The organism is Gemmatimonadaceae bacterium (assembly GCA_035606695.1).
Taxonomy (GTDB): Bacteria; Gemmatimonadota; Gemmatimonadetes; order Gemmatimonadales; family Gemmatimonadaceae; genus JAQBQB01.
Map to the genome: position 1 here is coordinate 1 of DATNEW010000001.1, position 209,533 is coordinate 209,533.

At 64.9% G+C, this 209,533-nt stretch carries 175 protein-coding genes, 1 tRNA gene, 1 other RNA gene and 1 pseudogene; 73 read left to right on the plus strand and 105 right to left on the minus strand.

The window, feature by feature from the left end:
• The 8 genes from VN706_00005 to larE all read right to left on the minus strand — a co-directional run.
• A partial coding sequence (locus VN706_00005) for an RNA polymerase sigma factor RpoD/SigA (protein ID HXT13977.1) occupies positions 1-518 on the minus strand: 518 nt, incomplete at its 3' end.
• 101 nt (positions 519-619) lie between these two features.
• Positions 620-1,456, minus strand: coding sequence for a signal peptidase I (gene lepB, locus VN706_00010; GenBank protein HXT13978.1), 837 nt, complete (start codon positions 1,454-1,456; stop codon positions 620-622).
• Positions 1,457-1,587: 131 nt separating this feature from the next.
• The gene (locus tag VN706_00015; GenBank protein HXT13979.1) at positions 1,588-3,087 is read right to left on the minus strand and encodes an aldehyde dehydrogenase family protein; all 1,500 of its coding nucleotides are present in this window, start codon (positions 3,085-3,087) and stop codon (positions 1,588-1,590) included.
• A gap of 88 nt (positions 3,088-3,175) precedes the next feature.
• Positions 3,176-3,694, minus strand: coding sequence for a hypothetical protein (locus VN706_00020; GenBank protein HXT13980.1), 519 nt, complete (start codon positions 3,692-3,694; stop codon positions 3,176-3,178).
• Positions 3,695-3,712: 18 nt separating this feature from the next.
• A complete protein-coding gene (locus tag VN706_00025) occupies positions 3,713-5,086 on the minus strand; it encodes a sigma-54 dependent transcriptional regulator (protein ID HXT13981.1) in 1,374 nt (457 codons plus the stop codon).
• A 58-nt stretch (positions 5,087-5,144) separates the two neighbouring features.
• The gene (locus VN706_00030; protein ID HXT13982.1) at positions 5,145-5,792 is read right to left on the minus strand and encodes a hypothetical protein; all 648 of its coding nucleotides are present in this window, start codon (positions 5,790-5,792) and stop codon (positions 5,145-5,147) included.
• Between the two features lie 2 nt (positions 5,793-5,794).
• Positions 5,795-6,358 carry an RNA 2',3'-cyclic phosphodiesterase gene (gene thpR, locus VN706_00035; protein HXT13983.1) on the minus strand — a complete coding sequence of 188 codons (564 nt, stop codon included), beginning with the start codon at positions 6,356-6,358 and terminating at the stop codon, positions 5,795-5,797.
• Between the two features lie 2 nt (positions 6,359-6,360).
• On the minus strand, positions 6,361-7,182 hold the full coding sequence (gene larE, locus VN706_00040; GenBank protein HXT13984.1) for an ATP-dependent sacrificial sulfur transferase LarE: 822 nt from the start codon (positions 7,180-7,182) through the stop codon (positions 6,361-6,363).
• Positions 7,183-7,295: 113 nt separating this feature from the next.
• Between larE and VN706_00045 the strand changes: the two genes are divergently transcribed.
• On the plus strand, positions 7,296-9,725 hold the full coding sequence (locus VN706_00045; protein ID HXT13985.1) for an ABC transporter permease: 2,430 nt from the start codon (positions 7,296-7,298) through the stop codon (positions 9,723-9,725).
• 9 nt (positions 9,726-9,734) lie between these two features.
• Here VN706_00045 and VN706_00050 read toward each other — a convergent pair whose 3' ends face one another.
• Both VN706_00050 and VN706_00055 read right to left on the minus strand, forming a co-directional pair.
• The gene (locus VN706_00050) at positions 9,735-11,849 is read right to left on the minus strand and encodes a S9 family peptidase (GenBank protein HXT13986.1); all 2,115 of its coding nucleotides are present in this window, start codon (positions 11,847-11,849) and stop codon (positions 9,735-9,737) included.
• 90 nt (positions 11,850-11,939) lie between these two features.
• Complete coding sequence (locus VN706_00055) at positions 11,940-13,343, minus strand: phospholipid carrier-dependent glycosyltransferase (protein ID HXT13987.1); 1,404 nt, start codon at positions 13,341-13,343, stop codon at positions 11,940-11,942.
• Positions 13,344-13,384: 41 nt separating this feature from the next.
• Here VN706_00055 and VN706_00060 point away from each other — a divergent pair, with 41 nt between their 5' ends.
• From VN706_00060 to VN706_00080, 5 genes are all read left to right on the plus strand, one after another.
• A complete protein-coding gene (locus VN706_00060; GenBank protein HXT13988.1) occupies positions 13,385-15,475 on the plus strand; it encodes a hypothetical protein in 2,091 nt (696 codons plus the stop codon).
• 239 nt (positions 15,476-15,714) lie between these two features.
• The gene (locus VN706_00065; protein ID HXT13989.1) at positions 15,715-16,200 is read left to right on the plus strand and encodes a hypothetical protein; all 486 of its coding nucleotides are present in this window, start codon (positions 15,715-15,717) and stop codon (positions 16,198-16,200) included.
• A gap of 149 nt (positions 16,201-16,349) precedes the next feature.
• Complete coding sequence (locus tag VN706_00070; GenBank protein HXT13990.1) at positions 16,350-16,712, plus strand: hypothetical protein; 363 nt, start codon at positions 16,350-16,352, stop codon at positions 16,710-16,712.
• A gap of 3 nt (positions 16,713-16,715) precedes the next feature.
• Complete coding sequence (locus tag VN706_00075; protein ID HXT13991.1) at positions 16,716-17,522, plus strand: hypothetical protein; 807 nt, start codon at positions 16,716-16,718, stop codon at positions 17,520-17,522.
• Positions 17,523-17,601: 79 nt separating this feature from the next.
• Positions 17,602-20,754: an NEW3 domain-containing protein gene (locus VN706_00080; protein HXT13992.1), complete on the plus strand. Its 3,153-nt coding sequence runs from the start codon at positions 17,602-17,604 to the stop codon at positions 20,752-20,754.
• Here the strand turns inward: VN706_00080 and VN706_00085 are convergent.
• Both VN706_00085 and VN706_00090 read right to left on the minus strand, forming a co-directional pair.
• Positions 20,738-21,235 carry a hypothetical protein gene (locus VN706_00085; GenBank protein ID HXT13993.1) on the minus strand — a complete coding sequence of 166 codons (498 nt, stop codon included), beginning with the start codon at positions 21,233-21,235 and terminating at the stop codon, positions 20,738-20,740. The genes VN706_00080 and VN706_00085 overlap by 17 nt on opposite strands.
• A gap of 210 nt (positions 21,236-21,445) precedes the next feature.
• Entirely contained in the window at positions 21,446-22,969 is a 1,524-nt protein-coding gene (locus VN706_00090) for a YifB family Mg chelatase-like AAA ATPase (protein HXT13994.1), read from the minus strand.
• 130 nt (positions 22,970-23,099) lie between these two features.
• On the opposite strand from VN706_00090, the gene VN706_00095 reads away from it, so the two are divergent.
• The 4 genes from VN706_00095 to VN706_00110 all read left to right on the plus strand — a co-directional run bounded on the left by VN706_00095 (position 23,100) and on the right by VN706_00110 (position 25,431).
• Positions 23,100-23,591, plus strand: coding sequence for a MarR family transcriptional regulator (locus VN706_00095; protein HXT13995.1), 492 nt, complete (start codon positions 23,100-23,102; stop codon positions 23,589-23,591).
• Positions 23,592-23,769: 178 nt separating this feature from the next.
• A complete protein-coding gene (locus tag VN706_00100) occupies positions 23,770-24,309 on the plus strand; it encodes an SRPBCC family protein (protein HXT13996.1) in 540 nt (179 codons plus the stop codon).
• A 45-nt stretch (positions 24,310-24,354) separates the two neighbouring features.
• Positions 24,355-24,963 (plus strand): DUF3052 family protein, encoded by a 609-nt coding sequence (locus VN706_00105; protein HXT13997.1) that lies wholly within the window; start codon positions 24,355-24,357, stop codon positions 24,961-24,963.
• A gap of 9 nt (positions 24,964-24,972) precedes the next feature.
• Positions 24,973-25,431: a DCC1-like thiol-disulfide oxidoreductase family protein gene (locus VN706_00110; GenBank protein HXT13998.1), complete on the plus strand. Its 459-nt coding sequence runs from the start codon at positions 24,973-24,975 to the stop codon at positions 25,429-25,431.
• On the opposite strand, the gene VN706_00115 is transcribed toward VN706_00110, so the two are convergent.
• The gene (locus VN706_00115) at positions 25,391-26,359 is read right to left on the minus strand and encodes an alpha/beta hydrolase (protein ID HXT13999.1); all 969 of its coding nucleotides are present in this window, start codon (positions 26,357-26,359) and stop codon (positions 25,391-25,393) included. The genes VN706_00110 and VN706_00115 overlap by 41 nt on opposite strands.
• Before the next feature lie 43 nt (positions 26,360-26,402).
• Positions 26,403-26,690 (minus strand): hypothetical protein, encoded by a 288-nt coding sequence (locus tag VN706_00120; protein HXT14000.1) that lies wholly within the window; start codon positions 26,688-26,690, stop codon positions 26,403-26,405.
• 165 nt (positions 26,691-26,855) lie between these two features.
• On the opposite strand from VN706_00120, the gene VN706_00125 reads away from it, so the two are divergent.
• The 3 genes from VN706_00125 to VN706_00135 are packed head-to-tail and all read left to right on the plus strand — an operon-like array spanning position 26,856 to position 30,404.
• Positions 26,856-27,167 (plus strand): hypothetical protein, encoded by a 312-nt coding sequence (locus tag VN706_00125; protein ID HXT14001.1) that lies wholly within the window; start codon positions 26,856-26,858, stop codon positions 27,165-27,167.
• A 43-nt stretch (positions 27,168-27,210) separates the two neighbouring features.
• The gene (locus VN706_00130; GenBank protein ID HXT14002.1) at positions 27,211-28,986 is read left to right on the plus strand and encodes a serine/threonine-protein kinase; all 1,776 of its coding nucleotides are present in this window, start codon (positions 27,211-27,213) and stop codon (positions 28,984-28,986) included.
• 20 nt (positions 28,987-29,006) lie between these two features.
• Entirely contained in the window at positions 29,007-30,404 is a 1,398-nt protein-coding gene (locus VN706_00135) for an NAD-dependent succinate-semialdehyde dehydrogenase (protein HXT14003.1), read from the plus strand.
• A gap of 8 nt (positions 30,405-30,412) precedes the next feature.
• Here VN706_00135 and VN706_00140 read toward each other — a convergent pair whose 3' ends face one another.
• A complete protein-coding gene (locus tag VN706_00140; GenBank protein ID HXT14004.1) occupies positions 30,413-34,192 on the minus strand; it encodes an ATP-binding protein in 3,780 nt (1,259 codons plus the stop codon).
• A 199-nt stretch (positions 34,193-34,391) separates the two neighbouring features.
• On the opposite strand from VN706_00140, the gene VN706_00145 reads away from it, so the two are divergent.
• The 13 genes from VN706_00145 to mnmA all read left to right on the plus strand — a co-directional run bounded on the left by VN706_00145 (position 34,392) and on the right by mnmA (position 48,764).
• Positions 34,392-35,135: a creatininase family protein gene (locus tag VN706_00145; protein HXT14005.1), complete on the plus strand. Its 744-nt coding sequence runs from the start codon at positions 34,392-34,394 to the stop codon at positions 35,133-35,135.
• 50 nt (positions 35,136-35,185) lie between these two features.
• A complete protein-coding gene (locus VN706_00150; protein HXT14006.1) occupies positions 35,186-35,872 on the plus strand; it encodes a DUF6134 family protein in 687 nt (228 codons plus the stop codon).
• A 174-nt stretch (positions 35,873-36,046) separates the two neighbouring features.
• Positions 36,047-37,510, plus strand: coding sequence for a TolC family protein (locus VN706_00155; GenBank protein ID HXT14007.1), 1,464 nt, complete (start codon positions 36,047-36,049; stop codon positions 37,508-37,510).
• Between the two features lie 14 nt (positions 37,511-37,524).
• Positions 37,525-38,817, plus strand: a complete 1,293-nt coding sequence (locus VN706_00160) for an efflux RND transporter periplasmic adaptor subunit (GenBank protein HXT14008.1) — start codon at positions 37,525-37,527, stop codon at positions 38,815-38,817.
• Positions 38,814-39,608 carry an ABC transporter ATP-binding protein gene (locus VN706_00165; GenBank protein ID HXT14009.1) on the plus strand — a complete coding sequence of 265 codons (795 nt, stop codon included), beginning with the start codon at positions 38,814-38,816 and terminating at the stop codon, positions 39,606-39,608. The genes VN706_00160 and VN706_00165 overlap by 4 nt, the downstream gene beginning before the upstream one ends.
• 100 nt (positions 39,609-39,708) lie before the next feature.
• A complete protein-coding gene (locus VN706_00170) occupies positions 39,709-40,950 on the plus strand; it encodes an ABC transporter permease (protein ID HXT14010.1) in 1,242 nt (413 codons plus the stop codon).
• A gap of 4 nt (positions 40,951-40,954) precedes the next feature.
• Positions 40,955-42,208 carry an ABC transporter permease gene (locus VN706_00175; protein HXT14011.1) on the plus strand — a complete coding sequence of 418 codons (1,254 nt, stop codon included), beginning with the start codon at positions 40,955-40,957 and terminating at the stop codon, positions 42,206-42,208.
• A 99-nt stretch (positions 42,209-42,307) separates the two neighbouring features.
• Complete coding sequence (locus tag VN706_00180) at positions 42,308-43,549, plus strand: ABC transporter permease (protein ID HXT14012.1); 1,242 nt, start codon at positions 42,308-42,310, stop codon at positions 43,547-43,549.
• 7 nt (positions 43,550-43,556) lie between these two features.
• Positions 43,557-44,831: an ABC transporter permease gene (locus VN706_00185; protein HXT14013.1), complete on the plus strand. Its 1,275-nt coding sequence runs from the start codon at positions 43,557-43,559 to the stop codon at positions 44,829-44,831.
• Positions 44,832-44,976: 145 nt separating this feature from the next.
• Positions 44,977-45,693, plus strand: coding sequence for a bacillithiol biosynthesis deacetylase BshB1 (bshB1, locus tag VN706_00190; protein ID HXT14014.1), 717 nt, complete (start codon positions 44,977-44,979; stop codon positions 45,691-45,693).
• A complete protein-coding gene (locus VN706_00195) occupies positions 45,690-46,445 on the plus strand; it encodes a tryptophan 2,3-dioxygenase family protein (GenBank protein ID HXT14015.1) in 756 nt (251 codons plus the stop codon). The genes bshB1 and VN706_00195 overlap by 4 nt, the downstream gene beginning before the upstream one ends.
• Positions 46,446-46,462: 17 nt before the next feature.
• On the plus strand, positions 46,463-47,644 hold the full coding sequence (locus tag VN706_00200) for a cysteine desulfurase family protein (protein ID HXT14016.1): 1,182 nt from the start codon (positions 46,463-46,465) through the stop codon (positions 47,642-47,644).
• 10 nt (positions 47,645-47,654) lie between these two features.
• A complete protein-coding gene (mnmA, locus tag VN706_00205) occupies positions 47,655-48,764 on the plus strand; it encodes a tRNA 2-thiouridine(34) synthase MnmA (protein ID HXT14017.1) in 1,110 nt (369 codons plus the stop codon).
• A 52-nt stretch (positions 48,765-48,816) separates the two neighbouring features.
• Here mnmA and VN706_00210 read toward each other — a convergent pair whose 3' ends face one another.
• Positions 48,817-50,187: a cytochrome c gene (locus VN706_00210; protein ID HXT14018.1), complete on the minus strand. Its 1,371-nt coding sequence runs from the start codon at positions 50,185-50,187 to the stop codon at positions 48,817-48,819.
• Complete coding sequence (locus VN706_00215) at positions 50,184-50,999, minus strand: hypothetical protein (protein HXT14019.1); 816 nt, start codon at positions 50,997-50,999, stop codon at positions 50,184-50,186. Before VN706_00215 ends, VN706_00210 begins: the two co-directional genes overlap by 4 nt.
• Before the next feature lie 142 nt (positions 51,000-51,141).
• On the opposite strand from VN706_00215, the gene VN706_00220 reads away from it, so the two are divergent.
• Both VN706_00220 and VN706_00225 read left to right on the plus strand, forming a co-directional pair.
• Complete coding sequence (locus tag VN706_00220) at positions 51,142-53,124, plus strand: PQQ-binding-like beta-propeller repeat protein (GenBank protein HXT14020.1); 1,983 nt, start codon at positions 51,142-51,144, stop codon at positions 53,122-53,124.
• Positions 53,124-53,564 (plus strand): cytochrome c, encoded by a 441-nt coding sequence (locus tag VN706_00225; GenBank protein ID HXT14021.1) that lies wholly within the window; start codon positions 53,124-53,126, stop codon positions 53,562-53,564. Before VN706_00220 ends, VN706_00225 begins: the two co-directional genes overlap by 1 nt.
• 30 nt (positions 53,565-53,594) lie before the next feature.
• Here VN706_00225 and VN706_00230 read toward each other — a convergent pair whose 3' ends face one another.
• From VN706_00230 to ffs, 11 genes are all read right to left on the minus strand, one after another.
• The gene (locus VN706_00230; GenBank protein ID HXT14022.1) at positions 53,595-54,746 is read right to left on the minus strand and encodes a J domain-containing protein; all 1,152 of its coding nucleotides are present in this window, start codon (positions 54,744-54,746) and stop codon (positions 53,595-53,597) included.
• Between the two features lie 79 nt (positions 54,747-54,825).
• Entirely contained in the window at positions 54,826-55,404 is a 579-nt protein-coding gene (locus VN706_00235; GenBank protein ID HXT14023.1) for a nucleotide exchange factor GrpE, read from the minus strand.
• Positions 55,405-55,535: 131 nt separating this feature from the next.
• Positions 55,536-56,789 (minus strand): competence/damage-inducible protein A, encoded by a 1,254-nt coding sequence (locus tag VN706_00240; GenBank protein ID HXT14024.1) that lies wholly within the window; start codon positions 56,787-56,789, stop codon positions 55,536-55,538.
• A gap of 52 nt (positions 56,790-56,841) precedes the next feature.
• Positions 56,842-57,480, minus strand: coding sequence for a CDP-alcohol phosphatidyltransferase family protein (locus tag VN706_00245; protein ID HXT14025.1), 639 nt, complete (start codon positions 57,478-57,480; stop codon positions 56,842-56,844).
• Between the two features lie 67 nt (positions 57,481-57,547).
• Positions 57,548-58,225, minus strand: a complete 678-nt coding sequence (locus VN706_00250) for a GTPase domain-containing protein (protein HXT14026.1) — start codon at positions 58,223-58,225, stop codon at positions 57,548-57,550.
• 12 nt (positions 58,226-58,237) lie between these two features.
• Positions 58,238-58,720 carry a roadblock/LC7 domain-containing protein gene (locus VN706_00255; protein ID HXT14027.1) on the minus strand — a complete coding sequence of 161 codons (483 nt, stop codon included), beginning with the start codon at positions 58,718-58,720 and terminating at the stop codon, positions 58,238-58,240.
• Positions 58,721-58,765: 45 nt separating this feature from the next.
• Positions 58,766-59,062 (minus strand): hypothetical protein, encoded by a 297-nt coding sequence (locus VN706_00260; GenBank protein ID HXT14028.1) that lies wholly within the window; start codon positions 59,060-59,062, stop codon positions 58,766-58,768.
• Positions 59,059-59,646, minus strand: a complete 588-nt coding sequence (gene recR / locus VN706_00265; protein ID HXT14029.1) for a recombination mediator RecR — start codon at positions 59,644-59,646, stop codon at positions 59,059-59,061. Before recR ends, VN706_00260 begins: the two co-directional genes overlap by 4 nt.
• Before the next feature lie 91 nt (positions 59,647-59,737).
• Entirely contained in the window at positions 59,738-60,055 is a 318-nt protein-coding gene (locus VN706_00270; GenBank protein HXT14030.1) for a YbaB/EbfC family nucleoid-associated protein, read from the minus strand.
• 71 nt (positions 60,056-60,126) lie between these two features.
• On the minus strand, positions 60,127-61,959 hold the full coding sequence (dnaX, locus tag VN706_00275) for a DNA polymerase III subunit gamma/tau (GenBank protein ID HXT14031.1): 1,833 nt from the start codon (positions 61,957-61,959) through the stop codon (positions 60,127-60,129).
• 125 nt (positions 61,960-62,084) lie between these two features.
• An RNA gene (gene ffs / locus VN706_00280) (signal recognition particle sRNA small type) lies at positions 62,085-62,181 on the minus strand.
• Positions 62,182-62,325: 144 nt separating this feature from the next.
• Between ffs and VN706_00285 the strand changes: the two genes are divergently transcribed.
• A complete protein-coding gene (locus VN706_00285) occupies positions 62,326-62,748 on the plus strand; it encodes an MmcQ/YjbR family DNA-binding protein (protein ID HXT14032.1) in 423 nt (140 codons plus the stop codon).
• A 52-nt stretch (positions 62,749-62,800) separates the two neighbouring features.
• Here VN706_00285 and ilvA read toward each other — a convergent pair whose 3' ends face one another.
• The 20 genes from ilvA to VN706_00385 all read right to left on the minus strand — a co-directional run bounded on the left by ilvA (position 62,801) and on the right by VN706_00385 (position 86,858).
• Positions 62,801-63,763 (minus strand): threonine ammonia-lyase, encoded by a 963-nt coding sequence (ilvA, locus tag VN706_00290; GenBank protein HXT14033.1) that lies wholly within the window; start codon positions 63,761-63,763, stop codon positions 62,801-62,803.
• Between the two features lie 135 nt (positions 63,764-63,898).
• Positions 63,899-64,921: a GntG family PLP-dependent aldolase gene (locus VN706_00295; protein HXT14034.1), complete on the minus strand. Its 1,023-nt coding sequence runs from the start codon at positions 64,919-64,921 to the stop codon at positions 63,899-63,901.
• Positions 64,922-65,147: 226 nt separating this feature from the next.
• Positions 65,148-66,110: a YihY/virulence factor BrkB family protein gene (locus VN706_00300; protein ID HXT14035.1), complete on the minus strand. Its 963-nt coding sequence runs from the start codon at positions 66,108-66,110 to the stop codon at positions 65,148-65,150.
• A gap of 3 nt (positions 66,111-66,113) precedes the next feature.
• A complete protein-coding gene (locus VN706_00305) occupies positions 66,114-66,596 on the minus strand; it encodes a YtxH domain-containing protein (protein ID HXT14036.1) in 483 nt (160 codons plus the stop codon).
• Positions 66,597-66,620: 24 nt separating this feature from the next.
• Positions 66,621-68,129, minus strand: a complete 1,509-nt coding sequence (locus tag VN706_00310) for a sigma-54 dependent transcriptional regulator (GenBank protein ID HXT14037.1) — start codon at positions 68,127-68,129, stop codon at positions 66,621-66,623.
• A gap of 22 nt (positions 68,130-68,151) precedes the next feature.
• Entirely contained in the window at positions 68,152-68,757 is a 606-nt protein-coding gene (locus tag VN706_00315) for a hypothetical protein (GenBank protein HXT14038.1), read from the minus strand.
• A gap of 45 nt (positions 68,758-68,802) precedes the next feature.
• Positions 68,803-70,209, minus strand: coding sequence for a class II fructose-bisphosphate aldolase (locus VN706_00320; GenBank protein HXT14039.1), 1,407 nt, complete (start codon positions 70,207-70,209; stop codon positions 68,803-68,805).
• A 198-nt stretch (positions 70,210-70,407) separates the two neighbouring features.
• Positions 70,408-71,793 carry a glucose-6-phosphate isomerase gene (locus VN706_00325; protein ID HXT14040.1) on the minus strand — a complete coding sequence of 462 codons (1,386 nt, stop codon included), beginning with the start codon at positions 71,791-71,793 and terminating at the stop codon, positions 70,408-70,410.
• Between the two features lie 25 nt (positions 71,794-71,818).
• Entirely contained in the window at positions 71,819-72,601 is a 783-nt protein-coding gene (locus VN706_00330; GenBank protein HXT14041.1) for an MBL fold metallo-hydrolase, read from the minus strand.
• A gap of 58 nt (positions 72,602-72,659) precedes the next feature.
• The gene (pyk, locus tag VN706_00335; GenBank protein ID HXT14042.1) at positions 72,660-74,066 is read right to left on the minus strand and encodes a pyruvate kinase; all 1,407 of its coding nucleotides are present in this window, start codon (positions 74,064-74,066) and stop codon (positions 72,660-72,662) included.
• Positions 74,067-74,097: 31 nt separating this feature from the next.
• Complete coding sequence (tal, locus tag VN706_00340; GenBank protein ID HXT14043.1) at positions 74,098-75,207, minus strand: transaldolase; 1,110 nt, start codon at positions 75,205-75,207, stop codon at positions 74,098-74,100.
• A gap of 8 nt (positions 75,208-75,215) precedes the next feature.
• Positions 75,216-76,511 carry a PQQ-dependent sugar dehydrogenase gene (locus VN706_00345; protein ID HXT14044.1) on the minus strand — a complete coding sequence of 432 codons (1,296 nt, stop codon included), beginning with the start codon at positions 76,509-76,511 and terminating at the stop codon, positions 75,216-75,218.
• 30 nt (positions 76,512-76,541) lie between these two features.
• Positions 76,542-77,621, minus strand: a complete 1,080-nt coding sequence (locus VN706_00350; protein ID HXT14045.1) for an alpha/beta fold hydrolase — start codon at positions 77,619-77,621, stop codon at positions 76,542-76,544.
• A gap of 72 nt (positions 77,622-77,693) precedes the next feature.
• Positions 77,694-79,442: an alpha/beta fold hydrolase gene (locus tag VN706_00355; protein HXT14046.1), complete on the minus strand. Its 1,749-nt coding sequence runs from the start codon at positions 79,440-79,442 to the stop codon at positions 77,694-77,696.
• On the minus strand, positions 79,439-81,988 hold the full coding sequence (locus VN706_00360; GenBank protein ID HXT14047.1) for a hypothetical protein: 2,550 nt from the start codon (positions 81,986-81,988) through the stop codon (positions 79,439-79,441). The genes VN706_00355 and VN706_00360 overlap by 4 nt, the downstream gene beginning before the upstream one ends.
• A complete protein-coding gene (locus tag VN706_00365) occupies positions 81,952-82,926 on the minus strand; it encodes a DUF1839 family protein (protein HXT14048.1) in 975 nt (324 codons plus the stop codon). The genes VN706_00360 and VN706_00365 overlap by 37 nt, the downstream gene beginning before the upstream one ends.
• Entirely contained in the window at positions 82,923-83,849 is a 927-nt protein-coding gene (locus VN706_00370) for an amino acid--[acyl-carrier-protein] ligase (GenBank protein HXT14049.1), read from the minus strand. The genes VN706_00365 and VN706_00370 overlap by 4 nt, the downstream gene beginning before the upstream one ends.
• A 3-nt stretch (positions 83,850-83,852) precedes the next feature.
• Positions 83,853-85,049, minus strand: coding sequence for an acyl-CoA dehydrogenase family protein (locus VN706_00375; protein ID HXT14050.1), 1,197 nt, complete (start codon positions 85,047-85,049; stop codon positions 83,853-83,855).
• Between the two features lie 30 nt (positions 85,050-85,079).
• A complete protein-coding gene (locus VN706_00380; GenBank protein HXT14051.1) occupies positions 85,080-85,334 on the minus strand; it encodes an acyl carrier protein in 255 nt (84 codons plus the stop codon).
• A 123-nt stretch (positions 85,335-85,457) separates the two neighbouring features.
• Positions 85,458-86,858 carry a M20/M25/M40 family metallo-hydrolase gene (locus VN706_00385; GenBank protein HXT14052.1) on the minus strand — a complete coding sequence of 467 codons (1,401 nt, stop codon included), beginning with the start codon at positions 86,856-86,858 and terminating at the stop codon, positions 85,458-85,460.
• 139 nt (positions 86,859-86,997) lie between these two features.
• On the opposite strand from VN706_00385, the gene VN706_00390 reads away from it, so the two are divergent.
• Both VN706_00390 and VN706_00395 read left to right on the plus strand, forming a co-directional pair.
• A complete protein-coding gene (locus tag VN706_00390; GenBank protein HXT14053.1) occupies positions 86,998-87,807 on the plus strand; it encodes a DUF4097 family beta strand repeat-containing protein in 810 nt (269 codons plus the stop codon).
• Positions 87,808-87,876: 69 nt separating this feature from the next.
• Positions 87,877-88,260, plus strand: coding sequence for a hypothetical protein (locus VN706_00395; GenBank protein ID HXT14054.1), 384 nt, complete (start codon positions 87,877-87,879; stop codon positions 88,258-88,260).
• A 34-nt stretch (positions 88,261-88,294) separates the two neighbouring features.
• Here the strand turns inward: VN706_00395 and VN706_00400 are convergent, their stop codons facing one another.
• From VN706_00400 to VN706_00415, 4 genes are all read right to left on the minus strand, one after another.
• Complete coding sequence (locus VN706_00400; GenBank protein ID HXT14055.1) at positions 88,295-88,735, minus strand: hypothetical protein; 441 nt, start codon at positions 88,733-88,735, stop codon at positions 88,295-88,297.
• Positions 88,736-88,817: 82 nt separating this feature from the next.
• A complete protein-coding gene (locus tag VN706_00405) occupies positions 88,818-90,176 on the minus strand; it encodes a SusD/RagB family nutrient-binding outer membrane lipoprotein (protein HXT14056.1) in 1,359 nt (452 codons plus the stop codon).
• Positions 90,177-90,195: 19 nt separating this feature from the next.
• Positions 90,196-93,501 carry a SusC/RagA family TonB-linked outer membrane protein gene (locus tag VN706_00410; GenBank protein HXT14057.1) on the minus strand — a complete coding sequence of 1,102 codons (3,306 nt, stop codon included), beginning with the start codon at positions 93,499-93,501 and terminating at the stop codon, positions 90,196-90,198.
• 707 nt (positions 93,502-94,208) lie between these two features.
• Entirely contained in the window at positions 94,209-97,091 is a 2,883-nt protein-coding gene (locus VN706_00415) for a BTAD domain-containing putative transcriptional regulator (GenBank protein ID HXT14058.1), read from the minus strand.
• Between the two features lie 165 nt (positions 97,092-97,256).
• Between VN706_00415 and VN706_00420 the strand changes: the two genes are divergently transcribed.
• Positions 97,257-98,078, plus strand: a complete 822-nt coding sequence (locus tag VN706_00420) for a glycosyltransferase family 2 protein (GenBank protein ID HXT14059.1) — start codon at positions 97,257-97,259, stop codon at positions 98,076-98,078.
• Entirely contained in the window at positions 98,075-98,791 is a 717-nt protein-coding gene (locus tag VN706_00425) for a polysaccharide deacetylase family protein (protein HXT14060.1), read from the plus strand. Before VN706_00420 ends, VN706_00425 begins: the two co-directional genes overlap by 4 nt.
• A 121-nt stretch (positions 98,792-98,912) precedes the next feature.
• On the opposite strand, the gene VN706_00430 is transcribed toward VN706_00425, so the two are convergent.
• Positions 98,913-102,002 (minus strand): hypothetical protein, encoded by a 3,090-nt coding sequence (locus VN706_00430; protein ID HXT14061.1) that lies wholly within the window; start codon positions 102,000-102,002, stop codon positions 98,913-98,915.
• A gap of 171 nt (positions 102,003-102,173) precedes the next feature.
• Here VN706_00430 and VN706_00435 point away from each other — a divergent pair, with 171 nt between their 5' ends.
• Positions 102,174-102,743 (plus strand): hypothetical protein, encoded by a 570-nt coding sequence (locus VN706_00435; GenBank protein ID HXT14062.1) that lies wholly within the window; start codon positions 102,174-102,176, stop codon positions 102,741-102,743.
• 141 nt (positions 102,744-102,884) lie between these two features.
• Here VN706_00435 and VN706_00440 read toward each other — a convergent pair whose 3' ends face one another.
• Positions 102,885-103,193, minus strand: coding sequence for a hypothetical protein (locus tag VN706_00440; protein ID HXT14063.1), 309 nt, complete (start codon positions 103,191-103,193; stop codon positions 102,885-102,887).
• A gap of 73 nt (positions 103,194-103,266) precedes the next feature.
• Between VN706_00440 and VN706_00445 the strand changes: the two genes are divergently transcribed.
• The 3 genes from VN706_00445 to VN706_00455 all read left to right on the plus strand — a co-directional run bounded on the left by VN706_00445 (position 103,267) and on the right by VN706_00455 (position 107,463).
• On the plus strand, positions 103,267-105,567 hold the full coding sequence (locus VN706_00445) for a M14 family zinc carboxypeptidase (GenBank protein ID HXT14064.1): 2,301 nt from the start codon (positions 103,267-103,269) through the stop codon (positions 105,565-105,567).
• A gap of 259 nt (positions 105,568-105,826) precedes the next feature.
• A complete protein-coding gene (locus VN706_00450; protein ID HXT14065.1) occupies positions 105,827-106,501 on the plus strand; it encodes a matrixin family metalloprotease in 675 nt (224 codons plus the stop codon).
• Between the two features lie 29 nt (positions 106,502-106,530).
• A complete protein-coding gene (locus VN706_00455) occupies positions 106,531-107,463 on the plus strand; it encodes a hypothetical protein (protein ID HXT14066.1) in 933 nt (310 codons plus the stop codon).
• A gap of 7 nt (positions 107,464-107,470) precedes the next feature.
• Here VN706_00455 and VN706_00460 read toward each other — a convergent pair whose 3' ends face one another.
• Complete coding sequence (locus VN706_00460) at positions 107,471-107,824, minus strand: hypothetical protein (protein ID HXT14067.1); 354 nt, start codon at positions 107,822-107,824, stop codon at positions 107,471-107,473.
• Positions 107,825-108,002: 178 nt separating this feature from the next.
• On the opposite strand from VN706_00460, the gene VN706_00465 reads away from it, so the two are divergent.
• Together VN706_00465 and hrpB are read left to right on the plus strand one after the other, a co-directional pair.
• Entirely contained in the window at positions 108,003-108,305 is a 303-nt protein-coding gene (locus tag VN706_00465) for a hypothetical protein (protein HXT14068.1), read from the plus strand.
• Positions 108,306-108,342: 37 nt separating this feature from the next.
• Positions 108,343-110,850 (plus strand): ATP-dependent helicase HrpB, encoded by a 2,508-nt coding sequence (gene hrpB, locus VN706_00470; GenBank protein ID HXT14069.1) that lies wholly within the window; start codon positions 108,343-108,345, stop codon positions 110,848-110,850.
• A gap of 19 nt (positions 110,851-110,869) precedes the next feature.
• Here the strand turns inward: hrpB and VN706_00475 are convergent, their stop codons facing one another.
• Positions 110,870-112,354, minus strand: a complete 1,485-nt coding sequence (locus VN706_00475; protein HXT14070.1) for a serine hydrolase domain-containing protein — start codon at positions 112,352-112,354, stop codon at positions 110,870-110,872.
• A 309-nt stretch (positions 112,355-112,663) separates the two neighbouring features.
• On the opposite strand from VN706_00475, the gene VN706_00480 reads away from it, so the two are divergent.
• Entirely contained in the window at positions 112,664-113,221 is a 558-nt protein-coding gene (locus VN706_00480; GenBank protein ID HXT14071.1) for a PRC-barrel domain-containing protein, read from the plus strand.
• Positions 113,222-113,237: 16 nt separating this feature from the next.
• Here VN706_00480 and VN706_00485 read toward each other — a convergent pair whose 3' ends face one another.
• Complete coding sequence (locus VN706_00485) at positions 113,238-114,356, minus strand: FAD-binding oxidoreductase (protein ID HXT14072.1); 1,119 nt, start codon at positions 114,354-114,356, stop codon at positions 113,238-113,240.
• 176 nt (positions 114,357-114,532) lie between these two features.
• Here VN706_00485 and VN706_00490 point away from each other — a divergent pair, with 176 nt between their 5' ends.
• Positions 114,533-116,953, plus strand: coding sequence for an ABC transporter permease (locus VN706_00490; protein HXT14073.1), 2,421 nt, complete (start codon positions 114,533-114,535; stop codon positions 116,951-116,953).
• A gap of 316 nt (positions 116,954-117,269) precedes the next feature.
• Positions 117,270-117,342: transfer RNA gene (locus tag VN706_00495), tRNA-Asn, on the plus strand.
• Positions 117,343-117,469: 127 nt separating this feature from the next.
• Here VN706_00495 and VN706_00500 read toward each other — a convergent pair.
• The 5 genes from VN706_00500 to VN706_00520 all read right to left on the minus strand — a co-directional run bounded on the left by VN706_00500 (position 117,470) and on the right by VN706_00520 (position 120,517).
• Positions 117,470-117,697: a hypothetical protein gene (locus tag VN706_00500; GenBank protein ID HXT14074.1), complete on the minus strand. Its 228-nt coding sequence runs from the start codon at positions 117,695-117,697 to the stop codon at positions 117,470-117,472.
• A 24-nt stretch (positions 117,698-117,721) separates the two neighbouring features.
• Positions 117,722-118,273: a L,D-transpeptidase family protein gene (locus tag VN706_00505; GenBank protein ID HXT14075.1), complete on the minus strand. Its 552-nt coding sequence runs from the start codon at positions 118,271-118,273 to the stop codon at positions 117,722-117,724.
• Between the two features lie 188 nt (positions 118,274-118,461).
• Positions 118,462-119,007 carry a peptide-methionine (S)-S-oxide reductase MsrA gene (msrA, locus tag VN706_00510; GenBank protein HXT14076.1) on the minus strand — a complete coding sequence of 182 codons (546 nt, stop codon included), beginning with the start codon at positions 119,005-119,007 and terminating at the stop codon, positions 118,462-118,464.
• A gap of 116 nt (positions 119,008-119,123) precedes the next feature.
• The gene (locus VN706_00515; GenBank protein HXT14077.1) at positions 119,124-119,996 is read right to left on the minus strand and encodes an RNA polymerase sigma factor RpoD/SigA; all 873 of its coding nucleotides are present in this window, start codon (positions 119,994-119,996) and stop codon (positions 119,124-119,126) included.
• 113 nt (positions 119,997-120,109) lie between these two features.
• A complete protein-coding gene (locus tag VN706_00520; protein HXT14078.1) occupies positions 120,110-120,517 on the minus strand; it encodes a metalloregulator ArsR/SmtB family transcription factor in 408 nt (135 codons plus the stop codon).
• A gap of 179 nt (positions 120,518-120,696) precedes the next feature.
• On the opposite strand from VN706_00520, the gene VN706_00525 reads away from it, so the two are divergent.
• Together VN706_00525 and VN706_00530 are read left to right on the plus strand one after the other, a co-directional pair.
• Positions 120,697-121,914 (plus strand): aminotransferase class I/II-fold pyridoxal phosphate-dependent enzyme, encoded by a 1,218-nt coding sequence (locus VN706_00525; protein HXT14079.1) that lies wholly within the window; start codon positions 120,697-120,699, stop codon positions 121,912-121,914.
• Between the two features lie 57 nt (positions 121,915-121,971).
• Positions 121,972-122,178: a hypothetical protein gene (locus VN706_00530; protein HXT14080.1), complete on the plus strand. Its 207-nt coding sequence runs from the start codon at positions 121,972-121,974 to the stop codon at positions 122,176-122,178.
• A gap of 3 nt (positions 122,179-122,181) precedes the next feature.
• On the opposite strand, the gene VN706_00535 is transcribed toward VN706_00530, so the two are convergent.
• Positions 122,182-124,893 carry an ABC transporter permease gene (locus tag VN706_00535; protein ID HXT14081.1) on the minus strand — a complete coding sequence of 904 codons (2,712 nt, stop codon included), beginning with the start codon at positions 124,891-124,893 and terminating at the stop codon, positions 122,182-122,184.
• On the minus strand, positions 124,890-125,252 hold the full coding sequence (locus VN706_00540) for a helix-turn-helix transcriptional regulator (protein ID HXT14082.1): 363 nt from the start codon (positions 125,250-125,252) through the stop codon (positions 124,890-124,892). Before VN706_00540 ends, VN706_00535 begins: the two co-directional genes overlap by 4 nt.
• A 179-nt stretch (positions 125,253-125,431) precedes the next feature.
• Between VN706_00540 and VN706_00545 the strand changes: the two genes are divergently transcribed.
• A complete protein-coding gene (locus VN706_00545; protein HXT14083.1) occupies positions 125,432-125,842 on the plus strand; it encodes a hypothetical protein in 411 nt (136 codons plus the stop codon).
• A 40-nt stretch (positions 125,843-125,882) separates the two neighbouring features.
• Here the strand turns inward: VN706_00545 and VN706_00550 are convergent, their stop codons facing one another.
• Positions 125,883-126,071: a hypothetical protein gene (locus VN706_00550; GenBank protein HXT14084.1), complete on the minus strand. Its 189-nt coding sequence runs from the start codon at positions 126,069-126,071 to the stop codon at positions 125,883-125,885.
• Positions 126,072-126,096: 25 nt separating this feature from the next.
• Positions 126,097-126,492, minus strand: coding sequence for a hypothetical protein (locus tag VN706_00555; GenBank protein HXT14085.1), 396 nt, complete (start codon positions 126,490-126,492; stop codon positions 126,097-126,099).
• A gap of 236 nt (positions 126,493-126,728) precedes the next feature.
• Here VN706_00555 and VN706_00560 point away from each other — a divergent pair, with 236 nt between their 5' ends.
• On the plus strand, positions 126,729-127,637 hold the full coding sequence (locus VN706_00560; GenBank protein HXT14086.1) for a hypothetical protein: 909 nt from the start codon (positions 126,729-126,731) through the stop codon (positions 127,635-127,637).
• Positions 127,638-127,759: 122 nt separating this feature from the next.
• On the opposite strand, the gene VN706_00565 is transcribed toward VN706_00560, so the two are convergent.
• Positions 127,760-128,107, minus strand: a complete 348-nt coding sequence (locus VN706_00565) for a hypothetical protein (protein HXT14087.1) — start codon at positions 128,105-128,107, stop codon at positions 127,760-127,762.
• Between the two features lie 574 nt (positions 128,108-128,681).
• On the opposite strand from VN706_00565, the gene VN706_00570 reads away from it, so the two are divergent.
• Genes VN706_00570 through VN706_00585 form a run of 4 tightly spaced genes read left to right on the plus strand, consistent with a single transcriptional unit; the run spans position 128,682 to position 133,263 of the window.
• Positions 128,682-129,536 carry a Ku protein gene (locus tag VN706_00570; GenBank protein ID HXT14088.1) on the plus strand — a complete coding sequence of 285 codons (855 nt, stop codon included), beginning with the start codon at positions 128,682-128,684 and terminating at the stop codon, positions 129,534-129,536.
• A gap of 18 nt (positions 129,537-129,554) precedes the next feature.
• Positions 129,555-131,666 carry a DNA ligase D gene (gene ligD, locus VN706_00575; GenBank protein HXT14089.1) on the plus strand — a complete coding sequence of 704 codons (2,112 nt, stop codon included), beginning with the start codon at positions 129,555-129,557 and terminating at the stop codon, positions 131,664-131,666.
• Positions 131,659-132,054 (plus strand): hypothetical protein, encoded by a 396-nt coding sequence (locus VN706_00580; protein HXT14090.1) that lies wholly within the window; start codon positions 131,659-131,661, stop codon positions 132,052-132,054. Before ligD ends, VN706_00580 begins: the two co-directional genes overlap by 8 nt.
• Positions 132,055-132,072: 18 nt before the next feature.
• Positions 132,073-133,263: an ATP-dependent DNA ligase gene (locus VN706_00585; GenBank protein HXT14091.1), complete on the plus strand. Its 1,191-nt coding sequence runs from the start codon at positions 132,073-132,075 to the stop codon at positions 133,261-133,263.
• Positions 133,264-133,349: 86 nt separating this feature from the next.
• Here the strand turns inward: VN706_00585 and VN706_00590 are convergent, their stop codons facing one another.
• From VN706_00590 to VN706_00605, 4 genes are all read right to left on the minus strand, one after another.
• Complete coding sequence (locus VN706_00590) at positions 133,350-133,556, minus strand: hypothetical protein (GenBank protein ID HXT14092.1); 207 nt, start codon at positions 133,554-133,556, stop codon at positions 133,350-133,352.
• A gap of 76 nt (positions 133,557-133,632) precedes the next feature.
• Entirely contained in the window at positions 133,633-134,076 is a 444-nt protein-coding gene (locus VN706_00595) for a GNAT family N-acetyltransferase (GenBank protein ID HXT14093.1), read from the minus strand.
• Complete coding sequence (locus VN706_00600) at positions 134,073-136,496, minus strand: ABC transporter permease (GenBank protein HXT14094.1); 2,424 nt, start codon at positions 136,494-136,496, stop codon at positions 134,073-134,075. Before VN706_00600 ends, VN706_00595 begins: the two co-directional genes overlap by 4 nt.
• A 37-nt stretch (positions 136,497-136,533) precedes the next feature.
• Positions 136,534-137,013 carry a GNAT family N-acetyltransferase gene (locus tag VN706_00605; GenBank protein HXT14095.1) on the minus strand — a complete coding sequence of 160 codons (480 nt, stop codon included), beginning with the start codon at positions 137,011-137,013 and terminating at the stop codon, positions 136,534-136,536.
• A 50-nt stretch (positions 137,014-137,063) separates the two neighbouring features.
• Between VN706_00605 and VN706_00610 the strand changes: the two genes are divergently transcribed.
• Complete coding sequence (locus VN706_00610) at positions 137,064-137,645, plus strand: peroxiredoxin family protein (GenBank protein ID HXT14096.1); 582 nt, start codon at positions 137,064-137,066, stop codon at positions 137,643-137,645.
• Positions 137,646-137,669: 24 nt separating this feature from the next.
• Here VN706_00610 and VN706_00615 read toward each other — a convergent pair whose 3' ends face one another.
• Positions 137,670-139,448, minus strand: a complete 1,779-nt coding sequence (locus VN706_00615) for a DEAD/DEAH box helicase (GenBank protein ID HXT14097.1) — start codon at positions 139,446-139,448, stop codon at positions 137,670-137,672.
• 128 nt (positions 139,449-139,576) lie between these two features.
• On the opposite strand from VN706_00615, the gene VN706_00620 reads away from it, so the two are divergent.
• Together VN706_00620 and VN706_00625 are read left to right on the plus strand one after the other, a co-directional pair.
• Positions 139,577-139,990 carry a hypothetical protein gene (locus tag VN706_00620; GenBank protein HXT14098.1) on the plus strand — a complete coding sequence of 138 codons (414 nt, stop codon included), beginning with the start codon at positions 139,577-139,579 and terminating at the stop codon, positions 139,988-139,990.
• Between the two features lie 233 nt (positions 139,991-140,223).
• Complete coding sequence (locus tag VN706_00625) at positions 140,224-140,868, plus strand: hypothetical protein (protein HXT14099.1); 645 nt, start codon at positions 140,224-140,226, stop codon at positions 140,866-140,868.
• A gap of 11 nt (positions 140,869-140,879) precedes the next feature.
• Here the strand turns inward: VN706_00625 and VN706_00630 are convergent, their stop codons facing one another.
• Together VN706_00630 and VN706_00635 are read right to left on the minus strand one after the other, a co-directional pair.
• Positions 140,880-141,020 (minus strand): hypothetical protein, encoded by a 141-nt coding sequence (locus VN706_00630; protein HXT14100.1) that lies wholly within the window; start codon positions 141,018-141,020, stop codon positions 140,880-140,882.
• Positions 140,987-143,572, minus strand: coding sequence for a PIG-L family deacetylase (locus VN706_00635; GenBank protein HXT14101.1), 2,586 nt, complete (start codon positions 143,570-143,572; stop codon positions 140,987-140,989). Before VN706_00635 ends, VN706_00630 begins: the two co-directional genes overlap by 34 nt.
• A gap of 102 nt (positions 143,573-143,674) precedes the next feature.
• Between VN706_00635 and VN706_00640 the strand changes: the two genes are divergently transcribed.
• Both VN706_00640 and VN706_00645 read left to right on the plus strand, forming a co-directional pair.
• Complete coding sequence (locus VN706_00640) at positions 143,675-144,094, plus strand: BlaI/MecI/CopY family transcriptional regulator (protein HXT14102.1); 420 nt, start codon at positions 143,675-143,677, stop codon at positions 144,092-144,094.
• Positions 144,091-145,863: a M56 family metallopeptidase gene (locus VN706_00645; protein ID HXT14103.1), complete on the plus strand. Its 1,773-nt coding sequence runs from the start codon at positions 144,091-144,093 to the stop codon at positions 145,861-145,863. Before VN706_00640 ends, VN706_00645 begins: the two co-directional genes overlap by 4 nt.
• Here the strand turns inward: VN706_00645 and VN706_00650 are convergent.
• A complete protein-coding gene (locus VN706_00650; GenBank protein ID HXT14104.1) occupies positions 145,847-146,416 on the minus strand; it encodes a TIGR00730 family Rossman fold protein in 570 nt (189 codons plus the stop codon). The genes VN706_00645 and VN706_00650 overlap by 17 nt on opposite strands.
• A gap of 138 nt (positions 146,417-146,554) precedes the next feature.
• Between VN706_00650 and VN706_00655 the strand changes: the two genes are divergently transcribed.
• Together VN706_00655 and VN706_00660 are read left to right on the plus strand one after the other, a co-directional pair.
• A complete protein-coding gene (locus VN706_00655; protein HXT14105.1) occupies positions 146,555-149,050 on the plus strand; it encodes a fused MFS/spermidine synthase in 2,496 nt (831 codons plus the stop codon).
• Complete coding sequence (locus VN706_00660; GenBank protein ID HXT14106.1) at positions 149,047-149,874, plus strand: arginine deiminase-related protein; 828 nt, start codon at positions 149,047-149,049, stop codon at positions 149,872-149,874. The genes VN706_00655 and VN706_00660 overlap by 4 nt, the downstream gene beginning before the upstream one ends.
• On the opposite strand, the gene VN706_00665 is transcribed toward VN706_00660, so the two are convergent.
• The 4 genes from VN706_00665 to VN706_00680 all read right to left on the minus strand — a co-directional run bounded on the left by VN706_00665 (position 149,813) and on the right by VN706_00680 (position 155,078).
• Positions 149,813-150,082: a hypothetical protein gene (locus tag VN706_00665; GenBank protein HXT14107.1), complete on the minus strand. Its 270-nt coding sequence runs from the start codon at positions 150,080-150,082 to the stop codon at positions 149,813-149,815. The two genes, VN706_00660 and VN706_00665, sit on opposite strands and share 62 nt — an antisense overlap.
• Positions 150,083-150,225: 143 nt before the next feature.
• Complete coding sequence (locus VN706_00670; GenBank protein ID HXT14108.1) at positions 150,226-153,369, minus strand: hypothetical protein; 3,144 nt, start codon at positions 153,367-153,369, stop codon at positions 150,226-150,228.
• Positions 153,370-153,441: 72 nt separating this feature from the next.
• Positions 153,442-154,257 (minus strand): transporter, encoded by an 816-nt coding sequence (locus VN706_00675; GenBank protein HXT14109.1) that lies wholly within the window; start codon positions 154,255-154,257, stop codon positions 153,442-153,444.
• Positions 154,254-155,078: an SDR family oxidoreductase gene (locus tag VN706_00680; GenBank protein HXT14110.1), complete on the minus strand. Its 825-nt coding sequence runs from the start codon at positions 155,076-155,078 to the stop codon at positions 154,254-154,256. Before VN706_00680 ends, VN706_00675 begins: the two co-directional genes overlap by 4 nt.
• A gap of 92 nt (positions 155,079-155,170) precedes the next feature.
• Between VN706_00680 and VN706_00685 the strand changes: the two genes are divergently transcribed.
• From VN706_00685 to VN706_00695, 3 genes are all read left to right on the plus strand, one after another.
• Positions 155,171-157,315: a DPP IV N-terminal domain-containing protein gene (locus VN706_00685; protein ID HXT14111.1), complete on the plus strand. Its 2,145-nt coding sequence runs from the start codon at positions 155,171-155,173 to the stop codon at positions 157,313-157,315.
• 65 nt (positions 157,316-157,380) lie between these two features.
• Positions 157,381-157,869 carry a thiamine pyrophosphate-binding protein gene (locus VN706_00690; GenBank protein HXT14112.1) on the plus strand — a complete coding sequence of 163 codons (489 nt, stop codon included), beginning with the start codon at positions 157,381-157,383 and terminating at the stop codon, positions 157,867-157,869.
• Complete coding sequence (locus VN706_00695; protein ID HXT14113.1) at positions 157,866-158,450, plus strand: thiamine pyrophosphate-dependent enzyme; 585 nt, start codon at positions 157,866-157,868, stop codon at positions 158,448-158,450. Before VN706_00690 ends, VN706_00695 begins: the two co-directional genes overlap by 4 nt.
• Before the next feature lie 401 nt (positions 158,451-158,851).
• Here VN706_00695 and VN706_00700 read toward each other — a convergent pair whose 3' ends face one another.
• The 3 genes from VN706_00700 to VN706_00710 form a co-directional block, all read right to left on the minus strand.
• A complete protein-coding gene (locus VN706_00700) occupies positions 158,852-161,068 on the minus strand; it encodes a penicillin acylase family protein (GenBank protein ID HXT14114.1) in 2,217 nt (738 codons plus the stop codon).
• Between the two features lie 93 nt (positions 161,069-161,161).
• A complete protein-coding gene (locus tag VN706_00705; protein ID HXT14115.1) occupies positions 161,162-163,651 on the minus strand; it encodes an ABC transporter permease in 2,490 nt (829 codons plus the stop codon).
• 212 nt (positions 163,652-163,863) lie between these two features.
• Positions 163,864-164,262 carry a hypothetical protein gene (locus VN706_00710; GenBank protein HXT14116.1) on the minus strand — a complete coding sequence of 133 codons (399 nt, stop codon included), beginning with the start codon at positions 164,260-164,262 and terminating at the stop codon, positions 163,864-163,866.
• 178 nt (positions 164,263-164,440) lie between these two features.
• Between VN706_00710 and VN706_00715 the strand changes: the two genes are divergently transcribed.
• Entirely contained in the window at positions 164,441-167,545 is a 3,105-nt protein-coding gene (locus VN706_00715) for a M14 family zinc carboxypeptidase (GenBank protein ID HXT14117.1), read from the plus strand.
• A 107-nt stretch (positions 167,546-167,652) separates the two neighbouring features.
• On the opposite strand, the gene VN706_00720 is transcribed toward VN706_00715, so the two are convergent.
• Complete coding sequence (locus VN706_00720; protein ID HXT14118.1) at positions 167,653-168,432, minus strand: hypothetical protein; 780 nt, start codon at positions 168,430-168,432, stop codon at positions 167,653-167,655.
• A gap of 130 nt (positions 168,433-168,562) precedes the next feature.
• Here VN706_00720 and VN706_00725 point away from each other — a divergent pair, with 130 nt between their 5' ends.
• Entirely contained in the window at positions 168,563-171,607 is a 3,045-nt protein-coding gene (locus tag VN706_00725; protein HXT14119.1) for a serine/threonine-protein kinase, read from the plus strand.
• A gap of 1 nt (position 171,608) precedes the next feature.
• Here VN706_00725 and VN706_00730 read toward each other — a convergent pair whose 3' ends face one another.
• From VN706_00730 to VN706_00755, 6 genes are all read right to left on the minus strand, one after another.
• Positions 171,609-172,880, minus strand: coding sequence for a lanthionine synthetase LanC family protein (locus VN706_00730; GenBank protein HXT14120.1), 1,272 nt, complete (start codon positions 172,878-172,880; stop codon positions 171,609-171,611).
• On the minus strand, positions 172,877-173,854 hold the full coding sequence (locus VN706_00735) for a T3SS effector HopA1 family protein (GenBank protein ID HXT14121.1): 978 nt from the start codon (positions 173,852-173,854) through the stop codon (positions 172,877-172,879). Before VN706_00735 ends, VN706_00730 begins: the two co-directional genes overlap by 4 nt.
• A gap of 2 nt (positions 173,855-173,856) precedes the next feature.
• Positions 173,857-174,945, minus strand: a complete 1,089-nt coding sequence (locus VN706_00740; protein HXT14122.1) for an aminoglycoside phosphotransferase family protein — start codon at positions 174,943-174,945, stop codon at positions 173,857-173,859.
• Between the two features lie 562 nt (positions 174,946-175,507).
• Positions 175,508-177,748: a sialidase family protein gene (locus VN706_00745; GenBank protein ID HXT14123.1), complete on the minus strand. Its 2,241-nt coding sequence runs from the start codon at positions 177,746-177,748 to the stop codon at positions 175,508-175,510.
• A gap of 716 nt (positions 177,749-178,464) precedes the next feature.
• On the minus strand, positions 178,465-179,943 hold the full coding sequence (locus VN706_00750) for a hypothetical protein (protein HXT14124.1): 1,479 nt from the start codon (positions 179,941-179,943) through the stop codon (positions 178,465-178,467).
• A gap of 42 nt (positions 179,944-179,985) precedes the next feature.
• Positions 179,986-183,117 (minus strand): serine/threonine-protein kinase, encoded by a 3,132-nt coding sequence (locus VN706_00755; protein ID HXT14125.1) that lies wholly within the window; start codon positions 183,115-183,117, stop codon positions 179,986-179,988.
• Positions 183,118-183,250: 133 nt separating this feature from the next.
• On the opposite strand from VN706_00755, the gene VN706_00760 reads away from it, so the two are divergent.
• Positions 183,251-184,585, plus strand: coding sequence for an amidohydrolase family protein (locus VN706_00760; GenBank protein ID HXT14126.1), 1,335 nt, complete (start codon positions 183,251-183,253; stop codon positions 184,583-184,585).
• 9 nt (positions 184,586-184,594) lie between these two features.
• Here the strand turns inward: VN706_00760 and VN706_00765 are convergent, their stop codons facing one another.
• The 4 genes from VN706_00765 to VN706_00780 are packed head-to-tail and all read right to left on the minus strand — an operon-like array spanning position 184,595 to position 188,715.
• Positions 184,595-186,229 carry an AarF/UbiB family protein gene (locus VN706_00765; protein HXT14127.1) on the minus strand — a complete coding sequence of 545 codons (1,635 nt, stop codon included), beginning with the start codon at positions 186,227-186,229 and terminating at the stop codon, positions 184,595-184,597.
• A gap of 30 nt (positions 186,230-186,259) precedes the next feature.
• Positions 186,260-187,444, minus strand: a complete 1,185-nt coding sequence (locus tag VN706_00770; protein ID HXT14128.1) for a membrane dipeptidase — start codon at positions 187,442-187,444, stop codon at positions 186,260-186,262.
• 10 nt (positions 187,445-187,454) lie between these two features.
• The gene (locus tag VN706_00775; protein ID HXT14129.1) at positions 187,455-188,117 is read right to left on the minus strand and encodes a copper homeostasis protein CutC; all 663 of its coding nucleotides are present in this window, start codon (positions 188,115-188,117) and stop codon (positions 187,455-187,457) included.
• Positions 188,118-188,169: 52 nt separating this feature from the next.
• Positions 188,170-188,715: a DUF1572 family protein gene (locus tag VN706_00780; GenBank protein HXT14130.1), complete on the minus strand. Its 546-nt coding sequence runs from the start codon at positions 188,713-188,715 to the stop codon at positions 188,170-188,172.
• 81 nt (positions 188,716-188,796) lie between these two features.
• Between VN706_00780 and argJ the strand changes: the two genes are divergently transcribed.
• Entirely contained in the window at positions 188,797-189,963 is a 1,167-nt protein-coding gene (gene argJ, locus VN706_00785; protein HXT14131.1) for a bifunctional glutamate N-acetyltransferase/amino-acid acetyltransferase ArgJ, read from the plus strand.
• Positions 189,964-189,984: 21 nt separating this feature from the next.
• Here argJ and VN706_00790 read toward each other — a convergent pair whose 3' ends face one another.
• Genes VN706_00790 through VN706_00800 form a run of 3 tightly spaced genes read right to left on the minus strand, consistent with a single transcriptional unit; the run spans position 189,985 to position 191,365 of the window.
• Complete coding sequence (locus tag VN706_00790) at positions 189,985-190,434, minus strand: RidA family protein (GenBank protein HXT14132.1); 450 nt, start codon at positions 190,432-190,434, stop codon at positions 189,985-189,987.
• A gap of 46 nt (positions 190,435-190,480) precedes the next feature.
• Positions 190,481-191,005: a DUF2911 domain-containing protein gene (locus VN706_00795; GenBank protein HXT14133.1), complete on the minus strand. Its 525-nt coding sequence runs from the start codon at positions 191,003-191,005 to the stop codon at positions 190,481-190,483.
• A complete protein-coding gene (locus tag VN706_00800; protein HXT14134.1) occupies positions 191,006-191,365 on the minus strand; it encodes a hypothetical protein in 360 nt (119 codons plus the stop codon).
• Between the two features lie 30 nt (positions 191,366-191,395).
• Between VN706_00800 and VN706_00805 the strand changes: the two are divergent.
• Positions 191,396-192,445: pseudogene (locus VN706_00805) on the plus strand (aldo/keto reductase).
• A gap of 13 nt (positions 192,446-192,458) precedes the next feature.
• Here VN706_00805 and VN706_00810 read toward each other — a convergent pair.
• Entirely contained in the window at positions 192,459-193,436 is a 978-nt protein-coding gene (locus VN706_00810) for an amidohydrolase family protein (protein HXT14135.1), read from the minus strand.
• Positions 193,426-194,757 carry an amino acid permease gene (locus VN706_00815; GenBank protein HXT14136.1) on the minus strand — a complete coding sequence of 444 codons (1,332 nt, stop codon included), beginning with the start codon at positions 194,755-194,757 and terminating at the stop codon, positions 193,426-193,428. Before VN706_00815 ends, VN706_00810 begins: the two co-directional genes overlap by 11 nt.
• Before the next feature lie 316 nt (positions 194,758-195,073).
• Between VN706_00815 and VN706_00820 the strand changes: the two genes are divergently transcribed.
• The 7 genes from VN706_00820 (at position 195,074) to VN706_00850 (ending at position 201,843) form a co-directional block, all read left to right on the plus strand.
• Entirely contained in the window at positions 195,074-195,895 is an 822-nt protein-coding gene (locus tag VN706_00820; protein HXT14137.1) for a hypothetical protein, read from the plus strand.
• A 156-nt stretch (positions 195,896-196,051) separates the two neighbouring features.
• Positions 196,052-197,203, plus strand: a complete 1,152-nt coding sequence (locus tag VN706_00825) for a hypothetical protein (protein HXT14138.1) — start codon at positions 196,052-196,054, stop codon at positions 197,201-197,203.
• A 28-nt stretch (positions 197,204-197,231) separates the two neighbouring features.
• On the plus strand, positions 197,232-198,386 hold the full coding sequence (locus tag VN706_00830; GenBank protein HXT14139.1) for an aminotransferase class V-fold PLP-dependent enzyme: 1,155 nt from the start codon (positions 197,232-197,234) through the stop codon (positions 198,384-198,386).
• A 20-nt stretch (positions 198,387-198,406) separates the two neighbouring features.
• On the plus strand, positions 198,407-199,744 hold the full coding sequence (locus tag VN706_00835; GenBank protein HXT14140.1) for a sodium-dependent transporter: 1,338 nt from the start codon (positions 198,407-198,409) through the stop codon (positions 199,742-199,744).
• A 62-nt stretch (positions 199,745-199,806) separates the two neighbouring features.
• The gene (locus VN706_00840) at positions 199,807-200,319 is read left to right on the plus strand and encodes a thiamine pyrophosphate-binding protein (GenBank protein ID HXT14141.1); all 513 of its coding nucleotides are present in this window, start codon (positions 199,807-199,809) and stop codon (positions 200,317-200,319) included.
• Between the two features lie 56 nt (positions 200,320-200,375).
• Positions 200,376-200,945 (plus strand): thiamine pyrophosphate-dependent enzyme, encoded by a 570-nt coding sequence (locus VN706_00845; protein ID HXT14142.1) that lies wholly within the window; start codon positions 200,376-200,378, stop codon positions 200,943-200,945.
• 127 nt (positions 200,946-201,072) lie between these two features.
• Entirely contained in the window at positions 201,073-201,843 is a 771-nt protein-coding gene (locus VN706_00850) for a cyclase family protein (GenBank protein ID HXT14143.1), read from the plus strand.
• 159 nt (positions 201,844-202,002) lie between these two features.
• Here the strand turns inward: VN706_00850 and VN706_00855 are convergent, their stop codons facing one another.
• The 3 genes from VN706_00855 to VN706_00865 are packed head-to-tail and all read right to left on the minus strand — an operon-like array spanning position 202,003 to position 205,690.
• Complete coding sequence (locus VN706_00855; GenBank protein ID HXT14144.1) at positions 202,003-203,340, minus strand: M20 family metallo-hydrolase; 1,338 nt, start codon at positions 203,338-203,340, stop codon at positions 202,003-202,005.
• Positions 203,337-204,395 carry a cytochrome d ubiquinol oxidase subunit II gene (locus VN706_00860; protein ID HXT14145.1) on the minus strand — a complete coding sequence of 353 codons (1,059 nt, stop codon included), beginning with the start codon at positions 204,393-204,395 and terminating at the stop codon, positions 203,337-203,339. The genes VN706_00855 and VN706_00860 overlap by 4 nt, the downstream gene beginning before the upstream one ends.
• Positions 204,396-204,397: 2 nt before the next feature.
• The gene (locus VN706_00865) at positions 204,398-205,690 is read right to left on the minus strand and encodes a cytochrome ubiquinol oxidase subunit I (protein HXT14146.1); all 1,293 of its coding nucleotides are present in this window, start codon (positions 205,688-205,690) and stop codon (positions 204,398-204,400) included.
• A gap of 18 nt (positions 205,691-205,708) precedes the next feature.
• Between VN706_00865 and VN706_00870 the strand changes: the two genes are divergently transcribed.
• Positions 205,709-205,978 carry a CPXCG motif-containing cysteine-rich protein gene (locus VN706_00870; GenBank protein ID HXT14147.1) on the plus strand — a complete coding sequence of 90 codons (270 nt, stop codon included), beginning with the start codon at positions 205,709-205,711 and terminating at the stop codon, positions 205,976-205,978.
• A gap of 66 nt (positions 205,979-206,044) precedes the next feature.
• Here the strand turns inward: VN706_00870 and VN706_00875 are convergent, their stop codons facing one another.
• From VN706_00875 to VN706_00890, 4 genes are all read right to left on the minus strand, one after another.
• Positions 206,045-206,305: a DUF3006 domain-containing protein gene (locus VN706_00875; GenBank protein ID HXT14148.1), complete on the minus strand. Its 261-nt coding sequence runs from the start codon at positions 206,303-206,305 to the stop codon at positions 206,045-206,047.
• Positions 206,302-207,828: a lamin tail domain-containing protein gene (locus tag VN706_00880; GenBank protein ID HXT14149.1), complete on the minus strand. Its 1,527-nt coding sequence runs from the start codon at positions 207,826-207,828 to the stop codon at positions 206,302-206,304. The genes VN706_00875 and VN706_00880 overlap by 4 nt, the downstream gene beginning before the upstream one ends.
• Before the next feature lie 111 nt (positions 207,829-207,939).
• On the minus strand, positions 207,940-208,860 hold the full coding sequence (locus VN706_00885) for an MBL fold metallo-hydrolase (GenBank protein HXT14150.1): 921 nt from the start codon (positions 208,858-208,860) through the stop codon (positions 207,940-207,942).
• Positions 208,861-208,981: 121 nt separating this feature from the next.
• The coding region (locus VN706_00890) for a M28 family peptidase (protein ID HXT14151.1) at positions 208,982-209,533 on the minus strand (552 nt) is incomplete at its 5' end.

The window sequence follows — 209,533 nt, forward strand, 5'->3', positions numbered from 1 at the left end:
ATCGCCATGGTCTTGGCGACTTCCTCTTCGGTGATGTCCATGCCCTGCGCGATCTCGGCGTGCGTGGCGTCGCGGCCCAGTTCCTGGAGCAGCGCGCTCGCGCGCTTGCCGATGCGGTGTAGCGTTCCGGCACGGTTGAGCGGGACGCGCACGATGCGCGACTGTTCGGCGAGCGCCTGCAGGATCGCCTGACGGATCCACCAGACGGCGTAGGAGATGAACTTGATCCCCTTGGTTTCGTCAAATTTGTGAGCGGCGCGAATCAGGCCGAGGTTGCCCTCGTTGATCAGATCCGAGAGCGACACGCCCTGATTCTGATACTTCTTCGCGACCGAGACTACGAAGCGCAGATTCGAGCGCACGAGCTTGTCGAGCGCTTCCTGATCGCCCTTCCGGATTTCCTGGGCAAGGCGCACTTCTTCGTCGCGCGAGATCAGCGGATACGCGCTGATGTCACGAAGATACTGGTCGAGCGAGCCTTCTTCGTACGACGACTTCTTGTTGCCGGTTGCGGCCATACGCACAGCGGAAGGGGAGGTGGGCGCGTGCTGGGTGGGGGCGTGCGGCGTGCGGTCGTTCTACGTACTGCCGAGAGGAATTGCTGATCAGCTATTCGAGCCTACTTGATTCGCTCACCCAGCCGCTGCCAGCGAATGTGCGTGAGCCAGGCAAAGCTGTGATCGGACGTGTCCGGTGCGTAGCTGTAATAAATAACGAATGGCTTGCCTTTGACCAGCGAGTCCGCCACGAAGCCCCAGTATCGGCTGTCCAGCGAATTGTCTCGATTGTCGCCAAGGACGAAGTAATTCCCCATTGGGACGACCAACGGTCCCCAGTTGTTTCGCGACGGATGATAGCCCCCGGCCGCGGCCGCCGCCGTCCGCACCACGTAATCCCGCTGCCAGCGAAAATCTTCGGGCGCCGGATCAATATCCGGATCGGTGTGCTCGACGTAATGCTCCGTAATCACGCGGCCGTTGCGAATGAGCGTTCCTTCGCGCATCTCGACGGTATCGCCCGGCACGCCGATCAACCGCTTCACGAAGTTCTTCGTCGGATCTTCAGGGTATTCGAATACGATCACGTCGCCGCGCTGCGGCACGCGCAAGCGGGGCAGCCGCTTGTGCGTGAACGGGACCTCCGCGCCGTAGACGAGCTTGTTCACGAGCAGGAAATCACCGACCTGGAGCGTATTCTCCATGCTCCCGCTCGGAATCTTGAACGCTTCGACGAAGAACGTGCGAATGACGAGGAAGAGCACGACCGATACGACAAAGATCTTCGTCCACTCGGACAAAAAGTCGAAGCCGCTTCGACCGCGGTTCAGCTCGCGCAACGCCTCGACGCGCTGCTCCGGCGTGATCGCGCGCGGCGGCGCGCCCGCGCCGTCGTCCGCCTGCACGCCCCGCACAGGCTGCTCACCCGTCGATGTGAAGTCCGGCTCGTTGATGCCCATTGCTCTCTCGCACTGCCCCGCTGGCAGGACGACTGCCCCACCGACGAAATAACGCCCTAACGCCCTCGAGGGCTAGTTGCCCCGAAGGTCAATCTGACAAAGATCGTTCCAGTTCAGGACCGGCCATCGCGCTAATCCGGCGTCCCCAGGTAATTGTCGATCTGCGCCCGCTGCAGCGACCCCGAGAAATCGAGATAGCCCACCTTCGTCTCCGAGTAGAACTCGTAGACCTCCCAGCCGCCCTCGCGGTGCCCGTTCCCTGTCTGTTTTACGCCGCCGAACGGCAGATGTGCCTCGGCGCCAATCGTCGGCGCGTTGATGTACGTGATGCCCGTGTCCAGCTCGTTCATCGCGCGCATCGCCACGTTCACATTACTGGTATAGACGGACGACGACAGGCCGTACTTCACGTCGTTATTGATCGCGAACGCTTCGTCCGCCGTGCGGAACCGAACCACCGACAACACGGGACCGAAAATCTCTTCCTGCTCGAGCCGCATGCCGGCGCGCACGCGCGCAAAGATCGTTGGCTCGAAGAAGTAGCCGCTGTCCACGTCTTTTCCCGTCGGCCGCTTCCCACCACACAACAGATCCGCGCCCTCCTCCTGCCCGATGTCGACGTAGCGCTCGACCTTCTCGCGTGCATGCTCGCTGATGAGCGGACCGACGTCCGTTCCCTTCTTGCGTCCATCGCCCAGCTTGAGCGTACGCGCACGATCGACGAGCCGGCTCAACAACGCGTCGTGAACGCCGTCCTGCACGATCAACCGGCTCGTCGCCGTGCAGCGCTGCCCGGTCGTGCCGAACGCGCCCCACAGCACCCCGTCCAGCGCAAGATCCAGATCCGCGTCGTCGAACACGATCATCGCGTTCTTGCCGCCCATCTCCAACGACAGCCGCTTGTGCATTCGCCCGCACGTTTCGCCCACGACGCGGCCCGTGTCCGTCGATCCTGTAAATGAGATGACGGGAATCGACGGATGGTTCACAATTGCCGCGCCGACCGATTCGCCGACGCCGTGCACCAGCTGAATCACCTCGGGCGGCAGCCCCGCCTCGAGCATGATTTCCACCAGCGTGTGCCCCGTGTGCGGCACGTCTTCCGCCGGCTTGAAGATGCACGCGTTGCCGCACAACAACGCGGGAAACATCTTCCACGTGGGAATCGCCATCGGAAAGTTGAACGGCGTGATGATGCCGCACACGCCGATCGGCCGGCGAAAGCTCATCGCCCACTTGTTCCGCATCTCACTCGGCACCGTGTGTCCGAACAGACGCCGGCCTTCCGTCGCCGCGTAGTACGCCGTGTCGATCCCTTCCTGCACGTCGCCACGCGTTTCGGTAAGCGGCTTCCCCATCTCGCGGGTCATGAGATCCGCGATCTCGTCCTTCCGCTTGACCATCAGGTCGCCGATGCGCCGCAACACGTCGCCGCGCGCCGGCGCGGGCGTCGCGCGCCACACCTCGAACCCGCGCCGTGCCGACTCGACCGCCCGCTCGACGTCGGCGGCGCCGGACAGCGGAAAGCGCCCGATCGTATCCGAGAGATCCGCGGGATTCTTATTCTCGAAATACTCCCCGCCGATCGGCGGTACCCAATCGCCAGCGACAAAATTCTTGAACGTTTTCATATTCTTCTTGTCATCCTGACCTGCGTTGTCATCCTGGCCTGCGTTGTCATCCTGGCCTGCGTTGTCATCCTGAGCGTAGCGAAGGATCTCATCCGGTTGGATGAAGCGGTGCGGGTGGAACGGGCGCCTGGCACGACCAGTTACCAGGATGCCGGGCATCCGGCTTGGCGTACCCAATGCGCGGCAGCACTTCGATCGAGCCGAGCACGAGGCCCCAGAGAATCAATAACAGGGAGAGGATGTGCGCGTGGCTCGCCCGATGCCGCCACGTCCAGACCGCGCTCCAAACGCCGCTCGTGACCACGACGACCACGGCGGCAAGATAGCCCGCGAGCCCGGCACCGCAGCGCGACGGATACGGCCACACCACCATCGCGACGCCGAGGAGCACGCTGATCGTCAGCCGCGCATAGACCGCCCACGATTTCGTCGTCCGCTCGACCGGAGCGTTCGATGAGGCCTTCGCCGGCTTGGCCGCCTTCGCCGGTGCGGCGCCGGCTTTCGCCGGGAGTTGCGGCTGCGCCGGCCCAAGCAGGTCCTCGTCCTTCAACGAGCCGAGCTGCTTGTCGATCTTGGCGAGTTCCTTGTCCCAGTCTCTGTCAGGCATTTGGACGCCGCGCTCTGTTCACGCCACCGTCTCCCGCGTCAACGCGTACCGTTCGATCTTCTTGTACAAGTTCGACCGCGGCATGTCGAGCGCGCGCGCGGTTTCCGATACGTTCCAGTCGAATTCGCGCAGCTTGGCGAGCAGGAACGCGCGCTCCGCGGCATGCTTGAACTCCTCGAACGTCTTGCACTCGAGCAGCGATCCCAGCCCCGCCTGCTCGGGGTCGCGCTTCCCGACCAGCCGCGCGACGTCGTCGCCCGTGATCCGCGGCCCCGACGACAGAATGAGCAAACGCTCAATAGTATTTCGTAATTCGCGGACGTTGCCGGGCCATTCGAGCTGGCTCAATCGCTCCACGGCGTCCGGTGCCACGGCGCGCGGCGCCACGCCCTCACGGCTCGTCAACACGTTGATGAAGTGCGCGACGAGCAGCGGAATGTCTTCGCGCCGCTCGCGGAGCGGCGGGACGTGAATCGGCACGACGTTCACACGATAGAACAGATCCTCGCGAAACCGGCCGTCGGCGATTTCCGTCTCGAGATTCTTGTTCGTCGCGGCCAACACCCGCACGTCCACCTCGATCGTCTTCGATCCGCCGATCCGCGTCACGACGCCATCCTGCAACACGCGCAGCACCTTGGCCTGGGCCGCGAGACTCATGTCGCCGATTTCGTCGAGGAACAGCGTGCCGCCGTGCGCCTGCTCGAACTTCCCCGCACGGTCGGCCACGGCCCCGGTGAACGAGCCCTTCATGTGGCCGAACAGCTCGCTCTCGATCAGCTCACTCGGAATCGCCGCGCAGTTCACTTCGATGAACGGACCGTCGGTACGCGTCGACTGCGCGTGAATGGCGCGCGCCACCAACTCCTTGCCCGTCCCGTTCTCGCCCGTGATCAGCACGCGTGCCGGCGTTCGCGCCACCCGCTCGATCTTGTCGATCACCGCGCGAATGCCGTACGACTTGCCGACGATCTCGTACCGCGACTGAATCGTTTCGCGCAGCCGCGCATTCTCCGCGTACAGATCGAGGTGCTGTAGCGCGTTGCGCAGCGTGACGAGAATGCGATCGGTGTCGAGCGGCTTCTCGAGAATGTCGTACGCGCCAAGCTGTGTGGCTTCGACGGCGGTCTGAATGGTCGCGTGCCCGCTGATCATCACCACGATCGCGGTCGGATCGTGCTCCTTGATCCGCTTGAGCGCCTCGACCCCGTCGATCCCCGGCAGCTTCACGTCGAGAAAGACGAGGTCGGGACGCTGCTTTTGATATTCGGTAATGCCGTCGACCGCGTTACCGACGGCGCGGACGTCATACCCCTCGAACTCGAGCAGCTGCCCGAGCGCCGCGCGAATCCCCTGCTCGTCGTCGATGATCAGAATGCGCCGCGGGCTCATAACGTATCACTCCTCCCTGCGGCGCGGCGCACGTTCGGTCGGAGTAGTGTCATCCACATTAGCGCACGTTCTTGTACAGGGTGATCCTGCCGTTCGCCACCCGAATGTCGCCTATGTATGGGGGGAGCGGCAACGGCAACGCGTCATCGTCCACCCCGGCCGGGCGCGCGCCGTGCCCGAACCGCCCGATCAGCGTCGAGATCATGCCGCGCGGAATGCTGACGCCTCGCACCTTCACGTCCTGCATCTGAAACTCGCCCAGCCCTGGATGCACCACGCGAAGTGTACCCGTGAACTGCACTCGCTCCCGATCGCCGAGTATCCCGAGCGCGCCGAGTGCGCCGGCGCCGCCCAGGTCGGACAGTTTGACGTTCGCGCGCATCGAGAGTTGATCGCCGCTCACGAGCGCCTGAATGCTATCCGTGGACGCCGGCAGCTGCCTCGCCAGCTCGCGAAATATGAATGAGGCAACGTCGCCCCCCGACAACGTCTGAAACACCGGTCCGCTGGGCTGGCTGAGCTTCGTCAACGCCGAACGCGTGCGATCCGCGCCGGCATCGGTGAGCGCTTCCCACGTCGGCGCGTGCGCCGCAACCGCCGGGTGCGAGCGGAAACGCTCAGGCAACCAGCGGTCGCGCGTGAACCACCCGACCGCGGCCGCGATGACGAGCACCACGAGACATCCAAGGCGAGCAATGCAACCCATGCTCACGAGCTCCGGAGCGCAGCCGACATCACGGTCGTATATGTCGAGCCGCGCGGCGAAAGTTCACTGTGCATCAGATCGACCGATCGAATGATGAAGTCCGTGCGATAGTCCGTCTGCCGAGCGGCCCGCGCCAACACCCGCAAGCGATCCTCCGACAGCGGATGCTTGATTCGCGCCAACGTCAGGTGCGGACGAAACGCTCGGCCCTCGACCTCGAAGCCGAGCTTTTCGCACGCGACTTCGACATCGTGGTGCAAGAGCTCGAGCCGCGGATCCTGCCCTACTCCCAGCCATACGACGCGAGCCTTCCGAAAGTTCGGGAACGCACCCACGCCGCTCAGGCTCATGAGCAGCTCCCGATGACGGCCCGCCACCGCGGCCAACGCCGCTTCGATATCCGGCACGCGCTCATCCTCGACCTCGCCGAGAAATTTGAGCGTCAGGTGCAGACCGGTCTCGCCGACCCATGAAAGATCGGGAGCACTTGCGCGCAGCGTCGTCGCCGCCGCGACGATCTCACGACGCACCTCGTGCGGCAGGTTGATCGCGAGAAATAACCGCACGCTCAGGCGTCGAGGACGGGCAATCCGGCGAGCCGATTCATGGCGCCGGAGCGAAAACCCTTCGGATCGATCTCGACGCGTTCATACCCCGCTGCCACGACCGCCGCCGTCAACTGGTCGCGGCGAGGCGCCACGGTCCACCAGCCCAACTCGGCGGCGGCGAGCTCGACGCGTGCGGTCGCGCCGAAATGGCGGACGCGGAGGTCGCCCGAAATTCCAAGGGCGCGCAGCGCCGCCTCCGCGCGCTCGACACGCGCCAGGCGCCCGACCGTGACGGGCGTCCCATAGGGAATCCGCGACGACAGGCATGGCGACGACGGCTGCTCCCAGGTCGGGAGTCCGCGCGCCCGCGAGGCCTCTCTGATCTCGACTTTAGAGAATCCTAATTCTGCCAGCGGCGACGCGATCCCGTTCTCGCGCGCCGCCTGCGCGCCGGGACGCCAGTCGTGCACGTCGTCCGCATTCGTCCCGTCCGCAACGACCTCGAAGCCACGCTCACGCGCCGCCGGCACGAGCCGCGTCCATAGCTCCGTTTTGCAGAAGTAGCATCGGTTCGTCGGATTCGCGGCGTAGCGCGGATCGTTGAGCTCGTCCGTATCGATCTCGAGCACGATCAGCCCAATGCGCTCGCCGATGTCGCGCGCGTTCTTCCACTGACTTTCAGGGTACGAGGCGCTGCGACCGATGATGGCCACCACGTTCTCGCGGCCGACCGCTTCGACGGCGACCGCGGCGAGATAGGCCGAGTCGACGCCGCCGCTGTAGCCGATGGCCAGGCGCTGCCGCGCCTGAAGCCACGAGATCAACCGCTGTTCCTTCGCCATGCAACGAATTTATCATGGTGTCCGACCGCGGCGCGCGAAGGATGCGGGTGCCGGACCGGCGGCGTGTCTCTGCCGCAGGTTGTCTCAACAATGGGCCTCGACCCTCGAGCAACATGATGCTTCAACAGGCAGCAGCAGGCATTCGTCGCGACACGGCGCTCGCGCTTCGCACGCTGCGACGCTCGCCGGGCTTCACCGTTGCCGCGGTCGCAATCCTCGCCCTCGGCATCGGCATGTCGACCGCCATGTTCACGATCTATCGGGCCGTGCTGGTCGAGCGGCTGCCGGTCACCGATCAGGCGCGTTTGCTCATCATGCATCCGCTGGATCGCGGCGGGGCGCATCTCGACGTGCCGATGCCCTACCTCAAGGAGATGAAGCGCGACACGTCCGTCATCCGTGACGAGGCGGGCGTTTATCACCTCGGGTCGATCCCTGTTCCGCTCCTCGATGGCGACCACACCTTCACACTCTCCGATGCGATCGTCACGTCGAACTTCTTCGATGTGCTGGGCACGCGGCCCATTCTCGGCCGAACGTTCCGCGAGACCGACCGGCCGGTCGGCGCGCCCACTGCCGTCGTCCTCAGCTACGCCGCGTGGCGGCAAGTGTTCAATCAAGATCCACTCGTCGTCGGCCGGACGTTCTTCACGCCGTATGCGCATGAGCGCGTGACCGTCGTCGGGGTCGCGCCACCGGGATTCGAGTATCCGACCGGCGTCGGCATGTGGGCGGCCGCGCACGACGATTTCCTGGCGCAGATGGATATCGTGGCGCGGCTGGCGAGCGGAGCCACGATCGCCGCTGCCCGCGCAAATCTTTCCGCGCACATCGCGCGCTTGAACCCGTTCGTGCTCGAGGAGCCGCGAACGCCGCTGGCGATCTCGGGTGTAGAGGCTCATGCATTGTCGCAAGAAGTGTTGGGGTCGTCGCGCGCAACGATCGTCGTGCTCACGCTCGCCGTGGTGCTTCTCCTCGTCATCGCCTGCGTGAACGCCGGAAGCCTGGTCCTCGTACGAATGACGGGCAGAACGCGTGAGATCGCCGTGCGCCGCGCGATTGGCGCGAGCTTCGGCGCTATCCTGCAGCAGTTTCTTATCGAGAACGCACTCATTGGCCTCGCCGGCGGCGCCGCGGGCCTCGTCGCGGCGCAACTGCTGCTTCGCGTCCTGCTCGCCCTCGCTCCGTCGGAGCTGCCGCGCACCGACATGATTCGAATCGGCGGCGCACCGATCGCCGAGGCCGTGCTGCTCACCGTTGCCGCGGTCATGTTGTTCGGTCTCGTGCCGAGCGTGATGGCCGCGGGCAGCGCCCCGTACGGAGCGCTGCGCGAAGACGGCCGGTCCGGATCGGAAAGCGTCACACGCCGCCGCGCGCGACGCTGGCTCGTGTCGTCGCAGATCGCGCTCGCCCTGATCATGCTCGCCGGCGCCGCCCTTCTCGCGCGCAGCCTCGATCACCTCCAACACATCGACCTTGGCTACCAAACCGAGCACGTTTCGATGGTCTCGGTGACTGGGCCGAAATCCTTCTTTGTTCCCGAGCGGATGAACGACGTAGTCGAAGCGTTGACGCGGCGCATCCGAGGGGTCCCCGGCGTCGTGGCCGCGACGCCCATCGAGAGCGAGCCGTTCAAGGGGACGACGTTCTACATCATGAAAATCGCGCGCGCGGACCAGCCGCCGTCCGAGCGCGCGACCAGTCCGTTCATCCCGTTCGACTTCGCGGGCGAGGATTACTTTCGCACCTTCGAGATTCCGATTCTGCGCGGGCGCGGGTTCCTTCCGACCGAGATCGCTGATGCACGTCCGGTCGTCGTGCTCAGCGAATCGCTCGCGCGGCGGTTCTGGCCGAACGAAGACCCGATCGGCAAACAACTCGTGAACGTCTACGACTCGACGAGCACGCCACGCACGGTCATCGGCGTCGCCCGCGACACGCATTTCCGTACGCTGCGCGAAACAGCGCCCGTCATCTACGTGCCGTACACTCTGGTCCACGGGTTCAGTGGATATTTCGCGGTGCGGACGCGAGGCACATTGGAGGCGAGTCTGCCCGCCATTCGCCGCGCGCTGAGTGAAGAAAATCGCGGCGTCATCGTGTGGAAGACGACGACGATGGATGCGCTGCTCGCCGGCCCGCTGGCGCGGCCCCGCTTGGCCGCGCTGATCCTCATGAGCTTCAGTCTCGCCGCGCTCGTGCTTGCCGCGATTGGACTGTACGGCGTCACGGCCGCGCTCGTCCGCCATCAAACTCGCGACATCGGCGTCCGGATGGCGCTCGGCGCGACGCCACGTGATGTGCGCCGGCTGGTGCTGAGCGACGCGATGCGCGTGGTCGGCCGCGGTGCCGCCGTCGGACTCGTCGGCGCGTTGCTCAGCACCCGATTGCTCGCGTCGCTGCTGTTCGGTGTCACGCCGCTCGACCCGTTGTCGTTTGGGGCGGCGTGCGCGATTCTGATCGCGATCAGCGCGTGGGCCGCGCTGGTGCCGGCACACCGCGCGACGCGCATCGACCCGGCGGAAGCACTGCGCGCGGAGTGATCGAACTGTTCAGGGCGTAATTCCTTTCAACCACTGGTCCAGCCACCGCCGCTCGTTGATCATGCGATGCACGTTGTTCCACGACCCGCTGATCGAGTGCGGCATGTTGGCGTAGCGAATCATCTTCGCCGGTACGCCATTCTTCTTCAGCGCCACGTACATCTGCTCGGCCTCGGAGAACGGCACGCGCTGATCGATCTCGCCGTTGATGAACAACGTCGGCGCCTTCACGCGATCGGCATAGATGAGCGGCGACTGCTTCAACATGATCTCGCGCGCGCGCGGATCCCACGGCGAGCCGTAGAACTCCCGCTCCTTCGTGTTCGGGATGTCCGCGTTGCCGTAGTCGCTCAGCCAATCGACTATGCCGGCGCCCGGGATCGCCGCCGCGAAGCGATCGGGGTACTGCGTGATCAGCCAGTTCGTCATGAAGCCGCCGTACGAGTGGCCGATCGTGGCGACTTTCGTTCGGTCGATGGGGTACTTGCCGAGCACGTAGTCGATACCCGCCATCACGTCCTGTCCATCTTTCGTGCCCCACGCACCCCACGTTGCCCACAGGAACTTCTCGCCGTATCCCGTGGAGCTCCGAAAGTTGACCTCGAGAACGAAGTAGCCGTTCGCCGCCAGATACTGATTCTTGAAGTTGAATCCGTACTCGATGGCCGAGTGCGGTCCGCCGTGGTTGCTCACGACGAGCGGGTACGGTCCGCCATCGGCGCGATACCCGGACGGCAGGGTGAGCCAGCCTTCCACGGGCGTGCCGTCGCCACTGTTGAACTGGAGCCGGACGGACGGACTCAATTTCACTTCATTAATTGACGTATTGATATTAGAGATTTGTCGTTCATGCGCCCCGTCGATGTCGGCGACGAAGACCTCCGACAGGCGGTCGTCGAGGCCGACGGTGTACACGAGCTTCGTGAAGCCCTGGTCGAAGCCGATGTCGCCCAGCCGCCGCTCGCCCCTCGTGACCTGCTCGACGTGGCCGGTCGCGGGAGAAACACGAAACAGGTGCGTCGTCCCACCGACGCCGCCGGTGAAGTACACGTATCGTCCATCCGGACTCCAGCGCGCGTTGTTCGGGATGTAGTCCCAGTCCGCCGTCAGATTCACCTGCTCTCCGCCGTTCGCCGGAATCACGATCAAGTCCACCGGCCCACCGTGGTCGAGGTGGCGAGCGATCACCATGTCGGTCGCATACTCGCGCGTCGCGAGAATCCACTTTCCATCCGGCGAATACTCCGCGCCCGTGTACGCGTAGTCGCGGTTCGGCGTCAGCCGCTCGAGCGTCCCGTCGAGCTTTGCGATCCAGATCTCATTGCGACCGTACGATCGTTCATTCCGATAGAGCGAATCCGCCGTGAACAGAACGCGCGACCCATCTCGGCTCCATTGCACGTCGAGCGGACGCAGGCCGAGCGACGTCAATGGGCGCGTCAGCGATGAATCGCCGTTCGCCGGCGACAGGATGATCTCCTGCGGCGGAAAGAGCTGTGGATCGCGCCGGTTGGGGAGCGGAAACTGCTGCCCGTCGCGATGAAAATCCATCCAGTCGAATTCCACGCCCTTGAAACGTTCCTCATGACGCTTCTCGAAATCCGACGCATAGGGATGCGCGATCGGCGCGGGCGCAAAATCGCGCACCGTCGCGACCCATTTTCCATCCGGCGACGCGAGCGCCACTGAAGCGGCGCCACGCCCCCGCCCTCCGCGCCCACCTCGTCCGCCCTCGACCGCCGAGCCCGTTTGCGTCACGTTCGTGTCGGGACGATCGACATGCGCTGGATCGATCGTGACGGTGTGCCCGCTCGTCGTGAATTGAAGTCGGTTGTCGGGGGTCCAGCGTGGCGCGCTCGCGCTTGCGGAACCGCTGACGTCGCGCGGCTGCGTCGATGCATCCGACGGGGCAAGCCACACCGCGACCGTTTGCCCGTTCGTCTGCTCGATGCGCGTCGTGACGGTGTACGAGACCCATCGCCCGTCGGGCGACAACGACGGCGAGCCGACCGTGGGGACGCGATAGTAGTCTTCGATCGCCAGTGGCCGCCCCGATTGACCATGCAACGCGCTGGAGCAAAGCACGGCGATAGTGGCGGCGGCGAGACACGGAATCGTTCGCATGAGACGTCGTCCTGTGCGCTGAAGGAATTCTTTCCTTTGCTCAGGATGACAAAAGACCCGGCCCTCCGCTAGAGCACCGCTCGTCGCACGTCAGAAATGCGGATGCAACACCCAGAACCGTGCATTCCAAGCCGCATTGCTCATCGCATAGCCGTAACTCAATGGCAGGTAATAGATGAAACCGATCAGCGCCAGGACGACGACGCCGCCATACAAGGTGCGCAGACGCATCCCACCGAGCCGCCACGGTGCCCCATCATCGTCAATGGATCGCGTCGCGACGCCAAACACATACGCGCCAAACGAGATCATGAGCGTCAGCGCGAAGAGATAGTGATACAGATACATCAAGCGCTTGATCGCCATGAACGGCACGTAGTTCAACAGGATGCCGCCGGCCAGAAACCAGAACGCAAACTCGCGCCCGCGCCACCGATCGCGCTGAAAGCGATAGGACAACACGCCGCCGAAGAACGCAATCAATCCAGCCCACCACACCACCGGATTGCCAAGCAGGATGATCATCTGCTTGTCGCCCGGGAGACGCGGGTCGCCCCACAACGAGATCGGGTGCTTCATGATCGGCCACGTATACCACTTCGACGCGCCGGGATTGGTGAGACTCTCCAGCGCCTCGTTGCCGTAGCTCATCGCGTGATGCATCTCCGCCAACTTCTTCCAATAGCTCAGATGCGCGTTCGGCGAATAATTCCGTGAGCCCCGCAGCGTCGCGCGAAAATCCATCGGCATGTAGACGTCGCCCGGACCGGTGTTCGTGAGCATTGCGAAATGAATCGCGAACGCGCCGCAATAGATCACGGCCGGTACGAGAACGAGCACGATTCCTTCGGCAAACGTGCGCCGCGTCGGCCGTACGGCGCGAAGAACTCCAATGCCCCACGCCGCGAGAATCATCCCGAGCGCTGACGCGCCCGTCCACTTGATGCTGAGCGACAGACCAGCGCAACACGCACTCGCGGCCAGCCAAGCCCACCGCGCGCGCCCAACTCGTGTGCGCGCGGCCAGGTACGCGGTGAGCGCCATCATCCCGAACGCGATGAGCATCACGTCGACGAGAATCAACCGCGCGATCACCAGCAGCGCGTTTTCGAGCAGCAGCATCGTTGCGCCGAGTGTCGCGACCCGTCGATTGGCGCCGAGTTGTCGCAGCAGCAGATAGGTGAGCGGCACGAGCAACGTGCCGAATGTCGCGGGCAACACCCGCAACACCGGCTCGGCCACGGGCGTCGTCAGCTGCGCGGAGGGAATGTGGAGCAGCGCGGCCAGGACGACGTAGAGCAACCGCCCCACCGGCGGATGCACGTCGAAGAAATACGAGTGCGCGAGATAATAGCCCGTAAATCGCTCGTAGTGCACTTCATCGAACACCACTGCGTTCGGCGTGAACAACCGCCAAAAGTGGAAGGCAGCCGACACCGCGGTAAGAATCCAGACTTCCGGGCGCGCACGAACGCGGGAGAGGAGCCTCGCCATGCGGGGCAAGATAATGGCCGTTAAGTTGGCACTGCGAATCCATGACGAAATCCAATAAGCGCGGCGCGCGGCGGGCGCGAACCACTCCGAGCACTTCGAGCGTCGCACGCGAACGACGGTGGCCGCTTCTCGTCACCGCGGTCGTCATCACACTGCTTGGGCTAGTGCCCATGGCGAATCTCGTCATGCCGGGCACGGCGCTCCCGTGGTGGAGCGAAGCGGTGCGCCGATGGCTCCTGTGGGGCGGCGCGACCGTCGCGATCATCATCGCGCTCGGTGCCGTCGCGCACGACGCGATCGAGCGCCTGCTCGAGCGCGCGACTCGGGCGCTGCTGACGCCGTCGCCGACGGTGTTCTCGATCGCCGTCGCCGCGGCGACGATCGCCCTCGCCCTTTACTTCGGCTGGCGATTGTTCGGCTTTCATCCGTCGACAGGAGACGAATTCTCGCAGCTGTTCCAGGCACGTCTGCTCGCGGGCGGCCATCTGTCCGCACGATCCGAGTCGCCGAGCGAGTTTTTTTCGACGCTCGAGATGCTCGATGCGCACGGGCAATGGTTTTCTCAATTCCCGATCGGCGGTCCGGCGCTGCTGACGATCGGCGTGTGGCTGCACGCTCCGTTTGTCGTGAATCCGATACTCGCCGGCATCGCCGCGGTGGCCGTCTATCGTTTTGTCGCGGCAACGACGGACGAACTGCTCGCGCGCGTCAGCGCGGCGTTGTTCTGTCTTTCCCCATTCGTGCTGTTCATGGCGGGCAGCGAGATGAATCACGTCGGCACGCTGACGTTCCTGTGGACTGCCGTCGCCGCGATACCATGTTGGTTGAAGCCTGACCAGGGCGCCCGCGCCGCCGGCGTCCGGGCCGCCGGCGTCATCGGCGCCGCGCTTGGCCTCGCCGCAACGATTCGGCCATACGACGCCGCGCTCGTTGGCGTCGTCGTCGTGATCTTCCAGCTTCGGGCCGCGTCGCGCGACGCGTCGCTGGCCAAATCGCTCATCGTCGAAGTCATTGCTGGCGCGATTCCCGTGGCCCTGTTGCTCGCCACGAACTGGGCGACCATCGGCGATCCGTTCACGTTCGGTTACGATGCGCTGAACGGTCCGGGCCACCGCCCCGGCTTCCACATCACGCCGATGGGATACGAGCACACGCCGACGCGCGGCATCTATCTCATCTCCGCCTACCTGATGAAGCTCGACTTGGGCCTCTTCGGCTGGCCGGTGCCGGCGCTGTTACTGGTCGCCGCTGCGTTGGTATTGCAGCGTCGAGCGACGTCATGGGATATCCTGATGAACGGAATCCTTCTGCTGGTACTCGCGGGATACGCGGCGTACTGGTTCGAGGGCTACTTCGTCGGTCCGCGATTTCTGTATACGATCATCCCGATCGCGATCGTCTATACCGCGCGATTCCCCATCCTCGCGCGCGAGCGGTTGCGTGTTCCGGCGTTGCGCGCAGCCGTCGCATTGCTGCTGCCGATCTGCATTCTCGCCGCCTGGGCGATGCCCGCGAGCATCGAGAAGTTCTTTGGCGTTCAGGCACAGGCTGATACGTACCATCGCGCGAGCGTAGGCGCTGCGATCGCTCGCGCGGTCGAGGCGAGCGGCGCCCGAAACGCCCTGGTCTTCATACCGGATGGATGGCACGCGCGGCTCGCGGCGCGGATTCGCGGATTGGGTCTTCGGCCGCTGGAGGCCGAGCGAGCCGCGACGTCCCTCGACGCGTGCACCCTCCAGCAAGCGCTCGACGAGGGCAACGTCAGCGCGCCGAACGACCCCGTCCGCCGTCGAGATATGCTCGCCGCCGCCATCGCTCGTGATCCCGCCGCGCGTTCCGTCGCCGGCCTTTCGACGCTCGATGCACTGGCGTTCGTTCCGGGCCGCCCGCTCCGGCCGGAATGCGAAGCCGAGCTCGCCGCGGGCTTCTCGAACGGCGCGAGCCTGGCGGAGTTACTACCATATGAGCGCATAGCCGGTAGCGGCGAGCTCGGAGGTCCTGCGGTTTACGCGCGGGACTTCGGTCCGCGCGACGAACGGCTGCGGCCGCGGTTTGGCGACCGGGAGTGGCTCGTTGCCCGCGTGACGGGCTCCGGCGACCATGTCAGCGTGAGTCTCCAGCCTTACCGCTGACCGGCCGGAAGAGCCGCCCCTTCATCTGAATGCAAATGAAGGTGGCCCAAGCAGTAGCGCAGGCTCGACCAGCCTTGCCTCCGCGCGACTCGAAACGCCACCAAATCACAAATCGCGCTCAAGCCGAGGCTGCGAGCGCCGATAATCACCTGCAACAGATGGTTGCAGTAGCACTGAGAGCGGCCAGGACGCATCCAGCGTCGAGCGTCAGCACTCACCACCTTTTTGATGGAGTTCACATGTCGCCGTGCACGAAGTTCGCCGCCGGCGCGGCGCTGATGCTCGTCGCTTTGAGCGGCGTCTCGCAGGCTCAGGCCACGCAAACCGTCACGTTCGCGGTCCAGGAGATCAACCAGATCTCCGCGTCTGGTAGCCCGTCGCTGACGATCAGCACCGCCACGGCCGGTTCGCAGCCGACCCAGGCGACCGCCACCGGTCATTACGCGATCACGACGAACGACTCGACGCGCAAGATCACGATCGCGCTGGATGACACGATGCCGACGGACGTCACCCTCAAGGCGACTCTGGCTGCCCCGGCTGCGAGCGGTGCTTCCGCCGGTGCGTTGACGCTGACCAAGGTTGCGCAGGACGCGGTCACCGGCATCACGCAGGTCGCCGAAAGTAACCTGCTGATCAGCTATACACTGGATGCGCTTGTGACCGCTGGCGTGGTCAACAGCAGCACGCGCACGGTGACTCTGACGATCGTCGCGGGCCCGTGACTCGGTAAGGAACGGCAGAGGGTGTCCAAGCCCTCTGCCGCCGTACCGGCTCTCGAACGCAGCTCCTCATGCGCACCGCCGCCCTCCTCGTGTTCGTTGCACTCCTGCCAAGCGGCGGGCGACTGAGGGCGCAATCCAACAGTATTTCAATGACTGCCCCTGGGCCGCTGACGATCGTGTCGGCACCCGCGGGAAGTAACCCGACCAGTGTCACCGATCAGTCGGCGCGATACTCGGTCACCGTAGTCAGCGGGCGGATGCGCATCACCGCTCGGCTCGACAATCCGCCTCCAGCCGGCGTGACGATGACGATCTCTCTGACGGCGCCGGCCGGCGCGGTCAGTCTGGGAACCGTCACGCTCACCAGCTCGGACCAGAACGTTGTTCGCTACATCCCAGTCGGCCAGTACCCCGGTCTGACTGTGACGCTCTCACTCGCGGCGACGGTAACAGCCGGCGCCGTGGGCTACCACGCCTCGAACGTCATCCTCACGCTGTCCGACGATCCCTGAGTCATGCGTCGCTTCTATCATCTTGCGGCCGTTGTAGTTACGGCCATTTCGTTCGCGCGGCCCGCGGCAGCGCAGGTGGCCGTTCTGGGTTCTGGGGTCTTCGAGCACGATGCGTCGCCCGGTCAGACCTATCAAGGCCGCGTGCTGGTCCGAAACGACACGAAGGAGCCGCAGGAGGCCAAGGTTTATCAGACCGATTACAGCTTCGCCGCGGACGGGCGGACGATGTACGACGCCCCAGGCACCTCTCGCCGATCGAACGCGAAATGGGTCTCGGTCTCGTCGAACTACCTGGTGATTCCGCCGGAAACTACGGTCCCGGTCACGTTCTCAGTCGCCGTCCCGGCTGACTCATCGCTTCGCGGCACGTACTGGAGCCTGGTGATGATCGAGGCGATCGTCCCTGGTTCGCCGGAGTCGCGAAAAGCCAACGCGCGCGTCCAGGTCGGCTTGAACGTGACCACCCGCTACGCGACTCAAATCGCGACCAACGTCGGGACCGGCACATCGCATCTGGCGTTCGACAGTTTGATGGTTACTGACGCACAGAACGGTGCTCGCGGACTGCGGTACGACTTCATCAATACTGGCGAGCAAGCCCATCGTTTCACGATGTCGCTCGAGCTCTACAACGAAGCCGGCGAGCTCGTCAAAACGGCAAAGCAAACTCGCGGCCTGCTGTATCCGGGCACAGCGGCGCGACAGCAGTTCGAGCTCGGTTCGGTTCCTCACGGCGCCTACACAGCGGTCCTCGTTGCCGATGGCGGCGGCGACCAAGTGTTCGGCGGTCAGTTTAAGGTGACCTACTGAGCCGGGCGGTTGACCGGAACAGATCCCACGTATGCCTCCGCCTCTGCGGTTTCGGACCCTTCTGGGGCTCTTCTGGGGCATGGCTTTGGCCAGCCGAGGGCTGCTTGCGCAAAATGCGGAGCGGCCTTCGCTGGCTGTTGGCGTTGATACGACCAAGCTCGCGATCGAGCCTGGGGCGGCGTTCACGATGCGGGTCACAGTCCGCGACCAGGCGTCCGCCGACCACGACGCTCTCCTAACAACAAAAATTCCAACGGGTTGGCAGCTCTTGTCGGCGCCGACCAAACTTCACGTCAAGGCCGGCGGGCGCGCCGTCCAACTCGTTCAGATCGTCGTGCCGCACGATGCGGCCGCGGGCGATTACGAGGTCTTGCATTCCGTGCGCGCCCCGGGCCTCGATACTGACCTCGTTGCTCGTTCGACCGTTTCCGTTCGTGTCCGGCGCAATCTCACCGTGACGCTGATCGACCAGCCGTATTTCGCCGCGAGCGGGACGACGTCGCACGCGACGTTCCTCGTCTCGAACCACGGTAACATTGTCACGCGCGTGCACTTGCGAATCAGCGCGGAGCGGGAGATTTCGGCACATGTGGACCAGATCGGTGAGCTCAAGCCCGGCGAGAGCAAGGTCAGCGATGTCGTCTTTGATGCCGGCGAGCTGTTCGGCGAGCAGGAGGCGAGCCGGCACATCAAGCTGATTGCCGAGCCGGATGGCGGCCTGAGCAGCGACAATGACACGTCGCCGCAAGCGGTCGCGGCCGTTCGCGTAGTGGCGCGGGGAAACGATGCCGGGCAGCCTTGGCATACCTTGCCGCTGTCGCTCGACCTGTCGACGATTCAAACTCAGCGGTATCAGTCGGCGACGAATACGAGCTCGCTCAACTACAAGCTCAGCGGCTTTGGCCCGATCGCCGAGGGAAGTAAGACGACGGTCGATTTCCTGGCGCGGGGTCCTCAATCGTCTTCGTCGCCGTTCGGTGAGCGTGCTGAATATCGCATCGGACTAACGGGTGAGAACTTCTTGGTACGGGCGGGCGACCAACTCTTCCGCCTGACGCCGCTCACAGAAGCGGGAGCGTTCTCGAGCGGACTGAACGGTTCGGTTTCGCACGGCAGCCTGATCGTTGGCGCCATGGCAAATCGGCAGCGCTGGTTTCACGATGGCTCGACGGAGCAGGCCGGTTTCATTGGATTCAATCCAAGTCAACTGTTGTCGATCAGTGGCAACGTTCTTCGTGGAAGCGAGTTCGATGGTACGCTTGGATCGCTGTACTTTCGGAGCGTTGTCGCGAAGCGGAACGTGTTCGAGATGGAGCGTGCGCAGGGATTATTTGGGATCGGAAGTAAGACGTCAGCGACGTTGGCGCGAGCAGCTGGTGATCATGGATGGGTCGCCTTTGATTTGCGACACTTCTGGGCGGACAGCGCATATCGAGGTGGGACGGGTGATCGCGGGCAGGATTTCGCATCGCTGGCGGTGCGACCGACGCAATGGTTCCGAGTCGCGGCTCAGATCGCGGGAAATACTTTAGATTCACCTTATAATTTAAGTATTTTCAACGATTTACGAAGTCGATCTCATGTTGAACATGATGCTTCCATCACCCTCGATATCGCCGGCCTCATCACTGCCGGCGTTCGCCGTTTCTACGCCCCAACCACCCCCACACTCGGCGATCCAAACACCAACGGCACCGAGAATTCAGGTTGGGTGAGAATTGCTAAGTCATTTGGCAGATTGATGTTGGCTGGATCTGTCGAACAAGGCACATTAACCAAGAACGCCGAGCTCATCCCCCGCCCCTTCAGCGTCACCCGCGTCCAAACCGCCCTGCGACTCTCCTCCTCCATGACCGTCAGCGGCTTCGTCGAACGCTCAACGGGCCAACGCATCTTCGCCCCAAACGCGCAAACCGCCGTCTCCGCCGGCGCCACCGCCTCCCTCCAGATCCACTCCCTCACACTCGGCGCCTCCGCAAACGCCGCCCCGAGCTCACGTTTCCACGTCCTCCCGGACTCCAACTGGATGATCCCGGGCGCCACCGCTTCGATCGATGGGAACGCAGCACTGACGCTGTCTGGTGGCCGCCGCTTACAACTCGAGGTCCGAGTCGCCAGCAGCGGTCCGGGACGCCCCGTCGCATCCGTCGCCCGCCTGTCGTACAACGTGCCATTACGGCTGCCGATCGGACGCTCCCGCAGCACCGGTCGAGTCGTCGGGCGAGTGTACGACGGGGAGTCACACGCAGGAGTCGCCAACGCACTCGTCCGTGTCGGCGATCGAATGGGGCTCACCGATGACCAAGGCTTCGTAACCTTCGGATCAATGGCCCCCAATAAATATCCGGTCTTCGTCGACCTCGGCGAATACCAAGTCGGGGGATCCGGATTGGCGAACGACGCCCAGGAAATCTCTCCCACCCCAGGCCGCACCACCACCATCGACCTTCGCGTCACCCGAATGGGACGCGTCGTCGGCCGCATCGATCTGTACGAAAGGATCGAATCCGCCGCGCTCCACTCCGACAGTTCTGGCTACCGCCTCGCTCGCGGACTCGGTGGGATCGTGCTGAGATTCATGAACGGAGCCGAAGAGCGACACGCCATCACCGGTCCGGATGGTACGTTCGAGCTCCACGACGCTCGACCCGGCATGTGGCAGCTGATCGTCCCGACGTCTCAGCTTCCCTCGCAGACCTTCGTCGACGGCGATTCAGTCCGCGTCATCGATGTGAGCCCGGGCGAACAAAAGGCGCTCGAGCTGAAAATCCTTCCGCGTCAGCGGAAGATTCTGCCCCTCGACGCACCGCCAGCAGCGGAGCCGGCCGGCTCGCCAAAACCGAAGATGCCGTCGCTCGCGGCGCCGATAACCTCGCGGCCGGCCATGAGTCCACTGACTGCCGACGCGATCGCGTCCACGCCGTCCGTCGCGAGGCTCCCAGCCATACGACCCGTCGCGCCGCCGGTCATCCCGCGCGCACCTGTGGCGAAACACGCAACGCACTCGCTGCACCGTGGCCACTCGGTGCCGACGCGGCGAATCGCTCGCCGGCCGACGCCTCGAGCCCCAACCGACTCGCCGGTTCGGAGTCCGGTTTTCGCTCCCGCCCGGTCCGGCGATCACGCGCCGGCAGACTCGAACGCGCCGGTGGCGTGGCCGTTCGCTCGGAGCACATCGACGTTCAAATGCACGACTCGCTGGGAGAACGACGGACTTACATGCCGTCCGTGATCGTGAAGACGATGTGACGCGTTCCCTCGACGACGACGCCCGATGTGATCGCCGCGTCCAAGCGATAACGAATCGGGAGATCCGCCGCGGCCGTTCTCGATACGTTCGCGACGACGTCGACCGGTGTCGTCCGCAACACCTGAAGTCCGGCGCTCGCCGCGCCGGTCGGGGCGCCGAGTGAGACGGAGAGCGTCAGTCCAGCGGGGAGATCCTGGTCGAGGTTCGCCGTGATTTTCGCGCCGGTCGAATTGGTCGTCACGCTCCACGTACTGCCGTCGACCGTAACGCTCGACAACGGTCCGCCGGGAATCGCGTCGCGCACGGTCAGCACGGGACTTCCCTGCACCGAGATCTGGTTGATCGGCTCAACCCGGAACGATATCGTCTGCGTCGCGCGCTGCCCCGCCAGATAACAGGGCGACGCGATGAGAAGGGCCGCGCACACCGCGGCGGCGCGGCAGGTGATTGGGATCACGCGCATACGTGGAACATATCTTACCACACCCTCGACTTGAGTGCCTGCAACAAAGTGTTGCAGGCACCGGGCTTCGGCCAACCGTGGCGAAATCGAGCCACTAGACGGTGATCGTACCGACGCGATCACCAGGCCGCGGCGCATCCCTGGTGAGTCGTTGTGAATCGTCGCGCCGACGTCGCGATTTTCTTCGGCGTCGTAGCGGCGGTGGAAGCGTCAGGCCGAAAGTCGAGGGCGGTATTGCAGCGCTTCTGCCATGTGCGCCTCGTTCGCGACATCGCTCTCCGCGAGATCCGCAATCGTCCGCGCCAAGCGGAGGACCCGATGATACGCCCGCGCCGACAAGGTGAGCGACTCCGACGCGTGCACCAGAAGACGCCGCGCCCGGACATCGATCTGCCCTCGGGCCAGTATCCACCGCCCGGCTGCCTGCGCGTTGCAGGACACCCGCTCCGTCGATGCGTAGCGCCGCCGTTGTATGTCCCGCGCTCGCTCAACTCGCGCGCGAATCGCGGCGGACGACTCGGCGCAAGCATTGTCGTCAAGCGCAACGAGCGGGACTGGCGCGAGCGTCACGTGCATGTCGATGCGATCCGCCAACGGCCCGGAGAGTCTCGAGCGGTATTTAGTAATCTCTGATTCGGCGCACACGCAGGGCCTGGTGGGATGTCCCAGAAACGAGCACGGACACGGATTCATCGCCGCGATGAGCGAGAACCGCGCGGGGTAGGCAACACTCAACGCGGCACGCGCGATCACCACCCGGCCGTCCTCGATCGGCTGGCGCAACGCCTCGAGCGCCGCGCGTGGAAACTCCAACAGCTCGTCGAGAAAAAGGACACCGTGATGGGCGAGACTCACCTCGCCCGGGCGCGGATTGCTGCCGCCGCCGACGAGACCGGCCGACGAAATCGAATGATGCGGTGCGCGAAATGGACGCGACGCAACCTGCGCCGCGCTCGGCGATGCGAGCAGTCCGGCGACCGAATGCACCGCGGTGACTTCGAGCGCTTCCGCTTCGGTGAGCGACGGGAGAATCGACGGCATGCGCCGCGCGAGCATCGTCTTCCCCGCACCGGGCGGCCCAATGAGCACGCACGCATGTCCGCCCGCCGCCGCGATCTCGAGCGCGCGCTTGGCGCTCTCCTGTCCGACAACGTCGGCAAAGTCGGCGCCCTCATCAATCGGTCCGCGACAGGCGTCGGGTCGAGCGTACTCGATCGCATTCCCGCGGAGCGCCGAGACCAGTTCGCCGAGTGTGTGGGGGGCGATGAGGGGGACGGATCGAACGAGGCCGGCTTCGTTGACGTTCGCCGGCGGCAGCACGAGTCCGCGCACATCGGCATGGCACGCCGCGAGATGGCGGGCGACCGACAGCACGCCGCGGACGCCGCGCACCGAGGCGTCGAGTCCAAGTTCGCCGAGGAAGGTGAGGCCGGCGACGGATTCGTGCGAGAGGGCGCCCGTGGCGACGAGCATTCCGACGGCCATCGGCAGGTCGAAGCCGCAGCCGACTTTGCGGCTGTCGCCCGGGGAGAGTGAGATGGTGATGCGCCGCGGTGGAATCTGGAAACCTGCATTCACGAGCGCGGCGGACACGCGTTCGCGACTTTCCTTTACCTCGCCGGCGGGCAGTCCGACGATCACCCATTTGGGGAGGCCGGGGGCGACGTCGACTTCGACGCAGACGTCGTAGGCATCGATGCCGAGGACGGCGGCGGAGCGGATGGCGGCGAGCATGGCGGGAAGGTGTGCGGCGTGATGACGCCGTGTGTCATCGAACGCACGCCGGCCGGACCAAACGGATGTAGTTTGATTGTCCTAACTATTTGTGTTGACAAAGCTAACTATTTCGCCTAGCGTGTCCCCGATGCGCCTTCGCCGGGACGTCGCCCAGGTCTTTCGGGATTATCCGCGGATCTACTTCGCGTGCCACCGGACTCACGTGCGCGATCCCGAGTCCGGCGCGCTGGTGAGCGCGCGGCAGGTCAGCATCCTGGATCATCTGGACACGGCGGCGCCGACGATTCTGAGCGAGCTCGCGGGGCATCTGGGCGTGACGCCGGCAACGATGTCGATCGCGGTGGGGCGGCTCGTGGCGCAGGGCTACGTGACGCGCGTGTTGGACGAGGGCGACCGGCGGAAGGTGCAGCTTCGGCTCACGGCGTCGGGGGCGCGGGTGTGCGCGGCCAATTCGGTGCTCGAGCCGGCGCTGGTGCAGGCGATGCTCGACCAGCTCGGCGCGGCCGATCGCGCGGCGGCGTTGCGCGGATTGGCGCTGCTGGGCGAGGCGGCGCTGCGGGCGCAGGCGGGCCGATCGCGGGCCGGGACCGCAGGCGCGCGCGGAACGCGATCGGCATGATAAGCATAATTGAACTATTATTCGTTAATAATTACAATAATGGAATGAGCACATTAGTATTTACGGAACGCTAATTGTCATACTATAAATTACAGTAATATATATACAGTACTGTCATTGTTCATGTGCGCATATTAGCATGCTTGCATAACTCGTGGTTCTTTCCATGGGCTCTCGTATGAAATGGCTCCTCGTCACCGGCGGCATCGTCGTGGCCGCCATCCTCGTCGTCGTCGCGATCGGCGCGCTCCTTCCGCGCGACCACGTGGCGAGCCGAACCGCCCACATCCCTGCCCCGGCCGAGGCCGTCTGGTCCGCGATCACGGACCCGGCGGGCTTCCCGCAGTGGCGGCACGACGTCGCCCGTGTCGAGCTGCTTCCCGACGCGCCCACCGGACGATCGTGGCGCGAGTACTCGAAGAACGGCGCCATCACCATGGTCGTCGACACCGCCGATCCACCGCGCCGGCTCGTCGGGCGCATCGCCGACAAACACCTGCCCTTTGGCGGAAGCTGGGAATACCGGATCGTTCCCGACGGAGTCGCCGCGAGTCAGGTGACCATCACCGAGCGCGGGTCCGTCTACAATCCGATCTTCCGCTTTGTTTCGAGATTCATCATGGGGCACACGGCGACGATCGACGCCTATCTTCGCGACCTTGGAACGCGCTTCAACGCGAGCGTGACGCCGACGACGGTCGCCGCGGGAGACGACTGAGAGGAGACGACTGACATGGGATACGAAACCAAGTGCCGAGTGCGCGTGGATAACCGCGCAGGTGCGGTGCGCGAGGCGGATGCCGCGACCGTGTTGCTCGAGACGGACGAGCTCATCGTGCGCGGGGACGCGCGCGTTCGGGTGCCGCGAACCGCGATCGAACGCATCACGTCGCGCGGCGGAGTCGTCACCATCACTGCGCCAAACGCGGTCATCTCACTCACCCTCGGCGCCGATGCCGCCGCGAAATGGCAGAAGAAGCTCGGCGAAGCACCGAAGCGGCTCATCGACAAGCTGGATGTGAAGCCCGACGCCGCTGTGTGGCTGAGCGGGATCACCGACGCGGAGCTGATCGCCCAAGTGAAAGACCGCACGGCGCACACGTCGGCCGGGCGGACGGCAAAGGCGTGCGACGTGGTCTTCGTGCAGGTGAACGAAGGCGGCGAGCTCGATCGAATCGATCGCGCCGCGCGCGCGATCAAGCCCGACGGCGCCGTTTGGGTGGTGCATCCCAAAGGGAAAACCGGCGTGGCCGACACCACGATCTATGCACGCGCCAGCACGCTCGGGCTCACCTATACGAAGGTGGCGCGCGTCTCCGACACGCTCACGGCGGAAAAACTCGTGTGGCCGCGCGCTTCCCGAGGGAAATAGCTTTTCATCATGGCTACCGCGCGCGATGCCCTGCTCCTGTTCGATGGAACGTGCGGCTTCTGCGCGGAGAGCGTGCAGTTCGTGTTGGCGCATGAGTCGCGCGCCCGCACGCTCAAGTTCGCGAGCCTGCAGAGCGGAGTCGGCGCTCGCGTGCGGTCCGCGCACCCGGAGCTCGACGGCGTCGATTCAGTGATCTGGTATGAGCCCGCGGCCGGTGCGCGGGGCGAAACCATCCTCGTGCGCTCCGGGGCGGTGTTGCATGTCCTGGACTACCTGGGCGGCGTCTGGCGCGTGCTCGGGTGGCTCGCGCGCATCGTGCCGCGTGTCGTGCGCGACGCCGTGTACGATCTCGTGGCGCGGCACCGCCACCGGCTCGTGCGCGGCGGGCAGGTTTGTGTGCTGCCGTCCGCGGATCAACGCCGGCGATTCATCGATCTGTCGACAGAAGAAACCGTCGCATCTCGCTGAGCACGCGATCGCGGTGACTCACGAAGATCCAGTGGTGCGCGCCGTGGATCTCGAGCACCTGCCCATTCACAACCTGTGATTTGAATTGCCGGCGCAGCGGGCGATAGACGGATTCGGTCGCGCGAACGAGCCTTTGAAAGGCGTTCCGGTGCGCGGCGTCGTCCCGCTGCCAGGGCTCGAGCTGCGAGACGCTGTCCGTGACGGCATAGATGGCGAGCGCCGGCGCGCGCACGTCGCGATAATCGGGATGCTCCGACCCAATTGATGCATAAGCGGGAGTCGCTTCCTCGTTCCAACCGTCACACGCATAGCGCACGCGGATATCGGCTTCGGGAATGTTGACGCCGCGCGTGCGATGCACGAATGCCACGTAAGCGGCCGCTGTGGCGGTGTCGGCGGACGACGGGATCGGCGGTCCGGGAATATCAGGCGGCACCGGAAAAAGGCGATCGAATTCCTGCTGCGCCGCCACCCGGTCATACGCGGCGTCGAGATAGACGAGCTTCGCGACGCCCTGCGGATACGTCGCGGCGAAACGAGTCAACTCTTCGCCGGCGATCGAGTGGCCGGCGAGATAGACGCGCGCGAGATGCAGCGAGTCGAGGACGGCGCGCACATCGGCGACGAGCCGCTTCGTGTCGTAGCCGTCTGACGGATGGTCGGATTCGCCGAAGCCGCGCCGTGTGATGGCGTAGACGTGAAAGCGGTCGGTGAAGGCGGGCGCGAAATCGTCGAATGCGTGCGCGGTGTTGCCCAGCCCGGCGAGAAAGACGAGCGGCGGTCCGTTTCCACCGAAGTCGAGATAGTGCAGTCGAACGCCCGGCTCGACCGTCACGTAGCGCGCGACGTGCGGCGCGGTGTCGTGCCATCCCGCCGTGTCGCTTGCCGCGAACTGACAGGCGGCGGCGAGCACCAACGCGAGCATCATGCGAAGGTCATACGAGCGTCATGCGAGCGTCGTGCTTATCTGCTCAGGCGCCGATCCGCTTCCGGATTTCCCGCGCGCCCGCGTTGACGCCAACGGCCACGCCGGCGCCGAACAGGATTGCCGTCGTCACGGTCACAAGCGGAAGGAGTGCGGCAACAGGCGTCGCAATCAACGCGGCGCCAAGGCCGGCGAGAATCGGCACGCCGGCGCGATGCACGGCATCGACGTAGCGCAGGCGTTTTTGCACGAACTGGCGAGCTTGCCAGTAGCCGACGAGCGTGACGGCGGCGGTAATGCCGAACTTGATGAGCAGCAGGGTGCCTGTGAACACGGGGATCCTCCGAGAGAGCATGCGCGCGCTTGTGATGAATCTATACGGGCGCGTGACGGCCGAGTTTCGTACCGTTGTGCCGTGCGGCTGGAATCAACTGCCCGTCCCGCATAGCTTTGGCCTACCTTCTCCGGCGTGCGATTTCCTTTGAGCCACGAGCGTTCCATGGTCACCCTCCGCGTCGTTCGGCACGATCGCGACCAGGTGCTCGCCGAATGTCAGAGTCCGTGCGTTCCGGCCAGCGGCGAGGTGTTGCAGCTGGATACCGTGGACGAGAACGGCGAGAAGGTACGTCCGAGCACGATGTGGCGGGTGGTATCGGTGACGCTTGGTGTGCCGTCGCTCGCGTCGTCGCCGCCAAAGGATGGGAGCGGACTTCAGGTGCGGTTCGTCGAGGTTGCCGTGCTGCCGGACGTGGCGTTCGTACCGGAATTCGCGGCCGCCGCCGAGAAGATTCTTTCCGAATCGAAAATGTGATGATGCCCGGCGACATCCAGATTTCCTGCTCAGCCCGATGTCGATGAGCGAAAGTGAACCACAGATGTACAGCGTCACCCAGGAGCTTCCCGCGCATTTGCGCGACTGGCAGCTGCCTCCAGGGTGGCGGTGGGGCGCCGAAGGTTTGAACACCCAGGACCGGCACTATCAGGAGATCATCGACGCGCTCGATCGGTCGCTGTCGCTGGTCAGCGCGCCGAACGCCATGCATCGCGGCTGGCTCGAGGCCGAGGCGCGGCATCTGGCGCATCGCAATCATCCGGCGATGCCGACGACGTATCACTACTGGGCGGCGTACGGTGAAAGCCGGCGCGGACCAGGATATCTGCGGCGGTGGATCGCGGGGGAAACGATCGCCGCGCGTCTGCGCCGCATGGGAACGGACGACACACCCGGCGTCATTCGGCTGATGCGCGAGATCGGATCGGCGCTCAGTTACCTGCACGATCTCGGCGCTGTGCACGGATGCATGTCGCCGGAAACCGTCTGGACGACGCCGATGGGTCGATTGTGGATCATCGGTTGGCAGTGGGCGATGCCTCGCGGGGAGATTCCGGAAAATCTCTCCCCGGACTTCCGCTTCATGCCGATTCCGAGCGAATGGGCCGGCGGCGTGTGGGATCCGACGCCGTATACGGATCAGTGGCAGCTGGCGGCCGTGTGCTTCAGCGCGCTCACGGGTGAATCGCCGACGCCGGACGAAGTGCCGCCGATTCAATTGCTGCGACCGGATTGTCCGCAGGCGTTGGCGGTCTTGATCGATCGCGCGCTGCAACCCGATCCCGGTCTCCGCTATCCGACCATGGCGGCGATGCTGCGCGCGCTCGACCGCGTGATCGGTAGCCGCACGATGGTGATGCTCGCGGGCGACGAGCCCGGCACGAATCTCACGAACGAATCTGCCGAGGCGCGGTTGCGGTGGGCGCTGGCCGATGATTATGAAGTACTCGCGTCGCTCGGCGCGGGATCCTTCGGATCGGTGTGGCGCGTGCGAGACTTGACGCTCGGCCGCGAGGTAGCGCTCAAGCTGCTGCACCCGCACGTCGCGCGCGATGAACGGATCGTGGGACGCTTTCGGCGCGAAGCGAAGCTTGCCGCGCAGCTGGCGCATCCGGCGATCGTGCCGATCTTCGACTGGGACAGTCGCGGCGACGTGGCGTGGTACACGATGGAATTGGCCGAGGGTGGTTCGGTCGCGGAGCTGGTCGCGCGGTCGGGGCCGCGCGCGTTGAGCGAGATCGCACCGCAAGTCGATTTCATTCTCAATGGCCTCGCCGCGGCGCATTCGATCGGCATCATTCATCGCGATCTCAAGCCGGAGAACGTGCTCATCGACCGCTACCGGCGGTGGCGGCTGGCCGACTTCGGCATCGCGAACGTGACGGGTGAAGAAGTCGCCGGTGCATCGGGCACGCCGGCGTTCGCGTCGCCCGAGCAATTGCTTGGCGAGACGCAGGATGCCGCGGCGGATTGTTTTTCGATCGCGGCGATCGTTGCGTTCGCGATGACCGGCAGTCCCCCGTTCGGTGAGCGTGACAGCGCGGCGATTTTGGCGCGGGAGATGCGCGGCGATGTGGACCTCGCGTCGTATGCGCCGGAGATTGCGGAATGGCTGCGGCGCGGGTTGTCGGCGTCGCCCGACGATCGGTTCGTCGATGCGGCGGTGATGCAGTCCGCGTGGCGCACCGCGGTGTCCGCGGTGCTGGAGCGCGAACGACAGGTGCCGTGGTGGCGACGCTGGTTTGGCGGCGACGATGCCGGCGCGGCGTGGACGGGTGATTCGCTCTTTACCGCCTGAGCAAACTACACTCTCGTGCAATGGCCATCGCATCGATCAATCCCGCCACGGAAGAGACGATTCAGTCGTTCGACGCGCTCTCCGACGCCGCGATCGACGAGAAATTAGACAATGCTCATCGGGCGTCGCTGACCTGGCGCACGACTCCGGTGGGCGAGCGCGCGATGATCGTGCGCCGCGCGGGCGAGCTGCTCGAGGAGCGCAAGCGCGAGTACGGGCGCCTCATGACGCTCGAGATGGGCAAGCCGTACAAGGCCGCGATCGAAGAAGCGGCGAAGTGCGCCACGGCGTGCGCCTACTATGCCGATCATGCGGAGCAGTTCCTTGCCGACGAACCGGTGGAGGCGGCAAAGGAGCGAAGCTACGTCGCCTTTCAACCGCTGGGCGTCGTCCTGGCGGTCATGCCATGGAACTTTCCATTCTGGCAGGTGATCCGCTTCGCCGCTCCCGCGCTCGCAGCAGGAAATGTCGGACTGTTGAAGCACGCGTCGAACGTGCCGCAGTGCGCGCTGGCGCTCGAGCAGCTATTCGCCGAGGCGGGGGCACCCGGAGGAGCCTTTCAGACTTTGCTCATCGGGTCCGAGCCCGTGGGCCGCATTCTGGCGGACGATCGTGTCGCGGCGGCGACGCTGACCGGCAGCGAGGGCGCAGGCAGCAGTGTCGCGAGCGCGGCGGGCAAAGCGATCAAGAAAACGGTGCTGGAGCTGGGCGGGAGCGATCCCTTCGTGGTGATGCCGAGCGCGGATCTGGAGAGCGCGGCGAAGACCGCGGTGAACGCGCGCACGATCAACAACGGGCAATCGTGCATCGCGGCGAAGCGATTCATCGTGCATCAGTCCATCTTCGACGAGTTCACGGCCCGCTTCGTGATGCGCATGCGGTCGCTGGTGGTGGGTGATCCAATGGATAACGCGACGAACATCGGCCCGCTGGCAACCAAACAGATTCGCGACGACCTGCACGATCAGGTGGAGCGTGCGCGCGCCGCAGGTGCGAACGTGCTGCTCGGCGGGCGGCCGCGCGACCGGCGCGGATGGTACTACGAGCCAACCGTGATGGTCGACGTCTCGCAGGAGTCACCGGTATGGCGCGAAGAGACGTTTGGTCCGCTCGCGGCGATCGTGCCGGCGCGCAGTGTCGGCCATGCCATCGAGCTGGCGAACGATTCTCGCTTCGGCCTGGGGGCGGCGGCGTGGACGCGAGACGAGCGGGAGATCGGCGCGTTCGCGCGCGGGCTCGAGGCCGGCTGCGTTTTCATCAACGGGATGGTGGCGTCGGACCCGCGCTTTCCGTTCGGCGGCGTGAAGAAGTCGGGCTACGGCCGGGAGCTGAGCGCGTTCGGATTGAGAGAGTTCGTTAATATCAAAACTGTAAGAATCCTGCAGTCGGAAGGCGCGGACAAGAGCGCAACCGAATAGAGCCGGCGTCAGGGGGGCGTCAGGCGAATCGTCACGGTCGTGCCCTGCCCCGCGCCGCTCTCGATGTCGATCGAACCGCCCCACCGTTCGACGAGTTGACGGCTGATCGCCAGGCCCAAACCGCTGCCGCTCGTGCGCGTCGAGAAGTGCGGCTCGAACACGCGGGGCAAGACATCGGGGGGAATGCCCAGCCCATCGTCGTGCACGACAATGGCAACGCCCGGCGCCGCACCGTTGCTGCTCGGCGCGACCGAGACGTCGACGTGCCTCGCCTGCGCGTGCCGCGCATTCTCGAGGACGTTCAACAACACCTCCTTCAGCTCGTCGACGCGGGCGAGCGCGGTGACCGGCGCATCGACGCCGCGTTCCGTCCACTCGACGCTCTCGTTCCCGCCCATGCGCTCGAGCGAGACGACCTCGCGCACGATGGCCGCGACGTCCACCGAGGTCGGGGTGCCGCGTTCCTCGGGGGCGGCGCCGTAGCGGCTGAACGCTCGCGCGATCTCATCGAGGCGATCGATCTCCGTGAGGATCTGATTCACGTTGTGCTCGAGAACGCGGTCGAAGTCCACGCGCGCGTCGTTGCGCGCGCGACGCAGATGCTGCACGCCCAGGCGAATGGGCGTGAGCGGATTCTTGATTTCGTGCGCGACTTGTCGCGCCATCTCGCCCCACGCGATGACGCGCTGCGCACGCGCGAGCTCGGTGACATCGTCGAGGGTGACGACGGCACCGCCGCGCTCGAGGCGCGTGAGCGTCCCACGCAGCTGTTGCTGATCGAGCGCCGCCTCGAAGTCCTGTTCGTCGCGTGGGGACGCGAGAAACGCGTCCACGATATCGGCGATCTGCGACGGCGCACGCGCGCGAAGCGGCGTCCCGGCCGCGAGCAATCCGCCGAGCAGCGATTCGGCCCGCGGGTTGGCGAGCGAGACGCGTCCGTCGAGATCGACGGCGACGACTCCGCTCGCGACGTTGCGAAGCACGGCGGCCGTGCGGCGTTGCGCTTCCTCGAGTGCGCCGCGACTGGCGTTGAGGTCGGCCGCCATTCGTCGAAAGGCGGTGAAGACGGGATAGAACTCGACCGTCGGCTCGGCCTCGAGCCGCGGCGCGGCTCCGCCGGCGATCGAGAGCGCGGCGTCGCTCAACGTGCCGATCGGACGAGCGAGCTGCCGCGCCGCGATGCCGCTCAGCCAGAACGCGGCGATGCCGCCAAGCACCGTGGCGAACAGCACCAACACACCGAGATCGCGCCGCTGCCGACCCAACGACATCTCGTCGGCACGCGCGGGCGCCGCGATCACCGTCGGCGGCGAACCCGCCTCGGAGAACGAACGATATCCGAACAACGATTCGCTGCCGTCGACGGGCTCGAGATCGGTATCGGTATCTTCGTTGCGCACGGCGACCGTGATCTCGACCGGCGCGGGAAGAAACCGACCGATGGGTGCAATCAAATCGTATAGCGGATCGCTCGCGGCGCGCAGCTCGCCATTGCGGTACATGAGCAGCGGCGTGTCGAGGCGATTGCTCTCGGCGATCAGCGATGCGTCCGGCGGCGGCACCAGCGCGCGAAGCGTCTCGTTCACGAGCACACGGCGCGACTGCGTGGTACCCTGCGAAAGATTCCCGTACGACCACACAGCGAATGCCGCCGCGGGAATCACGAAGAACGCGAACAGCGCCCAGGAGAGCCGCGCGCGATAGCTGCGACCCCATGTTCGCCGCCGCGCGCGCAACCATCGTCCGCCGCCGCCGTCGGCGACGACGCTCGCGAGCCACAACAAACCGACGATCGCGAGATCGAGGAGCACCACGAGTGTGCCGCGCTGCACGAGCGCCTTGAGCGGCCAGAGCTCGACTTCGACGTGCGCGGGAACAGTGCGTGTTCCCGTGGAGACCGCCCAGTCACCGTGAATCTGACTGCCGTCGCGCCGCCATCGAGGAACCGAGTCGACGGCGGGCGCGAGCGGGACGGTCCCTTCGCGCAGCCGAAGCGTGTACGGCGGTTCGACGTCCGCATCGACGTCGAGGCCGAGCAGAGGCGCGAACGGGTCGGTGTCGAACAAGCGGCTGCGCGGTGCGAGCACGGCCGCGGTCACGCCACCGGCCGCGGACGGTGCCGCCATCACCAACTCCACCGCCGTGTCGGTTGGCACGGCCTGGAGCATCAACGCCCCGGTCTGCCGCGCGCGCGTCACCATCCGCGCGATGGCACTTCGCGGAATTGGAATATCAGCAGTGTGAAATTCGGCGACGGGCGCCGAGTCGGCCGGGAAGGCGAACAGCGCGATCGGGTTGCCGGCGGCGGCGATATCCGATGTTACATAATGCTGAAGAAGCGCCTGGCGTGTATTTGGCGCGGAGTCCAGCGCGAGCGAGCTGCCGAGTCGGCGCAACAGCGTGAGCGCGACCGAATCAGTCTGGCTCAGTGATTGGAGATCGCGCTGCGCTGCTTCGACGCGTCCGCGCGCGGTGCGGCCCCAGATCAACGTCGTCGCGCCGAGCGCCGCGACGGTTGATGCGCTCAGGATCACGTACCGCGTGCGCCGGCTCAGCGCGAGCAGCGCGATCGCTACGATCCAGACGATCGTGTACCACCACGGCCAACGACCGGGAGCCGCCCACACTTGCGGCGCGAGCACGGCGGCGATCGTCGCGGCGAGCGGTGCGACCCATGGCGGCAACCCGCGACGTGGACCGAGCACTGACGCGCCGGCCGCGGCTCCGGCGAGAAGCACCGAGACTGCCGCAAGAAATGTTGGAATCTCCCAGATCAGCCACAGCGCCGCGTCGAGGCCGTGCGGTGGAATCTTGACGCCGCGGGCCAGCTCGCGCAGGAGGAATGGGCCGAGCACGGCGACAACGAGAATGGTGAGCGCGGCGCTCCATCCACGTAACGGCTGAGCGCGGCGGCGGAAGATGGCGAGCACGCCGAGCAGCACGAGGGCGCTCGTCGCGGCAAGCGCGCCGGCGTTGCCCGTGAGGGGACCGCCGCGCGGCGTGAAGTACACCGCCGGATCGAACAGCCGCGTGAGGTTCGAATATTGGCTGAGCGGAACGAGCGCGGTACATGCGAGTCCGATCGCGAGTGCCGCGACGCGTCGGGACGTCATGCGCGTGCCGCGCCACACGCCGATGATGAAGCACGCGAGCGCAAACACGAACGCAATGCCCGCGCGCGCGCGAACACGCTCCTGGATGCGTGCCTGGACCTCGCCCTGGATGAGCGGGGCCGCGGTCACGTCGAACATGCGGCGGCCGTCGATTGCGTAGCGAAGCACGTCCGGCGAATGCGATGTGTCGACGGGCGGCCCGAATATGAATCCACTCAACCCTGTTTGCGATGCGACGTGATTCGCGAGCGGCGTCGATAAGCGGTCAGCCGGCGGAACGGCGCCAAGCAGCGCGACCGCGACGGCCGCGGCGTTGGACTGCCGCGAGACGAATTGCAGCGCGAGATAGAACGGGGTCGCGATGACCGCGGGTCCGGCGGTATTCGCGTCAACGGGTGGACGAATGATGCCGCCCCACGCGAACGCGCTGTCGCCGCGATACAGTACGACGCCGCGCTCAGTGCCCGACTTGACGGCGGCATCGAGCGCATCGAACGCCGCGGTGCGGTCTCCCGAGAGCTCGAGCGCACGCGAGACGGCCGCGCGCGAACCCTGGGCGGCGGCGTCGATCTCCTGGCGCAGCGTCTCGAGTCCGCGAACCGCCGCTTCGTGCTGCCACGCATCCCAATGATGGTCAACGTTCCACAAATCACGTTGCGCCGACGAGGCAAGCACCGCGGCGACCGCGAGCGCCGCCGACGAGGCGAGCGCCCACCAGCGAGGGGCGTCGCGAACGGCCGTCGCGAGGACCGCGGCCGCGACCGTGGCGACGATCAGCGCGACGAGATAGTCTACGCTCGGCCCGTGCAGCCACTGGCTCGCCGCGAGCAGCGCCGCGCCGGCCGAGATTGCCCACCACGTCCACCGGGATCGAATGAGTCAGCCTCCGACCGGCGCGCCGACACCGCGCCGATTGAAACAAACGCGTCCCGCCGACGTCGCCGCGCTGATCGAGCGCGACCCGCGGCTCATCATCCCCGTCGGCACGTGCGAGCAGCACGGACCGCATCTGCCGCTGGGCTCCGACACGCTGATCGTCGAGCGACTGTCGTCGGATCTGTCATCCGAGTTCGGAGTGCTGCTCGCCCCGACAGTCGAATACGGGGTGAACGTCGTGACGGAGCGCGGTTTCGCGGGCAATGCCTCACTGCGCAAGAAGACGCTGCACCGAATGCTCAACGACTTGCTCGACACCTGGGAGTCGACCGGTGTGCGCGAGTTCATTCTGCTCACGGCCCACGAGCATGACCCCCACCTGGAAGCGTTGTCGACGTTGATCACGTCGGTGGCGCGCGTGCGCGCCGTTGACATCTTCGGCGTGGACTTCAATGATCTCCTCGAGGGTCAGAGCGAGCCCATGCACGGCGACGAAGTGGACACTTCTCTCCTTCTGTACCTTGCACCCGAGCTCGTCGACATGAGCCTTGCGAAGGATTATATGATGTCGCGGGACGAGTTGCGACGATACCGCCGAGGCTGGCTGCGAATTCCGGCAGCGAGTCCCGGGTCGATCGGACGGCCGACGCTCGCCTCGGCGGAGAAAGGCCGCGCCATTTACGAGCGCATCTATTCGCGAATTCGCGAGCGTATCTTCGTCGCCCCGCCGGTCGAATCGTGAACGCACGGACCGCAATCGTGAACCTCGGGTACCATCGAACTATGCCAAGCTTGCGATTGGTCGTCACGTGCGCTGCCTCGTTCGTCGCTGTGCTCGCATCGACCGCGGTGCCGGCGAGCGCACAGGGCAGACCCGTGGACGAAGGGACCTTCGTGGTCACGCGTCCGGGCGCGCCACAGGAAACCGAGAGCTTCAAGATCTGGCGGCTCGAGGGTGGAGCCCTGCTCGCAACGGGCTCGCTGACATCCGGCCAGGAGCGCATCACGTCATCGCTGCGGACCGATTCACTCGGGACGCCGCTGATGTACACCGTCACGGTTCGAGAGAAGGGGGCGGATCGCACGAAGATCACGGCGGAGACACGCGGCGGTCGATTGCAGTCGCACACGCTCGATCAGCGGGGCGACGAGTCCATGCGCGAGTATCCGGTGTCCCAGGGCAACTCGCTCGTGCTGGAAGACGATCTGGTGCATCAGCTTTTTTTCGCGGCGCTCGCGAAACGGACGGGTTCCGTGCAGGTGATCAATCCGCGCGCGGCAACGGGTGGTCGCGCGACGATGAGCGCGCTCGGTCTGGAGCCCATCGACGTCGGCGGACACTCCGTGACGGCGGCCCACTATTCGCTAATTGCGAGCTCAGGCCGACGTGATTTCTGGGTCGACTCAGCGGGTCGTTTGCTGCGTGTAGAGGCACCGTCGCAAGGGTTAAAGGCCGTTCGAGAAGAATTACCGCGGTGAAGCGGTAAAAAACCCTGCTCTCTCGCTAGCAAACGATAGCAAACGATCGTCCGGTTTTGGGCATCCAAATCCCAAAAGCGGACGTTCGCCGTAAGCGCGCTGTAACCGCCCTGAAACCCTGGTCGTCCCCCTCCCGTACGCCCCGCAGACCCACAACACAAAGGATTTCCCACCATGCGTTCGATGAGACTCGTCGCTCTCCTGGCGATTCCGGCGCAACTTGCATTTGCCCAGGCTCCGGCTCGCAGCGAACTGACTCTCGAAGATGCGATCGCCACAGCGCACCGCAACAACCCAAACTACCTGACCACGGAGAACAATCTCCGGAATTCGGTATCGCAGGTTCGGCAGGCGTACTCCGCGCTGTTACCGAGCGCGAATACCAGCTTCTCAACGCGGTACCAGCAGGGCGGCACGCAGTTCGTGCAGGGCGTCGCCATCGGCGGCAGCGGCGACACGTATCAGTCGTCATACCAGCTCGGGCTGAGCTACAACATCAATGGCGCGGTCGCGTTTGCTCCGCGTGCCGCGCGGGCGGGCCGTGACGCGGCGGAAGCCGACATCACGAGCGCGGCGGCCTTGCTGCGCTCGCAGGTGACGACTCAATACATTCAGGCGCTCAAGTCGCAGGCGCAGGCGGATCTGACCGATTCACTGCTCTCGACCGCGACGGGCCAGCTCGATCTCGCGAACGCCAAGATGGCGGTCGGCGCGGCCACGATCGTCGACGTGCGCAACGCGGAAGTCGGCGTCGGCCAGGCGCAGGTCAACCAGGTCATTGCGCACAACAACGCGCAGATCGACAAGGTGCGACTGTTCCAGCTCATGGGCGTGCCGGCGAACCCCGACGCGAAGCTCACCACGACGTTCTCGACGGCGCTGCCGAGCTTCTCGCTCGACTCGCTGCTCGCGCTCGCGCACAAGGTCAATCCGGATCTCGAGGCGGACAAGTCGCGGCAGTACGCGGCGCAGATGAACGTGCGCTCGGCGCAGATGAGCTATCTGCCGTCGCTCTTCGTGAGCACCGGCTGGGGCGGCAACTCGCTCTCGTTCGCGGACGACAATTTTCTGATCAATCAGCGCGCGGCGCAGGCAGCGTCGGGGTTCGCGAGTTGTCTTTCGGCGGACTCGCTGCGGAGCCGGGTCGGCCTGTCATCCTTCAATTGCGGATCGCCGACTCTGACGCAGGCGCAAATTGACCAGATACGTTCGGGGAACAACCAGTTTCCCTTCAAGTTCGATCGGAACCCGATCGGTATCGGCGCGACACTGTCCTTCCCCATCTTCAACAACTACCAGCGGGAAGCGCAGGTCGAGCAGGCGCGCGTACAGCGCGATAACGCGACGTACAGCCTGAGAGCGCGAAACCTTCAGCTTACCACTGACGTAACGAACGCATACCTGACGTTGATCGCCGCGGCGAAAACCGTACAGTTGCAGGAGCAAACCGCGATGAAGGCAGCGCAGGAGCTGGCTGCGGTGCAGGAGCGGTACAAGGTGGGTGCCACGACGTTCCTCGACGTCACCACCTCGCGCGGCCAGTACGAGCAGGCACAGATCGGCCGCGTCAACGCGATCTACGATTATCACACGGCATTCGCCAACCTCGAGCAGGCGGTTGGCAGGCCCCTCCGCTGAGGCTGAGCTAAGACATGGGCAAGAAAGCAAAGTGGGCGATCGGCGTCGTCGCGGTTGCGGGCGTCGCCGTTCTGATCGGCGCGAGCGCGGCCAAGCGCGGCAACAAAGCCACGGAAGTCCGCATCGAGCCGGTACAGAAGCGTGATCTCGTCGCGTCGGTCACGGCGAGCGGGCAGATCAGTCCACACACCAAAGTCGACGTCGCCTCCGATGTCAGCGGCAAGATCACCAAGCTGGCGGTAAAGGAAGGCCAGATGGTCACGGCCGGCCAATTCCTGCTGCAGATCGATCAGGAACAGCCGCAGGCGAACGTGCAGCACGCCGAAGCGGCCGTGGCGTCGAGCCGTGCGCAGCTGGCGCAGGCGAACGCGAATCTCGATCAGTCGAAGAAGACGTACGACCGGTCGGCCGAGATCAAGAAAAAGAACGCACAGCTCATCTCGGATGAGTCGCTCGAGCAGCTCCGGACGGCGGTCGACGTGAACGTGGCGGTGGTCGACGCGGCCAAGCACGCGGTCGATCAGGCCGTTGCGTCGCTCAACGACGCGAAGAGCGCGCTGTCCAAGACGACGATTTATGCGCCGATGTCGGGTCGCGTGACCCGTCTCGTCGTGGAGCAGGGCGAGACCGCGGTTCCGGGCACCTTCAACAAGGACGCGGCGACGCTGCTGACGATCAGCGACATGTCCATGCTCGAGACGCGCGTCAAGGTCGATGAGACGGACGTGGCGCGCATCAAGATCGGCGATTCGGCGCAGGTGCAGGTCGACGCCTTTCCCGACACCACGTTCATCGGCAAGGTCACCAAGATCTCGAACAGCTCGGTGAAGAACGCCGCCTCGACGTCGACCGATCAGGCGGTCGACTACGAAGTGACGATTCAGCTCCTCAACGCGCCGCCCGACACGCGGCCCGACTTCTCGGCCACGGCCAAGGTGATCACGGACCAGCGCAAGAACGTGCTGTCGGTGCCGATCATCGCCCTGACGGTGCGCGAGAACGAGACGCTCAACAAGGGTGATACCGCGGTGGGTCTTGGCAAGGCCAAGCCCGCCAAGGACATCGGCAAGAAGGACGTGGAGGGGGTCTTCGTGGTGGGGGCTGACAACAAAGTGACCTTCCGGCCCGTAAAAGTAGGGATCGCCGGCGAGAAGCACTTTGAGATCCTGAGCGGCCTCAAGGACGGCGAGAAGATCGTCGCCGGCACCTACCAGGCGATTCGCGAACTGAAGGACGGCGCGCTCGTGCGCGAACAGAAGGTCGACGCGAAGAAGCCCACCAGCGGTACCACGGGGAGCAAGTCGTGAGTCATGACACTGTAGAAGCTCCGCTCGGCATGACCGCCGAGCGGCAGGTGGTAGTGAGTCAGCCGGGCGCCGCGCCTGATCCCAAGTGGGTCATCGTGACGCGCGGCATCAAGCGTGAGTACGACATGGGCGGCGAAATCGTGCGCGCGTTGCGCGGCGTCGATCTCGCGATCGCCCGAAACGAATACGTCGCGATCATGGGCCCGTCCGGCTCGGGCAAGTCGACGCTGATGAACATCGTCGGCTGTCTCGATACGCCAAACGCGGGCGAGTACTGGCTGAACGGCCAGGAAGTATCGAAGATGTCCGACGACGCGCTGGCGCGCGTGCGAAACAAGGAGATCGGATTCGTCTTCCAGACGTTCAACCTCCTGCCCCGCGCCACCGCCCTGCATAACGTGGAGCTTCCACTGGTGTATGCCGGCGTCAGTTCCGACGAGCGGAAGCGCCGCGCCAAGGAAGCATTGGCCAAGGTACAACTCGACAATCGCATGGATCACCGGCCGAATGAGTTGTCGGGCGGCCAGCGCCAGCGTGTCGCGATCGCCCGCGCGCTGGTCAACAATCCCTCGATGCTGCTTGCCGACGAACCGACCGGTAACCTCGACTCGCAGACATCCGAGGAAATCATGCGCGTGTTCGAGACCCTCGCGAGCTCCGGTCAGACGGTCGTCATGGTGACGCACGAACCCGACATCGCCGCGCATGCGCGGCGAATCGTCGTGTTGCGCGACGGTCTCATCTCGACCGACGAGCGGCGCGAAGCGTTCACGAGCCGACTCGCGCTGTAACTTCTCGGGGCTTTGGGCGTATGGGCGTGTGAGCGGATGAATCGCCACACGCCCATCCGCTTTTAAGGCCATACGTCCCGACGCCACGACGCCCCACCCGATGTCCCTCTTCCAAGCCCTCGCCATCGCCTGGCAAACCATCCGCGTGCAGAAGCTCAAGAGCTTCTTCACGGTCGTCGGCGTGGTGATCAGCGTGATGTTTCTAATCGGCGTCGTGTCGATCGTGCAGGGGATGAGCAAGTACGTCGAGGACGACTTCGCCGGAAAATTTCTTGGCGTGAACACGTTCAATCTGCGGCGCTATCCCGACATCAACACCGATGTCACCGCGGATGAATGGCGTGCCTGGCAGCGCCGTCCAAAGATCACGATCGAAGACGGCTATGCGGTGCGCGACGCGCTGCCGCCTGACGCGCGCTGGGCAATGCACGATCTCGTGTGGGCGCAGGCCAGTTCGGCGTTCTTCGTTGGCGGTCCGCAAGTCCTTGCCGAAGCGGCCACCGCGGAATTCTTCAAGATCAAGGATCTGGGAATCACCAAGGGCCGAGCGTTCACCGAGCAGGACGACGTCGCGCAATCGCCGGTGATCGTGATCGGCGACGAAGTGGCGTCGCGGTATTTCCCCAATCTGGATCCGATCGGGCGGGAGATTCGCATCAACCACTTCCCGTTCACCGTGATCGGTGTGCTGGAGAAGCAGGGGACGGTGTTCGGCCTCTCGCTCGACCGTCAGGTGATCGCGCCGTTCCACTCCGAGATGTCGCGGCTGACGCATGCGAGGAACAGTCTCTACGGCGTCGTGATCCAGTCGCCGACGCCGGATGCATACAAGCCGCTCGAGGAGTCGGTGCGCGAAGTGATGCGCCGCCGCCACCACCTGCATCCCAGCGAAGCGGACGATTTCGTATTCGAGAGCTCCGAGACCGCGCTCTCGCAGTGGTTCACGATTCGTAAATACCTCGTGCTCGCCGGCATGGTATTGCCCGCGGTGGGATTGATCGTGAGCGCGATCGTGATCATGAACATCATGCTGGTCGCAGTGGCGCAGCGGACGCGCGAGATCGGCATTCGGAAGTCACTCGGCGCGCGGCGGCGCGACATCCTCGCGCAATTCCTGATCGAGTCGGCGACGCTGAGCTGCTTCGGCGCGTTGATCGGCATCGGCGCGGGCATCGGCCTGGCGAAGCTGATCTCCGCCGTGTCGCCACTGCCGGCCGCGGTCGCACCGTGGTCGATCGTACTCGGCGTCGCCATCGGCGCGGGCGTCGGCATCGTATCGGGTGCGTATCCCGCGAGCATCGCGGCGCGGCTCGATCCCATTCTCGCCATGCGGCAGGAGTAGGACGATGCGCATCGGCGCCAAGCTCTATTCGCTCCTCGAGGGGGTGCTCATCGCGTTCGACGCCATGCGCGTCAACAAGGTGCGCACCGGTCTCACCGTCCTTGGCATCGCCGTGGGCGTGTTCGTCGTGACCGTGATGTCGGCCGCGGTGCACGGCATCAACGAAGGGGTGAGCCGAAGCATTGCGGCGGCGGGGCCGACGACGTTCTTCCTCACGCGCTGGCCCGTTGACCTCAACGGCGGCTGCAACGGCTCGGCCGACAGCTGTCCGTGGCGCAACAATCGGCCGCTTACCGTCGAGCAGGCGAAGGCGATCGCCGAGCTCCCTTCGATTCAGGGTGTCACGACGCACATCAGCAGCAACTCGTCGATCAAGTATGCGGATCGCGAGCTGCCATCCGTCTCGATCGACGCCTATTCGCCCGGCTGGATCGACGTGGACGGCGGCGACGTGACCTCGGGCCGAGATTTTACGCCGACCGAAAACGACGCGGGCGCCAACGTGCTTCTCGTCAATCCGAAAATCGTCGAGAAGCTTTTCCTCGGCGAAGATCCCGTCGGCAAGCCGGTGCGCCTCAACGGCAAAGAGTTCGTCGTGATCGGCGTGTATCAACCGCTCGTGAACGCGTTCGACAACGGCAGCAAGGGCAAGCTGTACATGCCGTTCGAGTCGGCCAAGCGTCGCATGGCGGTGAGCACCTGGTGGTTGGACGTGACCGTCAAACCGCGCGACGGGTACCCGCGCGACCAGGCGATGGACGACGTCCTGACCACGCTGCGCAGCATGCGGCATCTGCGTCCGACGCAGCAGAATGACTTCTTCACGTCGACGCCTGAAAAGATCATGCAGATCTACGACCGGGTCGTTGGCGTGTTCTTCCTCGTCATGATCACGCTCTCGGCAATCGGCCTGCTGGTCGGCGGCGTTGGCGTCGTGGCGATCATGATGATCTCCGTCACCGAACGCACGAGCGAGATCGGCGTACGGAAGGCGCTCGGAGCAACGCGCGCGTTGATTTTGTGGCAGTTCCTCGTCGAGGCGGTGACGCTCACGGCCATTGGCGCCTCACTGGGGCTGATTCTCGGCTCGAGCGTGGCGTATTTGATTCGCAGCACCACGCCGATCGCCGCGCAGGTGCCGCCGATGGCGATCGTCGCCGCACTCGGGGCCAGCGCATTCACCGGTGTGTTGTTCGGCATGATCCCGGCGGTGCGCGCCGCGCGGCTCAATCCCGTGGACGCGTTACGGTATGAATAGCCTGTCGTTCCGAGCCGCAGGCGAGGAATCTGGCGTCCCGATAGATAGACGTCCTTCTGACCGTGAAAGCAGATCCCTCGCTTCGCTCGGGATGACACGATGCCGATAATCGAAGCGGTTCGCCTGGCGCTGGCGCAGATTCGCGTGCAGAAGCTCAAAAGCTTCTTCACGCTCACGGGCGTGATGATCGGCGTGATGTTCCTGATCGCCGTCGTGTCGATCGTGGAAGGCATGGGGCGCTACATGGAGGACGATTTCGCGGGCCGCCTTCTGGGCGCGAACACGTTCACGCTGCGCCGCTATCCGTGGTTCGGCAACAACACCACGCGCGAACAATGGATGGAATGGCAGCGCCGTCCGCGCGTGTACACCGCGGACGTGGCGTTCGTGCGCTCCGTGCTGCCGGGTGGTACGCGCTGGGCGGTGGAGAGCCAGGAGCGCGTCACGGCGTCGAGCGCGTACATGCGGCCGCGGTCCGTCGACGCGCATGCGGTCGACGGCGACTACTTCTTCATCAAGAAGTATGACATGTCGTCGGGCCGGGCCATCGCACCGCAGGAGTACGAGCTCGGCTCGACGGTGGTCGTGATCGGCGACGAAGCCGCCAAGTTCTTTTTCCCGAATTTGAACCCGGTCGGCCGCGAGCTGCGCATGGCCGGAATTCCGTATCAGGTCATCGGCGTCATCGCGCATCAGGGTACCTTGTTCGGGCAATCGCTCGATCAGATGGTGATCGCGCCGTTCAATTCCCCGCTCCATCGCGTCACGAATCCGCGCGGCGACATCGACGGGCTGCTGGTCCAGTCGTCGAGTACGATCATGATGAACGACGTCATGGAGAGCGTTCGCGAAGCGCTGCGCGCGCATCGCCACCTGCGCCCCGCGCAACCGGACAACTTCGTCATGGAGACGTCGGAGTCGGCGCTGGCGTTCTTCGAACGCATTCGCGGCATCATGACCATCGTCGGCGCGGCGTTGCCGGGGGTGAGCCTCATCGTGGGCGGCATGGTCATCATGAACATCATGCTGGTGTCCGTCGCAGAGCGCACGCACGAAATCGGCATCCGCAAATCGCTCGGCGCGCGGCGGAAGGACATTCTCCGGCAGTTCCTCATCGAGTCGGCGACACTGAGCACGGTCGGCGCGATGATCGGCATCGTCTTCGGCATCGCCGCCGCGAAGCTCATCGCGTACAAGACACCGCTGCCCGCGGCGGTGGCGCCCTGGTCGATCGTGGTCGCGACGCTGCTTGGGACGGTCGTCGGCATCGTGTCGGGCGTCTACCCCGCACGGCGCGCGTCGCTGCTCGATCCCATCGAAGCACTCCGGCAAGAGACCTGACGCGGCCATGAGACTGTTCGCCAGATTCACCAACGCGCTCGAGGGCGTGGCGATCGCGATCGAGGCGATTCGCTCGAACAAAGGCCGCGCGGCGCTCACGATCATGGGCGTGGCGGTCGGCGTGTTCGTCGTCGTGGCGCTGTCGTCGGTCGTGCGCGGCGTGAACGAATCGTTCGCCCGCGACGTCGCGGCGGCGGGACCGACGTCATTCTTCGTCTATCGCCGCCCGATCAGCGCATTCCGCAACTGCGATCCCAGCGATCCGAATTCGTGCCCCGACCGCCGCAACCCGGCGATCACGGACGGCGAAGCGATCGGCATCAACGCGCTCGAGTCGATCTACGCCGTCACGCAGCACGTGGCCGGCAACGGCGCGTTCAAGTACAAAGATCGCGAACTCAACGCCGGCATCGAGTACTACACGGCGAATTGGACGGACGTGGACGGCGGAGACATCTACCCCGGCCGCAGCTTCACGCAGATGGAGAACACGAATGCGTCCAACGTCGTTGTCGTGAACGACAAGCTCGCCCAGACACTGTTCGGGGACTCCGACCCGCTCGACAAGGTCATCTCGATCGACGGGCATCAGTTCACCGTCATCGGTCTGTATCACTACACGGCGAGCCCGATGGGAACGCCCACGTCCGCGGGCGGCGGTGACTCGCCGAAGGCGATCGTCCCGCTCGAGACCGGTCGCCGGAAAATGAATCTCTGGGTGCGCGGCAACAATCTCATCGTGAAGCCCCGCGACGGAGTCGCCGTCAACGATGCCGTGGACGACGTGACGGCGTACCTGCGCGGACGGCGCGGCCTTCGTCCGGCCGACATGACGAACTTCGCGATCGTGACGCAGGACAAGCTGATGGACACCTACAATCAGCTCTTCGGCACGTTCTTCGTCGTCGGCATCGCACTCTCGTCGGTGGGATTGCTCGTCGGCGGCGTGGGTGTCATCGCGATCATGATGATCTCGGTCACGGAGCGCACGCGCGAGATCGGCGTTCGCAAAGCGCTCGGCGCGACGCGCGGAACGATCCTCTGGCAGTTTCTCGTCGAGGCGGTGACGCTCACCGGCTTCGGCGCGGCACTCGGCCTCGTGCTGGGAGTGCTCACGACCCTCCTGGTGCGCACCGCATGGCCGTCGATTCCCGCTTCGACACCGATGTCGTCGGTCGTGTCGTCGCTCGCCGCAAGCGCGGTGACGGGCGTCTTGTTCGGGATGTTGCCCGCGATACGAGCCGCGCGCCTCGATCCGGTGGCCGCACTCAGGCACGAATAGCATTCGTGCTGTCATCCTGAGCGCGCAGCGCGAAAGGATCTCATCCCCTTCCTGACATCGGGTGCATCCGAGCGGATGAGATCCTTCGCTTCGCTCAGGATGACAAACGTCGTTCTCCACCTCGGACGACGTTAGATTTGCGCCCATGACCGTCGATCTGTTGGCGATCTTCGCGCACCGCGACGACGCAGAATTGAATTGCGGCGGCACGCTCGCCAAGGCCGCACGGCAGGGACATCGCACCGGCATTCTCGACTTGACGCAAGGCGAGATGGGCACACGCGGCACCGCGGAGATTCGCGCCGCCGAAGCCGGCCAGGCGGCTCGAACGCTTGGCGTGAGTGTGCGCGAGAATCTGGAGCTGCCCGACGCCGGCATCCTGAACGACCCGCGCACACGCGAGACGCTGGCGCGCGTCATTCGCCGGCTCGCGCCACGTGTCGTGATTGCGCCCGCGCTCGAAGGACGGCATCCCGATCATCGCGTCACGGCGCAGCTCGTCCGCGACGCATGCTTCGTATCCGGTCTGGCGAAAGTTGCGCCGGACGTGCCGAAGCATCGCCCGGTGAAGATTCTGCACTGCCTCACGTATCGCCAGGATTTCATCCGCCCGAGCTTCGTGGTGGACATTTCCGCCGACTTCGACGCCAAGCTGGCCGCGATCCGCTGCTACGCATCCCAGTTCGAGGGCGCGATCCAGGCCGGCGAGGTCTACCCGAACGGCGAGCCGCTCGAGGACATCGTGCGCCATCACGCGGCCTATTACGGAACGCTCATTAGAAAACAATATGGCGAGCCGTTCTACACCACCGAGCTGGTGGAGGTGGACGACGTCGTCGCCATGGAGGTCGCGACCTTTTGAGCGGCGAGACAAACGACATCACCTACGGGTCATATCTCGCGCTCGATGAGCTGCTGTCGTTGCAGCGGCCGCAGTCCGAGCCGGAGCATCCCGACGAGCTGCTGTTCATCGTCGTGCATCAGGCCAGCGAGCTGTGGTTCAAGGCGATCCTTCACGACCTGGAGGGACTCGTCGCATCGCTCGAGCGCAACGATGCCGGGCAAGCGCTGTGGCGGCTGCAGCGCATCAACGCGCTCATGCGCATCGTGTCATCGCAACTCTCGTCCCTCGAGACGCTGCCGCCCCAGCACTTCGCGCAATTCCGCACCTACCTCGGCAGCTCGAGCGGATCGCAAAGCGTGCAATTCCGCGCGATCGAAGCGGCGTCCGGCTTGCGCGACGAGCACTTCATGCGCGCGCTCGAGGAACATGGCGACATTCCGGAATTGGTGCGCCGCTGGCTCGACCGACCGACGCTCCAGGATCTCTTTCTGCGCCTGCTGAGCTCAGCGAACGTGAAGATGGAGGACCTCTATCTCGGTCCCGGACCGAGCCTCCTCTTCTTCGTCGCCGAGCAATTGCTCGAGTACGAGCAGCAGTTCGGGCAGTGGCGATTCAAGCACGTGCAGCTCGTGGAGCGGGTGATCGGACCGCAGACGGGGGGCACCGGCGGAACGCTCGGATCGCGCTACCTCATGCGAACCATCGACCAGAAGTTCTTTCCCACGCTCTGGGAGGTCAGGAGCAAGTTCTTCGGGCACAAGCGCGCGTAGACCTTATATTTCACGCTATGTCCAGCGCCCCCATCTACTTGGATCACGCCGCCACGACGCCGGTGCGACCCGAGGTCCTCGAGGCGATGATGCCGTTCTTCGGGCCGCGCTTCGGGAACCCGTCCAGCATGCACCGCTGGGGCCGCGACGCTCGGACGGCGCTCGACGAGGCCCGCGAGCGCGTGGCCCACTGCTTTGGCGCCACGGCAGACGAGATCTGCTTCACATCCGGCGGGACCGAAGCCGATAACATCGCCATTCTCGGCGCCTGGCGTGCGCTGCGCCGGCCCGGACGCGAAGCCGTCGTCACTTCGCCGATCGAACACAAGGCCGTGCTCGCCTCCGCTCATCAGGTCGCGCACGAAGGCGGCGTCGAGCGCGTTGCCCCCGTGACACGCGACGGCGTCGTGGACGTCGATGTATTCCGCGACGCGCTTCGCGATGACACGGTGATCGCATCCGTGATGTGGGTGAACAACGAGATCGGGACCATTCAGCCGATCGCCGAGCTCGCGGCCCACGCGAAGAGCGCCGGTGCCCTGTTTCACACCGACGCCGTGCAGGCGTTCGGGAAAATCGCCATCGACGTCAAGAAGGCCCCTGTCGACGTGCTCTCGGTCTCCGGCCACAAGATTGGCGCGCCCAAGGGCGTCGGCGCCGTCTTCATTCGGCGCGGTACCGTAATCGAGCCGCTGTTCCATGGTGGCGCACAGGATCGCGGTCGTCGTCCGGGCACCGAGAATGTCGCGTTCGTGATCGGATTCGCGCGCGCCGCGGAGCTCGCGGTGGCCGAGCGTGAAGAGGAATGGAAAAAGCTCGAGTCCATGCGCACGACGCTCGAGCAGGCGATCCTCGCGCGTGTTCCCGACGCCGTGATTCACGGTCGCGGCGCACCGCACCGTGCGCCGCATATCCTGAACGTGTCGGTACCAGGCACGGACAGCGAGTCGATGCTCATGGCCCTCGACCTGCGCGGCATCGGCTGCTCGGCGGGTTCAGCCTGTCAGAGCGGGAGCGTATCGCCGTCGCACGTGCTGAGCGCGATCGGCGTCGCCCCAGAGCTCGCGTCGTCGGCGATTCGCATGAGCATCGGCTGTCTGACGACCAACGGCTGCATCGAGCGCGTGGCAGAGGTATTTCCCGCGCTCGTGCAGAAGGCGCGCGGCATGACGAACGCCAACGCGCACGCCGCGGACTGAGCACGGCGAGATGAGCGGCACGAAGGAGCGGGTGCTCGTCGCGATGTCCGGCGGCGTCGACTCATCGGTCGCCGCGGCGATGCTCGTCGAGCAGGGGTACGACGTCGTCGGCGCGACGATGAAGCTCTTCTGCCACGACGGCGATCTGCCCGATCGGCCCTGCTGCTCCCTCGACTCGGTGAACGACGCGCGCCGCGTGTGCCAGCAGCTCGGCGTTCCGCACTACGTGCTGAATCTCGAGAGCGCTTTCGGCCGCGACGTCGTCGACAATTTCGTGCAGGAGTACGCGAGCGGCCGCACGCCCATCCCCTGCGTCCGCTGCAACACCTTCACGAAGTTTAGAGATCTCTTACTGAAGGCGGATGCAATCGACGCGCCATGGATCGCCACCGGCCATTACGCGCGCACGATCGACGGCGAGCTGTATCGCGGCGTCGATCACGGAAAGGATCAGACGTACTTCCTGTGGGGCATCGACCGCGGCGTGCTGCGCCGCATGCTGCTGCCGGTCGGCGCGCAGACCAAGGCCGAGACGCGCGCTGTGGCGCACCGGCTCGGGCTCGAAGTGATCGCCGAGAAGGCGGAGAGCCAGGACATTTGCTTCGTGCCGGATGGTGATCACACCAAGATCATTCGCCAGCGGCTCGGCGCGGATGCGCCGGCGCTCGCGCCAGGCACATTCGTGCTCGCGAACGGCACAATCGTCGGCGAACACCAGGGTTACGCGCGCTTCACGATCGGCCAGCGGCGCGGCCTGCCCGGTGGGTTCCGCGAACCGATGTTCGTGGTCGCCATTCGCCCCGACGACCGCGCCGTCGTCATCGGCCCGCGCGAGGAGTTGCTCGGGCGCGGTGTCGTGGCGCGCGAGGTCAACTGGCTCGTCGACACACCTCCGGTCGGCGCGCACGTCGAGATCCAGGTGCGGCATCGCGCCCCGCCGGCGCGCGCCGAGGTCATTCGTTTAGAGAATGATGAAATCGAGCTGGCGCTCGACGAGCCGGTCGCCGCGATCACGCCCGGCCAGTCGCTCGTGATCTACGACGGGGAGCGCGTGCTGGGCGGCGGATTCATCGAGCGCGCCAGCGGCCAGCGGTCGCCGCTGCCGGTGCGCGCGGCGTAACACGAGGTAACGCGACGCAATGCGGCGTAACGCGGCGTAACGCCGCGCGACGCTATCGCGGCTGTACTCGATCGGCCGCCACACGCGACTTGCGCGCCGCGACGAGCGAGTCGAACTCGGCCTGTTCGAGATAGGTGACGTCGATCCAGTTGTGCGCCATCTCGTCGACGGTACGATCACCCCACCCCACCCACTGATTCGGGTCGGGGTTATTGGGGTTGCTCGCCGTGTTGTCGTGCCACGCCGTGAACGCGAGGGTCGTTCCCTTCGGCAGCAGCGGCGCCGCGTCGTCGGCGTAGATGTAGTTGACGTGCCAATTCCATTGAAAGTTCTTCACCGCGCTCAGGACTTCCTTCCGGCCGTCCGGGTAGATGGCCTCGAGCGACATCGCGGTGCCGCGCATGTGCATGTGCGGCTGGAAGTTCTCGAGCCGCGCGGGGGCCTGCAGCACGTAGAAGTTCTGCGTTACAGTTTTCTCATTGGGCGGAATGTCGAGCTCGGACTCGCGCGCGACGTTGAACATCGTGAGCACGGTGCGATGCTTCGGCACGAAGCCTTTGGGGTAGAAGTACACGGCCAGCTCGACCTGGCTGTCCTTGAATTCCTGACCGTTCGCGTGATAGTGGACCTCCCAACGAATACGCGAGCCCGGGAGCATCAACTTCCCAGCGTCCGGTGCGTAGACCTGCCCCGTTTTGCCGACAGCCCATTCCATGAACAGCCCGGCGTTCGCCTGATGGTCGTGCGCCGTGCTGGCGAGGCCGGTCACCTGCGGCTCGTCCTGGAGCAGGTAGGCGAGCACGTGATGGACGACCTTGCGATCCTGCGGATGAACGGGCTTGACCTCGATCGCCCGCACCCAGCGCGGTTCGGTAACGCCGGTTTCGACGGTCGGGCGATACCACTTGTCCTGGGTGTGCGCGGCGAGCGTGTACGGGGTGGAGCGGATGACCAGATCGGGCTGGGTGCCGAGGCGGTCGGCCAGTTGCCAGCGATTGGGATCGGCGAAGTGCCGCGGCGGCGGCTCGTCGGCCGGGTTGCCGCGCGGCATGCTGTCGTCCACCCAGTTCACGATCGTCGCGATCTGGTCGTCGGTCAGGCTGCGGTCGTTTTTGAATTCTTGAATACCAACACTCTTATCGATGTGCCAGGGCGGCATCAAGCGGTTGGCCACCTTCTGCCTGATCTGCGGCCCGTATTCGGCCGCATCGTCGTACGTCAGGAGCGGCATCGGCGCGATCGACCCGGGCTGATGACATTCCTGGCACTTCTGCTGGAGGATCGGGGCCACGTCCTTGGCGTAGGTGACGACCCGGTGCGTGCGCGCCGCGGCCGGCGTCGGACGATACACCGCCAACGGAACGACTATCGCGACGACCGCGATGCCGGCGACACTCGTGACGAAGCGTACGTAGCGTTTCATGGAGTCACCCTCACGTTGACGAACGCGTTCGTCCAGCAACACTGCGCGTGCCCCGCCGTCGCGACGTCGGAGTCATTGGCGCGCACGCGGATGATATAGTCGCCCGGCCGGCTGAACGTGGCCGTGGTACTCGTGGTACCGCCCTTCGGCGTCAGACGCGCCACGGGCGTTCCGAATGTCACCGCGGCCGGACCCTGATGCGTGAACCAGGTGAGCACGACGGGCGAACCGCCGCGCGCCGTCGTGCCGGCGCCGTCATCCTTCGCGACGACGCCGATCGAAATCGGCTTCCCCACGCTCGCCGTTCGCTCCGCCGTGCTGCCGCCAGGCCCGCGCGCCTCGGCGCCACCTTCGCCGAACGTCAACACCGGCGGCGTGTTGTTGGAGCCAGCCTCGCCTTCGAGGGCGTCGATCTGCCACTCTTCTCGCAAGCTGCCGGGAATCGAGAACGTCTTGCCGCGCACCTTCAACGTCCACACCACTTTTTGCTTGTCGCCGAAGTCCGCCGGGACACGCACCGCGAACACACCCCAGTGACGCCGCGGATAGAAGTACGTCGGCTGTCCCTGATTCGCCTCGCCCGGCGAGATGAAGTTCTCCGGACCCACCGGGATGTTCAGCACCTCGTTCGTATTGCGGTTGAAGTAGCCGAACGAAAGGCTGTAGGTGCCGTCAGCGTTGCGATACCAACCCTCGAAGGCCGGCGTCGCCGTTTGCCCGGACGGCGCGACCGGCGCGAGGGGTGTCTGCGCGGCGAGCGCGGCGGTGCAAGAGACGGTGAACGCGAAGGACAGGACCGCGGCAAAACGCATCCAACCTCCGAACAGGCGTCGGGTTGACCAAGAACTTGCGCCGTTCGCGTCTCCGGGGGCAAGGGCGCCCGTGGCCGCCGATCTTCCCGAGGACGCGGCGGGAGGCCATCATATCGCGCCCGCTTTTCGGAGACTCTCCTCGGTGCGCAAGTCGGTTCTGTTTCTCGCGACGATCGCCAGTGCGTCTGGCGCGCAAGCGTCGCACGCTCCATTCACCACCGCGCACGGCGATTGGCCGAGCTATGCCGGCGACACGCGTGGAACGCGATATTCGCCGCTCGATCAAATCTCCGAGGCGAACTTCGGATCGCTCGAGATCGCGTGGCGGTTCAAGACCGATTCCCTCGGCACGCGTCCCGAGTACAAGCTCGAAGGGACACCGCTGGTAATCGGTGGGGTGCTGTACGCGACAGGCGGGACGGGCCGTGCGGTGGTGTCGCTCGACGCGGCGACCGGGGCCGTGAAATGGATCCATCGCGAAGACGAAGGCGCACGCGGCGCCGCCGCGCCGCGCCAGCTGTCCGGCCGCGGGCTCGCGTACTGGACCGACGGACGCGCCGAGCGAATTCTCTACGTCACGCCCGGCTATCGGTTGATCGCCCTCGACGCGAAAACCGGAGCCGTGATTCGGGGATTTGGCGACAACGGCGCCGTGGATCTCAAGACGGACGCCGACCAGACGATCATGCCAGATCTCATCACGGGGGAGATCGGGTTTCAGGGGGCGCCCGTGGTCGGCGGCGACGTCGTCGTGATCGGGGCGGCCTTCAGGGAAGGCACCGCGCCCAGGAGTTTCAAGAACAATAAAGGCTACATTCGCGGCTTCGACGTGCGCACCGGCAAGCGGCTCTGGACCTTTCACACGATTCCGCAAAAGGGCGAGCCGGGGTACGACACGTGGCTGAACGGGTCCGCCGAGTACACCGGCAATACCGGCGTCTGGTCGCAGGTGACCGTCGACGAGGAGCTCGGCCTGGTCTACCTGCCGGTCGAGTCGCCGACCGGCGACTACTACGGCGGGCATCGTCCGGGAAACAACCTGTATGGCGAGAGCCTCGTCTGCCTCGATCTTCGCACGGGTTTAAAGAAGTGGCATTATCAAATTGTGCATCATCCGATCTGGGACTTCGATCTGCCCGCCGCGCCCATTCTCGCCGACATTCGCGTCGGCGGGCGCCTGGTGAAAGCGGTGGCCGAGCCAACCAAGCAAGGCATTCTCTACGTCTTCGATCGCGTCACGGGCAAACCCGTCTGGCCGATCGGGGAGAAACCGGTCGAGAAGGGCGACGTGCCCGGCGAATGGTACTCGCCCACCCAGCCCATTCCGACCAAGCCCGCCGCGTATGCCAGAAACGGCACGTCCGTCGACGATCTGATCGACTTCACACCCGAGTTGCGCGCGCAGGCCACCGCGATCGCGTCGCACTACAAGCTCGGGCCCATCTTCACGCCGCCCGTCGCGAGCAAAGCCGACGGCCCGTTCGGCACGCTCGCGCGCGGACCGACGAATGGCGGATCGAACTGGCCAGGCGGCGCCTTCGATCCCGAGACGCACACGTTCTACGTCGCGTCGTCGAACGCCGCGGCCGTGGTGCTCGGACTCGTGCAGCCAATGAAGGATCGTTCGGACATGGACTGGATCGCGGGGAGCGCCGCACCAGGCGGTCGCGCGCTCGGCGGTGGCTTGTCCGTGCAGGGATTACCACTGTTCAAGCCGCCGTACGGAACGATGACGGCTATCGATCTCGATCGCGGCGACATCAAATGGCAAGTGCCGCACGGCGAGACGCCGGATGCCGTTCGCAATAGCGACGCGCTCAAAGGCCTCGCCATTCCGCGCACCGGCCAAGCGGGTTTCACGGTGGGCACGCTCGTGACCAAGACGCTGGTCATCGCGGGCGATGCGCAGGTGACCGCGCCGCCGGGCCGGACGCGCGGAGCCATGCTGCGCGCGTACGACAAGGCGACGGGCGCGGAAGTCGGATCGGTGCTCCTGCCCGCACCCGTGAGCGCGTCACCGATGACGTATGCCGTCGGCGGAACGCAATACATCGTCGTCGCGGTGAGCGGCGGACCCTTTTCCGGCGAGTATGTCGCGCTGCGTCTGCCGGCGGGACCACGCTGATGCCGCGACTGCGTTTCGTGATGCCGCTTGCGATCCTTCCAATGGCCGCGGCGCTCGCCGCGTCGCATTCGCGCTCGCCACATTCGACGACGCGCACCGTGTGGGACAGCGTGTACACGATGAATCAGGCGGCGCGCGGCGAGACGGCGTACGCCAGGTCATGCGCCCGCTGCCACGGCGCGTCGTTGAGCGGCGGCGATCAGTCGCCGCCGCTGTCCGGCGGCGCGTTTTTAGGAAACTGGAATGGAACGCCGTTGAGCGATCTCCAGACGCGCATCCTGACGACGATGCCCTCCGACAGCATCGGCATCTACAAGCGCGAGCTGGTTACCGACGTCATCGCGTATCTACTAAAGTCAAACGGCTTCCCCGCCGGCGCCGCCGAGCTGTCGCCGTTGCCGGATTCGCTCAAGGACATCACGCTTCGAACGAGCCGCTGACGCCCAGCGCCCAGCGCCCAACGCCCATCGCTAATACTTCAGCCCACTCGCCTCCGCGAACTCGCGCATCGCCTTTTCCTGCTCTTCCGTGAGCTTGTCCGGCACGTCGACCTGTACTTCGACGATCAAATCGCCGGTGCGATCGTCTTTCTTGATTCCCTGCCCGGGAACGCGAAGCCGCTTTCCACTCGGCGTACCGGGCGGAATTCGAATCGTGACTTTCTTTCCGTCGAGCGTCTTCACGCTGATCTTCGAGCCCAACGTCGCCTGCGCGATGTTGATCTTCACCGGCGCGACGACGTCGAGCCCTTCGCGCCGGAAGAACCGATCCGTCTCGACCTGAAACGTGATCAGCAGATCGCCCGCCGGCCCGTTGTGCGTGCCGCGTCCGCCCTGTCCTTTCAGCCGAATCTTCGTACCGGTGTCCACGCCCGCCGGAACCGTGATCATCATCTTTTTGCGAACACGAACTTCGCCCGCGCCGCCGCACGACGGACACTTCTCGCTCGGAATCGTCCCTTTGCCCAGACACATCGGGCACGGGCGCTGTACGGCGAATCCGCCCTGACCAAACGAAATCGTGCCGCGGCCCTGACACTCGGGGCACGTCTGAATCTTCGCGCCGGCGGCCGCGCCGCTGCCATGACACGTCGCGCATTCCTCGTTGACCTCGAGCTCGATCGGCACCTTGCCGCCCATCGCCGCCACGCGAAACGGCACCTGAAGCTGCGCTTCGACGTCGGCGCCGCGTTCGGGACCGCGCGCACGCGCGCCACCGCGCCCACCGCCGCCGAACATCGAGCTGAATAGGTCGCCCAATCCACCCAGTCCGACATCGCCAAGATCCTCGAAGTGGAAACTGGCGCCGCCGGGTCCACCCGGCGCGCCGCCGAACGGCGCGCCAGCGGGGCCACCCTGCGGACGACGAGCGCCGGCGCCACCACCGAAGCCACCGAACGCACCGAGTTGGCGCATCTGGTCGTATTGTTTGCGCTTGTCAGCATCGCCCAGGACCTGATACGCCTCCGAGATCTCCTTGAAGCGCTCGGCGGCCTTGGGATCGTTCGGGTTTTTGTCCGGGTGATGCTTCGCGGCGAGCTTCCGATACGCCTTCTTGATCTCGTCCTGCGTCGCCGACGCCGGAACTCCGATGACGGTGTAGTAATCCTTCGTCTGGGCCATATCGTGGCTAAAGATTGTTCCTCGCTCCGGCGCTGCGCACGTGCGCTCGGAATTTCGAATTCACCCCCTCACTACGTGGTCAGCCGTTCCACTGCTTCACGACGACGCGTGCGGGACGAAGGAGCTGCCCGTTGAATCGGTAGCCGACCTGGTACACGCGAGAGACGACGTGGTCGTCCTCGGGTGAGAGCGCGGGCTCCGTCGCCACCGCCTCCGAAGTCTGTGGATCGAACGATTGGTTGACTGGGTCAACCAATTCCATCCCCGCGCTCGTGAGTGCCTTCTGCAGCTTCTTCTCGACCATGTCGACACCCTGATGCAGCGTCGTCGCATCGGTCGTCGCCGGATCGATGTGCGCGAAGCGCGCGAGATCGTCGAGCCCATCGAGCAGCTGGCGTACGAGATCGGCCTGTGCACGGGCCGACAAATCCGCCCGCTCGCGCGCCGTGCGCTTGCGGAAGTTGTCGTACTCGGCGGCGAGCCGGAGATACTTGTCCTGCATCTCGGCGAAGCGCCGATCGGCCGACGACGAGCCAATGCCGAGGTCGTCCTCGGCGTTGACGCCGCTGCTGCCCGCCCCGCGCTCGAAGGTGTCTTCGCTACTCGGGCCGCCGTCGGCGGCGCCTGGATCGAAATCGTCGTTTTCGCGTGGTTCCATAGGGATAGAAAGGTTGCCGCTACGGCCTTACGGTGCAACGGCTAGACCACCCGATCTCTGCCTGAACGGCAGCGCCGTTTTCAACGCGCCCGCAACTGAAAGAGCCGGGCGGCAAGCGCCGGGATCGCCGCTCACGGCGCCAATTGCCGCCGCAGCAGTTCCATGGTCCACTGCGCCGAGCGCTGGCGAATCTCATCGCGATCGCCCCAAAGGTTCAATTGCTTCGCCGTCACGGTGCCCTCGACGTCCGCGCCGATCCACACGGTGCCGACGGGCTTCTCCGGCGTGCCGCCACCCGGACCGGCGACGCCGGTGATACCCAAACCGACGTTCGCCTTCGCCACGGCGCGCGCGGCCGTCGCCATGTGTCGCACGACTTCTTCACTCACGGCGCCGTGCTCGCGCAGTACCGAGTCTTCGACACCGAGCAGGTCGCGCTTGATGTCGTTGTGATACGCGATCACGCCACCGCGGACGACGTCGCTCGAGCCGGGAATCGCCGTCAACCGCGCGCCGAGCAGGCCGCCCGTGCAACTCTCGGCGACAGCGAGCGTGAGGCCTCGGCGTCGGAGCATCTCGAGCACGATGGCCGCGAGATCGGCGTCGTCTTCGCCGTAGATCGCGTCGCCGACGTGGGACCGAAGTCGTGAGGCCGCGGTCTCGAGGGTTGCATCCGCGCGGTCGGCGGGCAGATCGCGCACCGTCAGACGAAGGTCGACGCCGGCGATCGACGGCAGATACGCGAGCGAGACGCCCGCGAGCGGTCCGCCGTCCATGGCCTCGATGCGATCGGCGAGCAGCGATTCACCGATGCCGGTCGTGCGCAGGGTGAGGGACCGAACGACGGTACCGGTCGTGTATCGCTCGCGCAGGCGCGGGACGATCGTGTCGGCGAGCATGCCGCGCATCTCACGCGGCACGCCGGGCAGCATGGCGACCCACCGGCCGCGATCGTCCTCGAGCCAAATGCCAGGCGCGGAGCCGTGATTGTTGGTGAGCTTCACGGCGCCGTCGGGGATCATCGCCTGATTTCGATTCGACGCCGGCAGCGGCGCGTTGAAGCGTTTGCGCCAGCGCTCTTCCATCCACGCAACGTGCGCTTCGTCGAGATGCATGGCGCGGCCGAAGATCGCGGCGATCGACGGCTTGGTGAGATCGTCGGACGTGGGCCCGAGGCCGCCCGTCGTGATCACGGCGCCGGTGCGATCGAGCGCGTCGCGAACGGCGCGCGCGATGTCGGCGGCATCGTCGCCGACTGAGGTACGCTGTGCGATGCGCAATCCAATGGTTGCCAGCTCGCGGGCCGCATGCGCGCCGTTGGTGTCTACGGTGAAGCCGAGCAGCAATTCGTCACCGATTGTTACTAATTCAACGGCCGTTATCACCGAGATTGTTCCTCACTGCGGCGCTTCGCACCTCCGCTCGGAATTCCGCGGTTCACGATCTGTGATTTCCCGTCGCGAACACACCACGGAAATCACGCAGATAGATCACGAGCGAGTAGATCGTGAGGAACACCGCGCCGCACATCACGAGTGTGCCGACGGTCCCGTTGAACATCGCGAACGCGCGCCATGCCGACTGATTCTCCCAGTGCCGCTCCGCGGCCAGCGTCGTCGCCCAGAACCAGCAGTACGCCGAGCCTTGCCAGAAGAGCTGGAGACCGGTCTTCCATTTGGCGGGACCGATCGCGGAGATCACCACGCCGCGCCGCGCCGCCGCCTGGCGATACACGGTCATGAATACCTCGCGGCCCAGCACCACGATCACGATCCAGAGGGGCAGCGCGATCGGCCCGATCGGTGTGATGAAGGGAAAGCGCGGCGCGAGCAGGTACATCGCGATCAACGTCCCGACGAGCAGCGCCTTGTCGGCGAACGGATCGAGCAGCCGGCCGAGGTCCGTTTCTTCCTTGCGCGAGCGAGCGAGATAGCCGTCGATGTAATCGGTGATCGCCGCGAGCACGAACAACACGAACGCGCACAGCCTGAGCCCCGATGAGTTGGAGAACGGCAGAATCGCGATAGCCGGCGTCGCGACGATGCGGGCGATTGTCAGTGCGTTCGGAAGATTCATCCGCCGGCCGTAGGGATTCTTCGATTCCCTGTGCGTTGCTCAGGGTCGCTCAGGGTGACAAGCTACCTCAAGCGAGCGACTTGAGCACCAATTTGCTGACGGCTTTGAGCGTGTCGAACACACCCTCGCCGCTGACAGCGACGGCTTCGAAATACGGCGCGCGTTCGATCCACTCCCCGGACTCGAGCTGCTCGACGAGACTCTCGCCCGCATGATAGGGATCGGCGGTCGCACGCATGCGCGCGGGATCGGTCACTTCCCAGCCGGGGTTCAGCGCCGCCTGCAGATCCTTGATCGGCGACGCGTTCGGCAGATCGCGTTTGTTGTACTGGATGATGAAGGGCATCTTCGTCAGGTCGTAGCCGTATTCCGCCATGTTGTCATACAGATTCTGCATGGCTTCCTGATTCGCTTCCATGCGCTCGATCTGCGAATCGCCGACGAAGACGATGCCGTCCACACCCTTGAGAATGAGCTTGCGGCTGGCGTTGTAGTAGACCTGGCCCGGCACGGTATAGAGATGGAATCGGGTCTTGAAGCCGCGAATCGTTCCGAGATCGACCGGCAGGAAATCGAAAAACAGCGTGCGTTCGGTCTCCGTCGCGAGCGAGATGAGCTTGCCGCGCGTGTCGGGCGTGACTTTGCCGTAGACGTGCTCGAGGTTCGTCGTCTTGCCGCCCAGGCCCGGACCGTAATACACGATCTTGCAGTTGATCTCGCGTGACGCGTAGTTGATCATCGACATGGCTGTGATCCTCTACTGAAACAGCTTGTCGATCTCGTCGTCCGCGCCGGCGAGAACATTGGGATGGGTGTCCGTCTTCGCGCGCGCGAACACCTTGTCGAAGAGCTGCGTCAGCTCCGTGACGATGGCCTTCATCTTGAGACGGACGAGTCCGAGCGTCGTGCGATTGTCGAACAGCACGACGAGAATCACGCGCCGCGCGATGTCGGCGAGGTACATCGACTCCTTTTCGCCCTGGTGAAAGAGCGATTGGAAATCATTCTCGCCGATGAGTTTCGCCAGCTGGTCGTTGGCGCTGAAGTCGGCGGCGGTCAGCGTGGCGAATGCCGTGGGGTCGAAGTTCGGCCGCTCCCCGACCGTCGCGACGAGCTGCCCGGTGCGATCGACGAGCAACGCCGAGCGCGCGTTGGAGTCGGCGAGAAATCGCTCCAACGCGCTCGTGATCGCGCCAAAATCATCTTCGGTGAACGACCAACTTGCTGCACCAACCGGCATCGCGTGTCCTTGTGCCCGAAGTTCTCGCTGACGTGCTACTGGCTGCTACAGGCCGTGAGCGTCCAACCTCGCCTGCATCCGGCGCAGGAGGCGCTCGGCCCGGCGTCTCAACGCGGGCTCGCGTTCCCAGCCGAGATAGTCCGTGAGTATACGCGCGCTGTCGAGCCCCGGTTGACCCGCCAGGTGGCCGAGTGCGGCCAGACGCTTGAGCGGACGAGGACTGAACAGTTCACGACGGGAGCGGCGAATCTGTGTGCTCCAGACCACGGCCCCTAATACTAGACCGCCAAGGAAGCCGGCGGTCACGGCGGCAGACGCCGTGGCTACGCGGCGGCCGCTCACATTGCCCTCCGTGCCGCCAGCGCCTGGGCGATCGTGACGCCGTCGGCATACTCGAGGTCACCGCCGACCGGCAGACCGCGGGCGATGCGCGACACGGTCACGCCGCGCGGCGCGAGTTGCCCCTGAACGAAAAGCGCTGTGGCCTCGCCTTCGAGGCTTGGATTGGTCGCGATGATCACCTCACGAACGTCGCCGGAATTCACGCGCTCGAGCAATGCGTTCACCGTGAGGTCGTCGGGCCCGACGCCGTCGAGCGGCGAAAGCCGTCCGCCCAGCACGTGGTATGAACCACGGAACTCGCCGGCCCGTTCGATGGCGCCGATGTCGGATGCCTGCTCGACGACGCAGATGGTCGTGTCGTCGCGGCGCGGATCGCGGCAGATCGCGCACAGCTCGTCTTCGGTGAGATTGAAGCAACGCGTGCACGGCCGAATGCGTTCGCCGAGTGTGAGGAGCGCCTGCGCGAGTCGCTTGCTCTGGTCCGTCGGCTGGCGCAGCAAGTGATACGTGAGTCGAAGCGCCGTCTTCCGGCCGATGCCCGGTAGCCGCGACAACTCGGTGGCGAGATCATCGATCGCGGACATCAACTGCGCCGTGACATGCCGAATTGCGAGCGAAGGCGCGAGCGAAGGCGCGAGCGATGCGCAGCGCCGCGGCGAGCAACCATGGTCAAGATCAAAACGGCAGTTTGAATGGGAGATTCAACCCGCCGGTGAGTTTGCCCATCTGCTCCTGCGCGGCGGTCTGGGCCTTCTGCTGCGCGTCGGACACGGCGACGACCAGCAGGTCCTCGAGCATCTCGATGTCGGCCGGATTCACGACGCTCGCATCGAGCTTGATCTTCTTGATCTTGCCCGTGCCGGTGACGTCGGCGGTGACCATGCCGCCGCCGGCCGATCCGCTCACGGTGATCTGCTCGAGCTCTTCCTGAATCTTCTGGAACTTGCCCTGCATCTCCTGCGCTTGTTGCAGGATTTTCATGAAATCTGGCATGCGGGAAAGTTAGTTGGGCGATGGGCGGTGGGCGATGGGCGTGAAGCAACGCACCGCCGCTCCGCGCAGCGCTAATCGGCGACGTCCAGATCCAGCGCGTCGATCGCGGCGCTCAACACCGGATCGCGCTTCCTCAAGGCGGCGATGCGCTGAGCCCGCAGGTCTTCGTCGGTCAGGCGCTTCGGCGGCGCGGCGGGCGCACTTTCGTCTCGCCGAAGCTCGACGCGGTCTACGCCGGCAAACCACTCGCGGAGAATGCCGGCCAGCTCGGTGCGCGCCGACGTGATCGAGTGAGCGAAGATGTCATTCGCCTCGTCGAGCTCGATCGTGACCAGACCGTTCGCTGTCACGGCGACGGGCGACGCGTGCTCGAGCGCGCTGGCGAGCATCGGCTTGCCGGCCTCGCGAACGCGTTCGACGAGCGCGTCCCAGCGTCCGACGACCTGGCTCAGATCGAGTGACGCGCCTGATGCCTGCGTCGGTTCGCGACTGGGCGTCGCGACGATCGCGGGTGCAGCAGCGGACGTTGCGCGAGGGATTGGGCGCGATTCCGAACGTGGTTCAGCGCGCGGCTCGGCGCGCATCGCGGGTGCGGCGCTTCGTGCGCCAACGTTTCCGGCGCCTGCTCCACCAGTTGTAGCGCTGCCTCCGCCGCCGCCGCCTCCGCGGCCGCCGCCGCCAAGGCTGCGCAACACGTCCTCGAGATCGACCGAGCGATCGAGGAGCGCGAAGCGCACGAGCAACGTCTCGATGAGCAATTGCTGCTGGCCGCTCTTCCGAAAGCGAGGCTCGAGCTCACCGATCGCTTGCAGCATGCGGAGCAAATCGGCCGCGGCGAATCGATCCTTGCGCGAATCGAGCGCTTCGCGCGCGCGCTCGGACACGTCCGGCGGCTGGCCGCCGAGCACGATCGCGAGCTGCGCGCGAAGCATGTCGGCCAATCCGGTGAGAAAGCCGCCGAAATCAATTCCTGCTTCGGCGAGCCGCGACACGGCGGGAAAGACGTCCGCCGCGCGACGCTCAGCGACGAGATCGAGAATCGCGATGAACTCGTCCTCGGCCACGAGCCCCAGCGCCTCGCGCACCCGGTCGGCGGTGACGTCGCCCTCGCCCATCGACAGGACCTGATCGGTGAGACTGAGCGCGTCGCGCATCGATCCGTCGGCCGCCCGGGCGATGGCCGCAAGGGCTTCCGGCTCCGCACCGACGCCCTCGCTCGTGAGCACGTGTGACAGGCGCTCGCGAATCTCGCCCGGGCCAATGCGCTTGAGATCGAATCGCTGCACCCGGCTCAATACCGGCGCCGCGGCCTGCATGATCTTTTGCGGTTCGGTCGTCGCGAACACGAAGACGACGCGCGGCGGCGGTTCCTCGAGGATCTTGAGCAGCGCGTTCCACGCTTCGCGCGTGAGCATGTGCGCTTCGTCGACGATGTAGACCTTGTACCCCTGTTCCGCCGACGGCGCGTACATCGCGCGCTCGCGCAGCTCGCGCGCATCGTCCACGCCGCGATTGGACGCCGCGTCGATCTCTACGACGTCGAGGCTCGCCGCGCCGCTCCAGATGCGGCGGCAGGATGCGCACTCTCCGCAGGGCTCACTCGCTTCGCTCATGAGCCGCGCTTTATTCAAATCGGCGTCGCCGTTGGCGACGCCTCCTGCTGCCTTCCCTTTTTCCAGTTCCTCGAGGCGCCGAGCGGCATCCACGCGGCGTTCGCAGTTGAGCGCCATCGCGAGCACGCGGGCGAGCGTCGTCTTGCCCGTACCGCGCGGACCGCAGAGCAGGTAGCCGTGTGCAACGCGTCCCCGCGCTATTGCGCCCTTGAGCGTGGATGAAACGTGCGACTGTACGGCGACGTCGGCGAAGCGCTTCGGGCGATACTTGCGGGCGAGGGCGATGGACATGGCGGGAATCGCAATCTACCGCGCGCTTCCGCGCGGGACAAAGCATTGACAAATGCTTCGCGCGCGACGCCGGAGAAAATGAAAAACGCGGGGATGCCGCTCGCATGAGCGCATCTCCCGCGTAATACCCCAGGTCTGACGAAGCGACGTCAGACACCTCGTACCGCTGCTACCTTCGGGGTCCTGACGGAGTTGGAAGGCTGACGCCCTCCGGGACCTGGGGCACCGAGTAATGTAAGCGCGGTACCGCGTGATTCAAGCACGCTCGACGTTGCGATGGACGGTGGGTTCGATGTTGCGCTCATGTTGCGCTCGGGGCGCGAGCGGTGACAGTTTTATGGACCGAACATTCCCCGAATACCTACTATGGCGGCGAAGAAGAAATCTGCAAAAAAGAAAACGCCGGTGCGCAAACCCGCGAAGAAGCGCGACGCTCCCATCACTCGGCTGCGTGAGATCTGTCTCGCGCTGCCCGAAACCGCGGAAGTCGAAGCGTGGGGCGAGCCGACGTTTCGCGTGAAAGGAAAGATCTTCGCGATGCATGCGTCCGACGGCAATCATCACGGCGCCGGGCGACCCGCGGTGTGGATTCTTTCCGTTGGCCTGGAGCAGGATCTCGTGCTACGCGCGCGGCCCGATCGCTACTTCAAACCGCCGTACGTTGGACCGAGCGGGTGGATTGGCGCGTGGCTCGATCGTAATCCGCCGTGGAGCGAGATCGCCGAGTTGATTCGCGACGGCTGGCGGAGGCGTGCGCCGAAAAAAGTCGCGGCCCTCCTCGGCGAGTGAGAGATCCGTCACTTCGCTCAGGATGACATGCGCGGCGCCAACGCCGCGCCTGTCAATTCCACTTCAGTCCGCGCAGCTGATCGAGATTCACGTTGCCGCCGGAAAGCACGGCAACGACCTTCGAGCCTTTCGGCAGCGGCACGAGGCCGTGAAGCAGCGCACCGACGGGTGCGGCCGCGGCGCCCTCGAGCACCAGCTTGCAGCGCTCCATCACCCAGATCATCGCCTCGAAGATCTCCTTGTCGGGCAGCGTCACGATGTCGTCGACGAAGCGTTGCACCACGGAGAAGTTGAGCTCTCCGGCGCGGCGCACGCGGAGGCCGTCGATGATCGTGTTGCACTCGATCGTCTCGAGCTTGCCCGCGTCGAGACTGCGGCGCATCGCCGGACCGTCGGACGACTCGACGCCGATCACCTTGATCTTCGGGTTGTGACTCTTGACCGCCATCGAGACCCCGGAGATCAATCCCCCGCCGCCGATGGGCACAACGACGGCATCGACGTCGGGCCAATCCTGAATGATCTCGAGACCGAGCGTCCCCTGCCCCGCGATGAGCTGTTCGTCGTCGAACGGATGCACGTACGTCAGTCCCTGCGTGCGCACCAGTTCCTTCGCCTTCTCATTTGCTTCGTCCCAGATCGTCCCGTGCAGCACGACTTCGGCGCCGTAGCCCTTGGTGGCGGCGATCTTCGCCGGCGTGGCGTTTTCCGCCATGCAAACGACAGCGCGAATACCGTGAATCTTCGCCGCGAGCGCGACCCCCTGCGCGTGGTTCCCGGCTGACGAGCAGACGACGCCGCGGCGTTTCTGCTCCTCGGGCATGAGGGCGAACTTGTTGAGCGGGCCGCGAATCTTGTACGAGCCGACGCGCTGGAACATCTCGGCCTTCAGGCGAACGTCGTATCCCGTTGCTTCGCTCAATTGCCGGGACGTGAGCAGCGGCGTGTGCTTGATGTGCGGCGCGATACGCGCGCGCGTTTCCTCGAAGTCGCGAAGCGTCAGCGTGAACGGCATGTCGTCGGGTCCAGGAGGGTCAAAGGCTCGGGAGAGAGCGGAAAGTAACGACGTGTTCAGCGCGCCGGCCAGTCACGGGCTGCTCGCACCATGCGCGTGTTACGCGTGTTCCGCGCGCTACGCGCGTTACGCGCGTTACGCGCGCTCCAGCAGGTCACGCAGCGTCTCGCCGGCGCGCCGGCAGTCCTCGGCGCTCACGTCGAGGTGCGTGACGAGCCGCAGCCGCGTCGGCGACCACTCGGCCACGAGAATGGTCTGCTCGCGCGCCGCCATGGCGATTTGTCCGGCGATGGGCGATGATAGATCTATCATTACAATATTGGTATCGGGCGCCACGACGCTCGCGCCGCCCGCGCCGTCGATCAGGCTCGCGAGCAGCCGGGCATTCGCGTGGTCGTCGGCCAGGCGATCGAGATGGTGGTCCAGGCCATACAACACCGCGGCGGCGAGAATGCCGGACTGGCGCATCGCACCGCCGAACAGTTTGCGCGCGGTCCATGCCTCTTCGATGTGCTCGCTACTGCCGGCCAGTGCCGCGCCGACCGGCGCCCCCAGGCCCTTGGAGAACGCGACCATCACCGTATCGGCATACGATGCGATCTCGTCGAGCGGAACGCCTGACGCGACGCTCGCATTCCACAGGCGCGCGCCGTCCATGTGGACCGGCACATCGTGCTCGTCCGCGACGTCTCGAATGGCGCGCAGTTCATCGATCGGCGTAATCACACCGCCCGCGCCGTTGTGCGTGTTCTCGACGCACACGAGACTCGCCGCCGGGTAGTAGCGCGATTGTGGCCGAAACGCGGCGCGCAAATCGTCGGCGCTCATCGCGAGCCCGGAGGGGACCACGGTCAACACCTGGGCGCCGCTCAGCACCGCGGTCGCCGCGATCTCGCTATGGACGATGTGTGCATCGACGTCGAGGAGCACTTCGGTGCCGCGATCCGCGTGCACCCAGATGCCGGCCTGATTGGCCATGACACCGCTGGGAAAGAACAACGCGGCTTCCTTGCCGAGCATCGTGGCGACGCGCTCTTCGAGGCGGCGCGTGGTGGGATCGCCGTCGCGCTCGTCATCGCCCACTTCCGCGGCGGCCATGGCGGCGCGCATGCCGGGCGTCGGCTTCGTGACAGTATCTGATCGAAGGTCGATTGGCATGCGGAGAAGATAGTTGTGTTGTGCCCGCGCGCCGCGGGCGCGCGAGGGAATGGCGCGGCTGACGCCGCAGGGGATGGCGCGCGCGGTGCGCGCAGGGGAAGCGGGCCTCGTCGTTGCCTGCGACCGAAGGTCGCGCCATGCCCGCCGAACGCAGTGAGGCCACTCCCGCGCGGCCGCAGGCCGCGCCACACCCTCGCGCGCCTACGGCGCGCGGCCTCAAGCGGCCTCAGTCTGTCAGTACCTCTCTCTGCACCTTCCGAATTCGCCGCAGCTCCGCGACCTGCCCCACCTCGCCGCCGAGAATGAAGATCATCGCGGCGTAGTAGAACCACACGACGACGATGACGATTCCCGTCAGCGTGCCGGTGTACAGCGACGCCGGATTGAACGTCTGCGTGTAGTAGGCGAAGATGGTTCGCGCTCCCTCGAACGCGATGCTCGTGAAGAGCGACGCGATCCACGCCGTCTGCGTGCGCACGCGGCGAATGGGCAGATACTTGTACAGCGCGAAGAACATCAGCGCGAGAAAGACGAAGGCGATCGATCGAACGATCCACGCCTCGAGACCGCCCATCACGTCCTTCCGCAGACCCATCTGCTCGAGGACACCGACGCCGCTGTGGGTGGCCAGCGTGGCGTAGGTGTTGACCGTCACGCTCGCGACGAACAACAGCGTGGAGACCACGGTGATCTTCACGTCGAAGATTTTGCCCGCGATGATGCCGCGCTCGCTCTCGATGTCGAACACGCTCGCGAGCACCGTGCGCAGCGATCCGAACAGACGCGTCGAGAACCACACGAAGCCGATCGAGCTGTAGATCGTGATCGAACCGCGCGTCCGGAACAGCTCGGCGAGCAGCGTATCGATCGCCGAGTTGCCTTCGGCGTGGGAGGGCAGCATGCGGTCGATGTACTCGCGCACCGTCGCGGCGGAATGGGCCGCCGAACCGAGCTGCGCGTCGTGCACGAATAACGGCAGGATGTACGTCAGTCCGTTCACCAGCAGCAGGATGAACGGAACGGCCGCCAGGATCAGGTTGAAGGCGATCCCGCCGGCCAGAAACAAGACGTTGTCTTCACCGCTGTTGTCCCAGACGCGCTTGGCGTAGTCGCGAAGCGTCCAGCCAAGGCTGACGTAGAACGGTCGGCCGTGGCGCCGGGATGCGGTGACCGGCGACGCGGTGGCGATTCGTCAGCCCTCGTCGTCGCCGGACAGTGCCGCGGCCCGAGCGCGGCTGCGCGGTCGCTCGGCGGGACGTTCACTCGCCGCATCGTTGGTGTTGTACGATGCCTTCGATTCGGCGATGCGGCGTTGGAGCTCCATCCGCGCTTCCTCGGCGGCGGCGCGCCCGGCTTCCATCGCGCGCTGCACCTGCTCCTTCTTGAGATCGATCGCCTGTCGCGCCGAGTCGATCTGTTCCTCGACTCGACGTCGCGCCTCGTCGAACGTGCCGACGACCGTGTCGGTGACGTTCGAGACGGTATCTTCGGCCGCCTGGCGCACACGCGCCGCGCGGCGCTTGATGTCGCGCCGCGTCGCCGCGCCGGAGCGCGGGGCGAACAGCAGCGCCACTCCCGCGCCCACCGCCAAGCCGATGAGGAACGGCTTAAAGCCGGCCTCGTGCTTCTCGATCACGACATACCGTTCGTCGTCGTCGAAGTCGTACCGCGACATCTCACTTCCTCCGTTCGCGATGAATCAACGCTTCTTGGTGGGTGGTTTCTTGATGGCGCCGGACGGACGAGAAACCGACGCATCCGCCGGCGGCTTGACGTGCCTGCCGTTGTCTCCGTCCGAATCGCTGACGAACGCCACGTCCGACTCCGTCTGTTCCGCTTCACCGGTGAGCAATGCCTGCATGTCGCGGCGTACGTCGTCGGGGCTCACGCCAAGCAACTTGGCCGTGCGCCCCACGTCGCCGTTCGTCGAGGCGAACGTGCGCAGCGTCATCTGCCGGCGCGCCGAATTCATGCTCGAGCCGACGGGGATCGTGACCGACGCCGCGACTTCCGGCGCGTTGCGCAGATGGCGTTGCAACATGTCGTTCAGCACGATCTTGTCGCCGCGCGCCATGATCACGGACCGTTCGACGGCATTCTTCAGCTCGCGCACATTGCCGGGCCAGTGATACGAGAGAATCCAGTCCCACGCCGCGGTATCGAAATCGGTGATCTGCTTGCCGTTCTGGCTCGCGTAGCGATGCAGGAACTCGTTGGCCAGCAGTTGCACGTCCTGCGAGCGCTCGCGAAGCGGTGGCAGATCGATCTGCACGACGGCGAGACGATAATAGAGATCCTCGCGGAGCTCGCCCTCGCTGATCGCCTTCTGCAGATCCTTGTTCGTCGCCGCGACGATCCGGATATCCACCTGGATTTCCTTCTTGCCGCCCAGGCGGCGAACCTGCCGTGTCTCGAGCGCGCGCAGGAGCTTCACCTGAATGTCCGGCGACATCTCGGCGACTTCGTCGAGGAAGATCGTCCCGCCGCTCGCCATCTCGAACGCGCCGGGCTTTTCGTTCGTCGAGCCCGTGAACGCGCCCTTCTCGTGGCCGAACAATTCATTCTCGAGAATCTCTTTCGGGAGCGCCGCGCAATTGAGCGCGAAGAACGGTCCCTTGGCGCGATCGCTCTTCGAGTGCACGGCGCGCGCAACGAGCTCCTTCCCCGTTCCGGACTCGCCGAGAATCAGCACGCTCGCCGTCGATGGCGCGACGGCGTCGATGATCTGATACACCTCGCGCATGGAATCCGACTGGCCCGTCAGCTCGCCGTAGTGCGTCAGTCCTTCGAGCTTGGACGTCAGCTCGCGGTTCTTCTGCTGCACGTTGAACTTGTCGATCGCCTTCGGAATGAGCGCCTTCAGGCGGTTCAACTTTTCGGCGTTGAGCGGTTTCTCGATGTAATCGTACGCGCCTTGCTGCATCGCCTGCACCGCGGAGTCCACGGTGGCCTGGCCGGTGATGATGATGCACTCGGTGGGGATCTGCTTCTGCTGCAGCTCGCGCAAGAGACTCAGACCGTCGAGCTTGGGCATCTTGAGATCGGCGAGCACCACGCCGTACCGGTCGTTGCTCAACTCCTCGAGCGCCTTCTGGCCGTCGGCGACGACGTCGACGGTATAGCCTTCGTCGGCGAGAATGGCGCTCAAGCCGGCGGTGATCGCCTGCTCGTCGTCAGCGATGAGGACCTTCGCGTTTGGATGCTTCATGCAATCTCTCGAGCGCCCTCGTCTAGCGAGGGAAGCTGATGGAAATGGCGGACGGTACCGCCTGAATTCGAATTCCTGCATCGCGAAGAGCGTCGACGACCGCCCGATCGGGCTGTCGTAACTCCGCGCCGCCTCGACTTTCGATTTTCACGGTCACACCTGCATCGTCGGCCACTGCGCCGGCGACCACGTGCGGGGACGAGTCGATGGCGGCCAGCAGACACTCCGCGATCGCGAGCCGAGCCGCATTGCCCTCCGCCGACGTCGCGCCGAGGTCGTCGAGCGAGCCTTCCAGCTCGAGCGCACGGCCGTCTGCCTTCGCCGAACGTTCCAACAACGTGACCACGTTGCGCAGCGTGCTTGCAATCTCGACCGGCGAGCGCGGCTCGCGAGCGAGCACCAGCAGCGCGGCCGACATGTCGATGACAATGTCGAATTGCGCGACCGCGGAATTGGCATAGGTCTTCACGGCCGACGCCGGGGAATCCGGCTTTTCGGCGCGCGAGCGCACCACCTCGAGATTCACCGACACCCCGTTGAGCGCGCCCTTGAGCTCGTGCGCGACGCGTGCGCTGACGCGATTGAACGCGCCAAGCCACAGGACGTCAACGCCCGAGACGATCGGCATTCCGGATGGTGGAGTGGCGAACCGTGCGCCCATGCGCCCCCGCGCTCAATCGCTCAAATCCGCGTCGTCGGGCGCCGCGGCCACCGCCACCGCTTCGCTCGGATCGACCCGGTGGTGCACCGGCGGCTTCACGTATTTCTTGACGATGCCCGCCGTTCCCTGAATGGCCAGCTGCTTGAAGAGAAAGCCGAACTTCTCGTCGTACGCGGCGGCGAGGACCGCCTTCGCATCGGCGGGAAGGTCCCACGTCTGGCGCTTGAACGGACCAATCGCCTTCTTGCGTGTTTTGTAGATGAACTGCTCGTCCGTATCGGTGGGCTTGCGCTCGTCTTTCGCGTTCTCGCGCAGCCACTCGTAGATCGAGTCGCGCAGCGACGCCGGCATGTGATCGTACAGCATGTTCTGGAAATTCGTCGCGAGGTGAATTTCCGCCGTCTCCCGCTTTGGGAAATTGTGAAACGCGCTGTCGGGCAGCGTCGACGCGCCGTGCTGTACCGCACCCGCGAGCCCGTACTCGTCGCGCGCCGCTTTCGAGAGCCGCTCGAGCGTATCGAGATCGAGCTTCACGTCGGCGATGCTGCCGTCGGCGAGCACCACGCCGCCATGGGACGTTCCGGATTGCACGCTGATCTTGGACAGGCCCGTCATGCCCTTCGGCAAGCTGCGGTTAAAGCCATCCATGTACGCGCGCATCTCTTCGACCGTGCTGTTCTCGGTTCCAACCTCGCCGATCTCGCCGCCGACGGAGATCGTGACGCCCGCGGGCTGCAGCTCGCGCACGGTTTTCAGGATGTCGATACCAACTTCATAATTCAATTTCTGTTGTGCGTCGAGATCCGGCTTGTGGATGTCGACGAGCGTCGAGGTATCGATATCGATGTTGTAGAAGCCGGCGGCGATCGCCTCGCGCGCGAGCGCTTTGACCGCGTCGACTTCGGGCTTCGGATCGGCCGCGTACTTCTTCGCGTTCACCTGGAAGTGATCGCCCTGGATGAACAACGGTCCCCGGAAGCCCTCGCGCATCGCCGCGGCAAGCACCACCGCGACATACTCGGCGGGCCGCTGATCGGTGTACGCGATCTCCGAGCGCGCGATCTCGAGAATGAAGGCGCCCGCGTCGAGCTTGATGGCCGTACGGAAGATCGACCGCGCCGTGTCGTACGTCATGCCCCGGACGTTGATCGCGGGCACCGTGAAGCCGTGGATCTCGCCGCGGCCGCGCGCCATGTAGAGATCCTGAATCGACGCCGGCTGCACGCCAACCGCCTGACCGATCTCCCAGATCAGCCAGCGGGCATGCTCTTTTTCGTCGGCCTCGCCGAAGACCGCGGCGCGGACGAGCGTGTCCATCGCTTCCGATTGGAGCGACGACTGCCCTGCTATCGATGCTTTGCCGTCTCGCACCGACACATCGGCGCCAAACAGGTTGTTGAGGGTATCGAGCTTGTCCATTTCCGGGAAATTGGGATGTAGCAGAAGATTACAGCGAACTGCGAGTGGAAACAGCGATTGGAAACTGCGATTGGAAAAGGCGAATGGAAACTACGAGTGGAAACGGCGCCTTTTCCATTCGGGTCTTCCATTCGCTGTTTCCATTCGCTCCTTCCAATCGCTCTTGCCAGTCGCCCTTCTCGTGCTTTTTTCTAATCGCTACACACTGTATCGCTCATCAGGCTTCGGTAGCAGGTTCCATTCCTGCCGAGCCTGCTCGGCGTCCGCCCGGCCGAGCATGGCGTACGTGAACTGCTTGCCGAGCTCCACCCCGGGCTGATCGAGCGGGTTTACGCCGTACAACTCGCCGGCGTAGATGGTCGCGATCTCGAGCAGCATGAACAGCGCACCGAGGTGCCAGGCGTCCACGCGATCGGCGTGAATCGTCATGTTCGGGCGGCCACGTCGCGCCAACGCGCCGGCGGTGGCACGCTGCTCGATCGACAACAGCTCACCCAACTGATGCCCGCCGAGATAGCCCAGTTCCTTCACATCGGAATGTAGCCGGGGAATGGTCAGGTCGGTGCCGCCTTCGCGCACCGAAATGAACGTGACCGTCTTGTCCGGCGGACCCTCCATGAACAGTTGGACCTTGCTGTGCTGGTCCGTCGCGCCCAACGCGCCGAGCGGGGTCGGGCCGACACCCTTGTCACCCTTCTCGCGATGCTTTCCCAGGCTCTCCGCCCACAACTGCACGAACCAGTCGGCGATGTCACGCAGCGGGTCGGAGTAGGGCATCAGAACGTGGATGTGTCGCCCAAGCTTGGTATCAGCCAGATACTGGAGCGTCGCGAACACGCCGGCGGGGTTCTGCGCGAGCCGATCGCCGGCGCATTGCTTGGCGATGTCGGCCGCGCCCGCGAGCAGTTGCGATGTATCGATCCCGACGAGCGCGGCGGGGAGGATGCCGACGGGCGTCAGCACGCTGTACCGCCCGCCAACCGCCGGGGGAATGTCGAGCGCCGGAATCTTCTCCGCATTCGCGATCTGGCGCAGCGCACCCTTCTGCGGATCTGTCACGAAAACCAGATGGTCCGCCGGATTCTTGGTCGACGCAATGAGCCGCTCACGAATGACGAGATACTGCGACATCGTCTCCGCGGTGCCGCCCGACTTCGACGTGACGATGAAGAGCGATCGCTCGAGCGACAGGCGGCCGAGGAGCGCCGAGATCGTGTGTGGATCGACGTTGTCGAGGACGTGAAGGCGAGGCTGACCACCCCGCTCCTCGGCGCCCAGTGAATTCCAGGCGGGCTTGAGGAGGGCCGTGCGAAGCGCGATGGGGCCGAGCGCGGATCCGCCGATGCCGAGCACCACCACGTCATCGAACTTGCCGCGGACGCGCGCGGCGAAGTCGGTGCTCTGGCGATGCAGCGCATTGTCGGACGGCAGCGCCAGGAATCCGAGATCGCCGGCATCGCGACGTCGACCGAGACCGGTGTGCGCGCGGCGGAATGCGTCGGGGACGGCGCTCCAGTCGGCGGCGGAAATGCCGCCGTCGATCACGTCGCCCATCATGTTCGTGTAGTCGATGCGAAGGGTCATGGGAGTGGGGTCGGCATTGCGCCGGTCAGAGATCTATACGGACGGTCAAACCATCGAACGCCGGTGAAACGCCTCTCGGCAGCTCCGCCTCGAGATCGGCGTGCAGATTGTCATGCGTGAGGTGCGTCAGGTACGTGCGTTCCGCGCCGACGGCCTTGGCCGCGCTGAGCGCCTCCGGAATGCTCAGATGCGTCGGATGCTCCGTGCGAAACAACGCGTTGATCACCAGCACCTTCGCACCGCGCAGCAAATCGAGCGCGTCCGGCGGCAGCGACTTCGCATCGGTGACGTAGGCAAGCGGACCGATCCGGTATGCAAAACACGTGACATTGCCGTGCGGCACCTGCACCGCCGTGACCGTCAGATCGGCGATCTCGAAGGTCTGCCCGGGGTTCACGACATGCGCCTTCCCTTCGGGCTTGGCGGTGCCGGGCAGCGGCCGGATGTTGTCATCGAAGATGTACTGAAACTTGTCCCACAGATTGTCGAGCGTTTCCTTCGGGCCGCAAATCGGCAGCGGGCCGTCGCGATTCATCGTGATCGCGCGCAGATCGTCGATACCGTGCGTGTGATCCGCGTGCATGTGCGTATACAGCACCGCATCCACGCGATCGATGCCGGCGGCAATCAGCTGCAGCCGCAACTCGGGCGGCGTGTCGATCAATACGCGCGTTCCCTGCCCGCTCTCGACGACGGCACCCACGCGGTTGCGTTTGTCCCGCGGATCGGGCGAGCGGCACACCTCGCAGTGACATCCGATTTTGGGAACGCCAAAGCTGGTGCCTGTGCCGAGGAAGGTCAGCTTCATGCGATGGGCGATGGGCGGTGGGCGATGGGCGTGGCTGCTACGAGAAACTCGCCACCTGCTACACGGTTTCGACCTTCAACAAGTTCGTCGTGCCCGGCATGTCGAACGGCACGCCGGCGGTGACGACCACGCGGTCGCCCGGCAGCGCGAGCTCGCGCTGCTGCACCGCCTCGAGCGCGAGCCGCGCCATTTCCTCGTATGTGTTGCAGTGCGGCACGAGCTCCGGCACCACGCCCCACACGAGCGCCATTTGACGATACGTGCGCGGGGAATCGGTGAGCACGAGAATCGGCACGCGCGGCCGCTGCGACGCCACGATGCGTCCCGTGAATCCGCTCTTCGTGACCACGAGGAGCACGGGAGCATTCAACATGTTCACGGCCGCGGCACTGGCGGCGGCGATCGCGAATTCGGTCGGCAGCACCGCGTCCGCGCGGCGACGCTCTTCGCGACGCTGCCAATGCTGCGGTTTGCTCTCGATCTCCACGATGATGCGCGTCATCGCCTCGACGGCGAGCCGCGGATACTGGCCGGCCGCCGTCTCTGCGGAGAGCATGACGGCGTCCGTCCCGTCGAGAATCGCGTTGGCGACGTCGCTCGCTTCGGCGCGCGTCGGCCGCGGATGCGTGATCATCGACTCGAGCATCTGCGTCGCCGTGATCACGGGTCGGCCAAGCCGGTTCGCCGTGGCGATGATCTGCTTCTGCGCGTACGGCACCTCCTCGAACGGCAGTTCGACGCCGAGATCGCCGCGCGCGACCATCACCGCATCCGAGGCGCGCACGATGGCTTCGATATTCTCGAGAGCTGAATCCTTCTCGATCTTCGCGACGACGAGCATGTGCTTCGGAATCAGCGTGCGAAGCTCGGCGATGTCCTCTTCTCGGCGCACGAAGCTCAGCGCCAGATAGTCGAGTTGCTGCTCGACGGCGAACGCGATGTCCTCGCGATCCTTGTCGGTGATCGACGGCGCGGAGACCTGAACGCCGGGCAGGTTGATGCCCTTGTGGCTGGTGAGCGCGCCACCGTGGAGCACGCGTGCGTGGACGCGCGGCTGGTGCACCTCGAGCACGACCAGCTCGAGCAATCCGTCGTTGATCAGAATGCGGTCGCCGACGTGCACGTCGTCGGCGAGCATCTCGTAGGTGACAGGGATCTCTTCGCCGCGCGCATCGTGCTCCGGCGCGAGCACGACGTCGGAGCCGTCGGCGAGGTCGCGCGACGTCTCGAGATCGCCGATGCGAATACGCGGTCCCTGCAGGTCGCCGAGGATGGCGACGGGACGGCCAAGCTCGTCGGCCACCTCGCGAACGAGCGCGATCGTGGCGGCGTGTTGGTCGTGCGTGCTGTGAGAGAAGTTGATGCGGGCAACGTTGAGGCCCGCTTCCATCAGACTGCGCAGGGCCTCGCGGCTGCTGCTCGCGGGGCCGAGCGTGCAAACGATCTTCGTTCGGCAGTATTTCATGTGTGGTGTGTCATCGTGAACGGCGCGCCGCTCACGATGACATGACGATTTCCTTCCCGAGGGATTGGGTTTTCTTGGTCAGGCCCGCCAGCAGCGTATCGAATGACTTTCCAAAGCTGGTGAGACCGTCGGCGAGCAGTTTGTCCGTGACGCTCTTCATGGAAATGCCGGCTTTCTCGAGCGACGCGATCGTCTGCTCGGCCTCGCCGACGTTCGCATCGACCGTGCGCTTGACGACGCCGTGATCGCGGAAGGCGTCGATCGTCGCCGGCGGCATGGTGTTGACCGTGTGCGGGCCGATCAACTCTTCGACGTACATGACGTCGCGATACGCCGGATTCTTCGTGCTCGTGCTGGCCCACAGCGGACGCTGCACGGTCGCGCCTTTCGCCGCGAGCGTCTTCCAACGCGGCGACGCAACCTGCTCCTGAAAGAGCTTGTATGCGAGCTTGGCATTCGCGATGGCCGCCTTGCCCTCTAGCGCCTTGTTGTCGCCCAATCGCTTGTCGACTTCCGTGTCCACGCGACTCACGAAGAAGCTCGCGACGGAGTGAATGCGCGAGATGTCCTTCCCGTCTTTCACACGCCGCTCGAGGCCCGCCATATACGCATCGATGACACTGTGATATGCCTCGATCGCGAACAACAGCGTGATGTTGACGTTCACGCCATTCGCGGTGAGCTCTTCGACGGCCTTCGCTCCCTCGACCGTGCCGGGAACCTTGATCATGACATTCGGACGGTCGACTGTTTTCCAGAGGCGCGTGCCCTCGGTCACCGTGGCGCGAGCATCGTTCGCGGCGGCCGGCGAAACCTCGATCGATACGTAGCCGTCGTCGCCGTTCGTCTGGTCGTAGACCGGACGGAAGATGTCGCACGCGTTGCGCACGTCGGTGGTCGCGATGAGCTCGAACAGCTCCAGCGCCGTGTGCTTCCCCTCGGCGGAGCCGATTTGCTCGTCGTAGACGTCGCCCTCGGCGAGCGCCTTCTCGAAGATCGTCGGATTCGACGTCATGCCGGTGAGCGAATCGTCGCGAATGCGCCGCTCGAGATCGCCGTTCTTGAGCATCTTGCGATCGATGAAATCGAGCCAGATCGATTGTCCGGCGTCGTGTAGTTGCGCGAGTCGATTGTCCGCCATGTCTGCTCCTACTTCCCTGCGTACGTGATCTTGTAAATGCGACCGCCGGCATCGTCCGCAACGTAGAGTGCGCCGTCGGGACTCTGCGCCAAGCCAGTCGGGCGATGCGGCCCGCCGCGGGCCCCGGTCGCGATCGCCGGCGAAAAGTTGTCCGCGAACACTTCGTAGCTGCCGCCCGACTTGCCGTTGGTCAGCGGCTGGAACACCACGTTGAATCCGCCCTGCTTTTCCGGCGCGCGATTCCACGAACCGTGAAAGGCGATGAACGCGCCGTTCTTGTAGCGCGCCGGGAACATCGATCCCGTGTAGAACATGAGCGCATTCGGCGCCCAATGCGCGGGCTGAATGGCCACGGGCTCCTTCTTCTTGGCGCACTGCGCCACCGTCTTGCCGTTGCCGCCGTATTCCGGCGCGAGCACCAGATGGTGCTCCTCGACGGAGTAGTAGCAGTACGGCCACCCATAATCCTCGCCCTGATTGACCTGCAACAACTCTTCCGCCGGGTTTTCCGCGTTGTACTTGAGCGTCACATTGGTGTCCGTCAGGCCGAGTTGCTTCGCGAAATCGCCGAGCTGGTCGCGGCCGTGCTGCGTACTCCAGAGCTTGCCATCGGGGGCGATCGTGATGCCCACCGCGTTTCGAATGCCCTGGGCGAAATGATTGGACGCGGTTGGCGTCTGCTTCGCTTTGCGCGCGTCAAAGCGCCAGATACCGGCGCGCGTCTCGAGCTCGGTACACGGGTTCTCGCCTGGCACTCCCGGGGCGCGATCGCGCTTGCCCTGGCAGGAATTCGTCGGCGAGCCGATGTTCAGGTACAGTACGCCATCACGCGTGATGGCAAAGTTGCGCGTGACGTGGCCAGGCGCGAACGGAATCGAGTGGACAATCGTGTCAGGTCCACTCGCGGGCTTCAGGTCATTTGCCGCAAGCCGGTAGCGAACGATGGCAACGCGCAAATCCGCGGCGTCGGCGCCGCGCGCCACGACCGGGCTCGACTCGGTATAGAGATAGCCGTCGAACAGCGCGACCTGGCTGGAGTTGAATCCGCTCGCGAAGCGTTCGCGCGATACGTGGCCGTCGTGCTCTCGAACGACCATGACCCCACCGCTGCCGCGTCCTTGCATGCCGACGAACAAATCGCCGTTCGGCGCGACCGCGATCGAGCGAACGCCGGGCAGCGAATCAGCGTACACCGAAGCGCAAAATCCCGCCGGCAGCTTGAGGTCCGCCGTGTCACATCCGTTGGTCCGCTGTGCGCACGCCGGCGCGGCGATACCAAGCAACAGGAGCAGAGAGCGACGCATGTTCGTGGGATGGGAGGTCCGTGAAAAGGCCTATTGGACGCCGGTCGGCGCCGCCAACGTCCGCGAAAAGAATGGTAACACCTTCGTGATCATCCGAGCGCCGATCTCGCTCGTGTGCGTGCCCGGATACGTCTCGTAGGTGTGCGCGATTCCCGCCCGGTTCAGTGTGGCGTCCATCGAGTCGAGCGTGCCAGACGCGACGAGCTCATCGCGGTCGCCAACGTCGAACGCGAAGGCGCGCAGCCGTGTCAGGTGATCGCGGTAGGTGCGAACCATTTCTTCCGGCGAATGTTCGATCCATCGGCGCTCGACGTCCTCGTTCGTCTTCCACCGGCCATCCTTCTCCTCGAATGGAAAGTCGACGTAGAAGGGCGGCTTGTTGACGTTCGGCGAAAAAGCGGCGCTCATCGCCAGAAAGACCTGCGGCAGAAATTGCAGGCCGCGGGCATCCATCGGCGACGTCAGACGCGACAGCGTTTGCCACACCGGCGCCATGCCGGGCGTGATGGTATGCGCGAACCGCGTGCAGCAGCCGCTCAGCGCGTAGACCGCGGAATACACGTCGCCTCCGTGCCGCTCGGCGAGCGCGAACGCGCCGTAGCCGCCCATCGAGTGCCCGGCGAGTCCGCGCGCGTCGGCACGCGCGATCGTGCGATACTTTCCGTCGATGTAGGCGACGAGCTCCTGAGCGATGAAGTCGTCCCAGTTTCCCGTCGCTTCGGAGTTCGTGTAGAAGCTTCCGCCGAGCCGGTTCGAGCCGTTCGGCATGACGATGATCATTTCGTGCATCGCGCCCGCGGCGATCAACGAGTCGGCGCTGGTCTGGACGCTGAATCCGCGATAGCCGCGCACCCACACGCGCTCGTTGCTTCCAAAACCGTGCAACAGGTACAGCGTGGGGTATCGTCGAGTCGCGACGCTGTCGTACGATGGCGGCAGATAGACGAGCACCGCGCGGTTCGGCGAGTCGCCGTATTTGTTGTCCTCGAGCGCCTTCGGGTGGAGCGTGTCGGCGACGAGCCGGCCGGTATGTTGCGCGAAGCCCACACTCGGACGCGCGATCGCGACGAAGACGCCAAGGCACGACACGACCAGCGATCGAAGCCGCATGCACGCTTCTCCGGAGATGGTGTGAAGGCCGGGCGGGAGGCGCTGCCTGTGTCCCGGCGGCTTCGAGGAAATCTACTGCGAATACGTCCGCGCGAGATGGTCGGCAATCGAGCCGATCATCGCGTCGCGGCTGCGCTTCGCCTCGAAGGTATGGTTTGCGTCGTCGATGCGCCAAAGCGAAAGCATCCCGCGCCGGGTCAGAGACCGCACGGCACGGCTGGCGTTGATCATGAGCAGATCGTAGCCAGGGTCGAACCGAGAGAACACGAACGTGACGCGACGCCGCGCCGCCGCAATGCGCCGGAGATCGGCATCGAGGTTGTCGCCACCGGACGCGATCGACCGTCCATGCAGCGCTTCGCGCACGCCGGCCACCTTGTTGCGTGCGATGTCTCGAAAGCGCAGCAGGACGTTTCGCGCGATCGACGTCATGCTGACGTCGTCACGAAAGAGCTTTGCCCACCCCGACACGCTGCGCATCGAGCGCATGTATCGCTGCCATTCCTCGTAATGATTCGACGCCGGTTGATCGAGCGACATTCCGGGTTTGTAGTAGAACGTCAGGGGATTGATCAATACGCATTCCGTGATCGCGGAATCGTCGAGATCGAGCGCCGCGTGGAACGACGCGTGTGCACCGGAGCAGAGGCCCATCAGCACGAATCGCTCTGACGCGCGTCGCTGTCGCAGCGCCGCCACCGCGCTCGCGATGACCGCGCTCGCACTCGGGACATACGGCCGGTTCTCTGCCTCGGCGTCCGGCGCAGGATTGTCACCGAGCCCGGGCAGGTCGAGGCGCAGCGAGCGCAAGCCGGCGGCGGCCAATGCGCGCGCCGCCATGACGTACAAGCGGTTGGGGCCGACGTGATGCGTCGCCCCTGCGTTCGACAGCAACACCACCGGGCCACGCGCGGCATTAACCGGCTCGCACAGGATGCCGAAGAAGCCGTGTTCGCCGCGAACGTGAACGATCGTTTCGCGAACGCCGTTCGCCGTGAATGACTGACGTAGAGAGGGCGGGCGCCTGAGCGTGATCTCGCCGCCCGCGCGAGCGGCGAGCCAGCCGACGATCTCGGCGATCGCGCGCTCGGGGACCACGGTGTTGTGCGGAACGTCCACCATTCCCGCAAATCCGGGGAGCGATCGCTGCTCGACGCGGCGGCCGGCCGCGGACCAGGCGGTGTACAGCGCGCCGTCGTCGGGCAGATCGTCGCGCGGTGAGATAAAAATTTGTCTCGCGCTCGGCGGCGCCGCGGACAGGTCGAGGCACGCGAGCCCGGCCTGCGTGTCTTTAGAGAATGTGAATCCTCCGGGCTCGATGGCGCCGTCCGCCGAACCGGCGTTGCGGTTGCCGCCGGTCATGGCGAGCGCCTTGAGCTCGCGCACGTACCCGCGGCCCCGCACACACGGCGCCCAGAGTACGAGCGCGTCCAGTGCTTCGTGCTCCGACACTAACGCCGCGAGAGTCGCCCCCATGCGAAGTCCCACGGCCGCGATCCGCGAGCACCCGGACGCCCGCTTCGCCTCGCGAAACGCTTCGACGACTGACGACCGCCACGCCCCCATGCGATCGGCGTCCTCGTCACTCCCCGCCGAGTCGCCGCAACCGTCATAGTCGAAACGAAAGGCAGCCACGCCCGCCAGCGCGAGCTCGTCGGCCAACCGCCGGAGCGAGCGATGCGCGTTGATGTACTCGTGGCCCACCGGAGGACAGATCACGACGACGAGATCGCGCGCCTCGTTCTTCGGTGCATGCAGCCACCCGAACAGCGCGCGCGATTCATTCCCGAAATAGAATGGCGTCCGCTCGACGGCGGTCACGCGCGAATCTCCAGACGAGCCGGCGTGCGAAGGTTCAAGGCTTCGACGTACCCGCGCGGTGTTTCGGCGTCCGACGTCCGGCGCAACTGCACGCGATGCTCGCGCCCCGGCGCGAGATGAAAATAGTTGTCGTCCGGCGCGAACCCGCGGACGTCGAATCGCACGCCGTAGAGGAAGCGATCGCTCTCGAGTCTCACGCTCCATGTGTCGTCGCCCGCGCGGGTCGTCTCGACGGCGAGAGTCGCATCCGTGGGTCGCACGTCGAGCGCCGTCGCGAAGTGCAGCGCGTTCGCGGCGAACGATCCGTCGACATTGCGCAAGGCGGCGATCGCGACGTCGAACGCCGGCGGTCCGAAGCGATACGCATACGCCGTATCGTGGAATCCGCCAAGGACTTCTTCGGCGTCGAACGACGCGGTCGTGCTCGCCGCGACCTCGCATTCCAGCGAACGCTCGGCCACAATCGTCGCGCCATCGCGAACGAGCATCAGCGACACGGCGCCGTTCCACGCGTCACGGCGCTCGTTGACGACGTGCAGGCGAATGCCGTTGAGCCCTTCGTCCGTGATCGCGATTGCGACCGGCTGCCACGCGCGGCGCAAGTAGTAGTAGCAAGCCTTGGGAACGCCGCGGCTGTCGGTGACTCCCCACCCCGCGCCCGGCCAGAGATCTCGATAAAACCACACCAACGCGCCTCGACAACGACTTTCTGCGCGACGCCACTCCGCGAAGACACGCGACATTGCTTCGCCCGTCGCCACGCGTGCGAGATCGAGATATCGGCGCGTGTCGCAGTAGCGGAGGCGCTCAACGTCCGCGCCAAACAACGCGCGCATGCAATGATCGCGAACGTCCTCGAAATCCCAACCGGCGCCCGTGTCGCGCGGCGTCCGCTTCTTCCACCTCGGATCGTGAATCGCGGGAGGATCGCCGCGCATGATCGTGTCAACCACCTCGGGCTCCGGAACGTTCGCGAAGCCCAGGCATTCGGGCGTGAACTTTACGTCGGCGCCGCGAACATCGGCGAACGGACGGAGATACGCGCCGATCCCGTAATAGTGCGTGAGTCCCGAGCGCGTATGAAACGGAAGCGTGCCACCCGACGGCGTCGACGGAACATACGGCACGCCGGGATGGAGTTCGTTGCACAACGACGGCAAGACTTCCGCGAACAGTGTATTTCGCCACGCGTCGCGCGGCATGCCCAGCATCGCCGCCTGCTGTTCGACTTCACTGTTACCGCAATACGTCACCACGCACGGATGTGCGGCTAACCGGCGCAGCTGCTGCGCCGCTTCACGCCGGACGCTCTCGACGAATTGGGGATCGTCGCCGGGATAATCCATGTTCGCGAACATGAAGTCCTGCCACACCAGAATTCCAAGCTCGTCGCACAGTCGGTAGAATGCGTCCGACTCGTACACCATCGTCCCGCCGACGCGCACCATGTTCGCGCCGCCGTCGCGCAGCGTGTGCAGCGCGCCGCGAAGCGCGGCCTCGTCGACCGACAGGCCAACGACGTCCGTTGTCGTCCAGCAGGCCCCGCGGCAGAACACCGGCCGGCCATTGACGCAGAGTCCGAATTCGTCGTCGTCGCGCACCGCTGCGACATCGCGAAAGCCAATGGCACCGAGTGAAATCTCGGTTGTCTCGCCTGACGCCGAGATGCGGAGCGCGCACGAATACAGCTTCGGCTCGCCATGCGTGTGCGGCCACCAGCGCACGACATTGGCGATCGACGCAACCCCACTCAGTCGCGCCGAGCGCTCGCCGTCGTCCACGTCCTCTTCGTGCGTGACATTCAACGAATGCGCCGTTTCACCGACCACGAGCTCGGCGCTCATGTGTTCGTCGGCGGCGTTGGTAAGCGCTGAGAATTCCACGACGCCATTGTCGTTCTCGACCGACGAACGCAGCGCGACGTTCCACAGCGCGCCAACGCCCCGGGTTTCGAGCACCACCGGCCGCCACGGACCGACCGGCGCCGCGGGGATCGTCCAACCGGGGATTCGGCCGAGCAGCGTCGTGCGAATCCACCGCAACTGTTGCTGCCGAACGAGCTTGGTCTTCCAACGAGGTCGCGGCCGACGACGAGCCAGCTCGCTGTTGAGTGACCGGCAACAGATCACGAGCTCGTTGCGATCGTGCAAGCTGTCGGTGACATCCACTTCGTGCGACTCGAACATGTTCGTCGAACGCACCAGCGGCGCACCGTTCAACCACACGTCGGCGAGCGTCGCCAACCCGTCGAAGCGAAGCACGGAGCGTGCGCCGTGGCGCTCGGCCGACGCCTCGAACGATGTGCGATACCACCAGTCGCTCGCGTCGAAGTCGTCTTCGTCGTCGAGATCCCAGCGACCGGCGGCGGCGAGCGCCTGCGCCACTGTGCCGGGCACGCGAGCCGGAATCCAATCGAGCTTGTGCGCGTGCAGCTGTCCTGGCTCGGCAACGCCGTTCGGCGCGGTGGCAGCCAGGAACCAGTCGCTCGAGAGCGGCAGCGTCCGCGCCGCTACAAGCAGCGCGCCTTGAGGTGATTGATTCCGCATTCCCAGCGGCTCGCCATCGAATCGAGCGGGGTCAGGTCGAGCGGCTTCTTGCGCACCATCGCGCGCGCCAGCTGGAACTGAAAGGTCTTGGCCGCTTCAGAGATCTCTCGAAACGCGGTCGCGCTCTCGTCTAGGCCTTCTTCGCCGTGGTGCCCGAGCCAGCGCAAGTACCGGGCGGACAGCTCGTAACACGCGCCAAACTGCCGCAGTGTCGCGAACGAGTATTGATGGAACTTCTCGATGTTCTCGTCGAGCAGCCCGGAAAGGTCCCGCTGAAAGCGCTCCCGAAATTCCGCGAACGGATTCGCGTTCGGCACCATCTCGAGATGCTTGCGCAGCAATGCCAGCGACTTTTGAACGACCTGTGGGAACTCTCCTGGCGCGCGCCGCATCTTCACGAGCTCGCAATACGGCGGCAGCTCGGCGGCATCGCGCGGCTCGCGCAGGCGCAGCACGTCACAGAAGTCGTCGCCCTCGAGGCGATAAAATCCCTGGCCGTGGAAGTAGCCCAGCCGTTTCGCGTCGACGTCGATGTCGGTGATCGCGACGGTCGACTTCTGATGCGCGATCTTGTATGCGCTGCCGGCCGTATCGGGGAGATAGAACGAATCCAGCTCCACGAGCACCGGCCGTCCGCGGCTCACCTGCTCCTCGACGTGCGCCACCAACGGACGCCAGATCGCAAGCTCCTGCACGTCGAGGCCGTACAGCTCGTAGAGATCGAGGAGCGGAAACTTGAAGAAGGTCCACTGATCGCCCTCGAAGTCGATGGCGAAGGTGAACGGCAGCGCCGCGACGGGATCGTGCCCCAGGGCGTGCAGCAGCTCGATCCAGATGTCGACGTAGCAGTTCGTCTCCGCCCAGAGGCGGCTTTCGTCGCCGTGAATCTGATGGCGCTCGTACGTCGAAGGATCGAGCGCGAGCACGCGCTGCATCATAGGCCGAGCATCGTGCGAACGTCGGCCGGCCACGAGCGGGTGTCGAAGCCGTGTCTCTTGAACAGCGCCAGCGCGATGCGCTCGAGACCAAACCCGATGCACGCCGTGTGTGCTGGATTCCCGTCGGCCGTCCGAATGTCGAACGCCACGCCGAAGTGATCGAGGTGATAGTTGCACGACGTGACCGCCGTCGGCTTTTCCTCGCATGCCACGGGCACGACGAGCTCGAACTTTAGAGTTTGCTCACGCTGCGTCGCCGCCATCACCCGGCCGCCGCGGCCGAAGAATGGATCGCTGGCGACGACGGGCTTCGCATCGAGACCGACGGAACGCAGCATCGCTTCTCCGCGCTGCAACCATTCGTCGCGATGCGCGACGGCTTGCTCGGGCGTACCGAGCCGCACGTACTCGCGCTGCCGGAAGATCTGCATCCGGGCCGGATCGCCCGACGGCTCGTGGCGAAACACGAACGAGCGCAGATCCACGGTGCGTCCTTCCGGCGGCAGCGTTCCTGTCGCGGTCGGATACAGCGGGTAGCACGCCGCCGGCGTCATCATCACGTCGGTCTTGCACAACTCCTTCGTCCAGTCGTCGCCCGCCGATTTCTTGTTGCACAACTGCGCATGGCCGCGTTCGTCGCCCATGAAGCTGTGGACGGAGCCCATGAGGTTGGGGAACGTCTCGAGATGATCCGTGCGCTCGTAACTCGCGCGGGCGAGAATCGGCGGAAAGCGCATCACTTCGGGCTGGAGATGCGCGCCCATGCGCGTGACGTAACCCTCGAACCCTTCGATGACCTGCTCGAACGCGCCGGCCAACCCGTACACGCCGGGCACGCCCGACGGAATCAGCAGCCGTGCGTCGATGAGCGACGTCAAATACTCCTGGTAGACGTCCGCCGCGGGGGTGGTCGCGGTGCCCATCGGTTATGCCTCTCGCAACGCGAGCAGCATCGTCGCGTTGTGATTCGCGATGCGATCGTTGTTGACCATCAATGCCGCGCCGTACGCGTCGCGAAGATGGCGGCCCAGCGCGTACTTGGAATCGTTGCGGTAGCCGTTGATGCCGCAGATGAGCATCGCGCGGCCGACGATGTCGACGATCAGCTGCGAGCTCGAGAGCTTGAGGTTGTTCGTCCGAATCGCGAACCCGAAGTTTCGAAACGCTTCACTGTCATTGCCGGCGAGCAGACGATGGTAGTCGTTCACCGCGGTCGTGACATTGTTGCGCATGCCGTGCAGCACGATGTCGACCTCGGCGAGCCGCAAGCTCGACGTCGGCGGCATCTGCGGATTCTTGCGCGCCTCGCCCCGCACATACGCGCGCGCGCGATTCACCGCGTCGCTCGCGATGCCAAGCCACAGCGACGCCCACACGATGTGCGAGAAAGGATGCATCGTCTGACTCAGGATGTCGGCGAACGGCGCGGGCAGCACCTGCTCGGTTTTCCCCGTCGCCGTCACGACGAATCCCGAGCTGCACGTTCCACGGAAGCCGAGCGTGTCCCACGACGAGATCGGCTCGAGCGAATAATCTTCCTTCCAGATCATCACGTGTACCTGATCGCTCGCCGGCGCATCCGGCGCGCGGCGGCACGTCACGAGGATCTGGTCCGCGTGCTCGCCGTACGAAATGACCGGCGCCTTCTTCGTAAGGCGGAAGCCGTCGGCTTCCGCCTCCAATGCGCAGATGCTCGAGCGCAAATCGCCTCCCACGCCGAGCTCCGTCGTCGCCGACGCGATGAGCCACTGCTCGTCGACGAGATCGCGCAGATACTGTTCGAAGTACGGCGACTGCTGGCCGTGATGAACGATGCACGCCGCCTGGATCTGGTGCATCGCGAACACCATCGCCGTCGATCCACAGTACTGGCCGAGCGCTTCGCAGATGCGACCGATGTCGATGACGCTCAGTCCCATTCCACCGAATTCCTCCGGGACGTAGGCGCTCAACAGCTTGAGCTCTCGGAGTGCATCGATGCCTTCCTGAGGAAAGCGCGCGCAACTGTCGACCGATGATGCGGCCGGTTGAATGACATCGCGCCCGATCTCGTGGACACGATCCAACAAGCGATCGACGTCGACCACCGCACCGCGTGCTTCACGCTCCAACATCGTGCTCATGTGTTGCTCCCCGCCGCCCAAGCGGCCGTATCAGGCGACCGCCTGCTTGTCCGTGAGTTGCCGGATCGCGTCAGCCAACGACGCAATGCTGCCGAAGGTCTTTCGGCTCAACATCGAATCGGGAAACTCGACGTCGAACGCGTCCTCGAGCGCGAGCATCAGCCCGACCGTCGCGAGCGACGTCAGACCGGCGCTGTACAGATCGCTGTCATCGCTGAGATTCGCGATCGGCGCGGCGAGTCGTCCGTGCTGGCCGACGATCTCTCGTACTTTTTCCGCGTGCATCCACTGCCTCCACGACGAAAAGCCCTCGTCGGGCGATCTTCGCGCGACGAAGGCTTTCAGGTTCAGCTGGGTTCAACGTGATACGTCATGCGTGTGACATAACGCACGACGTGCGCCACTCGTTTATCGGGGCACCGTCTGATCCAGGTCGGCGAGCGCATACGCGAACACAGCCATGGTGGCGATGCATTTTTGAAAGTCGGCGCGATCGATCACGGTCATCATGTCGCCCCACGAATGGTGATACCAGAAATACTTCGTGTCGTCGACGTCGAGCGACAAGCCGGGAACGCCGCGTTGCAGAATCGGTCCAACATCGGCCTCGCCTTCCCCTTCGATCACGCGCGTCGCGCCGATGCGCTCGAGTAACGCACCAACGGGCTTCATGAATGCCAGGCCGGCGGCCGTTCCTTGAAAGCGAACGCCGTTCGGACGAAAGACGCCGTTGTCGCATTCCATCGCGACGTCGTGCTTCGCGAGCTCGGCAGCATGCGCATCTCGATACGCTCGCCCGCCGCGTCCACCGTTCTCTTCGTTCGTCCACAGCACCACGCGCACGGTACGCTTTGGACGAATGCCCAGCTCTTTCATTAGACGTACCGCTTCCCACGCGGCGACGCTGCAGCCGCCGTCGTCCATCGCGCCCTCGCCCACATCCCACGAATCGATGTGGCCGCCGAGCACGACGACTTCATCGGGCCGCTCGCTGCCGCGCAGTTCGGCCACCGCGTTGCGCGACGGCGCGTCGGGAAGCTGGTGTGCGCCCATTTTCAACGTGACGATGAGGCGCTCGCCATGCCGCTGCATGCGGTGCAGCATCTCCGCGTCCTCGATGCTGATGGCCGCAGCGGGAATCTTCGCCACGGTCGAGTCGTACCGCGTCGAGCCCGTATGAGGATTCTGAATCGAGAACGACGAGATCGATCGAATGAACGTCGCGACGGCGCCGGCCTTCGCCGCGGCCGCTGGTGCGCCGCCGCGATACACGACGGCCTCGCGATAGCCATCCAGGCCCGGCTTGTCAGGCGGGAATGGATGATCGAACAGCACGATCTTGCCTTTCGCTTCGCTCGCGTGGCGCTCGAGATCCTCGAAGCTGTCCACCACCAGCACCGGCGCCGTGATCCCACCCGCCGGCGTTCCGACGCTCATGCCGAGTCCGAGCATGTGCAGCGGCACGCTGCGTGGACTCACGAGCTCGGCGGATTCGTCGCCCCGTACCCAGTGCGGGACCATCGCCGGCTCGCCGCGCACGTTCGACAAACCATCGCGCCGCATCTCGGCCAGGATCCAGTCGAGCGCATCCTCGAGCGACTTCGAGCCGCTCAGGCGATGGCCGAAGCGATCGGTGAGAATCGAGAGACGATCGTATGCCGCCGTGTCGGCGAGCGCCGCCTGAACGAGGCGATCCGCGTTCGATCGAACGGCGGCGTTGATGTCCGTCTGTGCCGCTGCGGCGTGTGATAGGGTGCCGGAGAACGTGACAGAAACCGCAGCGATTCGTACCGCGTGACTCAGTCGCATGTGTAAGGATGTAAGGATGTTGTGGAGTGAGGTGGCGGGAATATACGCGAGTGATCTCCCAACCATCCATGCGCGCCCGGTGTCAGTACTAGCGGCCGAACTTCGCGGCCGCCCCACGCCCGCCCCGAGGGAATTCATCATGCGCCGACTCGTGATTACCTCCTGTTTGATCGCAACCTCCGTAGTATCTGCCGCATCGATAGCCGCGGCGCAGTCCGGCCACGCCGCTCGGTTCCTCGACAACTGCCACAACAACGGCGGCGACGAGGAGCGTTTCTGCGAGGTCCGCAACTTCACGTTGCCCGCGGGGCGTGCCCTCAACGTCGACGGGCGCGAGAATGGCGGAATCACCGTGCACGGCTGGGATCAGCCGGGCATCCAGGTCGTCGCGATGATCCAGGCGCAGGCCGAGTCGCAAGCCGAGGCACAAGGGATCGCGAAAGCGGTCAACATCCTGACCAACGGCAGCGAGGTGCGGTCCGACGGGCCCGACACGGGCCATCGTCAATCGTGGTCGGTGAGCTACGAAGTCTACGCGCCGCGGCACACCGATCTGACGTTGACCGCGATGAACGGCGGCTTGGCAGTCGACGGCATCGAATCCAGGATGGATTTGCGAACCGTCAACGGCGGATTGAGCCTCTCGAACGTCAACGGCGACGTGCACGGCGTGACGATGAACGGCGGCATCAGCGCCGACCTGAATGGCGATCGCTGGCAGGGCGCGGGGCTCGACGTCACGACGACGAACGGCGGCGTGAAGGTCTACCTGCCGGCGAACTACTCGGCGCAGCTCGAGACGGGCACGACGAACGGCCACATGAACATCGACTTCCCCGTGACCGTCCAGGGTGCGTTGACGCGCCGGCTGTCGACGCAAATTGGCGGCGGCGGCGCGACGATCCGCGCCATGACGACCAACGGCGGCGTCTCGATCTCGCGTCGCTGACGCGCATCGCGGCACCGCGCGCGGGCAGGCGCACTTGCCTGCCCCGCGCGAAGAGGCTATTAGCTAGGCATGCCTCGCACGCGCCGCCACATTCTTTTGAGTTTACTCGTTCTCGCGCTGCTGCCGGCGTGTCATCCACGGCACGATCCAGCGATCGAAGAGGACGACTCGGACGCCGTCACGCTGTCCGTGGTCAGTCACCACCGTCTGAACGTCGTGATCTACAACGTCGCTCAGGGCCATCGCGACCGAATTGGCGAGGTGACCGCCGCGGGAACAACGTCGTTCAAGCTGCATCTCCGGCGCTACGCCGCCAACGAGCTCGTACTGTTGGCGGATCCCATCGGTTCACCCACCGAGGTGAAGACCGAGACGCTGCATCTCGTCGCCGGGGACGTGCTCGAGTGGACGCTCGAGGACGATCTCGCGCGGTCGCACTACGAGATTCATTGAACTACTGAACGCGCCGCGAAGCCGGCAGAGTGGTTTACTTCGCTCCAGTGCCGTTCGGCAATCCGCTCCCTCCGCTGCTCGCGCCGCTTCCCTGAAACGCCTGCCGCGCCGCCACGAGCGCGACGATCGTCGCACCGGTGAACAGAATCGTCCGCGCGCGTGAAAAGCGACGCTCCGCCATGCTGGCGATCAACGGCCGCCCAACCGACAGGTGTTCGCCCTTGTATGGCGTGTCCGTGCCGTCGCGCAACGTAACGCTCTCCAGCGAAACGATCAGGGTGTTCGCCGAGTCGCGCGTCACACGCCCCGAAACGGTCTGCGCCGCGGGACCGATCTGTCGCGAGAGCGCAACGGCTCCCGAATCCGTGAGATTGAGCTGCATCTCGTGGCCGACGGGAGACGGTCCGTCGACCGGATAGTATCCATAACAGGCGCCGGCGAGCAGCAGCGGCGCGATCATCAGACGTCGTGACATGATAGATGAAGCAGGATGAAACAGGGTGAACATGACGCGCCCGGCCGGTACGATCGTACCGGCCGGGCGTCATCGTTACGACTCAGCTACAGGCGTTCGGATCGTTCGCGTTCCGAACGGTGAAGAGGTTCTGCGCCGAGCTGGCCGGCGTGTTCGGGTTCGTCTGCTCTTCCGTGAGGCCGTAGAAGATGCGCCCCGGAATTCTCGACTTCGAGCGCGCAGGCTTGAGCGCCGGCAGACACGTGCGCTTGTAGTCATTCCAGACTTCAGGGTTCTGATACAGCGAGATGTACTTCTCGGTCATGATGTCGTTCAACGTGAGCGCGCCCGACGCGATGGTCGCCTTGCCCAACTCCGTGCGCACGTTGTTGAACGCCGTCGCGGCCGATGCCTTGTCGCCCGTCTGGAAGGCGGCTTCGGCGATGATCAGCTGCGTCTCGTCGTAGGTGATGACCGGCTGCGCGAAATCGTCCGTCACGCGTCCGGCGCCGACCAGGTGTGAGATCGAATCCGCCGGAGTCGATCCGGTGGTGACGTCGTAGCCACCGAATCCACCGTCGGCGTTCGGGCCGAAGTAGTCCGCGAGACGCGGATCCTTCTGCGCCTTCATGAGATTCACGAGCACCGAACCGGCGACGAGATCGTTGCCGAACGACGAGGTCTGGAACTGCGCCCACATGTTGCGCTCGGACGTCGCACCCGTGTGTGCGGTCTTCCAGTCGTGAGCGGGCGCGCTGATCCCCTTCCGCGCCTCGGTCAGCGCGTTCGTGTACTGCGCGTTGCCGAGCTTTTCGACTTGATGCAAATAGATGCGCGCCTTGAGCGTGTGCGCGGCTTCAATCCAGTTGGCGCCGTTTCCGCCGTAGACCAGATCGAACGCGCCTGGACCGGTTCCTCCGGCGCCAATGTCGGCGATCGCCTTGTCCAGCAACGCGAGGACGTCGGTATACACCTGCATCTGCGGCTCGAACGCCGGCGTTACCGTACTGCCGACTGCGTCCGCATAGGGAATGTCGCCCCAGATGTCCGCGGCGAAGGTGATGTCCATCGCCTCGAGCACTTCGGCAATGCCCTTGTACAGCTTGTCGCCCGACGCGTCCGCGCGCGATTCGACCGCGCGGAGTCCGATCAACCCGCCGCCGTTGTAAATGTTCTGGAACGGCGTGTCGAACGTCGACGCGTCGATCGTATACGTACCCTGCGTGTCCACGAAGCGGCCGTTGATCCCGGCGCACTGCTGCATCCATTCGCAGATGAGCATCTCCACCGGCCCTTCTTCATTGGCGAAGATGTTCGTCAGGTCGCCGATGAACAGCTGATTCGTGTTGGCCACAGTCGGCGCGTTCGGATCCGCCACGGCCTTCTCCGAATTCAGAAAATCCGAACAGCCGCCGAGCACCGTCAGGCACAGCGCCGCGGCCGCGATTGATGATTTCCTCATGAGGATATTCATGTCGGGGTCAGCGGTTGAGGTTCACGGTCACGACGAACGAGCGCGTGAGCGGGAGATTGAAGTAGTCCGTGCCACCGACGCGCGAGGTCGCACCACCGACGGTGGTTTCCGGATCGAGGCCGGTGTACTTGGTCCAGGTCTTGAGGTTACGTCCGGCCACGCGCAGTTCGACGCTGTTCATGCCAAGCGACCGCGCCACCCACGGCTGATCGAACGTGTAGCCCACCGACAGCTCGCGCAGCTTCACGTAGCCGCCGTCCTCGATGCACGGATCGTCGATCCCGGTGAACGGGCACGCCGCGAGATTGTTCGTGCGATACCAGTTCTCACCGACCGGGAACGCCTGGCCGGCGCCCGGACCGGTCACTGGCCCCGGATAGAAATCCGACTCGCCGAACGCCTTGAGATTGCCCGTGCACGTCGCCGTTGCAGCGCCGGTGCACGTCGCGCGAACGCGCGTATCGCCCGCCGTGCCGTAGCTGTACAGCGCGCCCTTGGTGCCGTTCCAGACGTCGCCGCCCTTCTTGATATCCACGAGACCCGAGAACTCCCACTTGCGATACCGGAAGCTCGAGTGCGCGTTGCCTGTCCACTTGGGATTCGGGTTGCCGATGATGCGCTCGGTGTTGTCGACGCACGGCATGAACGAATCGCCGCAGCCATCGTGCGTGCCGTCGTCGATGTACAGCGTGCCCTTCGGCTTGCCCGCGCAGAACTGCGACAGATCCACGCCCGGGATCGCGTCGTTCGCGCTCAGTCCGCAGCGCACCCAGCCCAGGCTCCGAATGACGCCCAACGGCTGGCCGACCTGCGCCACCGTCTGGATCAGCACGTTGTCGGTGAGCAGGAACTGCGCGCCCGACAGCGCGTCGACGTTCGACTTGTTGTTGCCCCACCCAAGACCGACGTCCCACGAATAGTTCGGGCGCGTGAGCGGACGCAGGTTGAGCGACAGCTCCGTGCCGCTGTTCGAGAACACGCCGCCGTTCTTCGCTTCACTGGAGAATCCCGTCGACGGCGCGATCGGCAGCACGAGAATCACGTCGGACGTCTTCGATTTGTACCACGTCGCGCTCAGATCGGCCTTCTCACCCCAGAAGCCGACGTCGAAGCCCGCTTCCGTCTCCTTCGTGCGCTCGGGTTTGAGCGTCGTTGCCGGCTTCGTGAAGCTGGTGAACAGTCCGCCGAATCCGCTCTGGGTCGGCGTAAACCCGGTGCCCTGCGCGATCGAGCCAACGAGGTTCGTTCCGCTGAACGTCGCCGAGGTCAAATACGGCTGTGGTTCCTGGCCCGCTTCACCATACGACAGACGCAGCTTGCCAAACGTCAGGAAGCTCGGCTTGTACGCATTCGTGAACGTCCACGCCGCACTCGCCTTCGGGAACAGGCTGCGCGTGTTGTCGCGGCCGAACGTCGTCGAGCCGTCGTCGCGCAGTGCTCCGGTCAGGAACAGTTGATTGTAGACGTCGAACGTCGCCTGCCCGAAGTACGACTCGTTGTGAATCTGCGTCTGGAAATCACTCGGCGGATCGCGCGTCAGCGTGTTGAGAATGCTGAAGGGCTGCGGCGCGATCAACGTGCGGCCCACGACCGAGAACGTGCGGTAGTTGCGCGAGTTCAAATTCTGGCCGAGCGTCACCGTGCCGGCGAAATCGTTCGACAGGTGCCAGTTCGCCGTACTGGTGAGGTTGTGATCGAGCTGGTAATCGGTGATGCGGCCTTCCGTCACGCGCCCACCCGCGGCGACGTCCGAGCACTCCGCCGGACATCCCTCGAGGCGCTCGTCCTGCGAGTAGTCGGCGCCCAGCGTGTAGTTGAACTTCAGCCAGCCGGTCGCGATGTACTCCGCATTGATGTTGCCGTACGAGCGGTTCGACTTTTGATCGTTCAACTCTTCATACAACGTATAGAACGGGTTGTTGAAGATGCGCGTCTGACCCGCGCTTGCCGGATCGCTGCCGTCGACGTTGTACGAACGATGCAGGCCGGTGATCGGGTTGAGGAACGGCAGGTTGTTGAAGTCGGGCGGCGTGCGGAACAGGCCCAGCAGCAGACCGTTCACGTTGTTGCCGCGCTGCGTCATGTGCCCGCGCGTGTCCGCGAACGAAAAGTTGCCGCCGACCGTGAAGCCGTCCGTCAGATGATGGCTGGCGTTCAACCGCGCGGTGGACCGATTGAAGAAGTTGTTCGGGCCAACGAACACGCCTTCGTTGTGATTGTAGTTCCCCGACAGATAGAACGTCGTGCGATCGTTGCCGCCCGAGACGCTCAGCGTGTTGTCGAGAATGTGGCCGGTGTCGAACGCTTCGCTCGCATGGTCGAAGGTCTGGCCGCTGACCGGCGCGCCCCAGCTGCGAAGGCTCGCGTTGTTGAACTTGCCGAACGCGCCCTTGCCGAAGCCCGTCTGCAGCGGCTCCTTGCGCGTCACTTCGTCGTTCGAGCCCGAGCTGCGGAGCGAGTACCGCGTCGCACCCGAGCGCCCCTTCTTCGTCGTGATCAGAATGACGCCGTTGGCCGCGCGCGCGCCGTAGATGGCCGCCGCCGCCGCACCTTTCAGGATCTCGACGTTCTCGATGTCCGCCGGGTTGATGTCGATCATGCTGTTCGGCGCGGACGTGCCTTCGAGCTCGCCGCCGACGTCCTGACCGCCGACGCCCGTCGTGGAACCAGCGTCGATCGGGTTGAAGTTCGTCGTCGAAAACGTGGTGTTGTTCACCGGCACGCCGTCGATGATGAACAGGGGCTGCACGTCACCGTTCAACGTGCGCAAGCCGCGGATCGTGATCTTCGACCCGGCGCCCGGATCACCGGACGACTGCGAGACGACGACGTTCGGCGCCTTCCCCGCCAGCGCTTCGACGATGTTCGGCTCGTTCGACTTGACGATGAGGTCCGGCGACACGGCGTTGCGCACGTTGCCGAGTTTCTCGACTTCCGTCGCCGTGCCGGCCCCCGTGATGACCACTTCACCCAGTTGGAGCGGATTCGCTTCGAGGAGGAAGTCCTGCGTCGTCGAGCCCGGATTGACCGTGATCCGCACGCTCTTCGGCTTGTAGCCGACTCGGCGCGCGGTCAATGTCACGGTCTGCCGGTTGACGCGAATGCCCGGTACCGTCAGCGAGTAGGAGCCGTCGTCGCGCGACAACGCGCCGAGGCCCAACTCCGTGAGCGAGATCGTAACGCCAGCCAGGCCGGTATTGCCTTCACCCGTGACGCGTCCCGAGATGACCGCGGCGTCTTGCGCGGCGGCGAGCCCGGGAACCAGCGCCAGCATGCCTAGACAGACGAGGATACGGCGGAACGAGAGTGCCATGCCTCCTCCAGCGAGCCAATTGGCTTGTGAAACAATGGGCCGACGGGACGCGTGGGACGAGCCGATGCGCCACCGCGGCGAGGACACCACGTATTGCTGCGTGATTCTGCGCGTTACTGCCCGTTACCTCCGCTCGTGCGGATTGCAACGATTTGCTGCGACCAGAACTGCGACAGAACTGCGACCGAGACTGCGGCTACGCCTGCAGGCCCGGCTTACGGCCGGGCACGACACGGCCTCAGTTGTCGGTCTTTCGCTGCCGTTCGATGGCGATCCTCAGAACGCTCGAACGCGCGTCACACGGCTGGAGTGTGGTCCATCGATTGGGTCCGGCTTCGGACGGACTTCGAACGGAGAGCAATCGCGAACGCGCGGGCCCAGTGAGCCGCGTCACCGAATAAACCCGATGTGCTCCCAATTCGTCACCAGAAAGTTCACAATTTCCTGGCGCATAATGTATCCAATCTTCACACGACGCTGATATCTACTGACGAATCGCTGATGTCGATTCCTTAATCCTGATATGACACGCGCGCCACGAATCTGGTTCACCGCACAGTCGCGCGATGCCGCCAGCACTCGATTCGTCCCACGAACGTCTATTGAGGGTGTCGCCTTGGCGCGTCGCGTTAGCGCGCCGCTATGGCGCGTCGCCTTTGCGTGCCGCTTTAGCGCGCAGCTTTAGCGCGCCGCTTTCGCGTATTGCCTTAGCGCGTCGCTTCGAGGCGCTGCTTCGCCGACCGCGCCGTCGCCGTGTCCCCGGCCGCCAAGGCCAGGTCGATCTGCAGCTGCAATCCCGTCGCCCGATAGCGAGGCCACCCCCGCATGAACGACCGCCGCTGCAACGCCGCCAGCCCGCGGCGCGGGTCGCCGAGCCGCTGATACTCGCGCGCTACGACGAGATTCGCATACCGCATCGCGTCCCCGACCGCCGGCCCGCTGAGCATGAGAGAATCCATATGGGCCAGCCGCTCGGCCGCGCCCTTCCCGCGGGCTTCGACCGCGAGCGACGTCTCCAGGAGCTCCGCGCACGTCAGCGGATTCGCGCCGACCGGCACCGGATACCGCGAGACCGCCGCCGCGCGCAACGGCGCGACGACCCGCCTCGCCGCCGCGGTATCGTGCTGCGCGATCGCCCACTGCCCGAGCACGCACTCATCGGCCATCCGCACCGCGCTGTCCGCGCCCGTCGCGGGCCGCGCGCCGGCGGTGAGCCGTTGCAACGCATTCGCCGCCTCGCGCGCCGCGACACGATTGCCCTTCGAATAGAGCGCATCGAGGACACGCAGCCGCAGATGCGGATGCAACGACGGTTGATACGATCCCAGCTCGCCGGTGATCGTCAGCGCCGCATCGAAGTCGCCGGCATTCAACGCGCGGCTGTGGCGCGCGAGCGTGAGATCCACGAGCTCCGCGTCGCTCAACGGCCGACGGCGGAGAATCTCGATCGCCCGATCGCCGTCCCGCGTCGACACGCCGTCGAACTGACTCGTCATCGCGATCGCGCGCAAGGCGCCGTTCGGTGCGTCGTCCAGCGCGCTCCGCACGCGCGACAACGCGCGCGAGTCATCGAGCGCCTTCGCGACGCGCCAGCGCACGAACACCGCGAGCGCGTCCGCCGTGTCGGCCGGCGGCTGCGTCGCGAGCAGCGTACGCAACGCCGCGACATCGCCTCGACGCGCCAGCAGCAAGGTCAACATGCGGCGCGCCGGCGAGAACGACGCATCGAGCGCGAGCGCGCGGCGAAACGCCTGCTCCGACCGATCGAGCGCGTCGTGCATGCCGAGGAGGTCCCCGTCGTAGTAGAAGCTTTCACCGAGCTGAAACCAGCTCTCCGCGCGATCCGGCGCGACGCGCACCGCATCGCCCCAGGCATCGAGCACTTCAGCGGCGGACGAAGGCTGCGGATATCGCGGACCGGCGAACGCGCGCAGAAACGCGCGATCGCTCACCGACAGATCGTCCTGCTTCGCCCACGCGATCGCCACGCCCCGATCGTGCTGTTCCGCGGCGTTCACGCGATCGGCCGCGATCGCGAGACCGAGCGCCGCGATGGCGAAGCCCTGATCCTCGGAGAGGGCCTGCGCGTACGCGCTCATCGCCGCGTCGTAGTCGGCGCGGCGATATGCGGCGCGCGCGCTGAGATACGCGCGGACCGCGCGCGGCGACGTCGTGCGCGCACCGGCGAGCGCGAGCGTTCGGTCGCCGGATTCCGGAACGATCAAACCCGTGATCAATCGGTCGGTGATCGCGATCAGGCTGTCGGTGTTCGCGGCGACGCTGGCCGTGACTTTCACGCGCCGCGTGTCGGCGTCGATCACGGACGCATGGACGACGAGGCCAGTCGGTGCATCGTCGATCGAACCGATCACGATCTCGCCGGCGCCAAGCCGTCCGGCGACGCGCGCCGCCGCACTCGGCGACACCAGGCTGTCGGCCGATGCGGCGGCGCGCCACACCTGGAGCACGTGCGCCGGATCGGCGGTGCGCTTGCGATCGGCCTCGCCGATTCGCGTCGGCAACAGATCGAGCAGCGCTTCGCGCAAATAGGCAGCCGACGCGCTCGACGATCGCACGCGGAACGGGCTCACGGCAATCGTCGCGCGTCGCAGCGCTTCGCGATCGTTCGCGATACGCGATGCGGCGGCCCGCGCCGCGGCCACGACGGCGATCAACGCCGCGGCAAACCCGATCTGCCAGCGCCGGCGGCGATGTCGCGCGGAGCGCACGATGCGCGCGGTATCGCGCAGATCAACGCCGACAGGCGAAGCACTGTTTTGATCGCCCACATCCACATCGAGCTGGACGTCGACATTCTCACCGGTGCCCGTGCGCACGCTCGCTTCCGCGCTGATCCGTTCGACCTCGTGCCGCAGCGCGGCGCGTCGGATGGTCTCGACGAGCTCCGCGACGGCACGGTCCGGTGCAAGCTCGAGCTCGGACCGTAGTCGCTGCTCGTACGAGCGCGCGCGCAACATCGCCGCCCCTGCGTCTCCCGACGCCATGAGACAGCGCATGAGCGCCGCGCACGCGGGTGCGCTCAATGGATCGTGATCGGCGAGGCGGGTGCGCCACCGGAGCTCGTTCGCGACATCACCGCGCTCCATAGCCTCCTTCGCCAACACCTCCAGCGCCTCGGAAAATTGGCGCGAGAGCCGATCGCGTTCCGCCGTCAGCCAGAACTCGAACTCTGACTCGCCGGTGAGGTAGAAGCCGTCGAGGAATGGACCCGCGTACAGCTCCACGGCGTCGGCCAATCGGCCGTCATCGATCGCTGTGCGGAATTCCCCGACGTCCGACGAGAGGATGTCGGGGTTTACCCGGAGGTCGCTCCCATTAAGAAAGATTCGCTCCGAGCCGAGCGCTTTTCGTATATGGTACAGCGATTGAGTAAGTGCGTGGCGTGTTCGGTCGGGATCCCCGTCGCTCCACAACACCGCAAGCAGCTTGTCGCGTGAAATGCCGCGTTCGCCAACGCAAGCGAGCACCGCGAGAACGGCGAGCAACCGCCGCTGCCCGGCCGCCCCCGACAGCAACTCGCCGTCACGGGTCAGGTACACACTTCCGAGTGTATGGAGGCGGAGAATCATGCGGCGAAGTCGACTTCTGATCCTGATCTGAGACCGGCTGGCTATAAATGGTCGTACAAACGGGCGGAACGCAACCTCGCTTCAATCGTCCAGGCGTACTACCCACAGCCCCGAAACGCCACAGCGCACCAACGCGCGGGACTCGTCGCACACACTCACTCTCGGATGTCCGCCGCCGTACCGCTCAGCTTCCCCCCCGCGGATTCGTCCGCCTCGCCGGCACCGTCCGCTCGGCTCCCGATCAGCGTGGTGATTCCGACGCTGAACGAAGGGATCCAAATCGGCGCGGCCATCGCCGATCTCGCGTGGGCCGACGAAGTGATCGTCGTCGACGGAGGCTCGACGGACGAGACGGTATCGATCGCCGAGCGCGCGGGCGCGAAAGTCTTGTCCGTGTGCGGTGAAACGATCGCGAGCCAGCGGAACGCGGGGATCGATGTCGCTCGTAATCGGTGGATTCTCGCGCTCGACGCCGACGAGCGTGTGACGTCCCAGCTCCGGGCGGAGCTCGGGCAGGTGGTGGCCGGCCGCAATCCCACCCACGCGGCATACCGGATGAAATTCCGGAACCACTACCTGGGCCGGGAGCTTCGCCATGGACCCTGGGGACGCGATTGGCACATTCGGTTGTTCACGCGCGAGCGGCGGTACGTGACGCACCGCGTGCACGAACATCTCGAGCCAATCGACGATGTCGGCGCGCTCACCGGGCCAATTCTCCACTATCCCTATCGCGATCTGGCGCACCACATTGCCAAAATCGTGAAGTACGCGCGCTGGGGCGCTGAAGACCTCGCCGCACGCGGTCGCACCGCGGGGCTCTGGGAGCTGGCCATGCGCCCAACGTGGCGCTTCCTGCGTGATTACGTTGTCTTCGGCGGTTGGCGCGACGGTGTCGTCGGCTTCGTGGCGGCCGCGGTCAGCGCATTCGCCGCATTCCTCAAGTACGCGTTTCTCTTTGCCCGGAGCCAATCGACCGAGACATGAAGCTCACGATCCTCATGTATCACAAGATCGATGAGCTCCGTCCCGACGTTCGATTTCCCGGCAACTACGTCACCCCGAGACAATTCGAGCAGCAGCTCGATGCCCTGCTCCTGTGGGGCTACCGCACGATCTCGCTCGAGCAATGGCTCGACTATCGCGCGGGCCGTCTGCGCACGCTGCCGAACAAGCCGCTCGTCCTGACGTTCGACGACGGATACACGTGCTTCGACCGCAACGCGTGGCCCACCATGCGTGCGCGCGGCATGTCGGGGGTCGTCTTCCTCGTTGCGGGCGAGATCGGCGGATGGAATTCGTGGGACAAAGAGGAGCGGCGCGAACCGCTGCTGGGCCTCGAGCGCATCCATGCGCTGCGGCGCGAAGGAGTGTACTTCGGGTCGCACAGCGTCACGCATCCGCCGCTCGCGAAGATCGACGAGCGCCGCACGCTCGACGAGCTCACGCGCTCGCGCGCGATCCTCACCGACGTCCTCGGCCACGAGGTCACGGCGTTCGCGTACCCGTTCTCCAATCAAAGCGCCGCCGTGCGGGCGCTCGCACGGCAGGCGGGCTATCGCTGCGCCGTGCGAGGCAAGGGACGCATGAACTGGCGCTGGACGGATCCCTACGGCCTGCGGCGGATCAAAGTCGATCATCGGACGACCTTGCCGCAGCTTAAGAGAATGCTCTTTATAGAACGCTATTTGCGCGTGTGAGATGTCGGGGCGCCGGGGCACGGCAGTGTGTCATTCCGAGCGGCAGCGAGGAATCCGCCGTCCGGGTCAGAGGGACGTCTCTCTCCCGGGATGCCAGATTCCTCGCTGCCGCTCGGAATGACTACTTCTCCGCCCCGAGCAGCGTCTTCGCCTGCGCCTCCACGGCGTCGAGCTCCTTCCGCAGCTCCTTGTACCGATCGATCGCGTCCTGACCCACTTTCTGGTCGGAGCGCGTCGTCATCCCAGCCAGATACGTGATGTTCGTCTGCAAGCCAGGCTGGCCATAGCGAATGCCCTCGCCGGCGCCGAACAACGTCGTCGCCAGCGCACGAATCGCCGCGGCCTTGGCGTCCGTCGCATTCTGCGCCGCGGTGCGCGCCGAACGAACGCGCGCCGCCAAGCGGTTCACCTCGTTCACCATGTCGCGCATGCGCACGTTGTGATCGTATTGCTCGCGCAGGTCCGCGGCGGTGATGTGATCCGCGGCGAGACGCGGATCGATCGTGAGCGTGAGCGGCTCGGTATCGCTCCAGCTTCCCGACGTCATCTTCACCTTGTACGCGCCGGGCGGGACCATCAAGCCGGCATCGTTATTGAAGTCCCACGTCAACCGGTTCATGCCGGCGTTCGCGGTCAACCGGACGCGCGGCGCCGCACGCCGCGGCCCCGGATTCTCTTCGTCCGCGTTTTCGGCGGGCGCCGCATCGGCCGCGGCCGCGGTCGCCGCTTCGCTCGAGTAGCTGCGCACGACCTTGTTGTTCGCGTCGAGCACGTCGATCGTCACTGGGCCGCCCGCGTGCGCGAGATAGTAGTCGACCATCGCGCCGTATGGCGGAAACTGCGCCTGGCCCGTCTCCACCGCGCCGCCACGGCCGCCGCCGCCGAATCCGCCGCGGCCGCCCCCCAACCGCGCGCGCACGGCATCGCGCGGCTTGAACAACACGGCGGTCGCTGACGCGGTCTGGGCGCCGATCTGCGCGAGCGGCGTCACGTCGTCCATGATCCACATCGACCGGCCCTGCGTCGACACGATCAGATCGTTCTTGTAGCGCTTGATGTCCGTGATCGGCACCTGCGGCATGTTGCGATCGAACGGCTGCCAGTGCCCGCCGTTGTCGAACGAGATGAACATCCCGAATTCCGTACCCGCGTAGAGCAGCCCTTCGCGGTTCGGATCCTCGCGCACGACGCGCGTCGGCCAGTCGGCCGGAATGCCGTTCTTGCCATCGGTCAGCCGCGTCCACGTCTGGCCGTAGTTATCAGTTTTATAAATATACGGTTGGAAATCGCCCAGCAGATAGCGATAGACCGCGTAGTAGGCCGAGCCCTTCCGGTGTGGCGAGGTCTCGATGTACTGCACGCGGCCGCCCGGCGGCAGATCCTTCGGCGTCACGTTCTTCCACGTCTTGCCATTGTCGCGCGTGACGTAGAACGGCCCGTCGTTCGAGCCCGTCCAGATCACACCCGGCTCGAGCTTCGATTCGCTGATCGCATACAGTGTGCTGTAGAATTCTTCGCCCGTCACGTCGCGCGTGATCGGCTCGCCGGAGCCGAGCTGCGACGGCCCGGGCGGATTCGCCGTGAGATCGGGCGAAATCTTCTCCCAGTGCACGCCGCCGTCGTGCGAGCGATGCAGATACTGCGAGCCGTAGTACACGACGCTCGTATCGTGAAACGAAACCTCCATCGGTGACACGCGCTGGAAGCGATACATCAGATCCTTCGCGTCGTTGCCGTAGAGCGACTGGCCGCCGACCCAGTAGTTCCGCTCCTGGCGCGTGTTCATGTCCATGATCGAGAACTGGCCCTTGCAGGCGCCGTAGACGATCTCCGGATTCTTCGGGTGGGGCATGATCGGCCCCGTTTCGCAGCCCGGACCCGTGATGAACGGCTCCGTCTCGCCCGGCACCGGGAAACTCGGCTCGATGAGCGTATTGTCATCCTGCTGCGCGCCGTACAGGCGGTACGGGAACTGATCGTCCATCCACACGCCGTAGATCTCGGCCGTGGGCTGATTGAGCTGCGTCGACCACGTGCGGCCGCCGTCCTGCGAGATGTTGGCGCCGCCGTCGTTCGACTGGATCAGGATCTGGCCGTTCTTGCCGTTGATCCAGATGTCATGGTTGTCGCCGTGCGGCGGGCGCACCGTCGTCCAGTTCGCGCCGCCGTCGGTGGACTTGTAGAAGTTCTCGGCGCCCGCGTAGACGATGTCCGAATTCGTCGGATCGACCCCCAAGGCGACGTAATAGAACGGGCGCGTAATTAGTTGCGCATAGTTACTAATGAGCTTCCAACTCTGGCCCTGGTCTTCCGAGCGGTACAACCCGCCGCCCGGCTTCGCCTCGACCAGCGCATACACGCGGTTGGGGTTTTGCGCGCTCACCGCGAGGTTCGCCTTGCCCACGAGCTCCGTCGGCAGGCCGTTCGTGATCTTCGCCCAGTGCTCGCCGCCGTCGGTCGACTTGTAGAAGCCGACGCCGCTCGAGTTGTGCGCGCCCGAGATGATCGTCCACGGCTTGCGCTGGCCGCGCCACATCCACGCATACAGCACGTCGGGATTCGACGGATTCACCTCGAGATCGGCCGCACCGATCGAATCCGACACGTACAGCACCTTGCGCCAGTTCTTGCCGCCGTCGGTGCTCTTGAACACGCCCCGCTCGTCGTTGTTCTTGAACGCGTTGCCGATCGCCGCAACCCACACCGTGTTCGGGCTCGTGGGATGCACGCGCACCGCGCCGATCTGCCCCGATTCGTACAGGCCGGCGAACGACCAGTTGTTGCCGCCGTCCGTCGACTTGTAGATGCCGCGGCCCGTCGAAACATTGCTGCGAATGTCATCGGAGCCCGTGCCCAGGTAGATGACATTCGGATCCGACTCGGCGACCACGATCGATCCAGTGGATGCAACGGGAACCTTCCCGTCCGTGATCGGCGTCCACGACGCGCCGGCGTCCGTCGTCTTGAACACACCGCCGCTCGCGACGCCCATGTAGAACGTGCGCGGCTGCGACGTTACGCCCCAGACTGTGGTGACACGCCCGCCGCGCGGCGGACCGACCATGCGGTATCGCAGACCGTGAAAGAGGGTTGTGTCGACGGACGACATCATCGGGCGTGACGCCGCGTGGGGCTGTGGGGCCTGCGGTGCCTGCGCGCCCATGGGCGCGCTCAATACATAGACGAGAGCGGCGATCGAACGAACGCGCATGAATGCTCCTGTATGCTTCTTGAACGTTTGGCTGGTCAGTCGTTTCGATAGCTGACGACAACGATCCTCGCGAACGCTGAGGCCGCCCGGCACGCGCCGTGCGAACTTGTCGCCGCGACTGCTTGCGGAGAGACGATAGTGAAGACTACCCAAATCTGGATCAGATCGCTTGTGGCCGCGACTTCGGCGGCGGCGCTGGCGACGGTGACGGCGTGCAAGAACAGCGGCGAGGCACGTCAGGCGGCCGGCGCCATGGATACATCAATCGCGCGAACGACCACCGATGTGCCGGCCGAAGGTCCGGCGGTGCACGTCACTCGCACTGACACAAAGAGCGTCGAAAAAGCGACGGAATACAAGCTCACGGCGGACAATTTCGGCAAGTTCGTCGCGGCCGCGGACAGCATCGCCGCGCTTCGCGGACGCGATTCGACGATCAATCAGTTCCTGTCGCAGAACATCGACGATGCCGGCGCCGGCACCACGGACGCCGGGCTCAAGTGGCTCGAGTCCAATGCGGCGCTCAGCAACGCCATCAACAGCGCGGGCATCTCGACGCGCGACTACTACGTCGCGTCAATCGCCATCGCGTCCGGCGAGCGATTCATGAACGACCCCAACGCGGCGCCGCCGACTCCGAGCGCGCGGCCGAACGCGGAATTTCTGCGCGGGCAGCAGGCGGCGCTCGATCACCTCAAGGCGCTGCGGGAGAACCGGCCGGTCGTGGTGGTGAAGCCGTAGGGTTGCCCGGCCTGCGTGTCATCCCGAGCGGAGGCGCGCAGCGCCGCAGTCGAGGGACCCCGTTCTCAGCGGAGCGCTGCATAGAACTCCTCCGTCGGGAAGGGGGTCCTTCGACTCGCTCCGCTCGCTCAGGATGACACGTCAGCGCCCCGTCACGAAGCGCAGTACGATCGCCGCCGCAAGCAGCATCACGAACACACCCATGATGAGCACCATCCGCCGCCGCGCGGCCGGCTCGATGTACGGTCCGGCATGGTCGTCCAGCGCCAGCACGACTTCACGCGCCCGGTCGTAGTCGGCGTCGTTCATCACGTAAAAATCCATCGGCCGATAGTAGCCCGCCGAGGTGACGGAGCCGGCATTCGTCGTGAACGCGATGTCGTTCGCGTTGAGCGCCAGCTCGACGCTCAGGCGATGCGTTTCGTCGCGAGCTCGGATGAGGCTGCGCATGGATTGAGTATATCGCACTTGCCGCGAGGCTGCACCGGCGCGTAACATCCGCTCGCCTCCCTCCACAGACTCGATGAAAAAGTCGCTTCCTTGCACGCTCGCGCTGCTCGTCGCGGCGCTCCTGCCCCACGCCGCCGCCGCACAACGCGCAATTCCAACACCGGCATCCATCCTTGGTTTCGAGCCCGGTGCCGACCGGCATCTGCCGAGCTGGAAGCAGATCGTCGACTACTTCACGGCACTCGACAAGGCGAGCCCGCGCGTCAGCGTGCGAACGCTCGGCCGGACGACGCTCGGCCGCCCCTTCATCGTCGCGTTCATCTCGGACTCCGCGACGATCGCGAACCTCGATCGCTATCGCGAGATCCAGCGCAAGTTGATGGATCCGCGGCTGCAACGGCCGGGCGAACGACAGCAGCTGATCGATCAGGGCAAGAACATCATTCTCGTCACGTCGGCGATCCACTCGAACGAGTCGGGTGGTTTCACGACTCCGCTGGTGCTCGCCGACCGTCTCGCGCGCGCGGCCGATCCCGAAGCGCGAACGATTCTCGCGAACACGATCATCATGCTCGTGCCGTCGCAAAATCCGGACGGCGTCGACATCGTCGGCGACTACTATCGCTCGACACTCGGCACGCCGAACGAGGGGCGCGATCCGCCGGACCTCTACGCCAAGTACGTCGGCCACGACGACAATCGCGACTGGTACGCGTTCACGCAGCTCGAGACGCGCTACACCGTCGATTCGCTCTACACGCCGTGGGACCCGGAGATCGTCAACGACATCCATCAACAGGGGTCGAATGAGGGCCGCATCTTCATTCCGCCGTACATGGATCCCGTCGAGCCGAACATCGATCCCATTCTCACCGCGGCGACAAACTCGCTCGGCATGTCGATCGTACAGCATCTCGTGAATCACGGGTTCACGGGGATCGGAAGCAATGCGGCGTACGATCAGTGGTCGCCCGCGCGACAATACTCGCTCTACCATCGCGGCGCGCGCCTGCTCACCGAAACCGCGAGCGCGCGCCTCGCGACGCCGATCGACGTGCCGTTCGATCAACTGCGCCCGGCGCGCGGCTACGATCCGCGCACGGCGACGTGGAATTTTCCCGTCCTCTGGCCCGGCGGACATTGGACGTACGGCGACATCGTTCGCTATCAGACCGCCGCAAGCTGGGCACTCTTCCTCGAAGCGGCGAACAATCGCCGTACGTGGCTCGAGGGCTACGCCGCGCTCGGCGATCGCGCGATCGGCAACTTGCCGGCGTGGGGACGCGATGCGTGGCCGTCGGCGATCGTGATTCCGAAAACGCAGCCGGACACGCAAGCGCTCAAGCGTCTCATCTGGACGCTGCAGCACGGACAGGTCGAGGTGCGCGAGTCGACGGCGCCCGCGACGGTCGATGGCAAGACGTATCCGACCGGCAGCTATGTCGTGCTCACGAAGCAGCCCTTCGGCGGCTACGCCAAGACGCTGCTCGAGAATCAGCAATATCCCGATCTATTCGATTATCCCGGTGGTCCGCCGAAGCGTCCGTACGATGTCACGGCGCACACGCTGCCGCTGATTTTCGGGGTCGACGTCGCGCACGTAACGGGAACGGCGCCGAGTACGGGTGGTGTCATCCGGAACATTCCGGAACCGGCGTACACGTCGCCGCTGAGTGGCAGATCGACGAAGCGAATCGCGCTGTATCGTCCGAGCGCATCGCAACCGATCGACGAAGGCTGGACGCAGTTCTTGTTCGACAACTATCATGTCCCGATCACCGTGATCACGGAAAAGGATCTCGCGAACGGCGCGCCGAACGATCGCTTCGATGCGATCGTGTTCCCCGAGGGTGTCGTGGGTGGTGGTGGCCGCGGCGGACGTGGTGGCGGCAACGCGACGGCAGACGTTTTTCCGGCGATCGACGCGTTCGTGCGAAACGGCGGCAACGTCCTCGCGTTCAACGCCACGTCGAACGCGATGATCGACGGCCTCAAGCTGCCGGTGAAGAACGTGCTCGCGGGTGTGCGCAACAACGACTTCTACGCACCCGGATCCATTCTCTCGGTCGAGGTCAAACGCGATTCGCCGGTCGCGCGCGGTTTCACGGCGAGCATCCCGGCGATCTGGTTCGAGAACAGCCCCGCGTTCGAGATCACCGATCCGTCTCAGGCTACCGCGGTGCTGACCTATCCTGCGTCCGGCAATCCGCTGCTCTCGGGATGGCTGCTCGGTGGTACGAAGCTCAACGGAAAAGCGGCGCTGGTCGATGTGAAACATGGGAAGGGGCACGTTGTGCTTTACGGTTTCCGACCCCAATATCGGGGGCAGTTCGTGTCGACGTACCCGTTCATCTGGTCGGCGATTTCCGAGTAGTCGCGCGATAGTTCGCAGATCACAAAAAACCGCGTGGATTGGGGCTTAACGGCGCGGCGGTAGTTTACCGCCGTCGCACCGTTGCCCCCTCCGCTGCCCGCTCGTCTGAACCTTGGAGCGGCGCGAGTGTACGAAGGTCCAGTAGTTCCCTCCCGCCGCACCCGTCCGCATCCCTCCCGCGCACGTCGTCGCAAGCCCCTCCTGCTCCGTTAGTCTCATGCAGTTGCGCAGGCATCTCCCCTCCGCCGGGCGAATCGTCATGGTAGTCGCAGCCGCGATTGCCGCCGCCGGCATCGCTGATTGCGCCACCTTCGGCAAGGTTGGCAACGGCACGTTGGCGGGAAACCTCGAGCCGACCGTCGCGCGAAATCGCGCGTCACTCACCGAGTTGCTCTCTGCCTCGGGCGGGACGTACATCGCCCGCATTCTCGCCGATCGTGACTCCACCTTCGAGCGTTGGCCCGATCACGTATCGAATCCGTTGCGCGTCTGGATCGATTCGAGCAGCGCGTTGAGCGGACCGCAAAGCGGTTTTCCCGCGGCCGTGCGTGAAGCGTTCGGCGAATGGGATACCACGGGCATTCCGCTGCGATTCATGTACGTGGCCCGCCCGGGCGATGCCGATATTCGCGTGCGCTGGACGGATCATTTGGACCGCAAGACGGGTTCAACAACCTGGCGGACCGATCGCTATGGCTGGTTGACGGGCAGTGACATCACGCTCGCCACACACATCAGCGACGGTCACGTGCTCGACAGCCGCGGTATGCGCGCGATCGCGCTTCACGAAGTCGGTCACGCGCTGGGGATGAGTCATAGCATCGACGGACACGACATCATGGCGGCGCTCGTGCGCGTCGATGGATTGAGTCAGACGGACCGCAACACCATCAAGCTGCTCTACTCGTACCAGGCCGGACGCGTCGCCAACTGACCGGCTCGGTCAATCACGGAACGATCACCATGCGCCTCTCTCGCCTTCTCGTCGCAGGCACCGTCCTCCTCGGCGCCTGCGACACGCAAGCCAAGCAGCAGCTCCGGGCTCTCGCGCACGCCGACTCGATGCGCACCGATTCACTCGTCGGCGTGAAGAACGATCTGCTGAGCGAGGTCATGACCTCGACGCAATTCGTGAACGACGTGAACACGGAGATGGCGAAGCTCAAGTCGCATACGCCGGCGAAGCTCAGCACCACGCTCTCGAGCGAGTCGGACATCGCGGCGATCAAGGAAGAACGCAGGGCGGTCGTGCAGCGCATTCACGAGCTGGTCGCCCGGCTCGACTCCAGCGAGGCGCGCGTGGCCTCGCTTCGCGCCCGCGCCGCGAAGTTGTCGAAGCACGACTCGACCCTCGTCGCTCAAGTCGCGCAGTATGAGAAGACGATCGCCGATCTGCGGCAAACGGTCGAGCAGCAGAAGGCGGAATACGAAGCGACGATCGCCAAGCAGAATCAGCAGATCGCCTCGCTCAATTCGCGCGTCGATACGATGTCGCGTGAGAACGTGCGCCTGGCCGGTGAGAAGACCGCGCTCACGGATACGGTGAGCACGCTCACCACCGAGAAGAACACCGCGTATTACGTGATCGGGACGAAGAACGAGCTGATCAAGCAGGGCGTGCTCGTTGAGGAGGGCCACAAGCGGCTGCTCGTGGTTGGCAGCCGCACGGTTTCGCCCGCTCGTGAGCTCGATCCGTCGAAGTTCACGCGCATCGATCGTCTGCGCGATCGCGTCATCAACTTCCCCGCGGGCGACTACACGATCTTCTCGCGGCAGAATCCGAGCTACGCCAGTCCCTTCGCCGGAAAAGACGGGAAGATGAGTGGCGGATTGCGCATCGATCAGCCCGAACGATTCTGGGAGCCGTCGCGCTTCCTCATCATCGTCAAGGCCTAGCCGCGCCCTACCCCGCTTTCTGCAGCGCTCTCTTGAGCGTCTCGCCCAGTACGGTCGGCTCGGGCGGCACGAGCAGCGTCTCGATATCGTGCTCGGCGGCGAGCTGACGTACGCGCGCCAGCGCGTCGCTCGTTCCAAAGATCACGACTGAAATCCGGCGCATCGCGGCACGCCCGAGCACCTCGCCGCTGCATCGACCCGGATCCTCGCAATCGAGCAGGCAGACCTTGGGCTTCACGCGGCGAATGGATTGTTCCGCGTCTTCGGGCGGGCGCGCAAATCGAACGGCATATCCCAGCGTTTCGATCAGCGCGCCCAGCAGCGCGGCGGCGACGGCGTCGTCGGAGAGAATCAGGATCATCGGCTCGATGGGTGGTCGGTCGGATCGCCTCGGTTCTCAGTAGGCACGATTGGACGAAGGTGCCGCAAAGGCCGAACCATCCGGCTTGACGCGCACGAAATGCAGGGAGAAATTCCGGCGCCGACCTGATCCGATTCCCACAATTCTAATCGCTCGTCCCACGCGGAGCGCCCCCGACATGATGGCCTTCGACCGCACGCCGTCTACGCCTACGCTCGATCCCGCCACGGTCGATGCGCTGCGCGCAGTACTCGGTCGATCGATCAAACAAGGTAATCACGCCGACGACTTGCGCGGCTTGTTGTGCGCCGCCGCCGACGAAGCGCGCACGAAAGGAATTCCCGCCGAGCGTCTGTTGGTGTTGCTCAAGGACATCTGGTACGGCCTGCCCGAGGTCGCCAGCGCGCCGAGCGGCGACGCAGCGACCGCGCTCCTTCAGGACCTCATCAGCCGCTGCATTCAGGAGTACTATTCCGTCTAGCAGGGCAGCAAACGGCCCGCCGGCCGGCGGGCTGCCGATCGAGCCGCTGCTTCCGGCTGTCACCGACGCGCTCGCGACGCATCGGTCGCTGGTCCTCCAGGCGCCACCCGGCGCCGGCAAGACGACGCTCGTGCCGATCGCGCTGCGCAACGCGCCCTGGCTCGCGGATCAGTCCATCGTCATGCTCGAGCCGCGCCGCCTCGCCGCACGCGGCGCCGCGTTTCGAATCGCCGAGCTGCTTGGCGAGCGCGTCGGAGACACGGTGGGCTACCGCATGCGCGGCGATACGCGCGTCGGCCCGCGCACGCGAATCGAAGTCGTCACCGAAGGCGTGCTCACGCGCCGCTTGCAGCGCGACCCGACGCTCGACGGCGTCGGCATCCTGATCTTCGACGAATTCCACGAGCGAAGCCTGGACGCCGACCTAGGGTTAGCGCTCGCGCTGCACACACGGACACTCGTGCGCGACGATTTGAGAATACTCATCATGTCCGCGACGCTCGACGGCGTCGCGATCGCGCGCTTCCTTGGCGATGCACCCGCGTTGGCGAGCGAGGGACGAACCTTTCCCGTGACGACGCTGTACCGGCCGCCACGGCCCGACACGCGCATCGAAGCGGCGGTTACGGGCGCGGTGCTCGAAGCACTTCGCGACGAGAGCGGAGACATGCTGGTGTTCCTCCCCGGCGCGGCCGAAATCCGTCGCGTGGAGCGCGCGCTCGCCGAACGCGACGTGTTCGGCGCGATCGTCACGCCGCTCTACGGCATGCTCTCGCAGAGCGAGCAGGATCGAGCGGTGCGCCCCGACCCCGGCGGGCGCCGCAAGATCGTGTTGTCGACATCGATCGCGGAAACGAGTCTCACGATCGAAGGCGTTCGCATCGTCGTGGATTCCGGTCTCTCGCGCGTTCCACGTTTTTCGCCGCGCACCGGCATGACCCGCCTCGAGACGACGCGCGTCTCGCGCGCGTCCGCCGACCAGCGGCGCGGACGCGCCGGCCGACTGGAACCCGGCGTATGCTATCGATTGTGGGCCGAACACGACGATCACGCGCTGCTCGCGTCGTCGCCGCCGGAAATCACGAACGCCGATCTCGCGCCGCTCGCGCTCGATCTCGCCTCGGCCGGCGTCGCCGATCCTTCCGCCTTGCGTTGGCTCGATCCACCGGCGCCGGCGGCATTCTCGCAAGCGAAGGAGTTGCTCGCCGAGCTCGAGGCGATCGACGCCAACGGCCATCTCACGGCGCACGGTCGTGAAATGGCGGAGCTGCCGGTGCATCCGCGCGTTGCCCGCATGCTGCTTCACGCACGACGGCACGGCAACGCCGCGACCGCGGCGCATCTCGCCGCGCTGCTCGGCGAACGCGACCTGTATCGCGGAGTCAGCGGAGCAGCCGGCGCGATCGACGCCGACTTGTCGTTCCGGATCGCGGCGATGAACGATGATCACGCCGCGATGCCGGCGGGCGCCGAGCTCGATCGTGAGGCGGTGCGCCGCGCGCGAACCGAGTCCGCCCGCTTGGTGAGGCAGCTCGACGCGACGCGCGCCATGCCTTCTTCTTCAGAGTCGCACGACACGCTCGGGGTACTCGCTGCGTTGGCCTACCCCGATCGTGTCGCGCAGCGCCGGCCGGGCGAGCGAGCGCGCTACGTCCTGCGAAACGGCCGTGGGGCAGAGTTGGTCGGTGGACAATCGCTGACGCAGGCGCGCTACATCGTCGCCGTCGAGCTCGACGATCGGCGCCCCGAGAGTCGGATCTTTCTGGCGACACAGATCGATGAATCGGAGATTCGCGATCTGTTCGCCGCGCAGATCGTCGCCGATGATTCGATCGCGTTCGACGACGCGACCGGCGCGGTCGTCGCGCGGCGACGCGAGTTGCTCGGCGCGATTGCGCTGCGCGACGTCGATCTGCCGAACCCCGATCCCGACGCCGTGCTCACCGCGCTGCTCGATGGCATCGCGCGGCACGGTATCGCGCAGCTGCCGTGGTCGGATTCCGCGAAACGTATGCGCGAGCGGCTCGCGTTCGTCGCGCACCACGATTCCTCGTGGCCCGATGTGTCCGACGCCGCGCTCGAGCGCCGGCTGGCCGAGTGGCTCGCACCCTCACTCTCCGGCATTCGGCGCCTCAGCGACATCGCGCGCGTCGACCTCGGCGGCGCCCTGTTCGCGCTGCTCGACTGGCAGCAGCGTCGCGCGCTCGACGAGCTCGCCCCCTCGCACCTCGTCGTACCGACGGGATCGCGCATCGCGGTGGACTACACCGATCCTGACTCACCCGCGCTGGCGGTGCGCCTGCAGGAAGTGTTCGGACTCACCGAATCTCCGCGCGTCCTCGGCGGACGCATTCCGGTCACGATGCACCTGCTCTCCCCGGCGCAGCGGCCGGTGCAGGTGACGAAGGATCTGGCCGGCTTCTGGCGCACGAGCTACTTCGACGTCCGAAAGGAGCTTCGCGGGCGCTATCCCAAGCACGAATGGCCAGAGGATCCACGGTCCGCCTCGCCGACGAAACGAACGAAGCGCCGTCCGCCCGGCTGACGCGCGTTGTTAGCGTTTGCTAATGCTTCGCCTTGGCTTCCTTGCGGAATTCCAGGTCGCGCACGCGCGAGATCGTCAGCATGAAGCCCGAGACCTCGCCGCGGTCATCGCGCACGACGAGCAGATACATTTGGTCACTATTTGCGAATAAATCGGCGGTGAACGGCGTGAACCGAATGTCTTCCGCTTTTGGCCGCTGCATCACGAGCGCGCCCTCGCGGCCGACCAGTGTCACCGAAAGTCCAAGCTCGTCACTGTAGTATTGCCCCGTGATTTCGGCGAGCTGCTCCGCCTTGCGCCGCGTTTCCGCGGCCGAATCCGCCGAGGTGCGCGTGGCACCGGCCGCCCATGCGCCGGTCAGCCGCTCACCGGTGTGATCCGGAGTCGCCACGGCAACCTTTTGCGGCACGATACCGAGCACCACGAGCGCCACCTGCTCGGCGAGCGACGTCGATGCCGCAGTCGTATTGCAGAGCGTGATCACCGAGACGTTGCGATCGGGAAAGCGCAGGAATTCGCTGCGAAACCCGCCGTATGCGCCGCTGTGCGAGACCGTGCGCAAACCACCGAGTGTTCCGAGGGCGAGGCCGAAACCGTATTGCACCGGCGCGGCGTCATTGAGGCGGCCAGGCTCCTGAAGCAACGCGACGCCGGCAGTGCCGCCGACCTGCGCGGACGTGAAATTCGCGTCCCACTTCGCCAGGTCGCCCACCGTCGTGAACACGCCGCCGTCGCCGACGACGTCGGAATTCGACTCGCTCACACGAAGCTTGGCTCCTGAGGCGTCGTAGCCGACGGCGGCATCCGGGATGTGCTCGGTGTGATCGTCGCGAAACTCCGTGTGCGTCATGCCGAGCGGACGGAAAATGCGCTCGTCGGCGAAGTCACGCAGCGAACGTCCCGACGCGCGCCGAACGATGATCGACAGCAGGGCATACCCGGTGTTGCTGTACAGGAATTCGTCGCCCGGCCGGAAATTGAGAGTTTTCTGATGCGAGATGAGATCGAGAAACTGCGCCTCGGTGAGCGTCCCGTCCGCCGGCCATCCGGCGACACCGAGGAGGGTGTAGTAGTCGCGCAGTCCGCTGGTATGTTGGAGCAATTCGCGCACGGTGATTCGCGCGCCGAACGACGGCAGCTCGGGCACCCAGCGCTGAATCGAATCGTCGAGCGACAGGCGGCCGTCCTGGGCGAGCAGGACGACGGCCATCGCGGTGAATTGCTTGGAGAGCGAGGCGACGTAGAATCGCGTCCCGGGGGTGATCGGAACGCGCCGATCGACGTCCGCCAACCCGTACGTACGCGTCAGCGCGAGCGAGCCATCGCGAGTGAGACCGACGGCACAGCCCGGTGTTCGCGCGGTAACGAAGCGCCCGAAGACCGAATCGACCCACGGTCCCGCCGACTCCAGCCGCATGGCGCTCTGAGACGCGGGGCTCTGAGCGGTCAGCGGCGCGGAGCACAACCCAACGGCCCCAATGGCGAGCGCAACGCGACGAAGCATTCAGGTTCCTCCATGCGAAACGTCGTAAATGGGGCCCCGGCTGTCCAGCCATGGACGGGCCGAGCGGTTCTTCGTCACGCTGGCGTTGGCCTTGCAGACTCTTCAACGGCTACCCCGCAGACCGCCCCAAGTGCTTGGAGACATGAAATGGCCGAAATCCGCGTCGAGCCGAAGCCGCGAGCCTGGACCCGCGCGCTCGCACTCATTGTTGGGCTCGCCGTCATTGCGGCGGTCGCGTACTACTTTCTCGTCTACCGGAACGCGTGAACCTTCGCCAAGCTTGATCTGACGCGAGGGCAGGAGAAGCAGATGGAACACAACGACCGAGATGGCCGCGATGCCGCCGGCATTGGCCCGTACGCACGCGAACGCGAACGCCTTACGCCCCTCAGCACGCTGGACTCCTGGCGCGTCTCCGAAGGTGAGCCGGACATTCGCGGCTGGGAGATTCGCACCGTCAGCGGACGGCAGCTTGGCTCCGTCGCCGATTTGCTCATAGACCGCGAGGCCGGCGAAGTCGTGATGATCGACGTCGATCTCCCGGGCACCGATCGCCACACGTTCGTTCCACTTCGCGTCGTGCACCTCGACCGGGCGACGCGAGTCGTGCTGATGGATTCCGCCGACCTGCCGGACTCGGATCTCGCGCGCTCCGACCGCGCAATCGGGAGTGGGTCGCCGGATTCGACTGGTACGGTGGGCTATCGCCGGGCAGACCGCGAGGTCGTTGCCGATCGCGCGCTGCTGGCCGACTCGGCGCCGCTACCTGAGCGACTCGACGCGAGCGATGCAACCGCCGGCGATCCGGCTGCCGAGCGGCGCCGCGGCGACCGGCGCCGCATCGATCGACTGAGCACGGATCTGTAGCCTCCACGGGGGCGGGTTACGCGCGTAGCAATTCCGCGACGTGCGAGCGACCGTTCACGAGAATGTCAGCCACGGCGCGCCCACAAAGCGCGCCGATGACGTTTCCGGTCCCGGAATACGCGCCGGCGGCCCAGACCCCCGGCCGCACTTGTTCGAGAATTGGTAAACCAGTTTGTGTATAGGCGACCGTCGCCGCCCAGCGATGCGTGACGGCCGCCTTCACCGCCAGCGTCTCGCGTAAGAGCCGCGTGAGCGCATCCTGCACGACGTCGGTCGGCGTCCCTTCCGTTGTCCACTCCGCGTCGCCGCCGACATCTCTGAAGCCGCCGACCACCACGCGCGAGTCCGGGCGCTGCTGCCAATAATCCAAGCCCCAGCGGGCGTACACCGGGCGCGGCCAATGGACTTCCGGCGCCGGCGCGGTCGCGAGCATCTGCAGGCGCGCGCTGCGCACGCGCGATCGCAACTCGGGCAGCAACAGCTCGAGTGTCCCGTCCACCATCACGACGATGTGTCGCGCGGTGATTCGCCCGCGCGGCGTGTCGACGCTGCCGGGAGAGACGTCGATCGCCGGCGTGCGTTCGTACAACCGCGCGCCGCGCTCCATCGCGTGCCGCGCGAGCTCGCGGCAGCGCGCCGCGGGATCGAACGCCGCATCGGCTGGAAACAGGAGTCCCCGCCCTTCGGGCCCTTGATACTCCTCGACCGGCAGCTTCGACGCGCGCATCGCCTCGAGTTGCCGCCGGCAGTCCTCGAGCTCATCGTCCGATGACGCGATGCGCAACGACCCGGTCCGCCGCACCGCCCCCGGCGTCTCGGCCGCCATGTGGTCGATTTGCTTTAGAGTTTCCTCATAAATCGTCTTGGCGGCGTCGCGTCCGAGGCGTTCGACCGCGTCGTGGTGAAACATCGCCAGGCCGCCGAGAAGGAAGCCGCCGTTTCGTCCGGCGGCGCCGGCCGCGACACTGACCGCGTCGATGCCGATCACCCGCTGCCGCCCGGCCGCGAGCGCGTTCACGCAGGCGAGGCCGGAGCCGCCGAGACCGATGACGCAGACCTCCGCCTCCACGTCGCCCGCGAGTACAGGCAGCGCGAAGGACTCGCCTTCTCCCCACAGCGGCTGATTCGTCGTCACGCGAGAAATGTATGCGCGCCCGTGTTGCAATCGGACACGGTGAGATGCGTCCACATGCGTCGGGATTCGTCGGGAATTCCGGCCGCCATCGAAACTCGCGAGCGCACGATCGCGTACGCCGGGATACACCGCCGGCACACCGTGTTCCCCCCCACCCGCGCGCAGGCAGGATCGGCATGCAGTCATTCCTCCGCGACATTCGCTACGGCGTTCGCAGCCTGATCAAGAGTCCCGGCCTCGCGCTCGTCGCGACGCTCGCGCTGACACTCGGCATCGGCCTGACGACGACGATGTTCAGCATCGTCTACGGCGCGATGATGAAAGGGCTGCCCTTTCCCGACGGCGATCGCATCGTCGCGGTACAGCGCTCCAATTTCGCGCGAGGCATTCAGCAGCAGGACATACCGATTCTGGACTTCCTCGACTACAAGGCGCAGCAACAGAGTTTCACCGGCGTCGCCGCGGTCACGTCAGGAACGATCTACGTCAGCGGCGACGAAAAGGCCGAGCGCTATGATGGATCGTGGATCACGGCGAACACGTTCGATGTGCTCGGTGTGCGCCCCATGCTGGGCCGAAACTTCCGCGCCGGCGAAGACACTCCGAGCGGCGACAAGGTCGCGATCATCGCGTACAACACGTGGCATGATCGGTTCGCCAGCGATCCGAACATCGTCGGCAAGAATGTGCGCGTGAACGGCGTGCCGTACACGATCGTCGGCGTCATGCCCGAGGGTTTCGCATTCCCCAACAACGATCGGATCTGGATTCCGCTGCAAACCGACCCGAACGCATCGAAGCGCGGTGAGGGTCAGTTCGTCTCGGTATTCGGGAAGCTCAAGCCGGCCGTCTCACTCGACCAGGCAAACGTCGACGTCGCGACGATCGCGAAGCGCCTCGCCGGCGAATACAAGGAATCGAACGACGGATTCACGGCGTACGCCCGCAATTACGTCGAGAACTACATCGGCAAGCAGCCGCGCCAACTCTTGTACACGATGCTCGGCGCGGTCTTCTTCGTTCTCTTGATCGCGTGCGCGAACGTCGCAAACCTGCTTCTCGATCGCGCGGCACATCGCACGAAGGAAGTGGGCATTCGGACGGCGCTCGGTGCATCGCGTACGGCGGTCATGCGCCAATTCCTCGCCGAGGCATTTGTTCTGTCGCTCGTCGCGATGGCGTTGGGCATTGGCGTGGCGTACTTCGGCATCGCCGCGTTCAAGCGCGCCATCTCCGTGACGCAGATCCCGTTCTTCATCGACATTCGCCTGCATCCGCCCGTGTTGATGTTCTCGATCGCGATCGCGTTTCTGACGACGCTCGTCGCCGGAGCGATTCCGGCGTATCAATCGTCGCGCGCCGACATCAACGAGATCCTGAAGGATGAGACGCGCGGCGCGTCGAGCTTTCGCATTGGGCGCATCAGCAAGGCGCTGGTCATCGTCGAAATCGCTCTGTCGTGCGGGCTGCTCGTCGCGGCCGGCCTGATGATCAAGAGCGTCGCGAAGATGCGCGGCATGAACCCCGGCTTCGAGACGACCACGGTCTTTACGGCGCGCATTGGCTTCCCGGCCGCGTACACCGATTCCGCGGCGCAGTGGCGCTTCTTCGACGACGTCATTCAGCGCGTCGCCGCGTTGCCCGGCGTGAAAGCGGCATCGCTCAGCGCCGGTCTGCCCGGAGCGCGACAGGGGTTCGGCGGCAATCGCTTCAGCCTCGAGGGCAAGACGTACGTTGCCGACAAGGACATGCCCAACGCACGCAGTACGTCGATCTCACCGGGCTACTTTGCGACACTCAATACCCCGCTCATGCGCGGACGCGTTTTCTCTGATGGCGACCGCAAGGACACGCCGGCGGTCGTGATCGTGAATCAGGCGTTCGTGAGGAAATTCTTCCCCAATGACGACGCGCTCGGCCGCCGCATTCGATTCGGCGGGCTACAAAGCAAGGCGCCATGGGCAACGATCGTCGGCATCGTCGGCAACCAGTTTACCGGCGATCAGAACGACCCGAACGGCGCGGTGATCTATCAGCCGCTCACGCAGCTGCGCAGCAACTTCGTGTACATCACCGCGCGCACGAGCGCCAATCCGATGGCGCTCACCTCCGCGGTGCGCGGCGCGGTGTCGTCGCTGAATGCCGACATTCCACTCTATTGGGTGCAGTCGCTCGACACGGCGATCGCCGAGCAGCTGTGGTTCGTTCGCGTGTTCGGCACGATGTTCATGATCTTCGGGTTCGTCGCGCTCTTCCTTGCATCGGTCGGCCTGTATGCCGTGATGTCGTTCTCCGTCAGCCGCCGCACGCGCGAGGTCGGCATTCGCATGGCGCTCGGCGCGCAGGGGGGTCACGTCGTACGCATGATCTTCGGCCAGGGGATGGTGCAGCTCGGCATTGGCATGGCGTTTGGTCTCGCGATTGCGCTGGGCATCTCGCGACTGTTGGTGTTCATCCTGTTCGACGTGCAGCCGCGCGATCCGGCGATCTTTGGCGGCGTCGCGGCAGTGCTGGCTCTCGTCGGCTTGATCGCCTGCCTCGTGCCGGCTCGGCGCGCAACCATGGTCGATCCACTCGTTGCGCTACGGAGCGATTGAGCCCGATCGTATTCGTGCGGGAGTTACGCGAGGTTGGCGTGCGCGTCCATTGACGTACGCGTTACGTACGCTTGGCGTACGCTGGAATTGACGGCGGTTGGCCCGATCGATAGCTTGGATGCCATGACGAACCGCGCCAATAATTCCAATAATCGCAATAACCGGGGCTGCTCCCCGACGACTGGCTGACGCGCGTTCGTTCACGATTTACGCGGCCCGCCAGTGATGGCGGGCTTTTTTGCTAATACTGTAGTCGCGGAATTCCGAGCGAAGGTGCGAAGCGCCGAAGCGAGGAACAATCTTCTTCAGCAAGTGATGGGGCGTAGGTCAATTGGCAGACCGTCCGGCTGTTAACCGGAAAGTTGATGGTTCGAGTCCATCCGCCCCAGTTCGAACACAACACAAACGCCCACGCAAAAGCGTGGGCGTTTGTGTTGGCGGTTGGGTCGCGGCTCCGCCGCGGTGGTCGGGCCGCGCAACGCGCGATGGTGAGGCCGCCTTCGGCGGTGGTTCTGACTAGACGGCCTTCAGCTGCCCTTCCAAAAACCCGAGTACGCCCATCACGCTCGGAATCAGCACCATGATCGCCCCGGCGGCGAGCATCAACCACCGCTGATGCAGTCGCGCCGATACGCCCGGAATCAGCGTCGATAACAACAATGCGACGCCAATCAGCGTCGCATCGATGAAAATTCCCAGAATGACGCCGGACGCCGCGCTCCAGAGGAGGATCGACGTGCGCATGCGTGAGGCCGTGGGTGGAGCGTCTTACGGCTTGATCTGAATCGGCGCGCCGGGCGGCACCGCACGCCAGATCTCTTCGATCTCCTGATCGGTCACCGCGATACAACCTTCCGTCCAGTTGTACTGCACGTGCGCCGCGCCAATGCTCGCGTACTTCGGCGGCAGACCGTGAATCATGATGTCTCCGCCGGGCGCCACGCCGAGCGCGTTCGCGCGCTGCACATGCGCCGCATCCGGATAGGAGATGTGCAGCGCCATGTGATACTTGCTCTGCGGATTCTTGAAATCGATGTGGAACACGCCTTCCGGCGTGCGGCCGTCGCCGATCTTGATCTTGTCGCCGACCGGCTGCGTCCCCAGCGCGACGCGATACGAGCGAACGGGCAGGCCGCCCAGGAACAACGTCAGCGTACGTTTGCTCTTCTCGACCACGATGCTGTCGGCGATCGGATTGCTTTTGATCCCCACGACAGGCGTGTGGATGATCGTCGGCGTGACGACCTTCGACAGGATGGACGTAGAATCCGAAGGTCCGGATGCGAGCAGGGCGACAGCGCCGAGCAATACGGAGATCATAGAATAGGCAGGACTACGCCAGAGAACTGGCTGGAGGCGGGAACGCGTGTTTTGAATGGCCGTTCTATGAAGGAACGACGCTCAATATACGAGTTGCGCAACGTCCTGCACCAGACCGCCTCGGAATTTTTCGCCAGGCTCGGCCGTAGCCGCGCACTTCTTCCCTGTTTACATCGGTTACTTCAACGCTAAGCCCGTACCAACCGGTCGAAGTAGGCCTTCCTCACCTTGGCCACCTTTGGTGCCACGACGATCTGGCAGTACGGCTGGTCCCCATTCGCCGAGAAGTAGTCCTGGTGGTACTCCTCCGCGACGTGGAACTGCCCGATCGGCTTCACCTCGGTCACGATCGGATCGTCCCACACCTTGTTCCGATTCAGCTCGTCGATGACCTGCTCGGCCACGTCGCGCTGTTCGGTCGAATGGTAGAAGATGGCCGACCGGTATTGGCTGCCGACGTCCGCGCCCTGCCGATTGAGCGTCGTGGGATCGTGGATCGTGAAAAATACGCCGAGGAGATCGCGATACGAGATCGTCGCGGGATCAAACGTGATCTGCACGACCTCGGCATGCCCGGTCATTCCGGAGCACACGTCGCGGTACGTCGGTTTCGGATACTGGCCGCCGGTATAGCCGGACTCGACTTTCTCGACGCCCCTGAGCTGACGAAACGCGGCGTCCAGACACCAGAAGCAACCGCCGGCAAGCGTCGCGAGCTCGAACTGTTGTGACATGATGAGAAACCTCTGACGTATTGGCGTATCAGCGCGCTGAATGATGAAGTCCGGGTCCACGATATGGTATCGCGGCGCCCGGACTTCACATGTACGTCGTCAAAGCCACGAACGGATCAGGCGGCGAGCCCGTCGCGCAGCACTTCCGCCGTGTCCGACTCGCGCAACCGCTTGAGCGCGCGATCGCGAAGCTGACGCACACGCTCCCGCGTCACTCCCAGCTCGCGCGCGATCTCCTGCAGCGTCATCGGCCGGTTGCCCTCGAGACCGAAGTACAACGTGAGCACGCGGCGGTCGCGCGGCGGCAATACCTCCAGCGCACGCGTAATCGCTTCGCGACGCGAATCGCTCTCGATGCCGCCCGGGAGAACGTCTTCGTCCTCGCCCCGATCGAGCACCAGCGTTTCACCCAGCGTGCGGCCGCCATCGCCCATGGTCGCCGGCTCGTCGAGCGAGCGCGTCGGCTGAAGCAGCGCCACGAGCCCGCGCGTCACGTCGAGCGAGAGGTCGGCGACCGTCGCGATCTCTTCCTCATACGGTTCTCGCGACAGCTTCTGACGCAGCACTTCCTGCGCGCGGGACACGCGCGACAAGTCGGCCGCTCGATTGAGCGGTACCTGGACCGTGCGCCCCTGCTTCTGCACCGCCGAGTGCAACGCCTGGCGAATCCACCACACGGCGTAGCTGATGAAGTTCACGCCGACGTCCGGATCGTACTTGTCCGCGGCGCGCACGAGACCGGCGTTCGCCTCACTGACCAGATCGCCGAGGGGGACCCCGCGGTTCTGGTATTGTTTGGCGACGGAAAAAGCAAAGCGCAGGTTCGCGCGAATCAACTCGGAGCGGGCACGTTCGCGCTCGCCGTCGTTCTTGGCGCGGCGCATCTGGCGGGCGAGCTCCTTTTGCTGCTGGGCGTTGAGCACGGGCTCGCCCCGCAGCTCATCGATGTAGAGATCCAACAGGTCGCGATCGTCGCTCGTCGTGTACATCGCTCACCTCTGGCGCCTCCAGGCACCAATAATCATGCAGTTATACAACTGTCTAAACGTTCGGCGTCGCGATGCGGACTTCGTGCCGCGGCGCCATTGATACTTCTCTGGAGTTACGCTCGCTTCGCCGCGGCGGACTTCCGCCGAGACGGTTTGGCGCGCACCGCGGCGGACTCGGTCGTCTCGGTGACGTCCATGCGGCGACGCAATTCCGCCATGTACGCTTCGAGCACCGCGGGGCGCGTACGGTAATACACGAACTGCCCATCGCGCCGCGACTCCACCAATCCGGCGCTCGCCAATTCCTTGAGGTGGTGCGAGATCGTCGCCTGTCGCACGGGAAAGCAGCCGCACAAGCGCTGACATCCCATTTCGCGCTGTTTGGCGATGTGCTCCAGAATCTCGAACCGCCGCGGGTCGGCTAACGCCTTCGCGATGCGTTGGAACTGCTCGAGGTCCACGGCCAGCCATACTCCGGAGATCGTATGATAGATAGATAATCGTCTAATTGTACGCTTCAAGGGGGGTGGAGTTCCCGGAGAGGGAGCGGGAGCATGAGCGGGTCAGTGAAAACATTTGGATAAGCCGAAATCCATACGCCTGAGCCTGGATAGTCGTCCTTTCTTGCAGCGGGGTTCGCCGACCGCTCGCCGAGGGCCCAATTGCTGCCTCTTCTCCTGATATGACGTCTATCAAACCCATGCCGAAGCCGGCAACGCCCGACGGACTGGCCCGTCTCCTTCCGTCGAAACGCCTCACCGATCTCCCGACCTACGTCTTCGCGTGGCTGGACGAGCTCAAGGCTGACGCCCGATCCCGCGGGGCGGATCTCATCGACCTCGGCATGGGTAATCCGGACCAGCCGACGCCAAAAGCGATCGTCGACGTCATTACCGCCGCGTACAACGATCCGAAGAACCACGGCTACCCGCCGTTCGACGGCACCGAAGGCTTTCGCACCGCCGTCTCGCGATTCATGCGCCGCCGCTTTGGCGTCGACGTCAATCCCGCGAACGAAGTCCTGGCGTTGAGCGGCGCGAAGGAAGGAATCGCGCACGCGACGCTCGGCTTCGCCGACGAGTCCACGATCTCACTGGTCCCCGACATCTATTACCCCGTGCATGCGCGCGCGACGGGACTCGTGGGCGGCCGCACCTACCTCGTGCCGCTGCGCGCCGAGCGTGGGTTTCTGCCGGATTTCCGCGCGATTCCCGAGGACGTGCTGCGCCAGTCGCGTTTGCTCGTCCTGAACTATCCGCACAATCCGACCGGCGCCGTCGCGCCGCTCGAGTTGTACGAGGAAGCGGTGGCCCTCTGCCGGAAGCATGGCATTTTACTCATTTCAGATCTCGCATACAGCGAGCTGACGGACGGCGTCGTGGCGCCGAGCGCGCTGCAGGTGCCCGGCGCCAAGGACGTCACGCTGGAGTTCCACTCGTTCTCGAAGACCTTCAACATGGCCGGATCGCGCATCGGCTTCGCCGTCGGCGGCCGCGAGCTCATTCACGCCCTGCACGGCGTGCGCACCAACATGGGCTACGGCACTCCGACGCCGATTCAGGCGGGCGCGGCCTACGGCCTCGACCACATCGAGGAGCTCGAGAAGCCCGTCGTCGCGCGCTACAACCAGCGGCGGCGCGCCCTCATCGAAGGATTCCGGTCACTCGGCTGGCAAACCGAGCCTGCACGCGGAACGATGTTCGTCTGGTTGCCGATCCCCGTAGGCTTCGGCGCGCAGGAATGGACGCGCTACCTCATGGACAAGGCAGGCGTGGTCGTCACGCCGGGCAACGCGTTCGGGCCGGGCGGCGAACGATTCTTCCGCGTCTCGCTCATCGCCGACGAACCGGTGATCGCGCGCGCGATCGCGCGATTGCGCGAGGCCGGTATTCGCTACGACATGGCGAAGCCCACCTGATCGGCGACGGTCTGCCTGGCTCGACTACTGCATCACAATCGGGCACAGGAGGAATCCATGGCCGACGAACGCAAACTTCACGACGACGTTTCCATCGCCTCGCAGAGCTCGGCGAGTGCATCGAGCAGCGGCGCGACCACGCCATCGACCGGCGACGCGATGTCCGACCCGGCAGACGCGATCCCGGTCCCGCCCGCGATGTCGCCCGCCGAGATCGACGAACGCGCGCAGGCGGTCGAAGCCGTTCGCGACGCCCAGCCCTGACCGCTAGCCGTTTCGCAACGCTTCCGTCGGGCTGACCTCTGTCGCTCGGCGGGCCGGCAGCGCACACGCACTCGCCGCGACGACCCCAAGCAGGGCGGTCACCGCGGCGAGCGTTGCGACATCGCTTCCTGACACGCCGACGAGCAGGGAGTGCAGCCATCGATCGACGACGAGCGCTCCCGCGATGCCCAACAGCAAGCCGACGGCCGCCATGCGCGTGCCTTCAGCGAGCACCAGTCGCATGATCGCGCCCGGCGTCGCGCCCACCGCGACGCGTACACCGATTTCGTACGTGCGCTGCGATACGCCGAAGGACACGACGCCATAGATCCCGATGCCCGCGAGGAGCAGCGCGAGCGCCGCGAAACCGCCGAGCAGCAACGTGGCGAATCGGCGGCTCGCGATCGAATCACCGACGACGTGATTCATGGTCGCGACTTCCGAGATCGCGACATGTGGGTCGAGCGACCGAACGACCGCGCGCATCTGCCTCGCCAGTCCCGGGTCGTTCGCGGCCGACCGCGCCACGAGCGTCATCGATCTCGGCATCGCGTACGCGCTGATGCCCGATTGCGCGTACGGGAAATACATCGTCGGCGGCGGATCGCGCTGAATGCCGCGCGAGCGCACGTCATGCACGATGCCGACAATCGTCACCCATGGCGACTTGTCGCCGAACATCTTGAGCGTGCGGCCGATCGGATCGACGCCGGGATACAACATCTTCGCCATGCCTTCACTGATCACCGCGACCGGGGCCGCGTCCATGCGGTCCTGCTCGGTGAGCAGCCGTCCGCGAACCAGCGCGATGCGCATCGCCTTGAAGTAGCCGGGCGTCACCTGCTCGGGGTTCGCGCCCGGCGACTCGGCGATCGTCTTCACGACGTGGCCGTCCACCATGATCGACCACGTGTTGTCCGCGCCGGAGATCGGCAGCGCGCCCACGGCGCCGACGGCTGACACGCCGGGCAATGCTCCGGCGCGCGCCGTGAGTTGCCGCATGAATCCGTCGGAGACGGTGTCCGAGTACGTGCGCGGCATCGTGACCTGCATCGTCGTCACGCCCGCGGGATCGAAGCCGAGATCGATCGCCTGAAGCGTTATGAGACTTCTAATCAATAGCCCGGCGCCGGACAGCATCACGACGGCCAGCGTGATTTCCGCGACGACCAGCAAACGGCGCACGATGCCCGAGGCGATGTGTGTCGTCTTGCCGCCTTCGCGCAGCGTATCGACCGTGTTGCCGTTTCGCGCGTGCAACGCGGGCACGATGCCGAACACGAGGCCCGTCAGCAGTGTAACGAGCGCCGTGAACGCGATAACCCGGCCATCGATCGTCACCTCGTCGACACGTGGCAGATCGGCCGGCGCGAGCGCTACAAGCACACGCGTGCCCGCCCACGCCAATGCCATGCCCCCTACGGCGCCAAGCATCGCGAACAGCATGCTCTCGGTGAGCATCTGCCGCACGATGCGCCCGCTCGAAGCGCCAAGCGCGGTGCGCACGGCGACTTCCTTTCGCCGCGCTTCGCCGCGCACCAGCAACAGGTTCGCCACGTTCACGCACGCGATCAGCAGAATGAATCCCACGGCGCCGAGCAGGGCGAGGAGATACGGGCGCGTCGGCCCGAGAAGGAATTCTCGAATCGGCGTGACGATCCCCTTCACGGGACTACCCGCCGCATAAGTCTCCGGATACATCTGCGCCCACCGCGACTCGAGCATGCGGACCTGCGTCCGCACCTGCGCGAGCGTTGCGTGCGGCGCGATCAGGCCAACGAGCCGCAGGTAGTGATTGTTGCGAGTCCACAGACTGTCGGGATTGAGCCGCCAGGGCACCCACAACGTCGCGTCGCGATCGGGGAACACATACGTCGCCGGCATCACGCCCACGATGGTGAACGGTGCGTCGTTGATTCGAATCGTCTTTCCGACGACGCGCTCGTCCGACGCGAACTCCTGCACCCACAACGTGTGGCTGATGATCGCCACTCGGCTGTGCGTGAGCGGTGCGTACTCGTCGGCGGCGAACGTTCTCCCGCGAAGGGGTTTGACGCGCGCGACGTCGAAGAAGTCGCGCGACACGCGGGCCGCGCGCGTTCGCACCGGATCACCAGCCGCCGGCGCCAGCACGACACTCGGCGTGCTGTAGGCCGCGAGCTTCTCGAGTCCGGGCACTCCGCGTTGATAGTCGATGAATTCCGGCTCGGAGACACTCTCGTACGGTGCGTCGTGCGAAAGATCCACGATGCGATCCGCATGCTCGAACGGCAGCGGGCGAAGCAAGACCGCGTTCACCATTGTGAAGATCGCGGCGTTCGCGCCGATGCCCAGCGCGAGCGTCGCGAGAATGATGATGCTGAATACCGGACGCCGCGCCATCGAGCGGGCCGCGTATCGAAGATCTTGCCCCAGGATCGACATCGTGTTCTCGCGTCGGTGAGAGTAGGAGCGGATCACTGCCGGAGCGCGGTCGTGATCTCGATGCAGCCAGGCGAATCGCTCGCTCATCGCCGTATACACGAGATCGGGCGTGAGCTGCAGCCAGGCACGCGCGGCACGCCCGACTCCTCGGCGTTCGCGGCCAACGCGATCGCGGTAGAACGCAATCATGTCGGCGGCGTAGCGCTCGCGAAACGACCGCGGATACAAGCGCAGCAGCATCCGATACACTCGCTCGCCCGGAGCGCGCGCCGGGTCGCCGCGTCCCGTCATGCCGGCGCCGGCGAAATGATTTTTCGGCGAACGCCCAGCTCGATGAGCGCGCGCAGCCGCTCGAGCTCCGCGGCGAGGACGCGGCGGCCGAACGGTGTCAGGCGATAGTAGCGTCGCCGCTCGTCGTCGTCGGCGAAAGACGGGCGACGTTCGGACTCGTCGATCAATCCGTCGGCTTCGAGGCGACGGATGGTGCGATACAGGTTTCCCGCCTCGAGCTCGATCGAGCCGTTGGTGTGCTCGATGATGTCCTGGCGAATGCCGTAGCCGTGGCGGTCGCCGGCCGAGAGCATGGTGAGTACGAGCAGCTCGACGGGCTTCAGTGGGAGCTGCGAGGTAAACGGGGGGTGTGCGGGCATGTCGGCTGGGAGACGGATATAGTCATTTCGACTATATGCATTCGACACCGAAATGGCCAGAATGGTTGGCGCCGGTCCGGGAAACTCGGACGGGCTGGACCGTAAATGCTCTTGCGGAGCGCGACGGGATGCACCGATAATGATCGCTTCGGTACAAATGGCTCTTTGGAGGGTCGACGATGGTTCTCCCGCAGCGCGCCCGTCGCGAGGACGAGTTCAGTCTGGTGCCGCCAGACATCGCCAACTCGGCGCGGCGCTATCAGGAGCTCAAGGTCGTCGAAAAGGAGCAGCTCGCGCTCATGGCGCGGCACAACCTGCTTCTCGACTGGCCCGTTGAGGTCCGCGACACCGTGATCGAGGCTCGCGAGGCGATTCGCGAAGTGCGCGCCGCGCGGGACGCGTTTCGCGCGCAGGTGCGTGAGTTCGTCGTTGCGCTCCGCACCATGAAGGAACCGTTATCGAACGTCCTGCGCCACACGCGCTCGATGATCGAGCTGCTGGAGCACGCCGGCGCGATTCAATCCGACGGGGGATGGCTCGAGGCGGAAGTGCTGGAGTGGGCGATCGAAGAGTACGAGAACGCCGCGTAAACCAGCACGAAACCGACCCTAAGGCAACACGAAGGACGCGCTAAACGCGCGCTCTCCACTCCGCCGTCGACTCGGGAACGAGCCGTGCGCCCCACTGCCCCACTTCGAGGATGTAGTAATCGCGCTTGAGCGGATTGCGCGGATCCACGACCTCGTAATACGTCGGTTGCGGCTCGACCCGAACGGTGAGCCCATTGCACTCGCCGCCAACACACTTGACCTGAATCATCAGGCGTCCCTCCCTCAAAGGCGAGCTAGCTCGCCACCTGTTTGGCGGAGCGAGACACTCCGCCGGTTAGAAAACGTGGGCCGGTCGTGCACGCGCGCTCCACCGTGCGCGCGATGCTCTCGGGCAGCCGCACCGCACCGCGGGCATGTGCCTCGAGCACCAGACGCAACGCGCGGCGCTGCCGGTCGAACGCCGACAGCAGCTGTGCGCCGGAGTCGGGCGAGTTGAGCAGGTCCTGCACGAGATGCTGGAGCGACGCCGTCTCGGACGCCTCGGCCGCGTCGGCCATGCATGCTTCGAGATTCCAGCGCGCGCGATGATCGTCGCACAGTCCGGCGCGGCGCGTACGGTTCGCGTCCTGGGTGCATGCCGCGCACAAGGCGATGTCTCGCAGCAAGTCCGCACTCGGAACGAAGGACATCCGATCTTCCCCTAGAGCTTGAAGCAGGTCGTTCACTAATTCGGGATCGCGAGACGTAGCAGCGACGAGACGGAGCCGGCGGCGCGCATTGGGCTCTAGCATCGAGAACCTCGAGGGCGCTCCACATCGGACCTTAGTCGCAAGGTGTTACTGATTCGGAACGTGGCCGTCAGAGGGGTGTGCGAAATCCCGGTAATTCCATCGGTACGCCCTTCGCACATGGTTCCCATCACGACATGACCGGTAGCCCGCTTACCCCGAACGCGCTGGACACGCTCGACCGCCACTGGGCGGTCAAGGTCGTCACGCCCGAAGATCGCGCGGCGGCGATTCAGTACGGGATGAGCATTCTCACACGGCTTGGCGGCGGCGATGCGGTGAGCGGCGCGATGAGCGGCGCCGAGTCTCCGCCGGACTTCGTGGTGCCGCTGGCCGGCGCGTACGTCATTGCGGCCAGCGAATGGCTCGACTTCGAGGGCGCCGCGTCGCCCGCCGCCCTGCTCAGTCCCGAGCAGGAAGCCCAGCGTGCCGCGCACATCGAGGCCGGCGCCGATCGCGCGTTCATCCTGACCGCGGCGCTGCCGATGGAATCCGACGAGCGCATCGTCGCCCTCTATCGCACGCTGCTGCTCGCGGGACTCGCGCAACTCGGCAACAAACAAAGCGAATTCCGTCACTGGCTGCGCGCGCATCACGCCACGCTCTTCCCCGAGCGCGAAGACGACGCGCGCTGGGACGTGGCGCTGCTGCGCCGCGTGGTCGAGGTGTGGACGCACGTGCTGCGCGGCGCCGGACCCTCGGGCCTCGAGCACGCCATGGAGATCGTCGCGTCGATTCGCGAGGACCGTCCCCTGCGCGAGCCCGCGTTCTTCACCACGGTCGACCCGGCCGACGAAACGCGCATGCGCTTCTACATGTTCACGCTGTTCCATCTCACCGAAGCCGCGACCGAGCTGTTGCTCTTTCGCCTGCACGGTGAGCCCGAGCGCGTCGTCAGCCGGTTGTACAGCCACTTCACGCTCGCGCGCGATGCCGCGGGTGGAGATCCCCGTCTCGACGCGAGTTTCGATTGGCTGTACGAGGCATCGCGCCGCGTCGTCGCGCAGCGCACCGCGCAACTCGAGCTGTTGCCCGAGTCTCGCTGACGCGTTAGCTGACGCGCTGGGTGACGCGCTGGGTGACGCGCTGGCTAACGCGCTGGCTAACGCGCTGGCTAACGCTCGCGCTGACTCACGCGCGCGCGCGTTCCGGGCGCGCGGCACGTGAGTCACTCAGCAGTCCTGCGCGGCGGCGAACCACCGCTCCGGCCCGCGTTTCCAACCAACATCCGCCGCCCGCTTGGTGATTGCGCGACGACGACGCGCGTCTGCATGCGCCCACTCGTGGGAAATGCCAGTACGCGTGTCGCGGGCTTGGCTTTCGGGCGAGCCGCTTCGTCGTCGGCGAGGCGGTACCAATTGACGTCGCCGCTCTCTTTCGTGCAGCGCACGAAGTAGGCGTCGTCAGAGGACCAGAAGCCTTCCCATCGCTCGCCCTCGGTCAAGTCCGCGAGCAGCGCCGTGCGAGGCGCGGCTTCGAGCGGTTCCTGTGGAGTGGCGCAGCTGACGAGATGCATGTGGATTGGGAGCCGAAGTGCTTGACGTACGTTGGAATCTTTGGCGCCCCGGAACCGCTCGATTCGCGCATCACATTCTCGGCGCGCGTCGCACGCGGTTCAGGTGCGGGGACGGCAACCTAGAAGCGCCAGAAACGAAACGCAATGGGAAAGTTTTCCATAAGTCGTTGTCATTACTGTGGATAGCTAATGTGGACGAATGTCGATAACGAGCTAAGTCTGCGGGCCATCACAGGTAAGCATCGGCCGAGGTCTGTGGAAAACGCCTGTGGACAGATGTGCACGACCGAAAATCGGCCGAGCGAAAAAGGCGCAATCCGCGCACAAAAAAAGCGGCGCTTTTTCGTCGCTTTTTGGTCAAAAAAATCGAGGCGTTTTGACGTCGAGAAATAACCGTTCTGATGTCGTGCTCGGTGTCGATTGGCTGTCGATTTGTTGTCGAGAAATCCACGCTATCCACACGATGATGTGGAAACACTGTTGATAGCACCGCGCTTGCGTTGGTCGGTGGGCGTTGGGTGATGGGCGTGAGCACCGCGTAACCCGACGGCGCGAACAACTCAACGGAGCGACGATGCGGCCAATCTGGACGGGAGCGTTGACCTTTGGACTCGTGAACATTCCGGTCCGGCTGTACTCCGCCGTCCAAGGCAAGGAGCGCGTCAGCTTCCGGCTGTTACATAAGAAGGACTTGTCGCCGATCAAGTACGAGCGCGTGTGTCAGAAGGAAGACGAAGCGGTCGATTGGAAGGACATCGTCAAAGGCTATGAGTACACGAAGGGCAAGTTCGTGGTACTCACGGACGAGGACTTCAAGGCCGCGGCGATCGAATCGACGAAGACCATCGAGATCATGGACTTCGTCGCGACCGACGAGGTCGATCCGCGCTACTTCGAGACGCCGTACTACGTCGTGCCGCAGAAGGGCGGCGAGAAGGCGTACGCGCTTCTGCGCGAGGCGATCAAGCAGTCGAGCATGGTGGGCATCGGCAAGATCACGATGCGATCGAACTCGCTGCATCTCGCCGGGGTGAAAGCGGTGGGCGACGCGATCGTGCTGGAGATCATGCGCTTTGGGGACGAGCTGGTAGACGTCGGCGACTTCAGCTTTCCGTCCGACGCCGGCGTGCGCCCGCAGGAGCTCAAGATGGCGCAGCAGCTCGTCGAGAACCTGTCGACGGCATTCGACCCGGCGAAGTACACCGACGACTATCACGACAACCTGATGAAGATCATCAGGGCCAAGATGAAGGGAAAGAAGATCGAGGTGGAGGAGCCGGAGGAGCGCGAGACGACGCAGGTGGTCGATCTCATGGCGCGCCTGCAGGAGAGCCTCGAGATGGGCAAGCGCGATGGGCGTCGAGCGGTGGGCGGTGGGCGAAAAACCTCGCACAAGGCCAAACGCGCGACGCGGCGTAAGTCTGCATGAGCGCCGTATGAGAGCAGCATGAAGGCCGTGAGTCCCATGCTCGCCAGCGTCGGGAGTGAGATTCCCGCTGGCGACGGATGGGTCTTCGAGCCGAAGTACGACGGCATTCGCGTTCTCGCATTCGTCACGGGCACCGGACGGGGGAAAGCCGCGCGCGGCGACGTGGCGTTGATCAGCAGGAATGGATTGGACAAGACGCATTCGTTTCCGGAGATCGCGGATGCGTTGCGGGCGTTGCATCGCACGGTCAAGCGGCCGTTCGTCCTCGACGGCGAGGTCGTCGTCATGCAGGGCGACGCGCCGCTGCGGTTTCAGGAGCTGCAAAGCCGCATGCATGTGAGCGACCGCACCGCGATCGAAGGACATCGATCGGCGACGCCGGCCGCGTTGATGGTGTTCGACCTGTTGCTCGACGGAAACCAATCGTTGGTCACTGAGCCGTGGCGCGTTCGGCGGAAGCATCTCGCCGAGCTCCTCCTTCCCCCGGGTGGTCGTTCCAGCGCGTTACGGCTCAGTGACGTTTCCGACGACGGTGAAGCGATGCTGCGCGCCGCTCGTGAGCACGATTGGGAAGGCATCATCGCCAAGCGGGCGGACGCGCCGTACGAAGCGGGACGGCGCTCGACGAGCTGGCGCAAGCTCAAGATCGAGCGGCGGCAGGAATTCGTGATTGGCGGATGGACCGAACCGCGCAACTCGCGCGAGCACATCGGCGCCATTCTGCTTGGCTTCTACGACGGCGGCGATTTCGTGTACGCGGGACATACGGGCACCGGGTTCACGCGGAAATCGCTGGCCGAGATGTACAAGCGGCTCGCGCGGATCGAGCGCGCGACGTCGCCATTCTCGACGCGCTTTCGCACGAATCAACCGGCGCATTGGACGAAGCCGGAGATCGTGGTCGAGATCAAGTTCAACGAATGGACCGCGGATGGAAAGCTGCGGCAGCCGGTGTATCTCGGCATGCGCGACGACAAGGATCCGCGTGCTGTGAAAAAGGAGAAGCCCGTCGTCCTGAGCGAGCACAGCGAGCGAAGGACCCCGGTGCGCCGAGGAGAGCTCCTCCGTCGGGACGGGGGTCCTTCGGTGCGCGCTGCGCGCGCCGCTCAGGATGCCATCGTGGGCAAGCTCCGCGCGATCGAAGACGCGGGCGGCTCCGGCATCCTCGACCTGCCGACGGGCGAATTAGAGATTTCTAATCTCGACAAGATCTTCTTCCCCAGGGTCAAGCGCACGAAAGGCGATCTGATGCGCTACTACGCGCGCATGGCGCCCTATCTGCTGCCGGCAATCGCCGACCGGCCGCTCGTGATGAAGCGTTTTCCGGGCGGCATCGACGGCAAGGCGTTCTACCAGCAGAAGGCACCGGCAGACGCGCCGCGATCCGTGCGCGTGGAGTCGGTGTCGGACGAGGGATTGACCACGGCGGACCGTCTCGTCGGGCGCGACCTCGCCACGCTGCTCTATCTCGTGCAGCTGGGCGCCATCTCGGTCGATCCCTGGCACTCACGTGTGGGATCGATTCAATACGCCGACTATTCGATCGTCGATCTCGACCCGGGCCCGAAGGCACCGTTCAGGCGCGTCGTGCAGGTCGCCTGCGTGGTGAAGGAGGTGCTCGACCAACTTGGATTGCGCGCGGTGCCGAAGACGTCGGGGGCGAGCGGCATTCACATCGTACTGCCGCTGGGGCCCGGGGCGTCGAACGATGCGGCGCGCACCGTCGCTGAAGTCATCGCGATCGAAGTGGCCCGGCGCGTTCCCAAACTCGCGACCGTCGAACGCCGGGTGGGTCAGCGTGCGCCGGGCGCGGTCTACGTGGATTTTCTGCAGAACATTCGCGGAAAGACCGTGGCCGGTGTTTATTCCGTGCGCGCGCAACCGCGCGCCACGGTCTCGACGCCGCTCGAGTGGGCGGAGCTCACCGAGGATCTCGATCCGACCGCGTTCACCATCGACACCATTCCCGAGCGGGTCGCCAGGCGCGGCGACCTCTGGGCGAGGGCGATGAAGGCACCCAATCGGCTCGAGGGCATGCTCGACACGTCGAAGAGTTCAACGGACTGGAAAAAGGACTCGAAGCGGTCAACGCGCACGAAGCTCACAGCCGTTGGAGGCGCGCGTGGCTGAACCCTCTGCCGCACGGCGGTCGCGGCGCGCCGTGACGGCCCTGCGTTCGCTCCTGACGTACCTCGACGAGATCGAGCGTGCGCTGATGCAGCGCGACGCCATGCGCGTGACCGCGCTGCTCCGCAAGCGCACGGCGACGCATCTCCCGCGGGATGTGCGCGAGGAACTGCTGTTCCTGTCGCGCGCGCCGCGCGACAGTCTGCGTGCGCCGGTGCGCTTCCTGCGGTTTCAGCACCGCATGACGATGCTGGCCCACGGCGGCGAAGGCTTACCGACCGCCCAAACGGAATTGTCGCTCGAAGCGCGCGCCTCGGCGGGGACGATTCGCTTGCGCGACGTCGAAGATCGCCGCACGGCGGCGCACGACGGTGTCGAAGACGACGACTAGCGGCCGGATGACGCACGCGTGACGCTGCCGATCAAGCCGGGATACGAGCCGATGGAGGCACGCGTCGTCGCCGAGCTGCCGCGCGGCGACGACTGGCAGTACGAGCCCAAATGGGACGGCTTTCGGTGTTTAGCGTTCCGTAATGATAAAACCGTTGAACTTCGCTCGAAGTCCGGCCAATCACTGACGCGGTATTTTCCGGAGCTGGTCGAGGCGCTGCGCTCGCTCAAGGCGAAGCGCTTCGTGGTGGACGGTGAGATCGTGGTGCCCGACGTCGCCGGCCTCTCGTTCGATGCCCTCTTGCAGCGCATTCATCCGGCCGAGAGTCGCGTCACGCGCCTGTCGCAGGAAACGCCGGCCACGCTGCTCGTGTTCGACCTGCTCGTCGACGCGCGCGGCACCGATCTGACGGACGAGCCGCTCGCTGAACGGCGTGAGCGTCTCGAGACGTTCGCTCGAGCGAACTTCGCGAAAAACCACAGTATTTCGCTGAGCCCGGCAACGCGGGACTACGCCGAGGCGAAGAAGTGGCTCGCCGGGCAGTCGGGCACGGACGGCGTGATGGCGAAGCGCACGGACCTCGCGTACGCCACGGGCGAGCGCACCGGGATGGTCAAGATCAAGCGAAAGCGGACCGCAGATTGCGTCGTGGGCGGTTTTCGCTATGCAACGAAGGGCAAGGTCGTCGGCTCGTTTCTCCTGGGCCTCTACGACGATGATGGGATTCTGCACCATGTCGGCTTCACGTCGAGCTTCACCGGGGAGGAGCGCAAGCAATTCACGCCGATCGTGGAGCGATTGCGCGGCGGCGAAGGTTTCACCGGGCGGGCGCCCGGCGGTCCAAGCCGGTGGTCGACGAAGCGGTCCAGCGAATGGGAAGCGCTCGAACCGTCACTCGTGGTCGAAGTCGAGTACGATCACTTCACGAGCGGACGATTCCGGCACGGGACCAAGTTTTTGCGCTGGCGTCCGGACAAGGCGCCGAAGCAATGCCGGATGTCTCAAGTCGCGGAGGCGCGACGCGAGGCGAAAAACGGATTGAACGGGGGGCAACGCGATGCCGAGCGGCGAGGAGTCTCTGGAGGGGCCGCGCGCGGAAAGTCGAACGCGCGCGGGAGGGGGCATACACAACACGCGCGGCAGACGTCCGCGCGCCGCGGGAGCGGACGCCGCGCTCCCGCCGGCAAGCCTTCCCGCGCCGCAGGGTGATGATGCCCTGCGGATCGCGGTCGAGACGTTGAGCGCCGAGCTGTGTTGGTTTTTGTCGACGGACGCGCGGGCGCGCGCCGCCGTGTTCACTGATCCGACGACGCGTCGACGGAGATCTTGAGGTTCTCGTTCAGCGACGCATCGCCGCTGATGATCGAGCGCCACGACAATTCGGGGCCGTTGCGACGGCCCTTTTCCGTCACCTTCAGCCCATCGGGGCCGATGGCGATCGTGTACGTCTTGCCGTCGATTTCGAGCTCGCGCTTGATCGTCTTGTCCAGCTTGGCAGTCATCCATCCTCCGGTGATGTGGATTGAAGGCGCTCTCAGGCCGCGGTGACGCTGCTTCGAGGCTGCTGCGCGGTGGAAACTATCGCCTTGGGGGGCGCAGTTCCATGTAGGTCGAAGCGGACAAGTCCGTGGCCGAAAAACCGAAGCGTTCGTAGAGACCCTGTGCGTCGCGGGTGAGAAGGGCGAATCGCCTGAGGCCCTGCAGGTCCGGATGCGTCAACACCGCCTCCACCATCCACGAACCCAGCCCCTGCCCTCGCGCCGATTCCGCGACGATGACGTCCGTGAAATACGCGAAGGTCGACAGATCGGTCACGACGCGGAGGAAGCTCAGTTGTTCCGCGTCCCGGTAGACGGCGACACACATGGAGTTCTCGATCGCGCGCTCGAGCAACTCCCGGGTCATGGACCAACCCCAGTGCGAGGCGTGCAGCCAGGCCAACACGGCATTCACGTCGATCCGCGTGCGATCGGTGGACAACAGCAGGTCGCCGCGACGGTCTTCGACGACGCGATCGTTCATTCGGAGCGAAGGGACTCTACAGGGTCGATGCGCGTTGCGCGGAGTGCGGGGATGAGCGCGGAGACGACCGCGACGACAAACAGAATCACCGCGACCGCGGCAAAGAGCGGCGCACTGTACTCGTCGTCTTCGAAGATGAAGGCATGCAGCCAGCTGGCCGTGTCCTTGGTGAGATAAAGCCCCACCGCGACGCCGGTGAGCGCGACGACGTTGCCTTCGCGCAGCACGGCGTAAAGAATGTTCTGCGTGGTCGCACCGAGCGCGATGCGGACCCCGAGCTCGCGCGTGCGTTCGACGACGGAGTGCGCGACGATGCCGTAGATCCCGAGCGCAGCCAGCGCGACGCCAAGTACCGCGAAGGTGATGAAGACCGAGGCGACGAAGTCGTGGCGCTCGCGCTCGCGGCGGATGCCCAACTCTTCCTCGCGCGACTCCGTCTCGACGTAGCGCGTGAGACCATTCGGGATCAGGTACCGCTTGAGCGCGACCGGTGTCCGATCAGAACTGCCGGACGTACGCACCAATACCTCGACGCCTTCATACGACCAGCGTGCGTGCACTACGAGGCTGTCGTTCGTCGTCGCTACACGATAGATGTCTCCGACTTTGCTCGACCGCGGCATTTGCCGGTACATGATCAATTTGTCGAGATCATCGACGTTCGGCACGACGCCCACGATGCGCAGCCACGGTGCTTGCGTCTCGAATGCGCCGAGCTTGATCTGCTTGCCGACGGGATCCGCACCTGGAAACAATCCGTGTGCCGTGTGCTCGTCGATGATTACCTCGCTGACGGCAGCTGCCCCATCGAGGAAGTCCCGCCCGCGCGTCACGCGCAGGCCGAGCGTGCGGAAGTAGTTCGGCGTGACGACTTTGTAGCTCAGCAACAGCGTCGGGAGCTCGCGTGGCGATGGACCGTGCTCGTCGACCGTGATCGCGCGCTTTTCTGGTGCCGCTGGGGTCCACATCGCGACGGCGGCGAGATCCGGAAGGCTCTGCAGTCGCGCAGTGACGTCGTTCGTGAACGGAAGAAGACGAATGCTGGTGTCCTTCTGCGGCGCGCGCATGTACAGCATCGCGATAGAAAGCGGCCGAGGGTCGTATCCCACATCGAGCGACCGCACTTCGACCGCCGTGCGCGCGACGAGCGACGCACCGCTCAGCAGTGCGAGCGCCAACGCAATCTCCGCGGCGACCATGATGCCGTACTGCCGCCGGTTGCGTTTGAGCGCGCCGGTTCCCGCGCTCGATTTCAGTAGCGTATTCGGGTCCACACGCGACACGCGAATGGCCGGGACGAGACCAATCAGCAGCACCGTGACGCATGCAACGACAATCGCAAACGCGAATACTCGCCAACTGATCTGCGGACGAACGACGTAATCGGCGATGCTCGGCGGGACGCTCGACTGCAGGATGTGCACGCCCCAAAACGTGAGCAGCACACCCGCCATGAGACCCGCCAACGCCAGCAACGCACTCTCGACCAGAAGCTGCAGGATGATGTCGGCGCGCGACGCGCCGAGGGCGGCGCGCACGGCAAGCTCGCGCGCACGGCCGATGCCGCGCGCGAGTTGCAAGTTCGCGAGATTCGCGCACGCGACGAGCAGCACGGCGAGAACCGCGGCGGCGAGCGCCAGGTGAAAGGCCTGAGGAGCGAACTGTGATTTGATCGCCTGCTTGAATTGGACGCGCGCGCCCGTGGGCGCCTCGCCGGCGAGCGTCGCGAACCGCAGCGAGAGAACTGCCGCGGCTTGCTGAGCTTGTTCCACCGAAATGCCGTGGCGGACGCGGATGAGGTTTCCGGCAAGCGGTGATGGTGTCGTCACCGACACGACACCGGTGTTTCGCATCCCCGGAATGGTGTTGTTGCCGATGATGCCGATGACCGGGCGGTGCTCGCCGTCGATCAAGAGGCGCGCGCCGATCGGGAACGCCGAGTCGGGACTCAGCGCCGCGGCGAAACGCTCAGTGATGATGACCGGGCGCGCGGCGTCAGTTTCATCCTCGGTGACGAACAGCCGGCCGCGTTTCGCGCGGGTGCCGAGCATCGTGAATAAATCGGGCGACACCTGCATGACGGACGACTTCGCGTAGTGTTCGCCGAATTCAACGCCTGACGCCAGACCATTCTCGACGCCCACGTGGGCGTCGGCTTCGACGACCGGTGATGATCGCAGCAGCTGGCTCCGGCCGCGATCGTCGAGATGTCCGTGAATGTCGCCCCAGTAGATGACCGAGTAGAGCTGGCCGGGCTCGCGCGCGTCGAGATTGGGCCGGATCATCGCATCGAGCACGCTGTACATCGTCGTGTTCAGCGCGATCGCGAGCGCGAGCGACAGGATCGCGACGACAGTAAAGCCCGGCTGGCGCGCGAACGATCGAACCGCGAGCCGAACGTCTTGGCGAGACAGGCGCATGGGACTGAAGATGCGCGCGTTCCAACCAATTGTCATCTCAGGGGAGCATGTCCTTCAGCAACATGCGATCGGCAGCCGCGAAGCCGTTGCGCAGATAGAGCGGGCGGCTCTCATCCGACGGCCAGAGAAACACGCTGCCGACGTGAAAGCGGCGGCATTCGTCGAGGGCGGCGGACAAGAGCAGGCTTCCACCACCGGTATTACGGTGCGCCGGCTCGACATAGAAGTTCGAGATGTATCCGTAGAGCTCCGACTCGACCCCGGGGTTCGGGATCTTCTCGATCATCTGCAGCCAGATGTTGCCGATCGGCTTTCCCTCGTCCTCGAGCAGCCAGACGCGCCAACGCGAATCGGCGCCGAGGCGGGGGCGCATCCATTGGGCGGTACGTGCGACGAAATCGTTTTCGGGCTCGGTCGCCGAATGCCGCCGCGAGCGAAACGCGTAACGAAAGCGTGACAGCACGGGGGCGTCATCCGGGGTAGCGCGGCGAACGGCGCGAGACTTTGGCGGATTCATTGTAGCTTATGTTCGGCTGGTCCTCCCCGTCTCTGCAACTGAGGTACATCATGCATTCGCTCATCCGCACGGCCTTCCGCTCGGCGGTCGCGCTGTCACTCGTCGCCGGCGTTCGCGCCGGTGCGCAGACTCAAGCCGGCCAGGCCGCTGCCGCCATGCCGGCAATCGGACAGGCCGCGCCGGATTTCTCGGCGACCGCAACCGACTCGACCGGCAAAGCGATTCCGGTCTCGCTCTCCGCACTGCACGGCAAGGTCGTCGTCCTCGCGTTCTATCCGCTCGATCGCTCCGGCGGATGTACCGCCGAGCTCTCGAAGTTCCGCGATGACTACAAGTCGTTGTTCGGTGAGGGCGTCGTCGTCCTGCCCGCGTCGGTCGACAGCCTCGGCTCACACGCCAGCTGGGCGAAGGATGCGCACTTTCCGTTCGCCATGATCGCCGACACGAAGAGCGAGCTCGCCACGAAGTTCGGCTCGCAGAGTCCGAACCCGGCGCGTCCGTACTTCCGTCGCACCGTGTTCGTGATCGGCAAGGACGGCAAGATCGCGTACACCGACGGACGCTTCAATCCGCTCGCTCAGGACGGCTACGACAAGCTGGCCGCGGAGATCAAGAAGGCGAAAGGCGAGTGATGCACCAGCCGGGATCGCGACGCATCACGCGTCGCGATCCCGGCGAGCGAGCACTTTCTTTCCACGAATGGTCGTGCCCTTGAGTGCCCGAATGACGTCGTCCGCGGCGTCGTCGGGCACTTCGACCAATGAAAACCGATCGGCGATCTCGATTGCGCCAATCGATCGCGAGTCGATGCCGGCTTCATTCGCGATCGCGCCGACGAGGTCCGCCGGACGCACGCCCGAGTTGCGGCCGAGCGCGACGAACACGCGCGCCACGTCACCGCCGGCGCTTCGCTCACCGCGCACACGACCGCGGCGCGGCCGCTCCTCTCGCTCGCCGCGTCGTTCTTCACGAGGCGCACGCGTCGCACGATCGCCGCGTGGCGCCTCACGATCACGATCGCGCCGCGGCCGCTCGTCTCGACGCGGGACGAACGCGTTTGGAATTTCCTCATCGTTCGTCTCGGCGGGTTCGCCGGCTTCGTCCGCCAGCTTCACCGCCGCGGCCGCGACGTCGAGCACGTCGTACTCTTCAGCAAGCGACTCGACGACGCTGCGATAGCCATCCAGTTCGCCGCCGACGAGCAATTCCTCGAGCGATGAGCGCGTCAGCTCCATGCGCCGCGCACGCAGGTCGGTGACGGTCGGCACCGATTCGATCGAGATCTTGCGCTTGGTCAGCTGCTCGATGTTGCGAAGCAGCCGATGCTCGCGCGCTTCGGCGAGCGTGATCGCGACGCCTTCACGACCGGCTCGTCCAGTGCGTCCGGTGCGATGCACGTACGCATCGGGCGACGAGGGCACGTCGAAGTTCACGACGTGCGAGACGTGCTCGATGTCGAGTCCGCGCGCCGCGACGTCGGTCGCGACGAGGAGCTCCGACGTGCCATCGCGAAAGCGGCGCATCACACGATCGCGCTGCTCCTGCGACAAGCCGCCGTGCAACGCCTCGGCGCGATATCCCCGGCCGCCGAGGGTTTCGGTGAGCTCGTCGACTTCGGTGCGCGTGCGACAGAACACGATGGCCGACGTCGGCGCTTCCATGTCGAGAACGCGCGCGAGCGCCGGTACCTTGTGCCGGCGTTGCACGACGTATGCGACTTCTCTCACTCGCGGGGCTTCGCCGGGCGCGACGCGCTCGCGCGCGATCGTGACCAGCTCCGGCTCCTTGAGATGCCGGCTGGCAATCGCGCGAATCGCCGGCGCCATCGTGGCCGAGAAGAGCGCGGTCTGCCGCACCTCGGGCAGCTCGCCCAGGATCGCATCGAGGTCCTCGGCGAATCCCATGTCGAGCATCTCGTCGGCTTCGTCGAGCACGACCATCTGCACCGCGTCCAGGCGCAGGGTGCGCCGACGAATGTGGTCGAGCGCGCGGCCGGGTGTGGCGACGACGACGTCGACGCCGCGCTTGAGCGCGCGCAACTGTTGCTGCATTGCCTGACCGCCGTAGATGGGCAATACGCGAATGCCGAGCTGACGCCCGTATTTGTGCACCGCTTCGGCGACTTGCATCGCGAGCTCGCGCGTGGGCACGAGGATGAGTCCACGCACCGCGGGTTCATCGCCGTCGAATCGTCCAATGCGATGCAGCAGCGGCAGGGCGAATGCGGCGGTCTTCCCGGTTCCGGTCGCGGCCTGGCCGAGCACGTCGCGGCCGGCGATGAGTGGCGGAATTGCTTCGCGCTGAATGTCGGTGGGTTCTTCGTAGCCGAGCGAGGCGACGGCGGCGACGAGCGCGGGATCGAGTCCGAGACTGAGGAATGCCCCGTCGGCGGTCGAGTCGGGCGAATTATCGGAGCTGCTGGTGGTGTCGTTCATGATGAATCTTAGCGTATGCAGCGGCCTGGGCCGCACGAGCGTGCGTCCATCTCTTGCAAGTACAGCGCGAGAAGACAGTTCAGTGCAAGAGGGCCAAAGTAGAACTTCCAATCCGAACGGAGATTAGCATGCGAGCACGTTCATTGTGGGTTGCGGCGGTCGTGATGGGCGCGTTTGCGCTGCCGCTGCACGCGCAGGACACGACCGGCAAGAAGCCTGGCGGTCTCAACAAGGTCGCGCACGACGTGAGCAGCACGGTGAAGAAGGCCGGCCGCGACACCAAGGCCGAAGTGCATCGCGACGCGTCGAAAGCGCATGATGCGCTGACGACTGCCGGCAACGACACGAAGACCGCGGCTGGGAACGCCACGGGGGTTCACAAGGTCGGCGGCGACGTCGGGAAAGCGGCCAAGTCCGTCAGCAGCGCGAGCAAGACGACCGGCCGGAAAGTGAAGCACAGCGTCAAGAAAGCGTCGTCAGCGGCACACGACAGTCTGACCAAGGCGGGAAAGAGCGCGAAGGAGCAGGCGAAGAAGCCGTAAGCAAGAACAGCAGGACCTCGGCGTCTTCGGCGCCGAGGATCGCGGAGTTGGGCGCGCCCCAACTCCGCGGTTGCGGCGCGCGGTGTTGCTCGTCACACTATCTGTCGGGTAGCGCCCAGGAGATGGTCGTGTTGAACGCGTCGCACCAACCTACGGAAGTCTGCACGCACGAACGTCGTCCGGGGACGACGGTGTGTTTGCATTGTCGCCATGAAGCGAGAGTGCTCGCGCGCGTGCGTCGCAAGCAGCTCGTGCTGCGTGGCGGCGCCCTGGTTGTGGCACTCGCCGTCGTGGGCACCGCGGGCCTCCTGAGCGCGGGCGCGTTGCGCAATCGCGCCGCGAAGCGCGGGACACCAGCGCCAATCGTCACGATCGCGGAATCGTCACCGGCGAAAGACTCAGGTACGAGCGCAGCCGCCGCGAATGGGCCGAACACTTCTGCGACCGTTCCGACGAACGTCCCGGTGGCGCAGCAAGGCGAACTCGCACGACGCGACGGCGCACCGGCGTCGCCCGTGATCGCGATGGGCCAGACGTCGCTGGGCAACGGTGTCACCGCGGTCCGTGACGACAGCACCGTGACGCTTGCCTTCGACACGCCGGACATTCGCACGCGCATGCCCGACAAGTTCGAGCGGTTCATTCGTACCACACTGCCGCGCATCTACGGCGCGGCCGCCGACTCCGCGCTCGCCGCGCTGCCGATGGGCAACATCGTGTCCTCGCAGAAAGTGTTGCTCTACGATTTACCGACGCGCGGCATTCACATCGCGCTCCACGCCGGCTGGTCGATCGCGCTGTATCCGGAGACGCGCGCCGGTCAGGACGGGCCGCTCGTCGTTCGTTATCGCGCGTCGGTCGTCGACCGGCCGTATTGAGCTGACTCGCGCTACGGCGACGCCTTGGCGGTGTTCGCGGGCGTGAGTCCGGCGCTGAGCAAGTTCACGAACAATCGCATCGCACCGGGAACGCCCGCGCCGATCTGCTGATCGAGCGTCAGCGCGCTGTACACGAGCGTGCCTTTGCCCATGCGCAATACCAGCAGCGCGTTTCGGTTCTCGGGCTGTTTGAGATCGTGCATCTCGAGCGGCTTCGCATACGAACCCGCACGGTCGACGGCACCAGCTGCGCGCGCTCGCCGACCCACTGCGTCCAATCGGTGTCGCGAATGGCGTTCGGCCATGACAGCACTCGCGCGTTTGGCTCGACCGCGACCACCGGCGCATCCGCACGCGTGACCCGCTCGGCAACCGGGTGCGAGACGCTGACCGCAAACGGCAGCCATTGAAGCGTGGGCACGTCGCCGCGCGAGACGACGAGCGTTCCGCCGTCGCGCACCCAGTTGAACAACCGCGTCTTTTGCGCCGCGAGCTCGTGATGCAACTCGAGCGCGCGCGGCCCCAGCACGATCGTCGTCACCTTGCTGATGTCGATCGTGAGAAAATCTTCCGCGGGCACGGTGACGACGGTGACACCGACGTCCTTGAGCGCCGTCGGGACATCGTCGCCCAGCCCGCGGACGTAAATGACGCTCATGCTCGTGGGAATGGTGATCTCCACGGGTTGCACCCACAGCCCCGAGCTGCGAGCGACGCGAATGGGCAGAAGATTCGCGTATTGAATTGTTTGAAAGCCGGAAAAGTATCTGGCGCCGTTCGAGGCTTTGCCGACGAGGCCAAACGCTTCGCGGTCTTCGCCCGGGGATCGGCCGCGCAGATGAATGGACATGTCGCGTTCTTCGCGAGGACCAAGCACAACGAGCCGCGGCAGTGAATCGACGCGCAGCCCTTTCGGTACCAGCGGCGTCGACGGGGTAAAGGCGCGCGGCTGCTTCGTGTTCGATCGCATGAAGACGTGCAGGTCGCGCGTGACCGGCCTTTGCGCGGCAACCCACTCGAGGCCGCGGCCAAAGTTGAGGAGCACGTCGGGCGCGCCGGCGATCGGACGCCGCTGCTGACCGACGATGGCGTCGGCATAGGGAAAGACGACGGGGCCGATGCTCGTGCTCACCGTCGTGCCCGAGATCGTGACGACGACGCTGACGTCGCTCGTGCGGCGATAGTTCTCGGGGACGGCGCCGCTGCGCACCACGAGATTCTTTGGCAGAAGGTCGCCGCGTGCGAGACCGTCGAGCAGTGACGGCATGACACTGGGAAAGCGGTCCTGGGTGCGCGACTCGATCCACCATGGATGCGGATCGGCGAGTCCGGCGACCGTGCGATCGAGGCGCGTCGTTTCGCCAGGCGAAACGATCAGCGCGGGATGCGGCTCACTCATCCCGCCCCACACCGCCACCTCGCCGATCGTGATCGGCACGTCGCCGTGGTTCGCCACCGTGATCGTGACGAGTGCCGTGTCGCTTGCCGCAATCAGCTCGCGATCGGCGACAGCATCGATCTCGACACCGGCGGCGGCGAGCAATGCGTCCGTTACACGCTGGCGCGCGAGATCCAACGATGCCTCGAGGTCGAGTGTCGCCTGATCGCACGTCGGCGCGGGCGCAGTCGGTGGAGGAGCGGCGCTGCGCGCCGGATGTCCGCACCACGGCGTGACGGCGCGCGCGTGATTCACCAAGGTCGCCAACTCGGACAGCGGCGCGACAGCGGACGCGGGATGACGCAGATCGAGCATGCGCCGCGCCGTATCACCATACGCCGCCATACTCGGCAACTCGTCGGCGACGTCATGCGGCGCCGTTGCCACGAAGCGCACGAGCGACGTGTCGATTCCGTCGAAGATCGACCGCTCGATGGATGAATCGCGCATCGCGGGCATCACGCGCTGCAATTGCACGGGCGTCGTGGGCAATGCGAGATCTTGCAAACCCTGCGATCGGTATTGCGCGCGCGCCTCGAGCGCGATGGCGTCGTACGTCTTGCCACGCACAGGATCGAACTCGTCGGTGCGAACGACGAGACCTGTCCCATAGTGGTAGAGCTTGGCCGTACGCCATGGCATACCGAACACTGACGCCGGGTAGACATGCGTGTCGGCAGCAGAGGTGAGTGCGTCGGCGACCAGTCCGGCGAGGGCAGCGCGCTGACCGTCCATGCGCGGGTCGCTGTCGCTCGACGTGACGACGATGACATGCGGACGGAACGAGCGAATGACCGAGACGATATCGCCGACGATCGAGTCGCGATTCCAGCGCTTGAACACTTCGGCGGTATCGCGCGCAAAACCAAAATCGTAGCCGTGCGTGAAGAACTGCTCAGCGCCGTCGATGTGCCGCGCCTCGAGCATCTCCTGCGTGCGCACGGCACCGAGCACCGTGCCCGACTCGGCTCCAAGAAAGTTCGGTCCGGACTCACCGCGCGTGAGCGACAGCACGCCAGTCTCGACGTGCCGGCCACGCGACAGCCAGGCAATGAGCCGGTTGTCCTCATCCTCGGGCCGTGCGTTGATGATGAGAACGCGGGGCGTGACGGTGAGGCCTTCGACGAGCTCGCGCAGGTGGGCGGCATCGGGCGTTTGCGCCGGGAGCTCGGCGGCCCCGAGGGCCATGAGGGCCATGAGGGCCACGAGGGCCATGAGGGCGGCAACCACGCCTGGCGCGGCGCGACCGATGGATGAAGATTTCATTAATCTGCTATGCTCATAGTTGATGCGCCGGAGGGCGGCCGATATTCTACTACCACGTTAGTAGATACGCCAGACCCAATCCACCGCGTGGACGAGCACAGCGTGACTACTTCACCGGACGAGGGCATGGACGATTTCGTACTGGGTGACCGCGAGCTCGACGTGATGGGCGTGTTGTGGGACCTGGGCTCGGGCACCGTCGCCGAAGTGCGCGACCGCCTGCCGGCCGATCTCGCGTACACGACGGTGCTCACCATCCTTCGCAATCTCGAGGCGAAGGATTTCGTGTCGCACAGCGCCGAGGGCAAGGCGCACCGCTATTTCCCGCGCGTCGCGCGGCGCGCGGCGCGGCGCACCGCGCTCACCAAGCTCGTCGACAAACTCTTTCACGGCTCCGCCGAGCAGCTCGTGGCGCAGCTCGTCGAAGATGAAGAGTTGTCGGGCAGCGACATGCGCCGGTTGCGCGCGCTGCTCAAGGCCGGGTCGCCGAAGCCCAGAAGCGGGGGAGGATCGAAACGATGATCACGTCGTGGATGCTCTACGCCGGCGCCATTAGCATACTCATATCGATCGCCGCGCTCGCGGCGGACCAGGGATTGAGCGCGCGCGGCCTGCCGACACGGTGGGTGTGGGCGGCGGCGGCGCTCCTCTCGGTGGTGTGGCCGCTCGGATCGGTGCTGCGGCGATTGTTCCCTGCACCGGCGGCGGTCTCGGTGCTGCCGTTTACGATCGTCGTGCAGACGCCCGCCATGATCATCACGCCGTCGATCGGTGCCCGGATCGCGGCGTTGCTCGATCGCGGGCTCGCGATGCTGTGGATCGCGCTGTCGCTCGCGCTGCTCGTGCGTCTCGCGCGCGGCGTAGTGGCGCTCGAGCGCATGCGTGCCGAATGGAAGCGCAGTCGCATCGACGGTGTCGCGGTGAAGCTGTCGGACAACGTCGGGCCGGCGGTGGTGGGATTGCGCACGATGGACGTCGTGCTCCCCGAATGGATTTTTTCGCTCGACGCGTCGCTGCGCGCGATCGTGCTGCGGCACGAAGAGGAACATCGCCGCGCGCGCGATCCGCATCTGTTGTTCGGCGCCGCCCTGGCCGTCGCGGCGATGCCGTGGAATCCGCTGCTGTGGCTCCAGGCGCGACGTCTTCGGCTGGCGATCGAGATGGACTGTGACGCGCGCGTGCTGCGCGCGCACCCCTCGCCTGAACGGTACGGAATGCTGATGCTCACGATCGCGCAGCGACGGTCGATTTCGCCGGCGATCTTCGCGCCGATGATGACCGAGCCAACCACGCAACTCGAACGGAGGATTCTCGCCATGCGCAGATCGACCCGGAAGCTCGCGCGCCTCACGATGTATTCCGGCGGTGTCATCGCCGCGCTCGTGCTGGCGTTCGCAAGCTCGCTGCAATCGGCCGGCGTGCCGCTCACCGATCAGGTGCTGCGCGCCGTCCAGCCGGTGTTGAACGACGTGCCGACGGTGGCGCCGCGGGCCATATTAGCGCGGCCGCACACCGAAGTGTTGAAGCTCGATCCGGTCGTCTCGACATCCATCGGCGGCGCGGTCGCGCAACAAGGCAACCCCGCGCCGCGCTATCCGGACATGCTGCGTACCGCGGGCGTCGAAGGATCCGTACTCGTTCGGTTCTACACGGACGGACAGGGCGTACCCGATCTGTCGAGTCTCGCCGTCGTCTCCAGCTCGCACGACCTGTTCACGAACGCCGTGAAGAGCGTGCTGCCCAAGTGGCGGCTTGCGCCGAACGCATCCATCCAAAGTCCGTTTCTGTTCCTGATGCGTGACAAGACGGCTGACCAGCTGCGCACACCCGGGCATGCAGTCGTCATCGACGGAGTGTCGTCGGCCAACGCGATCGTCATCGTTGCGGCGCCGGAAGGGACCGCGCCCGGCTGGGTCGTGACTGGTCGTCGCACGGATTCCGTCGTCGCGTTCCCCGCGCAACCCACTCGAGTCACGGGCGAACAGACGTACTTCGAGTTTCAGGTGGAGCACCAAGCAACGCAGATGCCGGGCAACGCTGCACCGCGCTACCCCGACATGTTGCGCCAAGCCAAAGTCGAAGGAGTAGTCTTAGCGCAGTTCGTGCTCAACACCGACGGCACGCCCGACATGGAGACCTTCAAGGTGCTCAAGTCGACGCACGACCTGTTCACGCAAGCGGTGAAGGACGCCTTGCCGGCGATGCGCTTCAATCCCGCGCTGGTCGGCGGCAAGCCGGTGCGTCAACTCGTTCAGATGCCATTCAACTTCAATCTCACGAAGGACCCGTAAGCGGGTTCGGCTCACGCGCGACGAGCCGGGCGAGCAATCGCTCCGGCTCGTCGTCCATGATGAGGCGGCCGCGTTGCGCGGCGCGTATGAACCCCTCGCGGTGCGCGTGATCGAGAAACATCGCGAGCGACGCGTAATAGCCGTTCACGTCGAGCATCGCGAACGGCTTGTCGTGCAGGCCGAGCATACCCCAGGTCCACACCTCGAAGAGCTCTTCGAGAGTGCCCAGGCCGCCCGGTAATGCCACGAACGCATCGGCGAGCTCGGCCATCAAGGCCTTTCGCTCGTGCATCGTCTCCACCACGTGCAGGGCCGTCAGGCCACGATGCGCAATCTCGCGATCGACCAGCGCTCGCGGCATGATGCCGATCACCGTGCCGCCAGCCTCGAGCGCCGCGTCGGCGAGGGCGCCCATCAGCCCGACACTCGCGCCGCCATAGACGAGCCGAAGCCGGCGACGAACAGCGGCCCGCGCAAAGGTTCGCGCGGCGTCCATGTACACCGGTGTCGCTCCTTCAGCCGAGCCGCAAAAGACGCAGATCGATTGGATCATGCGCGTCAAGACTAGGCGGCTTGCGACGGGCGAACCAGTGTCCGGTGCCAGTGGCTGCCAACTCTCCGGCCTGCTCGAGCGTAATTCTGGGGAAGGCCCCCGCCCCTGCCTGTTTCCCTCTTCCCGCCCAGCAGTCGCATGGCCAAACAGATCGCCCGCCAGGCGCAGACGCAGACGATCGCGCTGCCCCTTCCGCCGACCCAGCGTTTCCTGCCGTTATTGCTGCTGCTGTTCGTCGGCAGCGGATGCGCGGCGCTCATCTACGAAATCGTCTGGTTTCAGCTGATCGAGCTCGTCATCGGCTCGTCGGCCGTATCGCTCGGCGTGCTGCTCGGCACGTTCATGGGCGGCATGTGTCTCGGCAGCTTGTTGCTGCCGCGATTCGTTTCGCCCGAGCAGCATCCGCTGCGCGTGTATGCGGCACTCGAGGCGGGCATCGGTATTCTCGGATTGATCGTGCTCGTGGCGGTGCCGCTGGTTGGCGGCGTTTACACCGCGACCGCGATGGGCGGGCTCGCCGGCATTCTGTGGCGCGGATTGCTGTGCGCCATCTGCCTCCTTCCGCCGACGCTCCTCATGGGCGCGACGCTGCCGGCGATCGCGCGCTGGGTCGAGACGACGCCAACCGGGGTGTCGTGGCTCGGCTTCTTTTACGGCAGCAACATCGCGGGCGCGGTGTTCGGTTGTCTGCTCGCGGGATTCTATCTGCTCCGCGTGCACGACATGACGACGACGACCGTCGTCGCGGTCGGCGTGAACTTCCTGGTCGCTGGAGTTGGTCTCGCGCTCTCGAAGCGCGCGCCGCATCGGCCGGCGGTGCAGGCGGAGGGCGCGAACGATGTGCCGGCCGTGCCGCGCATGAACGTCGTGTATGCGGCGATCGGGTTGTCGGGAATGTCCGCGCTCGGCGCCGAAGTGGTGTGGACGCGCCTGTTGTCGCTGATGCTCGGTGCGTCGGTCTACACGTTCTCGATCATTCTCGCGGTATTTCTCGTGGGGCTTGGCTTCGGCAGCAGCGGCGGTGCCGCGTTGTCGCGTGGAAAGTCACCGCGTGCCGCGCTCGGGTGGTGCCAGCTGTTGTTGACGGTGGCCATCGCGTGGAGCGCGTTCATGATGGCAAAGGCGCTTCCCTACTGGCCGATCAATCCGTCGCTCAGCCCGAGTCCGTGGATCACGTTCCAGGTTGATTTTCTGCGATCGCTCGTCGCCGTGTTTCCGGCGGCGTTGTTGTGGGGCGCGAGTTTCCCGCTCGCGATCGCCGCGGTGGTCGGACCGGGACAGGACGCGGGCCGTCTGGTTGGTCGCGTGTACGCGGCGAATACCGTCGGCGCGATCATCGGCAGCGTGATCTTCAGCATCGTCGTGATTCCGCAATTCGGTACGCAGCGCGCGGAAGTGCTGCTCATCGCCATCTCGCTCGTGTCCGCGCTCGTGGTGTTCGCGTCGATGCTGCGCAAGGCGCCGACCGATCTTCCGCTCAGGCGCGACGCGCGACCGATCGAATCGCTCGGCCGTGTCGGGATGATCACCGTGGTCGCGGCGTCGATCGTCGCCGTCGTGCTCGCGGCGAACGTGCCCGGAGTTCCCGACGGCCTCGTGGCGTACGGACGCTTTCTGCCGACGTACACGACGGAACCGAAGTACCTCTATGTCGGCGAAGGCATGAACTCGTCGATCGCCGTGTCGGAAGAAGAGAGCGGCGCGCGCAACTTCCACGTCGCGGGCAAAGTCGAGGCGTCGAGCCTTCCGCAGGACATGCGGCTGCAGCGCATGCTCGGCCACATTTCGGCGTTGCTGGTCAACGAGCCCAAGTCGGTGCTCGTCGTGGGATTCGGCGCGGGTGTTACCGCCGGATCCTTCGTGACGTATCCCGGCATCAAGCGCATCGTGATCTGCGAGATCGAACCGCTGATTCCCAAAGTGGTGTCGACGTACTTCACGGCGCAGAACTACAACGTCGCGCACGATCCGCGCGTCGAGATCGTGTACGACGATGCGCGCCATTTCATCCTCACGACGAAAGAAAAGTTCGACGTCATCACCTCGGATCCGATTCATCCCTGGGTGAAGGGCGCGGCGACGTTGTACACGAAGGAGTATTTCGAGCTCGTGAAGCAGCATCTCAATCCGGGCGGCGTCGTCACGCAGTGGGTGCCCTTGTACGAGAGCTTCCCCGAGGTCGTGAAGAGCGAACTGGCAACGTTCTTCAACGTGTTTCCCGACGGCACGGTCTGGAGCAACGACATCAACGGCAAGGGATACGACGTGCTGCTCGCGGGACACGCGACGCCGCAACCGATCAATCTCGATTCGATCGCGGCTCGGCTGAACCGTCCGGAGAATGCGCGCGTGGTGCAGTCGCTGAACGACGTGGGCTTCAACTCACCGCTGGCGCTCTTCACGACGTACGGTGGCCAGGCGCGCGATCTGGCGCCGTGGCTCGTCGATGCGCAGATCAATCGCGATGTGAACCTGCGCCTGCAATATCTCGCCGGCATGGGACTCAACACGTACGAGAACGCGACGATCTACGACGAGATGCTGCACTACCGCCGGTATCCGGAGAATCTTTTCACGGGCTCGGATGACGCGCGCAATTATCTGCGCGGACAGATCGGCGGAGGCGCGCCGTGAGTTCGCGACGGCTCGTGGCGATCACCCACGAGCCGTCGCCGAACATGCAGCAATTCGAGCACACGTTCGTCGGCGTGACGCCGATCGATCTTGCGCTGGCGCGACGGCAGCATCTTGGCTACCGCGATGCGCTGCGCCGCTGCGGCGCCGAAGTCATCGTGCTCGACACGAATCGCGCGATGCCCGATTGCGTGTTCGTGGAAGACACCGCCGTCGTCCTCGACGAGGTGGCGGTGATGATGTCGCCCGGGGCGGAGTCGCGCCGCGGCGAACCGTCTGGCATCGAGCCGGCGCTCCGACAGTTTCGACCGATCGAACGCCTGGCACTCCCGGCGACGATGGACGGCGGCGACGTCGTCGTCTCGGGACGAGAGGTCTATGTCGGCCGGTCGCCTCGGACGAATCAGCGAGGGATCGACGATCTGCGCGACTTGCTCGCGCCCCTGGGCTATTCCGTCACGGCGGTTCGCGTGACGGGATGCCTGCATCTCAAAACCGCGTGCAGCGCGCTGCCCGATGGCCGCTTTCTGGTCAACGCGGATTGGGTCGACGCGTCGGTGTTTCCCGGGAGCCGGCGAGTGCCCGTGCCGGCGAACGAGCCGTGGGCGGGCGACGTGCTCGTGATCGGCGAGCGCATCATCGCGTCGGATGCGTTTCCTGAAACGATCGAGACGCTGCGCGGCTGCGGCTGGGAAGTGATACCAGTTTCGGTATCAGAGTTCGCGAAAGCCGAGGGCGGCGTGACGTGCCTGAGCGTGATCGTTACTTCTTCGGTCTCAAGTCCTTCGGCCGCGACCACTTCTCGAACAGAAGTCCGATCATGATGCCGATCGGCATGTTGAGCGCGGCGATGAGGACGTAAAAAGCGAGTCCGATGAACTCCTCGGGCACGCCCTTCCAATAAAAATTCAGTCCGAGCGCCGCGACCGATGCGACGCAGCCGAGGATGAAACCGAACTTTCCCGCCAGCTGCTGGCGGGACTTGATCTGGGCATCGCGTTCGGGATTCGGCGGGTTGCGCAGGATGTCCACGCGCGGAAGATAATATGCGGGCCGCCGTTGTCATTCCGAGCGAAGCGAGGAATCTGGCATCCTGGTCTTAAGGGCAAGCCGCTCGACCCGGAGGGAAGATTCCTCGCTGACGCTCGGAATGACGCTGCCTCGTTTCTACCGCTCTACCGCGCCTTGAACGTCTTGTCTTCCAGCACCTCGAACGCCTGGCTGAAGCTCTGCCCGTTCACCACGAGCTTTGCCGTGTACGTACCCGGCGTGATCGCGTTCGCACCACCGCCGAACCCGCCACCACCGCCGCGTCCACCACCGCCGCCGCTGCAACCATTGTCCGGCGGTCCGGCCGCGGCGCCGAAGTTGCCGCCGCCGCCTCCACCGCCGCCACCCTGGTTCAGCAGCGGCGCCGTAAGCGTCCATTGCACCTTGTGAATGCCGGCGCTCGTCGGTCCACTGCTCGTACAGAGCGTACGGCCCTGTCCGTCCACGACCGACACCTTCACGTCATTCGCGCCCGACTTGAGGTAATAACTGATCGCGGTGCCGCGCGGCGCGTTGGCGCCGACGAATACCTTCTGGCCGCCGATGTGCGGATTGTTCGTGAGATCCGTGATGTACGCGACCGCCGTCCGCGGCGTGAAGAGATACACATCCTGCGCCGCCACCGACGGCGTGAAGGCCTCGAGCGCCGAGATGTCGTCGGCGATCCAGATGCTGCGGCCGTGCGTCGCAACGATGACGTCGGCGTCGCGCCGATGGATGAGAATGTCATCCGTGCGCACCGTCGGGTAATCGTTCATGAACTTCTCCCAATGCTTGCCGCCGTTCTGAGAGACGAACAACCCAAACTCGGTACCGGCAAACAGGAGATCCTTGTTCTTCGGATCCTCGCGCACCACTTGCACATTGCCATAGCTCGGCAAATCGCCGGCGATGCTCTGGAACGTGCGGCCGTAGTCGTGCGTCACGAACACGTACGGGCGGAGATCGTCGCTGCGATGGCCATCGACGGAGACGTATGCCGTCCCCGCATCGAAGTGCGACGCGTCGATGCGCGAAATCCAGAAGGCGTCATCGCTGCCGATCGCGCCTTGCGGCAATCCCGGCAGGTTCTTGCCAACTTCGGTGAACGTCAACCCACCGTCGCGACTCACCTGCAGGAGACCGTCGTCCGTGCCCGCCCACACGACACCTGGCATCACGGGCGATTCGGACACGGCGATGATCGTGCTGTACTGCGACAAGCCGTCGTTCTTCGAGAGCTGAGACTTGTCGCCGCCGACGCCCATCACCGCCACGCCGCAGCGATCGATGTGCCGGGTGAGATCCGGGCTCTCGACCCAGCTCGTGCCGCGATCATAGGACTTGAACAACCGGTTGCCGCCCAAGTAGACGATATCCGGATTGTGCGACGAGAGAATGAACGGCGTGTTCCAGTTGAAGCGATACTGCTCGCCGCCGTCCGCGTTGATGACATTCTTGCGGGCGCCGCCGCGGCCACCGCCTCCACCACCCCCGCCGCGTCCTCCAGGCGCGCGCCCGTCGACACACGCGCCACGATCGCGTGCGGCGTTGCTACCACCCGCCGGGCCGCCGGCAAGCTGCGCACCCGGGCCCGCATTTGGTTTGATGCTGATCGTCTGGCCGGTATTCAAATCGTACCGCTGCGTGTTTCCGTCCTGCGACTCGCAGTAGATGATGTTCGGATGATCGGCATTGACGGCGGTGTAGAACCCGTCGCCGCCGCAGATGCCGAACCAATCCATGTTCGTGATGCCGGCGCGCCCGCGCTTGGAGCTCGGGCCTCCCCAGCTGTTGTTGTCCTGAAGCCCGGTGTAGACGTTGTAGGGCCGTTCGTTGTCGGCGGTGACGACGTAGGCCAAGCCGGTGGCCATCGTGGCGATGAAGTCCCACGTCCGGCCCTGGTCATATGAGATGTCTAATCCGCCGTCGTTGCCGATCATCAAGTGCTTCGAGTTGCGCGGATCGACCCAGATCGCGTGCTGGTCGACGTGGGCCGGCTCGCCGTTGCCACCGGCCGCGTCGAGCGTGGCGAACGTCTTGCCGGCGTCGAGCGATTTCGCGACCGGCAGACCCGCGACGTAGATCGTGTTCGGATTTTGCGGATCGACCCGCAGCTGGCTGAAGTACATCGGGCGCGCATCGCAGTTGCTCACGAGCGTGAACGAGCGCCCGCGGTTGTCGGAGCGGAACACGCCGCCCTTCGCCGCATCGAGCTTGGGCGGCGTGCGATTCTCATTCGCGGCCGGCGCGCCACCGCGCCCCGCGGCGAATCCGTTGCCGGGGCCACCGTTGTTGCACCAATCGAATCCGCCGCGACCGCCCCCGCCACCGCCACCACCGCCACCACCGGCACCGCCCGCGGCCGCTTCCGTCGGTGCCTCTGCCGCGCCGCTCCGACCCCCAAGCTCCGTGCCCGTCTCGCCGGCTTCGATCTGCACGTAGACCACGTTCGGGCTCGACGCCGAGACGCCGAGCGCGATGCGGCCGTAGGTGCCGCCGGGCAAGCCGCTCGTCAGCTTCGACCACGTGCGGCCGGCGTCCTCGCTCTTCCACACCGCGCTGCCCGGCCCACCGCCGTTGAAGCAGCAGCTCGTGCGGCGGCGCTGGTAGCTCGCCGCATAAATGATGTTGCTGTTCGACGGATCGATGGCGATGTCGGTGAAGCCCGTGTTCTCATCGATGTACTTGATCTTGTTCCACGTCTTGCCGCCATCGGTCGTCTTGTAGACACCGCGGTCGGCGTTCGGTCCGAACAAATGACCAGGCGACGCGACGTACACGACCTCGGGATTTTTCGGATCGATCACGATGCGCGCGATCGTCTGCGTTTCCTTGAGTCCAACGTTGGTGAAGGTCTTGCCACCGTCGGTCGACTTGTAAATGCCGTCGCCGAACGACGCGGTCTGCCGGTTGTTCGGCTCACCCGTTCCGACGTAAACGATGTCCGGATTGGTCGGATGAATGGCGATGTCGCCAATCGACGCGCTGCCGTACGTCTGAAACACCGGCTTGAACGACACCGCGTTGTCTTCGGACTTGAACACGCCGCCGACGGCGTATCCGATGTAGATGACGTTCGGATCGCTCTGTGACACTTCGATGTCGTCGAGGCGCCCGCCCATGCTCGCCGGGCCGATGGAGCGAAAGTGAAAACTCGACAGCGCGGAATTCGATGACACGTTGAAGCTGCTGTCCGACGGCCGCGCGCCGCGGCCTTGCGCGGCGAGCACGCTCGTCAACGGCGCGATAACCGACGACAGCGCGACGAGCGCTATCCATCGATTCATGCGTGGCTGCATTCTCTCCATCCTGGTGTGGGAGCCGCAGCGATTATGGCACCAAATTCGTCGCGTCGCGAGTCAGTGACGCGTCGACCAGAGTCTCCCAACGTTGTAGACGCCGCCCGCGTAAAGCGCATGCGCCTGCGGCCCCGTCACGGGCACGATCACGCCCGCATCGAACGCGAGCCACGACTTCGCGAGAAACGTTGGTCCGCCAAGCAAGGCGACGATCGGCGCAGCACCGGCAGGCCCGCCGGTGCCGGGAAACCCATAGCATTCGAGCGCCCATCCCCACGGTCCGCCGAAGGGTCCGCCGAACGACGCCGTCCACAGTGAGGCACTGGTCGGTGCGTTCGTGCCGTTGCCGCTGCGGCGAGTGTACCCGGCGTTGATGTCCATCGCGACGCCGCCGAAATCGTGACTCGAGATGAACAGCAAAGACGCGTCAGTCGTTCCCGTTCCAGTGCCACGATCCGACGAGCCGGCGGCAAACTTCACCGCCGGCAGCACCGCGAAATCACCGAGGATCGGCGCGTCGTCGACGAGACGCCACTTTGCTCCGACGGTGACGTCGCCGATGCCCGATCCCGCGATGGTGTGCACGACCGAACCGAGGATGCTGAGCTGCACGTGACTCGCGAGACCAATCTTGATCGTCGTCGGCGTGAACGTCGTGTTATTCGCCGGCGAGAAATGGTCGTGCTCGACCCCGGCCTCGATCTCCAACCAACCGGGCGCCACCGTCCCGGCGTGCGTGGCCACGGTTGGACGCTCGGGCTGCACGGCATGCGGGTCTTTCGGCTCCTGGCCGGCAGCAGCACTCGCGACGATCACCATCAGCGTGAACGAGGTGAACGAGCGCGTTGCCAATCGGGCGCCATGCGCGAGCGTCATCGCCCACTCCCCCACGAAACGCCCTGCGCCTCGAACGCCGCGACGTCGGCGAAATACTTCTGCGCCATGCCCGCCGACGCGGGATTGGTGTACACCTCGGGCACGGGATGCTCGATCGCGCTCGCGATGATGTCCGCCACCTGCTCGACCGATTGCACCTGCGGCCCGGCGTAGATCGGCGTCTCCGGCAGCGAGCCGAGTGCGTTTCTTCCGAACTCCGTGCCGACCATGCCGGGCATGATGGTCGTGATATGAATGTTTGGATACTGCTTCTGTAAATCCATGCGCAGATTCGCCGTCAACGCATTGAGCGCCGCCTTCGCCGCGTTGTACGCCGAGCGATGCGTCGCCATCGGCACTCGGCCGAGAAATGATGAGACGTTGATGACCTGTCCGGCACCGCGCGCGATGAAGTGACGCACGGCCGTCTGCATTCCGTACAACGCCGACTTCACGTTGACGGCGATCATCTCGTCGACGTCGTCGTCGGTCAGATCGATCACTTGCCGCGTGATGCCGCGTCCGGCGTTGTTGATCCACACGTCGAAGCCGCCGAATTCGGCAATGGCACGGTCACGCAAGCGTTCGACGTCGCTTCGTTTGGTCACATCCGTCTCGATCGCGACGGCGCGCGCCGCACCCGACTGCTCGGCATCTCTCGCCACGACTTCGAGCGGTTCGCGCCGTCGCGCGGCGAGCGCGAGGCGGTGTCCATCGGCTGCAAGACGCCGTGCGAGGCCGGCGCCGATGCCCGCACTCGCACCGGTGATGACGATCGTCTTGCTCGTTTTAGTGACTTTTGCGCTCGAGGTGTCGGTCATGGCTCCAAGGTACCGCGAACGCTATCGACTTTCGACCGCCGCTCGCCGAACTTAATGATGGCTCGTCAGACAATCATTTGAGGACCAACGTGATGCACTCACTGCACGATTCGATCGCGCGAACCGGCACGGCCGTCGCCGCCGCGCTGGCATTGATGCTCGCCGCTTCCACTGCTCATGCGCAGGACCGGCTCAAGTCGATGCCCGGTTACGAGCAATTCGCGCGCATGTCGCCGCAGATCCAGCAAGCCGTTCCCGGGCGCGGCCGCTTCGGCAGCGTAGCAACGTGGACGCCCGACAGTCGCGCGGTGGATTTCGCGAACGGCAGCCAGCTGATGCGCTACGATCTTGGCTTGAAGAAAATCGTTCCCGTTCCCGACACGCCGCAACAGCAAGCGGGCAACGGGCGCGGTCGGTTGGCGATTGGTGGGCAGCCCGAGCGCGGGCGCCAATTTGCGTCGGCGACCGCGCCCGTGGGCAATCATCGCGCGTTCTATCGCGACCGCAACGTTTGGCTGGGCGACACGCTTGGAAACTCCAGCGTGCCGATCACGACGGACGGCAGCGAGAAGACGCGCATCAAGTATGGAACGGCGAGCTGGGTGTACGGCGAGGAGCTCTCGCAGCGCACGGCGATGTGGTGGTCGCCGGACGGGTCGAAGCTCGCGTACTACCGCTTCGATGAGAGCAAGGTGCCGGATTTCTATCTGGCCGTCGGCCTGACGCGCATTCAGGATACGCTCGACGTCGAGGCGTATCCGAAGCCGGGCGTTCCCAATCCCGTGGTCGATCTGTTCGTGTACGACATTGCGACCCGCACGACGACGCGGATCGACGTGCGCGACGGCAAGCCGTTCGAGAACGCGACGCTGGGCTACTACGTGTATGACGTCGCGTGGTCGCCGGACGGACGCGCGCTGCGCTTCCTGCGAACGAACCGCCGCCAGAACACAGTGGAGATGGCGGCGTGCAGCCCGTCGACGGGCGCGTGCCGCACGGTGCTGCACGAGGAATGGCCGACGGGGTGGATCGACGACGATCCGGCGCCGGGCACGACGTTCCTCGCGGACGGCAGGCGCTTCGTCTGGGAGTCGGATCGTACGGGGTTTAAAAACTACTATTTATATGATTTTAAGTCCGGACAGTTACTAAATCCGATCACGCGTCTCGGCGCCGAGGTGGCGGGGATCGTCCGCATCGACGAGCCGTCGAATACGATGTTCTACATGGCGCGCGATGGATCGAATTACATGAAGCTGCAGCTGCATCGCGTCAGGCTCGACGGGACGAACGACGTGCGGCTCACCGATCCGGCCTTCACGCACGGCATTTCGCTTGCGCCGGACGGCAAGCATTTCGTGGACGTGGCCGAGACGCACGATCAGGCGCCGGTCACGCGCTTGATCGACGCCAACGGCAAGGTCGTCGCCGAGCTCGCCACCACCGATCTGTCGCGCTTCAACGCGCTCGGCCTCAAGAAGGTCGAGATGTACGAGTACAAGACGTCGGACGGTCAAGCGACGCTGCACGGAGAAATTCACTTCCCGTCGAACTTCGATCCAACCAAGAAGTATCCGGTGCTCGTGAGCGTCTACGGTGGTCCGGGCGTCACGAACTCGACGAGCGAGCGTTTCACCGTGCCGTCGTCGCTGACGGAGCTTGGCTTCATTCTGCTGCAGCTCGAGGCGCGCACCAATCCCGGCATGGGCCGAAAATATCTCGACGCCGTCTACCTCAAGCTCGGCCAGACGGAGATCGACGACATGGCGGATGGCGTGAAAGCGCTGTGGAGTCGGCCGTACATCGACAAGAATCGCGTCGGGATCTACGGCACGTCATACGGGGGCTATACGTCGGTGATGGAGATCCTGCGGCATCCCGAGGTGTTCGCCGCGGCGTCGGCGTCGTCGCCGCCGACCGATTGGCGCAACTACGACACGATCTACACCGAGCGCTACATGTGGATTCCGCAGGAGAACAAGGAAGGGTATGACAAGGGCTCGGCGCTCACGTACGTGAACGATCTGCGCGGCCGCCTCATGCTCTACTTCGGCACGGCCGACAACAACGTGCATCCGTCGAACATGATGCAGCTGATTCAAGGGCTGCAGCGCGCCGGCAAGAGTTTCGAGGTACAGGTCGGACCCGATCAAGAGCACTCGGGGCTCAATCTGCAGCGGATGCTGGAATTCTTCATCGAGAATCTCGTCATCAATCCCTCAAAGGCGTCGTCGTAAGGAGGGATGACACCCTGCGCCTCAGAATGACATGTCGCCGCATCTCATTATTATACATCTCATAAATGTTTACGGGTGAGCAAATCACCGAGCTGCTCGAGCGGCTCGGCGTGACGCACGTGGTCACGGTGCCGGATAGCACGATCGGGCAGTGGCAGCCGGCGATCGAGCGACGCGGCGCGACACAACTCGTTCGCGTCTGCCGCGAGGGTGAGGCATGGCAAGTGGCCGCGGGCTTGTATCTCGGCGGCGCCGTGCCGCTCGTGATGATTCAGTGCACCGGCTTCTTCGAGTCGGGCGACGCGATTCGCAACGCACTCCACGATTGGAAGCTGCCGCTGCTCAGCATCATCGGGTATCGCAGCTATCTCAATCAGGAGACGCTGCCGGGTGATACGTGCCTCGTGTTCACGGAGCCGGTTGCGGCGGCGTGGAAGCTCGACGCGCGATTGATCACGGATCCGTCGCAGCTGCCGGAGATGGTCGAGCACTTCACGCGGGCGCGCGCGAATGGACGAGCGGCAACGGCCATCGTCGCGGAGGGTAAGGCGTGAGTACCGCGCGCATGATCGCGAAAGACGCGCTGGCCGTGGTGCATCGCGCGCGCACCTCGCGTGATATCGTGATTACGACCATGACGCCGGCGCGTGACTGGATGCAGCTCGGCATGTGCGACCTGGACATGGTGCTGGTGCCGTCGGCGATGGGCCACGCGACGTCGATGGGCCTTGGGCTGGCGCTCGCGCAGCCCGACCGCCGGGTCATCGTGTGCAACGGTGACGGATCGATGTTGATGAACCTTGGCTCGTTGGTGTCGATCGTGAACGCGGGGCCGAGCAATCTCGTCGTGTTGGTCTTCGACAACGGGACGTACGAGGTTACGGGCTCGCAGCCGGTTCCGGGCGCGGGCACGGTGGACTACGCCGCCGTCGCGCGCGGGTGCGGATTTCGGTCGGTTTTCGAGTTCTCTAATGACGATGAATGGCGCAACGATGCGGCGCGCATCATCGCGGCGGAGGGGCCGACGTTCGCCTGGCTCAAGATCGAGGCGGTATATGGTGTGCCCGGTCCGAAGTCACCAGGTCCTGCGTCCGCGCGCGCAAGACGTTTTATGGCCGCGATTCGAGGGGCGTGATTCGAACCGCTTGCCTGGCGTCACTATACAACTGACTTGCCGCGGACACGACGGACACTGCACGGACACTGCACGGACACTGCGCTGACGCGAGAGACGCTCGGACGCTCGACCTCATACCCCAACGAGCCCAGACTTTTCTTACGAACAACTCAGAACAACTCAGAACAACTCAGCACAACTCAGCACAACTCAGCACAACTAAGAACAACCTGGAGACGCTACTAAACGCGTCGCGAGGGCCTCAGAAAAAAATCGGGGCTCGTTGCGAATGGAGTTGGCTCAGCACACGGAGCAACCGTGCCGTGTCCGTGCCGTGTCCGTGCCGTGTCCGTGCCGTGTCCGAGGCGTCCGCGGCAACGCCGTTGTGCAGTTGCGCCGTTGCCGTGACACCATAGGCCCTACTCCCCGGGGTGATACACCCGCTCCGTGTGTCCCTTGAGTTGATTCGGGTAGAAGTACACCGTCCGCAAATTCCCGCTGGCGTACCGCGTCGCCTCGTCATTGAAATGCTTCGACTTCGGATCGCCGCTCTCGCCGCCGGCGGTCACCGCACGGGCACGCACGCTGTCCTTCCCGAATTCAACGACGGCGACGAAGCTGTTGCCGCTCGTGCCATACCACTTCTTGGTATTCGGGTACTGCCGCGCGCCGAATGAGGCGAGTGAGCCCCAGCGCGCCGACGAGAACGGCACTGGAATGCTGAACCCATTGTCGTCGAATGTCGGATTGATGTTGTCGTTGAGCCGCTGGAAGCGATTGATCTGTCCCCACGGCGTCTGCCACGTACCGAAGTCCGCGGTCAGCTTGTCCGACGCCGCGGCAAGCGACTGAAGCAACAGCTCCGGCGCCGCTCCATTCGCGATGTAGGAGTCCACGGACTGCCCTGTCCCGCCACCGCCGCGGCGGCCGCCGCCAAGCGCTTGTCCGGCGCGGCGTGAGACGTCTTCGCCCCAGTAGTTGCCGAGTGAGTTCGCGATCGAATTCTCGCCCCAGCGGTAGTCCCAGTTGCGCAGCACCGCGATCTGGTCAGCGAGCTTGGCGCGCATGGGATCCGACGCGGGCAGCGCGTCATAGGCTTTCACCAGGACCGGAACGCGCTGCGCGAACCACGGCTGGTAGCTGTCGAACGCCGCGCCGATCAAGTTCGGAATATTGAAGTTCTTTCTATTAGAGAATACTCTAAGCGCGTGATAGCCGCGCGGTGACTCCTCGCGGCCCATGTCGACATAGACCGGGAAATCTTCGCGCTTGGGGCTCGACGGGCCGGCGGCCGACCACGGCCAGTTGTTGCTGTTGTAGAGCCAGCCGCTCGCCGGATTGAGCAGATGCGGCGTCTCGTCCACCGTCATGAGCGGGCCCCACTCCGTGGCCGGATCGCTGCCGTCCACCGGACGCGTCCAGTCGAAGCGCGTGTCGCGCTTCGGGATATAGTTCGCATGGAAGTAGGCGATGTTGCCGTCGGCGTCGGCGTAAATCGTGTTGTTCGACGAATTCGCGTGCATGTCCATCACCCTCTTGTACTCGGCATAGTTCTTCGTCTTGGTGCGCAGGAACGACTGCTCGAGCGCCTGCATCGGCAGCTGCATGCTGCGGAAGGCGACCCACTTCCCGTTCGCTTCGCGAACGATCGGGCCGTGCTGCGTGCGATACACCGTGAACACCTTCGAGCCCATGCCGGTCGCCGTCTTGTACGGCACCGTGATGTACTGCTTGATCAGCGGCCGCTCTTCGTTGCCGTACTTATAGAAATACTCATCGCCCTTCTGCACGATCGTCTCGAGATACTCGTCGACCGCGTCGACGCCGCTCGACGTGTGCATCCAGCCGTTGTGCGTGTTGAAGCCCTGATAGACGAAGAACTGTCCCCACGTCACGGCGCCGTACGCGTCGAGGCCTTCGTCGCTCTCGACCTTGACCTCGGAGCGGAAGAAGAACGACGTGTGCGGATTGATGAGCAGCAGTGCGCGATGATTGGTCTCGTTCGCGGGCGCGATCGCCGCGCCATTCGAGCCGCGCGGCTCCTTGTCGAGCTCCTCGTACCTCGTGCCATTGCCACCGCTCGACGCCCTGGACCCGGTGCGTCCGCTGTAGAACGCCTGCAGCTGATTCAGATTCACGCGTTCGATGTCGCCGCCAATGCTGCCTTCGCTGAACGACAGCGCCATCCACGGCTCGAAGCGCGTGATCACGCGCGGCTTCACCTGGGGATGCGTGTAGAGATAGAAGTTGAGTCCGTCGGCCCACGCGTTCATCAGGTGGCGAAGCCAATCCGGACTCGCGACGTACATCGCGCGCATCGAATCCGGATCGATGAACAACTTCATCCGCAGATCGCGCCAGATCTCCGCTTCGCCTTCCGCTTCGGCGAGCCGGCCCTGCGAGTTGATGAAGTTGGTCTCGACGCGATTGAAATCGTCCTCGGCCTGCGCGTAGACGAGCCCGAACACCGCGTCCGCGTCGGTCTTGCCGTGAATGTGCGCGATGCCCCAGTCGTCGCGTGTGATCGAGACGTTCTTCGCTTCGCGCTTCCAGTTCGTGATGTCATCGGCGCTCGGCGCCTGCGCGTAGGCCGACGACGCGAAGACGGCGGCCAGCAGCAAATACAGCTTCTTCATGTGAACCCCAGGGGGGCGGATGGTTTGGTGTCAGTGCGACGTGTAATACTGCCACCAAAGCCACCGCGCCCTCAAGGGATGCGCCACACCGCGTTACTCTTCGCGCAATGCCACGTTGGGATCGAGCGACGCGGCGCGGCGCGCCGGCAGCCAGCACGACACGGCGGCAATCGCGACGAACAGCGCGGCGATGCCGCCAAACGTGAGCGGATCAGTGGGTTTGATGGAGATGAGCATGCTTGCCTTCTCCATCACACCGGTGAGTGCGAGCGCGGACACCAGCCCGATCGCGATGCCGATTCCGCTCAGCGCGAGCCCGTGGCCGATCATCAGCCGGAACACGCCTTCGCTCGTGGCGCCGAAGGCCATGCGCACACCGATCTCCGCCGTACGCTGGCGAACGGTGGTCGAGAGCACGCCGTACAAGCCGATCGCGGCGAGGACCGCGGCGACGACGCCGAATACGCCGATCAACACGAGCGAGAACCGCGTGGGTGCCATCGCGCGATCGATGTACGCCGACATCGGCTTGAGCTCGCCGACCGGCACGAGCGGATCGACGTCCGCCACGGCACGGCGTATCTCGGGCATCAATCGCGAGGGATCACCATTCGTGCGTACGGCCCAACGGCTCGCGGCGCCAAACGCCACCATGCCTTCGGGAATGAATGTTCCTTCACGCCCCGGCTCCGCCAGCGTGAGATGGCGGACGTGGTCCGCGACGCCGACGATTTGATAGAACTGCGCATCGGGGGTGAAGATGCGCGCGAAGAGCTGCTTGCCGAGGATCTGATTCAGCGGCGTACCAGGAAACGCTTTCGCCGCCAGATCGCGGTCGATGATGATCGCGTGCGAGCCGCTATCGTTCTCCGCCCCCTCAAATGTGCGGCCGGCGATCAACTTCACTTTCATGACGTCGAAGAAGTTTGGCCGAATGAAGTGCGAGGTTGCCTGTTGAAAGAGCGCCGGATTGTCTCGCGCTTCAGGCGGGCCCCAGCGCATGTTCGCGTCCTGCCCGTCGAGCGGCAGTGGCCCGGCGGCCGTCACGCCCGTGACGCCGGGGATCGCCGCGAGACGTTGCTCGAGACGATCGCCATAGGCACGCGCATCGCCGGGCGTGCGAAGGCGTGCGTTGAAGGCGGTGAACGTCATCAGGCCGCGTGAATCGAAGCCCGGATCGACGTGCTCGAGGACCATGAAGCTGCGCAACATGAGGCCCGAGCCGACGAGCAACACGAACGACAGCGCCACTTCGGCAATGACAACGCCCTGCCGGAGGTACTTGGCGGAATGCAGACCGGGCGTTCGTCCGCCCGCGCGCAGTGTCTGCAGCAAATTCGGACGCGACGCACGCAACGCCGGGAGAATCCCGAAGATCACCGCGGCGGCGAGCGCGCTGATGATCGTGAACGCCAGCACCTGTCCGTCGATGGAGACTTGCTCCACGCGCGGGAGCGTCGTCGGCGCGATGGCGATGAGTAGATCGATGCCGAGCTTCGCGAAGGCAAGCCCCAGGATCGCGCCACCGCCGGCGAGCACGAGACTCTCGGCGAGCATCTGCGCGATGAGGACGCGACGACTGCCACCGAGTGCGGAGCGCACCGCGAGCTCGCGCTCGCGTGACGATGCGCGCACCAGCAGCAGATTGGCGACGTTGGCGCATGCGATGAGCAGCACGAACATCACCGCGCCCATGAGAGCGAGGATGGCCGGCCGCACGTCCTTCACGATGTCGCTCTGCATCGGCTCGATGCGAATCGCCATGTCGGCGGACTTCGTGATCGGGACGAGATCGTGGAGGTACAGCGTCAATTTGTTCGCTTGCGCCTGCGCGGCAGCGAACGACGCACCGGGCTTCAATCGTCCGATCAACCGCATGAACACGTTGAGTCGCGATGCGGTGCTGAAGTCGATTCGAAACACCTGATAGAGATCGGGCTGCTCATTGATCCCCGTGCCGGCGGCGAACTCAATTCGTGTATCGGGCTCCGCAACACCCACGATCATCGCGGGTGCGCCACCGACTTGCACCGTCTTGCCGATCACCGCGGAGTCCGCGCCGAACTTGCGCTCCCAGAACGCGTGGCTGAGCACCGTCATCGCCGGTAAGCGCACCGCCGGCGGCAAGAATGGATTCTGCGGACCAACCGGCGCCGGCGGCGGCGTTCCATCGGTCTCGCTGAAGTTGCGTCCGAACGCGATGCGGATACCGAGCATCGAGAAGAAATTCGGCGTGACGCCCGCGGCGACGATCTGTTCCGGCTTTCCATCCTCGCCGACGAACGGCGAACGCCCGGCGTTGATCCCCGCGATGGATTCGAATGCCGTGAGCTGCTGCTTGACGTCCGGCAGATCCCCGGGGGCCCAGGGGAAGTTGAACAACCGCCGCGCTCGCAAATCGCTCTGGATATTCGCGAGCTGATCGGGGTGCGCGTACGGCAATGGTCGCAACAACACACCATCGACGACGCTGAAGATCGCGGTGCTGGCACCGATGCCGAGCGCGATGGTGAGGATGGCGGTGAGCGCGAACGCGGGATTCTTGCGCAGCGAACGGCCGGCGAAGGCGAGGTCTCGAAGCATGGATCGACCGGGGCATGGGGAGACATCGTGCCACGAAGGTGCAACGAAGGCGCAACAACGATCAAGCCTCATGGCACGGCGCATTCCGCGTCGCGCGACGACCAGCATGTTGGTATGACGTGACTTAGGAAAACGATCGCCGACTCGTCCCGCCCATGTGTGGGACGGGCTGTTCGAATACGAACAGCACGCCGAACGCGATTACAATCGCCTTACGGTCGTTTCGTCGGCATGAGCGTGTCCGAGACAGGCTGGAAATCATCGGGATAGTGCATCTCCATCACGGCCCGCGTGCGCTCGAGCGTGAGGTCCGCGGCGTACAAGCCGTAGCGCTTGGAATCGGCGAACACGCGAATGCCCGCGGAGTGCACCCACTGCACATCGAAGGTTTTCGACTGCGCCGGTTGAACGAGCCCAATGAGCTCGCGTCGCCCGGTGCTGTCGGCGTATCGAACGACGAGGTCCGTGTTGGAGTGGTTGGTCAGCGTGACGCGGCAGACGCGGCCGGCGCACGGCTCGGTGACGGCGAGTGCGGGGCTGCCGGAGGGGTGCGAGCACGCGACCAGTGCGAATGCAGCGAACATCGTGAGCACGGCGAGTGTTGCGCGCATGGCGAGCCTCGGCACGAAGTAGTGAATTGTATACATCGCTGCTTCGCGATGGACAAGTGGACCAATTCCTCGCGCTTTTCCGGTCTCGTGCGTAAGTCTCTAGCGGGCCCGGTCATCCCACGCGATCGGCCGCTCGACCCAGCCATTTCCCGTCCTCTCTACGCCCACAGGAGTCAGGATGTCGCAAGTGAAGCACGCGCTGTACACGCGGTATGCGCACTACTCGAGACGCCTGGCGCTCGCCGCCGGTACCGCGCTCGCTGCACTGAGCCCGGCCGCGGCGCTTCATGCGCAGGCCGCTACATCGTCACAGAAACTCGATCAGGAATACACGGCGCAGATCAAGAAGGATCTTTCCGACCCGCGCATCTCGACGGAGCTCGTCGATCACCTTCCCGCCTCGGCCACGGTGCCGACGCCGCTCAAGTTCCTGGGCCATATCGTCGGGGCGCCGGGCATTCTCGATCACGCGGCCGACATTCACCGCTATCTCGAGGCGGTGGCGAAGGCGAACCCCAAGCGTGCCAAGTTCTGGAGGATCGGCAAGACCGAAGAGGGGCGCGACATCGTCCTCATGGCGATCGCCGACGAGCAGACGATCGCGAATTTAGACAAGTATAAAGGCTATCTCAATCAGCTGACCGATCCGCGCAAGACCACGGAAGCGCAGGCGCGCCAGCTGATTCACACGGCGAAACCGATCTACTACATCACGAGCGGCATGCACTCGCCCGAATCGGGCGGCCCCGAGATGCTGATGGAGCTGGCGTATCGCCTGGTGGTGGAAGAGACGCCGCTCATTCAGAACATTCGGAACAACGTCATCACGCTCATCACGCCGGTCGTCGAGGTGGATGGGCGCGAGAAGTACGTGGACAACCACTACTTCAACGAGAAGTGGAACAAGGATCACAACATCAATCCCGACGCCGCCGGCGGCGGCCGAGGGGGTGGCGCGCTGCCGCTCATGTACTGGGGCAAGTACGTGCAGCACGACAACAACCGCGACGGCATGGGCCAGTTCCTGCAGCTCACGCAGGCGGTGACGCGCGTGCAGCTCGACTGGACGCCGACGATCATGCACGACCTGCACGAGGCGCAGACGTACCTGTATGCGTCGACCGGCACGGGCCCGTACAACGACGCGCTCGATCCCGTCACCGTGGACGAGTGGTGGTATCTCGCCAAGAACGACGTGATGGAGATGACGAAGCGCGGCGTGCCGGGCGTGTGGACCTACGGGTTCTATGACGGCTGGGTACCGAATTACATGTTCTTCATCGCGCACACGCACAACGCGATCGGACGCTTTTACGAGGTGCAGAGCTACTGCCAGGGTTCGTGTGGCAACTACGTCGTGCGCCCCGGCAACACGACGACGAGCAAGGAGTGGTTCCGTCCGAACCCGCCGCTCGATTCGATCACGTGGAGCCCTCGCGCAAACACGAACATTCAGGAATCGGCCATCCTCTTCGCGCTCAATCGCACGGCGAAGGACAAGGACATGTTCCTGGAGAACTACTGGCTCAAGAACAAGCGGGCGATCGAGAAGGGCACGAAGAAGCCGGGTACGGTGGCGGCGTGGGTGATTCCGGCCAACCAGCACGCGCGCGAGAACGCCGCCCAAGCGGTGAATGAGCTCAAGTTGCAGGGCCTCGAGTTCAACCGCGCGACGCACGACTTCACGGTGGGCAGCGTACAGGTGCACGGCGGCGACTACATCATCCGCGGCGACCAGCCCTTCCGCACGCTCGCCGACATGTATTTCTCGCTGCAGAACTATCCGCCGCAGAACCCCTCGCCGTACGACGACACCGGCTGGACGTTCCCGTTGATGCGGAACATCACGGTGTATGAGGTAACTGATAAGAGTATTTTCCAACAACCGATGGACCGCATCCCGCAGAAGGGCGACGTCGTCGCGACGGGCGGCATCAGCGGCAGCGGCAACACCGTGATCGTCGAGAACAACAGCGACAACACGCTCGTCTCCTTCCGCTTCAAGAATCCGAACGTCAAGATGGCGGCGGCTGAAGAGTCCTTCTCGGTGGACGGACACACGTTCGCGCCGGGCGCCATTATCGTCGCCAATGCCAATCGTGCGCAGCTCGAGCCGTCGATCAAGAAGCTCGGGTTGACGGCGTACGCCGTAGCGAGTGCGCCGAGTGTGAAGTCGCATGACCTGGACATTCCGCGCATCGGGTACATCCACAGCTGGACGCGCACGCAAGACGAAGGCTGGGTGCGGGCCGCGCTCGATACATACGGCGTCCCCTATCAGTACTTCGGCGAGAACGCCCTGGCGAAGATGGGCGATCTCCGAACGAAGTTCGACGTGATCATCTATCCGCACGGCGGGTCGGGTGTCGGCCAGCTCGCGCAGGGGGGTCGCGGCGGCCGCGGCGGCGCGACGTCGAACGACCCGGTCCCGTACAAGAGCACGAAGGAATTCCCATCGCTCGGCTACCCGGATTCGACGGACGACATTCGCGGCGCGCTGGGTGAGGACGGCATGAAGTCGTTGTATGCCTTCATTCAGCATGGCGGCACGCTGATCACGGAAGGCAACACGTCGCAGATTCTGCCCGAGATGAAGCTCACGCCGGGCGTGACGTACGAGCCGGCGAACGCGCTGTTCGCACGCGGAACGATTCTCCGCAGCTTGATCAGCGATGCAAAGAGCCCGTTGGTGTACGGCTACAATCACACCGAAGTGCCCGTGTACTTCAGCACGGGTCCGGTGTTGAATGCGGGCGCCGGTGCGCCGGCGGTTGCGTCGTCGCCGGACAACGGCCGCGGTGGGCGCGCCGGCAGCGTGGCGCAGAACACGACGCCGATGGCGAACCTGCTCAAGTTGTCGCCGTGGGATCCCGATCACACGGGCGCGGCGTTCGGCGTGGCGACGAGTGTGGGCAACGACTTCAACGTCGCGCAGGCGGGACAGGCCGGCGGTGGTCGCGGCGGACGCGGTGGCGGCGGTGGCTTCGGCGGATTCGGTGGGAATACGGGCCCGGTTACCGTGCCCGGCCTTTCAGCCGATCCGAATTCGTCGACGCGTGTCGTGATGCAGTTCCCCGAGAAGGCCGAGGACATGCTCTTGTCGGGGACGTTGGAGCATGGCGAGCTGCTGTCGCGCCGCGCGACGCTGGTGGATGAGAAGGTGGGCCAGGGTCACGTCGTGATGTTTGCGTTCCGGCCGTATTGGCGGTGGCAGACGCAGGGCACGTTCGCGATGGGGTTCAATGCCATCATGAACTGGAATGATTTGGACGCGGGGCGGTAGCGCTGGGCGTTGGGCGACGGGCGCTGGGCGTGAAAGCAAAAGGGCGATGGGATCTTCTCCGTCGCCCTTTGCAGTTTCGCCCACCGCCCAGCGCCCAGCGCCCATCGCTACTTCCCGACGCGCCTTCCCAGAATCATCTTTACAATACTCTTATCCCCGCCCGCGGTCAGCGCCGAGCCGTAGCCGAGGTTGAACTCCCACGCCGGACCCAGGTCGAGATTGACCGCGCCGAAGAGCAAATGCTCCTGCTCGGCGATCGGATCGAGGCGCGTGAGCGTGCCCGTCGATCCGTAGTACTCGATCGCCAGGTTCACCTTCTTCGTCAGGTCGTAGCCGACGTTGAGATTCGGTTCGAAGTCGAACGGTTTGTTCGCGTTCGGCCCGCGAAGCGACTTGCCGAGCGTGGGATTGAACGAGACGTACCATCGGTCGACGGTCTTGTCGATGATCGGCCGCAATTCGTACGTCCAGGTGTCGCCGGAGAATTTCTCCTTGGAGTAGCCGATCTCCTGGGAGATGCTGACGCCGACGGGCCAACCCCAGCTTTCCGGCGCGCGCACGCGCGGGCGGATGTGGGTGCCGACCCACTGGTAGTTCTGTCCGTCGGGCTTGGCGGTGAACCAATAGAAGCCGAGCTCCGACCAGTCGTTCCAGCCGTGGGTGATCTCGAGCGTTTCGTGCAGCGCGTGATTGGTGGCGATGATCCCGTCGTCGGATGTCGCGCGACTGCCCTTGAGGGTGTAGTTCGAGTGGAGCTCGAACATGGTGATGCCCTTGGGCATGGTCTCGGAGCCGTAGACCTGGATTTCGTAGTTTTCCTGGGCGGCGAGTGGTCGCGCCAGCAGGCACAGTGAGCCGACGAACGCCAGAACGAAGATGGATCGCATGGAGGGAATTGTAAGGAATCACACTGTGCATGGTGCAAGGCCCACGCGTTTGGATAGTTGTACGTCCCGCCGACGCGATTTGCTGACATCAAGCGCTAGCGATGGCGTGCGCCAAGTCGTAGAGTAAGGCGTGAATGGGGCTTTCCGCGATGCAAGCGTCGACCGCCACCGAAGCCGTTTCGCGGCGGCGGTAGCGGGTCGGTATCAGGTCGAATCGGAGATCGGACGCGGTGGTGCGGCCTACGTGTTTCGCGCCCGCGACTGCAAGAACGATCGCGTCGTGGCGATCAAGATCCTGCGTCCCGATCTGACCGGCCTCATTGGTGACGAGCGGTTTCTCCGCGAAATCCGGGTCGCCTCGGCGCTGACGCATCCGCACATCCTGCCGATTCTCGACTCCGACAAAGCCGGTGACACGCTCTACTGCGTGATGCCGTTTCTCGAAGGCGAATCGCTGCGGGTTCGCATGACGCGGGAACGCCAACTGTCGCTGACGGACGCGCTGCAAATCGTGCGTGACGTCGGTGGGGGTTTGCAATACGCGCACGAGGCGGGCCTCGTCCATCGGGACGTGAAGCCGGAGAACATTCTTCTTGCGGGCCGCGACGGCCCGGTCGAGCGCGGAGCATACCTGGCCGATTTTGGGCTGGCACTCCTCGCGACGGCGCAGCTGGACGAGCGACTGACGGAAAGCGGAATGGCCGTGGGCACGGTGGCCTACATGAGTCCCGAGCAGTCGAGCGGCTCCGACCGCATCGACGCGCGAACCGATCAGTACAGCCTTGCGTGCGTACTGTTCGAGATGTTGGCGGGCGTGCCCCCGTACCCCGGGTCCGACGCGCGAACGATCGCCGTGCGGCATCGCCTCGATCCCGTCCCTCGTCTCCGCAACATCCGCGAGTCCATTCCCGCGGGTGTGGACGAGGCGGTGGCGCGCGCGATGTCGAAGACGCCCGCCGACCGATTCAAGAGCGTCGGCGCATTCGTCGAGGCGCTGAGCGACGCCATGGCCGACGACATCCGCTTGCAGTACAGCGGGCCGACCACGCTCGTTTCGGCCGCGTCGCTCGGTCTCGAACGCCCGTGGCGCAAGCGCGGGCTCATCGTCGTGGGACTCGCGGCGGCGGCGGCCATCGCGGCCGCGGTTCGATTCGCCTGGCCAACGGTGTTCCCATCGCGGATCGACGACGACGTCATCGCCGTCGCGCCATTTTCGACGACCGAGAGTGCCCTCGGCATCTGGCGTGAGGGCCTCGTCGACATGTTGTATCGCGGGCTCGACGAAGCCGGACCGATTCGAGCGGTCTCGCCGACGACCGTGCTCAGACAGTGGCAGCGGTTCGCGGACTCGAACACGAAGGCGGATCGTGCGTCGACCGCGGAGCTCGCGCGACGGACGGGCGCTCGGTACGGCGTCTTTGGTGCGCTCGTTCGCTCGGGAGGAGACTCGGTGCGTGCCACGGCGTCGGTATTCGACGTCGCGACGTCAGCCGTGCTCGCGCAATTCGACGTCCGCGATGACACGCTGCACATGGGTCGTCTGGGCGACAGTCTGACGGTCTCGGTACTTCGCGCCATCGGAAGCGCCGGACGCGCGCACGTCGCGGAGCTTCGGTTGGCGTCGGCGGGACACGCCGCGAACTTGCTCGCCTTGAAGGAGTTCTTGCAGGGCGAGCATCACTTTCGCCTGGCGGCGTGGGATTCCGCGCTAACCCATTATCGGCGAAGTCTCGCGGCGGATTCGACGAATCCGATTCTGCTTTCGCGCCTGAGCGTCGCGCTGCGATGGCAGGGTCTGAACAACGACCCCGATGCGCGCGCATACGCGCTGCGCGCGGATCAGTTCAACCACGGCTTGGCTCCGCGGGACAGCCTCATGGTCGCGGCGGGAGCGCTCCTGGCCAAGGTCACGCTGTGGTTCGCGGACAGCACCTTTTGGAATGACCGCGCGCGTCTCTTCAGCACCCTCGAAACCGCGACCCAGCGCTATCCGAACGAAGCGGACGCGTGGTACGAGCTCGGCGACGCGCACTATCGCACCGACGCGAACGCGCGAGCGGCGCTCGACGCATTCGATCGTGCCATTCGGATCGACTCGAGCTTCGCGCCGGCATATCCGAATGCCGTCATCCTGGCGATGGCCCTTCGCGGACCGGCCGACGCGCAACGCTACCTGCGAGCATATCTGGCGCTGAATCCGACCGACGCGCATGCGAGCGGCTTTCGACTTGCCGCGACGCTGCTCAATGGCGCGCCGTGGGAATCCAGCCAGGTACAGCGCTTTCTCGGCTCCGCGAGCGCCGATCTGATTCAGGATGCGTCCAGTGTCGTGGCGTACTGGCCGGATTCCGGCGAGACCGCGGTCCGCTTCGCACGCGTGTTTGCGTCCGGACTTCGTTCGACGACCGCGGCATACAGCGATTCATCGTTCATCTCGTTTCAGGTCGCACATTACCTCGCGTTCCGCGGGCATTTGCATGACGCCGTACGCACGCTCGGGACGACGCCAATGACGCTTGCGCGCGTGCCGGGCAGCCAGTATCTGCGCGGAACGATCGTCGCGACGCTGATGATGATGGGGGCCGCGCCCGACGCGGATGCACGGCGATTCTTTTCGACGCTCGCGCGCGCGCCCGTCGATCAGCCAACGGGCTTGATCATGGCGTTGCCCTGGTGGAGCGCGCGAGGCGATACGGCATCCCTGCTCGACGTGGCCCTGCGCGCGCACGACGCCGCGGCTCGCGGTCGTGGGTTGAGGGCTTCCTACGCCGGCTACGTCGAAGCCGCGGCGCGCGCGTATGGCGCGCTCGCCCGGCACGATAGCGCAGCCGCGCTCGCCGGCTTACTGGCCTTGCCCGCTCAGGGCTGCATGTATCCGTATTGTCCGAACGATCGCTTCGTCGCCGCGGAGCTCCTTGCCGCGGCTGGGCGTTACCGCCAGGCGGCGAACATCCTCGACGATGTGCCGAACCTGTATAGCCCGCTCGGCGTGATGTGGCGTTTTCGGCGAGCGCAGGTCGCGGAAGCGCTGCATCGTGATGCGCTGGCGCTTCAGGAATATGGCTTCGTTGCCGGCGAATGGGCTCACGCCGATCCGGAGTTCAGTGCGGTCGTCGCTCAGGCCGCCGCGGGGATCGACCGCCTGAACGGCCGCGACCGTAGCCACGCGCCATGACTCAGGTCGTGGCCGCGACCGCCAAAACGCTCGGAAGCGCGCCATCAGACATTCGTAAATAGAAATATCCAATGCCGGCCACGCCCAGCATGAGCGAGGGGCTGCTGCCGCGTACGAGTCCGCACTGCCACCCGCCTGCCTCGTGCCCGTGTCGAGCCGCGCCCTCGAGAATGATGCGAGCGAGACTTTCCTTGGCGGACGATTCGGCTCGTCCGTCCGCCTCGCCGGCCAGGAATTCAGCGACACCGCCCCACCCGTGGCAGAGTGAGTAGTCATCGTCGGCAATGTTCTCTCGGCCGGCCAGGGCGGCCGCGATCGCGCGAAGCACGGCGTCGACATCTCGCTCGTACTTCCCGTCCACGTCTCCGACAATGGCGACGGCGCGGCGCCGCGCGAGTCCGATGCCGGGCGCGCCGAAGCACCAGGCGACGCCGCATGGAGCCGGCGACGATTCACCGTCGGTGAACCGATAGTCCGGCCAGTTGTCGCACTCCGGAATGAATTCGCCCGACTCATACCGAAACGCCTGGCGAGCCGCTTCGGCGAAGCGTGATTCACCGGTTTCCGCGTACAGCTCGGCGAGACCCCAGCCGATGCCGGCGGCGCCGTGTCCGAACCCCGTCAACGCCCGCGGCGAGTGGAAACCGGTCGCGCGACTGTCCCATGACCAGCCGGCGTCGCTCCGTTGGGCCGACGCGAGGATGCGGTCGCCCAGACGGATCGCCAAGTCGATGAGAGAATCGTCATATAAGTTTCGACTCAGCGACAGCAGCGGCGTCATGGCGCCGGCGGCGCCCGAGATGACGTCCAGGAGCGCGCCGTCGGCGACCGGCTGAGACGAAAGATTCTTCAGCTCGCGCCGCGCGTGGCGGAGGAAATCGTCGCGGTCCAGGAGACGTCCAACGCGGTACAACGCGTGGGCGTGGCCGAGCACACCCGTAAAGTAGGAATACTGAAAGGCGCGCGGCAACGACGGACATGCCGCCATCGCCGACCGAGCCGCCGCAATGGCCGTGTCGCGCACACGTGGCTCACCATCGCGAACGGCGACTTCGGCGAGAAACAGCGCAATACCAGCCGTGCCGTCATAGACGTCGGCAGCGATCGGCGCATGCGTGAAGCGCGCGTCTTCGTCCGAATTCCCCTGCTGATGCGGTCCGAGCCAGGTGCAGCGTCCGCGGTATCGGATCGCGCTGTCGCAGAGTGAGTTCGCGATCGCGTATGCGACCGCGGCGGCCTCGTCCTGGACCTTGGAGCTCAATGAGAAGCTCACGACAACTCATAGTCGCGGTGCGACTCGGAATTCAAATGGAATCGATCCAGGTCGTAGCCGAACGCATCGATGACTTCCTCGACCCTGGTGAGCGCCTGTGCGCCGTGTCGTGATGCCTCGACGAACGCCTGCGCGAGCAACGCCGCGCGTTGTTCGCCGAAACTCATCGGCTCGACGGGGTCCTCCGCGACCGACAGTCCAGGACGAAGGGGACGAGTGAAGGCCGAGACCTCGGGCCGCATCCAGTCGCGCATGCGGTCATGGATTTCGGCGACGATTGCCGCGTCGCGCGACCAGTCGTCCGCGCGCGTGTAGAGGATGGCCGCATCCGCTCGGCCAAAGCCACGCACGTCGTTCAGCACCTTGAGCTGAAATGCGGCGCCGGCGTCGTTGAAGCGATCGGAGATCGCGCGTGTCAACGAGGCCGCTCCGGCGGGAGTGACATGCCAGTACGTTCGAAGCTGGCCAATCCGCTGGCCGTTGCTTGCATCGCCGAGCACGACGTAGTGTCCCGGATACAAGTTTCTGTATTCAGGCGGAAATCGGACGCGCGCCGCATCGTTCGGCGCGGGGCTCACCGCGACATTGTCGGACGTCGCCCAAAGATGCAGGTCGTCGTGCTCGACGTGCCGTAGTTCCGATTTGGATATCGAACCGGCGCGCCACGATCCGTCCCACCAGCCGGTTCCCGAATTCGCCGCGCCGAGCTCGGCGACGAGTGATGCCGTCGTCGGATTCTGACGTGGAGCGACGGTGCGCTGAGCGAACACGGAACGACGACAGTGCAGCGTGTTGTACAGCACGGTGGCAAGGACCTGCTGCGCCGCGGCGGTCAAAACCTGTGAGCCGGAGGAGGCATCGGCCGCGCGATAGCGCATGCCGAAGATGGAAAACGCGTCGGGAGCGACGACCGCGAATGATTCGAGTGTCGCGCGCAATTGGGCTCTGAGCGGTCCCGTCGGAAGCGCCAACATCGTCAGTCGGTGCCGAGAAAGGTCGAACGAGAACGATCGACGTCGGCGAGCATGTTCATTCCCAATTGGAGCGCGGCGACCGCGATCCGAGGCAACGTCGGCGAGACCCTGGACCATTCGAAGGCGATTTGCAGCAGCCTCGCGGCGGTGTACCGCATCGTGCGCGACTCGATCGCGGGCCGCTCGTCGAATGAAATCGGTCGGCGATGCAGATATGCCTTCCAGAACAGCGCTGTCTCGTGACGAACCGCCGGCACGGAACGCTCGAACTCGGCCGCCGCGGCCGTAGGTGAATTCGACGCCGCGGACGCTGCCGCTCCGAGTGCACCGGTGATCCACGCCGCGATGATCGACGCTACGTCCCACCACGGGTCGCCAATGCCCGCCGCTTCCCAATCGATGACCTGCAACGCCGGCGGCGAGCCTGCTCCGTCAAGCAACAGATTCTCGGGGCGAAGATCGCCGTGCGTGAACGTCGTCCATTGCCATTCGTCCGGCAGTTGCGCGAGGACCGGCACCAGCTCGCGTCGCCGCTGCATCATCGACAACACCCGCAAGTGCCCGGAGGTCAGCTCGCGAAATACCGCGGGTGATGGACGCAGAAATCGAAACACCCACGGCTCGAGGTGCGGAAATGACTCACGCACGCGACTGTCACCCATTCCTCCCAGCGCATGACATTTCGCGAGAAAATCGCTGAGCGGATCGTTGAGACCGCGCGGGATCGGCGGGATAAACGACTCGACGTCGTCGCTCGACGTCGGCGGCGGTACGACTGCGTGGAGCACCAGCGCACCGGTTGCCGCATCGTGGAGCACGAAGTTCGGAACGAACGGCTGGAGAGTGCACAACATGCCACCGGGCCGCGTCTGGCGATACACGTCCGCCTCGACCGGCCGACCCGATGGATGCGACTCCGGCGCCGCGTCCTTGAGAAAAAAAGATGAACGCGAGCGCCGGTGGATCAGGTACGATGGATTGCGACGCGAAACGTCGACGATCGAGACACTTCCGCTCACGACGTCCTGCGGCGTGACGAGTCGATGCCTGAGCAAACAACGCAATGCGTCGTTTGCGCTCGAAATCGTCACGCCGACGGTTGAATGGTACGCGTCACTTCTAATTCTGCTTTGGCGAAGGCGGACATGGCGCCGGTGACACCGGGCACGGGGCTGGTGACACCGGACACGGGGCCGGCGACACCGGACACGGGGCCGGTGACACGGGAGCGGGGCCCGGTTTCGCAGGTTGCGTCGGGCATGGGCTCGGCGACGTCGGGCACGGTGCTGGTGAGACCGGGCACGGCGCGGGTGACACCGGGCACGGACTTGGCGACGCCGAATGCGCGTTGCGCAAGACATCGGCGTCTCGGGAACCGGGGTAGCCTCGAGGCGCGTCACCCCAGGCGCCATCGATGATGTCGCCCACAAGAAGAGACACTAGCGGCGACTGCGAACGAGGCACGGGTTCGTGGCGAGAAGCTGGTTCCATAAAGACTCCAGTCGATGTCAGCCTATCAGAGGGCAGCGTCGCCAGGCTGTGACCGAGCCTGGGTGATCGAATGCGCGAATCGATCGGCAGAGAGCTTAGGGTATACCATTTCGAGCGTCAAGCGGACATTTGTCCCAGCCTTCATTTCAAGATGCTAACATGCTAACACGCTGGCAACGCGGCGACGAGGGCGTTCGTCCAGTCGAAGCGCCAGACGCCGCGCCCCTGGGTAGCAACGTAGACTTGAGTCTTCGTCGTGTCGCCCGCCGTCGAGACGCGGAACCACGCCGCTCGCGCATGTGACAAGTTCAACGTCGCCCCCCCCGACGGCGACGACGGATCGCTCACGGCGCTCCAGTGGGTTCCTCCATCTCCCGATACGAAAATCCCCGCGTCAATGGCGCCGGCGATGACGCGCGACGAATTCCACGGATCGAACGCCAGCACCGAGGGCTGATCGTAGCCTTCAAACCCATTGTCGGCGCGGCCGGAAGTTGGGCCGTGTGCCGTGCGATACTCGAATTGTCCGCGGCGCGTCATGCACGCGTCCAGTTGGGGCGCTCCGCTCCATGATGTCCCACCATCGGCCGACATCACCATTTGCGGATCCTTGCCGCGGTTCAGGTGGGCAGCCAGCAGCCGCGCGGGATCACTTGGTGAGACGGCGAAGGCGCCGAATCCTCCGAGCCCTCCCGGTGGCAGTACTTGCTCCCACGCAGCCTTGCCCAAGACGCGCCTCCACACTTCGGTCTCGCGCTTCGGATGAGAACCATCGGTCCATGTGAACTGCGCGTAGACGACGATGTTTCCCGCGGCGCCGCGCGAGGCGAAGAGGCGGCCCAAACGCGGCGCACTCGAAAACGCCGGCAACCCCAAGTTGTTCCAGGTCATGTTGCCGCCGTTGAAACCGGGGGCGACGAACAATCCCGTCGTTGCAAGCGCGGCCCAGCTGCCGTCCGCCAGTGGCGCAATCACACCATCGCCGTCGAAGAGGTTGAACGGCGGCGCCGTAATGAGACTGCGACCGGGGGCGCCGCGTGGTCGAACGATCAGTTCCTTCGCGTAGGTCGCCGGGTCGCAACACACGGTACTCATGACGACGAGACCATCGGTCGCCACGTCGAGCACGTCCGCCGGATCCACGTTCTGCCAAGTTCGCGTTACAGCATCCGTATTCAAGTTCACGAACAAGCCGTTGTCTTGCGTTCCGAGATATACGTCTTCCGACCATCCATCGAACCACGGCTCGGGCCAAGAGAATGCGGTCATGCTGCGAACCCAGAGCGCGTGAGGCGGATGTTGAACCGCGCTCCACCTGGGAATCTCGCAGCCGGGCGTCCCGAGTCGGTCGTTGCGTTCGATGCCGCCATCGTTGGCATAGAGGAATGGGCACCGTGCAACCGACGCGGCTGGATCGAACACCAGATCACCCGCGTCCAGATGCGCGCCAATGTCATAGCCGTAGTTGGCCGTCGGCGTCCCGGACGGTCCGCGGAAATTCTCGACGCATGGTTGCGCCGACGTTGCTTCGACCGCGGCGCAGCGAGCGCGATAGAGGTTGGCGCTGCCGAACCACAAATCAAAACCGTGCGTCAGCGCGTTGGTCGTCAGCAGCGCCAAACGCCCATCGGAGTCGGGAGCCGAATATGCGGGCGACCAGTTCGCGCCTCCGTCAATGGATTCGTAGAGATGCTGGCCGCTGTACGCGAACAGCGTATTCGCTTCCGTCGGGGACGAGGCGAGCCAGCACTGGCCACTTGGGAGCGGCGTCTGCGGCACGAGCCACGTCGCACCGCCGTCGGTTGACCGGCGATGCCCGCCATCTCCGCAGAGGTCGATGATTCCGTGGTCGTGCACGGTCACCGACCACACGCGGCCAGCGTCCAGCGAGTCGCGGGGGAACACGTACGTCCAACTCACCCCGGCATCGCGACTCGCGAGCAGTCCGCAATTAGTGCCGACGTATACCTGTGACGGATGATCGGCGTCGATGGCGATGCCGAACGCGGACGGCTCCTTCGAGAAGACGGCGGCGCATCCGGGGACCACAGCCGTCTGAGACGCCGGGTGATTCCACGTTGCGCCGCCGTCAGTGCTGACATTGATGCCCGCGAGGCTCTTGACCCGGCCGTCGAAGAACGACGTCGCGTAGACGCGCGAGGGTGTCGATGGATCGACCGCAACGCGCCAGGTGGCGAGCGGCAAGTGAGTCTCGAGGAAGGTCCATTGCCTTCCCCCATCGACGCTCTTATAGAGGCCGCCCCACTCGGTCGCGGCGTATGCCGATCCGTCACGCCCTACGGCGAGACCGTTGACCCGTCCACCGCTTGCGCCGTTGTGTTGCAGCGCATGCAGGTCCGACGTCTCGGGGCTGAGATCGGTCCAGGTTTGTGCCCGGCACACGCCGGACACCAACGTGACGAGCGCAAACGCGACCTCAAGGGACGGGCCGGTGCAACCGCGATGGCGGCGCGCAACGCGGCGTTTCGATTCGGACCTGCGGACCAGGCGAACCATCCGTGTGATTGCTCCGCGCAAGGCGCAAGTAGTAATTGAGACCGCTCTCGAGCCCGTCGATTCGCCACGCCGTCAATCCAGAGTCACCCGGGATCTGCGCTGCGGCGAAGTGGTACGCCGGCAATGAAGAATCGCGCTTCGGGCTTGAATCGTTCTGCGTGGGCACAAATGCGGCCGCTCCCCGGCCCGCAAAAGCGACCGGCGCAGCCAATCGCGCGTACGAGCCGCGACGAAATCCATTTTGATACACGGTCACTTCCAGATGCACGCTGCTCTGTGCTCCCTCGGGCGGCCGCCAGGCAACGGTGACCGCGCCCGCTCCACGCCGCACGGTACTGCAACTCACGACCGTGCGAGGAGCGGGCAGCTGCGCGCCGGCGACGCCGGGCGCGCATATGATCGCGAACAGGCCAACGACAATCGCTCTCGATCGTGCTTGGACGCGCAGGGAGCGTACGGTCCCATCAGGACTCACGAAACTCTCGGCGATCATGGAGTATTTGAGAACTTGAATCAGGCTCGGTTGTCGGTAGGAGCATAGTGCGCGGCGGGCAACGACGTCAAGAACGATGTCAAGCAGGTGGCGGGTTCGGTCGCTTCGGTCACGCGCCGTCCAGCCCGCGGCCGCCGTCGATGAGACAGCAGCCCAGGTCGCACGAGATCCAGATCCATTCATCGACGTCGGTCCAATCCCACCGCGCCGTACCGGGAAGCGAACCGATCGTGTGCTCCACTCGCCCCACCAGCAGCTGCTTCGGTTGCGAGGCGCGCGGAGCGAAGATCAACGCCTGCCAAACTCCCGAGCTGTCACGGAGCTGAATACGATTCCATCCCTTCCCCATGCCGAACGCGGTCGCGTACATATCGACGGCGTCGACGTACGCATACGCGACATCGCGGTAGCCCCTTTGAAAATCCTTCGTGGTGATGCGTGCGAGGCCGGGCACCGGAACGATCGCGCCGGCGTTGTTCGGCCTGAGCGGAGGCGTGTTGCCCGCCGCGCCTATCGCCAAGCGTTGCTCGTCCCACCAGCCTTTCACTCGCAATTGCGGCGAATTCTTGATCGCGCTCGGAATCGGCTGACTCGCGCTCATCGCGGTGATGGAGTGTGGAACCTTCGAGATGTCGCCCCCAACGTCACACCAGCGTGCTCCACATCGAACACCGAGGAACGCCATGTCTTCGTCGGACTGAACAAAGCGCGTAACCGGCGGAACGGTGCCTGGCGGCTCAGTCGAATCTTCAGCGGCTACAGGGATATCGGGTGCCGCCTGCAACGCACCGGGTGCCGCGTCACAATGGTATCCGGTGATTGGAAGAATCTTCGCGTGCCACGTCGCGCCTGGACTGTGCGCGAGGTATACGCAGTTGATGCCGCCGACCAACCCAAGATTCTTGTACGGCGCGCCGGCTGTTCCATCGTCGGGCCAGAGATAAATCACCGCGACATTCCGGAACGCGGACTCGAAGTCCGACGTGTTCTTCCATTCAGCCAGCGAGGGATTCGAGAGCGACTGCGCGAGTGGACCGTACACCGGAGGTGACTGGAGGAATCGCTGCGCATCCTGAAATTCCGGCGAATTCGCCGTACACCAATTGTTCGTATCCGCGAAGTCCGCGAGCTGGGGTGGTAGACGGTGCAGCGTATCGGCGAATTGCTGCACGCTTCCATATCGGACGGGAAGGAGGCTTGCGTCCGAGTGCGTCGCTCCTGACGGCGGCGGCGGCGGTGTAGTCGTGGCCGTGGTCACGACGGTCGACGTCCCGGTCGCTCGCCCTCGTCCCGGTGCGATTCCAGCAGGTGCGCCGCCCGGTGGCGGTGACGGCGGCGTGGACGTCGTCGATGGAGCGTGCCCCGTCTCCACGTGGATAGGCTTCAGTCCCGCGTACTCGGCGACGATACCGGTCGGGCCTACGGGCATGTGGTGCAACCCTTCCGTAGGCAACTTCCACTTGCTTCCTGCGAAATGATTCGTCGACGAGCACGGATTATCGAACACGGAAGGCTCCGGTCTCGCCGCGCACGCCGCCGTCCACGCTGCCACCATCAGCACCGGCATCCACCGCAGTGTCGTTGCCATCGTCACGTCCTCGTGTCGGAGTTGACTGCAGGATTCGGCGAGTTACGGCTGAATTTTTTGGGCAGGAAATGAACTTGGATCACTGGGCCATAGCGCTTGAGCGGCGCGATGCCATCGGTCGCGATCGTCGGCATCGGCGGCGACCGATTCACGCACGCGCATCGCACGAATGAACGAGCCCAGCGTCACCGCGCCGTCAGTTGGCTGATCCGACTCGAGCGGCTGGAAGAGTTTTGCCGCTGCGAACATCGAGTCTAATCGTTGCCGAGCCGTGGCGCGATCGCCAAACGCCAGCAATGCGCTGACGTTCGGCAAAACGGCATCTGGTGGAATGTCCGCCGAAACAAACGCACGCCGAGTGTTCTCGATCTGTTGCAGCCGCGATCTCGCCGAATCCACAGCTCCACGCTCGACGAACAATCGCATGGCGACGACGGGATCTCGCGGCGCCAGCTTCGCCGCCCAGAGTGTATCGAGTGGTTCGGCAAAGCGAAGGATGCGCGCAAGCAAGAAACTCTGGGCGGACATCTGTACCGACAACGGCTGCCCCGCGATTGCCGCGGTCTGGATGATCTCACCGATCGACGCCACCCCGTGGGAGACCGGACACCCCATGACCGTCAGTACCAGCCGAATGTCAGCCATCGCCGCTGCTCGCTGCGGAATACGCGCAATTTGCGCGATCGGGTCTGATGACGTCTGCATCGCCCGTGCAACCACATCGCAACGCCCGGCGATCGTTCCAAAGAACGCGACGAACGTTGCTTGACGAACGTCGCTCGGATCGGCCGTCGCGAGCACAGAATCCGCGAGCGCGCGCACCGCCACCAGACGATTCGGCGCACTCGGCGTCGCGAACTTGATCTCGAGCCACGCCAAATTGGCGAGCAGGCGAAGTCGCGTCGTTCGGTCGTTCGTTAGCCGAATGGCCGCGCGAAGCGTGTCGGCTGCAGCCGGATCGCCGTCGATCTCCAGGGCGACGGCAAGCGCTTCCTTCGCGCCGGGACTCTGGGGGAGCGACGACGCCCACCCTGTGGCGATCTGACGAAACAACGCGCGGCTGCGCACGAGCGAACGACGCCAATCCTCAGGATCGGGCAGCGTCTGACCACCCTGTGTTTGCTCCAGCGGCTGCAGGATCATCTGCATGGTATCGCCGCGCAGCACCGGCCGGCCGGTGAAGTGTCGCGCCGGAACGTCAAGCGAGCGGCCGAAGCGCAAATACCGCGAGCCCGTGAACAGCAGGCGCCGCAGTCGGGAATACGCGCCGCCCTGATAGCTTCGGTACGCCGACGGAAGAAGATCGAACGCGCGGATGTACGCCGACACCGCCTCCTGATAGCTCGAGCGAAAACGCCAACCACCGCGGCCATCGGCAACGACGATCTGATCACCGTCGAGGCAAGACGCCAACCCGTACCATGCGACGAAGCTCTGCGGCGACTGCTTCGTCATCTGGCGGTACTGCGCGCACGCCGCCGGATAGTTCTCGTTCGCCATCAACGCGAGCGCGGATGCCATCTGTCGTTCGGTCACGCCAAGGCTGCCGCCGTTGTCTGCCGCCTGGCGCGCCAGCGCACGCCAGGTGTCGTTGCGGCTCGACGGCTGCCACGCGCGCAACTGCGCCAGCCACAGTGCCGCACGCGTCGCCGAGGGCTCGAGCTGAAGCGCGTGCGCGTAGAGCGACTCGGCACGCGCGAGATCCCAGTCTCGAAGTGCCGACTGCGCGGCAATCATCTCTTGCGTTGCCGGAAGGCTGCCGCTCACCTCGACGGTATCGAGACCGGAGGTCGGACGCTCGCCGCGCAAGAGCAGCGAATCGGCGACGCGATGGTACGTCGTCACCGCCAGCGCCGATTCCGCCGGCATCAGCAAATGTGTCGTATGGACCACAGCGCCAGAGCGCGTTTCGACCAGTGATGCGTCGAGTCTGGCGGAGTCCCCGAGCCGTACGATGCGCGCGCGAACGTATCGTCCAGCGCCCACCGCCCGTGCGACGTCCGCGTCGCCGTGTACGGTGGTCGAGCGCCGCATCGCGTCGGCGACCTGGAATCCGTCGACGAGCGTCAGCGGACGCCAACGCCGCAGGCCCTCGGCAAGCAAGTCATCGAGATGTTGATCGGCCGAGAACCCGCCGGCCACCTCGAATGGGAGTACCGCCACACGCGTCGTGTCCAACGTGACACTCGGCATGAACCACGATTCGACCCGATCGCGATTCACCGCGAGCGCGCTCGCCGCAGCCAGAACGGCAACGCCCGCAACGCCCCAGACCACGCGCCGCTTGCGAGCCTTGGCTCTTTTTCGCGCCGCGGTCGCGCCGACCGATTGCACCGTCGTATCCACACGGCCCAAGGCAGCCGCGAAATCTCGCGCTGTCTGATACCGATCCGCCGGCGCAATCGCCAACGCCTTCACCAACACCGATTCGAGCTCCGCGGAGACCGATGGCCGATAGACGCCGACCGGCCGCGGCTCATGGGTCATCCGTTGCGCGAGCACGATCTGCGACGACGCGCCCATGAACGCCGGCACGCCCGCCAGTGCCTCGTAGAGCACGCACGCGAGCGAATAGATGTCGCTGCGCCCGTCATAGTACTCTTCGCCTGCCGCCTGCTCGGGACTCATGTACGCCGGCGTCCCGCGCACCATGCCGGTCGTCGTCGTCGAATCGTCGGACGCGCGCGTCAACGCCCGAGCGATGCCGAAATCCGACAAGCACGCCTGCCCGCCCGTGAAGAGAATGTTCTCCGGTTTCACATCGCGATGGAGGAAGTTGCGTTCGTGCGCGAACGCCAACGCGCCCGCGATCGTCGTCCCGATGCGAACGACTTCCTCTATCGCTAATTGCTTCTCGTTCTGCAGCCGTTCCCGGAGCGTTCCACCGTCCATGTACGGAAGCGCGAAGTACGGGCGGCCGTTGTAGACGCCCGACGCGAGCACCGTCACGATGTTGGGATGCTGCAACTGCGCGGTGAGCTTGATCTCGCGCAGGAAGCGATCGGCCGCGAGCGACTCGGCCAGCTCCTGCCGCAACCACTTGATCGCGACCATTCGCCCGTGATCGAGATCGTGCGCGAGGTACACGACCGATGTCGCACCACGACCAAGCTCGCGCTCGATCGTGTACCGTTCAGCGAACTTGCCGGAGATGGAACCCGTCGACGCGCTCACGCGCTCGCTCTGCTACCAGTGGTGGGGATGGCACAACTTCGCCCTCCGTCGAGGGGGGCGCTAGAGCTTTATTGACCTGGTCGGCACTCCGCCGTATATCCGCCTCGCACCGTTTCCCCATACCGGAGATTTCGTGTCGCGACGCCTCCCTGTCGCTGCTCTGACGAGCCTTTTCATCGTGCTCGGCCCCGCCGTACTGCGCGGCCAGGCACCCATCGACGCCGACCTCGCGCGCTACATCAACGCGATCCGCGCCATCGACAACCACGCGCATCCCATGCGGCCGGTTCCGGCGGGCGCGGCGGCGGATACCGAATTCGATGCCCTGCCCCTCGACGGCATTCCGCCGTTCGACCTGCCCCACCGTCTCAAGCCCGACGACCCGATCTGGCGTCAGGCCCAAGCCGCGCTGTACCACGTTCCGGCGACGCTGACCGGCGACGCCTATCATACTTCTCTAAAGGCCGCGGTCACGGCGGCGCAGAAGTCGAAAGGACAGCAATTTCCGGCGTGGGCGTTGGATCAAGCGGGCATCGACGTCATGATGTCGAACCGCATCGTCATGGGCGCGGGACTGCCGGCATCGCGCTTCAAGTGGATCTCGTTCGTCGATGCGCTCATGCTTCCGCTCGACACGCGCGCCGAAGCGGCGCGCACGCCCGACACTCGTCCACTGTATCCGCGCGAAGCCAGGCTGTTGCAGCGCTACCTGCGTGACGTCAACGTCAAGTCGCTCCCCGGCACGCTCGACGACTATGTACGCACCGTCGTGAACCCGACGCTCGCCCGCGAGAAGGCCAACGGTGCCGCGGGGATCAAGTTCGAGGCGGCGTATTTGAGACCGCTCGACTTCGACGATCCGGACACGGCGATGGCGCAACGCGTCTATGCCAAGTACGTCCGTGGCGGCGTGCCGAGTCATGCCGAGTACAAGGCGCTCGAGGATTACCTCTTTCGGGCGATCGCACGCGAAGCCGGCAGACAGCACCTGCCCATTCAGATTCACGTGCTCGAGACGTTCGGCGGATTCTATTCGCCGCGCGGCGCGGCGCCCCATCTGCTCGAGCCGGCGTTCAATGATTCGACACTGCGAGGGACGAAGTTCATCATCGTTCACGGCGGCTGGCCGTTGATCGGCGAGACGTCGGGCGAAATCAGCAAGCCGAACGTCTACGCCGACATCTCGATGATGGACATCATTCTGTCACCGACAGAGCTGGCGGGCGTACTACGGCAATGGCTCGGCGAGTGGCCGGACAAGGTGCTCTTCGGCACCGACGCGTTCGACGGCGGCGTCGAGCAAGGCTGGGAGCAAGTCGCGTGGGTCGGATCGACCACGGCGCGCAAAGCACTGGCGATCGCGCTCACCGGCATGCTGCGTGACAACGAGATCTCGCGCGACCGTGCGCAGCAGCTCGCGCGCATGGTGTTGCATGACAACGCGGCGGCCGTGTACGGTCTCAAGTGACGAACTGCGTCAGCGCGTGCGGCGCATCGAGACGATCAGACTCGCCGCGGCGACGAGCGTTGCGGCGGCGAGAAACCTCGACAAGAAAAATTGCCCGCGATCGTACGCCTGATACGCGATCACCCCGCACGCGGTCGTGAAAATCGCATAGATCAGCTGACGCACGCCCGCGTACATCACGCGCGTCGCATGCGCGATTTCCGGAACGCGAATCTCGAGCTCGCCGCGATTGATCCGCGCCGTCACCTTCTGCAGATCGTCGGGCAGCGTGATGGCGGTTCGCGCCATGTCCTTGAGCGATCCGCGCAGCAGCTCTCCCCAATCACGATCTTTTCCGAGCACGACGTCCTCCAGATAGGGACGAATCACGGTCATTGGATTCCACGTTGGATCGAGCTCGGTGCAGAGGCCGAGCAACAACAACAGCGTCCGCTCGAGGAGCACCCAATCCTTCGGCACACGAAACGTCGTCGTGAGCTGACGGAAGCCAACGTCGAGCTTTCGCAGATCGGCGAGCGTTTCGAGCCTCGACGCCATGTCCACCTGCAAGTCGCCGAGCCCCCAGTCGTCGGCGTTGAATTGATCGAAGACCTTTGTTTGAAAGTACGTAATCGCGCGCTCGGCGATGGCAACACTGTTCGGATCGCGCGCGATGAAGCCCATCGTGCGAATGGCGTCGGTGATCCGGCGCGGATCCCGGCGAATGATCCCCTCGAAGAAAGCCGGAATGCCCTCGCGCATGTTCGGCCCGAGCACGCCGACCGCGCCGAAGTCGACGAACGCGATCGCGCCGTCCGGCGCCACGAAGATGTTGCCGGGATGCGGGTCGGCGTGGTAGACGCCGTCGACGAAGATCATTCGGCAGTAGGCCGCGACGACGCGTGCGGCCACATCACGACGCTCGAACCGCCGCGCCGAGAGTCCCTCGAAATCCGTGACCTTGGTTCCTTCGACGAACTCGGTCGTCAGGACGCGCGTCGTCGACAATTCACTCACGACCACGGGAACGCGCGCCATCGGATCGCCCGCGAAGTTCGCCCCGATACGCCGAATGTTCTCCGCCTCCTGCGCGAAGTTCAGCTCCTCGGCGATCATCTTCGCGATGTCGGGGTGATACGACTCGAGGCCCTGCACGCCGGTGAACCATTGCACGACGCTCAAGATGCGCCGAATGACCTCGAGATCCTGGCGCGCGACGGCGTCGATGTCACGGTGCTGCGCTTTCACGGCGACGCGACGGCCGTCGTGCAACGTGGCCGCGTGCACCTGGGCGAGTGAGGCGGTCGCGATGGGGGAGCGATCGAATTCCTTGAATAAGGATTCGATCGGCTGCTTCAGTTCGAATTCGATTCGCCGGCGGACGTCCTCGAACGGACGGGGCGGCAAGCGATCCTGCAGTCCCTCGAGCTCACCGCGGAATTCCGGCGGCAGAAAGTTGGTCATGATGCTGATCAACTGCCCAACCTTGATGAATAGGCCGCCGGCGGCGACGATCGTGTCGCGAATGCGCCGCGCATTTACGCGGTGCCGCGCGTGCAATCGCCGCGCGTATGCGGCGTCGGACATCAACGGACGCTGAAGCCGAAGCCACAGATAGCTTGCCAGAACGCGGATCGTGGTGGCGTATACGCGCGGGATGCGCACTGGTCGGCTCGGCTGCGCGGCGGCGGGAGCTCAGCCGCCCCACAACTGCGTCATCACCCGCACCCAATTCCCGCCAAGCATGAGCAGGATGTCCGAATCACTGTACTTCCGACGAATCAGGCCTTCCGTCAGATCGTACATCCGCAACGGATGGTCGAGTCCCTTGATCGTGAGACGGCCCTCCGCGTCCGTGTGCACGTGATACCGCTCGAAGTTCGGCTGTCCGCTCGGCATCTCGTTCCGGCCGCCCGTCACCGGATTCGGATTGCCGATGATGTCCATGTCGCTGCCCACGCCGACATGTTCGACACCAACGAGCTTCGCCACGTGATCGAAATGATCGAGCACATCGTCGATCGTGACGGGTTCGCGATCCTTGATGACGAAGCGCAAGAACGGAATGCCCATGACGCCGCCGGTCGCGGCCATCTTCGTGATCATCTCGTCCGTTTTGCAACGCAGATGACCGGGCACGAGCGCGCGGCAGCTTGCGTGACTGAACACGACCGGCCTCTTCGCCGCGGCCAGCGTATCGAGCGTCGTGCGGTCGCCGCAGTGCGACACGTCCACCGCCATGCCCACGCTTTCCATACGCGACACGATCGACTGGCCGAACATCGTCAGACCCGAGTCCACCTGCTCGAGAAAGCCCGCGCCAATGCGATTCTGCAAGTTGTAGGTGAGCTGCGAGAGTCTGAGGCCCAAGGCGTAGAACTCGTCGACGTCGGCGGGCGAGCGGAACTGATCAGAGTTCTGAAACGTGAAGAGTATGCCCACCTTCCCCGCCGTGCGCGTCCGCTCGAAATCGCGCGCGTCATCGATACGCATGAACCACTGATCGTAGCTGGCGACGAAGCCGCTCCACTGCGCCATCCATTTGACCGCCGCCGAGTAGTCATCGGCGCCGTGGCCCAGGCCGAACACGCGTATGTGCGAATCGCGGTACGGCGTTGCGTCGGCGTCGGTGAACGCGTTCGCCCTGGTCAGCCACAGCGTCGCCTTGGGCGGATGCTCGGCATAATCGTCGAAGCGAAACTGATTGAGCATGTCGACGGCGGTCGCCTGCTCCATCAACGCGATGGCGTGCGCGGAGTATTCCGCGTTGGACCAGGGCACCGGACGGTATCGGCCGCGCAGGATGGCCGGCGCGGCGATGGTCAGCGCCGCGAGGCTCTTCACCGCGTCGCGGCGCGATAGCGAACGGGGGTCGGTCATCCGTGGTTCATCAGTCGTCAAACGCCAGCACGTTCTTGACGCGCCGAATACGCTCGGCGTCCCCCTCGCAGCGCAGGTGCACCTCCGGCACGCCGGTCTCTCGTACGATTTCCGCGACATTCTGGTCGCGCACCCCGCCGCCGGCAAGAATGCTGATGGTGCCGTCCGCGGCCTCCACCAGGTCGCGCAGCTGATCGATGCCGCGCTCCGCCGTGTCGGCACCGCCCGACGTCAACACTCGCGTGATGCCAAGCTCGATGAGGCTCTCGAGCGCGTGCGCCTGATCGACGATGCGGTCGAACGCGCGATGGAACGTCACCGGCAGACCGTCGGCCATGTCCATGAGCTCCCGACAGCGATACACATCGACTTCGTTGCGCGCGTCGAGGACGCCGAGCACGATGCCGTCGGCGTCGAGCTCGCGAACGAGCTCGATGTCGCGGCGCATGGTGTCGAGCTCGTGCATCGTGTAGACGAAGTTGCCGCCGCGCGGGCGGATCATGACCATCACGGGCACGTCGACGCGGTCGAGGACGTCCTCGATCAGGCGCGCCGCCGGCGTCGTGCCGCCTTCGCGCAGCTCGGCGCACAGCTCGAGGCGGTCCGCGCCGCCGTCCACCGCGGCCAAGGCGTCCGCGAGGGACTCGACCGCGGCTTCGACGAGAATGCTCACGCCGGCACGATCATGCGATAATCATCATATCAGTATTGTATTTACCATACGCTCATTTCGAGAATGCGCGCGCGGCCGTCGCCGCTTTTTCCATTCCCGGATTCTGATTGTACCGCGCCGATCCGCCGCGCGGGATCGTGATCGCCTTCCATTCGTTCCCGGCACCGATCTTGGCCAGCAGAATGATCTGGCCACAATGATTGGCGATGTGCGCCAGCGAGCGGCAGAGCGCTTCGTGCACCGTCAGCTCGACACCGCGAATCTTCACGGTGCGCGCCATGTCCTCGTCCGTGACCTTGGACAACTCGCGCTCCACGATCTCGAATCCGCTCCGCCACGTCGTTTCGAGCTCGGCTCTCGACAGCGACGCCGGCGCGAACTCGCCCTCGCGATCGCGCGACGGTTTTTCGCCGTCGCTCGTGAGAAAGTCCGTGAAGCGCGACGCCAGATTGCCCGCCACGTGCCGCACGATCATCGCGATCGAGTTGCCGTCCGGTGAATAGACCTTGTTCAACACGTCGTCCGGCGCCTGCGCGATCGCCTTCTCGGTCGCCGCGCGCCAGCGGCCGTATTCGTCGATGAAATCCTTGACCAGCATGCATGCCTCCGCTTCTGGGTTCCCGCACGGAATACCTCTATCTTACGCGCTTCCGCCTTTGCATTCCACGCCGACGCCGCCATGACGTTTCACGACACCCCGAAATTCCCGCTCGGCTTCCGGTGCGCCAGCCGCAACTGCGGGCTCAAGCCAACCGCCAAGGATCTCGCGCTCTTCGTGAGCGAGACCGACGCTGTCGCGGCCGCGGTCTTCACGCGCAACCAATTCCCGGGCGCTCCGATCATTCTTGGCCGCGAGACCATTCGCGGTGGGCTGCTCCGCGCGGTCGTCGCGAACAGCAAGTGCAGCAACGTCGCAACGGGCGAGCGCGGCATCGAGTACGCGCGGCGCATGGCCGCGGCCGCCGCGAATGAGATCGGCACCAGTGCCGACCGCGTGCTGGTGAGCTCCACCGGCGTCATCGGCGTGCAACTGCCGATCGAGACCATCGAGCGCGGCATTCAGGGCATGTCGGCCGACCTGCAGGATGACCCGCTCGTCGGCGCCGAAGGCATCATGACGACCGACACGCATCCCAAAGCGCTGTCGGCGAGCGTCGGCGATGCGACCATCACGTGGATCGCCAAAGGCTCCGGCATGATCGAGCCCAACATGGCGACCATGCTCGCCTACATGTTCACCGACGCGGCAATCGACGCGCCGACGCTCGACGGCATGCTGCGCGAAGCAGTGCGTCTGTCATTCAATATGTTGTCAGTCGACAGCGACACGAGCACGTCGGATACGTGCGCCATCCTCGCGAACGGAAAAGCCGGACCGGTGGATGAACGCGCGTTCGCCGCGGCGCTCGTCACCGGCTGCATTCGCATGACGGAGATTCTCGCGCGCGACGGCGAAGGCGCCGAGCATCTGATTCGTGCGACGGTGCGCGGCGCAAGGAATGAGGACGAGGCGCGCCGTATCGCGAAGTCGCTCATCAATTCACCGCTCGTGAAAACGATGGTGCACGGCGCCGATCCAAATGTCGGGCGATTGCTGATGGCCGTGGGCAAATGCGTCGACTGCACGATCGCCGTGGAATCGACCGATGCCTGGATCAACGGCCACGCCGTGGTAAGCGGCGGACGCCGGCTCGACTTCGAGGACGCCGTGGTTCGCAAGACGCTCGAGTCCGACGTCGTCGACATCGAAGTCGCGCTCGGCGTCGGCGACGGTGAGGCGACGGCCTATGGCTGCGATCTCACCAAAGGCTACATTGACGAGAACGCGGCGTATTACTCGAGCTGACGCCGAGCGGGCGCGCGGCGATCAGTCGACAACGGCGATGCACTCGATTTCCAGCCGCGCGCCAAGCGCGATGTTGGTCGCGCCGAACGCGCTGCGCGCCGGCTTCCGCGCGCGGAAGTACGTCGCGTAGATCTCGTTGAAGTCGTTGTAGTCCTTCGCGAAGTCCGCGAGGAACACCGTGCACTTCGCGACGCGATCCATCGATGAGCCGTATCGCTCGAGCGTAGCCTTCACGTTGTTGAGCGCCTGACGCGCTTCGGCCTGCAGCCCGCCCGGCACGAGACGATTCAGGCTGTCCGTTCCGATCTGGCCCGACAGGAAGATGATGTTGCCGACGCGCACCGCTGGCGAGAACACGGCGTTCGGCCGCGGCGAGGGATAGAACTCGAGCTCGAGCGTCTGGCTGGGACGCGCGCAGCCTGACAGCGTCGCGCCGACGAGCGCCACGGCAGCGAGAAGAAAACGTTTCATGGCTCGGGACTATGGCGCGTCCAAGCGCCCTACGCCAGACCACTCCTCAATCGCCCGCTTTGATCGTGAACGGGACAACGGTCGTGCCCCAGCGCAGCTCGAGCCGCGCCGAATCGGCGTCGGTCATCGGGAACGCGAACATGAGCGTTTCGACATGCTCTCCCCGCTCGGGCTTCGCATCAACGCGCAGCACCTCACCGCTGGTCGGCACGGCAAGATGAAACAGGACCGCGTTCCGGTTCACGATGAGCGACCACGATGCGGAGTCGGGAATGGCCCACAGACTGTACGTGCCCGCGGGCAGCGCCTTGCCGTTGATGTGAATCGGACCCGACGTGCTGAGTCGCGCCGCGCTGTCGGCACTTGGCGTCCACATCCGGCCGTACGGTACGAGCGCGCCGAACAGCTCGCGTCCTCGCGCGACCGGACGCCGATACGTGATCTCGACCTTCGTGCCGGCGATCCACTGGGTGACGACGCCGAGCTGGCTCTTGCGCGTCGTTTCCTGAGCGCAGGCCGACGTCGCCGCCAGCAACAGCGCGGCCGCCAGCGAACTATATGCTTTACTCATTCAGGGTTTCATATTGATCGCCGTGGGATGCTTCGGCTGATACAGCCCGATCTCGCTTCCGTCGGCGATGCGGATCGACGTCAGCCGGCCCCAGCGCTCCTCGTGGATCTCGCCCGACGTCTCGACGCCCTTCAGGTGCAGCGCATCCAGCGTCGCGGCGAGGTCGTCGCACATCAGGTACAGCTCACAGCGATCCTCGTCGCCGTCATCGGGATGCATCGCGATCTCGGCCGGCGGCAGCGCAAAAATCAGCCAGCCGCCTCCGGCGTCGACGCTCGGGCAGCCGAGTCGCTCGCGGAAGAACGCGCGAATGGCCTCGGCGCGCTTCGAGTAGATGATGGCGTGCACTCCGTTGATCATTGGCGCTCCCGAGCAGTCAGTTCATCGATCATGCAGCGACGAAACGCTCGCCTTGATCTTGCAGCAGTCGGCCGACCACAGCCAGAGGAGCAACCCGTGCCGACCCGCAAGCGTGCCCCGCGAACTCGTCCGTTGACATCGTACCGAGCACCGGTCCCGGGCGACATCCCTCGGCGAGCGCTCGGCACGACCGGCGAATACGTCTCGGCCATCGGCCTCGGCGGATTTCATCTGGGGCTCGTCGGTACCGAACGTGAAGCGACGCGAATCGTGCATGCGGCGATCGACGCGGGAATCACTTTCATGGACAACGCGTGGGAATATCACGACGGCAGGAGCGAAGATCGCCTGGGCAAGGCGCTGGTGGGCCGCCGAGACAAAGTGTTCCTGATGACGAAGGTCTGCACGCACGGCCGCGACGCGAAGGTCGCGATGCGACAGCTCGAGGAATCCCTGCGGCGTCTCAAGACCGACTATCTGGATCTCTAGCAAGTGCACGAGGTGGCATTCTATAACGATCCGGAACGCCACTTCATGAAGGGCGGGGTGATCGAGGCGCTCGACAGGGCGCGCCGGCAAGGCAAGGTGCGCTTCGTCGGATTTACCGGGCACAAGGACCCTGCGCTGCATCTCCGCATGTTGTCGTACGACTATCCGTTCGACACGGTACAGATGCCGCTCAATTGCTTCGACTCGACGTTCCGGAGCTTCGAGCAACAGGTGCTCCCCGAGCTCCTGCGCCGCGGCATTGGGCCAATCGGGATGAAGAGTCTCGGCGGCGAAGGAACGATGGTGAAGAAAAAACTGATCACCGCGCAGGAGGGCCTGGCGTACGCGATGAGCCTTCCCGTCGCGACGACGGTGAGTGGCATCGACTCGATGCGGGTGTTGCGACAGAATCTGGGTGTCGCCTGCGGATTCAAGCCGCTGTCGACGAAGCAGATGCAGGCGTTGCGGACCCGTGTCGCCGAACCGGCCTCGGACGGGCGGTTCGAGCTGTACAAGACGACCGCCAAGCATGAAGCGAGGGTCGGCCGGCAGCAGCATGGGTTTCCGCCGCCGGACGAGCAGGAGAGTTAGAGGGGGACAACCACTAGAGTTTGTAAAGTTGCCGAGCATTCTCGGACATGATCTTCTTTCGCTCCTCGTCGCTCACTCGAAGCGCCGCCAGACTCGCCTTCATCTTCGAGATGCTCCCGATCTGGTGCGGATAGTCGCTCGCCGCCAGCAGTTGGCCGGCGCCGGCGAAATCGACACAGCACCGCAGCGCGTTCGGATCGAAGTTCACACAATCGTAATAAAAATTCCGTAAATACTCGCTGGGCTTCCTCGAAATGTCCGCCCGGCAGTCCGGAAACGCCTCGAATCCGCGGTCGAGACGCTCGACCAGATACGGAATCGCACCGCCCAGGTGGCCGAGCACCCACTTGATGTTCGGGTAGCGCTCGGGCACGCCGGCGAAGACCAGCTTCGCCGCGGCAAGGGTCGTATCGGCCAGGAATCCAACCAGCGGCATCAGCCAATAGTCCGTCATCGCTTCGACACCGACCGGATCGGTCGGATGGATGTGGATGATCGCGCCCAGTCGGTTGGCTTCGGCCCACAACGGCTCGTAGCGTTTGTCGGCGAGCGCCACGCCGTTCACGTTGCTGAAGACCATCGCGCCCGGAAAGCCCAGCTGCGTCATCGCACGCGTCAGTTCGGCGACGGATGCGGCCGGATCGTTCAGCGGCAGCGTCGCCAGCGACTTGAAGCGCGGCGAGCGTTCACGCACGATCTTGGCGAATGCATCGTTGACGAGACGCGCGAATCGCACCGCGCGCTCCGGCGACTCGACGTGCGTGCCCGGCGTGGTGAAGGTGATGATCTGCGTATCGACGCCTTCGCGCTCCACTACTTCCTGCCGGTAATCGATGTCGCGATGCCCGCGCACGGCGACGTTGTAGTCTCCCGGGTAATGGATGCAGGGATTGCCCTCTGCATCGATGGTGATCTTCACCTCACTGTCGCCCTTCTCGAGCGCGCCGAGGTATTCGGGTGGATAGAAGTGATTGTGAACGTCAATCAGCATGTCGAGAAGGGGTCGTGAGTAAGGTCGACCTGCGAGACACCAGGAGATACACCGGCCACCCCGCGGCAACGAAACCCAACCCGAGCCACGCGTTCAGGCCGTCCGACACCACTTGATTGATTACGATGGAAAGCGACGAAACGATGAACACGACCGGCACGACGGGAAAACCCCATACGCGGTAGGCCGGCCGATAATTCGCGCGCGATCGCAGGCGCATCAACCCGATCGCCATCAAGGCGAAGAATAGCCACTCGGTGTACACGACGCGCGTGAACAGCGCGCGATAGGTGCCGGTCGACACCAGGATCACGGCCCACACGCCCTGCAGCAGAATCGCGCGATGCGGCGTGCGAAAGCGCGGATGGATCGCCGCCGCCCACGGCACGAGCAAGCGGTCGCGCGCCATCGCCAGGTACGCGCGCGGTCCGGCGAGAATGACGCCGTTCAGCGCACCGAACGTCGAGACCACGACGACGCCGGACATCACCGCCGCGCCACCGCGGCCAAGGAGCACGTCCGCCGCGTCGGCCGCGACGTGCGCCGACTTCGCGATCGCCTGCGGAGCGAGTAGATGAAAGTAGGCCGCATTGAGCGCGACGTAGCTTGCCGTCACGATCAGCACGCCCGCCACGAGCGCGCGCGGAATCGTCCGCTCCGGCTCACGCGTCTCCTCGGCGGCATACGTCACCATGTGCCAGCCGCCGAACGCGAAGAGTCCGGCGACGAGCGCCAGCGCGAATGAACGAAGCGACAGGCCGGCTGCCGATGCCGACGAATCGACCGTGTGCCCGACGTCCGTGCGCGGCGTGATCGTGAAGGCCGCAACGATGATCAGCGCGATCGCGGCCACTTTCAGAATCGTGAGCGTGGTCTGCAATACGCTGCCCTGCTTGACGCCGACGTAGTTCACGGCCGTCAACACGATGATGCCGCCCACCGCGAGCACGCGCATTCCCGCGTCGCCGACCGGAACGAAAAAGGCGAGGTATCGCGCGAAGACCATCGCGATGACGGCGATGATGCCGGTGTGCATCGTCCAGAACATCGCCCAGCCCCAGAGAAACGCGACGCCTGGCGAGAACGCTTCGCGGAGAAACACGTAGACGCCGCCCGCTTGCGGAAACGCCGAGGCCAGCTCGGCCGCGATCAGCGCGCCGCAGAGCGTGAGCACGCCGGACACGATCCAGACGGCGTACACCGCGCCGACCGTGGGGACGGTGCCGGTGATGACCGACGGTTGTACGAAGATGGAGGCGCCGATGATGATGCCAACGACGAGCGCCGTGGCGTGCACCTGGCCGATGGAGCGGGAAAGCACGGGCGGAAAACTGCCCGTTTGGGCTCGAGGCTGCTAGAGGTCGGTGCGCGCTGGACGGCGTCCGCGGGCGTTGACGCCGTGCTGTCTCATTACAGAGACGATTTCCATGGGCGGGGTGTGCGGTGCGTCACACGCCTGCGCCCGCTGACTTCGTCACGCAAGCCCGCAAGCCGAGTAACAACAGCCACTTGTGCTTTTTTCACACGAATTGTCTCGGATTGCCGCGCGTCAGGCACGCCGGGTGCCTTTTGAATGAGCGCAGACTCGATCGCGCCGTGAGTGGACGTGAGTGATCGACTTTCACAGGAGTGGATAGATGCAACTCGCTCGTTGGATTCAGAGATCGCTGCCGATGGCAGCCGTGGGAATCATCAGCGCCGCGCCGATGGCGATGGCGCAGAGTGGGCAGGAGCTGTTCGAGTGGAACGGCCGCGTGGATCAGGAAGTTCAGATCGTCATGCGCGGCAACAACGTCCGCACGAACGCGATGACGAATACCGACACGCGGGCCGCGCGCGTCAGAACCTTCAGCACGTTGCCACGCGGCGACGGCCAGGTGCAGGTGCAGGTGCTGAACGGCCGCGGCAGCGTCGACGTCGTTCAACAGCCGAGCGCGCAGAATGGCTACACGACCATCGTGCGGGTGTCGGATCCGCAGTCGGGCGCGACCAATTATCGCCTGGCCGCGTACTGGCAGAGCTACTCGAACGGCGACGTGTACAGCAATGACGATCGTCGCGATCGCGACCGACGTGACCACCGTGACCGGGGGCGCGGCAATAACGGCATCAACAACGGCATCAACAACGGCGTCAACGGCAACTACTATCCGCAGGGTGCGAGTCAGGCGCTGCACTGGAGCGGGAACGTCGACGGCGAGCTCGAGATCCGCATTCAGAACGGCCGCATGACGTATCGCAATCTGAGCGGCCAGCAGCCCACGAACATTCGGGCCGATCAGGGCAACCTGAACATGCCGCGCGGCGCGGCGAACGTCAGCGTGGTCCAGAATCAGGGTCGCGGCACGGTGACGGTGATCCAGCAGCCGTCGAACTACAACGGCTACACGACGGTCCTTCGCATTCGCGATCCGCAGGGCGGCTACGGCTTCTACGATTTCAATCTGGTGTGGCAGTAAGTAGCCAAGTGTAAGGCGACATAGCGCGGCGGTGGGGTCGCGCGGAGACGGTGGACGGATGGGACACGGGCGGCTGGGTTGGGCGGAGGCCGGTTCCATCTTTCCACCGTTCGCGTATTGCGCCATAATCAGGCGCCAATCTCCTCGTGACTATTCGTGCCCACCGCCCTGCACAACGCTGTGTCGCTCCGCCGCCTTCGCGCCGCGTGGCTGTTCGTGCTCGTGTCGCTCGCCGCCGTTACATCAGGCGCCGCGGCGCAGAGCATTCCGACAAAGCTCAGCGACAGCGCGTTCTGGAAGCTCGTCACCGATTTCTCGGAGACGAACGGATACTTCCGCTCCGACAACTTCACGTCGAACGAGAACACCTATCAGTGGGTGATTCCGGACCTCCAGCGCACGACCAAGCCTGGCGGCGTCTACCTCGGCGTTGGACCCGATCAGAACTTCACGTATCTCGTGGCGCTCAAGCCGAAGATCGCGTTCATCTTCGACATCCGGCGCCAGAACATGCTGACGCACCTGATGTACAAGGCGTTGATCGAGCAGTCGAGCGATCGCGCCGATTTCACGGCGCGCCTCTTTGCGCGCGCTCGGCCGGCCGGACTCGATACCGGATCGAGCCCCAAGGCGATCCTCGCCGCGTTTCAAGCCGTACCGCCGGACACCGTGGCGTACCGCCGCAACGTTGCCGCGATCTACGACCGCCTCACGAAGCAGCATGGATTCAAGTTGTCGGATGCCGACTCGAGCACGATCAATTACGTCTATCACACGTTCGTGGCGTATGGTCCCGACATCAATTACAACTCGAACATGCAGGGTGGCGGCTACGGCCGGGGACGCATGCCCAGTTGGGCAGAGCTGCAGATCGAGACGGACAGTGCCGGGTTGAATCGCAGCTACATGGCGAATGAAGCGAACTTCCGCGCGCTCAAGGACCTGGAGTCGAACAATCTCGTCGTGCCGCTCGTTGGTGATTTCGCGGGCCCGAAGGCGATTCGCGCCGTCGGACAATATCTCAAGGATCACCAGGCCACGGTGACGGCATTCTACCTCTCGAATGTCGAACAGTATCTCTTCCAGCAGGAAGACGACTGGAAGAAGTTCTACACGAACGTCGGCACGCTGCCGCTCGATTCCACGAGCACGTTCATTCGCTCGGTGTTCAACGGCATGGGCTACAGCCGGTCCGGCGGGGGCTACATGCGATCGGACCAGATGCTCGCGTCGATGATGCAGCAGCTCTCGATGTTCAACGCGGGCCAGCTGACGATGTATTTCCAGGTGATTCAGTCGTCACGCTGATCCAGAAATGACGACATCGACTTCACCTATGCTCGCCGCCCCCGGTTACGATCTCGACGGCTGGCGGAAGCGCATTCCCCTGCTCTCCTCGTTAATACCGCTCAACAACTGCTCGCAATCGCCGCAGTGTGACGTCACGCGCGCGGCGGCCGAGCGGTATCTCGCATCGTGGAATGGCGCGGGGATGGATTGGGATGCGTGGATGGAAGAAGTGCGGCTCGCAAAGGCCGAGTTCGCGCGGCTGATCAATGCATCGCCCGATGACGTGGCGATCTTCGGCTCGGTGTCCGAAGCGACGAGCGCCGTCGCGAGCGCGATCGACTTCAGCGGCCCACGCAAGAACGTCGTCGTCACCGAAGCGGAGTTTCCGACAATCGGCCACGTGTGGCTCGCGCAGGAACGCCGCGGTGCAACGGTGAAGTGGGTGCCGGTGAGCGACGAAGGTGTCATCGAGCTCAGTGCCTACGACTCCGTCCTCGATGAGAACACCGCCGTCGTCTCCGCGTGCCATGGCTATTACCTCAACGGCGCGCTGCAGAATCTCGGCGCGATCGCCGAGCGTGCGCACGCGAACGGTGCGCTCCTTTACGTCGATGCGTACCAAAGCCTGGGCACCGTACCGGTCGACGTGAAAGCAGCCAACGTCGATTTTCTCGCATCGGGAAATTTGAAATTTCTCATGGGCGTGCCGGGCGTCGCATTTCTGTACGTGCGGCGCGACGTTGCCGAGCGGATGGAACCGGCGACGACGGGCTGGTTCGGCCGGTCGAATCCCTTCGCCTTCACGGTCAAGCAACTCGACTGGGCGCCGTCGGCGACGCGGTTCGACATGGGCACGCCGCCGATCATCAACGCGTACATCTCACGGGCGGGAATGCAGATCATCAATGACTTGGGCGTTCCTGCCGTTCGCGCCTGGCTCGAGGTGCTCGGCCGGCGATTGATCGCGGGCGCCCACGAACGTGGACTGACCGTGCACGGCCCATTGGAGATGTCGCGCAAGACCGCGACGACCGCGATCGTCGTGGACGATTCGCATCACGTCGAGCTGGAGATGCGCCGCGCGGGATTCCTGCCGTCGGCGCGCGGGCCGGTCGTGCGGCTCGCTCCCCATTTCTATAATTCGATCGACGACGTCGATTCCGCGCTGGACGCGCTCACCACGATCCTCGCGCGTTCGTGACGGCCCCCGCCCCCGCCACTGTGCCCGCGCACCGCGAGACGTTTGCCTCGCGATTCGGCACGCTGGTGACGATCATCGGCGTGGCGATCGGACTCGGCAACGTGTGGCGCTTTCCGTACATGGTTGGAAAGTTCGGCGGCGCCGCCTTCGTACTGTTTTATGTCGTCGTGTCGGTCGTCATCGGCGTGCCGGCGCTCATGGCCGAATTCGCGCTCGGACGATTCTCGCGGCGCGGACCCGTTGGCGCATTCGCCGCGGCGGGAATTCCATTCGGCCGCGAGGTTGGCTGGTTCTTCTTCGTCGTCGTGATGGCGGCGACGGGATATTACACCGCCGTCATCGGGTGGGTGTTGTACTACGCGGTCGCGCAGGTGGCGACGGGTCTCCACATGCCGATCGATGCCTCGGCGGTGCTCCCGCCCGACCACGGCTTCGTCGCGAAGTCGTTCGTGCTGCAACTGGTGTGCACCGGTGCAGTCATCATCACGGCGGCGGCGGTCGTCGGCCGAGGATTGCGGGCGGGTATCGAGCGCGCGAGCAAGGTCGTGCTGCCGGTGTTGATGATCGTGATTCTCATCCTCATGGCGCGTTCGCTGACGCTGCCCGGCGCGATGAAGGGGGTGCAGTGGTACATCCTCAAGTTCCGCTGGGCGGATCTCACGCCGCAAGTGATGGTCGCGGCGATCGGCCACGCGATCTTTTCGCTCTCGCTGGGCGGCACGTTCATGGTGGTGTACGGCTCGTATCTCGACGCGAACGAGAGTTTGTCGAGTCCCGCGATCTGGACCGTGGTCGGCGACACCGGCTCGGCGCTGCTCTGCGGATTCGCGATCATTCCCGCGGTGTTCGCGCTCGGTCTCGAGCCGACGTCCGGCCCGGGGTTGATCTTCGCGACGCTGCCGAAGGTCTTCGCGGCGATTCCGTTCGGCGCGCTGTTCGGCTGTCTGTTTTTCGTCGGCTTGTTTGGCGCGGGCTACCTCTCGGACATCGGCGCGTTCGAGGTGCTGGTCGCGGGAATCACCGACAACACGCGGATCGTGCGCGGGCGCGCCGTGTGGGTCGTGGCGTGCGCGGTGTTTGTGCTCTCCATTCCGCCGACGATCAACAACGGTATCTTCGTGCCGTGGGACCTGACGTTCGGCTCGGGGATGCAGACGCTCGGGTCGCTCGTGGCGGTGTTGGCCGTGGGCTGGTGCATCGCGCGGTCGACGGCGCTGCGCCAGCTCGGTGAGCGCGGCGAGAAACCTGCGCCGCGCTGGTTGTATTACTGGATTCGGTTCGGCATTCCCGCCGCGATCGGGTTTACCGGGGTGTGGTGGTTGTTGTCGAGTGTGTTTGGGGCGGTGACGGCGGTGTAGCGGAACGCAGTGTGTCGTCGCGAATTCCGCGCAGTATGTCACGTGATTATAATTATCTAACAATGCCCGTCTCGGTCTCCAGCTCGAAGCTGATCTACGAATGCCTGAAGGACGTCGGGGTGCGCATCGTCTCGGCGCTTCCCGAAACCTGGCTCGTGCATCTCATCCGGATGTCGGAAGACGATCCGGACATGACGCTGGTGCGGCTGGCGAAGGAAGAGGAAGGCGTTGGCATCTCCGCCGGCGCGCACCTGGCCGGCGTGCGCTCGGCGATGCTGATGCAGAATCACGGGTTTCTCGCGTCGGTGAACGGCATCGTGTCGTGTGCACAGCTGTATCGCATTCCGCTGCTGATGCTCATCAGCCACCGCGGCGAGTTCGGCGAGCGCGATCCGTGGCAGACCGAAGGCGGCGGCGTGACGACACACGTGCTCGATGCGCTGCGCATTCCGCATATGCTGCTCGATTCGCCGGACCACGTCTCGCGCCGCATCCACAAGGCGCAGACGCTCGCGTACTCGGCAAGCCGTCCGGTGGCGTTGCTGCTCAGCCGCGATCTGATGTGGGAGGAATAAGCTAGTATGCGGAATTCCGAGCGGAGGTGCGAAGCGCCGCAGCGAGGAACCATCACATGAAGCGCCGCGATGCGATGGAGTCCGTGTATGCGGATCTCGAGGCGTGCGTCGTCGTCACGATCATGGGCGCGGTGGCGGCCGAACTGCAGTCGATCGGCCACAAGCCGAACTTCTTCTATCTGCAGCACGCGATGGGCCTGGCGTCGTCGATGGGATTGGGCATTGCGCTCAGCCGCCCGGACCTCAGAGTGGTGGTGTTCGACGGCGACGGGTCGATTCTCATGAACCTCGGCGGGCTCACGACGCTGGCACGCTATCGTCCGACGAATCTCGTGCACGTGGTGTTCGACAACGAGAGCTTGTTGTCAGTCGGCGGCTTCCCGACCGCGACGTCGACGGGCAGCGACATCGCCGGCATGGCGCGCGCCGCTGGAATTCCTCGCGCGACGACCGTGAGTACACTCGACGAGTTTGGCACCGCGTTCCGCGGCGCTCTCGCGGCGAATGAGCTGACGACGATCGTCGCCAAGGTCGAGGCGGTTGGACCCTCGGGTTACGTGACCGACCTGTCGTTGTTAGAGAATCGTTATCAATTCGCGCGGTATCTCAAATCGACGTCATCCTGAGGAGCGAATCGACGAAGGACCTCTTGCTCCGCGGAGCGCTGTATACGGTTCCTCCGCCGGGACGAGGGTCCCTCGACTCCGGCGCTGCGCGCCTCCGCTCGGGATGACCATACTTACGGAGCCACCCATGTCCCTCCTCACCCAACTCGCCGAAGAGCTCAACTCCGGCAAGATCAAGGTCGTCGACCTCACCTCGCCGCTCGGGCCCGACACTCCCGTCATCGGCCTCCCGCCGATGTTCGGCCAGTCGCCCGGCCTGACCATCGAGCCGGTGTCGTGCTTCGACGACAAAGGGCCGGCATGGTACTGGAACGTCCTGCATCTCGGCGAGCACACCGGCACGCACTTCGACGCGCCGGTGCATTGGATCACCGGCAAGGATCTGCCGAACAACACCTGCGAGACGATCCCGGTGCGGCGCTTCGTCGGGCCGGCATGCGTGATCGACGTCTCGCGCGAGGTCACGGCCGACGAGGACTTTCTGCTCATGCCCGAACACGTCGAGGCGTGGGAAAAGAAGTACGGGCGTATTCCAAAAGACTCATGGGTACTTTTGCGCACCGACTGGAGCAAGCGCTCGGATCCGACATCGTTCCTCAATGTGAAGGAGGACGGTCCGCACTCGCCGGGCTTTCACAAGTCGACGTCCGAGCTGCTCGCGCGGGACCGGCAGGTGCTCGGCGTCGGAGTGGAGACCGTCGGAACAGATGCGGGCCGAGCTGGCATGTTCGATCCGCCGTTCCCGAATCACGCGACGATGCACGGCAACGGCCGGTTCGGGCTGGCATCGTTGCGCAATCTGGATCAACTGCCTCCCACGGGCGCGATCGTGATCGCGGCGCCATTAAAGATTGTCAACGGCAGCGGATCACCATTGAGAGTTCTGGCGCTGGTCTAACAACAAAAAATGACCACGGACGAACGTCGGACGAACACGGACAGGCACGGAGCAGCGTGAACGGCAGTTAACTGCCGTTAACTTGAAACGCTTTCTCCGTGCCGATCCGAGTATGTCGCGGTGCCCAGTCCGTGCTCATGCCTTTTTTGTCAGACTTTCTCACGCGAGACCCGCATCTGCCGCGAGCACCGCTCCCAGGAGCACATTCGCGCCATTCACAATGTCCCGCGGGCGTGAAAACTCTTTCGGCGAGTGACTGACGCCGCCGATGGACGGAATGAAAATCATCCCCATCGGCCCGAGCGTCGCCATCGCCTGCGCATCGTGACCGGCGCCACTCGGCATCACACGCGTCGATAACGCGAGCCCGGCGGCCGAGTCCGCGATGAACTTCCGCATGCGGGGATCGGACGGCGCAGGCACGTTGACGTGGATTTCATTGAACGCGAAGGACGTTCCATTCATTTCACCGATCTTCTTCGCCTCGGTCTGAATGCGCGCGAACATCATGTCGATCTTCGACTGATCCAGATCGCGCAGCTCGAGCGAGCACACCACCTTGCCCGGAATGACGTTCGTCGCGCCGGGGAATGGCTGAATTCGGCCGACGGTCCCGACCTGCCGGCCCGGAATGCTCGTCACGAGCCTGTTCACCATTTCCACATAGCGCGCCGCGGCGAGCAGTGCGTCGTGACGATCCGCCATCGCTGTCGTGCCGGCGTGATTCTGAATGCCCGTCACAGTGACGTCCCACTGCTCGATGCCGACGATGCCCTCGACGATGCCGATGTCCTGCTTCGCCTTCTCGAGATTTCCGCCCTGTTCGATGTGCAGCTCGAAGTAGCCGGCAATGTCGCCTTTGCGGCGCTTCACCTGATCGAGCTTCGACGGATCGCCGCCGATGAACGCGATGCCCTGCTCGATCGTTTTGCCGCTGCTCGTGACGTTCTTGAGCTCACTCGCCTCGAGCTGGCCGCTCACCGCACGGCTTCCGATCAAACCGCCTTCCTCGTTCTGCCAGACCACGATTTCCAGCGGATGCCGCGTCACAATCCCCTGCTCGCCGAACGTCCGCGCGATCTCGATCGCCGAGAGCGACCCGACGTCGCCGTCGTAGTTGCCGCCGCCGGGGACGGAATCGATGTGCGAGCCGAACAGGATCGGTTTGAGCGAGGCGTCGCGTCCCGCACGACGCGCGATGATGTTGCCCGCGAAGTCGATCGTCGGTTCGAGCTTGGCGGCGCGCATCCAGTCCATCACCACGGCACGGCCGGCCTTGTCGGCATCGCTGTATGCGACCCGCGAGACTCCACCTTCGGGGTTCTTGCCGTACGCCGATAGCGCCTGAACGTGCGCGTTGAGCCGTTCGCCATTCACCCGCGGCGTAGCGAGCGGAGTGATCCTAGTGAGTGCGAACATCGAGCGAAGGTCGATCGGCTTGATCGCGGAGCCGGCGAGACCGCCGAGCATCGCGGCATTGAAATCACGACGATTCATGGCGCCTTGGAATTCCTGGTCGAGGAACGCGAAGAAGGGTGCGCGGGAGCGAACGTGCGAAGGAGATAGCGAAGCGACGGAATCAGAATCAGTGCACCGGCGATCAAGCCGCCGAGCAACAGCTCGAGCGTGATGCGTGGCGCGGCGGCGTCGCGAATGCGCATCGACGTCGGCAGAATGTAGGGATACTGCGCGAACACCCATCCCCACAAGATCAGGCTCACCTGCGCCGCCGCGGCAACACGCGCCAGGCCAAACCGCCGCGTCCAGAGCGCCCAGATGGCGGTGGTCGCGGAAGCGCCGATCACGACGTGCAGCACCAACGCCCAACCCGTCGCGAGCAACGCGCCGGCCATGATCGGCGCGCTTCGCATGGCGACGATCAGACCGATCGCGGCGAACGCGAACACGGCGACCGCCGCGCCGAGCGCGCGAAGGCGAAAGTCTTCGCGCAGATCGGCGTCAGTGGACGCGTGCGCGAGATACACCGCGGCGAGAAACGCGAACAGCGACAACGCCATCAAGCCGATAGCGATCGGAAAGAGGCCGAGCCACGGCTGCACGTACACCGCCGCGAATGACCCGGCCGACACGGCTCGCGACGCATCGCCAACCGCGCCGCTCGCCAGCGCGCCAATCGTCATGCCGAGGATGAGCGGTGTGATGGTGCTGGCGACGGCGAACGTGACGCCCCACCGCGCGCGCGCCGGCCCTTCTCCGCCGTAGCTGCGAAACACGAACGCCGTTCCGCGCAAGACGATTCCAATCAGCATGATCGTCAGCGGAATGTGCAGGACGATTCCCAGCTCGTTGAACGCGAGCGGAAACGCCGTGAACAACATCACGACGACGACGATCAGCCAGACGTGATTGGCTTCCCAGATCGGCGCAATGGAGTTCGCGATGAGCGTGCGCTGCCGCAATCGCCGTGGGCCTCTCGCGAGCAAATCCCACACGCCGCCGCCGAAATCCGCTCCGCCCATGAGCACGTACGCATTGAGCGCAACGACCATGATGCCGGCGATGATTTCCGGTAGGCCGATTTGCGAGAGCATCGTCACGCGGCTTCTCGCACGACCGAGGCCATGAACAACACGACGACCGCCGCGAGACCAACGTAGAGCAGCGCAAAGATCACCATCGGGACCACGAGCCCCGGCATCGGCGTGACAGCGTCCGCGGTGCGTACGAGACCCGAGATGACCCACGGCTGACGACCGACTTCCGTTACGGTCCATCCGGCTTCGGTCGCAATGAACCCGAACGGTCCGACGATCGCGATCGCGCGTAACAGCCAACGTCGCGTGACGACGTCGCGCCGCCGCGCGATGACGATCGCCGCCCAGAGTGCCACGAGCGCCATCGCCGACCCGAGTCCGACCATGATCTGAAATCCGAAATGAACGGGCAGCAACGGCGGCCAATTCTCGCGCGGAAAGTCGCGGAGGCCCTTCACCTCGGCATTCGGATCATGGAAGGCGAGCAGCGAGAGCATGTGCGGCAGCTCGAGCGCGTACCGCGTGCGTTCGGCATTCGCGTCGGGTATGCCACCAATGCGAAGAGGTGCGCCGCGTTCAGTCTCGAACTGCCCCTCGAGCGACGCGAGCTTCACCGGCTGCCACTGGGCGACGGTGCGCGCGCTGATATCGCCGGACACCGGTTGCAGAATCGCGGCGGGAATGCCCATCGCGAGCGCCAGCAGCAGTGCGCGCCGATGAAATGGCGTGTCGCCGCGACGCAGCAGTACGGCCGCGTGAATCCCCGCGACGGCGAGCGCGGTCGACGCATACGATGCAAGCAACATGTGTAGCGCCTGCTGCACCGTCGACGGATTGAACATGCCCGCGATCGGATCGATCGACGCGATGCGATCGCCCTGCATCGTGATTCCCGCCGGCGTGTTCATCCACGCATTCACCATCACGACGAACACGGCCGACGCCGCGCCGCTGAGCGCGACGATCATCCCGGCGATCAGGTGCGCGCGCGCCGAGATGCGATCCCAGCCATAGAGATAGACGCCGAGAAAGATCGCTTCGGTGAAGAAGGCGAAGCCCTCGAGTGAAAACGGTAGACCGATGATCGGACCCGCGAAGCGCATGAAGCGCGGCCACAACAGGCCGAGCTCGAACGACAGCACCGTGCCGGAGACGGCGCCGACGGCGAACAGGACCGCCGCGCCCTTCGCCCATCGGTGTGCGAGCTGCTCGTATACGGGATCGCCCGTCTTGCGCCACCGCCATTCGGCGATGACCATCAGCAACGGCATCGCGATGCCGATCTCGGCGAAGATGATATGGAAGCCGAGGGAGAGCGCCATCTGCGCGCGCGCCGCCAGGAGATCGGACATGCGCTTAACTTACAGCCTATGCGCTTCGCGTTCGACGACGACTCTCAGGACTCACAGGACTTCGACCTCGACCGGGACTTTCCGCTCGGCGACGGTACGGCGGACGTCTCAGGCAGCGTCGTGTGTCCGTACTGTGGCGAGACGAACGAAGTCGCGCTCGATCCCGGCAGTGGCGAGTCGCAGGAGTACGTCGAGGATTGCCAGGTGTGCTGCCAGCCGTGGCGCGTGTCGGTAGTGTATCACGACGACGGCTCGGCGTCCGTGACGGCGGAGCAGCTGTCATCCTGAGGATCCTGAGCGCAGCGAAGAGGACGAAGGACCCCTGTGCGCCGAGGAGAACTCTTACGCCGCACGCTACAGCGCGATATCCCCGCCGGGATCGCGCTTCTTACTAGCTTCTCGCCCCTTCTCGACTTGCGCCGCCGACTCCTTCAGCGCCTGCCGCGTCTCCGCCTCGTCGATCTCGATGGTCACCTTCAAGACATGACCTTCATGCGTCCCGCTCGGAAGCAGCGAGCGCGGGACATTGATCGTCGACGCGCCGTCGACCTCGATCGAGGCGGAATTCTCCTCGATCGAGTCGACGACCCAACGGTGCGAGCTGCGAGCGTTCACGGAATCGGATTGCAAACGGTTTGTGTCGACGTGGCGTCGGACGGTCCGGCCATGTTCGTCGTGCCTTTCAGCACGGTCACCGTGTAGCCGCTGCCCGGCGTGCCCGCGCTGCTGAATACGATAGTGCCGTTCTGATCGGTGCGATACCACGGCTTGCCGTGCGCCGTGTAGAGCGACTTCGCCTGATTGTGCATGTGGCCGTACGTGTTGTGCGCGCCGACCGAGGCCGTGACGTACTGCGGATTCACCGCGTTCACATACGCGTTCGTCACACCGTTGCAGCTGCCGTGATGATCGGCCTTGAGTACGTTCACATGCAAGCCGGGACTCGTGGCGTATCCCGATGCGCCAAGGAACCAGCCGATCTCGGTCTGCTCGGCATCGCCGGCGAACCACATCGTGAACGACGCCGAGTCGGGTCCGATCAGCTTCACCGCCGCCGAGCGATTGTTCGGGTTCGTGTCCGACGGGAGCGGCTTGAGCACGTGAAGCTTTGCGCCGCCCTGCATGAGGATGTCGCACATCGCCTGCCCGTTCGCGCACGGATTGTCCGTGTCGCGATAGATGAGCGCCCCGCGGCCGGCGCGCGCGTTGATCGAATCGCGCAGCTTGGCCAGTGAGACGCTCGAATACACGTCCTGGTTCTCGAAGAAGTATTTGATCGTGATGTTGCGCGACGTGCGGAAGAGCTCCTGCAAGCCCGCCAGATGATCGGCGTGCTGATGGGAGAGAATCACCGCATCGATGGTCGTGCCGTTGAGGCCGAGTGAATCGAGCAGATGGCCGTATCGTACGGTGTCGGGTCCGCCGTCGATGATGACCTTGCTCGTGCCGTTAACGATGAGATTCGCATCGCCCTGGCCTACGTCGAGCGCATAGACGGTGACCGGGGCCACCGTGCCGCCTCCGCCGGCGACGAAGCCGTCGTTCTGCGCCTTGGGCGTGCCGAAGTCGCCGGCGCCGTACGTGCTCGTCGCGAGCTGCCACGCGCTGCCGCCGACGACGACGTGTGAGGCGCTCGGATCCTTCAATTCCCACGACTTGCCCGCGGTGGTCGACGTCCACGCGACTGAATCGACGAGGGCGCCCGTCGACGTCTTGAGCGTGAGCCAATCACTCGTATTGGCGAGTTGCACTGCGCTACCGTACGCATACGCGACGGTGACACCGCCATTCGTCGTGCTCGACGCCACGCGCGCGAGCACCACATAGCCGTGCGACGGGACGCTGACGGAGCTCGAGATGGTGAATCCGGCGTCGTTGGCCGATGCCACCTGGTAGCTCTGAATGTTGATCGCGCTCGCGCCTGGATTGTACAACTCGAACCATTCGCCGTTCGCGTCAGTGACCGCGTTCGGGTCGGCCATGATCTCGTTGATGACGAGCGCCTGCGTTCCGGGGCCAACCGTGAATCGCGCCGACGCCGGCGGCTTGATGCCGCTCGGCTCGGGGGAAGTGTCCGTGCAACCGAAGAGGAACGCACCCGCAAGAATGAGAACAGTCGATCCGTGACGTCGATTCACCGAGAGCTCCGTGCGTGAGTGAACGTAGGAGAACCTTCAGCTTGCATCGGCGGCGTCGCCGGGCGAACGAAACAACCTCTGGGACGTCGGTTCAATCGAGATTTGGTATCGTCAGCGTATCAGCTTGCACTCCTTTTGTGTCGAGTGTTTGTCCGAGGGACCAGCCATGTTCTTCGTGCCGCGCTGCACGGCGATCGAATAGCCGCCGCGCGGCATCCCGGGAGAATTCAGCACGATCGTTCCATTCTGATCGGTGCGATACCACGGCACCTGGTGCGCCGCATACTCCGCCTTTGCCTGCTCGTGCATGTGGCCGTAGCTGTTGACGGCTCCGACCGACACGACCGCGAGATCGGGACGCACCGCATCCAAATAGGCGTCGTTGACGCCGTTGCAGCTGCCATGGTGATCAGCTTTCAACACGTTGACGTGTATACCCGGATCGCGGTCGTAGTGCGCGTCACCCACAAACCAATCCGTCGCATCATGCTCGGCGTCGCCGGCCAGCCACATGGTGAACGACGCGGAGTCCGGCCCAACGAGCTTCACCGGTGCGGAACGGTCATTCGGGTTCTTTGAACCGGCGTACGGCCGCATGATGTGGAGCTTGGCACCGCCTTTCAGCGTGATCGTGCACAACGGCTGTCCGTTCGCGCACGGATCGTCGGTATCGCGGTAGATCGTTTGGCCTCGCGTCACCCGCGCGATGACCGAATCACGCAGGTGGCGAAGATTCGCCGCCGTGTACGGATCCTGATTCTCGAAGAAGAAGCGAACGGTGATGTGGCGCGCGCTCTCGAACAGCGCGCGCAGGCCGACGAGATGATCGGCGTGCTGGTGCGACAGGATGACGACGTCGAATGTCGAGTCATTCAGGTGCAGCGAGTCGAGCAGATCGCCCATGCGTCGTTCGTCGGGGCCGCCGTCGATCAATACGCGGCTGCCGCCGTTCTCGATGAGAATCGCGTCGCCCTGGCCGACGTCCAGAATCTTCACGGTGAGCGGAGCGACGCTCGCACGCCCGCTCGTCATTCCGAGAAGCCCGAGCGGAGCGAGGGCGACGAGGAATCTTCTCACCCGGTAGAGCACTCTACCGAGTGAGGAGATCCCTCGCTGCGCTCGGGATGACAATCCTACTCGCGGGATGACAATCCTACTTGCTCCCGGCCATCGATGAGTCACGCTTCGCCTTGAACTCCGTGCCCGCTTTCCACTGCGGCATCGCATCCGCATTCGCGACGATGTCACCAACCTTGAACAACACGCGCGTATCCTCGACACCGCCCGACAAATCCCAATCGGGCTTCACCTCGTCGCTCGGCTGGTGATAGTCCTTCGTCGTGTACTCGTCGCGCTTCTTCATGCCGTACGTCGAGTCTTTGCCGATGAAGTTCACGCCGGCGTCGATGTCGAGCGCGGGCACGCCCTGCTTCGCGAACTCGAAGTGGTCCGACCGATAGTAGAAGCCCTTTTCGCTCTCGGGGTCCGGCGCCAGCTGCCGGCCCTGCGTCGCGGCTGACTCCTGCAGCACGTCGTCCAACGTCGAGTTCCCGAGCCCGACCACCACGATGTCGCGCGTGCGACCCCATTGGTTGAAACCGTCCATGTTGATGTTCGCGACGGTTTGCGTGAGCGGGTACAGCGGGTTTTCGGCATAGTACTTCGCGCCCAGCAGCCCCTTCTCCTCCGCGGTAACCGCCAGGAA

Coding starts and splice junctions, on each gene's coding strand:
- VN706_00460 (HXT14067.1), bottom strand. CDS start 107,824: ATGATCCTGATTCTCTCCGACGACGCCGTCGCCGCCGCGCTGCTGGGC.
- VN706_00115 (HXT13999.1), bottom strand. CDS start 26,359: ATGATGCTCGCGTTGGTGCTCGCCGCCGCCTGTCAGTTCGCGGCAAGC.
- VN706_00870 (HXT14147.1), top strand. CDS start 205,709: ATGCGCTTCGCGTTCGACGACGACTCTCAGGACTCACAGGACTTCGAC.
- pyk (HXT14042.1), bottom strand. CDS start 74,066: ATGAAATACTGCCGAACGAAGATCGTTTGCACGCTCGGCCCCGCGAGC.
- VN706_00075 (HXT13991.1), top strand. CDS start 16,716: ATGCGTCGCTTCTATCATCTTGCGGCCGTTGTAGTTACGGCCATTTCG.
- VN706_00680 (HXT14110.1), bottom strand. CDS start 155,078: ATGACCGACACCTCGAGCGCAAAAGTCACTAAAACGAGCAAGACGATC.
- VN706_00850 (HXT14143.1), top strand. CDS start 201,073: ATGTCCCTCCTCACCCAACTCGCCGAAGAGCTCAACTCCGGCAAGATC.
- VN706_00200 (HXT14016.1), top strand. CDS start 46,463: ATGTCCAGCGCCCCCATCTACTTGGATCACGCCGCCACGACGCCGGTG.
- VN706_00440 (HXT14063.1), bottom strand. CDS start 103,193: ATGCGCAGCCTCATCCGAGCTCGCGACGAAACGCATCGCCTGAGCGTC.
- VN706_00705 (HXT14115.1), bottom strand. CDS start 163,651: ATGCTTCGAGACCTCGCCTTCGCCGGCCGTTCGCTGCGCAAGAATCCC.
- VN706_00405 (HXT14056.1), bottom strand. CDS start 90,176: ATGAGGAAATCATCAATCGCGGCCGCGGCGCTGTGCCTGACGGTGCTC.
- VN706_00090 (HXT13994.1), bottom strand. CDS start 22,969: ATGCTCGCCGCCATCCGCTCCGCCGCCGTCCTCGGCATCGATGCCTAC.
- VN706_00325 (HXT14040.1), bottom strand. CDS start 71,793: ATGACCCTTCGCATCGACTACACGAACATGATGGGCGACGTGATCGAC.
- mnmA (HXT14017.1), top strand. CDS start 47,655: ATGAGCGGCACGAAGGAGCGGGTGCTCGTCGCGATGTCCGGCGGCGTC.
- VN706_00380 (HXT14051.1), bottom strand. CDS start 85,334: ATGCACGCGGAAAAAGTACGAGAGATCGTCGGCCAGCACGGACGACTC.
- VN706_00860 (HXT14145.1), bottom strand. CDS start 204,395: ATGCTCTCGCAAATCGGCCTACCGGAAATCATCGCCGGCATCATGGTC.
- VN706_00515 (HXT14077.1), bottom strand. CDS start 119,996: ATGTACACGACGAGCGACGATCGCGACCTGTTGGATCTCTACATCGAT.
- VN706_00865 (HXT14146.1), bottom strand. CDS start 205,690: ATGTCCGATCTCCTGGCGGCGCGCGCGCAGATGGCGCTCTCCCTCGGC.
- VN706_00230 (HXT14022.1), bottom strand. CDS start 54,746: ATGGCCCAGACGAAGGATTACTACACCGTCATCGGAGTTCCGGCGTCG.
- VN706_00080 (HXT13992.1), top strand. CDS start 17,602: ATGGCTTTGGCCAGCCGAGGGCTGCTTGCGCAAAATGCGGAGCGGCCT.
- VN706_00400 (HXT14055.1), bottom strand. CDS start 88,735: ATGTCACGACGTCTGATGATCGCGCCGCTGCTGCTCGCCGGCGCCTGT.
- msrA (HXT14076.1), bottom strand. CDS start 119,007: ATGTCACAACAGTTCGAGCTCGCGACGCTTGCCGGCGGTTGCTTCTGG.
- VN706_00145 (HXT14005.1), top strand. CDS start 34,392: ATGAGTCAGCCTCCGACCGGCGCGCCGACACCGCGCCGATTGAAACAA.
- VN706_00630 (HXT14100.1), bottom strand. CDS start 141,020: ATGGGCAAAGGCACGCTCGTGTACAGCGCGCTGACGCTCGATCAGCAG.
- VN706_00050 (HXT13986.1), bottom strand. CDS start 11,849: ATGCGAACGATTCCGTGTCTCGCCGCCGCCACTATCGCCGTGCTTTGC.
- VN706_00070 (HXT13990.1), top strand. CDS start 16,350: ATGACTGCCCCTGGGCCGCTGACGATCGTGTCGGCACCCGCGGGAAGT.
- VN706_00565 (HXT14087.1), bottom strand. CDS start 128,107: ATGCATCTCGTCAGCTGCGCCACTCCACAGGAACCGCTCGAAGCCGCG.
- VN706_00160 (HXT14008.1), top strand. CDS start 37,525: ATGGGCAAGAAAGCAAAGTGGGCGATCGGCGTCGTCGCGGTTGCGGGC.
- VN706_00540 (HXT14082.1), bottom strand. CDS start 125,252: ATGCCCGCACACCCCCCGTTTACCTCGCAGCTCCCACTGAAGCCCGTC.
- VN706_00840 (HXT14141.1), top strand. CDS start 199,807: ATGCCCGTCTCGGTCTCCAGCTCGAAGCTGATCTACGAATGCCTGAAG.
- VN706_00135 (HXT14003.1), top strand. CDS start 29,007: ATGGCCATCGCATCGATCAATCCCGCCACGGAAGAGACGATTCAGTCG.
- tal (HXT14043.1), bottom strand. CDS start 75,207: ATGGCGGACAATCGACTCGCGCAACTACACGACGCCGGACAATCGATC.
- VN706_00255 (HXT14027.1), bottom strand. CDS start 58,720: ATGCCGGTTGGTGCAGCAAGTTGGTCGTTCACCGAAGATGATTTTGGC.
- VN706_00425 (HXT14060.1), top strand. CDS start 98,075: ATGAAGCTCACGATCCTCATGTATCACAAGATCGATGAGCTCCGTCCC.
- VN706_00595 (HXT14093.1), bottom strand. CDS start 134,076: ATGAACGATCGCGTCGTCGAAGACCGTCGCGGCGACCTGCTGTTGTCC.
- VN706_00345 (HXT14044.1), bottom strand. CDS start 76,511: ATGCGTCGCTCTCTGCTCCTGTTGCTTGGTATCGCCGCGCCGGCGTGC.
- ligD (HXT14089.1), top strand. CDS start 129,555: ATGAAGGCCGTGAGTCCCATGCTCGCCAGCGTCGGGAGTGAGATTCCC.
- VN706_00570 (HXT14088.1), top strand. CDS start 128,682: ATGCGGCCAATCTGGACGGGAGCGTTGACCTTTGGACTCGTGAACATT.
- VN706_00780 (HXT14130.1), bottom strand. CDS start 188,715: ATGCTGGTCAAGGATTTCATCGACGAATACGGCCGCTGGCGCGCGGCG.
- VN706_00675 (HXT14109.1), bottom strand. CDS start 154,257: ATGACGCTCGCGCATGGCGCCCGATTGGCAACGCGCTCGTTCACCTCG.
- VN706_00025 (HXT13981.1), bottom strand. CDS start 5,086: ATGAGCCCGCGGCGCATTCTGATCATCGACGACGAGCAGGGGATTCGC.
- VN706_00155 (HXT14007.1), top strand. CDS start 36,047: ATGCGTTCGATGAGACTCGTCGCTCTCCTGGCGATTCCGGCGCAACTT.
- VN706_00315 (HXT14038.1), bottom strand. CDS start 68,757: ATGCCGATCGTCTCGGGCGTTGACGTCCTGTGGCTTGGCGCGTTCAAT.
- bshB1 (HXT14014.1), top strand. CDS start 44,977: ATGACCGTCGATCTGTTGGCGATCTTCGCGCACCGCGACGACGCAGAA.
- VN706_00085 (HXT13993.1), bottom strand. CDS start 21,235: ATGCGCGTGATCCCAATCACCTGCCGCGCCGCCGCGGTGTGCGCGGCC.
- VN706_00855 (HXT14144.1), bottom strand. CDS start 203,340: ATGAATCGTCGTGATTTCAATGCCGCGATGCTCGGCGGTCTCGCCGGC.
- VN706_00130 (HXT14002.1), top strand. CDS start 27,211: ATGAGCGAAAGTGAACCACAGATGTACAGCGTCACCCAGGAGCTTCCC.
- VN706_00645 (HXT14103.1), top strand. CDS start 144,091: ATGATCACGTCGTGGATGCTCTACGCCGGCGCCATTAGCATACTCATA.
- VN706_00310 (HXT14037.1), bottom strand. CDS start 68,129: ATGAAGCATCCAAACGCGAAGGTCCTCATCGCTGACGACGAGCAGGCG.
- VN706_00030 (HXT13982.1), bottom strand. CDS start 5,792: ATGGGTTGCATTGCTCGCCTTGGATGTCTCGTGGTGCTCGTCATCGCG.
- VN706_00795 (HXT14133.1), bottom strand. CDS start 191,005: ATGAGTAAAGCATATAGTTCGCTGGCGGCCGCGCTGTTGCTGGCGGCG.
- VN706_00550 (HXT14084.1), bottom strand. CDS start 126,071: ATGATTCAGGTCAAGTGTGTTGGCGGCGAGTGCAATGGGCTCACCGTT.
- VN706_00235 (HXT14023.1), bottom strand. CDS start 55,404: ATGGAACCACGCGAAAACGACGATTTCGATCCAGGCGCCGCCGACGGC.
- VN706_00620 (HXT14098.1), top strand. CDS start 139,577: ATGCGAGCACGTTCATTGTGGGTTGCGGCGGTCGTGATGGGCGCGTTT.
- argJ (HXT14131.1), top strand. CDS start 188,797: ATGACGTTTCACGACACCCCGAAATTCCCGCTCGGCTTCCGGTGCGCC.
- VN706_00385 (HXT14052.1), bottom strand. CDS start 86,858: ATGCGACTGAGTCACGCGGTACGAATCGCTGCGGTTTCTGTCACGTTC.
- VN706_00245 (HXT14025.1), bottom strand. CDS start 57,480: ATGAATCTTCCGAACGCACTGACAATCGCCCGCATCGTCGCGACGCCG.
- VN706_00455 (HXT14066.1), top strand. CDS start 106,531: ATGCGCCTCTCTCGCCTTCTCGTCGCAGGCACCGTCCTCCTCGGCGCC.
- VN706_00650 (HXT14104.1), bottom strand. CDS start 146,416: ATGATCCAATCGATCTGCGTCTTTTGCGGCTCGGCTGAAGGAGCGACA.
- VN706_00720 (HXT14118.1), bottom strand. CDS start 168,432: ATGCGATCCATCTTCGTTCTGGCGTTCGTCGGCTCACTGTGCCTGCTG.
- VN706_00800 (HXT14134.1), bottom strand. CDS start 191,365: ATGATCAACGGAGTGCACGCCATCATCTACTCGAAGCGCGCCGAGGCC.
- VN706_00605 (HXT14095.1), bottom strand. CDS start 137,013: ATGAATCCGCCAAAGTCTCGCGCCGTTCGCCGCGCTACCCCGGATGAC.
- VN706_00360 (HXT14047.1), bottom strand. CDS start 81,988: ATGCGGAATCAATCACCTCAAGGCGCGCTGCTTGTAGCGGCGCGGACG.
- VN706_00295 (HXT14034.1), bottom strand. CDS start 64,921: ATGCCAATCGACCTTCGATCAGATACTGTCACGAAGCCGACGCCCGGC.
- VN706_00770 (HXT14128.1), bottom strand. CDS start 187,444: ATGACCGACCCCCGTTCGCTATCGCGCCGCGACGCGGTGAAGAGCCTC.
- VN706_00610 (HXT14096.1), top strand. CDS start 137,064: ATGCATTCGCTCATCCGCACGGCCTTCCGCTCGGCGGTCGCGCTGTCA.
- VN706_00750 (HXT14124.1), bottom strand. CDS start 179,943: ATGGCAACGACACTGCGGTGGATGCCGGTGCTGATGGTGGCAGCGTGG.
- VN706_00225 (HXT14021.1), top strand. CDS start 53,124: ATGCCGCGACTGCGTTTCGTGATGCCGCTTGCGATCCTTCCAATGGCC.
- VN706_00505 (HXT14075.1), bottom strand. CDS start 118,273: ATGATCTCCGTATTGCTCGGCGCTGTCGCCCTGCTCGCATCCGGACCT.
- VN706_00450 (HXT14065.1), top strand. CDS start 105,827: ATGGTAGTCGCAGCCGCGATTGCCGCCGCCGGCATCGCTGATTGCGCC.
- VN706_00320 (HXT14039.1), bottom strand. CDS start 70,209: ATGGACAAGCTCGATACCCTCAACAACCTGTTTGGCGCCGATGTGTCG.
- VN706_00015 (HXT13979.1), bottom strand. CDS start 3,087: ATGAAAACGTTCAAGAATTTTGTCGCTGGCGATTGGGTACCGCCGATC.
- VN706_00375 (HXT14050.1), bottom strand. CDS start 85,049: ATGAGCACGATGTTGGAGCGTGAAGCACGCGGTGCGGTGGTCGACGTC.
- VN706_00525 (HXT14079.1), top strand. CDS start 120,697: ATGCCGAAGCCGGCAACGCCCGACGGACTGGCCCGTCTCCTTCCGTCG.
- VN706_00330 (HXT14041.1), bottom strand. CDS start 72,601: ATGAAGCTGACCTTCCTCGGCACAGGCACCAGCTTTGGCGTTCCCAAA.
- VN706_00430 (HXT14061.1), bottom strand. CDS start 102,002: ATGCGCGTTCGTTCGATCGCCGCTCTCGTCTATGTATTGAGCGCGCCC.
- VN706_00590 (HXT14092.1), bottom strand. CDS start 133,556: ATGACTGCCAAGCTGGACAAGACGATCAAGCGCGAGCTCGAAATCGAC.
- VN706_00530 (HXT14080.1), top strand. CDS start 121,972: ATGGCCGACGAACGCAAACTTCACGACGACGTTTCCATCGCCTCGCAG.
- VN706_00490 (HXT14073.1), top strand. CDS start 114,533: ATGCAGTCATTCCTCCGCGACATTCGCTACGGCGTTCGCAGCCTGATC.
- VN706_00715 (HXT14117.1), top strand. CDS start 164,441: ATGTCGCAAGTGAAGCACGCGCTGTACACGCGGTATGCGCACTACTCG.
- VN706_00180 (HXT14012.1), top strand. CDS start 42,308: ATGCCGATAATCGAAGCGGTTCGCCTGGCGCTGGCGCAGATTCGCGTG.
- VN706_00535 (HXT14081.1), bottom strand. CDS start 124,893: ATGACGGGACGCGGCGACCCGGCGCGCGCTCCGGGCGAGCGAGTGTAT.
- VN706_00365 (HXT14048.1), bottom strand. CDS start 82,926: ATGATGCAGCGCGTGCTCGCGCTCGATCCTTCGACGTACGAGCGCCAT.
- VN706_00305 (HXT14036.1), bottom strand. CDS start 66,596: ATGTCGCGGTACGACTTCGACGACGACGAACGGTATGTCGTGATCGAG.
- VN706_00670 (HXT14108.1), bottom strand. CDS start 153,369: ATGAATCGATGGATAGCGCTCGTCGCGCTGTCGTCGGTTATCGCGCCG.
- VN706_00370 (HXT14049.1), bottom strand. CDS start 83,849: ATGGGCACCGCGACCACCCCCGCGGCGGACGTCTACCAGGAGTATTTG.
- VN706_00110 (HXT13998.1), top strand. CDS start 24,973: ATGGCTACCGCGCGCGATGCCCTGCTCCTGTTCGATGGAACGTGCGGC.
- VN706_00600 (HXT14094.1), bottom strand. CDS start 136,496: ATGCGCCTGTCTCGCCAAGACGTTCGGCTCGCGGTTCGATCGTTCGCG.
- VN706_00500 (HXT14074.1), bottom strand. CDS start 117,697: ATGCGCACGTCGATCCTCCTCTGGAGCGCGGCGTCCGGCGTCATTCTG.
- VN706_00170 (HXT14010.1), top strand. CDS start 39,709: ATGTCCCTCTTCCAAGCCCTCGCCATCGCCTGGCAAACCATCCGCGTG.
- VN706_00790 (HXT14132.1), bottom strand. CDS start 190,434: ATGAAACGTTTTCTTCTCGCTGCCGTGGCGCTCGTCGGCGCGACGCTG.
- VN706_00065 (HXT13989.1), top strand. CDS start 15,715: ATGTCGCCGTGCACGAAGTTCGCCGCCGGCGCGGCGCTGATGCTCGTC.
- recR (HXT14029.1), bottom strand. CDS start 59,646: ATGTCCGCGATCGATGATCTCGCCACCGAGTTGTCGCGGCTACCGGGC.
- VN706_00555 (HXT14085.1), bottom strand. CDS start 126,492: ATGTCCTTCGTTCCGAGTGCGGACTTGCTGCGAGACATCGCCTTGTGC.
- VN706_00210 (HXT14018.1), bottom strand. CDS start 50,187: ATGAAACGCTACGTACGCTTCGTCACGAGTGTCGCCGGCATCGCGGTC.
- VN706_00480 (HXT14071.1), top strand. CDS start 112,664: ATGGAACACAACGACCGAGATGGCCGCGATGCCGCCGGCATTGGCCCG.
- VN706_00250 (HXT14026.1), bottom strand. CDS start 58,225: ATGTCGATGATCAACTACGCGTCACGCGAGATCAACTGCAAGATCGTG.
- VN706_00125 (HXT14001.1), top strand. CDS start 26,856: ATGGTCACCCTCCGCGTCGTTCGGCACGATCGCGACCAGGTGCTCGCC.
- VN706_00055 (HXT13987.1), bottom strand. CDS start 13,343: ATGGCGAGGCTCCTCTCCCGCGTTCGTGCGCGCCCGGAAGTCTGGATT.
- VN706_00350 (HXT14045.1), bottom strand. CDS start 77,621: ATGCGGCTTCGATCGCTGGTCGTGTCGTGCCTTGGCGTCTTCGTCGCG.
- VN706_00465 (HXT14068.1), top strand. CDS start 108,003: ATGATGGCCTTCGACCGCACGCCGTCTACGCCTACGCTCGATCCCGCC.
- VN706_00060 (HXT13988.1), top strand. CDS start 13,385: ATGACGAAATCCAATAAGCGCGGCGCGCGGCGGGCGCGAACCACTCCG.
- VN706_00020 (HXT13980.1), bottom strand. CDS start 3,694: ATGCCTGACAGAGACTGGGACAAGGAACTCGCCAAGATCGACAAGCAG.
- VN706_00845 (HXT14142.1), top strand. CDS start 200,376: ATGAAGCGCCGCGATGCGATGGAGTCCGTGTATGCGGATCTCGAGGCG.
- VN706_00045 (HXT13985.1), top strand. CDS start 7,296: ATGATGCTTCAACAGGCAGCAGCAGGCATTCGTCGCGACACGGCGCTC.
- dnaX (HXT14031.1), bottom strand. CDS start 61,959: ATGTCCATCGCCCTCGCCCGCAAGTATCGCCCGAAGCGCTTCGCCGAC.
- VN706_00635 (HXT14101.1), bottom strand. CDS start 143,572: ATGAAATCTTCATCCATCGGTCGCGCCGCGCCAGGCGTGGTTGCCGCC.
- larE (HXT13984.1), bottom strand. CDS start 7,182: ATGGCGAAGGAACAGCGGTTGATCTCGTGGCTTCAGGCGCGGCAGCGC.
- VN706_00415 (HXT14058.1), bottom strand. CDS start 97,091: ATGATTCTCCGCCTCCATACACTCGGAAGTGTGTACCTGACCCGTGAC.
- VN706_00390 (HXT14053.1), top strand. CDS start 86,998: ATGCGCCGACTCGTGATTACCTCCTGTTTGATCGCAACCTCCGTAGTA.
- VN706_00100 (HXT13996.1), top strand. CDS start 23,770: ATGAAATGGCTCCTCGTCACCGGCGGCATCGTCGTGGCCGCCATCCTC.
- VN706_00175 (HXT14011.1), top strand. CDS start 40,955: ATGCGCATCGGCGCCAAGCTCTATTCGCTCCTCGAGGGGGTGCTCATC.
- lepB (HXT13978.1), bottom strand. CDS start 1,456: ATGGGCATCAACGAGCCGGACTTCACATCGACGGGTGAGCAGCCTGTG.
- VN706_00420 (HXT14059.1), top strand. CDS start 97,257: ATGTCCGCCGCCGTACCGCTCAGCTTCCCCCCCGCGGATTCGTCCGCC.
- VN706_00270 (HXT14030.1), bottom strand. CDS start 60,055: ATGCCAGATTTCATGAAAATCCTGCAACAAGCGCAGGAGATGCAGGGC.
- VN706_00185 (HXT14013.1), top strand. CDS start 43,557: ATGAGACTGTTCGCCAGATTCACCAACGCGCTCGAGGGCGTGGCGATC.
- VN706_00475 (HXT14070.1), bottom strand. CDS start 112,354: ATGCTTCGTCGCGTTGCGCTCGCCATTGGGGCCGTTGGGTTGTGCTCC.
- VN706_00735 (HXT14121.1), bottom strand. CDS start 173,854: ATGTTGGCGCTTCCGACGGGACCGCTCAGAGCCCAATTGCGCGCGACA.
- VN706_00285 (HXT14032.1), top strand. CDS start 62,326: ATGGCGGCGAAGAAGAAATCTGCAAAAAAGAAAACGCCGGTGCGCAAA.
- VN706_00545 (HXT14083.1), top strand. CDS start 125,432: ATGGTTCTCCCGCAGCGCGCCCGTCGCGAGGACGAGTTCAGTCTGGTG.
- VN706_00700 (HXT14114.1), bottom strand. CDS start 161,068: ATGAAGAAGCTGTATTTGCTGCTGGCCGCCGTCTTCGCGTCGTCGGCC.
- VN706_00710 (HXT14116.1), bottom strand. CDS start 164,262: ATGCGCGCAACACTCGCCGTGCTCACGATGTTCGCTGCATTCGCACTG.
- ilvA (HXT14033.1), bottom strand. CDS start 63,763: ATGCCGTTCACGCTGACGCTTCGCGACTTCGAGGAAACGCGCGCGCGT.
- VN706_00215 (HXT14019.1), bottom strand. CDS start 50,999: ATGCGTTTTGCCGCGGTCCTGTCCTTCGCGTTCACCGTCTCTTGCACC.
- VN706_00810 (HXT14135.1), bottom strand. CDS start 193,436: ATGCTGATTGACGTTCACAATCACTTCTATCCACCCGAATACCTCGGC.
- VN706_00395 (HXT14054.1), top strand. CDS start 87,877: ATGCCTCGCACGCGCCGCCACATTCTTTTGAGTTTACTCGTTCTCGCG.
- VN706_00445 (HXT14064.1), top strand. CDS start 103,267: ATGAAAAAGTCGCTTCCTTGCACGCTCGCGCTGCTCGTCGCGGCGCTC.
- VN706_00095 (HXT13995.1), top strand. CDS start 23,100: ATGCGCCTTCGCCGGGACGTCGCCCAGGTCTTTCGGGATTATCCGCGG.
- VN706_00830 (HXT14139.1), top strand. CDS start 197,232: ATGCTCGCCGCCCCCGGTTACGATCTCGACGGCTGGCGGAAGCGCATT.
- VN706_00615 (HXT14097.1), bottom strand. CDS start 139,448: ATGAACGACACCACCAGCAGCTCCGATAATTCGCCCGACTCGACCGCC.
- VN706_00410 (HXT14057.1), bottom strand. CDS start 93,501: ATGGCACTCTCGTTCCGCCGTATCCTCGTCTGTCTAGGCATGCTGGCG.
- VN706_00885 (HXT14150.1), bottom strand. CDS start 208,860: ATGACGAGCGGGCGTGCGAGCGTCGCTCCGCTCACCGTGAAGATTCTG.
- VN706_00690 (HXT14112.1), top strand. CDS start 157,381: ATGTTTACGGGTGAGCAAATCACCGAGCTGCTCGAGCGGCTCGGCGTG.
- VN706_00655 (HXT14105.1), top strand. CDS start 146,555: ATGGCCAAACAGATCGCCCGCCAGGCGCAGACGCAGACGATCGCGCTG.
- VN706_00820 (HXT14137.1), top strand. CDS start 195,074: ATGCAACTCGCTCGTTGGATTCAGAGATCGCTGCCGATGGCAGCCGTG.
- VN706_00685 (HXT14111.1), top strand. CDS start 155,171: ATGCACTCACTGCACGATTCGATCGCGCGAACCGGCACGGCCGTCGCC.
- VN706_00560 (HXT14086.1), top strand. CDS start 126,729: ATGACCGGTAGCCCGCTTACCCCGAACGCGCTGGACACGCTCGACCGC.